The sequence below is a fragment of the Niveispirillum lacus genome, assembly GCF_002251795.1.
Classification (GTDB): domain Bacteria; phylum Pseudomonadota; class Alphaproteobacteria; order Azospirillales; family Azospirillaceae; genus Niveispirillum; species Niveispirillum lacus.
The window spans coordinates 519,043-681,753 of the sequence record NZ_NOXU01000032.1; the positions used below are offsets into that span (position 1 = coordinate 519,043).

117 protein-coding genes (1 of these 117 only partly in view) are annotated in these 162,711 nt (G+C 62.9%); 63 read left to right on the plus strand and 54 right to left on the minus strand.

What is annotated here, in order from left to right:
* A protein-coding gene (locus CHU95_RS21310) for an NAD(P)/FAD-dependent oxidoreductase (protein WP_165772299.1) crosses the window boundary here: on the plus strand, window positions 1-83 show its final stretch. 943 nt of this gene lie to the left of the window's left edge; only the last 83 of its 1,026 coding nucleotides appear in the window; the start codon falls outside the window, past its left edge; it ends in the stop codon at window positions 81-83.
* Here CHU95_RS21310 and virB11 read toward each other — a convergent pair.
* The 7 genes from virB11 to CHU95_RS21345 are packed head-to-tail and all read right to left on the minus strand — an operon-like array spanning window position 80 to window position 7,093.
* Window positions 80-1,039, minus strand: a complete 960-nt coding sequence (virB11, locus tag CHU95_RS21315) for a P-type DNA transfer ATPase VirB11 (RefSeq protein WP_094458359.1) — start codon at window positions 1,037-1,039, stop codon at window positions 80-82. The two genes, CHU95_RS21310 and virB11, sit on opposite strands and share 4 nt — an antisense overlap.
* A complete protein-coding gene (locus CHU95_RS21320; RefSeq protein WP_094458360.1) occupies window positions 1,036-2,124 on the minus strand; it encodes a TrbI/VirB10 family protein in 1,089 nt (362 codons plus the stop codon). The genes virB11 and CHU95_RS21320 overlap by 4 nt, the downstream gene beginning before the upstream one ends.
* Window positions 2,124-2,873 carry a TrbG/VirB9 family P-type conjugative transfer protein gene (locus tag CHU95_RS21325; RefSeq protein WP_094458361.1) on the minus strand — a complete coding sequence of 250 codons (750 nt, stop codon included), beginning with the start codon at window positions 2,871-2,873 and terminating at the stop codon, window positions 2,124-2,126. Before CHU95_RS21325 ends, CHU95_RS21320 begins: the two co-directional genes overlap by 1 nt.
* A gap of 2 nt (window positions 2,874-2,875) precedes the next feature.
* The gene (locus CHU95_RS21330) at window positions 2,876-4,066 is read right to left on the minus strand and encodes a TrbL/VirB6 family protein (RefSeq protein WP_094458362.1); all 1,191 of its coding nucleotides are present in this window, start codon (window positions 4,064-4,066) and stop codon (window positions 2,876-2,878) included.
* A complete protein-coding gene (locus tag CHU95_RS21335) occupies window positions 4,063-6,459 on the minus strand; it encodes a VirB4 family type IV secretion/conjugal transfer ATPase (RefSeq protein ID WP_094458363.1) in 2,397 nt (798 codons plus the stop codon). The genes CHU95_RS21330 and CHU95_RS21335 overlap by 4 nt, the downstream gene beginning before the upstream one ends.
* A gap of 26 nt (window positions 6,460-6,485) precedes the next feature.
* Window positions 6,486-6,764 carry a VirB3 family type IV secretion system protein gene (locus CHU95_RS21340; protein ID WP_094458364.1) on the minus strand — a complete coding sequence of 93 codons (279 nt, stop codon included), beginning with the start codon at window positions 6,762-6,764 and terminating at the stop codon, window positions 6,486-6,488.
* 11 nt (window positions 6,765-6,775) lie between these two features.
* Window positions 6,776-7,093 (minus strand): TrbC/VirB2 family protein, encoded by a 318-nt coding sequence (locus CHU95_RS21345; RefSeq protein ID WP_094458365.1) that lies wholly within the window; start codon window positions 7,091-7,093, stop codon window positions 6,776-6,778.
* Window positions 7,094-7,318: 225 nt separating this feature from the next.
* Between CHU95_RS21345 and CHU95_RS21350 the strand changes: the two genes are divergently transcribed.
* From CHU95_RS21350 to CHU95_RS21385, 7 genes are all read left to right on the plus strand, one after another.
* Window positions 7,319-8,050, plus strand: a complete 732-nt coding sequence (locus CHU95_RS21350) for a response regulator (protein ID WP_342744760.1) — start codon at window positions 7,319-7,321, stop codon at window positions 8,048-8,050.
* 187 nt (window positions 8,051-8,237) lie between these two features.
* A complete protein-coding gene (locus tag CHU95_RS21355) occupies window positions 8,238-9,128 on the plus strand; it encodes a dioxygenase family protein (protein WP_094458367.1) in 891 nt (296 codons plus the stop codon).
* 125 nt (window positions 9,129-9,253) lie between these two features.
* The gene (locus tag CHU95_RS21360) at window positions 9,254-10,666 is read left to right on the plus strand and encodes an ATP-binding protein (protein ID WP_245838445.1); all 1,413 of its coding nucleotides are present in this window, start codon (window positions 9,254-9,256) and stop codon (window positions 10,664-10,666) included.
* A gap of 863 nt (window positions 10,667-11,529) precedes the next feature.
* Complete coding sequence (locus CHU95_RS21370) at window positions 11,530-13,164, plus strand: family 43 glycosylhydrolase (RefSeq protein WP_094458370.1); 1,635 nt, start codon at window positions 11,530-11,532, stop codon at window positions 13,162-13,164.
* A gap of 2 nt (window positions 13,165-13,166) precedes the next feature.
* Window positions 13,167-14,477, plus strand: a complete 1,311-nt coding sequence (locus tag CHU95_RS21375; RefSeq protein ID WP_207762579.1) for a pectate lyase family protein — start codon at window positions 13,167-13,169, stop codon at window positions 14,475-14,477.
* A gap of 380 nt (window positions 14,478-14,857) precedes the next feature.
* Window positions 14,858-15,952 carry a pectinesterase family protein gene (locus tag CHU95_RS21380; RefSeq protein WP_094458372.1) on the plus strand — a complete coding sequence of 365 codons (1,095 nt, stop codon included), beginning with the start codon at window positions 14,858-14,860 and terminating at the stop codon, window positions 15,950-15,952.
* 43 nt (window positions 15,953-15,995) lie between these two features.
* Window positions 15,996-19,403, plus strand: a complete 3,408-nt coding sequence (locus tag CHU95_RS21385) for a TonB-dependent receptor domain-containing protein (protein WP_094458373.1) — start codon at window positions 15,996-15,998, stop codon at window positions 19,401-19,403.
* Between the two features lie 343 nt (window positions 19,404-19,746).
* On the opposite strand, the gene ccoP is transcribed toward CHU95_RS21385, so the two are convergent.
* From ccoP to ccoN, 4 genes are read right to left on the minus strand one after another with little or no spacing between them, the layout of a single operon-like run.
* On the minus strand, window positions 19,747-20,616 hold the full coding sequence (gene ccoP, locus CHU95_RS21390; protein ID WP_094458374.1) for a cytochrome-c oxidase, cbb3-type subunit III: 870 nt from the start codon (window positions 20,614-20,616) through the stop codon (window positions 19,747-19,749).
* Window positions 20,617-20,620: 4 nt separating this feature from the next.
* Complete coding sequence (locus tag CHU95_RS21395) at window positions 20,621-20,788, minus strand: cbb3-type cytochrome oxidase subunit 3 (protein WP_094458375.1); 168 nt, start codon at window positions 20,786-20,788, stop codon at window positions 20,621-20,623.
* Window positions 20,789-20,798: 10 nt separating this feature from the next.
* Complete coding sequence (gene ccoO / locus CHU95_RS21400) at window positions 20,799-21,527, minus strand: cytochrome-c oxidase, cbb3-type subunit II (protein WP_094458377.1); 729 nt, start codon at window positions 21,525-21,527, stop codon at window positions 20,799-20,801.
* Between the two features lie 13 nt (window positions 21,528-21,540).
* Window positions 21,541-23,022, minus strand: coding sequence for a cytochrome-c oxidase, cbb3-type subunit I (gene ccoN, locus CHU95_RS21405; RefSeq protein WP_094458615.1), 1,482 nt, complete (start codon window positions 23,020-23,022; stop codon window positions 21,541-21,543).
* 356 nt (window positions 23,023-23,378) lie between these two features.
* On the opposite strand from ccoN, the gene CHU95_RS21410 reads away from it, so the two are divergent.
* Window positions 23,379-24,179 (plus strand): DUF2189 domain-containing protein, encoded by an 801-nt coding sequence (locus CHU95_RS21410; protein ID WP_094458379.1) that lies wholly within the window; start codon window positions 23,379-23,381, stop codon window positions 24,177-24,179.
* A 51-nt stretch (window positions 24,180-24,230) separates the two neighbouring features.
* On the opposite strand, the gene CHU95_RS21415 is transcribed toward CHU95_RS21410, so the two are convergent.
* The 3 genes from CHU95_RS21415 to CHU95_RS21425 all read right to left on the minus strand — a co-directional run bounded on the left by CHU95_RS21415 (window position 24,231) and on the right by CHU95_RS21425 (window position 27,988).
* Window positions 24,231-24,980 (minus strand): polysaccharide deacetylase family protein, encoded by a 750-nt coding sequence (locus CHU95_RS21415; RefSeq protein WP_094458381.1) that lies wholly within the window; start codon window positions 24,978-24,980, stop codon window positions 24,231-24,233.
* Window positions 24,981-25,064: 84 nt separating this feature from the next.
* A complete protein-coding gene (locus CHU95_RS21420; RefSeq protein WP_094458383.1) occupies window positions 25,065-25,592 on the minus strand; it encodes a DUF6702 family protein in 528 nt (175 codons plus the stop codon).
* Complete coding sequence (locus CHU95_RS21425) at window positions 25,589-27,988, minus strand: M1 family metallopeptidase (RefSeq protein ID WP_094458616.1); 2,400 nt, start codon at window positions 27,986-27,988, stop codon at window positions 25,589-25,591. Before CHU95_RS21425 ends, CHU95_RS21420 begins: the two co-directional genes overlap by 4 nt.
* 345 nt (window positions 27,989-28,333) lie before the next feature.
* Here CHU95_RS21425 and CHU95_RS21430 point away from each other — a divergent pair, with 345 nt between their 5' ends.
* Window positions 28,334-29,101, plus strand: coding sequence for a 4'-phosphopantetheinyl transferase family protein (locus CHU95_RS21430; protein WP_094458385.1), 768 nt, complete (start codon window positions 28,334-28,336; stop codon window positions 29,099-29,101).
* Between the two features lie 34 nt (window positions 29,102-29,135).
* On the opposite strand, the gene CHU95_RS21435 is transcribed toward CHU95_RS21430, so the two are convergent.
* Window positions 29,136-30,167, minus strand: coding sequence for a LacI family DNA-binding transcriptional regulator (locus CHU95_RS21435; protein ID WP_094458387.1), 1,032 nt, complete (start codon window positions 30,165-30,167; stop codon window positions 29,136-29,138).
* 172 nt (window positions 30,168-30,339) lie between these two features.
* Between CHU95_RS21435 and CHU95_RS21440 the strand changes: the two genes are divergently transcribed.
* Window positions 30,340-31,212: an alpha/beta hydrolase family protein gene (locus tag CHU95_RS21440; RefSeq protein ID WP_094458388.1), complete on the plus strand. Its 873-nt coding sequence runs from the start codon at window positions 30,340-30,342 to the stop codon at window positions 31,210-31,212.
* On the opposite strand, the gene CHU95_RS21445 is transcribed toward CHU95_RS21440, so the two are convergent.
* The 7 genes from CHU95_RS21445 to CHU95_RS21475 all read right to left on the minus strand — a co-directional run bounded on the left by CHU95_RS21445 (window position 31,213) and on the right by CHU95_RS21475 (window position 49,687).
* Window positions 31,213-31,668, minus strand: a complete 456-nt coding sequence (locus tag CHU95_RS21445) for a Crp/Fnr family transcriptional regulator (protein ID WP_094458390.1) — start codon at window positions 31,666-31,668, stop codon at window positions 31,213-31,215.
* A gap of 70 nt (window positions 31,669-31,738) precedes the next feature.
* On the minus strand, window positions 31,739-33,682 hold the full coding sequence (locus CHU95_RS21450; RefSeq protein ID WP_094458391.1) for an adenylate/guanylate cyclase domain-containing protein: 1,944 nt from the start codon (window positions 33,680-33,682) through the stop codon (window positions 31,739-31,741).
* 6 nt (window positions 33,683-33,688) lie between these two features.
* A complete protein-coding gene (locus CHU95_RS21455) occupies window positions 33,689-34,369 on the minus strand; it encodes a hypothetical protein (protein WP_094458393.1) in 681 nt (226 codons plus the stop codon).
* 3 nt (window positions 34,370-34,372) lie between these two features.
* On the minus strand, window positions 34,373-37,342 hold the full coding sequence (locus tag CHU95_RS21460) for a CHAT domain-containing tetratricopeptide repeat protein (protein ID WP_094458395.1): 2,970 nt from the start codon (window positions 37,340-37,342) through the stop codon (window positions 34,373-34,375).
* Window positions 37,342-46,839 carry an MBG domain-containing protein gene (locus tag CHU95_RS21465; protein ID WP_094458396.1) on the minus strand — a complete coding sequence of 3,166 codons (9,498 nt, stop codon included), beginning with the start codon at window positions 46,837-46,839 and terminating at the stop codon, window positions 37,342-37,344. The genes CHU95_RS21460 and CHU95_RS21465 overlap by 1 nt, the downstream gene beginning before the upstream one ends.
* Window positions 46,840-46,848: 9 nt before the next feature.
* A complete protein-coding gene (locus tag CHU95_RS21470) occupies window positions 46,849-48,507 on the minus strand; it encodes a ShlB/FhaC/HecB family hemolysin secretion/activation protein (RefSeq protein ID WP_165772300.1) in 1,659 nt (552 codons plus the stop codon).
* A gap of 223 nt (window positions 48,508-48,730) precedes the next feature.
* Window positions 48,731-49,687 carry an MBL fold metallo-hydrolase gene (locus CHU95_RS21475; RefSeq protein WP_342744761.1) on the minus strand — a complete coding sequence of 319 codons (957 nt, stop codon included), beginning with the start codon at window positions 49,685-49,687 and terminating at the stop codon, window positions 48,731-48,733.
* Window positions 49,688-49,798: 111 nt separating this feature from the next.
* Between CHU95_RS21475 and CHU95_RS21480 the strand changes: the two genes are divergently transcribed.
* The 3 genes from CHU95_RS21480 (at window position 49,799) to CHU95_RS21490 (ending at window position 53,094) form a co-directional block, all read left to right on the plus strand.
* Window positions 49,799-50,530, plus strand: coding sequence for a cyclic nucleotide-binding domain-containing protein (locus CHU95_RS21480; RefSeq protein ID WP_165772301.1), 732 nt, complete (start codon window positions 49,799-49,801; stop codon window positions 50,528-50,530).
* 108 nt (window positions 50,531-50,638) lie between these two features.
* On the plus strand, window positions 50,639-51,844 hold the full coding sequence (locus CHU95_RS21485; RefSeq protein ID WP_094458403.1) for a GGDEF domain-containing protein: 1,206 nt from the start codon (window positions 50,639-50,641) through the stop codon (window positions 51,842-51,844).
* Window positions 51,845-51,939: 95 nt separating this feature from the next.
* Entirely contained in the window at window positions 51,940-53,094 is a 1,155-nt protein-coding gene (locus tag CHU95_RS21490) for a GGDEF domain-containing protein (protein ID WP_094458405.1), read from the plus strand.
* A 16-nt stretch (window positions 53,095-53,110) separates the two neighbouring features.
* Here the strand turns inward: CHU95_RS21490 and CHU95_RS23110 are convergent, their stop codons facing one another.
* From CHU95_RS23110 to CHU95_RS21515, 6 genes are all read right to left on the minus strand, one after another.
* A complete protein-coding gene (locus CHU95_RS23110; protein ID WP_094458407.1) occupies window positions 53,111-55,768 on the minus strand; it encodes a beta strand repeat-containing protein in 2,658 nt (885 codons plus the stop codon).
* Between the two features lie 85 nt (window positions 55,769-55,853).
* Window positions 55,854-56,885, minus strand: coding sequence for a substrate-binding domain-containing protein (locus CHU95_RS21500; protein ID WP_207762580.1), 1,032 nt, complete (start codon window positions 56,883-56,885; stop codon window positions 55,854-55,856).
* A gap of 343 nt (window positions 56,886-57,228) precedes the next feature.
* Window positions 57,229-57,444, minus strand: a complete 216-nt coding sequence (locus CHU95_RS22240; protein ID WP_133065616.1) for a hypothetical protein — start codon at window positions 57,442-57,444, stop codon at window positions 57,229-57,231.
* Between the two features lie 78 nt (window positions 57,445-57,522).
* Window positions 57,523-58,059 (minus strand): HutD/Ves family protein, encoded by a 537-nt coding sequence (locus tag CHU95_RS21505; RefSeq protein WP_094458409.1) that lies wholly within the window; start codon window positions 58,057-58,059, stop codon window positions 57,523-57,525.
* Window positions 58,056-58,787, minus strand: coding sequence for a histidine utilization transcriptional repressor HutC (gene hutC, locus CHU95_RS21510; RefSeq protein WP_094458411.1), 732 nt, complete (start codon window positions 58,785-58,787; stop codon window positions 58,056-58,058). The genes CHU95_RS21505 and hutC overlap by 4 nt, the downstream gene beginning before the upstream one ends.
* Window positions 58,784-60,139: a formimidoylglutamate deiminase gene (locus tag CHU95_RS21515; RefSeq protein WP_094458413.1), complete on the minus strand. Its 1,356-nt coding sequence runs from the start codon at window positions 60,137-60,139 to the stop codon at window positions 58,784-58,786. The genes hutC and CHU95_RS21515 overlap by 4 nt, the downstream gene beginning before the upstream one ends.
* Before the next feature lie 319 nt (window positions 60,140-60,458).
* Here CHU95_RS21515 and hutI point away from each other — a divergent pair, with 319 nt between their 5' ends.
* From hutI to CHU95_RS21550, 6 genes are all read left to right on the plus strand, one after another.
* Window positions 60,459-61,664, plus strand: coding sequence for an imidazolonepropionase (hutI, locus tag CHU95_RS21525; protein WP_094458417.1), 1,206 nt, complete (start codon window positions 60,459-60,461; stop codon window positions 61,662-61,664).
* Entirely contained in the window at window positions 61,664-63,208 is a 1,545-nt protein-coding gene (gene hutH, locus CHU95_RS21530) for a histidine ammonia-lyase (RefSeq protein WP_094458419.1), read from the plus strand. Before hutI ends, hutH begins: the two co-directional genes overlap by 1 nt.
* 192 nt (window positions 63,209-63,400) lie before the next feature.
* A complete protein-coding gene (gene hutG, locus CHU95_RS21535; RefSeq protein WP_094458421.1) occupies window positions 63,401-64,231 on the plus strand; it encodes an N-formylglutamate deformylase in 831 nt (276 codons plus the stop codon).
* 12 nt (window positions 64,232-64,243) lie between these two features.
* A complete protein-coding gene (gene hutU / locus CHU95_RS21540; protein WP_094458423.1) occupies window positions 64,244-65,911 on the plus strand; it encodes a urocanate hydratase in 1,668 nt (555 codons plus the stop codon).
* Window positions 65,912-66,029: 118 nt separating this feature from the next.
* Window positions 66,030-66,749, plus strand: coding sequence for a hypothetical protein (locus tag CHU95_RS21545; protein ID WP_094458425.1), 720 nt, complete (start codon window positions 66,030-66,032; stop codon window positions 66,747-66,749).
* A gap of 296 nt (window positions 66,750-67,045) precedes the next feature.
* Window positions 67,046-69,262: a S9 family peptidase gene (locus CHU95_RS21550; RefSeq protein ID WP_094458427.1), complete on the plus strand. Its 2,217-nt coding sequence runs from the start codon at window positions 67,046-67,048 to the stop codon at window positions 69,260-69,262.
* 26 nt (window positions 69,263-69,288) lie between these two features.
* Here CHU95_RS21550 and CHU95_RS21555 read toward each other — a convergent pair whose 3' ends face one another.
* Entirely contained in the window at window positions 69,289-70,629 is a 1,341-nt protein-coding gene (locus CHU95_RS21555; RefSeq protein ID WP_165772302.1) for a replication initiation protein, read from the minus strand.
* 1,121 nt (window positions 70,630-71,750) lie between these two features.
* Entirely contained in the window at window positions 71,751-73,358 is a 1,608-nt protein-coding gene (locus CHU95_RS21560; RefSeq protein ID WP_094458619.1) for a carboxylesterase/lipase family protein, read from the minus strand.
* Between the two features lie 245 nt (window positions 73,359-73,603).
* Here CHU95_RS21560 and CHU95_RS21565 point away from each other — a divergent pair, with 245 nt between their 5' ends.
* Together CHU95_RS21565 and CHU95_RS21570 are read left to right on the plus strand one after the other, a co-directional pair.
* Window positions 73,604-74,656 carry a LacI family DNA-binding transcriptional regulator gene (locus tag CHU95_RS21565; protein WP_245838439.1) on the plus strand — a complete coding sequence of 351 codons (1,053 nt, stop codon included), beginning with the start codon at window positions 73,604-73,606 and terminating at the stop codon, window positions 74,654-74,656.
* Between the two features lie 64 nt (window positions 74,657-74,720).
* Window positions 74,721-75,344: a hypothetical protein gene (locus tag CHU95_RS21570; RefSeq protein WP_094458431.1), complete on the plus strand. Its 624-nt coding sequence runs from the start codon at window positions 74,721-74,723 to the stop codon at window positions 75,342-75,344.
* Between the two features lie 179 nt (window positions 75,345-75,523).
* Here the strand turns inward: CHU95_RS21570 and CHU95_RS21575 are convergent, their stop codons facing one another.
* Window positions 75,524-77,746, minus strand: coding sequence for a TonB-dependent receptor (locus CHU95_RS21575; protein WP_094458433.1), 2,223 nt, complete (start codon window positions 77,744-77,746; stop codon window positions 75,524-75,526).
* Between the two features lie 500 nt (window positions 77,747-78,246).
* Between CHU95_RS21575 and CHU95_RS21580 the strand changes: the two genes are divergently transcribed.
* Window positions 78,247-79,545, plus strand: a complete 1,299-nt coding sequence (locus CHU95_RS21580; RefSeq protein WP_207762582.1) for a cation:proton antiporter — start codon at window positions 78,247-78,249, stop codon at window positions 79,543-79,545.
* 117 nt (window positions 79,546-79,662) lie between these two features.
* Here CHU95_RS21580 and puuE read toward each other — a convergent pair whose 3' ends face one another.
* Window positions 79,663-80,589 carry an allantoinase PuuE gene (gene puuE, locus CHU95_RS21585; protein ID WP_094458435.1) on the minus strand — a complete coding sequence of 309 codons (927 nt, stop codon included), beginning with the start codon at window positions 80,587-80,589 and terminating at the stop codon, window positions 79,663-79,665.
* A 96-nt stretch (window positions 80,590-80,685) separates the two neighbouring features.
* Here puuE and uraD point away from each other — a divergent pair, with 96 nt between their 5' ends.
* The 4 genes from uraD (at window position 80,686) to CHU95_RS21605 (ending at window position 83,603) form a co-directional block, all read left to right on the plus strand.
* Window positions 80,686-81,225 (plus strand): 2-oxo-4-hydroxy-4-carboxy-5-ureidoimidazoline decarboxylase, encoded by a 540-nt coding sequence (gene uraD / locus CHU95_RS21590; RefSeq protein ID WP_094458625.1) that lies wholly within the window; start codon window positions 80,686-80,688, stop codon window positions 81,223-81,225.
* On the plus strand, window positions 81,222-82,646 hold the full coding sequence (locus CHU95_RS21595) for an NAD(P)-binding domain-containing protein (protein WP_094458437.1): 1,425 nt from the start codon (window positions 81,222-81,224) through the stop codon (window positions 82,644-82,646). Before uraD ends, CHU95_RS21595 begins: the two co-directional genes overlap by 4 nt.
* Window positions 82,634-82,987: a hydroxyisourate hydrolase gene (uraH, locus tag CHU95_RS21600; protein ID WP_094458439.1), complete on the plus strand. Its 354-nt coding sequence runs from the start codon at window positions 82,634-82,636 to the stop codon at window positions 82,985-82,987. The genes CHU95_RS21595 and uraH overlap by 13 nt, the downstream gene beginning before the upstream one ends.
* A 184-nt stretch (window positions 82,988-83,171) precedes the next feature.
* Window positions 83,172-83,603, plus strand: coding sequence for a type II toxin-antitoxin system VapC family toxin (locus CHU95_RS21605; RefSeq protein WP_094458441.1), 432 nt, complete (start codon window positions 83,172-83,174; stop codon window positions 83,601-83,603).
* Window positions 83,604-83,606: 3 nt separating this feature from the next.
* On the opposite strand, the gene CHU95_RS21610 is transcribed toward CHU95_RS21605, so the two are convergent.
* Window positions 83,607-85,625, minus strand: coding sequence for a methyl-accepting chemotaxis protein (locus tag CHU95_RS21610; protein ID WP_094458443.1), 2,019 nt, complete (start codon window positions 85,623-85,625; stop codon window positions 83,607-83,609).
* A gap of 212 nt (window positions 85,626-85,837) precedes the next feature.
* On the opposite strand from CHU95_RS21610, the gene CHU95_RS21615 reads away from it, so the two are divergent.
* Entirely contained in the window at window positions 85,838-87,205 is a 1,368-nt protein-coding gene (locus tag CHU95_RS21615; RefSeq protein ID WP_207762583.1) for an MFS transporter, read from the plus strand.
* Between the two features lie 70 nt (window positions 87,206-87,275).
* Here the strand turns inward: CHU95_RS21615 and CHU95_RS21620 are convergent, their stop codons facing one another.
* Both CHU95_RS21620 and CHU95_RS21625 read right to left on the minus strand, forming a co-directional pair.
* A complete protein-coding gene (locus tag CHU95_RS21620; RefSeq protein ID WP_094458446.1) occupies window positions 87,276-88,226 on the minus strand; it encodes a ParB/RepB/Spo0J family partition protein in 951 nt (316 codons plus the stop codon).
* Window positions 88,219-89,169 carry an AAA family ATPase gene (locus tag CHU95_RS21625; RefSeq protein ID WP_094458448.1) on the minus strand — a complete coding sequence of 317 codons (951 nt, stop codon included), beginning with the start codon at window positions 89,167-89,169 and terminating at the stop codon, window positions 88,219-88,221. Before CHU95_RS21625 ends, CHU95_RS21620 begins: the two co-directional genes overlap by 8 nt.
* Before the next feature lie 328 nt (window positions 89,170-89,497).
* On the opposite strand from CHU95_RS21625, the gene rocD reads away from it, so the two are divergent.
* The 7 genes from rocD (at window position 89,498) to CHU95_RS21660 (ending at window position 96,954) form a co-directional block, all read left to right on the plus strand.
* Entirely contained in the window at window positions 89,498-90,724 is a 1,227-nt protein-coding gene (rocD, locus tag CHU95_RS21630; RefSeq protein ID WP_094458450.1) for an ornithine--oxo-acid transaminase, read from the plus strand.
* 26 nt (window positions 90,725-90,750) lie between these two features.
* The gene (locus CHU95_RS21635) at window positions 90,751-91,665 is read left to right on the plus strand and encodes an arginase (RefSeq protein WP_094458452.1); all 915 of its coding nucleotides are present in this window, start codon (window positions 90,751-90,753) and stop codon (window positions 91,663-91,665) included.
* A 110-nt stretch (window positions 91,666-91,775) separates the two neighbouring features.
* Window positions 91,776-92,264: an Lrp/AsnC family transcriptional regulator gene (locus CHU95_RS21640; RefSeq protein ID WP_094458454.1), complete on the plus strand. Its 489-nt coding sequence runs from the start codon at window positions 91,776-91,778 to the stop codon at window positions 92,262-92,264.
* Window positions 92,265-92,440: 176 nt separating this feature from the next.
* Window positions 92,441-92,653: a TorF family putative porin gene (locus CHU95_RS21645; protein ID WP_094458456.1), complete on the plus strand. Its 213-nt coding sequence runs from the start codon at window positions 92,441-92,443 to the stop codon at window positions 92,651-92,653.
* Window positions 92,628-93,125: a hypothetical protein gene (locus CHU95_RS21650; protein ID WP_165772304.1), complete on the plus strand. Its 498-nt coding sequence runs from the start codon at window positions 92,628-92,630 to the stop codon at window positions 93,123-93,125. The genes CHU95_RS21645 and CHU95_RS21650 overlap by 26 nt, the downstream gene beginning before the upstream one ends.
* Before the next feature lie 346 nt (window positions 93,126-93,471).
* The gene (locus CHU95_RS21655; protein ID WP_094458460.1) at window positions 93,472-95,127 is read left to right on the plus strand and encodes a hypothetical protein; all 1,656 of its coding nucleotides are present in this window, start codon (window positions 93,472-93,474) and stop codon (window positions 95,125-95,127) included.
* Between the two features lie 186 nt (window positions 95,128-95,313).
* Entirely contained in the window at window positions 95,314-96,954 is a 1,641-nt protein-coding gene (locus CHU95_RS21660) for a hypothetical protein (RefSeq protein ID WP_094458462.1), read from the plus strand.
* A 4-nt stretch (window positions 96,955-96,958) separates the two neighbouring features.
* On the opposite strand, the gene CHU95_RS21665 is transcribed toward CHU95_RS21660, so the two are convergent.
* Complete coding sequence (locus tag CHU95_RS21665; protein ID WP_165772305.1) at window positions 96,959-98,374, minus strand: META domain-containing protein; 1,416 nt, start codon at window positions 98,372-98,374, stop codon at window positions 96,959-96,961.
* 613 nt (window positions 98,375-98,987) lie between these two features.
* On the opposite strand from CHU95_RS21665, the gene CHU95_RS21670 reads away from it, so the two are divergent.
* The 3 genes from CHU95_RS21670 to CHU95_RS21680 all read left to right on the plus strand — a co-directional run bounded on the left by CHU95_RS21670 (window position 98,988) and on the right by CHU95_RS21680 (window position 105,592).
* On the plus strand, window positions 98,988-101,807 hold the full coding sequence (locus CHU95_RS21670) for a TonB-dependent receptor (RefSeq protein WP_165772306.1): 2,820 nt from the start codon (window positions 98,988-98,990) through the stop codon (window positions 101,805-101,807).
* Window positions 101,808-101,938: 131 nt separating this feature from the next.
* Window positions 101,939-103,444, plus strand: a complete 1,506-nt coding sequence (locus CHU95_RS21675; protein WP_094458468.1) for a tryptophan halogenase family protein — start codon at window positions 101,939-101,941, stop codon at window positions 103,442-103,444.
* A gap of 336 nt (window positions 103,445-103,780) precedes the next feature.
* Window positions 103,781-105,592: an alpha-amylase family glycosyl hydrolase gene (locus CHU95_RS21680; protein WP_207762584.1), complete on the plus strand. Its 1,812-nt coding sequence runs from the start codon at window positions 103,781-103,783 to the stop codon at window positions 105,590-105,592.
* Between the two features lie 187 nt (window positions 105,593-105,779).
* On the opposite strand, the gene CHU95_RS21685 is transcribed toward CHU95_RS21680, so the two are convergent.
* The 3 genes from CHU95_RS21685 to CHU95_RS21695 form a co-directional block, all read right to left on the minus strand.
* Window positions 105,780-106,070, minus strand: coding sequence for a GIY-YIG nuclease family protein (locus CHU95_RS21685; protein WP_094458470.1), 291 nt, complete (start codon window positions 106,068-106,070; stop codon window positions 105,780-105,782).
* 238 nt (window positions 106,071-106,308) lie between these two features.
* Window positions 106,309-107,688, minus strand: coding sequence for an aminotransferase-like domain-containing protein (locus tag CHU95_RS21690; RefSeq protein ID WP_094458472.1), 1,380 nt, complete (start codon window positions 107,686-107,688; stop codon window positions 106,309-106,311).
* A gap of 6 nt (window positions 107,689-107,694) precedes the next feature.
* Window positions 107,695-108,099, minus strand: coding sequence for a DUF983 domain-containing protein (locus CHU95_RS21695; RefSeq protein WP_094458628.1), 405 nt, complete (start codon window positions 108,097-108,099; stop codon window positions 107,695-107,697).
* Between the two features lie 162 nt (window positions 108,100-108,261).
* Between CHU95_RS21695 and CHU95_RS21700 the strand changes: the two genes are divergently transcribed.
* Window positions 108,262-109,857, plus strand: coding sequence for an ABC transporter substrate-binding protein (locus tag CHU95_RS21700; RefSeq protein WP_165772307.1), 1,596 nt, complete (start codon window positions 108,262-108,264; stop codon window positions 109,855-109,857).
* Here the strand turns inward: CHU95_RS21700 and CHU95_RS21705 are convergent.
* Complete coding sequence (locus CHU95_RS21705) at window positions 109,836-110,897, minus strand: adenylate/guanylate cyclase domain-containing protein (protein WP_165772308.1); 1,062 nt, start codon at window positions 110,895-110,897, stop codon at window positions 109,836-109,838. The genes CHU95_RS21700 and CHU95_RS21705 overlap by 22 nt on opposite strands.
* 173 nt (window positions 110,898-111,070) lie before the next feature.
* Between CHU95_RS21705 and CHU95_RS21710 the strand changes: the two genes are divergently transcribed.
* The 5 genes from CHU95_RS21710 to CHU95_RS21730 all read left to right on the plus strand — a co-directional run bounded on the left by CHU95_RS21710 (window position 111,071) and on the right by CHU95_RS21730 (window position 118,176).
* Complete coding sequence (locus tag CHU95_RS21710) at window positions 111,071-113,326, plus strand: helicase-related protein (protein ID WP_094458478.1); 2,256 nt, start codon at window positions 111,071-111,073, stop codon at window positions 113,324-113,326.
* Between the two features lie 117 nt (window positions 113,327-113,443).
* Entirely contained in the window at window positions 113,444-113,941 is a 498-nt protein-coding gene (locus tag CHU95_RS21715) for an arsenate reductase ArsC (RefSeq protein WP_094458480.1), read from the plus strand.
* A gap of 71 nt (window positions 113,942-114,012) precedes the next feature.
* Window positions 114,013-114,603 (plus strand): transcription elongation factor GreB, encoded by a 591-nt coding sequence (greB, locus tag CHU95_RS21720; protein ID WP_094458482.1) that lies wholly within the window; start codon window positions 114,013-114,015, stop codon window positions 114,601-114,603.
* Between the two features lie 108 nt (window positions 114,604-114,711).
* Window positions 114,712-117,642, plus strand: coding sequence for an ATP-binding protein (locus tag CHU95_RS21725; RefSeq protein ID WP_165772309.1), 2,931 nt, complete (start codon window positions 114,712-114,714; stop codon window positions 117,640-117,642).
* 72 nt (window positions 117,643-117,714) lie between these two features.
* Window positions 117,715-118,176, plus strand: a complete 462-nt coding sequence (locus CHU95_RS21730; RefSeq protein WP_342744762.1) for an RrF2 family transcriptional regulator — start codon at window positions 117,715-117,717, stop codon at window positions 118,174-118,176.
* 80 nt (window positions 118,177-118,256) lie between these two features.
* On the opposite strand, the gene CHU95_RS21735 is transcribed toward CHU95_RS21730, so the two are convergent.
* The 4 genes from CHU95_RS21735 to CHU95_RS21750 form a co-directional block, all read right to left on the minus strand.
* Window positions 118,257-118,649, minus strand: a complete 393-nt coding sequence (locus CHU95_RS21735) for a response regulator (protein ID WP_094458488.1) — start codon at window positions 118,647-118,649, stop codon at window positions 118,257-118,259.
* Window positions 118,646-122,200, minus strand: coding sequence for a response regulator (locus CHU95_RS21740; protein WP_094458490.1), 3,555 nt, complete (start codon window positions 122,198-122,200; stop codon window positions 118,646-118,648). Before CHU95_RS21740 ends, CHU95_RS21735 begins: the two co-directional genes overlap by 4 nt.
* A gap of 142 nt (window positions 122,201-122,342) precedes the next feature.
* Window positions 122,343-122,534, minus strand: coding sequence for a hypothetical protein (locus tag CHU95_RS21745; protein ID WP_094458492.1), 192 nt, complete (start codon window positions 122,532-122,534; stop codon window positions 122,343-122,345).
* Between the two features lie 87 nt (window positions 122,535-122,621).
* A complete protein-coding gene (locus CHU95_RS21750; protein ID WP_094458494.1) occupies window positions 122,622-123,119 on the minus strand; it encodes a hypothetical protein in 498 nt (165 codons plus the stop codon).
* Between the two features lie 434 nt (window positions 123,120-123,553).
* On the opposite strand from CHU95_RS21750, the gene CHU95_RS21755 reads away from it, so the two are divergent.
* Window positions 123,554-123,874, plus strand: a complete 321-nt coding sequence (locus CHU95_RS21755; protein WP_207762585.1) for a hypothetical protein — start codon at window positions 123,554-123,556, stop codon at window positions 123,872-123,874.
* A gap of 138 nt (window positions 123,875-124,012) precedes the next feature.
* Here CHU95_RS21755 and CHU95_RS21760 read toward each other — a convergent pair whose 3' ends face one another.
* On the minus strand, window positions 124,013-124,714 hold the full coding sequence (locus CHU95_RS21760; RefSeq protein WP_165772310.1) for a YjbF family lipoprotein: 702 nt from the start codon (window positions 124,712-124,714) through the stop codon (window positions 124,013-124,015).
* Window positions 124,715-124,724: 10 nt separating this feature from the next.
* On the opposite strand from CHU95_RS21760, the gene CHU95_RS21765 reads away from it, so the two are divergent.
* The 14 genes from CHU95_RS21765 (at window position 124,725) to CHU95_RS21830 (ending at window position 150,303) form a co-directional block, all read left to right on the plus strand.
* Complete coding sequence (locus tag CHU95_RS21765) at window positions 124,725-127,664, plus strand: polysaccharide biosynthesis/export family protein (protein ID WP_165772311.1); 2,940 nt, start codon at window positions 124,725-124,727, stop codon at window positions 127,662-127,664.
* Between the two features lie 14 nt (window positions 127,665-127,678).
* Window positions 127,679-130,183 (plus strand): YjbH domain-containing protein, encoded by a 2,505-nt coding sequence (locus CHU95_RS21770; RefSeq protein WP_165772312.1) that lies wholly within the window; start codon window positions 127,679-127,681, stop codon window positions 130,181-130,183.
* Window positions 130,184-130,226: 43 nt separating this feature from the next.
* Window positions 130,227-131,294 (plus strand): class I SAM-dependent methyltransferase, encoded by a 1,068-nt coding sequence (locus CHU95_RS21775; RefSeq protein WP_165772313.1) that lies wholly within the window; start codon window positions 130,227-130,229, stop codon window positions 131,292-131,294.
* A gap of 37 nt (window positions 131,295-131,331) precedes the next feature.
* Entirely contained in the window at window positions 131,332-132,795 is a 1,464-nt protein-coding gene (locus tag CHU95_RS21780) for a flippase (RefSeq protein WP_094458502.1), read from the plus strand.
* Complete coding sequence (locus tag CHU95_RS21785; protein WP_094458504.1) at window positions 132,792-133,760, plus strand: glycosyltransferase family 2 protein; 969 nt, start codon at window positions 132,792-132,794, stop codon at window positions 133,758-133,760. Before CHU95_RS21780 ends, CHU95_RS21785 begins: the two co-directional genes overlap by 4 nt.
* Window positions 133,761-134,348: 588 nt before the next feature.
* The gene (locus CHU95_RS21790) at window positions 134,349-140,225 is read left to right on the plus strand and encodes a beta strand repeat-containing protein (protein WP_094458505.1); all 5,877 of its coding nucleotides are present in this window, start codon (window positions 134,349-134,351) and stop codon (window positions 140,223-140,225) included.
* A gap of 112 nt (window positions 140,226-140,337) precedes the next feature.
* Window positions 140,338-142,467, plus strand: a complete 2,130-nt coding sequence (locus tag CHU95_RS21795; protein WP_094458507.1) for a glycosyltransferase family 9 protein — start codon at window positions 140,338-140,340, stop codon at window positions 142,465-142,467.
* Window positions 142,468-142,593: 126 nt separating this feature from the next.
* Entirely contained in the window at window positions 142,594-142,998 is a 405-nt protein-coding gene (locus CHU95_RS21800) for a hypothetical protein (protein WP_094458509.1), read from the plus strand.
* Window positions 142,998-144,707 (plus strand): glycosyltransferase family 4 protein, encoded by a 1,710-nt coding sequence (locus CHU95_RS21805; RefSeq protein ID WP_094458510.1) that lies wholly within the window; start codon window positions 142,998-143,000, stop codon window positions 144,705-144,707. Before CHU95_RS21800 ends, CHU95_RS21805 begins: the two co-directional genes overlap by 1 nt.
* A gap of 24 nt (window positions 144,708-144,731) precedes the next feature.
* Entirely contained in the window at window positions 144,732-145,958 is a 1,227-nt protein-coding gene (locus tag CHU95_RS21810) for a glycosyltransferase family 4 protein (protein ID WP_094458512.1), read from the plus strand.
* A 9-nt stretch (window positions 145,959-145,967) separates the two neighbouring features.
* Window positions 145,968-146,534 (plus strand): hypothetical protein, encoded by a 567-nt coding sequence (locus CHU95_RS21815; protein WP_094458514.1) that lies wholly within the window; start codon window positions 145,968-145,970, stop codon window positions 146,532-146,534.
* Between the two features lie 163 nt (window positions 146,535-146,697).
* Window positions 146,698-148,464, plus strand: a complete 1,767-nt coding sequence (locus tag CHU95_RS21820) for a type I secretion system permease/ATPase (protein WP_094458515.1) — start codon at window positions 146,698-146,700, stop codon at window positions 148,462-148,464.
* Between the two features lie 38 nt (window positions 148,465-148,502).
* Window positions 148,503-149,852, plus strand: coding sequence for an HlyD family type I secretion periplasmic adaptor subunit (locus tag CHU95_RS21825; protein WP_094458517.1), 1,350 nt, complete (start codon window positions 148,503-148,505; stop codon window positions 149,850-149,852).
* Between the two features lie 16 nt (window positions 149,853-149,868).
* The gene (locus tag CHU95_RS21830; protein WP_094458519.1) at window positions 149,869-150,303 is read left to right on the plus strand and encodes a hypothetical protein; all 435 of its coding nucleotides are present in this window, start codon (window positions 149,869-149,871) and stop codon (window positions 150,301-150,303) included.
* Window positions 150,304-150,336: 33 nt separating this feature from the next.
* Here CHU95_RS21830 and CHU95_RS21835 read toward each other — a convergent pair whose 3' ends face one another.
* The 3 genes from CHU95_RS21835 to CHU95_RS21845 form a co-directional block, all read right to left on the minus strand.
* Complete coding sequence (locus CHU95_RS21835) at window positions 150,337-151,281, minus strand: 3-keto-disaccharide hydrolase (protein ID WP_207762586.1); 945 nt, start codon at window positions 151,279-151,281, stop codon at window positions 150,337-150,339.
* An 82-nt stretch (window positions 151,282-151,363) separates the two neighbouring features.
* Window positions 151,364-151,825, minus strand: coding sequence for a GNAT family N-acetyltransferase (locus CHU95_RS21840; protein ID WP_094458521.1), 462 nt, complete (start codon window positions 151,823-151,825; stop codon window positions 151,364-151,366).
* Window positions 151,822-152,568 carry an NAD-dependent deacylase gene (locus CHU95_RS21845; RefSeq protein ID WP_094458523.1) on the minus strand — a complete coding sequence of 249 codons (747 nt, stop codon included), beginning with the start codon at window positions 152,566-152,568 and terminating at the stop codon, window positions 151,822-151,824. The genes CHU95_RS21840 and CHU95_RS21845 overlap by 4 nt, the downstream gene beginning before the upstream one ends.
* Window positions 152,569-152,652: 84 nt before the next feature.
* Between CHU95_RS21845 and CHU95_RS21850 the strand changes: the two genes are divergently transcribed.
* The gene (locus CHU95_RS21850; RefSeq protein ID WP_342744763.1) at window positions 152,653-153,159 is read left to right on the plus strand and encodes a low molecular weight protein-tyrosine-phosphatase; all 507 of its coding nucleotides are present in this window, start codon (window positions 152,653-152,655) and stop codon (window positions 153,157-153,159) included.
* On the opposite strand, the gene CHU95_RS21855 is transcribed toward CHU95_RS21850, so the two are convergent.
* Window positions 153,146-154,009 carry a LytTR family DNA-binding domain-containing protein gene (locus CHU95_RS21855; protein WP_094458525.1) on the minus strand — a complete coding sequence of 288 codons (864 nt, stop codon included), beginning with the start codon at window positions 154,007-154,009 and terminating at the stop codon, window positions 153,146-153,148. The two genes, CHU95_RS21850 and CHU95_RS21855, sit on opposite strands and share 14 nt — an antisense overlap.
* Before the next feature lie 98 nt (window positions 154,010-154,107).
* Between CHU95_RS21855 and CHU95_RS21860 the strand changes: the two genes are divergently transcribed.
* From CHU95_RS21860 to mutS, 3 genes are all read left to right on the plus strand, one after another.
* Window positions 154,108-155,292: an acyltransferase family protein gene (locus CHU95_RS21860; RefSeq protein WP_165772314.1), complete on the plus strand. Its 1,185-nt coding sequence runs from the start codon at window positions 154,108-154,110 to the stop codon at window positions 155,290-155,292.
* A gap of 29 nt (window positions 155,293-155,321) precedes the next feature.
* Window positions 155,322-155,924 carry a PAS domain-containing protein gene (locus CHU95_RS21865; RefSeq protein WP_094458529.1) on the plus strand — a complete coding sequence of 201 codons (603 nt, stop codon included), beginning with the start codon at window positions 155,322-155,324 and terminating at the stop codon, window positions 155,922-155,924.
* A 105-nt stretch (window positions 155,925-156,029) separates the two neighbouring features.
* Complete coding sequence (gene mutS, locus CHU95_RS21870; protein WP_094458531.1) at window positions 156,030-158,687, plus strand: DNA mismatch repair protein MutS; 2,658 nt, start codon at window positions 156,030-156,032, stop codon at window positions 158,685-158,687.
* A 4-nt stretch (window positions 158,688-158,691) separates the two neighbouring features.
* On the opposite strand, the gene CHU95_RS21875 is transcribed toward mutS, so the two are convergent.
* From CHU95_RS21875 to CHU95_RS21895, 5 genes are all read right to left on the minus strand, one after another.
* Window positions 158,692-159,126, minus strand: coding sequence for a flagellar basal body-associated FliL family protein (locus CHU95_RS21875; protein ID WP_133065618.1), 435 nt, complete (start codon window positions 159,124-159,126; stop codon window positions 158,692-158,694).
* A 106-nt stretch (window positions 159,127-159,232) separates the two neighbouring features.
* The gene (locus tag CHU95_RS21880) at window positions 159,233-159,625 is read right to left on the minus strand and encodes a MarR family winged helix-turn-helix transcriptional regulator (protein ID WP_245838441.1); all 393 of its coding nucleotides are present in this window, start codon (window positions 159,623-159,625) and stop codon (window positions 159,233-159,235) included.
* Window positions 159,626-159,786: 161 nt separating this feature from the next.
* On the minus strand, window positions 159,787-159,960 hold the full coding sequence (locus CHU95_RS22610; protein WP_165772315.1) for a hypothetical protein: 174 nt from the start codon (window positions 159,958-159,960) through the stop codon (window positions 159,787-159,789).
* Between the two features lie 39 nt (window positions 159,961-159,999).
* Window positions 160,000-160,233 (minus strand): hypothetical protein, encoded by a 234-nt coding sequence (locus tag CHU95_RS21890; protein WP_094458539.1) that lies wholly within the window; start codon window positions 160,231-160,233, stop codon window positions 160,000-160,002.
* Between the two features lie 305 nt (window positions 160,234-160,538).
* Complete coding sequence (locus tag CHU95_RS21895) at window positions 160,539-162,521, minus strand: calcium-binding protein (protein WP_094458541.1); 1,983 nt, start codon at window positions 162,519-162,521, stop codon at window positions 160,539-160,541.
* Window positions 162,522-162,711 lie beyond the last annotated feature (190 nt).

Sequence of the window (162,711 nt, forward strand, 5' to 3'; positions counted from 1 at the left end):
GTCAGGGCCGGGTGGAGGCCGCCTTCCTGTCCGGCGCACAGATCGCTGACACCATCATCGCCGCCATGGTCACCAAAGGTTAGACGGTCGACCAGATCGCACTGATCCCGCGCTGGCCGTCGCGCCGGTCCAGTTGCACGATCACATCCACGACTGACCGGGCATAGGCGATCGTATCCTGTACCGACAGGTTGAAGCCTGTCTGCATCACCATCAGGGCCAACTGCTGCAGGGCACCTTGCGGGCTGTTGGCATGGATGGTGCTGACAGAGCCAGGATGGCCGGTATTGACGGCGCGCAGGAAACTGACCGCCTCTCCCCCGCGTAACTCGCCCAGAACAATGCGGTCCGGTCGCAGGCGCAACGACGCCTGCAACAGGTCGTTGGTGGTCACCCGTGCCTCCCCCATTTCCCCCTTCACCGCCACAAGGCCCAGGGCGTTGGGGGCGGACAGGGTGATCTCCGGCGTATCCTCCACCACGACCAGCCGGTCCTGTTCCGGCATCTGCCGCAGCAGGGCGTTCAGAAAGGTGGTCTTGCCGGTGGAGGTGCCGCCGCTGACCAGAATGGTGCGCCGGGCCTTGATGGCGGCCGTCAGATAGGCGGCGGGGTCTCGCATCGGATCAAGCCCCCGCCACCCCTCATCAGCGGCCGGCGCCAGGGCGGCATAGGCTGACAGCGGCACATCGACCAGACGGTGGCGGCGGATGGCCATGGCCCAATGGCCGCGTGTCGCGGACGGCGCCACAAACTGCACCCGCGCCCCATCGGGCAGTCGACCGGACAGCAGCGGTTGGTTGCGATTGATCCCCTGATTGGACAGGCGCGCCACCTGCTCGGCCAGGCGGCGCAGCAATCGCTCGTCGATACGCGGGTCTGTCAGGCGAACCATGCCGCTGCCCGCCCGCTCCGCCCAGATCTCACCGGGCCGGTTCACCATGATTTCCGTGACCAAAGTGTCGTTCAGCAAGGGCTGGAACGGGGCCAGATACTCGGCCAGATAGACGGCTTCGTTCAGGATGGCGACACTGGCATTCATGACCGGCCTCCGTTGGCAACAAGGGAGAAGTCAAGGTCGCGCGCCACGAAGACGCGAATGGGCTGTCCCTGGTCAATGCGAATAGTGGGCGGGATCTGGCTGTCGCGTTGTGCGGCGACACTGGCCGCCGACTGAGAACCCGACAGGATCAGGGCCGCATTGCCGATGGCCGACAGGGCACCAACCACCGACAGCATGGTTGCCGACCCGAACCGTTCCACAAAATGCGTATCGACATCTCCGGACAGGCCGGACTTGCCGTCCTGGCTGATGGCCGGCGATGCCAGCGCCACCGAGACGCCATCAGGCCGGATCAGCCGGGTCCACAGCACATAAACCCGCTTCTGTCCTGCTTGCAGGCCGGACTTGTACTGTCCGATCAGGCGGGAGGTGCGGGGGACCAGGACCCGGCTGCCATCGAACGACCGCACATCCTGGCTGACCACGGCACGGACATGGCCGGGAAGGTCACTGTCGATGGCGGTTTCAAGCACAGCCGAAATGAATGCCCCCTGCGCCACCGTCGTGGATGGCGCGATGGCATGGACAGCGCTGGCCGTATCCACCCCGCCATTGCCGACGCGCAGGGCAAAGGCCTCATTGTCTGACAGGGCGCCGGGGGCCGCCGGCACCGCTGCGACCGGCCCTGGGGGGGCGGATGCGGTGGTCGGGGCCGCCATGGGGGACGTGGCGGGTGCCGGGACTGACATGTCAAAGACCATGACGGGGGCGGCCAGCCGCTGTGGGTCTGGAACGCGCGCCGGCTGCGGCAGGGGCGTCACCGCCACCGGCGCCAGGGCCGGGGGTGGGACCGGCAAGGCGGCCAATGGCGCCGGTGGCGGGACGGGCGGGGCCGGCAGCGGGGCGGGTTCCGCCACCGGTTGCCGCGCCTGGTTCAAGCCCCAGAAGGTGAGACCACCCAGGGCCAGGACACAGGCCAGGCCGGCGGCCAGCCCCAGAGTGCCCGCGCCGCGCCTGTCGGCCACGGTCGGGTAATGGGTACGGCCCGCCAGGACCAGGGCCCCGGCCGACATGGACAGGCGGGGATCGTCACTGACGCGGACGGGGTCGGCGCTGAAGCTCATCACGGGGTCCTTTCCGCGGTCTGGGTGACGGGGGCCAGGCTGGCCGTGCGCTTGCCATTGCGCAGGGTGATACGGCGCGGCACCCCATCCAGGACGATCAGATCATTGCGCAGGGCGTAATTGGCGGGACCATCGACACCGTCGGGACCGGCCACCAGAATGGCCGGCACCTCGGCCCCGGCCTCCCAGCGCAGATATGTCGAATGACCATCGTCAAACACCTGCGCCGGCAGCATCTTTTCCGGGCCCTCCTTCTCCCACGCAAAGTTCAGATCGCTGGGCAGCGGGGGCTGGGCCTGCGTGGTCTCCGCCGGGACCGGGTTGGTGGTGATCTCGGGCGGTGGTGCCTCTGCCACTACGGGGGCCGGTGGGGCAAAGGGCTTGGGATAGCTGAAGCGCATGACATACAGCGGGCCGCCCTTGCCCCCCGTTGTCAGGTCGAACAGATAGGTGCGGCGGTCGGTAACGACCGTCATGTTGGTGCGGCTGTCGGGCAGGATCGGCTTCAAGAACAGAAGGTCGGCGCGGCGGTTGGGCGTGACCTGCCAGCCCGCACTGTCGCCGATGGCTACATTTTCGATCCGTTCCCCCGCCTCGAACTGGATCGTCGTCTGGATGCCGGCACGGCCCGGCACGGTGACGACGGCGGCCTCGTCATAGTCCTTCCACAGGATGCGATGGTCGGCAAAGCAGGGCGTGGTGGTCAGCAGGGCCGCCAGCAGCGGCAGGGTCAACAGGCGCTTGGTCATGATCAGGCTCCTTTCACGGATGGGCGGCGGAAACGCTGGCCCAGACCCGTGGCGTGGCGGTTACGCGGGGCAGCGGTCGGGTTCTGGCGGGCGGCATCGCCCGGCTGGGTCAGCCCACCGGGCAGCGCCATGGCGGCGGCGCGCGGCGCGGTCTGAAAGGAATTCTGGGTCAGCAGCGCCGCGCCCGACAGGGCGGCGGCGGCGTTACTGTGGGCGCTGGCACTGGCGCGGGCAGCAGTGGCAGCGGGAGCCTGGACAGTGACCAGGGGGGCACCGGTGCGGGCGGGCCCGGCCTGACGGCGGACTGTATCAGGCTGTCCATGCAGGTTCAGGCGCCAGCCCGCCGTCAGTGTTGCCGCCACCCGCAGGACCAGCAGCATCAGCAGGCTGAACACGCCTGCCCCCAGCAGGACCGACACGGCCAGTTCCGGCGTCGGGGTCCCGCCTGCCAGGGCCAGGTCCGACAGCATCGGCGCAATCAGGGCCAAGGCACCGGTACCCACCAGCACAGTCAGCAACGGCACGATGGCAAACAGGATGGCGGCACGCAGCCACCCTTCGAACAGGCCACTGGTTGCCCTGAACAGGGCGAGAATGATGAAGACCGGGCCCAGCGCCAGCAATGCCGCCAGCGCGATCTTGGCAGCAACCAGCACGCCCACGGTCCCAAACAGCAACAGCAGCGAGGCGATCCACAGCAAGTCCGCCGGGCGCATGCCGGCCAACATCGTCGGTTTCTCAGCCCCCGCAACCGCCGACTGTCGCGCTGCGTCCAGTACCAGTTGAAAGAGCTGATCCAGACGGTCAGCGAACAATGACGGGGCCGACCCGCGTGTCCCGGCCAGCAGCGAGGCCAGATGGTCGGGCGCTCCCACCAGCAGGTTCCAGACCACCTGATGATAGGCGGCCCAGGAGGTGGCAAAGCACAGGACCAGGCCCAGCCCCATCATGCGCGGGGTCAGGCTGGACAGGCCCACCCCGGTGCGGCCTGTCAACATCCGCACCGCCATCAACGCGACATAGAGCGTCAGCAGCAGGGTCAACGCCTGACCCAGCGCACCATCAGGGCCCAGCAGGGTCGAAAAGGCCTTTTCCGTGGTCTGGGCGGCCAGACAGTCTACGGCGCGCAGCGCAGCGGCCACACCGCCTTGTCCATCCAGACTGGAAAATCCGGGGCAGGTCGCGTTGCTCATTCCGCTGCCATCCTTTCCACATTGGGCCGATCCGTCGCGCCGGGCCAGGGCGTGCCCGTCAGGCGGGGATACCAGCGGTCGGGATCATCGCCGGTGCTGGCGCGGATCATGTCCAGACGGCGGACAGTGGCCTCCCGCCCCGACAGCACCATCAGCATGTCATTCATGCCGCCCAGATCCAGGCGCGGCACAATGGAATGGTTGGCGTGGCGAACCAGGAAGCAGCGGCCATGCGCCGGCAACCCACGGATCAGGTCCAACTCATGCGCCGACAGGCCGAACCCGGCGCAATAATCATCCTCCCGCGCCTTGGGATTGGGCATGAAGATCATGGTGGAGGTCTGTTCGACAATGGCGCTGGCGATGCGGCTGTCCAGCGCGTCGCGGGCCGATTGCGTGGCGAAGCCGACAATGGCGTTGCGCTTGCGCAGTGTCTTCAGCCAGTCGCGGATACGCGCTGCAAAAACCGGATCGTCCAGTGCCTTCCAGCCCTCATCAATCAGGATCATGGACGGGTCCCCGTCCAGCCGCTCGTCAACCCGGTGGAACAGATACATCATGGCCGGCGTGCGCAAGGCCGGCACGTCCAGCAGCGCCGTCATGTCAAAGCCCAGGACGCGCGCATCCAGATCCAGCCGGTCCTCACCATTGTCGAACAGCCATGCATGTTCACCCGCCCCGATCCAGGGCGACAGACGGCTGGCCAGATCGCCCGGCATGGGCCGGCTGGCGCCCGACAGCAGTTCGCGGAAGTGACGCAGGCGGCGCAGATGCGGGGCATGGTCGAAACAGGCATCAACAGCATCGGCAATCGCCGCCTCTTCCTCCGGCCCCTCTGCCTTCAGCAGGCACGCCAGCCACAGGCGCAGAAAGGCGCGGTTGACGGGGCTGTCGGGCAATTGCAGCGGGTTCATGCCCGACGGCTCGCCGGGCAGCAGGCGGCTGTAATGGCCGCCGATCCCGCGCAGGAAAATCTCCGCCCCCCGGTCCTTGTCAAAGAAGATGGTGCGCGGCTTGAATTTCTGCGCCTGGGCCGCCAGGAAGTTCAGCACCACCGTCTTACCCGACCCGGAGGGGCCGATGATGGTGAAATTGCCCAGATCGCCTTCGTGGAAATTGAAGAAATAGGGCGTGGCGCTCGTCGTCTCGAACATCGTGACGGCGTCACCCCAATGGTTACCGCCGGCGCTGCCCAGGGGGAAACCATGCAGCGACAAGAAGCCGGCGGCATTGGCCGTAGAAATCAGGGCGCGGCGGACCAGGAAACGCTCATTGCCGGGGAACTGGCCCCAGAACAGCGGTTCCAGGTTCACATCTTCGCGCACGGCAATGGCACCCAAATCCGACAGGGCGGCACCGGCCAGGGCCACGGCATCATCCAATGACGTCAGGTTATCGGCTCGCACCACCAGCCCCAGATGGTGATCCCCGAACCCAACCTGCCCCGCCGACACCGCGTCGCGTGCGGCCAGCATCTCCGCCCGTTCGGTCACCGTGTCCTCATCCGTGGCACGATGACGGCGCAGTGCCAGATCCATCCGTTCGCGCGCCGTCTGCCGGTCCACCGGGGCAAAGCTCTCCGTCAGGGTCAATTCGATGGGCAGGCGCAGGATATTGTCCAGAAGGCCGGCGCGGGTGGCGTCGGGATATTCCTTCACCGACAGGCCGGCGGCCACCTGACGGCCCTGCGGACCTGCCAGTTCCAGCGCCTCGACACCGAAGCTGACACGGGCATAGGGGATATGGCGGCCGATATCGGTGCCCTTGGGCGGCAGCAGGACGGGCCGCATCTCCCCGTTATACAGCGCCGACAGCAGCTCCAGCACTTCCGAGCAGGGCCCATGTGCCGTGTCATAGGTGCCGAGGGCCCGCGCGCTATAGGGCTCCAGACCGGCAAGCAGGGCGCCCACTGCGGCGTCCAGGGCACGACGTTCGCTGTCCAGCCGTTGGGCCGACCGGCCCCGCGACAGGATACGATCCACCAGCCCAGCCTTGCCCCGCGCGGGGCGACGCAGAATGGTCAGGAACTGTTCATTGATGAACAGCCGACGGTCAGACAGCCGTTCTTGCCAGCGGCGGTCGATAAGGCCCGCCAGCGGGCTGTCGAATGTCGCGGTCAATTCCGGCTGGATACGGCGGCGGATGACATGGTGATAGATGACATGACGGGCATCCAGCGCGGACCGCAGCATCACCTCCCGGACCGCCAGCCGGTGGTTCAGCGCCTCTGAATCCTCTGTTTCAAAGGCCAGACCCGCGACATGGAGGGTGCGCAGCAGCGACCCGTCGCGCAGCAGCAGGCTGCCATCCTCCAGCAGCGCCTTATAGGGCAGCCGGTCGCCAGCGCAGGCTTCTCCACCGGCCCAGGATGCGGGGCCTTTCCATGTCGGCATAGGATCTCTCCACCGGAAGGGGGCGGTCACGCCCCGTAGGAATTGCAGCGCCAGCGCTTCCAGTTGCGGATACGCGGACAGGTGGTGACCTTGGTCAGCCACAGATCAAAAATCCGGGGCTCACGCAGGCAGGCCAGGTAGCCGGCGCCATGCACCAGCAACGCGACGGGCAGGGCCAGAAAGGACCGCGTGACCAGAAAGGCTTCCGTCGTCACCAGCAGGTTGATGACAAAGAAGTTGTAGGTCACGCCCGCAAACATCTGCGGCCGGGTCAGGGCGCGGAACACGGGAGCACGGGTCAGCATGGACAGCCCCCTCAGCGCGCGACGGATGTCGTTGCCTGGATGCCCGACACGATGGCCCCGGCCCCGAACAGGATAAAACAGCCCATCACCACCGTGGCGCCAAAGCGCCAGTTGAGGCGGCCCGTCAGCATCAGGAACCCGACCGCCGCCACAGCCATCACGGCCACCGTCGTAGCGACATTGCCCATCAGCGTTCCCTGCATCCAGGACAGGGCGGCCACGATGGGACCGGCCCCTTTGGGATCGCCGCCGATAGTCTGTGCCAGGGCCGCAGGGGCCGACAGCAACAGCGGCGCCAACACCGCCAGAGTTCGTTTCAGGCTACGCATGCTTTTCTCCCTTGGGAATGATCAGAACCGGGACCAAGGGATAGGGGACGCGCTTTGCCTGCATATGTCGGAACGATGGAGCCCCACGCCATGTTGTGTCAGCCGCATTGCTGACGGGGGCATCACGGCCCACGGACTGCAACATGCTGAAACAATCCGACATGGGGCAGAGATTTTCAGCTCGTACAGAGAGGGGCACGACGCCATAATCGGGATATGGATCTGATGACCCGCATATTGATTGTAGATGATGATCCGGGCCTGCGTGGCCTGATCTCCACCTTTCTGGACCGGCACGGTTACCGTACGGATACGGCCGGCAACCCGCATGAAATGCGGACCAAACTGGCTTCCGGCAGTTACGATCTGATCGTCCTGGATGTGATGATGCCGCAGGAAGATGGCCTGACGGCGCTGAAGGGGCTGGTCGCTGGCGGCGGTCCCCCCGTGATCATGCTGTCGGCGGTCGGCGGCGATGTCGACCGTATTGTGGGCCTGGAAATGGGGGCCGAGGATTACATGGAAAAACCATGCAATCCGCGTGAATTGCTGGCCCGCATCCGCACCGTCCTGCGCCGCAGCCGGGGGAGCGCCATTGCCGCAGAGCCAGCGCCAACCATGGCCCCGCCGCCGGTGGCGGAGAACTGGATCGGCTTTGCCGGCTGGCGCATGCAGCCGGACAGCCGGATGGTCTCTGCCCCGTCCGGACAGGATGTCACCCTGTCGGATGCAGAGTTCCGGCTGCTGCGCGCGCTGGTCGATCATCCGCGCCGGGTGCTGACCCGCGATCAATTGTTGGATTACGCCCATGGCGAAAGTGCCGATCACTTTGACCGCGCCATTGACGTGCAGATCAGCCGCTTACGCCGCAAACTGGCCGCCGCCGATGACAGTGCCGAACTGATCCGCACGGTGCGGAACGAAGGGTACATGTTCGTCCCTGCCGTCACCCGCTAAGGATTGCAGCATTCTTGCCACACCCCCTTTCGATCGTGATGGCGGAGCGCTGACATCATTTTTCAGGCGACATAATTTATCGCACCCCATGACACATGCCTGACATTTCCAGGCAACATCCAGCCGCCATCCCTTGAACCGCGAACGGCGGTGCTCCCGTCGGACACCCCCAAAATGGAGACAAGAGATGAGCGAACATCACATCGACGATCATGACCGTGGCCTGCTCTTCGATCTGGAAACCCTGAACACCAAGATCCTGGAACGCCGTCGCGCCCTGTCGCTGTTGGGTGGCGCAGGTCTGGCGGCCCTGCTGGCGGGCTGCGGCGGTGGCGGCGGCTCGGACAGCACGACCAGCAGCAGCACGACCACCACCGGCAGCACAACGGGCACCACCACAGGCGGGACGACCACAACAACAGGCGGTTCCTGTGTTGACTATCCTACCGAAACAAACGGTCCCTACCCCGCCGATGGCACCAATAGCTCCAGCGGTGCGACGTCAAACGTCCTGACCTCGTCAGGTGTGATCCGTTCCGACATTCGGTCCAGTTTCATCAGCTCCACGACCCAGGCGACGGGCGTGCCGATGACGCTGACCATCAATTTGCAAAATTCCACGGGCTGCACGCCGCTGTCGGGTTATGCCATTTACATCTGGCACTGCGATGCAGCGGGCAGATACTCACTTTATGATCTTCCGACCGAGAGTTATCTGCGCGGGGTGCAGATTTCCGACAGCAATGGACAAGTGACCTTCACCACCATCGTGCCCGGTTGTTATTCGGGCCGGTACCCGCATATCCATTTTGAAGTGTTCACCAGCCAGGCGGCCGCGACCAGCGGCACGGGCCGCACCGCCGCCCTGATTTCACAGTTCGCGGTGCCGGGCAGCGTCTGTGCCACGGTCTATGCCGCCGGCGGCTATGGCAACAGCACGGCAGCCTTAAACGCCATCACCCTGTCCAGCGACAATGTGTTCGGTGACAATACCGCCGCCCAGGTCGCCGCCCAGACCCTGACCATGTCGGGCAGCGTGTCGGCAGGTTACACTGCAACGGTGACAGTTGGCGTCTGACGCTGGTATCGGTGGCTTGCCCCTTCGCAAGGGCGAGCCTCCCGCCTATCCTGTTGCTGAGATCATGGCATAAGGTGGCTGCGCTGTTCAGATTTCCAAACCTCCTCGCCGGCTGGCCCTTGTTCGTGCGCATCTTTGTGCTGATGCTGGCCGGCGTTGTCCTGGCCCAGGCACTGAATTTTGTGCTGCTAGTGACCGCGCCGACACCACCGCCCAGCCAGCATATGCTGGCCGGCGTGGTGGCAACGCTGCGGACGGGTCTGCCCGCGCCAGGGTTTGACGTCGCGGTGACAACGAAGCCGCCACCCAACAACGGCCCTCAGGAGCGGCTGCGCGTCAACCGTCAATGGCTGGTCGACGCCCTTGGCGTCGATGAAAGTCTGGTCCGACTGGATCTGCGCGGGCCGCGGCAGCAAGCAGGCGCCGACCTGATGGCACCGCCATCGGCGGGACAAAGGCCCCCACCCCCCGGCGGCGACCGCCCGCCGGCCGATGGGTATCGGCCACCGCCCCCCGATGGCGGTTTCGGTGGCGCACATCCGGTTCCCCCGATGCCGCTTCCCGCCGGCATGATGCACCGTGACGACGCCATTATCGGCGATTTCTCTGCCGCCCTGAAACTGCCCAGCGGGGAATGGCGCGTTGTGCAGCCCGCCGGTGGCGGGCTGCGGGGCTGGTATCTGCGCATGTTTTATTGGCTGATCGCCGGCCTGGGGGTGGTGGTGCCGCTGGCCTGGTGGCTGGCCCGCTGGCTGGCCGGTCCCATTGCCATGTTCGCCCAAGCGGCCGAACAATTGGGACGCGATCCTGGCGCCCCGGCACTGCCCACCCATGGCGGGCCGCCGGAGGTCCGCGCTGCCGCCACCGCTTTTAACCAGATGCAGGAAAGGCTGCGCCGTTACGTGGAAGACCGAACCATGATGGTGGCCGCGATTGCCCATGATCTGCGCACACCGCTGGCCCGGCTGGCCTTCCGATTGGAAGAAGCACCCGACGCCGTGCGCGAGGCAGCGGCCGGAGACATTGCCGAAATGCGGGAAATGATTGCCGCCACCCTGTCCCTGGTCAAGGACATGTCACAGCCGGTGACGCGGACCCGGATCGACCTGCTGGCGCTGCTGCAACGCCAGACAAAGGCCAGCCGCCAGATGGGGGAACCCGTCACGGATGGGCCCATGGAACCTGCCTGGGTTGAGGGTGATGCGTCGGGCATTGCCCGCATGGTGGATAATCTGATCGGCAATGCCGTCACTTATGGCCAGTCGGTCACTGTTTGCCTGACGGTCGAACGCGATAGTGCGATTATCCAGGTCCTGGATGATGGGCCGGGTATTCCCGACGCCCTGCTGGAACGGGTCTTCGAGCCGTTTTTTCGCCTGGAACCGTCACGGAACCGGCATACGGGGGGCGCCGGGCTGGGCCTGGCCAGTGCGCGGGCTGTGGCCCGTGCCCATGGCGGCGACCTGACCCTGTACAACAGGCCAGAAGGGGGACTGCGGGCGCAGGCGACCCTGCCGCTGCACCGCACCGTCCGGTGACCCAGGCGATGGGTGGCCCGTGCCGGCATAATTGGCAGAAACTTCGCCGGTGCCGGGTGCAGTGGGTTGACGGACGCTCAGACGGGCCATATGGTAGCGCTATCAAACAAAAATAACATGAATGTAGCAGGGAGATGAAGCAGCGGACGCAGGTACCGACCCTTCCGTAAAGTGCAGGATTGCTGAACCGATCAGCAAGGCTATACGGTTATGTTGACACCCTGTGGCGGCCCAAAACGGGCCGCCGAAAAACCATTGGCATGACACCGGTATCAATTGCAGAATCTGCAATCGGGACGGATCGGCAGTGCCAGTGTCTACCCTGCTTCAGTCTCCCACCCGGCTGTTGGACCCGCAAACCATGAACGAGAGCAGGAATGACCGTTTGGACCCGAAAACAGGCCCGCAAGGGCCGTGGTGCCAGTACCCTGACCGCCCCCGATCTGGCGCACCACCATACCAGCACGGCGGCCAGCATGGGGGCCGCACCCACCGCCGCCCACAGATGGCGGCCGCTGCAAGATCCTATGCGACAGGACGGTCTTAGCCCTTGGGCAGCGGTAAACCGCCCGATGACGACCGGCCTGCACCTATCGCTGATCGACCGGCACAGCCGTTCCTGCCAGGCAGCGCAGCGGATAAGATGGCCAAAGGCGAGGCACCTGACCCAGGTGGCACCGACACCAGTCCGGGCCAATGCGGCTGTGGCGCCGAGGGGTCCGGCAACATTGCCCGTCGACAAGACCCATCCGGGGCCCGGCAGGCCGATGATCCTGCCACCATGGTGACCAGGAAAATGGCCGATAGCGTGCCACCACTGTGCCGTCTCCAGATCCCCTGACCAAACCGACGTGAGAAAAGACATGACCGATATCTCCCGCCGCAACGCGCTGAGCCTGGCCCTGATGGGTGGTGCGGGCCTTGCCGCCGGTCCCGTACTGACCTCCGCTGATGCTGCTGTGCCGTCAACCCCGGTTGCCTGCATCCCGCCCGGCAAGCCCGGTGGCCTGCAATGGGCGCGTGGCCTGGACAATCAGCGCAAGCCCGACCTGGGTGATGGTCGTTTCCTGAACCCGCTGTTTTCCGGCGACCATCCCGATCCCACGATCCTGAAGGATGGCAAGGATTATTACATCACCTTCTCCACCTTCGACAGCTATCCGGGTCTGGTCATCTGGCATTCCCAGGACATGCTGAACTGGACCCCCGTGACGGCGGCACTGACCAAGAATCTGGGCTCTGTCTGGGCGCCGGAACTGATCAAGCATAACGGCCGGTACTTCATCTATCTGCCGGTCAAAGGCACGCCGACCGGAACCTATGTTATCTGGGCTGACAAGATCGAAGGGCCGTGGAGCGAGCCGAAATATCTGGGCCTGCCCAACTATATCGACCCCGGCCATGCCGTCGGTGAGGATGGGTCACGCTGGCTGTTCCTGTCGGGTGGCAGCCGCATCCGGTTGACAGATGACGGCTTGTCGACCGTTGGGGAGCCGGAAAAGGTCTATAATCCCTGGCGTTACCCGTCCGACTGGATTGTGGAAAGTTTCTCCCCCGAAGGGCCCACGATCACACGCCATGGCGACTATTACTACATGATCACCGCCGTGGGTGGGACGGCCGGCCCGCCGACCGGCCACATGGTGATCGCCGCCCGTTCAAAATCCATCCATGGCCCCTGGGAGGACTGCCCCCATAATCCCATCGTCCGCACCCTTAGCAATGATGAATATTGGTGGTCACGGGGCCACGCGTCGCTGGTGGAAGGGCCTGCGGGGGATTGGTGGTCCGTCTATCACGGGTATGAGAATGGCTTCTGGACCTTGGGCCGGCAGACCCTTCTGGACCCGATCGAATGGACGGCGGATGGCTGGTTCCGCATGACAGGTGGGGATCTTTCCCAACCGCTGCCGTCGCCCAAGGGGGGCAAGAAAGGGCCGCATGGCATGGCGCTGTCGGACGATTTCAAGACCTTGCAGATCGGCACCAAGTGGAATTTCTTCAAACCCAGCCCGACCGAAGGCAGCCGTGCCAGCGTTGCCAACGGCACACTGTCCTTGGTAGCCAGTGGCACCGCCCCCAAGGACAGCTCACCCCTGCTGCTGGTGGCCGGCGACACCGCCTATCAGTTTGAATGCGATATCGAGATCGACGCCGGCGGCGTTGCCGGCATGGTGCTGTTCTATGATGAAAGGCTCTATTGCGGTGTCGGTTTCGATGAGAAGCGCTTTGTGACACATCAATACGGTATTGAACGCGGCCGCCCTGCCAACCCACACGGGCGCAAGATGCGGATGCGTACCACGAACGACCGCCACATCGTCTATTACGATTTCAGCGGCGATGGCGGCAAAACCTGGACCCGGTTTGACCGGGGCATGGAAGTGTCGGGGTACCATCATAATGTGCGCGGCGGCTTTCTGATGCTGCGACCGGGGCTCTATTCTGCCGGGGCCGGCACCGCTAAATTCTCCAACTTCACGTTCAAGGCGCTGTGACCGTGCCGGCTCTGCTGCTTGCCGCCGCCCTGGCCACCACCATACCCGCCTTTCCCGGTGCCGAGGGCGCGGGTGCCGCCGCCCTGGGCGGGCGGGGTGGCGTGGTCCTACGGGTCACGAACCTGGACGATAGCGGTCCGGGGTCGCTACGGGCAGCGGTGGAGACGGCGGGGCCGCGCACCATCATCTTTGATATCGGTGGCACCATCACCCTGAAAAGCCCGCTGACAGTTCGGCAAGGGCGCCTCACCCTTGCCGGGCAAACGGCGCCCGGCGGTGGCATTACGCTGCGCGGGCAGCCGTTCCGCATCCATGCCGATGATGTGGTTGTCCGCTATCTGCGGGTACGGTTGGGGGATGAACAGGGCATTGAAAGCGATGCGTTTGAAATCACGGGCGGACGGCGGATCATGGTCGACCATGTCTCCGCCAGTTGGTCCGTGGATGAAAGCCTGTCGATCGGGTCCACCTACAAACAGGTGGCGGATGGGCCCTATGACATCACCGTGCAATGGTCGATCATCGCCCAGTCGCTGAACAGATCACTGCACGGCAAGGGGCAGCATGGCTATGGCACGCTGCTGCGCTGTTCCCACGGGGCGAAGATCAGCTTTCACCATAATCTCTGGGCCCACCACATGGCCCGCATGCCCCGGCCGGGCAATACCCAGATGCCACCGGTAGACAGCATCGGCCCCTTCTACCAGTTCCAGTCCAATGTCTTTTACAATTGGGGCGGTACGGCATCAGGATATAATGCGGACCAAGGCCGCAAGGCCTCCATGGTCAGTTATGATTTCATTGATAACAGCTACATCCCTGGTCCGAACTCCCAGGGAAAACTGGCCTTTGAGGAGGCCAACCCCAATGCAAGCCTGTATTTTGCCGGCAACAGCATGGAAGGAACCGTTCCCGTCGACCCCTGGTCGCTGGTCCAGGCCCCGGTTGGTACGCGCCGTGACGCCCCCCTGCCGGACCTGCCATTGCTGACACAAGACCCGGCGGCGACGGCGCTGCCACGGGTACTGGCCAGTGCCGGCGCCTCCCTTGTGCGCGACCGGATCGACGAGCAGGTGGTCACCAGTGTGACGCAAGGCACCGGCACCCTGATTGACAGCCAGACCCAAGCGGGCGGCTGGCCCGATCTGGCCCGCGGCCAACCCTGGACGGACAGTGATGGTGACGGGATGCCGGATGCCTGGGAAACCGCCAGACGGCTCAACCCGCAGGATCATCGTGACGGCCCCCTGATCGGTGCCGACGGATACAGCAACCTGGAACAATGGCTGAACGGTCTTGTCCCGCCCCTGTGATAGGGCCGCAGCATAGCCAGGGTATCATCACAAAAATCGCCGGCGGCAAGGGACAACCAACAGGGACCCGCGCCCGACGATCGTTCTCCCCCTGCCAATCGCTTGCGGCCGCACCGCAAATTCCGTTATCGCTAACATTTTCACGTTGACACCGGTGACAGCGATACTTAACCTTTTATTCATAAGGTCAATCCGATGGACCTATCTGGGACCGGATTGGTATGCGGCGATAACGCCCGGAACGCCGGCTACGGCGTCGACCACGTAAGGGGAGGCACATGAAAACCCGGACAAACCGCCATCCAGTGTAACGGTCTTCTGCGTTCGGGGCCGCCGCGCCGCACAACCAAGACCGCCCATATGTTTTTCAGGAAATCGTCATGTCCACGCCCCGCCTTTCGGTGGACGGCGCACGCGATTGTTTTGCCATGAACCGTCGGCTGTTCCTGGCAGGCGTTGCCGTGGCCGGTATTCTGCCACCCCCCGCAATTGCCGCTGCCCAGCCGGATGTCCGGGTGGAAAAGGCTGGCCGGGCCGGCACTTTCCGCAGCGTGGCGGATGCGCTGGCGGCTGCCCCTTCGGACCCCGCAAAGCCATGGCATATCGCGATTGGCCCGGGGATTTGGGAAGAGAAGCTGCGCATCACACGGCCGCATGTCACCCTGTCGGGCGCGGGTCGGGATCGGACCATCCTGACCTACTCTATCGCCGCTGGCATGAAGCGACCTGACAAGGGCAATTGGGGCACCTATGGGTCGTCGGCGGTCACGGTGGAGGCACCGGATTTCACGGCCACCCGCCTCTCCATCCGGAATGACTTCGATTATGTCGCCAACACGCTGCGGCCCGACGGTATCAACGGGGCGCAGGCCGTGGCTCTGGCGCTGGGACCGGGAGCCGACCGGTCGGTGCTGCGGGATGTGGCCATCATCGGACACCAGGATAGTTTGTACCTGCGCGCGGGCCGCACATTGGTGGCAGACAGCCTGATCGCCGGCAGCGTGGATTTCATCTTTGGCGGGGCTGCCGCGCTCATCCGCCATTGTGAGATCCGGTCCCGCCGGCGACCCGGTGATGGGGTTCAGGGTTTTGTGTCCGCTCCCAGCACACACCAGGCGCAGTCGGTTGGTTTTGTGTTCCGCAATTGCCGTCTGACACGGGAACAGGGTCTGCCGGATGGCTCTGTCTATCTGGGTCGGCCCTGGCGGGCGGGGGGCAATATGGACCTGCTGGGCGCCAGCGCCTTCATTGATTGCTGGATGGATGCGCATATCCATCCCGATGGCTGGACATCCATGGGCTATGCCCGCAATGGCGCGCGCGCCCAACTGACACCGGAAGAAGCACGGCTTTTTGAATTTGGCAGCCAGGGACCGGGGAGCGGCAGTGCCAGCCGCAGCCGGCGCCTGCTGTCAACGGCTGATCTGGCGACATTCGACACATCAAACATCTGGGGCGACTGGCAACCGGCATGACAGACCGGGAACACCAGCGCCTGACAAGGGGAGGTAGAGGAAGATGAGTGTAAAGCAGACCCTGACACGCGGCCGCGGTGGTTGTTCCATCCTGGCTCTGGCCATTGCCGGCTTGGTCATTCCTGGCACCGCATCGGCACAGTCGGCGCCGGCCAGTTCGGGCACCACCGGCACCGCCCTGGAAGAGATCATCGTCACCGGCTTTCGTGCCTCGCTGCGCTCCGCCCTGACCGAGAAACGCAACACCACCGAGCAGGTGGATGCCATCAATGCCGAGGATATTGCCGACTTCCCCGACAATAATCTGGCAGAAAGCCTGCAACGCCTGCCTGGTGTGTCGATCGACCGTGATAATGGCGAAGGCCGTTCAATCACGGTGCGCGGTCTGGGCGGCGATTTCAACCGCACCCGCCTGAACGGTCTGGAAGCGTTGTCCACCGCTGGGTCCAATGATGCCGGCACCTCGCCCAACCGGTCACGGTCCTTTGACTATTCTACCTTTGCCTCAGAACTGTTCTCATCACTGAAGGTGCAGAAATCCGCGTCCGCAGAGACCGACGAGGGCTCTCTTGGCGCGACCATCGACCTGCAGACCGGGCGGCCCTTTGACTACCGGAAAGACACCTACGCCCTGTCGACCGAGGGCAGCTACAATGTGAATTCCGGCAAGATCAACCCCCGGACAGCCGGCCTGATCTCCCACCTGTTCAATGACAAGACGATGGGCATCCTGATTTCCGGGGCCTATTCAAAATCAGTGAACGAGATTGACCAGTTCCGCCGCAGTCCGGGTCAGTCGGATTATCTTTACCGCGGTTCGCAATGGGCGGGGGAAGAGAACCCGCAGCGCGCCGGCTTCTCCGCGCCGGTCGGTACAACATTCGGCAATGTCATCACCAACCCAGACGCCATTGCCTTCCAGACCGGGTCCGACCCGGCAGCCTATGCCAAGCTGTATCCAGGCGCGCCATTCAACACGCCCGGTCGCTTCAATGACAGTCGGGTGCGTATCCCCGCGCTCGCGTCGATCGAGCAGCAGGATGTCAAGCAGGAACGGCTGGGCCTGACCGCGGCGTATCAATGGCAGGTCAATGACCGCACCAAATTGTCGATCGACGGCGCCTATTCCCGACTGGAGAATCTGTCGACCTTCAATCAGGTGTCCAGCGTCGGCCTGAACCGCAACAACACCAATGCCGCCTACAACACGGCCAGCAACTCGATCACGCCCGTGGCGGCACGCGCGCTCTACCCCGGCCTTTGCGTGCCCAACGCCGGCAGCGATCTGGTGCCCGCACAGGATTGCGGACAGCAGCTCTACGGCACAACACCGGCCTTCTCTACCGCTTTCAACGCCGCGGGCCAGCGGGTCGCCTCAGTCCTGGGTTCGGCCGCGATTGTACCGGGGGCCACCACACCCGGCACCGCCAACATCTTTTCGACGAACCCTTTCAATCTTGATCCCTACGATTACTACAACAACCCCAGTTCCGTGGGGTATATCCCGTCCAGCAACCGTCTGGCCTTCCGTGGCAACCTGATCGGCCGCCCCAGCGTCGATGTGCTGGATGCCAATGTCACCAATGGTCTGGCCGATTACCTGGTTCTGCGGAATGTCGATTTCCGCTCGGCCGCCGATCAGAGCCAGTATGTGACGAAGTTCCAGCAGGGCTCGTTGCAGCTTGATCATGATTTCAGTGAAGATTTCACCATGCGGATCATCACCGGCATGTCGAAATCGACCAATAACAGCCAGGGGTTGCTGGTTGAATTCAACCGTATGGATAGCCAGGGTCTGTTCGTTTATGACGAGCGGGGCGGCGGTTCCATGCCGGTGATCGATTTTGGCTTTGATGCCGCCAACCCTGCCAACTGGGAAACCGTCAAGGGCTTCTCCGGCATCCGCCACTTCCGGCGGTCGGTGGAGAACACCTACAAGCAGGGTAAGATCGATTTCGACTGGCAGATCATGGATGAGTTCAGCCTGGGTTTCGGGGCGAACTACAAGGAGTTCGCGTTTAAAACGGACCAGTTTGAACGCAACAATGATCTGTTGAACCCGACCCTGAAGGAAGCGGGCGTCACGACGGCCAGCGTCAGCCGCGTGGTGGAATTTGGCCAGGGGCTGAAGGTGCCGGATGGCACCATGACCAGCTTTGTCGTCCCCTCCATCCAGGCTTTCGACGAGCTGTTTGACTTCACCTGTAACTGTGTCAACAAGTGGGGTGATTGGCGGATCACCAACAAACGGAATGGCGGGCGCGAGCGCTACAGCGTGACCGAGCGGGATACCGGCTATTACGTCCAGGGTGACTGGGACCTGGAACTGTTCGGCAATCCATTCCGCGGCAATATCGGCACCCGCATCGCGGTGACGGAAGTCGACAGCCTGGGCAACAGCAATGCCGGCCGGCCGCTGAAGGGCTCCAACAAATACACCGACATCCTGCCCTCGCTGAACATGGTGTATGAACCCATCGATGATGTGCTGCTGCGGTTTGGCGCATCCAAGGTGATGGCCCGCCCGCTGCTGGGCAATCTGTCACCGACCATCACGGCCCTGTCGATCCCCAACACAGGGGCGACCACGGGGGCGACACTGACCATCGGCAATCCGAAGCTGAAGCCCTTCCGCTCGGACAATTTTGATGCCAGCGTCGAGTGGTATTTCCAGCCGGGCGGCCTGATCTCCATTGCTGGTTTCAGCAAGGATATCGGTAGCTTCCCGCAAACGGTGCTCTATTCGGCCAATCTGTCCGACTTCCTGGATGAAGAAGGCATCCAGGCCATCCGCGCCGGCTTCACCAATGCCCAGCAATTGGCCTATCTGGATGGTGGCTACGAATTCACGGCGCGACAGTTCCGGGACGCGCCTGGTGGTTGGCTGCGTGGTTTTGAAGCCAGCTTCCAGATGGACTTTACCTTCCTGCCGGAATTCTGGTCGGATTTCGGAACCCAGCTCAACTATACCCACATCAAGAGCAAGCTGAACTACATCCTTGACCCCGGCACGGCCACGGTTGCCCCGACCATTGCCACCGGCCCGTTCCTGAATGTATCGCCGGATGCCTTCAACGCCACCCTCTATTATGAAACGGATCGCTTCCGCGCCCGTGTCTCGGTGGCGCAGCGTAAGGGCTACAGCACGGCCTACCCCATCGCCGCCGGCGCCTGCGCCCCCGGCCTGCAAAGCCCGGTGCCGACCAGTCCGGCCACACAGGGCACGGCCTGCGACAGCCCGCTGATCAACGATTTCGTTTTCAGCCGGTCGACCGCCAACATTGATGCCTCGATCAGCTACAAGCTGACCGATCTGATTACGGTGACGGCGGAAGGCCTCAACCTGACGAACCAGACCAGCGACCGCTACGCCTATGAAGGTCAGGAGGCGGTCACGCAATATGCCAGTTCCGGTCGTATCTTCCGTGTCGGCACCCGCGTCCGGTTCTGATCTGACCATGTCAGATCGGTCATCTGACATGTGAACCCGTTCGGCGGGCTGACTTCCTTCCCCGCACGATCACTGGCCCCGCCCCTGGCAACAGGAGCGGGGCCTTTTTTTTTTAAGAAGGATCAGCCCTGCTCATCTCTTTAAAACAATGGGTTATAGCCAAACCTGTGGATGGCGATCCATCGGATGGGATCTGCCCGCGACAGCGTTGGCGGCGCCGCGACTGCGGGCGATCACGGGCAGAGGGTATGGGCCCGACACGCTATCTGGCGGGCAAAGAAAACACCCCGCCGGTCTTTCTCCGGCGGGGTGCAAGTGCGGTGGGGGCAAAGGGGTTGGGGGGTTACTGCCCGCCACCAAGGGCGTGAACATAAGTGGCCAGCACCTTGACCGTGGCCGGGTCGAGACGTTCGATCCAGGCCGGCATATTGCCACGGCGGGCATTGGTGATGGTGTCGACCACAGACTTGCGGTCCCCGCCATAGAGCCAGATGCCGTCCGAGAGACGGGGGCCGCCCATATCCTGGACGCCTTCGCCCTTTTCGCCATGACAGGCGGCACAGTTTTCGGCAAAGACCACGGCACCGCGTTCCAGCACTGCCACGTCACCAGCCGTTCCCGACAGCGACAGGACATAATCGGTGACGTCACTGATCTGTTCCTTGGTCAGCAACTGATCGGCGCCGAAACGCGGCATGTCGGAGATACGGCTGTTTTCATTGGCGTTGCGGATGCCATAGGTGATGGTTTGCAGGATCTGGTCCGGCTTGCCGCCCCAGATCCAGTCATCATCGGCCAGCACCGGGAAGCCCACGGCACCGGCACCGCCCGCCCCGTGACAGCCCGCGCAATTATCCGCAAAGGCAACACGGCCCGCCGCCTGGACATAGCCCATCAGGGCCGGATCCTTGCGGATGCTGTCAATATCCATGGCCACGATCTTTTCACGCAGATCGGCCTGTCCGGCCTTCTGTGCGGCCAGATCCGCCGCCACGTCGGCCCGCTGCGAATAGCCGGACGTGCCGCCGAAATGGCTGGACAGGGTGGGCCAGGACGGGAACAGGACCGTATAGATCACGCCCCAGACGATGCAGGCATAGAAGGTATAGAGCCACCATTTCGGCAGCGGCGTGTTTAATTCCTTGATGCCGTCCCACTCATGGCCCGTCGTGTCCGTGCCCGTGGCGGCGTCCTTTTCGATCTTCGTCGGCATGGGATCACCTGTTGTTTCGGGCGGGGCTGGGATCGTCGTTCAGGGGGATCATGGCGTCGGCCTCAAACCGGCGCTTGGCACCGGGCCGAAGGGCCCAGAACACGATGCCCAGGAACAGAACCAGGAACCAGACCAGCCAGAGCTGTTTCAGAAGGGGGAGAAGTTCATGCATGACATCCCCCTCACTGCTTCAGATCGTCGGGATTGATCTTGGTGAAATCGACCAGCGTGCCCAGCATCTGGAGATAGGCGACCAGGGCGTCCATCTCCGTCACCTGTTCCGGCTTGCCGTCGAAATCACCCAGGTTCGCCTTGGGATAGCGGGCCAGGAGGTCGGCACTGTCCGCATCCGGAAGGGCACCCGCCTGGAGCTTCAGATCGCTCGCGGCATTGGCGATGTCATCTTCGGAGTAGGGCACGCCAACGGCGCGCAGTGTCTTCAGATGATCCGCCGCATCCGCGAATGTCAGCGGCCGGTTCAGGAAGGCATAGGACGGCATGATCGATTCCGGCACCAGAGCGCGCGGATTGTTCAGATGCGCCACATGCCAGTCGTTGGAATATTTGCCGCCGACACGGGCCAGGTCTGGCCCCGTCCGCTTCGACCCCCACTGGAACGGGTGGTCGAACATGCTTTCTGCCGCCAGGCTGTAATGGCCGTACCGTTCGACCTCGTCCTTGAAGGTACGGATCTGCTGGCTATGGCAGACATAGCAGCCTTCGCGGATATAGATGTTGCGACCGGCCAGTTCCAGCGGGCTGTAGGGGCGCATGCCCTCGACCCGCTCGATGGTGGTTTCCACCGTGAACAGCGGCACAATCTGTACCAGACCACCGATCGACACCGTGATCAGGGTCAGGACGGCCATCAGGATAACGTTCTTTTCGATGATCGCGTGGGAGAACTTCATGGTTCCGTCCCCCTTATTCGGCAGCCACAGCGGCGCCCTGCGGCACCGGCTCCAGGGCCGGGCTGCGGGTAACCGTGCGGATCAGGTTGATGACCATCAGGATGGCGCCGGTCAGGAACAGAAGACCGCCAATGCCACGGATGATGTAATAGGGGTGCATGGCGGCGACCGTCTCCACGAACGAATACTGAAGGAACCCGTATTCGTCATAGGCGCGCCACATCAGGCCCTGCATGATGCCGCTGACCCACATGGCGGTGATGTAGAAGACAATGCCGACAGTTGCGGTCCAGAAGTGCCATTCGACCAGGCGGGCGGAATAGAGCCGCTGCTTCTTCCACAGGACCGGCACCAGATAATAGATCATGCCGAAGCAGATGAAGGCGACCCAGCCGAGCGCACCGGAATGCACATGGCCGATGGTCCAGTCGGTATAGTGCGACAGGCCGTTGACCGCCTTCACCGACATGACCGGGCCTTCAAACGTGCTCATGCCATAGAAGCCGACGGCGGTGACCGAGAAGCGCAAGGACGGATCGGTGCGCAGCTTGTCCCAGGCGCCTGACAGGGTCATGATCCCGTTGATCATGCCACCCCAGCTTGGCATCCACAGCACGACCGAGAACACCATGCCCAGCGTCTGCGTCCAGTCGGGCAGCGCGGTATAGTGCAGATGGTGCGGACCCGCCCAGATATAGAGGAAGATCAGCGCCCAGAAATGGATGATCGACAGGCGGTAGCTATAGATGGGCCGCTGTGCTGCCTTGGGGATGAAGTAATACATCATGCCCAGGAAGCCGGCGGTCAGGAAGAAGCCCACTGCATTATGCCCATACCACCACTGGATCATGGCATCCTGCACCCCGGCCCAGGCCACATAGGACTTGGTGCCCGTCAGGCTGACCGGCAGCGAGGCATTATTGACAATATGCAGCATCGCAATGGTCAGGATGAAGGCCAGATAGAACCAGTTGGCCACATAGATATGCGGCTCGCGCCGCTTCATGATCGTGCCGACAAACACGACCAGATAGACGACCCAGACCAGGGTCAGCCACAGATCGACATACCATTCCGGCTCGGCATATTCTTTACCTTGGGTGATGCCCAGCAGATAGCCGGTGGCTGCCATCACAATGAAAAGCTGGTAGCCGAAGAAGATGAACCAGCCCCATTCCCGTCCACCAAACAAGGGTGCGCGACAGGTACGCTGCACCACATAAAGCGACGAGCCGATCAGGGCGGACCCGCCAAAGGCGAAAATCGCGGCGGATGTGTGCAGCGGGCGCAGCCGCCCGAATGTGGTCCATTCCAGGCCCAAATTCAGGTCGGGAAAGGCCAGTTGGAATGCGATATAGACACCGACGGCAAACGCCGCGATGCCCCAGAACATGGCGGCGATCACGAAAGCACGGACAACGTCCTCGTGATACGCCTCGACGGGTACGGCTTGGCCGTTGCCCCCATACGCCCCGTCGGCGATTGCTACACCCATGACAAACCCCCGGTGTCGGCGGAAACTTTTTGAACGGGACCAGACCCCTGCCCGGTCCCCGACCCTGCCTTCATGGGCCATGCCGGGGGGATGTGCATTGACATGCATCAAGGCGGCGATGGTTCGGGCGGGAAACATCCGGTGACTGGAAGATCAAGGGGGTGGGTGCATGGAAAGCCCGGCAGGCGGCCGCTGGACCGGCCTTGCCCGCGAAGACCAGGAAGACCTTTCAGGCAAGACCTTCTCACAGCCCTAATATTCACCTGAAGCATAGCCCCCCTTCCCATGTCCGGAAAACCTGCCATACTCAAGAAAAGCCGTAAAAAGCGATGCTTGCCGAACTATTGGGGTAGGAAATGACAATCGACCAACAAGATGATGTCGGCCCCGTCCCTGTATTCAGTGGACCGGTGCCCCATATCCGTCACGTCGCCGTGGATCGGCCGTGGCATTGGCTGCAACTGGGCATGGCGGATCTGGGGGCTGCCTGGCGGGTCAGCCTGACCTACGGCGCCCTGATCGCCGCGTTCAGCCTGGCACTGACCCTGCTGGTGGCAGGGTCGGGCCATGTGATGTTGATGCTGCCTTTGACCGCCGGCTTTACACTGGTGGCACCGCTGATTGCGGTGGGGCTTTACGCCACATCCCGCGATATCGCCGCCGGTCGGGCGCCCGATCTGGGCCGCGCACTGAGAGCCTGGCAAGTCAATCCGCTGCAGGTCGGGTTCCTGGGCGTGCTTTTGCTGCTGCTGCACCTGTTCTGGGTGCGGGTGGCGACCTTGATGTATGCGCTGTTCTTCTCTGAACTGTCGCCCACCCTGGACACCCTGGTCACCACGCTGTTCCAGAGCGGGGCAAGCCTGCCCTTCCTGATCGTCGGCACGGCAGTGGGGGCGGGTTTCGCTGCCGTCGCCTTTGCCGTCTCGGTCGTCTCCATCCCCATGCTGCTGGACCGGCGCACCAACGCCTTTACTGCCATGGCGACCAGCATCATGGCGGTGCGGGTCAACCTGCCAGCCATGGCCCTCTGGGCCTTCATCATCGTCTTTCTGACGATGGTTGGCATTGCGACCCTGTTTGTCGGCCTGGTCTTCACCCTGCCATTGATCGGGCATGCAAGCTGGCATGCCTATAAGGATTTGGTGACAGAGCAATAAGGATGGCCCCCCGCCTGCGCCCCGCCGGGTGCAGGCGGGGGAAGGACAGCGTCACCCCTCCCATGCCACATGCACCAGCCTGTAGCCTTTCTGTTTGATCACCCGCAGCAATGTCGGTATCGCCGCCGCAGTGGGGGGATTGGCATCATGCATCAGGATGATGCCGCCCCCCTTCTCATCCAGGGCCTTGGACAAGCGGTCAGCCAGGATGGCGGTTGTATCGGCGGGCTGCCAATCGGTGATCCCCAGGTCAATGGAAAAGACCGTGACGCCATCCTTAGCCAGGGCCGCCATCAACACCGGAGTTTCCCCTAGGAACGGAAAGCGGTAGGATGGGGCTGGCACGCCAAACACTCGCTGATAGGCCGCCTGTGTGTGTGACAGATCGTCCAACTGCGCCGCCGCGCTCAAAGTGCCGAGCTGCGGGTGACTATAGCTATGGATACCCGCCGAATGGCCCTCTTCGGTGACCCGCTTGGCAATCTCGCCATGGGTATCCAGATTGCTGCCCGTCATAAAGAAGGTGGCCTTGGCGCATTCCGCTTTCAGTGCGTCCAGGACCTGCGGTGTCAATGCCGGCACCGGCCCGTCATCAAAAGTCAGCACCACCTCTCCGGGCGCCAGACCCGGCAGAGCTGCATGCTGCAAACTTCCAAAGGCACCACCCGTGCCACGTTTCAACAGCAAGGTACGGCTCGTGCCCAGCGCGTCCGGCCCACAATCGGCCGCCAGGACCGGCATTGAAAGCAGCACCGCAGACATGATCAGGGCGCACTTTGCCCCATAGTGCAGCAAACCCATCTCCTCCCCCCGCACCGGCTTTCCGGCACTGTTAGCGTTAACAATTTCGCTCAATATACGGGAGGAAGGAGGGAATTGCCACTGTTACAAGGCCACGTCCTTTTCCCCGTCGTTCCCCAGGAAAGTCAGGGTACGAATCCGGTCGGGGCCGCGCCCGGTATCAACATTCACTTGGTTGATCTGTGTCGGGAAGATATCGCGCAGGATCATGTTGCGTACCAGGAGACGGGCTGGCAGTGCGGTCAGGGGGACTTCCTGATAGACATGGATGTTATCGCCCAGCAACTCCGCTCCCAGTATTTTTAAGGGCAGGGTCAGACCATCAGGCAGGGTCAGGGCGAAACGCGCCTCGACATAAAGCGCCAGCCGCGCCTGATCCTCCAGCCGTGACAGATCGGGGGCACCGACCCCACCGGTCCGGGACAGGGCGACTTCCGCGTCATGGGCATGCAACGCATGGTCGATTTCCAGCAGTCCAGCCGCCTTGTTCCAGGTGACCAGGGTCAAAGCCGCCTTGGCCCGGTGCGCGTTGGCCGTCCGGGCGAAGCCCATCAGCAGCCCGGCCCCTGCCAGCGCCAGAAACTGACGCCGGCCGTTAAGGTCATGGGTCACTGCTGCCCTCCGGGCGTCAATGGCACGTCCTTGGCCCCTTCCTTGCCCTCCCCTTCCTTCTTGGCCTTCAGTTCAACCAGCATGTCGGCCATCAGGTCCTTCTGCTCGTCCTTCATCTTGTAGAGTTCAAGGCGCGAAGCGGCGATTTTGCGCGGGTAGGCATTATTGGAAACATCGGCGTCGGCAATCTCCTGACGCGGGTCGAGCTCAATCGCCACCACCTGCTTGCGCAAGATCAGCATCTTGGTCACAGCCTTGGCATTGTAACGCCAGATCTCCGCCGGGATCATCATGAACTCCTCGGTCCCGTCGGCATATTTCAGTTGCAGCGGCAGCGGCATGACCAGCCCGCCCTTGTTGGCGAAGTCCAGGAAATACACCCAGTCGCCATCCTTCTCTGCCCGCGCCAGCGCCTCACGTTCCCAGGGTTCCAGCCCCTCGATCAAATCGGCAAACTTGTTGCGGTCCTTGTTGGTGGGCGTGAACTGGTCATTCTCATTATAGAAATCCTTCAGGCCGGGTTCCTGCTCCAGCAGGGTCTTTATCCCCTGTTCGCGGTTGCGGATCTGGGCCAGCGGTTCTGCATTGTCACGACGGTATTCAGCGCGTTCCAGCGGCTTTTCAATATCCGGATTACCTGTGGAGATGCGGTATTCACGCACGCTGGCAAGGTCAATATCGACATGGTCGGTCGTATAGAACCAACCGCGCCAGAACCAGTCCAGATCCACACCCGACGCATCCTCCATGCTGCGGAAGAAATCCGATGGGGTGGGGCGCTTGAACTTCCAGCGCTGTGAATATTCACGGAAAGCGTGGTCGAACAATTCCCGACCCATCACCGTCTCGCGCAGGATGGTTAATGCCGTGGCCGGCTTGGTATAGGAATTGGGCCCGAATTGTAAGACCGAGTCCGACTGGGTCATGATCGGCACCTGACCCTGACTGGTCATGTAACTGGTGATTGCGGCGGGCAGGTTCGGGTTACGACGGTGTTCGCCGAAATACTCCTCCCATTCCAGATGGGCGACGTTCTGGACAAAGGTGTTCAGGCCTTCATCCATCCAGGTCCATTGCCGCTCGTCGGAATTCACGATCATCGGGTAATAGAAGTGCCCGACCTCATGGATCACCACCCCGATCAGACCATATTTCGCATTGGCGGAGTAGGTGCGCTTGCCGGTTTTTTTGTCCGTGGTAGGACGAAAACCGTTGAAGGAAATCATGGGATATTCCATGCCGCCCCCGTCCCAGGTATTCACCGACTGTGCTGTCGGGTACGGATAGGCAAAGGAATATTTGCTGTAGGTCTTGATCGTGTGCGCCACAGCCCAGGTCGAATATTTCGACCAGAGCGGTTCGGCCTCGTTCGGGTAAAAGGACATGGCCAGGACGGGATTGCCCACAGGATTATCCTGCTTCACCCCCATCGCATCCCAGATGAACTTGTTGGAACTGGCAAAGGCAAAGTCGCGGACATTCTTTGCCGTAAAGCGCCAGGTCTTGGAGCCGTTATCCGTCTCCTTCTCATTGGCCAGGGCTTCGTCAGGGGTCACAATGAACAGGGGCTGATCGGCCTTGGCGGCCTTGGCCAGGCGATCACGCTGTGTTGGCGTCAACACCTCATTGGGATTCTGCAATTCGCCCGACGCCGATACGATATGATCGGCCGGCACCGTGATGGCGACATCGTAATCGCCGAATTCCAGCGTGAATTCGCCACGCCCCAGAAAGGCCTTGTGCTGCCAGCCGGCATAGTCGGTATAGGCGGCCATGCGCGGGAAAAATTGCGCCAGGAAGAACAGATCGGTGTTGTTGTCGCGGAAATGCTCATACCCGCTGCGGCCGCCGACAATATCCTGATTGATGATATTGTGCGCCCATTCCACCTTGAAGGTGAAGCTAGCGCCGGGGGCCAGCGACCGGGGCAGGTCGATGCGCATCATCGTGTCGACGATTGTGTAGGGCAGCTTGCGCCCGCCTTCATCCGTGACGGACCCCACCTCGACACCATATTGGGTGTCTTTCAGCGCCTGCGCGCGGGCCAAGGTGCCATAGCTGATCTGATCACCACCATCCTTGGCCGGGCTGGCCGTGCGGGTCAGTTCGGCGATGGATGTTTCCTTGAAGATATTCTGATCCAGCTGCAGCCACAGATAGCGCAGCGTGTCGGGGGAGTTGTTGTGGTAGCGCACGGTCTGGCGCCCGGTCAGACGCTTGCCTTCCGCGTCCAGCTTCAGGTCCATGCTGTAATCGGCGCGCTGTTGCCAATATTGGTGGCCGGGTGCGCCCGATGCGGTGCGATAGGTATTGGGGGTGGGCAGGTCCACGTCCAACTGGCGGAACTTGTCCTGCCAACTGCCTTTGGTCTGTTCGATTGCGTCAGCCAAGGCCATGGGAACCAGTCCCAAACCGGCCGAAAACACAAAAGAAACGGCTGCCACCAGGCGCGCCGTGCGTCCCTGCCAATACCCCATCCCAACCCCCAGCCATACGACCGGGCCCATGTCCGGATGGGCCCGCTGCCGACAAGACACTGATAATGCTTAGAACTGATATCGACGCAAAATGATTTCGCGGCATTGGGGTCGGGAATATTGTAACGGGTCGGTAACAGACATGAAATCGCCCGCCCTTCGGGAATCGCGGGGCCGCCTTCACCCTGCGTCGGGGCTTCTGTTCTTACCAAACCAAGTCGAAACGCCTATGATCCGCGCTTTCTGGGGAATAGGGGGCATCGGATGCGGGACGGTTTTTCCGTGCGTGGCGATTGGCGACATGACGTGATCGTGCTGACCTTAGCCGTGGATGGCCTGGGCACGCGGGATCTGGCGCCCCTCTCCCACACGCTCGACCGGACGGAGCGGGAACGCGCCGCCCGTTTCCAGTTCGACGCAGACAGAAACGCCTATATCGCCGCCCACGGCCTGACCCGCCTGTTCCTGGGCGCCTGGACCGGCCGGTCGCCGGGATCGCTGGCCTTCAATGCCGGGCCGTATGGGAAACCGGTCTTGGTGCGTGGCGGCGCGTCTTTCAACCTGTCGCATACACGGTCCATGGTGGCCGTTGCCGTCTCTGCGCAGGGGGAGGTCGGGGTCGATATTGAACCCCTGGTGCCCAACCGGACTGTCGAACTGGACATCGCCGACCGCTGGTTCTCCCCGCAGGAAGTCGCACAGATCGGCACGGAACTGGATGAAGATGCCAAGCGTACCCGGTTCATGCGCATCTGGAACCTGAAGGAAGCGGTAATCAAGGCGACGGGCCGTGGCCTGTCACAGGAATTGACGGGTTTCACCGTCACCCCGCCGACGGCGGAGACGGGCCCCAGCATGACCACGCAAGAGGACTGGCTGCGCGCCGGCGACTGGCGCCTGTCGCAATGGGACGTCGATGGTCATGTACTGGCGGCGGCCAGCCTGGACGGCCCGCCGGGCACCCTGCGTCACCTGCGTGTGACGGCCGACGGTCTGGCGGCCCTGGCCGACGGCGCGCCGATATTGGTTTAAAGCCAAGGCCCTGCAGGCAGAACGCTGGGTAAACCTATTCCCGCCGTCGGGTCGACCCGCGCAGCACCAAGCGGGCGGGGATGATGGTCTGCTCCAACGACCGGCCATTCATCAGCCGCAACAGGTTCTCCACCAGCAACTCACCGGCCGCCACCGTATCCTGGCGGACGGTGGTCAGCGGTGGATTGGTGTAGCTGGCGGCCTGGATATCGTCGAACCCGACCACCGACACGTCGCCCGGCACCGAGACACCCCGGTCGCGCAGCGCGTGCAGCGCCCCGATGGCCACCAGATCACAGGCCGCCACCACGGCATCGAACCGGTGCCCACTGTCCAGCAGACGGATGGCCGCAGCATATCCCGCCTCCTCAGAGGTCTGGCTGTCGATGCGCAGGACCGGGTCGGCCGACAGGCCACAGGCGGCCAGGGCCTTCAGATAACCCTGGTGCCGGTCACGATATTCGGGACAATTCTCCGATATATCGCCGAGAAAGGCGATATCGCGGTGGCCGGTGGCAATCAAATGTGACACGGCCTCTGCCGTGCCCTGCACATTGTCCGAACCGATGAAGTGACCTGGTTGGCCGGGGATCACCGGGCCCCAGGTGATGTATTCGATTCCCGCTTCATCCAGGGACGATATCTTGTCCAGATAAGCTGTGTAATCACCATAGCCCAGGAAGATGATGCCGTCGGCCCGTTTGGAGGCCGCATAGTCGGCGTTCCAGTCCGCGCTGGACTGCTGAAACGAAATCAACAGATCATAACCACGTTTGGCACTGGCCCGCGTGACGCTGCCCAGGATGGACAGGAAAAACGGATTGATCAGCGACTCCGATGTCCCTGGATCTTCATACAACAGCAAGGCCAAGGTATTGGTGCGCTGCGAGCGTAGGTTGCGGGCGTTGACATCCACCTTATAATTCAACTGTCGCGCCGCCTGTTCCACCTTCAGACGCGTATCTTCGCTGACCATGCTGTCATGGCGCAGGGCGCGCGACACGGTGGATTGCGACACACCCGCCAGTTCCGCAATGTCAAAGGACGTCGGCCTTTTCGCCCGCATTGTTGTCCTGGCTTCTGCCTGTTATCTCCCAACTACACCATATAGAGCGTCGTGGGCATCTGGCAATCAGCGCGAAAGGGCAGGAGAGGGGCCACACCCACAATCACCCGCTTGTATTTAGCACGATCGTTCGTTATCTTTTGCCCGGTACCCTTGTTGAAGGACAAATCCCATGCAACAGGCCGACGGCGCACAATCGGAAGAAACAGTCAACATTCCCTGTGCCGACGGGCCGGTTCTGGCGGGGCGGCTGTTCCTGCCGCTCGCGGGGGGTACACCGGCCCTGGCGATGGTCATGCACGGAGCCACCGGTGTGCCGCGGGATTATTATGCGCGCTTTGCCGCCTGGTTCGCCCAGTACCGGCAGGCAGCGGTGCTGATCTATGATTACCGCGATTGCGGCCATTCAGCCCGCGGGCCGGTACGCCGGGCCCGGTCGGATATGGGGGACTGGGCCGTTCGGGACCAGGGCGCAGCACTGGACTGGCTGGCGGCCCGTTTTTCGGGGGTGCCGCTGGAGGTGATGGGCCATTCGCTGGGGGGCATGGGCCTGCCCTTTCATGAAAAGGCGGGCATGGTGCGTCGCCTGACCACAGTCGCCACCGGCCCGGCGCACTGGACCCGCCACCCGCGCCACTTCATCGGCAAGGCCATGGCCTTTTGGTTTCTGCTGGGCCCGGTCGCCACCCTGACCCTGGGCTATCTGCCGGGGCGCATCCTGGGCCAGGGGGCTGACCTGCCTGCCCGCGCTTTCTGGCAATGGCGCCGCTGGTGTATCCGGCGTGGCTTTTACCGGCATGACTGGGGGCGGGCTCTGCCGCAGCCCGACCTCTCACGCATGACGGGAGAGGTGCGGCTGATCGCGATCGAGGATGATGAGATGATCCCGCCTGATGTGGTGCGCGACCATGCCGCCTTTTTCCCCGCAGCCCGTGTCAGCCACCACACGATCCCGGTGGCCGCCGCCGGCGTACGCGCCATCGGCCACCTGCGCATCTTTTCCGAACGCTGCAAGGACGCCTGGCCGCTTCTGGCAGAGGCGTGATTATTCCTCGGCCGCACCACTGCTGAGGGTCTTCACATCTTCGTTCGGGGCAATCTCGCGGGCCTTGATGGCGCTGACCGCAAGTACCTGGCCCATCAAACCTTCCAGATGGTCATTGGCGGCGCGCAGATTACGGGCCAGAATGCGGACGATGCTGGCCACAAACGGGTCGGCATCGGCCAGACGCTGGCGCACCTTTTCCCCGGAAATGACGATCAGCGTCGTATCCTCCACCGCGTGGGCGCAGGCCGACCGGGTCCCTTCATCGATCAGGGCCATTTCACCGAACAGACAGTTCGGCCCCACCTCGGCCAGCACGACCGGATGCTCCGGTTCGCCCCGCCAGATGCGGATGCGGCCCGATTGCACCAAATACATATGCTCGCCCCGGTCTCCGGTCAGGAACAGTTGCTTGCCAGCGGGAACAAATTTACGGTTGAGGATACCTTCGGCCATTGCCCGATCCCTGAATTAGCATACGGTGGTTATCGTTCCCTGCACCCGCGCTGGCAAGGTAATGTTGGGACTACTTGTCACTCATGATGACAAGGTCGCTGTCCCCGCCCTTGGCCAGCCGTTCACGATGCAGCGCGACCGGCCCATCATCAGGCTGCTGCATCGCCAGGGCCTCAAACAGTGCTGCTGCCCCCGTCTGTCCCGACGCCAAGGCGGCATAGGCCCGCTGATAGCCCTGCATGAAGACACTTGCCGCCTCTTCATCCGTCAGGGGCTGGAACACCGCGATGGGTTCGGTCTTGCCCTTGAGGACGATCCGGCCGATGGGCCGGCGCGGGAGGTCAGGACAGCGCTCCGCCGTCGCCCCGCTCATCGCCACCCGGGTACCGAAATACTTGTTCAGGCCTTCCAGCCGGGCGGCCGTATTCACGGCATCGCCCAGGGCAGTATATTCAAACCGCGCCTCGGACCCGAAATTGCCCACGCTGGCCGGGCCGGAATGAACCCCGATACGGGTCATGCCAAAGGGACGCCCCGCCGCGGTTTCCGCCGCCAGGAAGGATTGCGCGAACCGATCTAGCTCCAGGGCGCAAGCGGCTGCACGGGCGGCATGGTCCGGCATATCGCGCGGGGCCCCAAACAGGGCAAAGACGGCGTCACCGATGAACTTGTCCACCGTACCGCCATGGGCGAACACAACCTTCACCATTCCGTCCAGATACCGGTTCATGACATCCGCCAGGGTTGTGGCGTCCATGCCCTCCGATATGGTGGTGAAACCGGCAACGTCGGTGAAGACATAAGACATGTCACGACGCTTCGGATCGATAGACAATTTTGACGGGTCCTTCAGGATATCATCCAGCAGGACCGGCGACAGATATTTGGCAAAAGCCGCCTGCACGAACCGTTTCTGGTCCCGCTCCTGCCGTCCGCGCCAGATATCGGTCAGCCACAGGCCCAGCAGCACTGACAAGGAGGGGCCGATCTGCGGCAGCAAGAGATTGCCTTTGGCAAAGGCCGGCCCCGCCAGCAGCCAGAGACCCGCCACCACCCCGAACCCCAGCAGCGCACGCAGCCATAGCGAGATTTCCACCAGACCCAGGATCAAACCCAGGCCTGCCGCGATCAGCCCGGCAGCCACCGCCAGCGCCAACCCCTGGTTCGGGGCCGTCCGCTGCTCCAGCAATTGTGACAGCGCATGGGCATGGATGGTGATACCGGGCAACACCCCGGCATTACCGGCAAAGGCCGTGCGATAGGGCGTCACATGCCGGTCACGGTCCGACAGGTCGGCCCCCACCAGGACAATCTTGTCCTTGAACCAGGCCGGCGGCAGCAGCGAGACAGCATGGGCCGGAAACTGCCGGAAAGGGGCCGTCGCGGCATCGGGCCGTCCGCGCCAGGCGATGGGTATCAGGCTTTTTGGGGGGGACAGGCCCAGATGCGCTGCCAGGGCCGGCACCACGCCGGCCTGCCACTGTCCATCCGCCCCCGGTTTGCCGGGGAAAATCCAACGGACGGTTCCATCCAGATTATCCTTGACCAGGTTGGCCCAGCCGCGCCGGTCGGGCGGCACGAAATCGTTAATATAGGCCACTTGCGCTTCGGTCAGCCCTTCTGCGGCACTGCCGTGACTGACCACCAGCGGGATGGTCAGTTCACGCAGGGCCGCCGCCAGGGCAGCATCCTTTACCGCTTCCGTGGGTTGATCCAGCAGCACGTCCAACAGAACTGCCTTCGCCCCCTTGGCCTGCAAATTGCGCAGCAGATCGGCCAGGAACGCCCGGTCGACGGGGGAACGATAGGGAAACCGCGCCAGCGTATCCTCATTGAGGGCGACAATAACGATGTCAGGCTGCTGCGGTTGCGCCGGTGTCAGGGTCGCCACCCGATAATCCGCCACCCAATTCTCGATCCCCTGCAGAAACGGGGCCGCCCGTACCAGCAGTACCGGGGCCAGACCCGCCAGCAGCAGGATCACAAGCATGGTCGTGAGGCGGCGAACGGGCATGGTTGATCAGTTCGCGGCCAGCAGCGCGCGCGCCTGCCGGTCGCACTGCTTGGCTGCCATCCAGCCGGCCGCCATTTTCGGCGCGGAGATGCTGGTCGGCAACTGGTGGAACGTCACCGCCGACGCTGTCCCGTCCAGCTCAAACAGCAGTGTCCCACCATCAGTGATGGGCAGTTCTGGCAGGGCCAAGCGCCCCTCCCCCGCCGGCCATTCGGCATTGGCGGTCCAGGCCCGGTCGGCGGGCATCAGGGTCAGGCTGGCGGCTTTGGCCGAATCGGCCCGCCATAACACCAGTTCCTGGCCCGGCTTCACGCAGACCGCACCCGATACCGCCGGGTCGATCACCCACGCGTCCGGCAGCGGACCCGGCGTTCCGGCATCCCGCACGGCCCCCAGGCTGGTCGTGTCGTTACCCCGTGCCGACAACAGGCCCGCCAATGGCTGGGTGGCCCCCTGTCCGACACTGACCGGGGTGCCCTTGAACGGTCCGCGCAGCGTCACCTGCGACCCGTCCTCACCGATCAGGACCAACCGCGCCCCATCAGCCAGGGTCAGCGGGACCTTGTCATCAATGGTGGCACCGGGGGTCAGGTCCGTACCCTTGGCCTCCACCACCACCAGCGGGGCCGCATGGGCCGGAAGGGCCAGGAACAGGGCCAGCGCCAGGATCGTGACGGGGCGGAACATGGATCAAACTCCCTTGTCGGATTGCGGGGCGGCACCCACCAGGGTAAAGGCCGCCCAATTGAAAGGATGCGCCGAGGCGGGATCGGACGCCAGACTCCTTTGCGCCCGTGCCAAGGCAACCGCGATATCGCCCTCACCGGCAAACAGGCCAGTCATCAGGCGGACAGTCGGCACCGACGGCACCTGCCAATGACTGACCAGCAGCGAGCGTGCGCCGGCGAAAAAGAAACTTTCCGCCAGACCGGACAGCGCCTCACCACCCAGCCGCGCATCCCCCCCCGCCGTATTACAGGCCGACAGAACCACCATATCCGCATTCAGGCGCAGAAGGGCGATATCAGAAGCGGTCAGCAGACCATCATCGGCGGGGCTGGAGGGTGGGACAGGGGGCGGGGCCAACGCCAGACCGGGCTGCGACTGGCAACGCAATTCTCCCGGCAACAAGCCATGGGTAGCGAAATAGACAATACGATATTGGTCCAGGCCTGCCCCGCGCACCGCGGCCTTAGTCACCCTTTCCCCGGTGATCAGATCAGCGGGGGCGGCACCCAGCCGCCCACCGATGGACCGGATCTCATCGGCCGTTTCCGGCAGCGGCGCCAGGGCGCGGAGCAGGGCCGGGTCCAGGGCGGCATCGGTTCGGCATTCCTCGCCCAGCGCTTTCAGCCCGCCTGTATCCCGTCCCTGAAACGGGGGGGCGGCAAAACCAATGAAGGGTTTGGGTGCCGATGCGCGGGCCGTCGTCCCCGCCAGCGCCAGGAAGGACGGGACCGACGGCACCACCGACACCGCCATGTCACGGACCAGCCAGGAGGCGCCGGCATAATCGCGCGCTGTCGGCCTGTCGCGGACCAGAAGGGCGGGCGGCAGGCTGGAAAGGGCAGCCGACGGCACCAGTACCAGGTGCTTCACATCGGACAGAAGATCTGTGGCCCCACCGAACAGCCGACCATAGAGATCGTAAGACAGGTCCAGATCGAAGGGCGGCAGCACGCCGGCGCGCGGCGTAATCGAGCGGCGTAACTCCCCCACTTGGTCCTGCAAGGCGGCACGACTGATCGGAACTGGATAGGCGAAGACCCCCTTGTCGGTCAGGATGAACCCGTATGATCCCGCCATGCCGAACGCAAACTGCACCAGGGCCTGACCCGGTCGCAGCCGGGACGATAGATCGGCGGGGCGTACAGGCCCCGGTTTGGTCAGCCTTGCATAATCAGGGAAAGCCGCCTGCAGCTGCCGCTCCAACCCCTGGGCAACATTTGTGGCTTCTTGCAACTGCTTGACCAGGGCTTCCTCGCGTGCCCGGTCCCGTTGTCCGTCCAGCTTTGCGGTTTCGGAGGCCAGTTCGATCCGCAGGCGGTCGCGGCTGCGCACAGCGTCCTGCTGCTGCCGGATCAGGTCGGAAACGGCGGGATCGCTGCTGGCAAAACGGGCGGCGGCACGGGTGATGGTCTGCCCCACCACCCCTTCACGCACAGCCTGCAGGGCCGTGAACATTTCCGCATGAAACTCGGCCCGTCGGTCGGGTTCCGCCTGGGCCATGCGATACAGCGTATCCAGGAACGGGATCAGGCGGTCCAACGGCAATTGTCCGCGCTCCGTATCCAACCCCGCCACCATCGACAGCGCCTCGCGATAGATGGCCAGGGCTTCCGCATCCAGGCCAGCCTGGGCATAGACACGACCCAGTTCCAACATGCTGGATGCGACGGGCCATCCGGCCCCGAATAATTGTTTGTTGGACGCAACAGCCTTTGACATCAGGGCAGCGCCGCCCGCCGCGTCACCCTTGCCGGCCCGCGCCAGCCCCTGCATGCCCAAAATCCGGGCATGCCACCAGGGCGGCAGGCCGCGTGTACGGCTGAACAGGGTCGCGGCCTCCAGGGTCGCCGCTTCGGCCAATCCGAACTGTTCCAGGCGCAGGGAAACCGTTGCCTCCAGCAGCAGTGAATGGATCAGGTCACCTCGGGCTGCGGCCAGACTGCCCAGCACGGCCCGGTTGGCCCCACCGCCGGCCTGTTCCTCCAGATCATCGACCAGGGCCCGGCGGATGGCACTGCTGTCGCGGCCCAATGACAAGGCGCGGCGCGCATCACCGGAATTGGCGGCGTGAAACGCCATGTAACTGCCCAGTCGCGCCCGCGCCGCCTTGTCAAAACTCTTCTGCAACAAGGCATCGGCGCGACGGAACAGGGCATCCGCCTCCGGTCCCCGTCCCTGGTTCGACACTTCCAGGGCCAGCGCCATCAGCGTATCGCCCGCCCCCGGACTATCGGGGCCCAGGGCACGGGCCTGCAGGTCCAGCGCCTTACGATAGGCGGCTTCCGCCCCGGCATAATCCTCCACCGAATTGGACAGGCGCCCTACTTCCGACAAGCGCTCAAAGCTGTTCAGGTCCCCCCGCCCGAACCGCAACGCCTCATCCCCCAGCGCAGCGCGCAAAAGGGCTGATATATCCTGCTGTTGTGTGACCGGTCCGGCCTTCAGAAGGGCGGGGGCTGCCATCATCAGATCCGCCACGGCCGGAATGCCATCAGCCTGCACCAGGCGCCGACCTTCCACCAGGCTGATGCCGATATAGGGCCAACCACCTTCGCGCAGTTGGCATTGGGCCAGCAATCCACCCGGCACGGGCTGTGCTGGTTGACAGATGGCTTTCTGGGCCAGCGATCCGGCCCAGGCCGTGCGATTGGTCTCCAGAACCAGTTGCCGCGCCCGCGCGTCCGGCGCTTCCGGCAACGGGTCGTAAAGCTGGGTCACAGCGATGGTACCGCTGGGCTGTTCCCAAAGCCCGCAATAGAGCGCATAGGCCTCACCGTCCGCACTGTCGGTTGGCAGGGCGCGGCATTCCTCGCCGATCATGTTGCGGCCCATGGCGATGGGCCCGGCGGCCTGTTCCGGCGCTGGCGGACCTTTGCCGGCACAGGCCGTCAGCAACAGCGCCAGGATCAGAAGGGACAGGCTGCGTATCATCACCACACCCGCCCCAGATTGGGAAATTGCTGTTCCAGGCCGGGCGTTCCCTCTGGCGTTTCGCCCGGCAAGCGGCGCTGCTGTGACAATAGACCGGGGATCATCTCCTCCGCGGCGCTGTCATCATCGGCAGCAGACCCACTGGCAGATTGCACATTCTGGTTCACCGCGGCCAGGGCAGCGCTGCCGCCGTCGGTGGTCGGCGTGGACGGAGCAGTCGCCGGGGGCGGGGCGGTGCTGACCGGCGCGGCCGGCGCAGCAACCGGGGCGGCTGCGGTCACGGTCGGCACGCTCGGGGCCCGTACCGGCTGTGTCACCGTGGTCACCGGGACCGTTTCGGCCACCACCGGTGGCAGGACACCGCCACCGGTCACGGTCAGCACACCATCAACATAGGTGATCTGGTAATTGGCATTGGCGATGCCGCCAGCACGGATCGCATAGGTACCGGCTGGCGAAGCGCTATCAGCGCTGGTCAGCAAGGACAGGCCGGTCAGGCTGCTCTCCGTGTCGCCATTGACCAACCCCTGGAACCGTGCGGTAAAGACGGGATTGGCGGCACCGGCCTGACGTGTCGCATTATCGACCAGCACCGACAGGGGCGCGGGGGTGATGACCAGGTCGGCGCCCTGGAAACTGATCCGGTAATTGCCATTGGCGGTCAGGCTGCCCTGGCCGATGGCATAACGCCCGACCGTGGCCCCGGCGGCGCGCGCCAGGGTGCCAGACAGCACGGTTTCCCCTGCATCCCCGCGCTTCAGTCCTGAGAGCGTGTAGGACAGGGTCGGGTCGGCCGCCCCATAGAGCCGGGTGACGGCGTTGGCTGTTACCGACAGCAGGGCCGGGTTGATGGTCAATGTCGCGCCCGTGAACGACAAAGTATAATTGCCATTGGCCAGCCCAAGGCTGCCTTGCCCAATGGCATAAGACCCTACATCCTCCCCGGCCGCCCGTGACAGCGCGCCGGTCAGAACCGTACCGGCACTATCCCCACCTTTCAGGCCCGACACGGCATAGGTCAGCGTTGGGTCGGCATCGCCATAGGTGCGGGTCACCATCAGGGCCGCCACCGACAGGTTGGCTGGGCTGATCGTCAGAGTACCGGGGGTGAAGACCAGGACATAATTGGGGTTACTGACCGCCAGACTGCCCTGGGTGATGGCATAGGTTCCCACCGCCTCACCCGCCTCACGGCTCAGGCTGCCGGACAGCACAGTGCCCACCTTGTCCACACCCTTAAAACCGCTGGCTGTGTAGCCAAAGACCGGATCGGGATCGCCATAGACCTTGGCGGTATTGGCCGCAACAACGGCCAGGGTCAGGTTGGCCGGGGTGATCGTGAAATCGGCGCCGGTGAAGCGCAGCGTGTAATTGCCATTGGCGGTCAGGCTGCCTTGGCCGATCGCATAGGTACCGACATTTTCCCCCGCAGCCCGGACCAGACCACCCGACAGCACGGTGGTGGCCGCATCGCCCCGCTTCAGTCCTGACACACGATAGGTCAGATCCGGGTCGGCATCGCTATAGACGCGGGTTATCGCGCTGGCGGTCACGGACAGGGCGGCAGGGGTGATGACCAACTGCCCCGACTGGAACGCAATGTCATAATTGCGGCCCGCGGTGAGGCTGCCCTGTTCGATCGTGTAGGTGCCAACATTTTCCCCGGCCGCCCGACGCAGATCGCCGGTCAGGCTGTCGCCCGTCACAAGACCGGAAACGCTGTAGGACAGGCCGGGGTCAGCGTCGCCATAGATTTTAGTCGCCGACAGGGCGGTGATGGTCAGGGGGGCCGGATTGATGGTCAGGGTCCCGTTCTGGAAGCTGACGCTGTAATTGGGCCCGGCAGACAGGCTGCCCTGGCTGATCGCATAGGTGCCGACATCCTGTCCAGCGGCGCGGGTAAGGCTGCCGGTGACCGCATCCCCGCTGACCAGTCCCACCACCTTATAGGTGAGGGCGGGGTCAGCGGCGCCATACAGGCGGTGCAGACTGTCCGCCGTCACGGTCAGGGGTGCCGGCGTCACGATCAGGGTGGCCGTGGTCCCCGGCCCGCCGGATAGGGTGTAGTTACTGGCCGAACTGCCGGTCAGGCCCGTCACCCGCTGGGTATAGGTGCCGACCCCCAATTTCGGTCCCAGGGCAACAGTACCGCCGCCGCCTTCCACCACCAGATCAGCCGTGACATCATCGCCCGCCATGACACCGGTGAGAGCGACAGCCCCGACCGAAGCCGCCTGACCATAGATGCTGCTGACGTTGGCGACGCTGACTGTCAGCGCCTTGGGCGTAACGGTCAGGATGCCGTGACGGTTGCCAGCATCGGCAATGACATAATTGGCCGCCGCACTGCCTGTCAGGTCACCAAGCCGCAGCGTGTAGGACCCAACCGGCAGCCGCTCCGACAGGCTGCCGCTTTGCAGGACGGCGGTGGCTCCGATGACATCACCCTCCACCACCCCGGCCAGGACCGGTGTGGGCGCCAACGGTGCCGTGCCGTAAAGGCTGGTCGTGTCGGCAATGCTGTAGGTCAGCGATCTGCGCGCCACGGTCAGGGTGCCGATGGCATTGCCATTGTCCGCGACCCGGTAATTGGACAGATCGCTCCCCCCCAGGGTGATGGTCTGGTCATAGGTGCCGGCTGCCAGTCTCGCCGAAAGCGTGCCGCCGGCCAGGCCCACCGTGGCAGAGACATCATCACCGTCGATCACGCCTGACAGGGTCGCCGTGCCAAGGGTGGCCAGGGTGCCGTAAACGGAATTGACCGCCGCCACAACATAAGTCAGGGCCCTTTGTGCAATGGTCAGGCTGCCATCATTATTGCCAGCGGTGGCAATCTGGTAATTGGCCGCGTCGACACCGGTCAGCGACGTGACCCTCTGTGTCAGGGTGCCCACCGGCGTCCGGCTGGCCAGGGTTTCGACCGTGCCGTTACGATAGGTGGTGACCATACCGCCAACATCATCCCCATTCACCACGCCGGTCAGGGTGACGGCCCCATTGCCCGCCAGCGTGCCATAGGTGACGGTGCCATTAGCGACCGAATAGGTCAGGTCCTTGCGGTTGATGGTGAGGGCGGCAGTGACGGGTCCACCTGTCAATTCATAATTGGCCGCTGAACTGCCTGTCAGACCGGTCACGGTCTGGGTGTAGGAACCGGCATCGAGGGTAGGCGACAGGGTGACCGTTCCCCCAGTGCCCGACACAGCGACGACACCGCCGACGGTATCGCCATCCAGAACACCGGTGAAACTGACCGGACCCGTAGTGGCTGTGGTGCCATAGGTGGCCGTAACCGCGGCGATGCTGGCCGTCAGGCTTTTGCGCGCCACCGTCAGGGTACCGGCGGTGTGCCCGCTGCCGGCCAGCATATAATTGGCGGCAGATGCGCCGGACAGGGCGCCACTGACCAGCGTATAGCTGCCGGCGGCCAGTCGCGATGTCAGGGTGCCGCTTTGCAACTGCGCCGCCGAGGTCACGGTGTCCCCGGACAGAATACCGGTCAGGCTGGGCGTGGGAAGGGTGGCCAGGGTGCCATAGGTGCTGGTCACATCACTGATGACATAGGTCAGGGGTTTGCGCGCAACGGTCAGTTGCCCGATTGTATTGCCTGTGCCGGCCAGGGTGTAATTGCCGGCATCGGCCCCGCCCAGGGTCAGTGTCTGGTCATAGGTGCCGGCGGCCAGGGTCGCCGCAAGGGTAGCCCCCGAAAGGCCAACGTTACTGGTCACGGTGTCGCCATCGACGACACCCGTCAAAGTTCCCGCGCCCAGGGTGGCCAGCGTGCCATAGACGGAACTGGCGGCGCCGATGACGTAGGTCAGCGCCTTTTGCCCGATGGTCAGGGTGCCGTCGCTGTTTCCCGACGCCGCGATCTGGTAATTGCTGGCATCCGTGCCGGTCAGGGCCGTCACCCTCTGGGCCAGCGTACCCACATCGCTGCGGGTGGTCAGGGTTTCGGCCGTACTGCCGCGCCAGGTGGTGACCGTACCCGCCACACTGTCCCCATCGACAATACCAGTCAGGGTGACGGCCCCATTGCCGGCCAGCGTGCCATAGGTGACGGTGCTATTGGCAACGGCGTAGGTCAGGTCCTTTCTGGCCACGGTCAGGGTGCCGGTGCCAAAGTTGAACCCATATCCCAGGTCCGAGGCCAGGGTACCCGCCCCAGCGGTCAAGGTGTAGGTGCCGGCATTGCGGCCGGACCCACTGATGGTTCCTGTACCGCTTACAGCATCCGAAAGACTATCACCCGTGACCAGTCCGGTAATTGTATAGGTTGAGCCGGTGAATGTTGCTCCCGTATAGGTCCGGTTCACCGCATCGGGGGTGACGGTCAGATTGGGGGCGTAAGAATAGACAAACCGGTTGCCGGTATTGGTCAGCGCCGTATAGGTGCGACCCGAGAAGGTGAAGGAGCGGTTATAATAAGGCAGAGCGGTGATCCCGCCGGTGCTGCTGGTCAGAGGCGAGGTGGAGAAGACCAGGAAACGCCCGCCGCCCGATACCGACAGGGCGCTGGCCCCGCCCTGGTTGGTGAAGGTGCCGTTGGCTGCCAGAACCAGGGCATCCCCCGCGCCCGCAGCCGACACGCTGGCACCAGACGCGATGGACAGGTTGCCACCGCTGCTCAGTTTCACCGTCCCGGTGGTTGTAATGCCGGTCACAGACCCGGCGGTGCCGATACTGGCCGTCCCCGATAGACCCAGATCAACCGATCCGGTATTGGCAGCAACGGTGGAAACGGCGTTGGCCGTATGGGCCAGCGTATAGGCGGCGCCCGTGCCGGACAGGGCCAGACCCGCAGCAGATATCGCAGCCGTCTGGGTGACCGCGCTGGTGCTGATCAGGTTCAGGGTGCCGGTCCCCAAACTGATGCCTGCGACCGTGTCCACCGTACCGATGGCAAAACCGCTATCGTCCCGAAAAGCCATATTCTGATTGCTGGCGCTGGCGGCGACGCTGGTCACGGCGTTGTTCACCGCCGCCAGAGCCACAGTCCCTCCCGCCGTCAGGGCGAGATTGCTGACCGTGATGCTGCTGGTTTGGGTAATGCCGGCCCCGCTGCGCAGATGCAGGCTATGGCTGCCGGTTGGTTCAATGGCCTGGGTCACGCTGATGGCGCCGGCATTGCTGGCCCCCACCCGGATCACGCCGGCGGTGACCTGATTCAGCTCAGCCGACGAAATCTCCAGGGCATTGGCCGCGTTGGTGGTCGACCCCAGGTCGATGGCCCGTGATGCGGTGGCGGTGGTCAGCGTGGCCGTGGCGGTCCCGGCATTCACACCGCCGGTCAGGGCCAGCCGGTCTGCCGCCAGGGTGATGGCCCGGTTCTGGGTGGTGATGGCGGCACCCACCGTCAACAGCCCCCGGGTTTCCAGCGACAAGGTCCCCGCATCGCTGCCCGTACCGGTGGACAGGGCGCCGGAGACGGTCACGGCACCGGTCCCGCCTTGAATGGTGGTGTTGCTGGTAAAGGCAGCACCGGAGACGGTGATCGCACCGGTGCCAGTGGTCTGACCCACCACGATGCTGCCGAAGCCCGCGCGCAGCGTGTTCAACTCGGCCTGGCCCAGTTCCAGATCATGGCTGCCGATGGCACCGTCGCCGACGCCGACACTGGCGCCGGTACTGACCGGTTTCAGGACCAGGGTGCCGGAGCCGCCGATGCTGATATCGGCGCTGCCGCTGGCGCTGGTGAGGACCATATTATCGGCGACCAGGCTGACGGTTCCGCCATAGGCATTGGTGCCGTCCCACCCGATATGGGCGCGGCTGCTGTCACCGCTGCCGCCATGGGCCGAAATTTGCCCATCCGTTCCCGTGGCCTTCAACTCTACCCCGCCGCTGGCGGTAGCGTAGATGGCGCTGCGCGTGGTCGGATCATTGCGCAACAGAATACCATAGCGGTTGGTGCCGCTGCTGGCCTGCGCCCCGTTAATGGCCAAAGCGCCGCTCGCGGTGCGGATGATGCTGCCGTCCCCAATGGCAATTCCCGCCGTCAGCGTGTTGCCCGACCCGCCCGTCCCGTTCAACGTGATGGTTCCCGACCCGGCAGCGATCAGGCTGCTGGCCGATATGTTGATACCGATGCCGGTGGCGCTGAACGTGCCACTGGCAGCGCCCTCGCCATTGATCACAATGGCCCCGCCTGTCCCGCTATTCAGCGTGCTCGACAGGATATTGACGCCGATGCCGGTATCCGACTTGCCCATGGCTGCCCGGCTGGCCGGGGTCGCGCCGCTGCCAATGGTGATGTTGCCACCATTGGTGGACAGGGTCGCGTTGCTGATGGCCACTCGGCCCGGTGACCCGGCAGCATTGCCATCAGCAGCCAGCACAATGTTCAGTTTACCGCCATTCGATACGCCGGCATTGGCCGACACTGTCAGATCAACATGGCCGGAGACGGTCAGCGTGCCCGTCCCCGACCCTGCATAGGTGGCGGTCTGGCCCAAGGTGATCAGCGTGTTATGGGCATAAAGGCTGGCGTCACCGGTGAAAGTAATACCTGTTGTCCCCGCCACAGTTCCAACGGCGAAGGACGATCCAGACTGGAAATCGAAACTGCCGGTATTCGCGGCAAGCGTCGTGACGCTATTGCCGCTGCGCGTCAAACTATGGGTGCCACCGGTGCCCAGCAGGGACAGATTGGCAACGTTGATATCAGCGCTCTGTGTCACCGCCCCGCTACTGGCCAGTTCAACCACATCGCTGGCATGGCTCAAGGCGCTGCTGATCACCAGATTGCCACCGTCGAGCGCGCCCAGGCGCACCACACCCGCGCTGATCTGGTTCAATTCAGCCTGAGAGATTTTGGTGACACCGCCAGCGGAGCCGCCAAAACTCATATGCCCGCCCGTCGTGAAGGGGCGCAGGATGACACGGCCCGTGCTGGTGATGGACGTGCCGGACAGGGCGATGTCCCCGCCGGCCAGGGTGATGGTCCCGGCCCCGGCAGTCAGACTGCTGCCCGACAGGGAAAGGCCGGTGCGCCCTGAAAAACCGATGCTGCCGCCATTGCTGGCAAAGCTGCCCGCCCCGCTGGTGGTGACACTGCCGGTCGTGCTGCCGCCGCCGGTAACATCCATGGACAGTCTGTTGCTGCTGGAGGTAACCCCGATGGCGTTGCTGAAAATCAGGTCACCGCCAGCGTGCAGGGTTAAAGTCGCGTCGGCGCCAGCGGTTTTGGCGATGCTGTCGGTGACAGTCATGGTGCCGGCGGTCTGTACCGTGGCATCCTTGCCCGCGTTCAGGAAGGTTTCCAACAGGCCGGTGAGGGCGCTGCCCAGGCTTAAACTGCTGCTGATCAGTTCCAGCCCTTCAATCGCGGTGGTCGACGGGTTGGCCGATACACTCAGCGACCCGGTATGGGTCGAATGCCCGATGGACAGGGTGCCGGCCGTGACAGTGGCCAGTTCCGTGCTGGACAGAGCCAGACCGGCAGTGTCGTCGGTACCCCCGATGATCACGGCGGCACTGTCCGTGCGGGTACGCAGATTGACGGTCCCCGATGACCGCAGGGTGGCACCGGTCAGGGCCATGTCATTGGCAATCAAGGTGACCCGACCAGACTGCGCGACACCGCCCAGCGTGCTGCCGCCGCTGGCGGCGATACCGGTTCCTCCCGATCCACCTGTGCCGGTCAGGGTCAGGATACCGGTGCCCGCACGCAGAAGCGACGAATTCTGTACAAGAATACCATTTGTACCCGTACCGGTCACGGAAACACTGCCAGAGCCGCTGACAAGGCTGGCTGCATTGTCCAGCAGAACCCCGGTGCTGCTACCGGTGCCGGTCAGAGACAGGCTGCCCGCCCCGCTGGTTATGGCGACCCCGGACAGGCTGATGCCGGTGGTGGCTGCGGCCCCGGTGGCCGTAATGCTGATGCTGCCGCCATTGCTGGTGAAGGTGGCGTTGCTGGCCGCAAAGGACCGGCCTGCCGTAAAACCCATGGACAGGCTGCTGCTGTTTGACGTCACCCCCACACCCGACGCAAAGGTCAGGTCACGCCCCGCCGTCAGGGACAAGGTCGCCCCGCTACCCCCCGTCTTGGTGATGCCACTGTTGACCCTGATATCGTTGCTGGCGGCCAACGAAACGCTGGTGCCACTGTTCAGCAGACTGGTGATGGCGGTGGCAGTAATCAGACTGTCAGCGCCACTATAATCGCCGGCCGCGATGCTGCCATCACCTGGCAGGTCATCGCCGGTGGAACTGTCGCCATCCACATCGGCAGTGCCGCCGATCGTGATGTTGGTCGGGTCCAGCAGCAATTCGCCGGCCTTGCCGCCCGGTCCACCGATCAGGTCGGCGGTGCCGTCAAAGCGCAGTGACCCTTTGCCCGACACTTCGGCGAACCCGCCATCCGTGGCGCCACGGGCGCTGATGGCCCCGGCATAATCCGTGCGCCCGTCGGACCAGACAATGACACGTCCGCCGGTGCCGGTGCTGCCATCGGCATTGACCCGGCTGTTGGCGTCGATGCGGGTGGTGCTGGCACGGTGCAGGTCGCCGCCGCCCTGGAAATCCCCCCCGATACGCACCTGGCCACCATCGCCCTGACCGCTGGCATCGACCTGGGCGCCGGTCAGGGCGACATGATCACCCAGAATGTCGATGGACCCGCCCGCCGCATGCGCCGTACCGGTCACGACGGTGTCGGTACCCTCTCCCCCGATGATGATCCGGCCCTGGACGTTCCGGGCGCTGGTGGCCTCCACCAGACCGCCGGCATTGACCACCCCCGCCATACCGTCGCGCGCGGCGCGCGCGGTCATCAGGATGTCCGCCCCGGCGAGCCGACCTTCATTGATCACCCGGCCGGCCAGTTCGGCTGGCACTTCAAAACGCAGCAGCCCGTCCCCCGCCAGATCCAGGCTGAACCGTTCGGCCCCGGCAACCACAACCCGACCCAGGCGTGCCTCCACAACGCCGCTATTGCGGACCTCAGGCGCCGCCAGTACGGCATAGCCACCATCGGCCACCCGGATCGTGCCCTCATTGACGATGGCGGCCCCTGCCTGCCCGGCCTTACCAAAGATCAAACGGCCAGCCGCAAAATCAGCATTGTCAATATCAGCACTGGTCGCCAGAAAGGCGCCGGCATCCACGCGCGCCCGCGCCCCCATCACCACACCGGCCTTGTCGATAACCACCACCTGACCATTGGCAGACAAGGTTCCGTTGATATATGTCCCTGTACCGTCACCGGTCACGCGATTGATTAGGATGGAGCTGGCGCCTGGCTGTGCCACCGCCACTGACCCCTCCGGACCGATGTCAAAGCGCCGCCAGTCAATCAGAGCCCGGTCACTGGTCTGGTTGATCAAGGTATGATTACCCAGACTGCTGATCACCGCGCCACCGACCACCACGGTCCCACCCTGCGGCGTCTGGGCTGCCGCCGGCAATGTAAAGACCGATGCCAGGGTCAGGGCGCGGAACCCCCGCCCCCACCGCCTGTGCGCATTTGCCTGTGGTTGCGATGCTGCCGCCATTGCCCGCCCTCAGATCTGGATCGTCAGGTCGATAAACAGGCGGGTACGCTGCCCCTCTGCGCCTGGCAGCGGCAAGGAACGCAGGGTGCGCGCCAATTCCGCCGACAGGTTGGCTTGGCCAAGCAGGCCCAGGCGCACACCGAAGCCGGCCGACAGCAGATGCGTGCTGGCCGCCACACTGTCCCAAACCCGGCCCGTATCCAGAAAGCTGTAGAAGGTCATGCCATCAACCCGCTCCACACCGGGATTCCAGGCGCGTCGCAGTTCCAGGCCAGCACCAAGGCCACGGGGGCCGGACAGGTCACCCGTATTGTAGCCGCGCCCGAACCGGCTGCCGCCGAGCGCAAATTCCTCCCCCGCGAGAAGCGTGTCGGACGTGTATTGCCCTGCGACCGTGAGTGTGGCGCCAATATCGGCGGGCAGGCGCCGGCCATATGCAATTTCAGCATTGAGCTTGCGGTACCAGGGGGTGGGCCGAAGACGGCTGGCCGCCTTGTCCCCCCGTTCCGTGGCGCCGGCCAGATCCAGACCCTGGGTGATACCGGCCTGGGCAAACAGGTCCCCACCCAGAAACCGCAACTGGCTGTAGCTGACTTTGGCGTCAAGGCTGCGCCACCGGTCACGGCTGAATGGCAGGTTCAAGAGGTTCACTGTCGCCGTCTGCGCATTCCACCCGGCCTCGACGGTCAGATTGCGTGCCCGCGACCGGACCAACGGCAGGGCGAGGCGCTGTCCCCCACCATAAGATTCCGTGGCAACGGCAAAGGGTTTCAGCGCCGCCCCTGGTCGTCCCCGGCTGTAATTGGCATTGCTGGTCAACAACAGACCGCTGCCGGCCAAAGGCTGCACCCAGCGGCCATTGGCTGAGCGCTGTTCACGGATCTGCGGCGTCGCTGACAGGGTCAGACCCAGTTGCTCCCCAAAGCCCAGCGGTGAATTGGCGGCAACATCCACAAAGGCCGACCAGGGACCGGCAAAATCCGACCCGCGATTCCCCAGACCGGCGACCATCGCATAGGGCGCCTCCGTATAGCCCACCAGCAGTTCGGCCGCACCGAAACTGTCGCCAGGCCGGACCAGTCCAGTGACAGTGACCCCCGGCAGGTCATCGACCAGGAGCAGGCCGCGTTCTATGAGATCGACCCGCGCGGGTCGTGCCGCCAGCGCGTCAACCAGCCGTGCTTCCACCCGCGCGCGCTCCCGCAATCCCCCGCCTTCGACTCGCGCGCGTTCCAGATGGCCTTCGATGACACGGATTGTAATGGTCTGGTCGCGCAGTTCCTGCGCCGGCACAAAGACACGGGTCAGGCCGTAACCGCGTTCCAGATATCGGGCCTGGATCTGGTCAGCCAGGGCCGATATCTCGGCAAGCGTGACAGGTCGCGCAATCAGCGCCTTGATGGCGTCGGAAAACTCCGTCTCCGGGTTAAAGACGGTTGCGCCCTCGACCGCGATACGGGCCAGCGGAAAACGCAAGTCACCAGCCCCAGCCGCCGCCGCGCCCTTGCGCTGTGCTGGAATGGAAAACTGCAACTGCGCTTTCGGCGCCCGGCGCATCTCGTCCAGCGGCGCTGGAACGCTCGGACGGCCGGGCTCAACGCTGCCCGGCAGGCGGCCCCCCGGCACCGACTGCGCACCGGCCCCCACCGGCACCAGAACTGCTGCCATGCCCGCAATCACCAACCGCCGTCGCATCCTGTTACGGGCCTTCCCCTGTACGTGGCCGAAGATTTAAGCCAAGTGATCCAGGGTATGCTAGCCGTTTATGCGTTGACACCGCAATGGAAACCCCGGTTGTCCATCAGCGAAGCCAAAGATGAAATACGATCATCATCGGGCGATTACACAGCCCTTGGTCGCAGTTCCTACGCCGCGTGCCGGTAATGCTGCGTCAGTCCGGGCGTTCCCCATCCGGTGTGATCACCTGCCCTTCCCGCGCCACCAGAGCACCTGGATGCATGGCACGGGCGGCTGCCGCAATCTCGTCCAACATTGCATCGGTGCGGTCGGGGCAATGGTGGAAAATCACCGGGTGACGCACCCCGGCATGGTCGGCCAGCCGCAGTGCCTCCTGCCAGGTGGAATGGCCCCAGCCGACATGATCGGCATATTCGGCATCGCTGTAGCTGGCATCATAGATCATGACATCGGCGCCACGCACCAGATCGGCAATGGTCTCGTCCCGGCCATGGACCGGATGCTCGGTATCGGTGATCAAACAGATGGACCGACCCTGGTAATCCACCCGATAACCGGTGGCACCGTTGGGATGGTTCAAGGGGCAGGTCCGCACCACCAGACCGGGCCGTGGTTCCAGAACCGCGCCGGCGGCAAATTTACGATAGTCCAGGCACCGTTCCAGGCCGCGCAGCGGTACAGGAAACAGGGGGGCTGCCATCAGACTGCCCAGCACACTGCCCAATGTCAGATCGGGGCCCAGATGCCCCTCCCACAGGCTGATCCGGCTGCGCTGGTCATGAAAGGGGGAAAAAAACGGAAAACCCACAACATGATCAATGTGGGAATGGGTGAAGAACAGATCAGCCGTGACCGGCTCGCCCGTCATCTCCAGCGCATCCCCCAGCAGACGGATACCCGTGCCGGCGTCAAAGATCAGCAGATGCGGGCCACAGCGCATTTCCAGACACGTGGTATTCCCCCCATAGCGGAGCGTGTCGGGGCCCGTGGTGGCGATACTGCCGCGCACCCCCCAGAATCGCACAAAAAAGCCATTATCGCCCATAGCCCGCCAGTCCACCGCCGCCCATGACGCTGGATCAGTCGCGGACCCAACGCCGGCACTTTCAGCCAAGGATTGGAAAAGGGCAACCACCCACAGCCCCGACACACCAAGATTCCGGGATAGGTTCCTCTTGTGCGGGCCAACCGACCTCCGTAAATGATTGTTAACCCACGACTGGCAGACTGCATTCCGCCGCCACCGAACAGGAAATCGGAATTGGAAGAGATCAATGTCGGACCGGGAAAGTTGCTGATCAAGGAAGGCGACGGGTCGGGCGATGCGTTCTTGATCACCAGCGGCCGCGTGGAGGTATTCCGGGCTGTCAACGGCACCAAACACCGGCTGGCCACGCTGGGACCGGGCGACATCGCGGGGGAGATGGGCCTGATTGACAATGCGCCGCGGTCGGCTTGTATCGCCACGATGGAACCGACACGTCTGGTGGTCATCTCGCGGGAGTTGTTTGTAAAACAGCTCCGGACCAGCCCCCCCCTGGTGCGATACGTGCTGCATTCGCTGGTGCGCATGCTGCGGTCCCTGAACGGTATCCCCGCCGACCATGGCGACCCGCTGTTCGCCGACGAGCCTATCGTGTCGGAGCGCACGCACAAGCTGTTGCGCCGCGATACCTTTGCGCCCGGTCGGGTCATTTTCCGCCGCGGGGATGTCGCGCATGGCGCCTACCTGATTCAGACCGGTCTGGTGGAAATTTGGCGGGAAACAGCCGATGATCAGGTCCAGGTGCTGGGCCGGGCCGGACCCGGTGCGGTGTTTGGGGAAATGGCGCTGCTGCGTGATGCCAACCGGTCTGCCAATGTAACCGCCGTCGAACTGACCGTATGCGAGGTAATTCAGCGACACCGGTTTGAGGAACTGCTGCGCACCGCCCCAACCCTGATCCGTCAGTTGATCGCCGCTTACGTGCAACGGATCGAGCGGTCGGCCTGAAGGACTGACCGGCCCGCCATCCTGTACTGATGGATAGTTTCCGGATCGGGCATTGTTTGTAGCCCGGAGGCGACTAGGATTGGTCCGTCTTCGGCGGATCAACCCATAATGATGCTTTTGGATCTGACATCACTTTGCCTTGCCAACAGCATGTTGACCGGCGTGTCGGCGCTGGTGCTGTTGTGCATGCGCTGGCAACAGGCCCAGATGCAGGGGGTGGGGTGCTGGTCGATGGGTCAGGCCGCCTATTCCGGTGGCTTTCTGCTCCTGCTTCTGGTCGATGCGGACCCGGGGCCGCACGCGGCCTTGCCGGGCTTTTTTGTGATTTTCACCGGTTCTCTGCTGACAAGTTTCGGGTTGCTGCGTTTTTTCCAGGCCGCCGGCACCACCGCACGGCGCTTCCTGGCGGTGGCAGCGTCCATTGTTTGGACGCTGCTGGTGATAGCCATGCTGATCTGGGACACGACCGGCCCGGTGCTAACCCTGATGCCCGCCATCCAGATCCTGGTCTCTGTCACCAACATCCTGGTGCTCTGGCATTTTGGGCGTGGGGCCCTGCGTCCGCCGGCTTTGGCGCTGGCGATTGTTTTCACGCTTTGGGCGCTGTTCTGTGTGGTGCGGCTCGGTTTCATCCTGGTCCACGGCGCGGATACAAGCGTGGCGATGGCGACGCTGCCCAGCGCAGTGCTGGTATCCACCCTGGTACTGACCTGTCACGCATTGGGTCTCGTCTGGCTGGTCGTTGGCCGGATGCAGCAGCATTTGCTGACCCAGGCCCTGACCGACCCCCTGACCCACGCGCTGAACCGGCGTGGTCTGGAGGAGAGGGGCCGCGAACATCAATCGCTGGCGGGACGGGGGGGACCTCCCTTCGCCCTCGTCACGTTTGACCTGGACCATTTCAAGCTGTTGAATGACACGCATGGGCACATGGTGGGTGACACCGTGCTGGTGCGGGTTGTGGAAACGGTGCGACAGCAATTGCGGCCCTCTGACCTTGTCGCCCGGCTGGGTGGGGAGGAATTCTGCCTGCTGTTGCCGGGAAGCGCAGATACGGCCGCCATCGCCGTTGCCGACCGGATCAGACGGGGCATCGCCGATCTGGTGATCCCGTCTGTTACCGGGCCGGTCAGTGTCACGGCCAGTTTTGGGGTGGCCTGGTATGGCCCCCATGGCAAAGACTGGCAAACGCTGCTGGGGGCAGCCGACCAAGCGCTGTATCAGGCCAAACACAACGGACGCAATCGTGTTGAAACAGCGCGGATTGATCTGGTCACACCAGCGGTCACGCTGCGGTTGATCGGGAGTCGCTGATCGCTCCACCCCACACATTGGTATGCTTTATGGAATGGCATTGCCGGGGAAAGAGATTGGTGTAGCATCGCTGCCCACACAATATTGGGTTGCCGATGCTGCCTCCCCTGGACCTTGCCACCATTTTTGCGACCAACAGCGCGATTGCGGCTGTGACGGCCCTGGTGCTGAGCGTGCTGCGGCGCAATCAGCCGGCCATCAATGGTATCGGCTCTTGGGCGACGGGGCAGGCGGCCTATGCGGTCGGCTTCCTGCTGCTTTATCTGTCGATGGCGGATGCGTTTCAGCGCTCAGCCCTACTGGGCTTTTTCTTCAGCTTTGCTGGCGCCTTGTTTACCAGCCTCGGTTTCCACCGATTTCTGGGACTGGCCCCCTGGGCGACGCGGGTGGCGGCGAGTGTATTTTTGGCGGTGCTGGTCCTTCTGCCGCTTCTGTCGCTGACGGAACGGACGGGCCTGATCATTGCAACCACCATCGCGATTCTGGGCAGCACTGCGGCAATGAATGCCTGGCTTCTGTTTCGCAATGGCCGGGGCGCCCTGCGCCCCGCCGCCATGACACTGGCTGCTCTACACGGATTATGGGCCCTCTTCGCCCTGGGCCGGCTGATTTTCATCGCTGCCCATGGGTTTGAACGGCCCGCGGCCATCGCCACGCTGCCACCGGCCATGCTGATGGCCACCGTGATGTTAACCTGCCACGCCCTGGGCCTGATCTGGCTGGTGGTGGGACGATTGCAGGAAGACCTGGTGATACAGGCCGCCACAGATCCCCTGACCGGCGCCTTGAACCGTCGCGCCCTGCTGGCCCGGCTGGATCAGGAACGGGCGCGGGCGGCGCGCGATGGCATCGGTTTTGCGCTGGCCACCTTCGATCTGGATCATTTCAAACAACTGAATGATACGCATGGCCATGTGGTGGGCGACGCCACCCTGGTCGGCGTGGTGGAAACGGTCCGGCGTCTGCTGCGCCCGAACGATGCCGTCGCCCGTTTAGGGGGCGAAGAGTTCTGTGTGCTGCTGCCGGGCGTGGTCGGCGACGATGCGCTGGCGCTGGCCGAACGGCTTCGCGAACAGGTATCGTCTCTTGTCATCAACAGCGCAGCCGGGCCCGTGCAGGTGGCCGCCAGCTTCGGTGTCGCCTGGTACGGAACCCATGGACAGGACTGGTCATCCCTGCTGAAGGCGGCCGATGGCGCGCTTTACTGCGCCAAACGCCTCGGGCGCAATCAGGTGGTGGCAGCGGCCTGACACCGTCGCGACAGCCCTACAGCACAATATCCGTGGCCGCCAGCGTGGTGACTGCCGTCAGGGTGATGGCGAAATCAGCAGTGCCGTCGCCATTGATATCCCCCAGCAATTGCAGATCCGCCCCTGCCGCCGCAATGCGCAACTGTCCCGCAACATTGGTGAAGGCTGCGGCACCGATAAAGGTGAAAGCATTGTCGGCCGGTGTGGAACTGTCGGCATCAATGCCGGAAAGGTCGATCCGGTCGCCGTCGGCCGTGGCAAAATCGGCAATGGTCATGGCGGTGGCAACAGGGCTGTCGCTTGCATTCGACAACACAAAGCTGTCAGCCCCCGTACCACCGGTCAGCGTATCCGCTCCCCCGCCGCCTGTCAGCGTGTCCGCCGCGGCGCCACCGGTTATGGCATTGGCAAGCGCGTTGCCGGTGCCGATAAAGTTGCCGCCGCCAGTGTAGATCAGATTATCGACATCGGCCGTCAGACTATAGGAAGTCAAGCTGGTCCGCACCGTATCGGTGCCCTCGCCGGCCGCTTCGACCACCACATCACCGGCATTGTCGACGATGTAGGTATCATTGCCCAGACCACCGATCAGCCGGTCGGCACCCGCCGCGCCATCCAGTGAATCATCGCCCGCCGCACCCCTCAACGTATCGGCGGCGGCGGCACCGGTCAGGATATTGTTGCTGTCATTGCCCGTGCCGGTGAAAGCGGCAGTGCCGGTATAGATCAGGTTCTCCACCTCGGCCGCCAGGGTGAAGGTTGTAAGGCTGGTGCGGACAATATCCGTCCCCTCCCCCGCCAGCTCGGTGATCGCGGCTGATCCGGCCGTGACGATATAGACGTCATTGCCCGCCCCGCCGATCAGCACATCGGCACCGCCACCCCCCGTCAGCGTGTCGGCACCGGCTGCCCCGTTGAGCGTATCATTGCCCGTGCCGCCGGTGATGGCATTGTCCAGGCCATTGCCCGTGCCGGTAAAGGCGCCAACCCCGACAAAGACCAGCGCCTCCAGCTCTGCGCCAAGACTATAGGTTGCCGAGCGTGACCGGACCGTGTCGGTGCCTTCACCGGCCAGTTCCAGGATCACATCATTGGCATTGTCCACAATGTAGGTATCGTTCCCGGCCCCACCCACCAGGCTGTCTGTGCCGCTGCCGCCGTCCAGCGTATCGTCGCCAGCCAGCCCGGTCAGCGTGTCAGCACCGGTGCCGCCGCTGATGCTGTTATCACTGCCGTTACCGGTGCCCGTCGCATCGGCCGTGCCGGTGAATTGCAGATGTTCCAGATCAGCGGCCAGGGTAAACAGGGTCAGGGCCGTCTGTACGGTGTCGATGCCATCTGTTTCCGCGATCACGTCGCCGGTATCATCAATGACATAGGTATCATTGCCTTCGCCGCCGGTCAGGGTGTCAGCACCGGCACCACCGTCCAGCGTGTCATTGCCATCACCGCCCGTGATGGAGTTGTTCCGATCATTGCCGAAACCGCGGAACGTGCCTGCCCCCAAATACAGGATATTATCCTGGGTCGCCGACAGCGTATAGGACGCCGCCGTTGTGTTGACGGTGACTTTGCCCGCAGCATCGGTCACGCTGAAGGAATAACCGAAATCCGTGACGTCCAACGACCCGGAAAAGGCCTGAAGACGGAAGATGTAGTCATCTGTGCCCAGATTGTTGGTGCGTGTCGGCCCCGAGATCAGCAGATAGACCTCTCCCAGATAGCTGAAAAGGCCGGCCGTGTTGGTCTCGTTGAGCGGGCGGCCCCGTGCGAACAGACCGTTCATCGCCTCATAGAAGGACACGCCCGTGGCACGCACAACACTGCTGCTGACCACACTGTTCACGGCGAAAGGCAATTCGACACTGTCACCCAGCAGGTTGCCACTACCGCCGAAATCGAAATTGACGATCGTATCCATACTGTTGAAGGTCAGGGCGGTTGTGAGGCGGGTATCGCTGCTGCGGGCCATGACAAAGCGATCACGGCCCGATCCGCCGACCAGGCGGTCAATGCCCGCCCCGCCGATCAGCGCGTCATTGCCGGCCGTCGCCACCAGCGTATCATTGCCAAAGCCGCCTTCCAGACTGTCATCGCCATAACCGCCAATCAGGCTGTCATGGCCCGATCCGCCAATCAGCGTGTCATTACCCATCGCCCCATCGATCGTATCGTTGCCGTCGCCACCATCGATGTAATTCTCAAACCGCTCCTTGATGTCGCCACGCAGAGTGTCTGACCGGCTGTTGTTGAAAGTCTGGACCTGTACCGGCCCCTGAATGGTTTCCGGTAACAAGGTAAACAGGCGCGGAGCACCGCCGGTCCCACCAGCATCAAAGGCGGTGATGACCGCGTTCAGCTTGTCCACCGCATAGACGATGACACTATGGGCCTCGATCCTGGTGCCGTTGTTCCAGACAAAATGCAGGATCTCACCGGGCTGAAGGTTGCGGTACATGTAGACGAGATCTTTAACCGCCACCGTGCGATAGTCGGACCAGCTATCCAGCCGGTCATCCACCATGGTGACGCTGTCCGTAGACCCGTTGCTGACCCGCTCCCCACCCCAGATCATGCCCGCCTGGTTCAACAAATCGCGGAACAGGTCGATCTCGTCAGTCGCAGGCACCCCGGCGGTGATGGCGGCATCAAGAACGCTCTTCAAGGTCTGCATGAACGCACTCCGGCGGCAAATATTTCCTGGCGCACCGGAACAAAGCCGGCGGTCTGCTCCATTGATGCAAGGGCCGAGCCAGCCTTCAGGTGCCGCGCACCATCAACTGTGCGGCCAGACTGGCCGATGCCGCCTCTTCTCCGTTGATCAGGGAGAGGATACGGCGCGCCAGCAAGGTGCCACCCGCCTGCCAATCCTGTCGTACCGAGGATAAGGCAGGTGTCAGGCTGGCGCCAAGCGGCGTATCGTCGTAACCGATCACGGATACCATATCCGGAACCGCGATATGACGTTTCCGCAAGGCCTGCAGGGCGCCGATGGCCAGAAGGTCGCTGGCCGCCAATAGACAGTCGAACGCACCGCCGCCGCCATCGACCCACTGGGCAATCGCCGCCGATCCATCTGCAAGGCTGAACGGGCAGGAAATGCCGCCGACCAACTGGCCCCCACCCGCGACCAGGGTATTGCGAAACCCCTCATGGCGCTGGGCGATGTCGGCGTGGCGGGTGTCGCCGATGAACAATCCCCGCCGACGGCCCATGGTCAGAAAATGCTGCGCCGCCAGCGCCCCCCCTTGTCGGTTATCCGGCCCGACCGTCACATAATCATGCCCTGGCACTTCGGTTCCCCAGACCACCAGCGGCACGTTGCTGTCGGCCAACAGCGCTGCCGCCTCATCCTGGCGGCCCTGGCCCAGCAGGATAAGGCCATCCGCTGTCTGCACGGCGGGCGTATGCACCCCGTCGCGGGTGGTCAACAGGACGGCATAGCCGACGCTGGTCAGTTCCTGGCAGATGCCGCCTATCAGGGCCATGGGGAACGGGTCGGACAGGGGCCGGTCGGGGTTGGGCTTCATCTCCACCACCACAGCCACCATGTTCGACCGTTGCAGGCGCAGGCTGCGTGCCGACAGATTCAGCTTATAGCCATGTTCCTTGGCCAGCGCCTGGATCTTGGCCCGTGTGTCGGGTTTCACCGTCGGGCTGTCACGCAGGGCCCGCGACACCGTAATCTTTGATACCTGCGCCAAATCCGCCAGATCGGCCATGGTCAACCGGCCAGCGGGCCCGGCCTTGGCTTCAGTCTCGGGTCCGCGGGTGGCGGCGGGCTTGGGCATCGGGCCTTCGGCAGATGACGGACGGAGATGTCGAGATTGGCACGGGAAGCGATTCTTTCCAAGGGCTTGGCAAAGTCCCATCACCCAGGCCCCGCCACCAGCTTGGAGGTCCGCACCGAAATGATACGGATATCATGAATGATCAGACGAACCACCCTGCCTGACGCTGGTTGGTGTCAGCCAATCCCTGGGTCGGCCAGGATGACGATTTGGGGGTCGATGGCGATAGGGGGCCGCGGCGGGCCATCGGCTTCAACCTGTGGCACAGGGACTTTTATCATTACGGTACCGTAATGATGTCTGGCAACAGGCGGTTCACAGAGCTGGAGGGTTTTTGAAAATCTTAGTTATTACGCAACCGGAATATTCTGCACCACGCTGGTTGATCCGCTGCGCAACACCAAGCCTTGGCCGGGTCGGCACCAATGGCGACTTCGCCGATGGTGACCAGCGACCCATGGTCGGTAGGGTCGCGATGAAAACGCGGCGGGGGATGGCCCCGCACCCAGCGCACCGGGCTGACCGACAGGTTCAGTCCCCTGAGAACCAGCCGCGCCATGCAGGTCCCCCGCCCGAACGGAAAACAAGTTACGGCCTCCGGACGGGGGCACTCTCATCATCCATAGTCCGGGTGAGTTTACCCTGGCAGTTCCGTCATCACCACCAGCAAACCCGTCCCCTCCCCCGTTACCTTTGCCACCTCATGCGGACCGACCAGCAGCGCGTCCCAGCGGCTCAAGCCCCGATAACCGTCCTCCAGCGCCAGCAGCAGCCGCACCGCCGGCACGCCGCCCAGCGCGACCGGCCCGCGCACCCGCGCCACGGAATGGCTGAAACGCCCGCGCCGTGTCATGACGTTCAGATCATGCACCGGCCCACCGGTCACCAAGGCCTGCATCGGCAGGGCCCCATCAAACGCGAACGGCGCGCTGTCGGGCGTCAGCACATGGCCGTTCAGCGCCAGGGACCCGCCCGTCAGGAGGGTCAGGGTTCGGTCAATGCCCGGAAAGGCCGAAAAGGGCCCATCCCCATCCACCCGCGCGATGGAGATGCGCCAGTCGAAATCCGACAGGCCCGCCCCTTCCGGGAAAACGGCCACCGTCGTTGTCTCGCCCCCGCCATTCTTCCAGGGCGTCGATACGCGGGTCGCCGCGCGGAGCAGAAGTCCGCTCATGCCGCAGCCCCCCCGGCACCGGTAAAGCGCGCCACCAGATCAAAGCCCGCCCCCGGAAACACCTGCCGCACATGGGTGATGGGCTGGTCCCCGCGCCAGGTGCGGCGATCCAGGATCAAACAGGCCGTGCTCTCCTCCACGCCCAGGGCACCGGCCAGCCGCGCGGCGGGCGCGGCGGTGATGCGATGCTCGGCCTCTGTCCACGGCACATGCGCCAGCAGCCAGGAGCCCGGCGCCACTTCGGTGAAATCCGCCGTTGCGGCTTCTGGCACAGCTTTCAGGCTGATCAACCGTTCCTCCACGGCAAAGGGCACGCCATCGGCCAGATGCCGGCAGGTCAGCGCCAGCACCTTGGCCCCGCGGGGCGGCCGCATCCGCTCTGGGTCGACTGACGCCGCTGGTAACACGTCGCGCGACAGCAGTTCCAGTCGGTAGATCTGGCCCCGTCCTGTCACCTCCGCCTGGATATCGGGGATGGCCAGTGCCGCCATATGGATCTGCGGACGCGACACAAAGGTGCCTGCCCGCCGGCGCCGCTCCAGCAGCCCCGCCTCCACCAGCCCTGACAGCGCCTTGTTCACCGTCATGCGCGCACAGCCATATTGCGTCATCAGCTCATGTTCGAACGGGATACGGTCACCAGGCTTCAGGGTGCCGGACAGGATGGCCCCCTCGATATCGGCCCGGATACGGGCATGCAGCGACAGGTTTGTATCGTCCAAACTCATGACAGGATGGTTCCCAGCGCCAGACGGTAACGCGCGGCGACGGCGTCGCGCACGATGTGGCGGCCCCCGCTTACCACGCGCCGGCCCCGCCGCCAAACCCCGTCCACCATGCGCTGCCCCGCAAAGATAAACCCGTCCAACAGGGCATCGCCGCGCCGCGCCGTCAGACTGGGCTGTGTGGCGTCCAGGGTCAGAAAATCCGCCGCCGCCCCCACGGACAGGCCGACATCCTTCTGGCCCAGCGCCCGCGCCCCGCCGGTCAGCGCACCGTCGAACAACGCTCGCCCCGTCGAGGGCGTATCTGCCCGACCCAGCACATTGCGCGCCCGATGGGCCAGACGCTGGGCATATTCCAGGCTGCGCAGTTCTTCTGCCGCATCGATCAGGACATTGCTGTCCGATCCGATGCCGAACAGGCCGCCAGCGGCCAGATAATCCCTTCCATTGAAAATCCCGTCGCCCAGATTGGCCTCGGTAATGGGGCACAGGCCCGCCACCGCCCCACTGGCCGCCAGCTTCGCCGTCTCCGCCGCATCCATTTGGGTGGCATGGACCAGACACCATTGGCCATCGACTGCCATATGGTCGAACAGCCACGCCACGGGCCGCTGCCCGCACCAGGCATGGCAGTCGGCCACTTCCTTCACCTGCTCAGCGATATGGATATGGATGGGGCCACCCGCCGCCAGGGCGGGCACATGGGACAGGCTGTCCGGCGTCACGGCGCGCAGACTGTGCGGCGCCACGCCCACCACTCCGTCGGGCAGCGTGGACAGGGCGGCCCGGCTGGCCTCCACCACCCGTGTGAAGCCGTCGATGCTGTTGATGAACCGCTTCTGCCCTGGCCCCGGCGCCTGCCCGCCGAAACCGCCATACTGGTACAAGACCGGCAGCAGGGTCAGCGCAATCCCCGTTTCCGCCGCAGCCTGGGCCAGCCTTGCCCCCATTTCCGCGGGGTCGGCATAGGGCCGGCCATCGACATCCTGGTGGATATAATGGAACTCGCCGACCCGGGTGAACCCGCCCTCCAGCATCTCGACAAAGGCCATGGCGGCGATGGCCTGCATCTCGTCGGGGCCGATCCGGTGGGCGAAGCGATACATCACCTCCCGCCAGGTCCAGAAACTATCCTCCCCCGGCCCCCGCCTCTCGGCCAATCCGGCCATCCCGCGCTGAAAGGCATGGGAATGCAGGTTGGGCAGGCCCGGCAGGGCGATGACGTGACGCTCGTCGGTGGGTTCAGGAGCCGTGCCGATGGTTACAGACGCGATCACGCCGCCCTGCTCCACCACCCGCACCCCCTCCGCCCATCCACCCGGCAGCAGCGCCTGCTGAAACCAGAACCCGGCCATCACCCGCTCCCCGAATTTCGTCTCTGACCTCATATTAATGTATAGACATAAATAATGTATAGACATAAAACAGGGAAAAACCAGCGCGACAGACGCCAGACGGTTCAGTGGGGAAAGGGTTTGGGCATGCGGCATTGGTTCAGTGGTCATCCCGTGATGACATCCTCCACCCGCCTTCCCGGCGAAGGCCGGGACCCAGGGGCCGCTGCTGCCACGCCTTGGCTGGAACCGTTTTATAACAAGCCCGTCCGGTCGGGCGCTTGGCCCCTGGGTCCCGGCCTTCGCCGGGAAGGCGTTGAGTGGACGGAAAGCCCCACCCATGCAGGCTGACCACCTCTGGACAAACGCGCGGCTGGCCACCATGCGCCCCGACCTGCCCGGCCTGGGGATCATTGAGGATGGGCTCATTGCTGCGCAGCATGGCCGCATCATTTTCGCCGGTGCCGCTGCCGATGCCCCCACCTTCACCGCAGCACAGACGACGGACCTTCAGGGCCGCTGGGTCACGCCCGGTCTGATCGATTGCCACACGCATCTGGTCCATGCCGGCGACCGCGCGCATGAATTTGAACGGCGCCTGCAGGGTGCAACATATGAAGAAATCGCGCGGGCGGGCGGCGGTATCCTCTCCACCATGCGGGCCACGCGGGCTGCGACCCTGGAGGCACTGACCTGCCAGACCATGCCGCGTCTGGACGCGCTGCTGGCCGAGGGCGTGACGACGGTGGAAATTAAGTCCGGCTATGGCCTGACCCTGGCGGACGAGGTGAAGATGCTGCGTGCCGCCCGCGCGCTGGCCAACCATCGCCCCGTCAGCATCGCCACCACCTTCCTAGGCGCCCATGCGGTACCGCCGGAATTTGCCGACGATCCCGACGCCTATATTGATCTGGTCTGCCGCACCATGATCCCGCAGGTGGCCCAGCAAGGCTTGGCTGATGCGGTGGACGGGTTCTGTGAAGGCATCGGCTTTTCCCTGGCCCAGGTCCGCCGGGTTTTCCACGCCGCCAAGGCCAATGGGTTGGCCATCAAGCTGCATGCCGAACAGCTTTCCAACCTGCAGGGCGCCGCCCTGGCCGCCCAATGCGGGGCGCTGTCGGCGGACCATCTGGAACATGTCGATGAACCCGCCGTGCGCGCCATGGCGCAGTCGGGCACCGTCGCCGTCATGCTGCCCGGCGCCTATTATTTCACGCGCGATACCAAACTGCCCCCGATCGACCTGTTCCGCACCCATGGCGTGCCTATGGCGGTGGCAACCGACTGTAACCCCGGCACGGCGCCGCTGACCTCTCTGTTGCTGTCCATGAACATGGCGGCGACCCTGTTCCGGATGAGTGTGGAGGAGTGCCTGCTGGGCGCCACCCGCCATGCGGCCAAGGCGCTGGGCCGCCAGCTTTCGGTGGGCACGCTGGAAGCCGGGAAATACTGCGACCTCGCCATCTGGGACATTGAGCGTCCCGCCGAACTTGTCTACCGCATGGGGTTCAATCCCCTGCATGCCCGTATCCACAGGGGGAATTGATGTCGGATTTGTTGACCGTTACGCTGCGCCCCGGCGCTGTCAGCCTGTCCGAATGGCGTCGCATCTATCAGGGTGCCGCCGTCACGCTGGAACCCGCCTGCCGGCCGGCGGTTGAACGTTCTGCCGCCACTATCGCCCGTATCATCGCCAAGGGCGACCCGGTCTATGGCGTGAATACCGGCTTCGGCAAGCTGGCATCGGTGCGGATTGCTGCGGACGATCTCGAATTGCTGCAACGCAACATCGTGCTCTCCCATGCCGCCGGCGTGGGCGATCCGATGCCGCGCAACGTGTTGCGCCTGATGATGGCGCTGAAACTGGCCAGCCTGGGCGTAGGCGCGTCCGGCGTGAAGCCGGCAACCCTCGACCTGCTGGAAGCCCTGCTGCATCACGATATCCTGCCCGTGGTCCCGGCCCAGGGCTCGGTCGGCGCCTCGGGTGACCTCGCGCCCCTGTCGCATATGGCCGCTGCCATGATCGGCCATGGCGAGGTCACCGCCAAGGGCACGCGCATGAACGCCGCCGAGGCGTTGAGCGCCGCCGGCCTGTCGCCCCTGACCCTGGGGCCGAAGGAAGGCCTGGCCCTGCTGAACGGCACCCAATTCTCCACAGCCTATGCCCTGGCCGGGTTGTTTGAGGCCGAACGCCTGCACGGCTCCGCACTGGCCACCGGTGCTTTATCGACGGAGGCCGCCAAAGGCTCCGACACGCCCTTTGACCCGCGCATCCATCTGCTGCGCGGCCATAAGGGCCAGATCGCGGTGGCCGACACGCTGCGCCGCCTGATGGACGGCTCTGCCATCCGCGCGTCGCACCGCGAGGATGATATCCGCGTGCAGGACCCCTATTGCCTGCGCTGCCAGCCGCAGGTGATGGGGGCGGCCCTGGACCTGCTGCGTCAGGCGGGCCAGACGCTGCTGACAGAGGCCAACGCCGTCTCCGACAATCCGCTGGTGTTTACCGAAGATGACAGCGTGCTGTCCGGCGGCAATTTCCACGCCGAACCGGTGGCCTTTGCCGCCGACATGATCGCCATGGCCGTGTGCGAAATCGGGTCCTTGTCCGAACGCCGCATCGCCATGCTGGTCGACCCGGCCTTGTCCGGCCTGCCCGCCTTCCTGACGCCGAAGCCCGGCCTGAATTCCGGCTTCATGATCCCGCAGGTCACCGCCGCCGCCTTGGTGTCGGAGAACAAACAGCGCGCCTACCCGGCCAGCGTCGACAGCATCCCCACCTCGGCCAACCAGGAAGACCATGTCTCCATGGCGGCCCATGGGGCCCGCCGCCTGCTGTCCATGGTGGAAAACGCCGACAGCGTGGTGGCCATCGAATATCTGTCGGCCGCCCAGGGCTGTGACTTTCACGCGCCCCTGACCAGTTCCACGGTGCTGGAGGCTTTGCGCGCCACCCTGCGCGCCGAAGTCCCGACGCTCACTGACGACCGTTATTTCCACGCCGACATCGCCGCCGCCTTGACCCTGGTCCGCACCGGTGCCCTGATCAGGACGGTGACGAAGGGCGGTGTCGAGCTGCCTGGGGTGTGAAACAATCCATTCCCTCGCCCCTTCTCTTCGTCATCCCCGCGGAAGCGGGGACCCAGCGTAAGCGGCGATAGCCGCGATATGACTCATATCGGCGCTAACCGCGCCTCTCGCTGGGTCCCCGCTTTCGCGGGGATGACGAAAAGGAGAGTATGAGGGCGCGCGTTACCCACCCCCACCCCAACGGACATCGCCATGACCGAAACACCCGACTGGCTGATCATCCACCAGGGCACCGCCCCCCTGATCCTCTCCATCCCGCATGCGGGAACGGAGATTGACTGGGCGCTGGAGGATGCGCTGGCCGATCCCTGGCGGGCGCGCAAGGATGCCGACTGGTGGGTGGGGCAACTTTACTTCTTCGCCCGCGACCTGGGCGCCACCATCGTGCAGACGACCCTGTCGCGCACCATGATCGACGTGAACCGCCCACCCGACGGTGCCTCACTCTATCCCGGACAGGCCACGACCGACCTCTGCCCGCTGACCACCTTCGACGGCGAACCCCTCTATCATCCGGGCCAGGAACCCGACGCGATGGAGGTCCTGCGCCGCCGCGAACACTTCCACGCCCCCTATCACGCCGCCTTGATGGCCGAAATCCTGCGCCTGCGCCGCACGCATCCGCGCGTGGTGCTCTATGATTGCCACTCGATCCGGTCCTGGGTGCCGCGCCTGTTCGACGGGCTGCTGCCGCATTTCAACATCGGCACGTTCGAGGGCAAAAGCTGCGATCCCGGCCTGACCCGCGTGATGGAGGCGGCGTGTGACGCCACACAGTTCAGCCGCGTGACCAATGGCCGCTTCAAGGGCGGCTACATCACCCGTCATTACGGACAGCCCGCCAAGGGCGTGCATGCGGTGCAGATGGAGCTGGCGACGCGCGGTTACCTGCTGGAACCCGACGACGACCCGGCGCCTGACAATTGGCCCCCCGCCTATGACGCGGCCTATGCCGCGCCGATGGAAAAGGCCCTGCGCACTATCCTGACCGCCTGCATCGGCTGGGCGACGGACCCCAAGTAACCGAGGGAAAACATGTCTCGCATCGACAATACCCGCGTGATCCGCGCCCCCCACGGCACCGACCGCACCGCCAAAAGCTGGCTGACCGAGGCCGCCTTGCGCATGCTGATGAACAACCTGGACCCCGACGTGGCCGAACGGCCAGAGGAACTGGTGGTCTATGGCGGCATCGGCCGGGCTGCGCGCGATTGGGCCAGTTTCGACCGGATCGTCGCGGCGCTCCGCGATCTGGAGGATGACCAGACCCTGCTGGTGCAATCCGGTAAACCTGTCGGCGTCTTCCGCACCCATGCCGATGCGCCGCGCGTCCTGATCGCCAATTCCAACCTCGTCCCGCACTGGGCCACCTGGGACAAGTTCCACGAGCTGGATGCCAAGGGCCTGATGATGTACGGCCAGATGACGGCGGGAAGCTGGATCTATATCGGCACCCAGGGCATCGTCCAGGGCACCTATGAAACCTTTGTCGAGGTGGGCCGCCGCCATTATGGCGGCAGCCTGGCTGGGCGCTGGATCCTGACCGGCGGCCTGGGCGGCATGGGCGGGGCCCAGCCGCTGGCGGCCGTGATGGCCGGCGCGTCGTGCCTGGCGGTGGAATGTCAGCCCTCGCGCATCGACATGCGCCTGCGCACCGGTTACCTGGACCGCGCCACCGACAGCCTGGACGAGGCGTTATCCATCATCGCTGAAAGCTGCAAGGCGAAAAAACCCGTCTCCGTCGGTCTGCTGGGCAATGCGGCCGATGTCTTCCCCGAACTGGTTCGCCGTGGCGTGCGGCCTGATGCCGTGACCGACCAGACCAGCGCCCATGACCCGATCAACGGCTACCTGCCCGCCGGCTGGACGCTCGATCAATGGGCCAAGGCGCGCGAAGACGACCCGAAATCCGTGGAAAAGGCATCCCGCGCCTCCATGGCGGTACAGGTCCGCGCCATGCTGGATTTCTGGAAGGCCGGTGTGCCCACGCTGGATTATGGCAACAATATCCGGCAGATGGCGCTGGAAGAAGGGGTAGCCGACGCCTTCGCCTTCCCCGGCTTCGTGCCCGCCTATATCCGCCCGCTTTTCTGTCGCGGCATCGGTCCCTTCCGCTGGGCAGCCCTGTCGGGCGATCCGGAAGACATCTATAAGACCGACGCCAAGGTCAAGGAACTGCTGCCCGACAATGGCCATCTGCACAATTGGCTGGACATGGCGCGGGAGAAAATCAAGTTCCAGGGCCTGCCCGCCCGCATCTGCTGGGTCGGCCTCGGCGACCGTCACCGTCTGGCCCTGGCATTCAATCAGATGGTGGCAAACGGCGAGCTGAAGGCCCCCGTGGTCATTGGCCGCGACCATCTCGACAGCGGCTCCGTCGCCTCCCCCAACCGCGAAACAGAGGCCATGCTCGACGGCTCCGACGCCGTCTCCGACTGGCCCTTGCTGAATGCCCTGCTCAACACCGCCTCGGGGGCCACCTGGGTCTCGCTGCACCATGGCGGCGGCGTGGGCATGGGTTTCTCCCAGCATAGCGGCGTGGTCATCGTCGCCGACGGTACGGATGCGGCGGCCCGCCGTCTGGAACGGGTCTTGTGGAACGACCCCGCCACCGGCGTTATGCGCCACGCCGACGCTGGTTACGACATTGCCCGCGACTGCGCACGCGAAAAGGGCCTGAACCTGCCGGGCATCCTGGGGTGAGACTGACCTGTCTTCTGCCGGCCGCCTCCCCTGGGTGAAGGCCGGCAGAAGATTGATTGCGGCAGCCGCATCCATATGCATAATACTCTTATTGGTAGAATTTTATGCTGATAAGAATATGCAAAGCTCTATCCCCGACAATCAGGACCCACCCGACTTCATTGAAAAGATCGCCAATCGTGCCGGCCAAATTCTATTGGGATCGGTTGCCCTGATTATCGCGGTCTGGACGTTCTATTTCAGCGTTTATGGCGAATTGCCAGCCGGAAAACCGGACGTCTGGGGCCAGTTCGGTGATTTCGTCGGTGGCACCCTCAATTCCATTTTTGCCTTTTTCAGCTTTATGATCCTGATTGCCTCTCTGCGGCTGCAGGTGAAGGAATTGCGCCTGACCCGCGAAGAACTGGCTTTGACCAGGAAGGAACTGGCGGCAACCAGTCAATCTCATAATAATCAGGTGCGGCACTTACAGAGAGAAGCTGAAAAGAAAGATCTGATCTATTCAATTGAATTTATCCTCGGTCAGAATATCATTGATAGAATAAATTTTGTCATCGTCATTGGCACCGGTCGTGATGCGACTACCATTCTGAACCTGATGGACATGAACTTTCCAACCAGGGCAGAGGTGGATCAGGCAGCGGTGGGCACCTATGACACGGATTGTTTCTTCAAGGAGCTGCACGCCCTGCACAAGCTGGACAGGGACTGTGCCGCTCTGCAATGCCTGCTGGCGGACGCACCCCTTCTGAAATGCGCCAAGGAACGGTACAGGGAGATTGTCCGCCGGCTGATCGCCAAGGGCTGGACCGACGGCTGGCACTATCTGAACCAGTAGCCCCTGAGCGCGTGCGTTTGTTGACCGGACATGCTCTGTGCGTTCAGGTGCCTTCAGCGCCGGCGCTGTTTCCGGTCTGCCGCAACCAGCGCCAACCCAGCAGTTCGATCAGTTTCGCCGCATTGTCGGCGGGGGCCGTACACCGATGGAGCGGCTGCCCGATTGGGTGGCAACGGTCCGGAACCGATAGCTGACGGCAGGCCGCTCCTCCCGGCTGACACGCGGTTGTGCTGCCCATTGCCTTTCACCGGACTTGGCGCGACAAAGACCTCAATGCCCAAACAAGAAAGCAATCCATGCGCTCCTCCCTTTCGGCCCTTCTGCTGGCCTGCCTGTCCGCCCTGCCCGCCACCGCCGAACAATTGACCATCGACCGTGTGGTGGCCAGTCCCGCCCTGTCGGGTGCGGCCCCGCGCGGGGTGGAATTCTCTCCCGACGGCACCCGCGTCACCTATCTGGAGCGCGCGGCCAGCGATGCCAGCCGCCGCGACCTCTGGGCCTATGACCTGAAACAGGGCAAGCCCGTGCTGCTGCTGGACAGCACCGAATTCGCTGCCGTGCCGGAAAGCGAAGAGGAGCGCGCACGGCGGGAACGGCAGCGCATCCCGGAAACCGGGGTGACCGAATATGTCTGGGACAATCAGGGCCTGGCCATCCTGGTCCCGAAATCGGGTGATATCTGGCTGAAACCACTCACCGGTCCTGTCCGTCGCCTGACCCGTACCGAAGAGGCGGAAACCGACCCGAAATTCAGCCCTGATGGCACCCATATCGCTTATGTGCGGGCCGGCAACCTGTATGTTCAGTCGCTCTCCACGGGCGTGGAACGGGCCATTACGACCGATGGTGGCAAGGACGCCATCTTGAACGGCATGGCCGAGTTTGTGGCGCAGGAGGAGATGGACCGCGACACTGGCTATTGGTGGTCGCCCGACGGCAAATCCATCGCCTATGCCCGTGTGGATGAAAGCAAGGTGCCACTGGTCAACCGATATGATTACGGCGCCGACGGGGTAAAGGTCATTCCACAGCGTTACCCGTTTGCGGGCGGGCCCAATGTCGCCATTCGGCTGTTGGTGGCGCCCATCGACGGCTCCGCCCCACCTGTCGCCATCGATCTCGGCAGTGACCCCGATATCTATCTGGCGCGGGTCAATTGGAAACCGGATGGCGGGTTGGCCGTGCAGCGCATCAGCCGGGACCAGAAACGGCTGGACCTGCTGTTCGCCGATGTAAAGACCGGCCGCACCCGCCTCGCCCTGTCCGACACCCAATCCACCTGGGTTGATCTGCACAAGGATCTGTATTTCCTGGCGGATGGTCGGTTCATCTGGTCATCCGAACAGTCCGGCTGGCGCCATCTCTACCTGCATGACCGCCATGGCAAACGCCTGCACGCCATCACGCGTTGCAAATGGCCGGTCAAATCCCTGGCCGGTGTTGAGACCAAGACCGGTATTGTCATGTTCACAGCCCATCGGGAAGGGCCGCTTGAGACCCATGTTTATACCGCACGGTTGGATGGCCGGGACGCTGGTAGCCCCCGACGGGTCAGCCAGGGCGAAGGCTGGCACGGGGCCGTCCTGGCCGATGCCGGCGGCGTCTGGCTGAACAGTTTTTCCAGCCCGACACAGCCGCCACAGCTCTCCTTGCGTAACCGCGACGGCCAGGTACTGACCTGGCTGCAGGAAAACAAGGTGGAGGGGGCGCACCCCTACGCCCCCTATCGGGCCAACCATATCCTGCCGGTCTATGGCACCCTGAAGGCCCCGGACGGGGCCACCCTGCACTGGTCGATGCTGAAGCCGCCCGGCGTGGATGCCGCTAACCCGGCGCCGGCCATCCTCTATACCTATGGTGGTCCCACTTCCCGCGTCGTCACAAAAGGCTGGGGCGGCCGCACCAGCCTGTTCCTGCAGGCGCTGGCCCAGTCGGGTTACGTCGTCTTTATGCTCGATAATCGTGGCACACCGGGCCAGGGCAAGGCCTTCCTGGACCAGATCTATAACGCCTTCGGCACCATCGAAAGTGATGATCAGGCGCTCGGTGCCCAATATCTGAAGACGCTGCCCTTTGTGAAGGGCGACCGCATCGGCATCTATGGCCATTCCTACGGCGGCTATAACACCTTGATGAGCCTGCTGCGCCATGGCGATCTTTACGCTGCGGGTGTGGCGGCGGCCCCGGTCAGCGACTGGCGGCTCTATGATACATTCTACACCGAACGTTTCATCGGTATGCCCGATGCCAAGGGCGGGGTCTATGACCGGGCCGACGCCACCAAACTGGCTGACAAACTGTCAAAGCCGCTATTGCTGATCCACGGCATGGCCGACGACAATGTCTTCCTCGACAATTCCGTCCGCATGGCCGCCGCCCTGCAACAGGCGCGCAAGCCCTTCGACATGATGTTCTATCCCGGCGAACGCCATGGTTTTTACGACACCAATCTGGCCGCGCATTACTTCTTGTCAACCAAGGCGTTTTTCGACCGGGAACTGATGGGGCGGTAAGGGACGCGCAGCAGGGCCCCTGCGGCTTACACCCGCAGGGCCTTGGTCACATCATCCGCCACGAGGGCAATCCAGCGCACAATGTTCTCCGGCGCGGTGGCGGCGCGCATGTCCGGTGCCCCCAGGCTCTGGGCCTTGCGATACCATTTGGCGCGCACCGCATAGGGTTCACCCGTCAGGAACTGCAGCGCCCGCTGTGCAGTGGCGGACAGGACGGGCGGTTCCGATCCTTCGGGGGTCAACCGTACAGGGGCCGAGGCGGCCGGATGCAGCTTCTCCAACCAGGCACGGAAGGCAGCGGACGGGTTGCGGCAGGGTTCTTTCTGCCGCATGGCCCATTCAGCCCAGCTAAAGATGGCGGCCTGCATGTCCACGTCGGGATATTGGGCCATCAATTCCTCAATCACCCCCAGCGATACACGCTGGATCAGGCCCAGCGTGCCCGCCGGGCCGCGCTCGCGGTCGGTGCGGCCATCTTCCAGATCGGGCGTGTCCTGATCGCGGCCATTGGTTGACGGGGCCGCCCGCCCCACCGGGGCCTTGGCAAATTCGGTGATGCGGGCCGTCGCCACCAACTCGCTGTTCGATTTCTTCTTCACATCGAACAGCAGTTTCTCCACCTTGCGGCCGCGCCCGTTGGAGCGGATTTCCTGATACGCGATCACCAGACCCGAAAGCTCGTTGATCTCTCCCACGGCGGGGTCAAGGACCCGACGCTGGAAATGGGCGTAATTGGGCATCTTGTCGGCACAGCCCAGGCTTTCACGGAGATCGTCCAGGCTCACTTCCCAGCGCGGTTCGCGCAGATTGACCCGCAGGCTGAGCAGTTCATACAGCGCCAGCGAATATTTGGAGGAGAACTGAGCACAGATGGCCAGATGGATGCGGGCCCAGGCGCCGGGCTTGGCCAGAAGCGGTCGCAGCTTGGGCGGAAATTCCCATTCGGCATAACCCGAACCGCGCGGCAGAGCCCGGAAGGAGAGCAGCGGCGATCCCCCCTCTTTCAATTGCTGGTCGGCCTCGCTCCAATAGGGGAAACGCACCAATGTCTGCATCAGCCGGTCGAAGGATTGGCGCAGACGCACATTGTTGCTTTCGGTATCATCACCGATGGCCCGGCGCAGATCGGCGGTGGAGGCCCGGAAGGGCGGCAGCGGCGCTTCCGGATCGGCCAGCTTGTCCCAGCTATAGGCCAGCAACACATTGAAAAGCTTACGATCCGCGAGTGTCAGGCCATTACCCGTCTCCATCACCTCGATCTGGGTGCGCGGTTTGGGCAGGGTTGGGTCGGTGGACAGGTCAAGGACATTGCCTGTAATGCGCGGCCGGACCATGTCCGGTTTGACCGCATTCGCCTGCGCCGCCATTGATCCCCCCACGCGCACTGTCTCAGTGCCAAAGAGCCTGTGAGTCACGTCACTGTGACAGACCATCACCTGCAGGGCACAGGGATCAAGCAGGAATTATCACCCCCGTGCGAGATGGCACAGTGAGGACTGGAAATGCCGATTCTGATCCGTGCAATCCGGCACAGAGAGGACGCCAAACCTGATAATGCCCGTGCAATCCGGCACAAGAACGGCCGAAACCGGAGAATCGGTAGGATCGGGGGGCCGTGAACACTGGCACAGCAAGGGAATCGCCCCCGTGATATCCGGCACAGGAAGCCCGTAGCACGGCGCCAGGGGGCTGGCCGAGGTGCCAACCCCGTGCGATCTGTCACAGAAAAGCCGCGAAAAGCCGCACAAATCCTTGATTCTCAACCTTGCTTGAGGGTGGCCCCGTAAGATATGGCACAGGATTGAGGGTGTGGGCGTGAGATATGGCCCTGGAAGCCGGACAGATTGGCACAACAAGCCGTCAGAACCGGCACAAGGACTCGTAAGCCATGGCACAGGAAGCCGTACCCGATGGCACAGGGTCGGGTAACAACACATTGTTATAAAAGGGATAAACGGGTCATGAACAATGAATCCTGAAAGGATAGAATCTAACGAACAGGGTGGTTGAGGGTAATTTGAGGCAAGGGATAAACAACCAGGCTGGCATCGGTATTCCCCCACACTCCCCACAGGCAAGGCGGTCAGGGAACCAGCCAGATGCACATGGTCACGACCAGCACCTTTGGCAAAGTAAAGCGCAGAACCAGCAGCCGTGGTCAGGGCGGCAACGTGGCCAGTATCCGTCAACCCGACCATGCCGGCACTGCGGAAACCGGCTGTCCGCAAACCGCAGCGCACCCTGTCCAAAAGGGCGACCGCGTCTGCGGGTGAAAACTGGGACAGGATGACGGCAAATTCCTCGTTACCAGATTGCCCGACACAGTCGGTTCATCGCAACCGCTGGCGCCGCTAACGGCCGAGCGCTCGCCGTCAGCGGTCACCGGCCGCGAAGCGCTGACGGGTTTTAGCATTCGATGATCCGTCCGGTGTCGAACATGGGGGATCTGTGGACATTGTGGCCCAGGTCCGCGCGGTTTGGGGCAAGATCATGTTCCGAACTGAATGAAGGGTACTTGCGCGAACAGGCGGCGTTCCGCCCCGCGTGGATCATCCACCATCCGGCACTCGTCGTTCAGTATCAATGTGGGCCGTCGGGCCAGGTCATAGGGCGCCCAATCCGGCAGCCCAGAATGGTTAGGATTGCCTGTCCGGGCCAGGGCAATGAAGGCATCGGCCAGCCTCGCGGCCATTTGCCGGGCTTGGGGGCCGTCACCCGTCTGGCTGCCGGGCTGGTCGGTATTGTCGAAGGCCAGCGGGATGTCCAGCGTGTGATGGGCACCCCATTTGCCGCCATCGCGCGGTGACCGGAAATCCAGTTGATAGGCCCAGGTGGGCGCTGTGCCTGCTGGTTGTTTCGCCCGGGCCTCCAGTTCCTCCACCGCCCCGCGCCAGGATCGGCCGGCGGTGGTCGCGGCAAAAAACACGTCGCTGGCACTGTATTGTGGATAAAGGCGGCGATATTCAGCGATCACCGGTTCCGGGGCGATGTCCACCCGCATGGCGGGGAACAGCTTATCCGGCAGCGCCTCCCAGGTCAGGGAGAAGGCGCCCGGATCGCCGCCACCGATCAGGCTGCGTGTCTCGTCATGGGTATTGCCGATGATCATGGGGATGTCGGCGGACAAGACGGGCGCGTCGGGAAAGAACGGATGGCGGGGCAGGTTGCGCCCGTCCAGAACCGGGCCGGCATAAACACCGCCCGATCCGGCGATGGGATCCACGGCTTTCAACCCGGCCTTCAACCGTTCCACCGGCAGCGACAGCAACGCTTCCGCTCCGGCCCGATCCGCCGAAAGGTCCAATTGTTTCAATACCGAAACGGCGCGGGCCGTGGCGTTGCGCGGGCCGCCGGCGGTCACCTGCTGCCCGCTCATGGTCGCGACCTTGTGGAACAGCCCGCGTGCCGCGGGCATGGCCATCAGTGTGGCAATCTTGGCCCCACCGCCCGATTGACCGAACAGCATGACATTGCCAGGGTCACCGCCGAATGCTGCGATATTATCCCGCACCCATTGCAGGGCCAGGATAAGGTCCAGTTGTCCGGCATTGCCGCTGTCAGCAAACCGTTCATCTTCCATCCCCGCCAGACGCGCCAGATAGAGATACCCGAATAAATTAAGCCGGTGGTTCAGGGTGACCACCACCACATCGCCGCGCAGCGCCAGCCTGGTACCGTCATAAAGCGGGTCGGACCCCGACCCGTTGGCATAGGCGCCGCCATGGATATAGACCATGACAGGTCGTTTGGCCCCATCGCTCAAGCCACGCGTCCAGACATTCAGGAACAGACAATCCTCTGACTGGTTCGCCTCGTTCGAACCCTGGGGGCTGGCATGACCGAAATCGACAGCGTCGACGATCCCCTTCCAGGGGGTGGGTGGCAGGGGGGCTTGAAACCGGCGGGGGCCGGTGTCGGACCCATAGCGGATACCCTTAAAGACATGGACGCCGCTGAGGGTGCGGCCCCGCACCCGGCCGGCGGCCGTCTTCACCACCGGCCCCTTGGCAGGGCTTGCTTGCGCCCCCGATGCCAGAACCAACCCGGACGCCGCCGTCAGCAGCAGCGACCGCCGCGTCACTCCAATCCCCTGCATCGCCATCCCCTTGCCTGATCCTGGCCGGACTAACGTCGGCCCTGGAGGGCGAGGGTAATTGTCACCGGTGTCACTGACAAGATTTCCCCGCGCTGCGACAATCTTCCAGTCAAATTCAGGTCGTCATCGGCCGACAAAACAGGTGTCCCGGCCCTGTCCGGATTGGACAACGTTGTCAGATGCGGCGATCCATGCTAAACCCACAATGTACCGGATGTGAAGGTCCGGGCAGGAGGGGGCGTTCCTTGACCGATTTTCAGCTTTATGCCGCCAATGACCGGGCACCGGTGCCGGCACGGGCCGCCACCATCTTCGATGTGGCGCGGCGGGCGGGCGTGTCGACCAAGACCGTGTCGCGCGTGCTGAACAATGAGGGGCGGGTGGCCGAGGACACGCTGGCACGGGTACGGGCGGCGGTGGCCGATCTGGATTACCGACCCAATCCCAATGCCCGCTCGCTGGCCGGTCGCCGGTCCTATCTGATCGGTTTGTTTTATGACAACCCGTCCAGCAACTATATGGCCGATATCAAGGGCGGGGCCATCCGGCGCTGTCAGGAGAAGGGCTATCACCTGCTCACCGAACCTTGTGAGGCGGATGATCCCAATCTGCCCCGCCTGATGGTGAGCGTGGCCACGCGGTTCCGCCTGGATGGGCTGATCCTGACCCCGCCATTGGTGGACCGACAGGATGTTCTGGATGCCGTTGCCGCCGCCAATGTGCCCCTGGTGCGTATTGCCCCTCGGACTGATCCGGAACGCACGGCCCATGTATGTATGGATGATCAGGCGGCGGCCCGGTTGGCGGCGGAGCATCTGGCTGATCTGGGGCATCATCGGCTGGGCATGATCCTGGGCCATCCCGACCATGGTGCCGCCATGCTGCGCCAGCGGGGTTTTCAGCAGGCGGCGGCGGATCGTGGCCTGACCCTTCTGCCCCATCATATCGTGCCCGGTGATTTCAGTTTCGCCAGCGGCTTTGCGGCGGCCGAACGGCTTTTGTCGCTGCCCGACCGTCCCACCGCCATTTTTGCCGGCAATGATGATATGGCGGCGGCCACGGTGGCGGCCGCCAACAAGCACGGGCTGCAGGTGCCCCGTGACCTGTCGGTGGTGGGCTTCGATGACAGCCCCATCGCGCAGGTCATCTGGCCGCCATTGACCACCATCCGGCAGCCCACCATGGCCATGGCGGCGGCGGCCGTCGACCTGCTGATTGGCGATGGAGAAAGTGAGCCGGTGCGCCAGCTTGATTTTGAACTGATGGTCCGGCAATCGACAGGCCCGCTTCCGGGTTGACGGCGGCGGGATCGGGATGCTGCCATAGGGCCCTTCCTGCCCCGGCATCCTGTTTTGAGCCCCCATGACCAGACCCAACCCCGTTCCCACCCATCTGGATGCGCCGCGCACCAACCTGCTGATGCGGTCGGGCCGTTGGGTGAACCTTTATGACCCCTCCCCCACAGATATCGTGCTGGAGGATTGGGTGACCGGTGCCTCTCGCGTGGCCCGCTGGGGCGGACAGACGCGCGGTGACTGTGCCTACAATGTTCTGCAGCATTCGGTGCTGCTGGAACAGGTGCTGGTCACCCTGCTGGCGCCTGATGCCGGCCCCGCCCTGCGCCGGGCGGCCCTGATGCATGACCTGCATGAAGGCGGGGGGCTGGGTGATGTGGTCACCCCCTATGGCAAGCTGTTCGCCACGGCGGGGTTGAAGGAGGTGAAGGCGCGGCTGGACCGGGCCTTGTTCCTGGCTGCGGGCCTGCCCTGGCCCTTGTCCCCCGCCGATACTGACCTGATCAAGAAGGCCGATCGCATCATCGCGGTGTCAGAGGCCATTCAGTTGATGGGCTGGCCGGAAAGGCTGGCCCGCCGCGATATCGGTGCCGGCTATCGCGGCAAGCTGTGGACCGCCCCGATTGAGGTGGTGGATGAAGCGCAGGCGCGGGCGCTGTGGTGGGAACGCTATCGCAGCCTGACCCCTTGATTGAAAAAGGGCCGCCCCGATCCCCCGGCGCGGCCCTTTCCACACGTATACATCCCCGAAGGCGAGCGGTTTCCCAGATGGGGGAAACCGCTCCGGCGGCGACTGCCGACGCGCGGCACGTGCCGCGTAAGCCAAGGCGGCGGATGCCGCCGCCCGGCGCCTGAGGGAACACAAAAGCTTTAGAACTTCGAGGTCAGCTCCACGCCATAGAACGGGGCCTGGTTGACGATGCCGGTCAGGTTGTTGAAGTCGATGGCGCCTTCCAGCGACTTTTCGTTGGTGATGTTACGACCGAAAATGGCCACGCCCAGCTTTTCATCATCCGACACGTAACCCAGCTTCAGGCCGCCTTCCAGCTTGCTGTCGGAGTAGAATTCCCGCGACGTGTACAAGAAGAAATTGACCTTGGAGCGGTAGTTCCAGTCCGTGAAGGCATAGATCTCGCCCCCTTCCACAGGGATGCCGTAGCGCGCGCTGGCAGAGAAGATCCACTTGGGCGCGTTGGGGAAGGAATTGCCATCCAACTGGGCAAAGCCGTTCACCACCGGGTCGGTGACGGTGCAGCCACCGCCGCAGACGGGAATGCGCAGCGTGCTGTCCTTGATTTCCGTGTGATTGTAGGACAGGCCACCGGTCAGCATCAGGTTTTCAACCGGCAGCAGTTCCAGTTCCGCTTCAAACCCATACCCTTCGCCGCCCTTGGCATTGATCAGGGTGTTGTTGTTCGACGCGCCACCGACGGCGGTGAACTGCTGATCTTCAATGTCGGTATAGAAGGCGGTGACGTTCAGGCGGGCCTTGCGTTCCCACAGGTCCGACTTCACGCCAGCTTCATACGACATCAACGTTTCGGCCTTGGCGATGGACAGGGCGTCGCGGTTGATGTTGTTGCCGAAATAGAAAAGCGGCCGGCTCTGGATCGACGGTGCGCGATAGCCGTTGGCCACGCGGGCGAACAGGTTGACATCATCCGTCGCCTTGTAGGTCAGGCTGAGATCCCAGGTCACCTGCCCGTCCGACAGCTCGGCGCCGCCGGTGGTGGAGCCAGGTACGCCCGGCATGGTGCGGATGACGGCGAAATCCTTTTCTTCGTCATTGTAACGCAGGCCGCCGGTCAGCGTGACCTGTTCGGTCAGATCGTAGCTGGCCTGACCGAACAAGGCCCAGGTCTTGGTTTCCTGCTGGCTGTCGGTGAAGATGGCGATGCCGCGCGGATCGGCAGCATTGCCATAGGCATAACCGTAGGCGGTCACGTCCTCATTGAAATAGAACAGGCCACCCTGCCACCGGAACCGCTCGCCATCGGCATTAGACAGGCGCAGTTCCTGTGTCCATTGCGCATGGTCCGGCACGGCGTCGGCCGTTTCGCTGTCGAACGGCACAAAGCCGGGGCCACGGCCGGCCACGCCGCCATCAATATCGCCGCGCGTGTAGACATCCACCGTCTCGAACCCGGTGATGGAGGTCAGCATCACGCCGTCGAAATCATATTCCAGCTTCAGGCTACCGCCCTGGCTGGACACGGACAGGGCGTTCTGACCGTTCTGGAACACGCTGTTGCGGGAGAAGGTGGAGGACAGGTCGTTGCTGCCCTTCTTGATCGCATTGGCCACAAACACGCGGGCCGTACCGTCCAGGTCACGGGCATGGACATTGAACAGGGCGGACAGGGGGCCCTTCTCATAGGCCAGCTGCAGGCGGGCCGCGACTTCGTTATGGCCGCCCGCGGCGTTCTTTTCACCGGTAAAGGTGTTGTCGATGAAATCGTCCTTGCGGTCGTACTTCATCGACAGGCGGGCCGACAGGATGCCGTCGACCAGGGCGCCACCGATCGCGCCTTCGGCGCCGATCGTGTTCTTGGAGCCATAGCTGGCGGTCAGATACCCTTCAGTTTCCTGTGTCGGCTTCTTGGAGATGAAGCTGACAGTGCCGGCCGGCGTGTTGCGGCCGAACAAAGTGCCCTGCGGCCCGCGCAGCACTTCCACCCGTTCCACGTCGAACAGCGGGAAACCGCGCAGCATCGGGTTTTCCTGTACCACCTCGTCGATCACCAGCCCCACGGGCTGGGTGGAGGTCAGGTCGAAATCGCTGTTGCCCAGGCCGCGGATATAGAAGCGCGGGAAAGTGCGGGAGAAGGTGGACTCCACATACAGGCTGGGCACCTGCGCCGACAAGGCCAACAGGTCAACACCGCCCGACATCACAGCATCCAGCTTTTCCGGGGCCACGGTACCAACGGAGATCGGCACCTGCTGCTGGTTTTCCGCGCGCTTGGTCGCGGTGACGATGATTTCGTCCAGTACGGCCTGGGCCTGCACGGTGGCCGGGGCGGCCACGGACAGGGCCATAAGGCTGGCGGCGCCGGCCAGCAGACGGGTGAATGACGGATTGCCTGTACGCATTATTGAATGCCCCCTTCAGAGCCTTAGATGCGGCGGGTCATGCCGCCTGCGTCGATTCCGTTGCAAAAGCGTCGTCCCTTCCCTGTCTTGGCACGAGAGACGTTCGCCCATCTTCACATAGAAATACCCGTCCGGGTCTGTCCATGTTTGTTGCGACACAGCATGGAGAGGGTTGCCGACGCTTTCAAGATGGCGCGCAGGGGGGTGTGTGACGTTGCTATGACGGTGATGCAGTTTGACCACACAAAGGAAGTAAAGGCTGGAATGTTACAGTAATGTGACATCTGCCCACGCGGGATGTTGCACTGCGCTTGATTGGGCGGATGAGGGCCGCGTTGGCAATGGTATCTACCGCTGCCAGAGCCGCCGTAAATGAACAGCCCAGCGATAAAATTGGCGCTATGCATGGTGTCTCCGGGCCTGATATGGGCTATCCCGTCAATTTCTGAAGACGTGGTAAACACGGCCAGACAACCTTGTCCGAAAGGGAGGACACGCGCGTGACGCCAGCCCAGCTCAGTGTGGTCTTTTTCATTCAGCTTGCGGTGATCATCATGGCCTGCCGTGGCGTCGGCTGGCTGGCCAAACGCTATCTGGGCCAGCCGCAGGTGGTGGGAGAGATGATTGCCGGCGTCATCCTCGGGCCATCCCTGCTGGGGCTGTTTGCGCCTGATATTCAGGGGCTGCTGTTTCCCAAGGAGTCACAGGGCGTGTTGTTTGTCGGGGCGCAGTTCGGCGTCGGACTTTACATGTTCCTGGTCGGCCTGGGTTTCCGGTCCGACCATTTCCGCGCCAATGTCGGCAGCGCTGCGGCCGTCTCCCTGTCGGGCATGGCCGCACCCTTCCTTCTGGCCATTCTGATCACACCCTGGTTGGTCAGCCATGGTCTGTTCAACGAGAGGCTGACGCTGCCCCAGGCCACCTTGTTCATGGGTGCCTGCATCGCCATCACCGCTTTTCCCATGCTGGCCCGGATCATCCATGAACGCGGTCTGTCAGGCACGCCCCTGGGCACCCTGTCATTGTCAGCCGGCGCCATTGACGATGCCGGGGCCTGGGCGGTTCTGGCCATTGTGCTGGCCACCTTTGGCGATGGTCCCATGGTCGCGGTAAAGGCCATTGGCGGCGGTGGCGCCTTCGCCATCTTCATGCTGACCTTGGGGCCGAAGCTGCTGGCTCCGCTGGGTCGTCGGGCGGAACGGATGGGTCGTGTGGATCACACGACGCTGGGCATCGTTCTGATCCTGTTCCTGCTCTGTGCCTGGGCCATGGACGCAGCCGGTATCCATGCGGTGTTCGGTGGTTTTCTGCTGGGCTGTGTCATGCCGCGTGGCGTGTTGAGCACCGAGTTGCGCAAACAGTTGGAACCGTTTGCTGTGGTCGTGCTTCTGCCGATGTTCTTCACCTATTCCGGTCTGCATACCCAGTTGACGCTGGTCGATAACTGGGAGTTGGCGCTGGTGACGGTGGCTATTCTGGGGGCATCCATCCTGGCCAAGGGTGGGGCCTGCTGGGCGGCGGCCCGCCTGACGGGTCAGGACAATGCGACCGCCATGGGTATCGGTGCCTTGATGAATGCGCGGGGCCTGATGGAACTGATCATCATCAATATCGGCCTGCAGAAAGGCATTATCGGCCCGGCCCTGTTCTCCATCATGGTGCTGATGGCCATCATCACCACCCTGATGGCTTCGCCTTTGTTTGAACTGGTCTATGGCCGCAAGGCCAGGGCGCGGGGCGAATTGGGGGAGTTGAAGGATCAGGATAGCGACGTTGCGGAACTGCGCGAGGCGCGGTGAGGGTCTCGACGCAGTGAAAACGAAAGAGCGGCCCGCAACGGCCGCCCTGTTGGTTTCGGTCTGCCTTTTGTACGGAATTTGGGCGGTCGCTTAGCATTTGGTAGCGCAGATCCCTGCTCATCCGGCCCACGGATGCACATCCCGCCAATGCCGCGCGATATCGACACGCCGCGCCACCCAGACGCCCTCATGCGCCATGATATGGTCCAGGAATTTCTCCAGCCCGCGCACCCGCCCCGGCCTGCCGATCAGGCGGGTATGCAGCCCCACCGACATCATCTTGGGCGCCGTCTCCCCCTCCGCATACAGCGCGTCAAAGGCATCGCGGGCATAGGTGAAGAAATCATCCCCCTGGTTGAAGCCCTGGGCCGTGCCGAACTTCATGTCATTGACGTCCAGCGTGTAGGGGATGACCAGATGCGGCTGGCTCTGCCCCTCACAGGTGCCGGGTGGCAGCCAGTAGGGCAGATCGTCATTATAGGCGTCGGCATCATAGAGGAACCCGCCCTCCTCCATCACCAGCCGGCGCGTATTGGGGCCCAGACGCCCCGTGTACCAGCCAAGGGGCCGCTCCCCCGTCAGGTCACGGATGGTATTGATGGCCAGGTGCATATGCTCGCGCTCCACCGCTTCCGGCACATTCTGGTAATCAATCCAGCGCCAGCCGTGCGAGGCAATCTCATGCCCGGCCTCTACCATGGCGCGGCCCGCATCGGGATGCCGGGCCAATGCCATGGCCACGGCATAGCAAGTGATCTTGATGCCATAGCGGTCAAACAACCGCATTAACCGCCAGAACCCGGCCCGGCTGCCATATTCATAGACGGATTCCACCGACAGGTTGCGCTGACCGGCCAGGGGCTGGGTGCCCACCACCTCCTGCAAATAGGCCTCCGACTGCCCATCCCCATGCAGCAGGCAATTCTCCCCGCCCTCCTCATAATTCATCACGATCTGCACCGCGATGCGGGCCCCGCCCGGCCATTGCGGATGCGGCGGCTGGGCGCCATAGCCGATCAGGTCACGGGGATAGGCTTGGGTCATGCGCGAGAACCTCCTCATCCTTGACGGGCTCGATCTTCACAATAATCTCACCTATCGTTTCGCTTGCGCACAAGAAAATCCATGGCACCATGGGTCATGGCTGATGACACCGACCCCGTCCCCGCCCGATCCACGCCTGCCCTGCTGAACAGCTTGGCCCACGCTGATTTTGTGCATCTGTTGGGTGGCATCTGGGAGGACAGCCCCTGGGTGGCGGAAGCGGCGTTTGAGGCCCGGCCCTTCGTTGATATTGTTGCACTGCACCATGCGATGGTGCGGGCCGTCCGGGATGCCGGGCATGAGGCGCAACTGGCCCTGCTGCGTGCCCATCCCGACCTGGCTGGCAAACTGGCGCGTGGCGGCGGCTTGACGGCGCACAGCACCGCCGAACAGGCGGGTTTAGGCTTGGACCGGCTCAGCGACGCAGAATTCGACTGGTTTGATCGGCATAACAGTGCCTATCGCGACCGTTTCGGATTTCCTTTCATCATCGCGGTGAAGGAAAACACCAGGGACAGCATCAAGGCTGCTCTGGCAACCCGGCTGGACAATGATCCCGCCGTGGAAATGAAAACAGCATTGGGAGAAGTCGCCAAAATAGCCAAATTCCGCCTGGAGGGGCTTTTTGGGACATGAGTGATGATGGTTTGGCAGCGCTTGCTGCCCAGGTTGCGCGCGACCTGACCCTGTTGGATTATCCCGCCCGGCCCTGGGTGCCGGCGCGCACCCATGCCGACGGCCATGTGTATGACGTGGTGATTGTTGGCGGCGGACAGGCGGGGCTGGCAACCGCCTTTGGTTTGATGCGGGAAAAGGTCGGCAATATCCTGGTGATCGACCGCAATAAGGCCGGCCAGGAAGGACCCTGGGTCACCTTTGCCCGTATGATCACGCTGCGCACACCCAAACATCTGACCGGTCCCGATCTGGGTGTACCCAGCCTGACGCCGCGCGCCTGGTATGAGGCGCGGTTTGGCAGCGATGCCTGGGCCGGTCTGGGCAAGGTGCCCAAGGAGGTCTGGCAGGACTATCTGAACTGGTATCGCCAGACCCTGAACATCCCCGTGTGCAACGAATATGACCTGGTTCGCATCGACCCGGAGGAGGAGAGCGGCATCCTGCGCTTGGGCGTTGAAACACCGGCGGGGGAAAAACTGCTGCTGGCGCGCAAGCTGGTGCTGGCCACTGGCATTGACGGGGCCGGTCGCTGGCACGTGCCGGATTTTATCCGCGGCGTTGTGCCGGAAAGCCGCTATGCCCACACCTCTGAATTTATCGACTTCACGGAACTGCGGGGTAAACGCATCGGCGTGCTGGGGGCCGGCGCGTCGGCCTTTGACAATGCCGGTACGGCGCTGGAATCGGGCGTGGCATCGGTCGATCTTTGCCTGCGCCGGCCTGACTTGCCGCGCGTAAACCCCTATCGCTGGATGGAATTCTCCGGTTTCCTGGGCCATTTCGCGGCGATGGGCGATCTCCACCGCTGGCGCTATATGCGGCACATCTTTGACCTGAACCAGCCGCCGCCGCAGGACACGTTCCACCGCTGCGCCATGCATCCCAATTTCGCCTTCCACACGGCCTGCCCCTGGGAATGGCTGCGCATGGAGGGCGATGAAATCCATGTCGGCACGCCCAAGGGTGTGATGATCTTCGATTTCCTGGTGGTGGGCACCGGCTTCATCGTCGAAGCCGCCTTCCGGCCGGAAGTGGCGGCTTTCGCCAAGGATATCGCCACCTGGGCCGACCGTTTCACCCCGCCCAAGGGGGAGGGCAACCCGCTGCTGATCCGCTACCCCTATCTGGGGGATGCGTTTCAGTTTACCGAACGCGTCCCCGGCTGTGCCCCGCATCTGGCCAACATCCATAATTTCACCTTTGGCGCCACGCTTTCCATGGGCCTGTCGGGGGCGTCGATCAGCGGCATGAAATATGGGGTGCAGCGGCTGGTGCAGGGCATCATCCGCGACCTGTGGCTGGCCGACCAGGATCATTTCCTGGAAGACCTGAAAGCCTATGACCAACCCGAACTGGTGAGCACGACATGGCCCGCCTGAGCACCCATGTCCTGGACACCGCCACGGGCCGCCCCGCTGCCGGGTTGAAACTGGAGCTGTTCTCTCTGGAAGGCGGGCAACGCGCCCTGATCAAGACCGAATGGACCAACAGCGACGGTCGCACCGACAGCCCCCTGCTGTCGGGCGACACGATCCCGGTTGGCACCTACGAACTGCTGTTCCAGGCCGGCGACTATTTCCGCAGCCTTGGCGTGCCCCTCGCCGACCCGCCCTTCCTGGACGAGATCCCGCTGCGCTTCGCCATTGCAGAGGCCGACGGCCATTACCACGTCCCCCTGCTGCTCAGCCCGTGGAGTTACTCGACCTACCGGGGGAGTTGAGGCGGACCTGGCCAGATCGCTAGGGGATGGCCACGTCTAGGAAGCAACAGAGGTCGGTCTAGAATCGTTCGTCGTGATACGAATACGGGTGATTTATCCCCTGCTGTCATCAATCAGGCTGGCTCTTGCCCGGCTTGGACCTGGATTTCCCGCGTGAACGGGATACCGGCTGCGAGATTGATCTATGAGTGGTTGGCTGCTGGACACCACCGTCATCGCCGCCCTGATCAACCCCAAAGGTGCGCCCAGCGTCAAGCACTGGGCAGCGGCCCAGGACGAGGCGCTGTTCCATGTCAGCGTCCTGACTATCGGCGAGTATGAGAAGGGCATCGCTGCCTTGCCGCCCGACGATCCGCGGCGACTTGCCTATGCCGGTCTGCGCGATGAGTTGCTGGACCGGTTCGCCGGTCGTATCCTATCGGTAACGGATGCGGTGGTGCGCCGTTGGGGAGTGATCATGGGCACCACACGGCGCCTGAAGGGGCACCCGCCGCCAGTCATCGACACCATGCTGGCGGCAACCGCACTGGAGGCCGGCTTGTGCCTCGTCACCCGCAATATCCGCGACGTCGCCGACAGCGGTGCCACCCTGTTCAACCCATGGGATGGGCGGTAACGCTCACGCCGCAAACCGATCCACCAGCCGGCCGCCCAGATGCAGCTTCTGGCCATCATCCAACACAAAAGCGACACCGTTCTGCGCGCCCTCGCGTGTCTTCACCCGGAATGGCAGCGTACCCTCCAGCCCTGGCACCGACAATGAACCCTCTGTCCCCTCGGCCAGCGCCAAACCTTCGATCAGCGCGCCGCCGGCGGAAATGTTCAGCAGTCGGCCCTGTCGGACCTCACCCCCGACCACAACCGAGACGTCCAGTTCCACGATATGGCGGGCGCCATGGCGGCGATCGACATCCACAGTGGCGGTGCGGACCACGCGCACCAGGGTCTGGCGCAGGTCGCTGACCGATCCCACGATGCGCATGGCCACTTCGCGCATGGCTGCGGCCTTATCGCCGGTGCTATCCGCTTCACGTGAAACAGTATCGATGCGGGTCGCCACTTCCTGGGCCGCTTCTGCCGTTTCGGTGACATTGCGGGAGATTTCGCTGGTGGCGGCGGCCTGCTCTTCCATGGCCTCGGCAATCCCGGCCGACACTTCATCCATGGCGCGGATGGCATCGGCAATGCCCTCCACGGCCATCACCGCTTCTGCCGTGACATTCTGGATCAGCATGATCTTGGCGGAAATCTCTTCTGTCGACCGCGTGGTCTGCGTCGCCAGGTTCTTTACCTCCGACGCGACCACGGCAAAGCCCTTGCCGGCATCGCCGGCCCTTGCGGCCTCGATGGTGGCGTTGAGCGCCAGAAGGTTGGTCTGTTCGGCGATATCGCGGATCAGATTGGCCACCCCGCCGATCTGGTCCACCACCTCCGACAGGCTGTCGATGGTGCCGCGCGTGGCCCGGCTGCGCTCCACCGCCTGACCGGACAGGCTGGTAGCATGCGCCACCTGGGCACTGATCTCATTGATCGACGCGGTCAATTGCTCTGTGGCGCCGGCCACGGCCTGGGCGTTGGCCAGGGCATGCATGGCGGCACTGGCCATGTTGGCCGCACTATCGCGTACCTGCAACGCGCTGTCGGCCATGGCGGCGGCGGCCCCGTCCATGTCGCGGGTTTCCAGGGCAATGCCATCCACGCTGGCCCGGCTTTCCGCCTCCACTGTTTCGGCCATATGGCGCAGGGCGTTGCGGCGATGCTGTTCGGCCTCTGCATCCTTGGCGGCCTGTTCCTCGCGCAGTCGCGCGGCTTCGATCGACCGATCGCGCAGCGCCTCGATGGCATGCGCCATGTCGGCCAGCTCGTCATGGCGGTCAGTCATGGCGGGCACTGCGACCTTCAACTCGCCGCGTCCGATCCGGGTCAGCTCACCTGTCAGCCCGATCAGCGGCATGACAACATTGCCGCGCAGCGCCAACAGCACGATGATGGCAATCGCTACGCCGATCCCGGCCAGCGCCAGGACCAGCCAGGTCAGCTTGGCGGCGATGGCGTCGGCGGCGGCCAGTTCGGTCTGCATTTTCTGCTTGGCGGCCTCGGCCACCTTGCGCACATCCTCGGCCACGGCGTCCAGCTCGGCTGACATGCCATCGGTTTCGCCGACAAAGGCCCCCATCAGCATGTTGCCCACTTCCGGCCCGCTATTGACATAGGCGGTCGCCATGGCCGTGCCTTTGGCATAAAAATGGGCGAAGAACCCTTCCACACGGCCCAGGGCGGCCTCCACATCGGACAGACCCATGGATTTGGCATGGGCGCGTGCGGTCTGCATGTTGCGCAGCAGATCGGCCTTGGCCTTCTCTGCCTCCGCAAATCCCGTATCCAGCCCGTCCAGCCCGCGCGTGGCGGCCACATCGGTCAGCCAAAGCTGTACCCGCATGACATCACCGCGGATATCCTTGACCAGGGCCACCAGTGTCAGCGCCTGATCGGCGGCGCGGTCGGCGGCCTGTTTGGCTACGGCAACCTGGGCCCGCTGCTGGCTGGTGCCCACTGCCATGACCAGGGCGGCGATCAGCAGCAGTGCCAGGATGGCCAGGTTCGACAGCAGTATCTTCATCGACAGGTTGAGACGCATGACAGGCCCTGTGATCGCTAACTTTAAGGATTAGGCCGGAAGTAACATAACTGCCTTCTGATTGAAAGAATCGGACTATGTCTGATGGACCTGTCGACCAGGCTCCTGCCCGTCCGTGCCGGTCATCCGTGACGCAACTGGTGAAACCGTATAAGGTCCGCGCCCAAGTCCGGTGGCAATCCGGGCGGGGGAGGCGTCAGTCGATTATGGGAATGGTGGGTCTTCGGGCCAGGGTCGGCTATGCGGTCGGCGATTTCGGCCTCAATCTTTATTGGCAATCGCTGTTGCTGTTCATTCTGTTTTTTCAGATGGATGCGCTCGGCCTTTCGGCGGTGGATGCCGGCATTTCCTATCTGATCGCGTCGATCTGGGATGCCTGCATGGACCCGCTGATGGGCATCCTGTCCGACCGCACCCGGACCCGGATGGGGCGGTACCGTCCCTATATCCTGTTTGGCACGGTGCCGTTGGCCTTGTCCTTCTGGCTGTGTTTTTCCCCGCCGGATTTCCTGGTGGCCGGTTCGCTGGGCATGCTGGTCTTCGCCACGCTGACCCATATGGTGCTGCGCACCTGTTATGCCGTTGTCGCCATTCCTTATTCCTCCCTGACCGCGGCGATCACGCGCGACAGCGATGAACGGGCCAGCCTGACGGGCTGGCGTATGTTGCTGGCTTTTGCCGGATCAACCTCCGTGTCGGCAATGCTGCCATTGCTGGCTGGCTGGTTCGGCAGCTACAGCCCGGCAGCGGCCTGTGTCGGGGTGCTGGCGGTGCTGGCGCATCTGGTTTGTGTGGCTGTCGTGCGTGAATTGCCACCGCCAATGCCAGGGGCTGTGGCGCCACTGCCGGGCCTGCGCGCCGATCTGGGCGGTTTCCTGCGGGCGGTGCTGCGCAACGGACCGTTGCTGCGCCTGCTGGCTGCGACGGTGGCTCTGCACCTGTCGCTGGGCATCTTGATGCGGAATATTCCGTATCTGTTGAAATATGATCTGGGCAGTGATGCCGCCCTGTCCGCGCAGGCCCTGGTCTGGTTTTCGGCGGCCGGGGTGGTGGCCGTGCCCTTATGGGTCTGGGTGGCCCGCCGCTGGTCAAAGGCCATGGCTTGGCAGGCCGGCAGCGCCCTGGTCATGGTTGGCGCTGTCGCCCTGGCTTTCACATCACCCGCCGCTTTCTGGCCAACCCTGTCCTGTCTGGCGTTGATCTCCTTTGGACATGCGGCGCATGCGGTGGCCATGTGGTCCATGCTGCCCGATGCCGTCGATTATGCCCATTGGCGCCACCGCCGCCGGGATGAGGCCAAGGTTTATGGCTTGGCCTCGCTGATCTTCAAGCTGGCGCTGGGCGGGTCTGCCTTTCTGGGCGGTCTGGCCCTGGACGGGGTTGGCTATGTGCCGGGGGCGGCTCAGACAATGGCCAGCCTGACCGGCTTCCGCCTTCTGGCCGGGCTTGTGCCGGTGCTGGGCCTGGGTCTGTCGATGCTGGTGATCGCCGGATATCCACTGACGGCGCAACGCCATGGACGTATCCAGACATTCCTGGGACGGCGCCGGGTGAAACAGGTGGGCGATGGTCGGCGCTGACGGCCGGGCCGGCGTCGGACCTGTGTGCCCACGGCCCAGCCACAGCCGGTTGGCGACATTGTGCCGGATCTCACGGTTCCAACAGACCATCCAGCCGGCTTGCCATACGGGTCAGTGTGGCGCGTAACGCCTCCAGGCGGGCGCGTTCTTCGGGTTTCAGGCGGCCAGGCCCCTTCTCCGCGACAGCCTCAATTCCGGCAGACAGGCTTTCTTCCAGCTTGCCCAGGCCAGCGATGAATTTCTTTGCTGTGACAGGTTTCACGCCCGGCGCACCTTTGCCCCCATCGGGGGGGCGCTGCAGGCGGGCCCGATATTCGCGGGCTTCGCGGGCTGTCAGTTCACCTTTCTTGACCTTGAGCCATAGGCTCAATTGGTCAACCTCCTCCATCCGGGCCAATTCCAGCAGCACAGCCTTCGGCACGTCATTGTGTGACGTCACACAGTCGCTGCGGATTGTTGCATGCAGTTTCAGCAAGGTCAGCGTGGTGTTGACCTCGGTGCGTGACCGGCCCAGCAGATCTCCAACCGCTTCCTGATTATAATCATGGGTCTCGATCAGCCGACGAATACCCTCGGCCTCCTCCACGGGTGACAGATCCACCCGTTGCAAATTCTCAATCAGGGCAATCTGATCGGTATTGGCATCGGTGGGCAGGATATGCGCCATGATTCTGGTCAGGCCGGCCATGCCCGCTGCCCGCCAGCGACGCTCACCAGCCACCAGCATGAAGCGTTTGGGCTGGGTTGGATGCGCCTGTACCAGGATCGGTGATAATTGCCCGACTTCCCGCAGGGAGAAGGACAATGCCTGCAACTCCTCCTCATCGAAATGGCGGCGGGGTTGGTTGGGATTTGGCTCAACATCGGTGAGGCGTAACAACACCGTGTCGCGCAGACCTTCGGCCGTGCCAAATATCAGATCCGCGCCGGGTCGTTCCAGGCTTTCACCAATGGATTTCGCCACCATGGTCGGCTGGGGTGTCGGCTGCGGGCCTGCCGGTTTACGCCAGTTCTTAACCATTGACGATCTCCTGTGCCAGGGTGCGGTACACCCCGATCGGGTGGCTCTTGGGCAGCATTTTCAGCGGCACGGCGCCGGCATAGGTGGCTTGGTCGATCTCCGTGGATCGCGGCACCGGTGCAAAGATGCGCGCCTTGTCGCCCAGGCTTTCCTGCAGGTCCGACAGCACCTGCTGCTCAACGGCGAAGTTGCGGTTGAACATGGTGGGCAGTACACCCAACACCTTCAGGCTGGGATTCTGCCGCCGCTGAATCTTTGACACGGTATCAAAGATCAGCGGGATGCCGCGGACATCATATCGGCTGGCCTTTGTCGGGATCAGCAGGTAATCGGCGGCAATCAGGGCCGTGACAGTAATCAACGCCAGTTCGGGCGGGCAGTCGATAACGATAAAGTCGTAATCGCGCAAAATCTCTGACAGTTTTTCCCGCAGCACATAGCGCCCATCGTCGGGGTCCAGCAGGATTTTGATCTGCGCCTCTGCCAGGGCGATCGTACAGGGCAGCAGATCGTACCCGTCACATTTGACGATGGCGTCATGAATGCCGGTCTGCCCGAACAGCACATCCTCCAGACCGCCCTTTCGATCCTGCACTTCCAGCGGATCAATGCCCGATCCTTCGGTGGCCGTTGCCTGTTGGTCGGCATCGACGATCAACACCTTTTTGCCCAGTTCGCCCAGCGCATAGCCCAGATTCAGGGTCGTGGTGGTCTTGCCGACGCCACCCTTCTGGTTGGCCACTGCGATGATGGTGGCCGTCCGCTGACTGGCGGCGGCCAGAAACTCCGCCACCCGAACCGGCAGGCGTTCGGCACCGGATTCCCAGCGGCTGATGGTGGCATTATCATATTTACGGCCCAGCTTGGCATTCACCCAGGTCGCAAAGGCGGCCTGGCTTTCGCCGCGGCTTTCACGGAAATGGCGCAGTTCATCGGGCGTCATGGCACCGGTCCATGGGTGGGGATTTGAGGCTTTGAGAATTGGCTCAAATCACAGGCGCCGTCAATGGAGAACAGGGGTCTGGTGCGGAGGCCTGTCACTGTGCCGCAATGCACGGGTGCTGTGTGTGACGTCACACAGAAGGGTTTGGTGTCCTTGCTGTGCCAAACCGCACGGGTGGCGTTGGGCCTGTGTGACGTCACACAGGTTCGGCTGCCCCTACCCCTTTGCCCGCCCCATTCCTGTCGTTTGTCGGGTGAAGTTCAACCGTTTCGGCTGTCCCCGACTGCCATCCTGAAGGGAACGAAAAGCACCCGTCGGGGAGACGATCATGGATATGCGGACCAGCATCAATGCCGATGCCATTGCAGTTGAGAAGCGCTGGTGCGCACAGAATTACAAGCCGCTGCCGGTGGTGATCACTCGGGCCGAGGGGGCCTGGATGTGGGACGGCGATGGCAAGCGGTATCTGGATATGATGGCGGCCTACTCCGCCGTCAATACTGGCCATGGGCATCCGCGTATCCTGGCGGCCCTGACGGACCAGGTCTCAAAGGTCGCTGTGATTTCCCGTGCTTTTCACTCGGATAAGCTGGGCCCGTTTCTGGAGCGTCTTTGCCGCCTCACCGGGCTGGATGGCGCCTGCCCGATGAATACGGGCGCCGAAGCGGTGGAAACGGCGATCAAGGCCGCGCGTCGCTGGGCCTACCGGGTCAAGGGTGTCGCCGCCGATCAGGCCGAAATCCTGGTTGCCGACGGTAACTTCCATGGTCGCACCACCACCATTGTCGGCTTCTCGTCCGAACCGGCCTATCGTGACGGTTTTGGGCCCTTTGCAGGCGGTTTCCGCATCGTGCCCTTTGGCGATGCCGCTGCCATGGAGGCAGCAATCACCCCCAACACGGCGGCCATCCTGGTCGAACCGATCCAGGGGGAGGCGGGGATCATCGTGCCGCCGGACGGGTATCTGAGGCGCCTGCGGGACATCTGTGACCGCCACAATGTCCTGTTAATTCTGGATGAAATCCAGTCGGGTCTGGGTCGCACCGGCCATTGGTTTGCCCATCAGCATGACGGCATCCGCCCGGATGGTCTCTGTTTGGGCAAGGCACTGGGCGGCGGTGTCATGCCGGTATCAGCCTTTGTCGCGCGGCGTGACGTGATCGACATGTTCGGCCCTGGCAGCCATGGGTCGACGTTTGGCGGCAGCCCATTGGCAGCGGCCGTTGGTCTTGCGGCGCTGGATACGATTGCCGATGAGGGGTTGGTCGAACGGTCGGCGACGCTGGGCGCGCATATGTTGTCGCGGCTTCGGGCCATCCGCAGCCCGGCCATCACCGCCGTGCGCGGTCGGGGGCTCTGGGTGGGGGTAGAGATTGATCCGTCGATTGCCAGCGCCCGGCATGTCTGCGAGTTGCTGATGCGGCAGGGTGTGTTGTCGAAGGAGACCCACGACACCACCATCCGTTTCGCGCCGCCCCTGGTCATTGACCACGCGGACCTGGATTGGGCGCTGGATCGGTTCGCCGATACCCTCTCCCATCTCACCAACCGTTGATAAGAACAGAAAAACAGGAAACGCAGATGAGCGGCTGGTACGGTTTCATTGGGGTGCCCACGGATGTGGGGAACAAGGCTTGCGGCGCGGCAGAGGGGCCGGCGGCCCTGCGCGCCATCGGTCTGGCGCCACGGATGGGTATGGTGGATCGCGGTGATGTCCGCGGCCCCGCTTATGACGGCACACCCGATGAAACCGGCAGCCGGTCAGTTCGGGAAACCGCCGCCTGGTGTACGGGGGTGCGTAATGCTGTGGCCGGGGTTCTGGCCGATGGCGGGGTGCCGGTGATGGTGGGCGGTGACCATGCGATGGCGCTGGGCTCCGTGGCCGCGGCGGCGGAGCATGCGCGCCGCCAGGGCAGGAATCTTTATGTTCTCTGGTTCGATGCCCATCCGGATTTCAACACGCCGGAAACCTCACCTTCGGGCAATACCCATGGGTATCCGGCCGCCCTGGCCTGCGGCATCGGTCATCCCTGTCTGCTGCGGGTAGGGGCTTTCACGCCGTTGCTGCGCCCCGACCGGTTGGTTCAGTTCGGTATCCGCGACATTGATGCCGGGGAACGGGAGAATCTTCGTCGGTCCGGGATTGAGTTTCATGAGATGCCGGCCGTGCGGGAACGCGGGCTGGCCGCGCTGGTCGCCCATACAATCAGCCGCATCCAGGCCGCCGGCGGTGGCCATGTTCATGTCAGTTTTGATATTGATGCGCTGGACCCTTCGGTGGCGCCAGGGGTTGGTACGCCGGTACCCGGTGGTCTGCTGCTGGACGAATGTGTCGACAGCCTGCGTCTCCTGGGTGCCTCTGGCCTCGTGCAATCGCTTGATATTGTTGAATATGCGGCGACGCAGGACCAGGGTAACCGCACCGCCCATGTGGTTGAACATCTGCTGGCGGGCTTTATGGCTGGGCGGGACGGGCAGACAGCGCTGGTCGCCTGATCTGTCGGACGATGACTGACCTTTGCGTCTTCTAGGCCTTTGTCAAACCCCCTCCACCCTGGCGGGGGTTTCCTGCTACGCTGGTCACCCCGCCACCATCCGGACCCATTATGCGTCGCCGTCTTGATCAGATCGACCTGCGTATCCTGACCGAACTCCAGGCCGATGGCCGCATTACCAACCAGGCCCTGTCTGAACGGGTGGGCCTGTCGGCGCGGCCCTGCCTTGAACGGGTCCGCCGTCTGGAACGGGAAGGCTTGATCACCGGCTACCGTGCGGTGCTCGACATCCGCAAGCTGCAAAGCTGCATCACGGTGCTGACCCAGATTGCCCTGGAACATCAGGGGCGACATGGGCGTCAATTGTTTGAACGCCGTCTGGCCAATACGCCGGAGGTTGTGGAGTGTTTTGAGGTTAGCGGCGAATTCGACTATATCGCCAAACTGATCTGCCCCGATGTCGATGCCTATCAGGAACTGACCCAGGGCTGGATTGACGATACCGAACTGGGGGTGAGCCGTGTCACCTCCAACATCGTGCTGCGGCCGGTTCGTGATCAAATGCCGACACCCCTGTTCGGGTCCGAACAGGAAGGCTGACCCATGGCGCTGGCCGGTGCCTGAATACTATTGAAAGTCAAAATCAATCGCCGACCATCTGCCGATATATCCCGATGCACCGCATGAAAATGCCGGAGCAACCCCTTATTTTGCCGCCGGTTAACCTCTGCCCCTGGGTATCATAAACGCAAAAGGGCACAGAAAAGGCTGGCAGGATGCTTAAACAGTTGGCAGCACTGACGTTGGTAACGGGTGTCTGGGTGGGGCCGGCCCTGGCGGATATCGAAGGCTCAGTGGCGATCACCACCGACTATATCGACAAGGGGGCCTCACAATCCGATGGTCATGCGGCTTTTCAGGCTGGCCTGACCTGGATCGCTGAAGGGGGGGCTGTTCCTGGGGGTGGATGGCTCGACCGTCGACTTTAATGACGGCACCGATGCGGAAGTCAATTTTGTCGGGGGCTATCAATGGGATTGGGACCAAGGCGCCTTGGTGGCCGGCATTGCCCGCACCCATTATGCCGGTGCTCCCAAAGGGGCCGGTGCCGATCTATGGGAATTCGCCCTCGCGGTGGCCCTGGATTTCGACACCCTCCAATGGGAAGCGGAAATGGTCTATAGCCCCGATGATGGCGGGGCCGGCGACGCGCTCTATCATCGTATCGGCGTCACTCTCCCCTTTGCCGAGCGCTTTGCCCTCTCCCCGCATCTCGGCCATCAATGGTATGACCGCAAGGATTTGGGCGGCCCCAACTTCTGGGAATGGGGCGCTGAACTCTCCTACGCCCTGACCCCCGCCACGGTTGGCATCGCCTATACCGATAACAGCCTGAAGAACGTGGATGGTTGCAAATGCGGCGGGCGGGTGGCGGCTTTTGTGGCGGTCAGTTTCCCCTAAACGGAGGGGAGGGGACACACCTGTCACCCCCGTACCCGCCTCCCCGGCGAAGGCCGGGGCCCAGGGGCCAAAGGTAACGCGTTCTCCACCTGCCTCGCTATCCGCAGCACCCACGTTGGGCGTGTGGCCCCTGGACCCCGGCTTCCGCCGGGGAGGCAATTTATGAATTTCAATGGGTTAGTAAAGCTGCACCCGGAATTTCAATAGGCCCTGATCCGCGCTACATAAACGCCGTCACAAGGCGACCGGCATGATCGCGGGCGCTGCATAGCGGTCCGCACCACCCCCATTGCCGCACCCCACCCGGTTGTGAAAAGATAACCATCTTCCACACCGGGACCCGCCCATGCCGAATATGCCCAAGCATCTGCCCGAGAATGACCGCGCCCTGGTTGAGGCGGCGGTGGCGGGGCGTGGCTGGTCGCTTCTGCTGCTGCCTCTGCTGCTGCTGGCGCTGTTTGCAGCACCTGCGGTCCGTGCCTGTTCTACCTATTACGAACCAGGGCAAACGCCGAGGACGCCTTATGCAGAGGTGGCTGCGGCACCTATTGTCGTGGAGGCACGGGTGATCCGGCCATTGGCGGATGACTATGTTGAGTTCGCCGTGAAGCGTGTGCTGCGCGGAACGGCGGAACGACGCATCCGGGTTTCTGGACGCTATTTTTCCGATCTGCGGACCTACGGCGGCTGGTTGGGCGAATGTTTTCACGACGTCTATCAGGCGGGTGCCACCTACCTGCTGCTGCTGTCACCCGATGACAAGGGGGGCTACAGCCCCAATGCCTCGCCTTTGCAGTTTGCACCGGGTCACTCGTCCCTCCGCCGGGCCTGGGTAGAGGTGGCGGCAGAAATTGTGCGGATCGAGGATGACCTGCCGCCGGATCAGCGAATGGCTGCCATCCGTGCCGCTCTGGCACGGGTTCAGCACCCCAAGGCCAGCGAGACGGAGAAGTTCAAGGCAGCACGTCTGTCGGAACAATTGGACACGATACAGGCGACACAGCCGACAAGCCATCTGATCTGGCTACATGGGGAGTTGGAGGCGGGCCGCATCCCCGCCGAGCTGCGTTGGAATCCGTGGGTGGAGGATTGGACAGTCACCAGCAGCGATGGCACGGTGACGGGCCCTCATGTCTATACCGCGTCGGAATTCCGTGTTGCCGTACTTTGGGCGCTGTCGCGGCCTGGGCATCCGGATGCCGCTGAGTTCTTCGCGGGTCTGGCGGCACGAAATGATGATCCCGCTGGCCTATTCTTCGCCATCATCCACATGGCGTGGGATGACCGACGGGCTGACGCTGCGCGGCTTTTGTCCACACGGATCATGACCGTTTCAATCGCAGAGGTGCATAAATACATACGCATGGTTGAAAAATCTATGTCCGGCTACACTGATCGTGATGGGAAGCCAGCGTGGCACCGCGACCCCGATTTGCGTGCCATCTGGCCCGATCTGGCTTGGCGTATCATGGATTATTTGGGACGGGATTCCAGTGGCCGGATTTTCGACGATATCGCTCCCTACCTGATGGTTCCCGATCCGATAGCCGAACCGGATAAAGCCCTTTGGCTGACCTATGTGACCACAGACCATCCGCTGCTTGCGTGGGCCGAGAAACAACTTCGCGACCCTGCTAACCGCGTGGAATGGGATCAGCAATATGAGGGGTGGGAACAGGACGACCCGCAGCTGGCCTTGCAGTTGCTGGTGGGCGAACGCAAGGGCGAAGCTGTGTTGACGGAGCTGTTCTGCCGCGATGGCAAATCCCGTATGGGGGTGATCCAAGCCTTCCGCAAACAATTGACACGTATGGAAGACCGCCTTTTTGCCCGCATGCTGGTCACGCCCGGCCTGTCAGAGGAGCAGCGCGACGGCTTGTTGTTGGCAGCTGCAGCTGCTGCAAGCCGCTTTCCCTACAGCGAGCGTGACTTTCTTCCCATCCTGAAGGGTGGCAAACCAATAGCGGAACCACTTTCCTGTCCGATGCGGAAAGACGACTAAGAAAACAGCTATGGCCATGTTGCTCCACCGAACCTGCCGAGAAGGAACACCGTGTTGATCCGCACTTTGCGAACACGTGCTCTGTGGAGTCTGCTGTTATCAATGCTCCTCCTCCAGGCCGTACCCCCGGCCTGGGCTTTGTCCCTTCCGTCCCCTCCGCCCGGTGGCTGCGGTGGATATGCGGACATGGCGCGTAGTGCGGCATTCGATATGGTGGCCCGAGCCGACGCCATCATTGTGGCGGAGGCGGCGTCTCTGGCCCCACGGCGGGGGCCGGAGCCTTACCAATACCCGCCCTTCGCGACCTTTCGCCGGCTTTCGGCGCTGAAAGGGGTGGGGCCGGAACAGGCCGATCTTGCGCTGGGCTTCTTCAGCGGCGGGCCACTGGGGGCTGATCAGGTCAATCCCTGCCTACTCTTCATGCCCCAGCGGGGGCAGCGCTACGTTTTGTTCCTTGCGCGACAAGCGGACGGTTCCTGGACAATTCTGTCGGCGGCAGGTGGGGACGTGGCAGCCCCTTATGGTGGTGCCAAGTCACGCTGGGTCCACCTGATCCGCGATTATGTGGCGATGCAGAAGGCGGGGCCAGAGACCGCCTTACGCGCGTTGGAAGCCGACTTGCGGTCCCGGCTCCGTCCTGATGCGGACCCGGATGCGCAATGGCGCGCCCGTCATGCGCTGGATTATCTGACGGGTGCCTGGCCTTCCATGCCGACCGCGCATCTTACAGCCATGGTCACACGGTCCGAACGAGGAGAACCGCCGGCCTGGGGCGGTCGTATTGACAATGGGATGGGGCGTTACCTGCCCTGGTCGGGGGCTGACCAACGTCCCTGGCTGGAACTGCTTGCTGGCGTGATCGATGGGGCCGGGCAGTCGCTGGAAGGCAAGGATAGCCGCCGCGCCGACTATGCCCTCTTGGCACTGGTCACTGGGCATCATCCCGATGCTGTACCTTTCTTCCAGGCTCGGCTGAACCATAACCGTGACCTGCGAAGCCTGATCTGGACCATACGCCATCTCGCCTTGCTGGGCCGCCGGGCGGAGGCACTGGACCTGCTGGAGCGGGATTTCGAACTCCTGATCTTCACGGACAATCCATGGCATTATAGTGACGACCTGGAGGGCTTCATTCGGGCCATGCAGGGCCGTGTCGGCCCCGATGAACAGAGTGAGGCCTGGCTACAGGACCCCGCCGTTGCCACCCGCTGGCCGAAAGTGGCCTTGGTCCTGGGAAGGGAGGTCAGAGGTTTCGGTGATCGGCTTTTGGAAGATATATTCGGCCGCCACAGCCAGTATGTCCCCAATGATGAGGAAATGGCAGCCGCCCTGGCGACCACCAGCAACCGGGGTGTGCGTGATTGGGCGCACGCACAGGCCGCTGCCTTGATTCCGCAATTACCGGAACCGATTCCGATGGGCTGGCCACCACCAATGACGGGCGCGCAGCGATTGGCGCCCATCCTGTTGGCGATGAACGAATGGCCCCGCATGCGGCCCCTGATTGAACAGATATGGTGCAGCGATCCAGGTGCGCGGAAGATGTTTATCTTCTATGCTGGCACGGACGCTCGCGACCCATTCATTCTGGCCGACCTGTTGGCAAGCACAGATCCCGCTGACGCTATCCAGCGCGCCCAGATTCAACAGGCTCTGATCCGCTTCTACGCCCGCGAGGATGGCAGCACGCCAATGTCTCCGTTCGGTGCTGTTGATCCCTCTCTACCTGATCTAACCGATGCAAGGCTGATCCGGGATGCCATGGCGGGTGGTCAGGGACCAGGGCGCCCCTTTTTTTGTGCTATACCGAGCGTAGCGAAGCCATAACGTTCTACGGCCCGCCCACCCGCCGTAACCGTATCTCCGTCTCATCCAGGCCGGTCAGGACCAGGGTGCCGTCAGGTTCCACGGTATGAGTCTGCACGCTGCGCAGGGCCGACAGGAAGGCCTGTTCGCGCAGCATCATCTCTCGCGGGCAGGCCATCATGGTGCTGCCGCCGCTGCGGCCGGCGATAGTCAAGCCATTGGCATCAGCGCGGTAGCGGGCCATGAAACGGTTGCAGCCGGCGTTACCGCTGATCTCTCCCTGGCTGGTGAAGCGCAGGGAAAGGCCGGCATCGGTGACCGGCTCGCCATTCAGCAGCGTCACCGACCATTGCTCCGCCTGGGCCAGGAAGGCTGCCGCTGATCCGCCACAGCCGCTCAACACCTGTTCGCCCATCTCGACCGTTACGCGGTCTGGAAATGGCACACTGGTGCGCGGTTCCAGGCACAGGCCGGGATTGATGGTCACCCTCAATTCCCCGGTACTCAGCCGCGCAACATAACGATGGCCATCGGCCAGCAATTGCCGCTCGGGCACGGGGATCTGCACGATCTGGGACGTTCCTGTGACAGATCTCACGAGTTCCAGACGCTCCGGCCCGATACGCAAGGTCCAGTCCGGGCTGCGCCCGCTCGCCTCATACTGGCCGGGTCTGGGGGCCGGGTCGTCAGGGAATTCCGCCTGAGCGCATGACAGCCCGGCCTCGCCGGTGATGGTCAGCCGCGCATTGCGCCCTTTGGTCCAGAAAAGGATCTCCCGCCCGTCCGGCAAGCCGGTGCCATACCGCGCCCCACTGGCCGACAATAGGCGTTCCAGCCGGTGGGTGACCCCGTCAAGGGTCAGGTCCAGGCCGTCATCACGGGCCTGGACCAGCACCTGGCGATCCCCGCATTGGAATGGGATGCCGGGCAGGGTGGGGGCAGGACTGTCCATGGCGGCGGCGGGGGCCGGTGCCGCGGCGCGGGTCAGCCACAGCATGCCCAAATCATGCAGCGGCTGATCCGGATTGATGACATGGGCACTCTGTTTGGACCAGAGCGGCTGGCCCGTCCGGTCCTGGATGATGGCGCGCAGGGCATAACGCTCCCCCGCCTTCAGTTTGGCCTGGGCGGCGGTCAGGCGGAAACTCAACGGCACCTGCTGGCCCGCCAGATCGACGCTCTGTCGCGCCAGCGCAGGGCCTGCCGGATCGCCGCCGCTGGATTGCTCGGCCAGGGTGACCAGCAAGGTGGCGCCCGGCGGCAGGGCGATCCGTTCCCGATAGCTCAATTCACCGATGATGGTGACCAGGGCACGTGCCGTAGAAGGGTTGGCGCCGGCACTGCCGGTCTGCGGCGACGGGTCGGCTGCCAGACCTGGCCCCGCCAGCAGCAGCGCCAGCCCCGCTATCAGCCATGCCCTTCCCCAACCCGTTCTGTGCATCGTGGTCCTTGTTTCACGGCTTCCGGTCCGGGCGCCGATGATGCCGCCGCCGCGGCCCCGGTGCCAGTTTGAAATGTAGGCCGCGCGCATTTTCCGGGCAGGGGCAACCGGGAAGCGGCCGGGCCGACAGTGCGCCGGATCACCCAGTTGTCGCGGATTTGCATCTGAATACGTATGCGTCGCAACGCAGCAATCTTATGCATACGTATTTTCGCGCTCTCCGTTTTCGGGGTTTGTAACTAAATTCGGAATGCAACATGCCGGAACAACAGGCCCTGAAATGGGGTCGGTTGCAAACGCCGCCAGTGGGTAGATTGTTCCTGCACAGGATACATTCATCCATTTATTTGCCGCTCAAATAAACAGGGGCTGCAAAGGCTGGCCAATAAAGATCAGGGCTGTTGCGGGTGAGGGTAGTCGTCGCGTCCGCTTGTTATGGTTGTTGCGCGTTCGGATGAAGCGAAAAGCGGGTTCGGGGCCGAAACTGGCGCCGGGCAATGGGACTGGCTTGGCTGATCCGGGCGGAAGTCGCTCGCGGTTTGGAACTGCGCCCCGAACGGGGTCAACAAAAAACAATGGCGTCGGTGACGCTAGTCGATGGGGAGTGAGAGGAATGTCCAAGGTTCATCCAATGCGTTTTGCGTTGCTGGCGACGGTTGCCGGCACTGCCATGCTGACGGCCGGCGCCGCGATCGCCGCCGATGACAGCATCGTCACCCAGCGGGCAGAGACCCAGGTGGCGCAGGCCGCCCCGGCCGCCGCCGCTCCGGCTGCCGGCGACGGCTTGCTGGAAGAGATCATCGTCTCCGGCTTCCGCCAGTCGCTCCAGGCGTCGATTGAGCAGAAGCGCAACGCCACGCAGATCGTGGAAGTGATCACTGCCGAGGATATCGGCAAGCTGCCCGATAACTCCATTGCGGAATCGATCGCCCGTCTGCCCGGTCTGGCGGCCCAGCGTATCGATGGCCGTGCGCAGTCGATCAGCCTGCGCGGTCTGGGCCCCGACTTCACCACCACGCTGCTGAATGGCCGCGAACAGGTGACGACCGGCAATAACCGCTCGGTGGAATTCGACCAGTACCCGGCGGAAATCTCGTCCGGTGTGGCCGTCTACAAGACCTCGCAGTCCGACGTGATCGGTCAGGGTCTGGCCGGTACGGTCGATCTGAAGACCATCCGTCCGTTGGATTACAAGGAGCGGGTGCTGTCCGTCTCGGCCCGTACCGAGTATGTGACCAATGGCAAGCTGAACAGCGACAGCGATGAATATGGCTATCGCTTCTCCGGCACCTATATCGACCGTTTCGCCAATGACACGATGGGCATCTCGCTCGGCGTCTCGCACCTGATGCAGCCGACGCAGATCAAGTCGGCCCGCTTCTGGGGCGATGGCAATTATCCGGGCGGCGGCACCCAGACTGATCCGTGGATCATCGGCGGTGGCGAATTCCGCGCCAATTCCCAGACGCTGAAGCGTACGGGCGTTGTCGCCACCTGGCAGTGGGAAGCGTCTGACAACTTCACCAGCACGGCCGACTTCTACTATTCGAAGTTCGACGATGTGCAGTATCAGCGCGGTGTGGAACTGCCGCTGTTCTGGTCCGGCGCCACGCTGGCCACCGCTGGCCGCACCCAGGAAGACGGCCTGATCACCGCCGGCTCCTTCTCGGGCGTCAAGGGCGTTGGTCGTTCGGACATCCGCACCACCAAGGCCGACCTGTACTCTGCCGGCTGGAACGGCGTTTATAACAAGGACGCCTGGACCGTCACCGCCGATATCGGCTACAGCTCGGCCGACCGCAAGTCCTCGCGTTTTGAGGCTTATTACGGCACGGGCCGTGCCGGTACCGGTGCGACCGATACGATCGGCTTTACTTCTGCGCCGAATGATTTCGGCTGGCAGTTGACCAAACGTTTGAACTATGCCGATCCCAGCCTGATGCTGCTGACCGATCCGGGTGGGTGGTCCGGCGGTTCCATCGGCACCCTGGATCAGAACGGCTACCTGAACACGCCCACCATTGATGACGAACTCTGGTCGGCCCGCTTCGATGTGAAGCGTGAGATCGAAAGCAACGCATTCAGCGCTATCACGGCCGGCGTCAACTACACCGACCGCCAGAAGAACTATTCTCAGCCGGAATGGTATGTGGTCACCACGGCCAATGTGCAGAACCCGCGCGCCCAGCGTTCGGTGCCGGTCCCAGCCAGCTCCGTTCTGAAGCCGACGGATCTGTCCTGGATCGGTCTGGGCGATACGCTGGCCTTCGACCCGCGTGAGTTGCTGGCCAACGGCACCTACTCTCTGGTCAAGTGCCCGCGTAACAACTGCGTCAACGACCTGGCCTACCAGATCAATGAGAAGGTCTGGACCGGGTTTGCCAAGGTTGATCTGGATGCCATGCTGGGAGAGGTCAAGCTGACCGGTAATGTCGGCGCCCAGTATGTCCATACCGACCAGTCCTCGACCGGCCCGGCCATTGCCAGCAACGGCAGCTTCCGTCTGCGCACCGCCGGTGCCAAGTATTACAACTTCCTGCCCAGCGCCAACCTGATCTTCACGATGCCGAACGAGGATCACAAGATCCGCCTGGCGGCCTCGCGTCAGATGGCCCGGGCCCGCCCCGACCAACTGTCGGCCCTGTCGACCTTCAGCTTCAATCCAGCCTTCGCCAATAACACCTCCATCGACTTCTCGCCGTGGAGTGCAGGTGGTGACGGCAATGGTAACCCCAAGCTGAAGCCCTGGGTGGCGGATGCTGTTGACGCGACGTATGAATTCTACTTCGCCGATGCCGGTTACTTCGCCCTGAACACCTATTACAAGTGGCTGAAGACCTATATCTACAATGAGCGTCAGATCCTGGATTTCACCGGCTTTGACAGTGGTACGGTCACGCCGCGTATCTTCCAGGGCTATTCGAACCTGCCGGCCAATGGTAATGGCGGCGATATCTATGGGTTCGAACTGGCTTTGTCCTTGCCGTTCGACATGATCAGCGAGCGTCTGGATGGGTTTGGTCTGACCAGCAGCTTTGGCTACACCAAGACCTCGATCCAGCCGAATCCGGGCGATCCGGCGCAGCCGATCCCGGGCTTCTCGAAGTACACGTCGCAGGCGACCTTCTACTACGATAAGGACGGTTTCCAGGCCCGTGTCTCGGCCAACTACCGCTCCAAGTTCCTGGCGGAAGTCACCGGCTTCGGTCAGTCCCGTGCCCTGCGTATGGGCAAGGGCGAGACCATTTACGACGCCCAGGTGTCGTATGAGTTCCAGGAAGGGTCGTCGCTTGAGGGCCTGACCCTGATGCTCCAGGGCTATAACCTGTCCAACGAACCCTTCACCGCCTATGGCCGTGGCGACACGCGTCTGGTTGAGCGGTTTGAGGATTATGGCAGCCGCTACCTGTTGGGCGCTTCCTACAAGTTCTGATCCTGTCTCCCTATGCCCCCGCCGACCCTGTGCCGGCGGGGGTTTTTCTTTAGGCATGAACCTTGAGGGAGACCGGGCAGCTTTTCGCCGCCTTTGCGCTATCCTTCTCCCCAAACCAACCGGGGAACACCATGCATAAACCCATTCGCAGCATCGTGATCGTTGGCGGCGGCACTGCCGGCTGGATGTCGGCGGCCGCCCTTGCCCGCGTCGCCGGCAAGACGCACAGGCTGCATCTGGTGGAGTCGGAGGAGATTGGCACCGTAGGTGTGGGAGAGGCGACGATCCCGCCAATTGCCACCTTCAACCGCGTGCTGGGCATCGACGAGGATGAATTCCTGCGCGCCACCAACGGCACCATCAAGCTGGGCATCGAGTTTAAGGATTGGTACCGCCAGGGCCACCGCTACATGCATGCCTTCGGCGCGCTGGGCCGTCCTCTGGGCATGACCCAGTTCCACCATGTCTGGCGCCGGGCCAACGCGCTGGGGCTGGACGGGGACTGGGAACAGTATGTCTATAACACCGTGGCCGCCCGCGCCCTGCGCTATGCCCGTCCGGGGCCGCAGCGCCGGTCGCCTCTCGAGCCGCTGACCCACGCTTTCCATTTCGATGCCGGCCTCTACGCCGCCTTCCTGCGCCGCTTCGCCACCGAACGCGGCGTGGTTCGCCGCGAAGGAAAGATCCGCCGCACCATCCTGAACGCCTTCAATGGCCATGTGGAGGCTGTGGAACTGGAGGATGGCTCAAAGATCGAGGGCGATCTGTTCATTGATTGCTCGGGCTTCCGGGGCCTGTTGATCGAGCAGGCGCTGGGCACCGGGTTTGAGGATTGGTCTCACTGGCTGCCCTGCGACCGCGCCTGGGCTGTCCCCTGCGCCAATGGCGGCGAATTCACCCCCTATACCCGCTCCACGGCCCATCCCGCCGGCTGGCAATGGCGTATCCCGTTGCAGCACCGCATCGGTAACGGCCATGTCTTTGCCAGCCGCTATATGGGCGAGGAACAGGCCCGCGACATCCTGATGGCCAATCTCGACGGCGAACCCCAAGCCGAACCGCGCCTGCTGCGCTTCACGGCGGGTCGACGCAAAAAGATGTGGAATCGTAATGTCGTGGCCGTGGGCCTGTCCAGCGGCTTCCTGGAGCCGCTGGAAAGCACCTCGATCCATCTGGTGCAATCGGCCATCACCCGCATCCTGATGGCCTTGCCCAATGACGGCATTGACGCGGTGGAGGTGGATGATTTCAACGCCAAGGCCCAGGCAGAGTATGAGCGCATCCGCGACTTCATCATCCTGCATTACAAGGCCACCGAACGCGACGACAGTCCCTTCTGGCGCGATTGCCGCGCCATGGACATCCCGGAGGAGCTGGAGCGCCGCATGCGCGTCTTCGCCTCCCATGGGCGTGTATCCCGCGTTTTTGACGAGCTGTTCTTGGATGTGAGCTGGATTCAGGTCTTCCTGGGCCAGGGCATTATCCCGCGGTCCTGGCATCCGCTGGCCGATCAGTTGAGCGAGGCGGAACTGAAAGAGTTTCTGGCGGAGATCAAGGCGATGATCGCGCATGAAATGGCGGTCCTGCCGACCCATGCCGACTTCATCGCCCGTCATGCCGCCGCCCGGTTGTCCTGAGCCTGCCTGCACCCCCAAACCCGGCGGTTCCCATCCGCCGGGCCGTCCCGGTCGCGTTGACCGGGTTCTTGCTCCCTCAAGGGAAACTGCGGCCGGCGGGGCGCCCCGCCGGCCGGACTTTTCGCGGGGGGGAGAGTGAGTAACTGCCGTTTCGTCATTCACCCACGCATGCCCCAAGATTGCCTCCCCGGCGAAGGCCGGGGTCCAGGGGCCAAACGCCCGACCTCGCAGCCGCGTTGAACAAACCCGCTTAGAGGTTGAGCCTGCGGCCTCTGGACCCCGGCCTTCGCCGGGGAGGCGGCAGATACCCCGCCACCCCACAGAGAAGGACCCGCCATGCCCCGCCTGCTGACGACCGCCGCCACCCTGCTGGCCCTGGCCGCCCCTGCGCTGGCTGAAAGCCCGGCCCCCTACCGGGATCGGCCCTTTGCCGATGACGTGGTCTATTTTGTGGTCACCGACCGCATGGCCAATGGCGATACCGCCAATGACAAGGGCGGGCTGACGGGTGGGCCGGAACAGACAGGTTATGATCCCACCGATATCGGCATGTTCCATGGCGGGGATTTCCAGGGCCTGACACAGAAGCTGGATTATATCCAGGGTCTGGGCGTCACCGCCATCTGGGTCACTCCGCCCGTCGTGAACAAGGTGGTGCACAAATATGATGGCGGCCTGTCGGCGGGCTATCACGGCTATTGGGGTCTGGATTTCCTGAATGTCGACCCGCATTTGGGCGGCAATGCGGCCTTCAAGGCCTTTGTCGACGCGGCGCATGCCCGCAATATCAAGGTCATCATGGATATTGTGGTGAACCATACGGGCGACGTGATCCAGTACCGGGAATGCGACGGCAGCAGCATGTCCAAACCCTGCCCCTACCGGTCCAAGGGCGACTTTCCCACCACGCGCCGCGCATCGGACGGTGCGGCCATCAATCCGGGTTTCAAGGGCGATGGTGCGGCCCATCAGACGGTGCCCAACTACGCCACGCTGACCGACATCACTTACGCCTACACACCTTATGTCCCGGCGGCGGAAGCCAGTGTGAAAAATCCCGCCTGGATGAATGATCCGCGCCATTACCATAATCGTGGCGACAGTCACTTCAGCGGGGAGGACAGTCTTTTTGGCGATTTCTCCCGCCTGGACGATCTTTACACCGAACAGCCCGCCGTGGTGGACGGGATGATTGAGATCTACAAGCATTGGATCCGGGAATATGGCATCGACGGCTATCGCCTCGACACCGCCAAACATGTGAACCCGGAATTCTGGCACCGCTTCGTGCCCGAGATTACGGCCTTCGCCAAGGCGCAGGGCATTCCCAACTTCATCATTTTCGGTGAAGTGGCGAATGAGAAGCCGGCGGACCTCGCCGCCTATACCGGCATTCTGGGCCTGCCCTCAGTGCTGGATTTCGGTGTGGCCGTGGCCGCGCGCGACACGCTGGGCCTGGGCGCCGACCTCGACCTGTGGGATGGCCTGTTCCGCGCCGATCGGTTGTATCCCGGTGGTGACGCCACGGCCCTGCAACTGGCCACCTTCATTTCCAACCATGATCAGGGGCGTCTGGCGTTCAAGATCCGCAAGGCCAATCCCAAGATGAAGGCGGAAGAGCTGCAGGCCCGCGTCGCGCTCGGCCACGCTATCATGTTCTTCTCGCGTGGCGTGCCGACCCTCTATTACGGTGATGAACAGGGCTTCGTGGGCCTGGGCGATGACAAGGCCTCACGCCAGCCCATGTTCGCCAACGCGTCGAAGCAGTTCAATACCGAAGAACGGCTGGGCACCATCGGCCCCCGCACGGGCGACGCCTTCCAGCCCAGCCACAGCCTCTATCGCGCGTTTGCCAGCATGGCCGCCATCCGTCAGGCCCATCCCGGCCTGCGCCAGGGCCGCACGGTCATGCGCTATTTCGAACGCAAGGGTCCGGGCCTGCTGGCCTTCTCCCGCATCGACGACGCGCGCGGCGAACAATTCCTTATCGTCGCCAACACCGACACCAAACCCCGCTCCGTCAACCTCGACACCGAAGGGCCGGGCACCACCTGGACCGCCCTGCACGGCGCTTGCGCGACAGGGCAGGGGACGGCCTACAGCGTCACCGTGCCGGCGCTGGATTACATCGTGTGCCGGAAGGGGTGAGGCCACCCGTTCACTACCGCCCCCACCCCAAAGGAAATCCGCCTCCCCGGCGAAGGCCGGGGCCCAGGGGCCAAAGGCACACCCCTGTCCACCTGCCCCGCTCTCCGCCGTACAGCCGTCGGGCACGCGCTCCCTGGGCCCCGGCCTTCGCCGGGGAGGCAAAAATGATGGAGACCGAAGAACGTCCTCACGCCAAGGTCGGGTAAAGATCAACCCAAAGCGGATTATCCTGCTCGATTAACCTGATCTTCCACGCCCTCTGCCATTCCTTCAGCTGTTTCTCCCGCCGGACCGCTCCGCCCGGATCGCCAAACAGCTCATAATAAACCAGAAACTTGCACCCATACTTCCGGGTAAAGCCGGGCAGCAAGCCATTGCGATGTTCATAAACCCGCCGGGTCAGATCGCCCGTCCAGCCGATATAAAGGGTGCCATTCCGCCGGTTGGCCATGATGTATACATAGCCCACCCGTTCCATCCGCTGGCATTCCACCTCAATAAAGTTGAAGATTAGAATACATCATCCCTCCGCCAGTCCAAATGCCTATCCGCTTCCACTCGCCCCAACAATAAGAAACGCCTCCCCGGCGAAGGCCGGGGCCCAGGGGCCAAAGGCACACCCTGCCCCGCTCAACACCGCCGAAAAGTCGGGCATGCACCCCCTGGACCCCGGCCTTCGCCGGGGAGGCGGCAGAGCGTCAGGGGAGCCGCCCCCCTCAAACCACCTCTTCCTCCGCCACCGGCCCGTTGCGCATCAGGGCCGCCAGCCGCCGCAGCGCTACCGTCAGCGCCTGTTGATCGGGGGCCGCCCCAAGACCCACCCGCACAAACCGGGCCGGCGGTTCCGGGGCCATGGCAAAGGCCGCACCGGGAATGACCGCCGCTCCCATCTTGCGTGCGGCCTCAGCAAAGGCCCGGTCGGTCCAGAACGGCGGCAGGGTGATCCAGCCATGGTGCCCTTGGGGGTGCGCCGAGAGGGAGCCTAAGGGCAGCTCGCGCCGCGCGATGGCCTGGCGCTCCTCTGCCTCCTGCCGGATGGCGGCCAGGATCTCCTGCGCCGTGCCATCCTCAATCCACCCGGTTGCTACGGCCACCGACAGTGGCGGGGCCATCTGGGCTGTGCCGCGCAGATGCAGGCGTACCGCCGGCACATCGGCGCCGGGCGGCATCACCAGATAGGCCACGCGCAGCCCCGGCGTCAGGCATTTGGACAGGCTGGCAATATGCCAGACCCGTTCCGGTGCCAGGGCGGCCAGCGGCGGCAATGCCGGATCGGCCAGCATGCCATAGGCATCATCCTCGATCAGGATCAGGTTATGTTCGCGCGCCACCTTCACCAGGGCGTGCCGCCGCTCCAGCGGCATGGTGGTGCCCGTCGGGTTCTGGGCTGTAGGGATCAGGTAAACGGCCACCGGCCCACCGGCATCGCGCACCACGCTGGCCAGCGCCTCGGGTACCATGCCCATGGCATCATTCTGGACCGGCGTCACATACAGGCCGCGCAACTGCGCCGCCATGCGGAAACCCGGATAGGAGAACGGGTCCGATAGAATATGCCCGCCCCAGTCGCACAACACGGCCAGCAGCGCCGTCAGACAGGCCTGCGCCCCCCCCGTGACCAGCACCCGGCCGGCATCCAGATCGGGAATGCGCGGTGACAGCCATGTGGCGCCCGCCCGCCGGTCGCCGTCGCCGCCGCCGCTGGGCTGGTAATTCAGCAGGCTGGACAGGTCCGACCGCCGCGTCAGCCCCGCCATGGCCCGGCCCAACCGCAGGGCCAGATTGGCGCTGGCGGGCTGTGGTGGCAGGTTCATGGACAAGTCCAGCTCTACCTTGGTGCGCTGCGGGCTGGCGGCACCGGCAACATAGGTCCCGCGCCCCGTCGCCGCTTCCACCAGCCCGCGTATCCTGGCCTCGGTATAGGCGCGGGTGACGGTCGTCAGATCAATGCCCATCGCTTCCGCCAGGGCCCGGTGCGTGGGCAGGCGGGTGCCCGGCGGCAGGGCGCCCGAGGTGATATCGGCCGCGATGGCATCGGCGATGGCCTTGTACAGGGGCACGCCAGACGGCAGGGCAGGGGGCATCCAGTCGCTCATACGCCGTTACCCTTGACCTGTTTCGTCCCCGCCATCATCCAGCCGACCCTGTTCCGCCTTGTTCATATACTGGGCACAGACCAGCCAGCCCTTCAACGGTCGCAACAGGGCCAGGACCGACAGGATGGTGACGGGCAGGGTGGTCAACAGATGCACCCAATAGGGTGCCTGGAACACCAACTCCTGCCAGACCGCAAAACCGGTCAAGGGAAAGCTGACGATCGACATGGTGAAGAAGGCCGGCCCGTCGGCCGGATCGGCAAAAGACAGGTCCAGCCCGCAGGTCGGGCAGCGCGCAGCCAGCGCCAGATAGCCCGAAAAGATCGACCCCTCGCGACAATGGGGGCAGCGGCCTTTAATGCCGATCCCAAACGATGTCGTCGAAAAATCAACCTTCTGTTTGCTGGCCATGGGACTCTCCATTGTATGGACCATACACGAAAATTGCATGGAAATTGTATGGACCATACACTTGCGGCTTTTCCCTGTCTCGATCCAGCTTGTCGCAGGCCCCGCTTGCACACCCACCCTGCCCATGGTGATCTGTCATGGGTTCAGCCTGGCGGGGGAAAAATGCAGGTCCGGTCACGGGTTTTGCTGCTGATGTTGGCGTTGGCGCTGGTAGCGGGGGTTGGGCCAACCGCCGCCAAGACCCTGGTCCATTGCGCGGAAGCCGCTCCGGACAGTTTGAACCCACAATACTCTACCTCTGGCAATTCTTATGATGTGGCTCAGCAGATCTATGAAAAGCTGGTGAATATAAAGCGCGGTACGCTGGAACTGGAGCCGCAGTTGGCGACCAGTTGGGAACTGTCTGATGCAGGAAGGACTATTATTTTCAACCTGCGCCAGGGTGTAAAGTGGCACCGATCCAAATTGTTTACCCCGACTCGTGACTTTAATGCTGATGATGTTGTCTTTTCTTTTGCGCGACAGATGGATAAATCCCACCCCTATCACGCGGTTGCCGGCGGCCGGATCTACCCGGCCTTCCATAATCTGGGCTTATCCACCAACCTGATCGCCGTTGAAAAGCTGGAGCCTTACAAGGTGCGCTTCCGCTTGAAGGAGCCGGATGCCGGTATTTTCTATGCTCTGGCCAGTCATGCCATGTCCATACAGTCGGCTGAATATGGCGCTTCCATGCTGAAGGCAGGAACACCAGAAAAGGTGGACCTGGAGCCGATAGGCACTGGCCCATTTCAACTGTTACGGCATTTGCTGGATACTGAAGTACGTATGCGCGCCAATAGGGAATATTGGCGTGGCGTCCCACCACTGAACCAATTGGTCTTTATCATCGCACCGGATGCGACGGTACGGTATGCCAAGCTGAAAGCCGGTGAATGCCATACCATGACCTACCCCAACCCGGCTGACCTGGACCGTATGCGTCAGGACAAGGATGTCCGGTTAGTGGCCGTGGATGCCATGTCGGTCGGCTATGTCGCCATGAACATGCAGAAAAAGCCGTTCGACGATGCCCGCGTTCGGTTGGCCATCAACTTGGCGGTCGATAAAAAATCCATTCTGGATCAAGCCTATATGGGGACCGGTCGGGCGGCGGTGACCCCGATTCCGCCGGGCCATTGGGCCTTTGACGCGCGCATTGGCGATCTGCCCCATGATCCCGCCCGGGCCAAGGCCCTCCTGGCCGAGGCCGGCCTAAAGGATGGGTTTGAGACCGAACTGTGGACCATGCCTGTGGTCCGTCCCTATAATCCGGCCCCCCGCCGCATCGCGGAAATGATTCAGGGCGACCTCGCCAAGGTGGGCATCAAGGCCAGGATTGTCACCTATGAATGGGGGGAATATGTGCGCCGGGTGCGTTTCGGAGAGGCGCCAATGGCCCAATATGGCTGGTCGAGTGACGAAGTGGACCGTTTCTGGTCCGACCTTCTGTCCTGCGAAGCGGCCAAACCGGGCAATGGCAATCTGGCCCGCTGGTGCGATCCGGAACTGGACCGCCTGATCATTGCCGCCCGGCGCACATCGGATCAGGAGGCCAGGAAAGCCTATTATTTCCAGGCCCAGGCCCTCTTCCGCCAGGGAATGCCCTGGATTCCGGTTGCTCACCCGCAGGTCTTCACAGCCATCCGTCCGGAGGTGATGGATTTCCGTGTATCGCCCTCCACCCGCCTGGATTTCTATGGGGTTGATGTACAGTAGGGCGGTAATCCCAGCACCCAAATGGGGGCGTCACGGCCGCGCAGTGTGACCGGGCCCAGCGGGGTTGGCTGCATCCCCGGCAGTGCCAGGCAAGCGGCCAGCGCCGCATCGGTCAGGATGATGTCGCGGCCCAGATCCTTAGCAACCCCGTCCAGGCGGGCCAGCGAATTGATCGTGTCGCCGAAATAGGTGATCTCCTTCCGTTCGTCCCCCACCTGGGCCACGATGACCGGGCCGGCATGCAGGGCGATGCGGAAGCCCAACCCTACGCCCATTTCCCGGTCCAAGCCGGTCAGTGCCCGACGGATGGAAAGCGCACAGGAAAGGGCGGGCACCTGGGGACGTCTGGCCGAAAGGCGCCAACTGATGATCGCCTGGTCGCCGACATATTTGTCAATCACCCCGCCATGGCGGCGCACCGGTTCGCCCAGGGCATAAAGAAAGCGGCCGACCACCCGCATCGCCTCCCGGTCCCCCAGGCGGGCGGCCAGGGCGGTGGAATTGGCCATATCGACCTGCAGGAACAGGCGCTGCTCCTCCACGGGCCGGGAATAGCGGCCGGTGATCAGGGCGAAGAACACGGGATTACCGATCAGGCTCCGGCTCTGATCAAGCAGCAGCAACAGCACCACTGACGCTGCGGAGTAGGAGAAGATCTGGAAGAAATCGATGTTGGGCGAACCGTCATCCACGTCCAGCCCGGTGGTGGCATTGATGATATGGGCCAGCGCGATGCCCATGATGATCAGCCCGCCATGGGTCAGATAAAGGGCTGGCAGCCCGAAGCCGCGTGGCAGATCGCCGATGCGGGTGCGCAGGCCCGGTAGTAGCAACCGATGCTTGAAAGCCAGGCACAGGCCGCCGATGCAAGCGCCAAAAACCATAGAGATGGGAAGCGACACCCCGGCCCAATGAGCGATCGGAAAGCCCAGCGTCGCGCCGATCAGCAGCACGATCATCCAGCGGTGCGGGGTTCGCGTACGCTCCCGCCATGGGGCGGAACCCCGATCCAGGGCGGCTTCGTCGCTGAAGGGGACCATGGCGGACGGCCTTCTCATGCGGGCAATAAGCAGGTTACGCTATCACGCGCCGGCGGGCATGCAATGATGATGCGCACAGCCCCATTCTTGTTGCCCCCTGGGCAAAATCCAGTTTCAGGCGCATATTGTGCACCTGCAACATTGCTTTCTTCCTGTCTGGTGCCTGAATTCCCATGGATACCCTGCCCCCGGAACCGTCCGCCCCGATGGAACCGGACCTCGTCTTCGCCGTCGCCCGGCATCATCCGGAAATCACCACCATCGGACGCCTGGGTCTGGACCGGGTGGAGCAGGCGGCCGCCTATGGTATGGTGCCGCTGGGCCTGCCGTTGCCGCAGGGCCGACGCGATCTGGTGGTGATGGCGGAGCGACGGGACGCCGTTGCGCTGGAAATCGAAGGGCTGGTGGCGCGTCTGGTGCGCCGGGCGGAGCTTCTGGAACAGGGGCGCCGGGCGTTGGAGGGCACGCCTGTGGCCCTGCTGGCGGCAGAGGCGAAAAGCCGGGTGCGCGCCCGAACACACGACGAATTGTCCTTTCCCGAGATGCCGGGCCCGATCCGTCTGGAAGTGTCGCGCAGCTTCGATATTGATGAACTGACGGGCCTGGATGACGCCACTCTGCGCCAATATCTGGTGGAAGATCCGTCACTGCGTCAGATGCTGGAAACGGCGCTGGCGGATGTGGCGGCCCGCCTGTGGCACCTGCACGGGCTGATTGGCGAGGCAGATGACAGTTGGACGTTCGAGAATCTCGCCCAGCGCCTGTATCGTGTCGCCCGCACCAACCATCAGCCCAACGACATTCTGCGCCGCTGGGAAGAGGTGGCGGATACCTGGCTGCGGGAACGCGCCGTGGCGCGTGGCCGGACCTTCGTCAATACTGAGTTTGACTTCGCCAAGTTCGAGCGGCTGTTCCCCACCGCACGGTCGATGGGCCGCAAACTGGTGGCCGTGGTTGGCCCCACCAATTCCGGCAAGACCCACCGCGCCATGGCAGCGCTGCATGAGGCCGAACAGGGTGTGTATCTTGCCCCCCTGCGGTTGTTGGCCCTGGAAGTCATGGACCGGCTCAACCGGGAGGGTACACCCACCACCCTGCTGACGGGGGAAGAGGAAATCCGCGTGCCGGGCGCGCGGCACCTGGCTTCCACCATCGAAATGCTGGACCCCGAACAGGTGGTGGATGTCGCCGTCATCGACGAGATCCAGATGCTGGCCGATAAGGATCGCGGCTGGGCCTGGACAGCGGCACTGATGGGCGTTGCGGCCCGTACCGTCTATCTGCTCGGCGCACCGGAAGCGCTGCCGCTGATCGAGCGGGTGGCCTTGTATCTGAACGAGCCGCTGGAGATTGTGCGGCTGGAACGCAAGCAGCCGCTGCATATGATCGAGCAGCGGCTGGAATATGAGGATGTGCGCAAGGGCGATGCGCTGATCGCTTTTTCCCGGCGTAATGTGCATCTGGTCCGCGACATCGTGCAGGCCAAGGGCCTGACAGCGGCCGTGATCTATGGCGCCCTGGCGCCCGAAGTGCGCCGCCGGGAGGCCGAGCGTTTCACCAATGGCGAGGCGGATGTGGTGGTCGCTACCGACGCCATCGGCATGGGACTGAACCTGCCCATTCGCCGCGTGCTGTTCACCACCTTGGAAAAGTTCGACGGGGTGGAGCAGCGGGAACTGTCGCCCGCCGAATTGAAGCAGATCGCGGGCCGCGCCGGCCGTTATGGCCATCACGAGGAGGGTGCGTTCGGCGTGGTCGCCAAAGGGACAGTGCAGCAACTGCGCACCATCTGGACGCGGCCCGACCCTTCCTTTGGCCCGCGCCGTGCGCTCACCGTGCGGCCGACCCGTGCCATGGTGGACCGCCTGGCCGGTCGGATCGGGCGGGACAGCATGATGTTGCTGGTTGATTGTTTTGCCGCGGCCCGCACCACAGGCAGCCCCTACCGGGTGGCTGACCTGTCAGCGCTGCGCCGACTGGCCCAATCCCTGGACGAGCGCGATATCGGGTTTGAACAAAAACTGTCGTTGTTGTTCATGCCTTGTGATCCCGAGAAAGAGGTGGACGCCCGGTTCTTCAACCAGATCCTGCGCGCGGTGGAAAAAGACGAACCGGTGCCACTGGGTCTGGTGGTGCCTGCGCGCATGGAACGGCTGGATGATTATGGCCTGGAGGAACTGTCCCGATCCTGTGATCTCTATTACTGGGCCGCTCGTAAATTTCCCCGCCTGTTCCCCGACCGCAAGGCAGTGGAGGAACGGCGGGCCGAAGTGGCGGGCCGGCTGTCGGAATTGCTGGCCAGCACGGCCCGGCGTCAGCGCATGGGTAAATCTGGTGGTGGCGCGCGTCCTGGCGGTGGCGGGCCGGCGAAGCCGCCGCAGGGTTTCCGCGGGGCACCCAAAAAGCGATACGGCCCGCGCAAGGGGTAGGGTGCAGCGGATCATTGCATCCGCCCTTCACGCAAACGACATCAAACCGCGACAATCCTGTCGCCGATCATGCGGATAGTCCGGCCTCGGTTTCCATACCGCAACGGGGCCGATCCCATGTCGCCAGACCGTCCGTTCAACGTCCTGTTTGTCTGCCGCCGCAACGCCTCGCGCAGCCTGATGGCTGAAGGTCTTCTGCGCAAATGGGGGGCAGGGCGTTTTGATACGTTCTCCGCTGGACCCGAGCCCCGCGAAGTGGCCGACCCCATTACGCTGGAGTTGCTGGGCCGGGTGGGGATTGAGACAGAAACCCTGCGGCCCAAACAATGGGGCCTGTTTACCGGCCCCGATGCGCCTGACCTGGATTTTGTCTTCCATGTCTGCGAACAGTCGGCAGCCTTGAAGCAGCCGGCCTGGACCGGCAACCCGATGATCGTCACCTGGCGTTTCCCCGATCCTTTGGCCTTGGAAGGTTCGGAGACGGAACGTCGTGCGCTGTTGAACCTGGTGTTCGGCATGGTGGAGCGGCGGGTGAAACTGCTCTGCGCCCTTCCGGACCATCGCTTGGCCCGTCTGACGGCGTCGGACGTGTCCGATATTGCCCTGGCCGGCTAGGGCGACGGGCCTTTCCCTTTGGTTGCCAACCGCGCTAAACCTTGCCGGGTTCCAGCGGTTGGTGATGTGGGATGAGCAAGGCCTGGGTAAATGAAAATGCGCGCGACACGGCGGCCGATGCGGATGACGGCCCCGATGATCCAAGCCCGCTGCCGGTTGGGCAGAAGAACCATATCACGCCCCAGGGTTTTGAGCGCATGCGGGCGGAACTGAATCAATTGCTGCGGGTCGAACGCCCAAAAGTGGTGGAGATTGTCCATTGGGCGGCTGGCAATGGCGACCGGTCGGAAAATGGTGACTATATCTACGGCAAAAAGCGGCTGCGCGAGATCGACCGGCGGATGCGGTTCCTGTCGAAACGGCTGGAAATTGCCAATGTCGTCGACCCGACGCAGCAGAAGCACCGCGAACAGGTCTTTTTTGGCGCCACCGTCACCTATGCCCGCGAGGATGGGACGGAAAATACTGTCACCATTGTCGGTGTGGACGAGACAGACATGGGACCGGGGCGCATCAGTTGGGTTTCCCCCGTTGCCCGCGCCTTGCTGAAGGCCCGTAAAGGCGACCTTGTCAGCCTGCGGACCCCGGCAGGCGTGGAGGAACTGGAGGTTATATCGATCACCTACCCTCGGCCGGAGGGAACGGTATCCGACGTCGGATGATCGGATCATCCAACCTTCTGCATCGGTTGGTGAAACTGTTGTTTTGATACTTAACGCCGTCACCGTATGATCGTTCGGCGGGTAATCATGCCTGCCGCCGGAGGGGCGATGGTTCTCGCGTCCAAAAAGCTGGCCCTGGTTTTGGTATCGACTCTGGTTTTGATCTGGAGTGGCACGGGCAGCCTGCTGTGGCTGGAACGGGAACGCGCCCTGCAACAGGCGCAGCGCGATCTGGCCAATTTGGCTTTGGCGTTTGAAGAACAGTCTTTTTGGATTTTGTCATCGGTTGAACAGACGCTGCGCACAGCCAAGGCCGAATACGAGTCGGACCCTCTCGTGTTCAGTTTACGTGAATTCCTAGGGCAGCACGCCATGCCCCAGGGTTTCACTGTCCAGATTTCGTTGATCGGCCCAGACGGTTATCTGCTGGACAGCACGCTGCCGCTAGGGCCGGAAGCGCGGATCACCAACTATTTGGACCGCGTCCACATCTCTACGCACCTGCGCCAGGATACTGGTTCCATTTTCATCGGCCCCCCCATTGTGGGGCGCCTGTCGGGGAAATGGTCAATTCCCATCAGTCTCCGGCTGAACAAACCGGATGGCAGCCTCGCCGGTGTTATGGTTCTGGCGGTAGATCCCTTTTACCTTTCTTCTTACTATCACAAACTGGATCTTGGCAGTGACGGGGTGGTCAACATCCTGGGCATGGACGGCATTGTCCGGGCCCGGTCCGGCCGGAGCGGTGATCCAAGCAGCGCGGTCGGTCTGGGGCAATCCATGGCTGAGAGTGCGGTCATGAAAATGGCCCGGCAATCCCCCTATGGGGTGCTGGATGATATCAGCGCCATCGATAATGTCCGCCGACTGATGGCCTATCGCCAGATGCGCGCCTATCCCCTGGTGGCCATTGTGGGACGGGGGGTGGAGGAAATATTGACGCCGTGGTGGTCGCTGGCATGGCGTGCCTTGATCGCCGCGATGGTGGCCAGCCTGGGCCTGGGGTTGATGATCCGCGCCTTGGAGATGGAATCCCGCCGCCGCCGGGCCCACGCCCGCGACCTGGCTGAGGCCAACCGGCTTCTGCGTTTGGGAGAGCAATTGGCGATGGTCGGCCATTGGCGGTTTGAGCTGGGTACACGCCGCCTGACCTGGTCGGACGAAGTATACCGGATCTTTGGCCTGCGCAAGGACAGGTACCAGCCCAGTATGGAGGCCACCCTCGCCGCACACCATCCGGAGGATCGTGCGCGTCTGCGTGAACTGGTGGAGGCCGCAATGCAGACCGGCACCTCCTATGAGATGGGGCTGCGGATCATCCGGCCTTCCGGGGAGGTCCGGCATGTCCTGACACGCGGCGTGGTGGAATTTGACAGTGCTGGAAAGCCGTTCGCCATTTTCGGTGCAATCAGCGATGTCAGTGACCGTACAGCGCAGGAAGAGGCGTTGATGGCCGCCCGGCGGGAGACGGAAGCGGCAGCACGGGCCAAGACGGAGTTTCTTGCTACGGTCAGCCATGAGTTGCGCACACCGTTGAACGCCGTGATCGGATTTGCCGACCTGCTTCTGACGGCGGATTTGCCGGAGAGTGAACGTCGTCGCTACATCCGTCTCCAGGCCGAGGCTGGTCGGACGCTTCTGGCCGTCATCAATGATGTTCTGGACTTCGCCAAGGTGGATGCGGGCCATCTGCAATTGGAAGAGATCCCGACCGATACGGTGGGCATGTTGCAGACCTGCGCCGAACTGGTACGCCCGATGGCCCAGGAAAAGGGACTGACCCTGCGTATCAACCTGTCACCGGCGCTGCCGCCCTGGTTGATGCTGGACCCAACACGTGTTCGGCAGGTGGTTCTAAACCTGCTCAACAATGCGGTGAAATTCACCCAGGCGGGCAGCGTCTCGCTAACCGCGGATACCGTCGGCGACGATACGGGTCGGTGGCTGCGCATCCTTGTGGAGGATACGGGCATCGGCATCGCCCCGGAGCGGCAAACACAGCTTTTTGAACCATTTCATCAGGCCGACGCCTCCACGGCCCGCCGATATGGTGGGACGGGGCTTGGATTGGCCATCTGCAAGCGGCTTGTAGGGCTGATGGGGGGACGGCTTGGTCTGTTCAGTGATGCCGGCCGCGGCAGCCAGTTTTGGATTGAAATCCCCCTTTGCCCGGCGGACCCGCCGGCACACGCGCCCGCCCTGCCCACCGCTGCCGCCGGTGAGGGGGGGCCGCCTACCCGTTCCCTGCATGTTTTGGTAGCAGAGGATCTACCAGTCAACCAGTTGCTGGTCCGCGCCATACTGGAACGGGCCGGCCACCGGGTCGATATCGCCATCGATGGTGGCGCCGCGGTGGAGGCAGTGCAGCGGCAGATCTATGATCTGGTCCTGATGGATGTGCAGATGCCAGGCATGGACGGGCTGGAAGCAACAAAGGTGATCCGGGCCTTGCCATCGGCAGCGGGCCGTATTCCGATCGTCGCGCTGACAGCCAATGCCCTGCCGTCAGAGGTCGAGCGTTGCCGCAAGGCCGGCATGGATGATCATATCGCCAAACCAATCGAGGCCAGCCATCTGGTGGCGACCCTTGCCCGCTGGTCGCAGCGGATCGGCCCGGCCCCCGCGCCTGTTCAGGCCAAGGGTCAGCCAGAAGCGGAGGTAATGTCTGCCGCCATGCAGTCGCAGCTTGAATTGCTCATGGGTGCCGGCGCGCTGTTAACGATGATGCAGGAGGTGGCCAGCTCACTGCGACAAAGGCTGGCCATCATCACCGATCCGGCCACGCCGTTGGATGCGCTGCGTGGCCATGCCCATTCCATGGTGTCGCTGGCGGGTAATTTCGGCCTGATGGAACTGTCGCAGGCCGCACGGAAAGTGGAACAGGCCATTGATAATGGCGCCGACCGGGACCTTGTTGCGGGGTTGCTGGCACAAGTGCAAGCGGCGGCCGGTCGGGCGCAGAGCGCCCTTGCCGACCGCTTGCCGGAACTGACCCGCGCAGCCGCGACAGAAGGGGCCGAAACACAGCCTGCTGGCTGACCGGTGCAATCGCCCTCTTGCCATCGCCGCCGGGACAGGCCATGAAGTATCCATCGTTCCGTGCTGGAAAGTATGAACCCGATGCTGACCCAGCGGGCAAAATATGCCCTTCGTGCCTGTATTCATCTGGCTGATCATTACGAAGATGCAACGACAGTCCAGATTGGAGAGATTGCCGCCGCCGAGAATATTCCGGCCAAGTTTTTGGAAGCCATTCTTCTGGATATGCGCAAGGCCGGGTTGTTGCAAAGCCAACGTGGTCGGCATGGTGGATATCGGCTGGCCCGGCCACCCGACGCGCTGTCGGTTGGCGATATCATCCGTGTCATCGACGGCACACTGGCACCCATCCGCTGTGCCAGTCGGTTAAAATTTGAGCCGTGTGACGATTGCGAGGACGCAGCGACCTGCGTTATCCGATGGGCAATGTTAAAAGCCCGGGATGCAATGGCCACGGTTCTCGACCGCTGTACCTTGGCCGACGCGTCGCGGCGCCGCCGCTCTTTGTCACATCCGCTGGACTTTGTCATCTGACCCGCAGGCGGCAGCCTGCGGGGGCATTTCTGGATTATTCCGCCTTCGTATTGACTGGCGTATGACCGAGATGCGCCGGGTTATCCACCGTGGAAACGGTCCCAGATGGCGCGAACCTGCCCAGCCAGTCCCAGTGGTTCGAACGGCTTGGCGATGACATCCACCACCCCCATGGTGCGGAACGCCTCCACCTCTCGTGGCTGCACCTTGGCGGTGATAAAGACCACGGGAATATGGGCCGTTTCCGGGTCATCCTGCAAAGCCCGAAGGGTGGCGGGCCCATCCATCACCGGCATCATCACGTCCAGCATGACAAGGTCAGGCTTGAACTGTTTCGCCATCTCCACGGCTTTGGTGCCACTGTCGCAGAGTTCGACTTTGAATTTTCCGATGCGGGTCAGTGCCAGATTGGTCACCGTGCGCAGCATCTCTTCGTCCTCGACATAGAGGATGCGCTCCAGCACAGGGGTCATGACGCGGACTCCACAGGGGGGGACGGGACTTTCGTTTCCAGATCGGGCGCCAACCTATGGATCAGCCGGCGGATTGTGTCCACCAGTTCCTCGTTCCGGACCTGGGCCTTGACCAATGTTGCCCTGACTTGCTGTAGGGCAACCGGCCCGGCATCGGCGCCGGTGAACACGACGACTGGTACCGGACCACCCTGCGGGTCGCGCAGATCCGGGATAATGTCCAGACCGCAGCCATCCGGCATGTCGATATCGATCAGGCCAACATCGAAGGTCAGTGACCGTGCCAGTTTCTGGGCATCCGCCAGTGTTTCGGCGGCATGGATATCGGCATGGCCCGACAGCAGGCGGCGGACCAGAGCCCGGATGTCGGCGTCATCCTCAACATGCAGCAGTCGCGGCCGATTGCCGGTGCCGGCATTGGCGGCCCGATGCAGGGCGGCCAGCAGTCGGTCCTGGTCAATCGGCTTGGTCAACCAGTCGATGATACCCACGGCCTCTCCCGCCAGGGCCTCTCGTTCAGCATCGCCGGTGGCTGTCACCACGATTACCGGCAGGTCGCGTGTTTCCGGCTGTGCCCGGATGGCCCGGAACAGACTGATGCCGGGCAGGTCGGGCAGCATCAGGTCCAAGGTCATAGCGTTGAAACGATGATGCGCCAGCAACGTCAAGGCTTCTGCCGCTGTGCCGGCAACCACTGGCGTAAAACCGGCCCTTCCCAGCAGTAATGACAAAAGCCGGGCAATCTGCGGATCATCCTCGCAGATCAAGATATCCTGACGTCCGGGTGCCAGCGTCGGCGATGTCAGCGGTGCCGGCTTCGGCGGTGCCGGTGCATCTGGCGCCGCATTTTCGTGCGGCGGCAGGTCGATATGAAACCGGGTACCGGTGCCGGGCACGCTGTTGAAGCCGATGCGGCCGCCCTGGCGCTCAATGATTTCTCGTGTGATGGCCAGGCCCAGGCCTGTCCCCCCCTTGGCCCGGCTATCCGAACCATCAGCCTGGGCGAACCGTTGGAAGACACGGGGACCGAAGGCTTCGTCGATACCGATGCCCTGGTCTGTCACCGATGCCTGTACCCACCCGTCGGGCAATCGGGTCGCGGAGACGGTGACTGTGCTGCCGGATGGGGAGAATTTGACGGCGTTGCTGATCAGATTGGCAAAAGCCTGGGCCAAGCGGTCGGGGTCGACCAGCACCGTCGCCTCGATCCGGTCCGGCGCACGCAGTCCAGGGCCTGCGACCAGAGAGAGGCCGGCTTTTTCCGCCAGCGCCATATTGTTACGAATCGCGTCCTCTAACAGAGCCGGCAGCGAGCAGGGCACCAGATCAAAGCGCATCTTGCCCGACGCAATTTTTTCGATATCCAACAGATCATTGATCAGACGGATCAGGCGCTCGGTGCTTTCCTGCGCAATATTGGTCAATTGCCGTGCTTCCGGCGGCAATGTGCCAAACAGGTCAGAATTCACCATCCCCAGCGAGGCGCGAATGGCGGTCAGCGGCGTGCGCAACTCATGGCTGACAGTGGAGATGAATTCCGACTTCAACCGGTCCATCTGTTTCAGGTGCGAAATGTCGTTCGCAACCCCTAGGAATCCCTGGATCTTATCGGATGCATCCCGGATGGCCGTGACCGACAGCAGGACCGGAACGCGCCTTCCATCCCGGGCAATATAGGTCCATTCCCGCTGGTCGGGCTTACCCAGACGTGCGCGATGCACAAACACCTCTAAAGGGTTCGCTGGCGCCTGGCCCAGGCTGTTGGTCAGCTTGGTCACGGCCCGCGCGATTTCGGCTGCGTCATGAAACAGTCTTGGCGTCTGTTTGCCGATCACATCGACCGCGCGATAGCCAAGCATTCGTTCCGCCCCACGGTTGAAGGCACGGATCAAACCGGAAGGTTCGGTCATGATGATTGCATTGTCGGCACTGTCGACGATGGCTTGCAACTCCGTGGTCAGGCGGCGCATGTCATCCTCCGCCTGTTTACGGGCGGTGATCACCTCTGTGAACATGATGATGCCGCCGATCTGGCCGTCGCTATCGTGCCAGGGGTGGATTTCCCAGCGCACCCAACTGATGCTGCCATCGGCCCGGATAAAGCGATCTTCGTCGGAACTGGCATGTTCGCCACGCAAACAGGATGCATGGATGTTCCGCCACCGTTCGCCGATTTCCGGGAACAGGTCGTAATGGCTGCGACCGATCAGTTCGCTTTCACCCAGGTCATAATCCGATAACCAGCGCCGGCTGACCGCGACATAGCGCATCTGGGTGTCCAGCATGGCGATAGCAGCGGGCGCGTGGCGAATGAACAGATCCAGCAGATGTTCGCGGCGGCGCAAGGCCGCGGCTAGATTCTGGCCAGCCAGATGGACGGTACGGAAGGCCGCGGCGGCCCGTGCCAGATCCCCGACCTCATCCGGACGCGAAACATCAGGCATGGTGACATCCGTCTGCCCGCGCGCAATCTGCTCAAAGACGGCAGTTAACTGTGCCAGTGGGCGCAGCACACGCCAATGCACCAGGGCAAGAGCCATCCCACCAATGATCAAGGTCCCCAGACACAAAAGGGCACCACGGACAAGCCGGATCAACGCGTCCTGCGACAGTTGCCGAACCCGCGTTTCTGTCACCACCCGCGATGCCGACTGAACGGCCTGCACAGCCTCGATGCCGGTGGTGGCCATCGAAAACCAGTCATCCGCCATCACCCGATCGACGGTGCCGGCCCTGGCGGCAGTCAGGACAGCGCGGCGGAACGGTTCCACCCGATTGGCCAGCAGGCCATCCGCTGCGCTGGTCGCCACACGGACCCGGTCCATTCCGGCATCGCCCTGTGCAGCCAATTGGCGTACATTTTCCCAGGCCAGAGCGAAGCGCGTTTCGGTCTCCGCCAGCGTTTCCGCCAGAGCAGGGCCGTTGCCATGCAGCAGGGCGGCAGCAAGAAGAGCCCGCATCTGGCCAGCCTGTTCTGCCGCAACCCAGGCGGATTGCCGTAGGGCTGCGTGGGCGGCGATCAACGGATCAATGACGGGTGACCGGTCGGCCAGTGTCTGATGGGCAATACGGGATTGATCAATAAGAGCAGTCAGTGTGCCGAACCAGCGGTCAGCCAGCGCGGGCGGCCGGGTGGCCGCCGGCAGCGTCAGGGCCTGATCCAGTTCCTCCCGCAAGTCGGTCAGGACACGGCGGGCCTTTGTCAGGCTGGCGGCCAGTTCAGCCCCCCCACGGGGCGCCCGCTCCGACGCACTCAACAGGGACAAAAGCGTATTCAGCCGGGCGTCAGTCTGTCGCCGCAACGTTTGCAGTTGCGATATCCGCGCCTCGGTCACCGGGTCAAAACGGGCCAGCAGTACATAAGCACTGCTGCGCTCCAGGGCTAACGCCCCTGCCAGTTCAACCAGCCCGCCCCGACCCTGTTCCGCCGCCAGGAAACGGTCGGCGGCGCTTTTTCCTTCCCAGTCACGAACCAGTCCCATAATGGCAAGGGCCACCAGGGAAGCCGTCATGGCCAGAATCAGCAGCGGAATAAGCAGGCGCAAACGCATGGGGTGCCGGTCCGGTCGGCTGTTCTTGTCCAGGGGCAGTGTAAATCCCTGTTTTGCAACTGACCGACGATGCCGCAAGCAGACGGTGCAAACCCGTCTGTCGGCGCGACCCTATCCCGAAGCATAGAGCCCGGAGCAAGGGCTATTCCAGATAGCCGTCAACTTCGGCAGCGGCCCGTTCCAACGGCCAATTCAAGCGCTCAATGATCTCATCAATGGCATCTTCGGGTGAAAGACCACCGCGGCCCAGACGTTCCAGGATGGCGTCCAGAATAGATTCCTCCTTGGGGCTTGGGCGACCGTAAGGCTTCAGGATGTCAAGAATGCTGCTCATGATGCGCGTATGATTCCTCTTATGCCGACAGTCCGAATCGCCGGCTGATGAAATAGTTTAGCACAAGAGAGGCGAGGGGTGGAGAGATCAGCCACGCCCGAAATCCGTCAGATCGGGCGCGTCACTGGCAAGATAGTTGGCCATGGTCTCGACCTTGGCCAGCAATGCCGGGTCCAGACCGGCAATGACATCTTGCTCCTCCCGCAACTCAGTCAATTGTCGTACCCAACGTTCCAGTACAAAACGCGTGCCGATCGGCATATGGCCGATATTGGCGGCCATGCGTTCCAGGCGCGGCGCCACAGCACTGAGGTGCAGTTGCCACAAGGAAACGGTCAGTTGGCGTAATTGCTGCTCCACCTGCCGACGACGTTCCTCGTCCAGGGAGGTGATGTTGGATCGCAGGACGGAGGTGAACGCCGCCACAGCTTCGAAAGCCGGCCCCAGATCCTTAAACTGGCGCAGGGCGATGGTGACATCCGGTGGTGGTGGCAGGCCGGCGCAGCGGGTTTGCAGGCGGATCAAGTCTTCCTGCAGCAGAGCCAGCTGCAACTGAATAGTCCGATCGGCGGTTTTGGTCTGCATTCGGCTACTCCTCTACCAAAAGGTATAAACCGAATCGCTGATCATGCCAGCCGGGAAATGAAAGGCCCTCGTTAGTGGGTTTCTGTTCATCTGCGACTGGCGGCAATCGATCTTTTCATTTTGTCCGTTCGGCGTTGCGGTGTGGCAACGCCACCATTCAGCGGTACGCCGCATGTGATAATTTCGTGTCCGCAATGGTCTGACTGATTTTCGGCCCCCGTCGGGACCAGAACGCTAAGTAATTGATATTAAATTGATATACTGTGCCTGCATCCAGGCCCGTCCTTTCCCAGACCCTGTGCGCCGGTGCCGATGCGCCCTTGCAGCCGTCGGTGATGATGCTATCTTACGCGGGCCTTCACACAAGAACCCTCTCGCAACGCGAAAAAGAAGTGGTATAAGGCTCATCGGTCCAACCTCTGGGGAATTTACCAATGAAAAAGGAAATCCTGGCTCTGACGCTTGCCCTCGGCCTGGGTGCTGCGCCGAGCGTGGCCTATGCGCAGAGCACTTCTGGCACCGCTCCGGCGGCTGCGCCGACCGCGACGGGTTCTGCCGCCGGTGCTGGTGCATCAGGCGTCGCGCTGGGTTCCCTGGGCACTGTTGCCGTTGTTGGCGCCGTTGCCGTTGCCGGCATCGTGGCGGCCGCTTCTGGTGGCGGTGATGAAGAAGCGCCGGGTCCGGGCCCCGGTCCGGGTCCGGGCACCCAGACGACACCCCCGGCCACCAGCACGACGACCGCGTCGGCGCGCTGACCCTGACAGGGTTCGCACCAGCAGGCTGTGGACTTGGATGATGAACTGGACCTTCGGGGTGTCTCCCGAAGGTCCTTTTCGTGTTTCTGCGGCATTTCTGCCGGCGGCCAGTGATGTGTCGCCAGCGGTCAACTGGCTTTACCCGGCCGGTTTCACGATCTCGATATTCACCGCTGCCGTGCGGTCGTGGAGATGCTGGCGCGATTTCCAGCAGAAGCCGGATGTGTCGATCCAGTAATCGTTGCTGAACGGTTTCATGCCACGCATCACCACCGCCTCGCGCAGGCGGGTCAATGTGTAGCGGCGGTCCAGGATGGTTACATCTTCCAGGCCCACCAGGCTGACTTGACCCCGCACTTCCAGATCGTACAGGCCGGCCGCCTGGATATCGACATGGCGGACCCATTCAGTGCCGACCAGTTGGCGCAGATCGGGCACCTGATCACCGGGCAGTCGTGTCCGTGACAGGTCGCCAGGCAGGCCCACCGTCTGGATCAGGAATGGCCCCCGCGTCACCAGAACCTGGCGGGTCTGGCTGTAGTAATACAGCGCCCCATTTCCGCCGATTTCGCCAAGCACCATAAAGGCCTGACTGCTGTCATCCAGCCAGGCCAGGATTGAGGCGTATGGAAGCGCGTCGGCCTGCGCGCGGGTCACGGGTGCCTTGCCCCCGATCCCACCGACCGCCGCCACAGTTGCCCAGTACGGAGATTCAGTGTTACCCAAGTCTCCACACCCGGTCAGGGCGCCTGCTGGCAGTATCGTGGCGGCGACCAGACCCAGGCAGTGTCGGCGGCTGATGGCCGTCTGGATGCCGGGATCGCTTTTGGGAAGAGTCATGGAGAACTCGATGCGTCGTGTGTTCAGGGGCGCCGTCGCCGGACGGCACTTGCGGTCCGGTCTAGCATGTGCCGCCCTGCTTGTCAGTGCCGTGATGCCCGGCATGGCCCAGACCATTGAGTTGTCGGAAGGTTCACTTGACCTTCAGCGGTTGCAGGCACAGCGGGGACAATGGGCGGATGGACAGCAGACGTCGCCCAGCATGTTGGACCGGTCCCGTAGCACAAGTGCCGGTGACCCTTGGCAGAACATGCCATCCAACCCGAGCCAGTATGACACCCGTGACCCGCGCGATCCTGCCTTTGCGGATGGGAATTTGTCACAGCGCCGGCTATCCTCGCTTGAACAGCAATATCGTCAGCGCGGCGGCCAACCGCTGGAACAGTTCGGCTATGATCTGCGGTCTGACCGCCGCTTGGCGGCCACGTCCCTGCTGAACGGTGCGGTGCCGGATGATTATGTGCTGGGGATCGGTGATGAACTTGTCGTAACCCTGCGCGGACAGGTCAACAGCACCACATCGGTCCGGGTCGATCGCGAGGGCCGGGTGGTGTTGCCCAACATGGCCCCCGTAACGGCAGCCGGCCGCCCCTTTGGCGAGTTCCGTGACGATCTGACAGCCCAGGCCCAGGCGGCGTTCCTCCAGACCAGTGTCTTTGTCTCTGTTGGGTCCGTGCGATCCATCGGCGTGCTGGTCACGGGGGAAGTCAGGGCACCGGGTCGCTATACATTGACCAGCTTTTCCAGCCTGATTGATGCCCTCTCGCAGGCTGATGGTATCCAGAAGACCGGTTCCTTGCGGTCGGTACGTATCTTGCGCGGCAATACAGAGATCCCTGTCGATCTGTATGAGGTGCTGCTGGGCAGCCGGACCGTCAATGATCTGCGCCTGCAGGATGGTGACCAGATCATCGTTCCGGCCATCGGAGACACCGTGGCGGTCCAGGGCGATGTGGTCCGACCCGGTATCTATGAATTGAAGTCGCGCGAGGCCGGCCTGTCCACCGTTCTGGACCTGGCCGGCGGGGCGCAGCGAGCGGTTGGCAACCGTCTGGACATCCTGCGTCTGGACAAATCCGGCCGCAATCAAACCATCCGTGATGCTGCCAGCACAGCCAAGATCCTGGCGGGTGACATCCTGTCGGTGGAACTGCCCCGTGATGCCATCGCCTTGGAAGGTGCTGCGGAACGGCCGGGTGGTCGTGGTCTGGCACAGGGCAAGACCCTGCGCGACGTGTTGAATGAGCCCTATATCCTGTCATCCAATCCGTATCTGCCCTTAGCGGTTATTGATACGGAAGACCCGGTCACCCGGCAGCGCCGGTATATCCCGGTTGATCTGCAGCGGGTGATGGACGGGGCCATGAATGTGACCCTGCGGGAACGCGATCGGGTCATTGTGCTCTCCCAGGCCGATATCCGCTATCTGGGCTCTGCCGACGTGCAGGCGGTACTGCGCGGTGAACAGCCCCCCAGCGTTAAACTGGCGGTTGATCGCACTGTGACATCCGAGAAACTGGCCATGGCCGGGGCTGCTGTCAGTCTGGGCGGCGAGGATACCGGGGCGCAGAGCCAGCAAACCATGGCTCGGCGTGACCAGACCATGTCGGGGAGCGTCGGCGCCTTGGATGGGCACGGTGACCGCGACCGCTACAGCCCGAAACCGAACTGGGATGAGACGCCAGAAGGACGGGAGGGCAACGGGACCAGCCGTCAGCGTCGTCTGATCGGCACCTATCCCGATCCGCAAAGCCCGACAGGGGTGCGGCTGGTGGAATCGGATGTCGAATGTGGCGGCCTGCAGACATTGGCTGCGCTCGCCTCTGAAGGGTTGCAGCAGCGTTATGCAGTTGCCCTGCGCACCGGTTCGCGCCGATCCGCCGACACGCCGGTGATTGATATCCGGTCCTGCCCGAAGGTCTTCCACCGTCATCCGGATCTGCTGCCTTTCCTGCTCGAATACGCGATCTCCATCGAGGGTGAGGTTCGGTTTCCCGGCGTTTATCCAGTGGTGCCGGGGGCCAAGGCTGAAAGCGTAATGCGGGCGGTGGGCGGTGTCACACTTGACGCCGACAGCAACGCCGTGGAGATGACCAATGTCGCCGGAGAGCGCGCCAGCGGCCTCTCCCTGGGCCAGTTGAACCAATCGACCCTTAATCCCGGCGACGTGGTGCGTGTCAGCGCGCGTGTCGCCAAACGTGAGGTCGGTGTTGTCAAGGTCGCGGGCGAAGTTGTTCGACCCGGTCGTTATGATATTAAACGCGGGGAACGTCTGTCGGAACTGTTGCGCCGGGTCGATGGTCTCACCCCGGAAGCCTACCCCTATGGTGCCGTGTTCACCCGTGTACGCGTCCGGGAGGCGGAGGAAGCGGGGTATCGCCGTGCGGCACTGGAGCTTGAGCAGTCGATCCCCAGTGTTCTGGCCGCTGCTTCCGGTCAGGAAGCTGAGCAGGCCCGCCAGGCTCTGCCGTTTTTACAGGGTCTGATTGCAAGCCTGAAAAGCACGCGCGCCGTCGGCCGTGTTGTGGTGGAGGTTGACCCTACGATCCTGGCGGCCCGTCCGGAACTGGATTTTGTGCTGGAGCCAGGCGACGAGTTGGTCATCCCCAAGCGCCCCTCGCATGTCACTGTGTCGGGTGAGGTGTTGAACCCCAGCTCCGTCATGTTCAAGAGCGGTATGGTTGCCCGTGATTACATCAAGCTGGCCGGCGGTGAGACAGGAGCGGCTGAACTGTCGGACGCTTTTGTCATTTATCCGAACGGCGAGTCTGAGCCGTTGGACATGGGGCGCTTTAGCGATGGCAGCGTGCCAATCCCGCCGGGTTCCACCATCGTTGTGCCCCGTGATCCACAGCCGTTCAACTTCCTTAGCCTGACCCGTACCGTTGTGGGATTGGTCAGTGATCTGGCCCTTGCTGCCGCATCCTTGGCTGTGATTTCCCGGAATTGAGGCGGATTGAGATCGTGACAAAACGCCGCTTCGTCCGACCGGCCTGTGCCGTCGTCGCCCTGCTGGCGGCGGCCCAGGCCGAGGCACAGGACAGCAACAATCCGTTTCTGTCCTGGCGGCCGCCGGAATCCGTCAATGATTTCGGAGGGACGGGCCTGATCCAGACGCCGGTGGCCCGTGCGGCAGAAGACGGACAGGCCTATGCCGGGTTCAGCTATGTCTGGCCCTATTCGCGCTATTTCATCACCGTCCAGGGGCTTCCCTGGCTGGAAGCCACGCTGCGCTATACCAGCGTCGCCAACCGCTTCTATGGTCCACAGGATTTTTCCGGGAACCAGTCTTATAAGGATCGCGGCATCGACGTGAAGCTGCGCTTGGTGAAGGGGGATGGGGCCTGGCCGAACATTGCGGTCGGGCTGCGCGATATCGCCGGCACCGGCCTGTTTGGGTCTGAATATCTGGTTGCTGACCAGAGTTTCGGTGATTTTGACGTGTCGTTGGGCATGGGCTGGGGCAACATGGGCACCCAGAACCATTTCGGTAATCCACTGGGCCTGTTGTCCAACAAGTTCAAGGTGCGGCCTGATGGGTTCACCAGTGGTGGCGGTGCCTTGTCTACGGATTTTTTCCGGGGACCAGTGGCATTGTTCGGTGGGGTTTCATGGCAGACACCATTGGATGGCCTGCGACTGAAACTGGAGTATGATCCCAACGATTACCAGAATGAACCCCTGGACAATGACCTGAAACAGTCTGTGCCGGTCAATGTCGGGTTCGATTACAAGCCGTGGGATTGGTTGCAGGTGGGGGCCGCGCTGGAACGGGGCGAGCGCCTGATGCTGCGTTTTGCCACCACGACCAATTTTCATAAGGCCAAGGGGCCGGGTAAGATCGACGCGCCGCCGCCGCCGCTGATGCCGTCTGCACCGGTGGCCGCCGCGTTGGTGACACCCTCTCCCGTTTCCATGCCGCCGGAAAGTGATGTGCGGACCGGTTTGGGCCGGCAGGCTGCGTTGGATGGGATCGCGCTTCAGCATTTCACCCGTATGGCCGGTGAGATTCAGATTACCGTGTCGGGCACCCCGCTGCGTGATGGAACCACTGTCGCTTATGATCTGGCCCGCCGTGCGGCTGAACTGGCCCCCGACTTCACTGGACGAATCCAGGTGACCCGGGTGGAGTACAACCTGCCCTGGATGGTCACCAGCTTTGATGCGGCCGCCTTGCGGACGCCTCCGGGTCTGCGGTCAACCACATCCCCGGTGACCGACACAACAGCGACGCCCAGTGTCACCGGGCACCCGCCACCGGAAGAGGTTCGCAAGGAACTGACCAGTCAGCTGCAGAAGCAGGGCTTTTTCCTGACGGCGGTTGATTACCGGTCACCGCGGGTCACGTTGTTCCTGACCAATGGCCGCTACCGTCAGGTGCCCAAGGCCATCGGCCGGGCTGCAAGGACGGCGGCCGCCGTCCTGCCGCCGGAGTATCAGGAGATGCAGATCATCTTCCTGGACAATGGCATGGAAATGCTGTCGGCCACCCTGTATCGCACGGATCTGGAACGGGCCCTGTCGCCATTTGGTGGATCGATTGAAGAGGCGTGGCTTCGCACCCGGATCGACCGCCCCGATGTGAGTGCGGCGGCGGCAAGCCATCCGGAAGATGTCGATTATCCGGGCTTCGGCTGGAACATCCGTCCGGCCCTTCGCCAGACGCTCGGACGGCCGGAGCAGTTCATCCTCTACCAGGCCTGGGTCCGGCTGAACGGGACCATGGTCATCACACCGGGTCTCAATCTCGCCGGCGGTGTGGGCATCAATGTCTCGAATAATTTCGACAAGATGCGTATCCCGTCTGACAGTCTGCTGCCGCGTGTCCGGTCGGACATCAAGAACTACCTGCAACAGGGCACGACAGCGATGACCTATTTGCAGGCCGATTATACCAAGCGTATCGCTACTGACACCTATGCCCGGCTTTACGGCGGGTATCTGGAAGAAATGTTTGGCGGTGTCGGCAGTGAGGTGCTGTACAAGCCGTTCGGCCAGGAATGGGCCATCGGTCTTGATGTCGCCTGGGCTAAACAGCGTGACTACGACCAATGGTTCAAGTTCCGCCCCTATGATGTCGTGACTGGCCATCTGACCGGCTATTATCATTATGAGCCGATGGGCGTGGATGCACGGGTGAAGGTTGGTCGCTATCTGGCCGGTGATGAAGGCGCAACCTTTGAGCTGTCGCGTACTTTCGACAGCGGCATCACGGTTGGTGCCTTTGCCACCTTTACCAACGTCTCTGCCAAACAGTTTGGTGAGGGGCGTTTTGACAAGGGTATTTATTTCATCTTCCCGTTGGACAATCTGTATGTGAAATCCACGCGTGGCAGCCTGGGGTGGCTCTGGCGGCCCCTGACCCGCGACGGCGGCCAGACGCTGAACAATCGACGGCCGTTGATCGGTCAGGTTGGGACGGCTGATGGCGCTGCGCTGCGGCGCGACTGGAACCTGTTGATGGATTGACGGGTTAGACCTGACCCGCCAATTGATGCTGAAAGCTTTCTTGATGATTTTTGATGACCCCTGGCCGGAGAATGAACTGGAGACGCTGGGCGCCTGCCCGGTCTGTCAGTCATCGGATCGCACTGTGCTGCTGGACGGGCTGCACGACATGGCCTTTCGTGTGGCGCCCGGACGCTGGACAATGTGGCGTTGCGGGGGCTGCAAGGCCGCCTATCTCGATCCGCGCCCGGCGGCGGCCTTCATCGTCAAAGCCTATGAGCGCTATTACACCCATGGCGAAAGTGAGGCCTTCAGGCTTGATCCACCGGGTCGGCTCGATACCCGTACCCGGATCATCACGGGTATCCGCAATTCCTGGCTGAACCGGCGTTATGGGGCGAAACTACCCTGGGCCCTGCCGTTCGGCTGGCTGCTGGCCGGACTTTTCGCCGGCCGGCAGCGGCGGGTGGAGCAAGTGATCCGCCACCTGCCTCCCACAAAGGGGCAGAAACGCATCCTGTTGGATGCCGGCTGCGGAAGCGGGGATTTCCTGCGTATGGCTGGGCAATTGGGATATCAGGCCATGGGTCTGGATTTCGATGCGGAAGCCGTCGCCCGTGGCAAGGCCGCCGGTCTTGACATCCGTCAGGGGTCATTGCCGGGCACAGGGCTGGCCCCTGGTAGTGTGGACTATATTACCGTCAGCCATGTGCTGGAGCACCTCCATGACCCTGTCGGCACGCTGAAGGAGCTTTACGGTCTTCTGAAACCGGGGGGCTGTCTCTGGATCACCCAACCCAACCTGTCGGCCCTGGGCCTTCGGGAATTTGGTGTTGCCTGGCGCGGTCTGGAGCCGCCCCGCCACCTCACCCTGTTCGAGCCGGCCGGATTGATCACCCTGCTGACTGGATTGGGGTTTGAACGGGTGTCCCTGTATGATGCGGTTCCGCAGGCCGAGTTTTACTACCGGCAAAGCCGGGCCCAGCAGCTTGGCCAAGACCCCTATCAGCCCGGTCCGACGCCGGGTTGGTCGCCGGAGTGGGATGCCAAGGTGGCAGCAGCCGACGCTGCAGCTGCCCAGGATTCCCGCCTGTCGGAGGCACTGACCATCAGCGCCTGGAAGCCGGCCTGATCATGATCCGCACCCGTAGCACCCGCGGGAGTGCGCCATGGTGACCGATGCCGGTCTGAAAAAGAACTTTGTCTATACCGTGATCGGCATGGCCACACCTGTTATCGTGGCCCTGGCGACCATCCCGATTTATATCCACCATATCGGCGAAGAGCGGTACGGCATTCTGTCCATTGTCTGGCTGTTGCTGGGCTATTTCGGCTTTCTGGATATGGGACTGTCACGCGCGTCGGCCAATGCCCTGGCGCGGCTGCGTGATGCCCCGGACGAGGAACGCTCGCGGGTGTTTTCTTCGTCGCTTTACCTCAATCTCGGGCTGGGTGTCCTGGGCGGGGCGTTGATCTATTTCGTCGGGGGCTATCTGTTCCGGACACAGTTCAACCTGACAGACGCGCTTTGGACAGAATTGGCGCAGGGCATGCCCTGGGTGGCTGCCATGTTGCCGCTGGCCCTGGCATCGGGTGTTGGTTTTGGCGCGCTGGAGTCGCGGGAACGTTTCCTTGCTGTCAACCTTTTGCAGATGACCGGTTCGGCGGCGGGACAGGTGGTGCCGGCCTTATGCGCCGTTTTTATCTCGCCCTCTCTGGAATGGGTGATCCCGGCGGCCTTCCTGATCCGGTTGCTGACAACAGTGCAGGTTTTCTGGCACCTGTCGCGGGTTGATCGGCTCCGTCTGACCCGGTATGACCGGGGGCAGGGCCGGTCGCTTTTCAAATATGGCGCGTGGGTTTCCGTCACCAATATTGTTGGTCCCATTTTGACCTCGCTGGACCAGTTCGTGATCGGGTCAAAGCTGGGCCCGGCGGCCGTGTCGCACTATTCGGTACCGATGAACTTGACGACGCGGGTGCAAATCATCGCTGCGGCCTTGTCCCGAGCGGCCTTTCCACGGCTTTCCCGCTACGGGAAAGAGGATGCCGTGGATCTGGCGGAGCGGTCGATCCGGGCGTTGGCCTATCTGTTCGGTGCTGCCTGTATCGGCGCCCTTTTCCTTGTGGAACCGTTCCTGGCGCTGTGGATATCGCCCTCCTTCGGACAGGTGGCGACCCCGGTCGCCCATATCCTGCTGCTGGGTGCCTGGATCAACGGTCTTGCCTTTGTGGCCCTGTCGTTGCTGCAGGGGCAGGGGCGCCCCGATCTGGCAGCGAAGATTCATCTGATGGAGCTGCTCCCGTTCATCGGCATTCTGTGGCTGCTGATCGATCAGTTCGGTCTGCCAGGGGCGGCGGCAGCGTGGACAGCGCGGGTGGCGGTGGATGCTTTGCTGATGTTTCATCTGTCCGGTCTGCGCTGGCGCCGGCTATGGACACTGCTGCCGGCTGGATTGCTGCTGATCCTGGCGCATCTGGCGGTGGGGCGCTGGTCACCAGACCTGTTGTCCGGTCTGGCGGCGGGCACGGCCGCCGGGATGACCGTGATCATCATCGGCCTGGCGGTTGATCGCCCTTTGCGAACGGTCCTGTTCGACCTGATTCAACGCCGACGTGGGCGGGGAGAATGATGGCGGCCGCACCCAGCATCGACATTCTGTTGGCGACCTACAATGGCGCCCGTTATCTGCCGGCGCTCCTGGCCTCTCTGGCGGCGCAGGAGGGGCCGGCGTTTCGTGTTCTTGTGCGTGACGATGGGTCTGGTGACGCCACACCCGACATTCTGGCGGCCTGGGCAGCGCGCCACCCCGGCCGGGTGAGCCTGATCCCCACCGATGCTCCCACGGGCAGCGCTGCCGGCAATTTCGCACGGCTGATGCAGGCATCAGATGCAGATTATGTGCTGTTCGCCGATCAGGACGATATCTGGCGGCCGTCCAAGGTTGCCGCTACCTTGGACGCTCTGCAGGCCGCCGAAGCCCGCAGTGGGGGGCCGTCCCGCCCGGCCCTGGCTTTCTGCGACCTGGCCCTGGTGGACGGGGACGGCCGGCCGCTGCATGCCAGTTTCCGGGCGTTCCAGGGCCTAGATGTTGTCGCCGGATGTCGGCTGGAACGGTTGCTGCTTAACAATGTTGTGACGGGTTGCGCCATGGGCGTGAACCGTGCGGCCCTGACGACCTGCGGCACCTTGCCCGACGGTGTGATCATGCATGATTGGTGGCTGGCGCTGATCTGTGCTGGGCTGGGGACGATCCAGGTCATGCCCGACTGCCTGATTGAGTACCGTCAGCATGGTGGCAACGTTGTCGGCGCAAAGCGCAGCGATCCGCTGAATACCCTTTCCCGGCTTGGTCGGCTGTCGGCGTTACAGGATAATATCACGGCCTATCGACACTGGCTGACCACCCTTTGCCATCAGGCGGAACAGTTCGGGAATCGCTATGGGGCACACCTGTCGGCCGATCATCGTGCCCTGGTGCAGGCCTTTGCCGGACTGCGGCGGCAGGGGCCATTGCACCGCCGCCTGACCGCGCTGCGATACGGATTTCGATTAGAAACCCCGGCACAGACGCTTGCCTTCCTGGCCCGCATGTGAGGTTCTGGGCCATGGGATTCGGTGTCCCGCCATGGGGACAGGGAATCATCGGCGGATTTTTCCGCGTCGCGGTGTATTTTTTAACATGGGGGCCGGTTCAGCCATCCGAAGCTGCCATAAATCCGACGTCGGAGATGTTCATCAACACTTCTACCCCTGGTGTTGCATAAACGCATCAGTTTAAGTATCTAACAATTTTAATAGTGATTTCATATGGTTACGCGAATTTCTTCAAGCGTGGCGGCCTATCAGCGACCTCATGTTAAAGAGTTGCTATACAAAACCTCATTCCTGGCGGTTTCGCAGTGCATTTGCCGCTTGCATCAAGAATGTACCTCGCATAAAGAACCTAACGACGCATAACGTATGGGGAGCGTTTTTGGGGTATGGTGTGGCCGAGCAAAATGTCTTCAGTCAGCTTTTTGCCAACGTGTGCCGCCAAGTTCTCGGCGGATGCCAACGTTTCATCCTATCCTTTGCGGGCGGGATTCCGTCTGCAAATAGGCTCTTTGGCTCGCCGCATGCCATTTTCCAATAACGGTCCCAGCAACGGTTAAGCGCGACCAAGCCTTTCCACGGAGATCTTAGATGGCTAGTCCCTCCATTTTCGTGTTCAACGAAGCCTACTATCTGGCTCAGAACCCGGATGTCGCCGCCGCCGTCAAGGCTGGCGCCCTGAAGTCCGGTCTTGAGCACTGGCAGGCCTACGGCGCTGCTGAGGGCCGTAATGCTTCGGCTTTCTTCGACTGGGAAGTCTATCGTGACAATAATCCCGACCTGGTTGATGCCGGTCTGGTCACGAGGCAGGACTTCACCCGTCACTTCAACACCTATGGCGTGAACGAGCAGCGCGTGTTCCTGAGCGCCAACGTGTTCAACGCGGACATCTATGCCGCGCAGAACCCGGATCTGGCCACCGCTGGGATCACCGATCGTCTGGCTCTGGAACAGCACTTCAAGGCCAACGGCATTTACGAAGGCCGCGTCACGAAGGCTGGTTTCGACCCGGTCGCCTACATCAATGCCAACACCGACCTGAAGGCGCTGCTGGATGCCGGTGGCAACATCAACGGCTACCGGCTGGCTGACATCGCCAAGGCCGGTTGGTTCCATTACCTGAACTGGGGCATTGGCGAAGGCCGCACCGTTCCGGCCCCGAATCCGACCGTGACGATCGCCGCCGGCGGTTCGACCGTGACCGAAGGCGTCGCCGCGACCTTCACTGTCAGCCTGTCGATCCCGCTGACGACCGACACGACCTACACGTTCAACGTGACGGGCGACACCAAGAATGGCGCCCTGAACGCCGCGTCGGCCACCGACTTCGGTTCCGTCACCGGCACCGTGACGATCCCGGCCGGCTCCACCTCGGCGACCTTCACCGTCACCCCGACGGCTGATGGCGTTTCCGAAGGTCTGGAAGGCTTCAAGGTCACCCTGTTCGATTCGCGTCTGAACGTCATCAAGACCTCCGACGTCATCGGTATCATCGACGCTGCCGCGCCGGTGACCCCGAAGACCATCACCCTGAGCACGGGTGCGGATGCCGGCACGGGCTTCTCTGGTGATACGGCCAACGACACCTTCATCGGTGCGTTCAACCTGACCACCGGCAGCGTTGATGCCACCACCACCACCCTGACCGCTGGCGACAGCCTGGTTGGCGGCGCTGGTGTGGATACGCTGTCCATCTCCGTCGCCGGCAGCGGCACGGGCGTGGGCACCGTAACCCCGACCCTGATCGGCATCGAGCAGATCTCTGTTGCTAGCTCGCTGAACGGCGTTGGCACGGCCTCGTTCGACCTGTCCCTGGCCGACAGCGCCCTGACCACCCTGAGCGTGACCTCCTCGGTTAACTCCGGTTCGAATGTTGCCTTCACCGGTGTGAACAAAATCGTCGCTGTTGACGCCAAGGGCGTTGGCAACCTGTCGGTTGGTTTTGCTTCGGGTGTGGTTTCCGGTACCGGTCACAGCCTGTCGCTGACCCTGGGCGGCTTCGGTTCCGGCACCGGCACGGGTGCGACCACCTTCGATGTCAACGGCATCGAAACGTTGAACATCGCCTCGAACGGTGCGGCCAATACTGTCCGTCTTGGCGCCAGCGGCACGACTGGCACGAACACCGTCAATGCCTCCGGCTCCACGGCGCTGAGCCTGGATCTGGGCACGGGTCACGCTGTCACTACGGTGAATGGGTCTGGCCTGACCGCCGCCCTGACCGTGACCAGCATTGGTACCGGCAACGTTAGCGTGACCGGTGGTGCTGGCAACGACTCGTTCGACTTCGGTTCCAACTTTGACGCCACGGTCCAGACCGGCAGCGGTGCGACGCAGTTGGACGTCATCGCCGGCGGTTCGGGCACCGACACGCTGCGTATTCAGGCCGGTTCTGCCGTTGCTGACGCCGCCTTCGGCAACGTCTCTTCGGTTGAAGTGCTGAACCTGGGTGGTACCAACACCGTGACGCTGGGTGCGACGGCCATGGCCGCCGGCATCACCAGCGTCGTTGACAGCGGCTCGAACATCAGCCTGTCGGTCGCCACGGGTTACACCGGCACCCTGTCGGTTGCTCTCGGTGCCGTTGGTACTGGCACGGACAGCGTGACCGTTGTCGCCAGCGGTTCGGCCACCCTGAATGTGTCGGCCACGGTTGCTGGTTCCGATAACCTGACCGGTGTGACGATCTCGGCCGGTACCGGTACGGGCCAGGTGAGCGATACGCTGGCTTTGACGGCTTCGGGTGCCACCGCTGTGGCGAGCTTGGCCGCCACCATTACCGGTATCGACCGTATCACGGTCGCGGCCACGGGCAGCGGTGCGACCGGCCTGACCCTGACCACGAATAACGCCAACATTGCTTCTGGCGGCACGCTGACGATCGATGCTTCGGCATTGACGACCGGTCAGGCGCTGACCCTGAGCGGTGGTGCGGAGCTCGATGGTCGGTTCAACGTCACGGGCGGTTCCGGTAACGACAACATCATCCTCGGGTCTGGCAACGATACCGTCTTCGGTGGCGCTGGTAACGACTCGATTGACGCGTCGGCCGGTGGCAACGACGTCCTGTCGGGCGGCGCTGGCAATGATACCTTTACTCTGTCCGGCGCCCTGACTTCGGGTGACGTGATCGACGGCGGTGAAGGCACCGATACGCTGGTTCTGGCCAGCGGCACTGTGACCTCCGCCATGCTGACCGGCGTGACGAACGTGGAGAACCTGGTGTTCTCCGGCGACGCCACCCTGAATGCCCCGATCCAGTTCACCAGCTTTGATCTGAGCTTGGCTTCGACGGCTGGTACGCTGACCCTGGCTTCCGGCTACACCGGCGCCACCACCGTGACCCTGGGTTCTGGCGACAGCGTCGTCAACACCGGTGCCAATGTCGCCCTGACGGTCAATGTGACCGACGTGGCCTATGGGACCGGTACCGGCCAGGTCATCTTCGGCGGCACCGGCACCGATACGCTGAACCTGACGGGTGCGTCCACCGGCATCAGCGGCTCTCTGTCCGCCGTGACGCTGCACTCCGGCAGCCATGTCGAAGTGATCAACGTCATTGACGCTGGTGACGCCACGGGTACCGGTGCGACCGGTGCTGGTAAGGATGTGTCGCTGACGCTGGCCAGCGGCTACGCCCGGTCTGTGACGGTCGACGCTTCCTCGCTGGACGCCGGCACCTCGGGCCTGGACGAGACCCTGACCTTCAACGCTTCGCAGTCTTCGGGCACCGTGACGGTGACCGGTGGTGCGGCCGCTGACACCATCACCGGCAGCGCCGGTAATGACGTGCTGAACGGCAATGGCGGTAACGACGTTCTGGTCGCCGGTGCAGGCTTCGATGTCCTGAACGGTGGTGACGGCAACGACACCCTGACCTTCTCGACCAACTTTGACGGTAACGACACCGTTAATGGTGGTTCGGGCACCGACACCCTGTCGATCGACCAGGGCACCGGCGGTATTGGTGATCTGGCGTTCCTGAACGTGACCAATGTTGAGCGTCTGCAGGTGGCCGATGCCACCGGCACCGTGACGCTGGACACCCGCGCGCAGGCGGCTGGCATCAACACGCTCGTCCTCAGCGCTGGCAGCGCTGCGGTGGTGGTGAATGCGGCCGGCTACAGCAGTGGTCTGAACTTCCTCGCCACGTCGAACACGGGCAATGTTCAGCTGTCGGGTGGTGCGGGCAACGACACCTTCACCTTCACCGGTTCTGGCACGCTCCTGACCGCTGATGACTCTCTGATCGGTGGCTCCGGCACCGATACGGTGAGCGTTGGCAATGGCGCTGGTACCAGCGGTTCCGGCGATGCCTTTGCCGGCACCCTGGGTGCTGGTGTGGTTGGCATTGAGCAGATCACGGTTACCGATGCCGCGACCGGCACGGGTTCGACCGGCGCTGTGACGCTGACCCTGAACAGCGGCTTCAACAGCGGTGTTGCCGTCTCCGTTGATGCTTCGGCCCTGAATGGTACGGGTGAAGTCTTCACCTTCACCAACAATGGTACCGGCGCTGTGACGGTTCTGGGTGGTGCGGCTGCTGACGTGATCGTCGGTGGTTCGGGTGCTGACAGCATCGTGGGTAATGCCGGTAACGACAGCATCAACGCTGCCGCCGGTAATGACGTCATCAACGGTGGTGACGGCAACGACACGATCACGGGTGGCGCTGGCGCCGATACGCTGACGGGTGGTTCGGGCAATGACGTGTTCGTCATCGCTTCCGGCTCCTCCACCAGCACGGGCGTTGATGTCATCACCGATTACTCCTCGGGCGATGTCATCCGTCTGGACCTGACCTTGACCGGTGGCGCCACGATCGACGCGACCTACAAGGGTGCGGCGTCTTCCTACTCGGAATCGCTGTCGCTTCTGACCGGTACGTCGGGCACCAACGCTGGCCAGTATGTGTTCGTAACCGGTTCTCAGCAGCTGGTTGTCGACATCGACGGTAACGGCCTGATCCAGGGTAACGACCTCTACATCAACCTGTCAGGTACCACTGGCATCACGGCTTCGGCGATCGCCCTGGCTGTGACGGCGACGGGCAACAACAACTCGGTGACCGGTGGCGCTGGCGATGACAGCCTGACGTTCAATGGCACCGGTACCGGCTTGCTGTTCGTCGGTGGTTCGGGTTCCGATACGTTGACCGTCTCCTCGACCGGTGTGACGGGTACGTTCTCCGGTGGGGCGGGCACGGGTGACGTGCTGGTCTTCGCCTCCGGTTCGAACTCCGGTTCGGTGATCACGCTCAACGCGGTTGAGACCGTGCAGGTTGCTTCGGGCGGTACTGGTACGGCGGTGATCGCTTCGGGCGTTACCGTCACCGGCTCGGTTGCTTCGGGTGGTCAACTGTATGTGTCCGGTGCAGCCGGTGCTGAAACCCTGGTCCTGTCCGGTGTCGGTACGGTGTTTGTGACCGATACGGCCGGTGGCTTCACGGTCTCCGGTACCACGGGTGCTGACGCTGTCGGTGTGTTGGGCTCGGGTGCTCTGACGATTTCGGATACTGGCGGCGCGTTGTCCCTCAGCGGCACGACCGGTACGGAAAGCGTGACGGTCACTGGTACCTCGACCAGCATCAGTGTTCAGGACGGCAGCGGTCTGTTTACGCTGACGACCACCACGGGTGCTGATGCGGTGTCCTATACCGGTCTCAGCACCAGCGGTACCTACAACTTCACCCTGGGTAGCGGCGACGACACCCTGAGCCTGACGGGCAGCGGTGGTACGGGTACGGTTGACGGTGGCGCGGGTAACGATACCCTGACCTTCGCTTCGTCCGGTGGTCATGTCGTGGCTGTCTCCAACGTTGAGACGGTGAGCGGCGGCTCTGGCGTGGATACGCTGACTCTGTCCAACACGGGCAGCGACATCGTTCTGCTGGGTGGTGGCACCACCGGTTCCGCGACCGGTACGGCGATCACCATCTCCAACTGGGGCACCGGCGCTGACGTGATCGATCTGGTGGCCACGGGCGGTGCGGACACGGTTGTGTTCGGCACCGGCTTCAACGGCACCGGTGGCATTACTGGTCTGGTGTTCAATGGCTTCGATGCCGGTGCGTCCAGCGATGTGCTGAACTTTGCCGATATCGTCACCGGTACGGGTGTCAACACGACCATCGGTACGCTGGGTGGTTCTGTTGCCGATACGTCGGTTGGTACCAGCGGCATCATCATGATGACCGGGGCAGCCACCATCACGAACGCTAACTTCGTGGTCGGCGCGACGGCTGGTAATAATGGTCAGATCCATCTGACTTCTACCCAGACCGATCCGTTTATCGTGTTGGTCGCTAATACAAACACCTCCACGGCGTTCAATGTTTACCTAGTTGACTCGGATCTGCTTGGTGACGCTTCGGCCATCGCGGCCGGCGAAGTGCGCCTGATCGGTACGGTTAACTTGGCTGGTACCGACACATTCTCTACGCTCGTTGCCGGTAACTTTGTCCTCTAAGGTTTGTTCGCAAGAACGACATAAGAGGAAGTGAGTACCTCCGCCGCCCCCTCACCGGGGCGGCGGATTTTTTTTGAGAGATGGTTTCCGGCGTCCTTGTCAGTAGGTTGCGATGCACGCGTTTCTGGTTGCGGAAGATTTCACCCTCCACACCACCCGTTTCACCCGCCGGTATCTGGGCGGCACGCTGCAGGGCGAGGTGCCGATCGATCGGCTGGTGATTGATATCGGCGCCGAAGGCGACATGGTGCGCAAAGCCATGGAGGCGGATTACAAGGCCCGCCACGCCAAGGATGAGGTGATCGACGTTCCCAAAAGCGGCGAAACCGACAGCGCGGCCACGACGACGGGTGAGACCACCGGCACCAGCGATGGCGACGCATCCGCCGCCACGATGCCGCAATTCATGAGCAATGTTCAGGAAAGCCAGTTGCTTTCTTGGGCGAACTTGCCCCCGCGCCTGGGGCGGGTGTCATCCCGGATGGTGCAGCCCAGCAGCCTGTTCCGGCATCCCGACGAAGGCGATGTTCTGGCCATGCAGCTGCAGGCGTTGAAGGCGCGGCATCCAGAGAAGAAACATTTCCATCTGGCGGTGGTGAACGCCTTTGGCACCAATCTGGGCGACACCATTCTGGGGATGACGGCGCTTCGTCATATTGCTGGCTACCTGAAACAACATCTCGACAGTTTTGTCATTGATCTGCTGCTGGGCGCCAATGCTGGTGTGGCCAATTTTGACATTGCCGGCCACGATGATTGGCTGGGTGAGCAATATCTGCTGGGCCCCACCCTGACTGAATTCGCCCGCTACGATGCCTATTTCGACTTTACCGGCCTGATCGCGCTGCCGCGTATCACCGAAATGGCCATTTCCGACTGGTATCTGTGGTGGAGCGGGCTGGACCCGGCCACGGTCCCGGCTGTGTCCAAGCGCAACATCCTCTATCACCAGTGGCCCGTCTGGCAGGAAGTGTCACGGGCGCTGCAGGGCATCAAGGGGCGAAAGATTTTCTTCAACCCCAAGGCCAGCGTGCCTTTGCGGACCTTCGCCGACGAGCATGTGGCCAAGTTTCTAAAGCGGCTGCTGAAACTGGCGCCCGATACCACCATCATTGTCGATCGTGAGATCAAACTTGATCATCCACGCCTGATCAATCTCTCAAAGGAAATCAATTCTGCGGCCAAATTTGGCGCGTTGGTTGCCCATATGGACGGTATGATCAGTGTCGACAGTTTTGCACTGCATGCTGCGGATTGCGCCAGTGTGCCCAGTGTCGGACTGTTCGCATCCATCGACCCCTATGCCTATCCTTATTATCCCCATCATCAGGGGGTGTTGATCCCCGATGGCGAAACCCTGCCCGCCTATAAGAAATTCAAGACCAATTCGGACGAGGAATGGGCAGAAATCAAGGATGTCTACGCAGACGCCTGGGGCCGGCTGGACCCGCAGGTAGTGTGGAACATTCTGCAGGAAAAGATGAACGCCCGCAACAACGTGCCGCCGCATAATGGCACACGTATGGTGTATGGCCCGCACCAGCGCCCCCGCTACAAACAGACGGGCCAAGGTCGGCTCTTGCCGCATGAGAATAGCCCGCCGCTGTGGTTGCAGGCGCAACGACGGATGCTGGAGATCGGCAAGTTGCTGCTGCGTCCCCGCAGCCAGGCCATCATGGTCACGCCCGGGCAAAGCATGCTGCCGGTTGCCGTCGCCCAGCATATGGAGCGGGAAGGGCGCCTGCATGTGTTTGAACCACGTGACGCGCGCCGGCAACTGATCGCCATGGACATTCTGGACCGCGCGGCGACCGGTATCCAGGTGCAATATTATGATGCGTTTCCAGGCAAGATCGAGCAGGCCTCCTTCCCGTTGGAGGATGTGCTGTCGGAAACCAACCCGACAGTTTGGGGTAACCTTTACAAGAAGAAGTCGGTCAAACCCCTCAGCATCGATGCGATGGATCTTGATGTGCTGAGCTGCATCGTGATGAGCATGCCGGCGCCCTGGAAACTGGTGCTGGAGTCTGCGTTGGAGACGATTGAACGGCTCAAGCCCGCCATCCTGATCGGCCCGGTTGCCAGTTTCCAAGATATTCGTGACATTGCCACGATGCTGCAGGCCGTGAAATATCAGTGCTGGATCGAGCAGTTGGAACCCGGTAAATCCGAAACCAGCATCTTGCTTGCCGTGAATGATCAGATGAAGGTGCAGGGGCTGAAGCGCGTCCAGTTCACTTGACCGCGGTCCCCGCAACCGAACCAGATCAGTCGTGTCGCCCACGCCCCTCTTGGTCGGGGCTGACCCATTTTCCCGTCGGCCGCCCCTGCTGAAGGTGCGGCCGCGCTGGCCCAACGGAGCAAATCCATGTCCAAAAGCTGGACCGATATCCCCCTGTTGCCCGTCGCCTGGGGCGAAGTGTTCGATAAATGGACGATCCTGGTGATCAAGGAAGCCCGGATCGGTGACCCGGAAAAGGTTCGCAACGTCAACCGCGAACGGGTCGAGATCGAAAAAGTGGTCGGCGATCGCAGCCGTTTTCCCGCCGGTCTCGACGGGCTGGTCGCCGCGCTGCACGATATCAATGCCCAGCTTTGGGATATTGAGGATGGCAAGCGCCGCTGTGAGCGGGAAAAAACCTTTGATGATGGGTTCATCCATCTGGCCCGGCAGGTCTATATGAAGAATGACGAGCGCGCCCGCATCAAAAAGGACATCAACCTGTTGCTGGGCAGCGCGATCATTGAGGAAAAATCCTACAAGCCCTATTGATGTCCACCCCTGATCCCCGCGTGGAGGTGGACTTGCCTGGTAATGCCGCCATCTTCTTCCATCCGGAAGGGTTTGATACAACCAGCCCCAAGTTGATGGGCCGTCATGCCGCCGGGGAGGGGTTCCTGCGCGGCTGGTTCCGCCATGGCGGGTTTGAGGACCTGCATTGCCAGGTTGGCGATTTGCGCCATGCCCAGGCTTTTGGCGAGGCAGCGCAGGCGCAATCCTGGCGCGGCAAGATCCATGTCCATCAGACCGACCGACCGGAAACGCTGGCCGGGGTTGGTGCCGTTCTGATGCCTGGCCCCAATCTTGGCCAGCAGACTTGGCATCGGCGGTGCCGTGTTCGGCCCAACGCCTATTCGGTTGTCGGCCTGACGCACACGACCGCGTCCGCCAACGCCTTGGATAATATCGGGGATCTACTGATTTCTCCGTTGGAAAGCTGGGATGCGCTGATCTGCACCACCGAAGCGGTCAAGACCATGGTGGTCCGAACCCTGACGGACCAGGCAGCCTATCTGGCGCAGCGTTTTTCACTGCCGCCATCCGCCACGGTGACCCTGCCGCAATTGCCCGTCATTCCGCTGGGGGTGGATTGTGAACGGTTCGCGCCACGCCCCGACCTTCGGCAAAGCTGGCGGGAGAGGTTGTCGATTGGCGAGTCGGATGTCGTTGTCCTGTTCATGGGGCGCCTCAGCTTTCATGCCAAGGCGCACCCCATGGCCATGTACCAGGCGCTTCAGGACGCCGTCCCATCGTTGCCGGCAGGGGCCCGGCTGCATCTGATTGAGGCGGGATGGTTCGGTGGCCCGCATATTCAAGAAGCGTTCGCCCGTACGGTGCCCCAGATCTGCCCCGATGTGGTTCACCACCTGTTGGACGGACGGGAACCCGCGGTTCGCACCGGCATCTGGCACGCCGCCGATATTTTCTGTTCCCTGTCCGACAATATTCAGGAGACGTTCGGCCTGACGCCGGTGGAGGCGATGGCGACAGGATTGCCCTGCGTGGTTTCCGACTGGAACGGCTATAAAGAGACCGTGCGCGATGGGGTTGACGGTTTTCGTGTGCCCACCTGGATGCTGCCACCGCCCTTCGGAGCGGATATCGCCGTCCGCCACGCCTTCGGGACGGACAGTTACGACCTTTACTGTGGTAAAAGCTGTCAGTTTGTCAGCGTTGATGTGGCGGCGACCACCCAGGCCTTCCGCTCTCTGATTGCCGACCCGGACCTGCGGCGGCGCATGGGCGCGGCCGGCCGGCAGCGCAGCCAGCAAGTGTTTGATTGGAAGGTTGTCATTGCGTCCTACAAGGAGTTGATGACCGATCTGTCGGCACGCCGCGCAGCGGCAGGGATGGCGGGCTGGACCCCGCCGCCAGCCGGCCGGCAATGGCCCTTACGACCTGATCCGTTCTGGAGCTTCGCCCATTATCCCACCCATCTCCTGGGGGGGGCAACACGCGTTACGGCGACGGGCTTGTCGCCGGAACGGCTGGAGTTGATCTACACCAATGGTATGGTCACCTACGCCCATGCCGCCCTGCCTACCTTGCCGGCCTTGAAACAGGTTCTGGCGCTGGTGTCTGAGCAGCCAGGGGCGGATGTTACCACCCTGGCGGCGACCGCCGATTTGGCGACAGGACCGATCCTGCCGCAGGCACTGCTGTTCCTTGCGAAATATGATTTTGTTCGCCTGTCGCCATAAGGCACAGGCAAGTGGGGTTGTGGGATGAAAATACTGTTCGTCCATCAGAATTTTCCCGGGCAGTTCCGGCATCTGGCATCAAGCCTGGGCACCGGCGGGCACAATGTCCGTGCGATGGCGATCCACGGGCAAGCCCTGAAAGGCGTTGAGGTCTGCAATTACCCCGTCTCCCGTGGATCAACCCAGAATATCCACCCGCTGGCCGGGGATTATGAGACAAAACTGATCAGGGCGGATTCCTGCGCCTCGGCCGCTGCGCGCATGAGGGCAGAAGACTATACACCGGACCTGATCGTCGGGCATCCCGGATGGGGTGAGATGCTGTTTCTGAAGGACATATGGCCCCAGGTACCGCACCTGCATTTCCTGGAATTCTATTACAGCCCGACCGGCGGTGATGTTGGGTTCGATCCGGAGTTCCGGCGCAGCGAATGGCAGAACTTGGCGCGCGTCCGGGCCAAGAACGCCAATGGTCTGTTGAATCTGGAACTGATGGATGCTGCCTACAGCCCCACATATTGGCAGCGTTCTTCCTACCCGGCGCTGTACCAGCCCCAGATCGAGGTGATCCATGACGGCATTGATACCGATCTGCTGGCACCCGGATCGGCGCAGGTGGCCAATGTCGGGCCGAACAAGCTGACCTTGAAGACCGGGATGGAGATCGTCACCTTCGTCAACCGTAATCTGGAGCCCTATCGCGGTTACCATATTTTCATGCGGGCTTTGCCGCGGCTGCAGGCGCTACGCCCCAATGCGCTGTTCCTGCTGGTCGGCGGCGATGGCGTTTCTTATGGCGCGGCGGCCCCCAAGGGTACCAGTTGGAAAGACATCTTCCTGGAGGAGGTCAAGGACAAGGTCGATATGTCCCGGGTGATCTTCCTGGGCAATCTGCCGTACAACAGCTTCATCGGTATTCTCCGGCTCAGCGCTGCGCATGTGTATCTCAGCTATCCGTTCGTCTTAAGTTGGTCGATGCTGGAGGCAATGAGTTTGGGCGCCCTGATCGTGGGCAGTCGGACCCCGCCTGTCGAAGAGGTGATCGAGCATGAGCGCAATGGCGTTCTGGTCGATTTCTTCGATGTTGACGGGCTGGCCGATCGCGTTGCCCATGTCCTGGCCAACCCCCAGCATTATCAGGGCATGCGTGAAGCCGCCCGCCAGACTGTGATCGACCGCTACGACCTTCGCCGTCACTGCTTGCCGCAGCAATTGGCCCTGGTTGAGCGTGTGGCCGCGATGAAGGTTTGAGGAGCCGGTATGACCCTGAAAGCGACAGCCATCGATGTGCGCTTCGTCTCGGAGGAGGATCGCCTTGCCCTGACGCTGCGGTCCGACGATGACAGCCTTGAGATGCATGTGACGCGCCGGATGACGCGCGCAGTAATGCTGGCCATGGTGGAACTGCTGATGCGGTCCAGCCGCGAGATTGGGGCGGCACCGGCGGGCAACCGCACCGATGTTCTGCTGTTTGAACATATGGAAGCGGCAGCAGGCTGGCAGCGCGTTGAAGGATCGGCACAACCGGGTGGCCTTTCCGATGCATCACAGACGGCGACTGTCGACATAGGTGGGGTGCGGCAAACTGCTGCTGGCGCCGCATTGTTAACAAAAACAGACGTTACGGTTCGCGATGGAAACATGCAGTTGCATTTCCACGACCGTGAGGGCGCGCGGGCCGAAATCGAACTTCCCCGAGACAAGGCACACCAGTTTCTGTCGATTCTGCGTGAAAAATCCGTTCAGGCGCAATGGGATATCCAAGAGTTGTCCTGGATGGACCGGCGGTCGCAGGTTGTTATTCCCGAAGGTGTGCGGCTCAGTTGACCGCCGCAGGCCGGATGTGCCGGTGGAATGCCGACAGCGCGGGGCGTGGTTGTGACAACAGTAACTTACTGATATTGCCCTGCAGTACATGCCCGGATACAATGCCGGCGCGATTGAGCGGGTGGCCTCGTGCAGGCACCCCTTATATAAGGCAGCCAGTGCTATGAAGATTATCGGTTCCAACCGCCCCGCAGGCGCTCCCTCTCCGCTGCGGCAGGCGCTCCAGAAGTCCGCCAGGGCTTTTGGCTATGTCGGGGTTTTCAGCTTCTTCGTCAATCTGTTGATGCTGGCTTCGCCCATCTACATGCTTCAGGTTTATGATCGCGTGCTGACGGCGCGCAGCGAAGCCACGCTGCTCTATCTCAGCATCATCATTGCAGCCATGATGATGGTCATGGCCATGCTGGAAGTGATCCGATCGCGCGTGCTGGTCCGGGTCAGCGGCAAGATGGAGCAAGAGCTGGGCTCGCGCGTGTTTGACGCGATCTTTGCCCTGAACCTGCGCATGCCGGCCGCGAACCGCAGCCAGTCCCTGCGCGATCTGGATAATGTGCGCCAGTTCATTACCTCGCAGGGGCCATTCGCTTTTTTTGATGCGCCGTGGGCGCCGATCTTTATCGGCATCGTCTGTCTTATGCACCCGTTGCTGGGTGTTGTTGCCTTGGGCGGCGCCATCATCCTGTTTGCGCTGGCTTATGCGACGGAAGTGGTAACAAAGAAGCCGCTGTCGGAGGCCAATGGTCATGCCCTTCGGGCAACGGCGTTTGCCGAGGCCAGCTTGAAGAACAGCGAAGTGCTGGCGGCCATGGGCATGTTGTCGGGCATTCGTCGGCGCTGGCGATCCAGCCAGGATCGCGCCATGCTGCTGCAGGCCATCGCCAGCGACAATGCCGGCTTTATCGGTGCGCTGACCAAATTCACCCGTTTGGCGGTGCAGTCGGCCATCTTGGGCGTTGGCGCCTATCTGGCGCTGGAGAATGAGATTACGCCGGGTGTGATGATCGCCTCGTCCATCATCATGGGGCGCGGCCTGGCGCCGGTGGAACAGGCCATCGGGTCCTGGAAGATGTTTGTCAGCGCGCGGGGGGCCTATACACGCCTCAACGAATTGCTGCGGACCTTCGACACAGACAAGGAAACGATGGAACTGCCGCCGCCGCAGGGCAACCTGGCGGTGGAGCGCGTGGTTGCGGTGCCGCCCGGTGGCAATACCCCCACCATCAAGGGTGTCAGCTTCAGCCTGGTGGCTGGCGAGTCTCTGGCCCTGGTTGGTCCCAGTGCTGCGGGTAAGTCCACCTTGGCCCGGCTCTTGGTCGGTGTCTGGTCGGCGCATAGCGGGTCGGTTCGTCTGGACGGTGCCGATGTCTTTGCCTGGAACCATGAACAACTGGGCCCCCATATCGGGTACTTGCCGCAGGACGTTGAAATTTTCGATGGCACCATCAAGGAAAATATCGCCCGGTTTGGCGAGGTTGATCCGGTCAAGGTGGTGGAAGCGGCCCAGTTGGCCGGTGTGCATGAGATGATCCTGCGCCTGCCCAACGGGTATGACACGTTGATCGGTCCGGGCGGCATTGCCCTGTCCGGTGGCCAGCGTCAGCGCCTGGGTCTGGCGCGGGCCGTCTATGGCGATCCGCGTTTCCTGGTTCTGGACGAACCAAATTCCAACCTGGACAGCGAGGGTGAAGCTGCCCTTGTCCAGGGTCTGGCCAAGTTGCGGGAGCGCAAGGTCACCGTGGTCCTCATCTCTCACCGCCCCAGCATCATGAACCATGTCGACAAGATCCTGGTTCTGCGCGATGGGCTGGTGGAAATGTTCGGGCCCAAGCAGGAGGTGCTGGCGCGTCTGACGCGTCCTGTGGCGCAGCCGCAGGTACAGCAGCAGCAGCCCCCAGGCCAGATCGCCTCTCCCGCCGGTGCGGGCGCCTAACGGCACCGCTGGTCGACCATCGTTGAAAGTTTACGAAAATGATGAAGTTTCTGACCACCCAGAAGGCACTCCCGGCCATGCCGGCCGGTTCGGAAGTGCCGGCGGTTCCCACCGATGAGATGCCGGTTGTCCGTTCGGGCATGATCCTGATCGGCGTCTCTTTCGGCGCCCTATTCCTCTGGTCCGTGTTTGCCCCTATCGCCAAGGGGGTTGTGGCACCAGGCTTGGTTGCAGCCGACAGCAATCGTAAGACCATCCAGCATTTGGAAGGCGGCATCGTCTCCGAAATCCTGGTGCGCGACGGCGATACCGTGAAGGCTGGTGACACGCTGATCCGTTTGGACGGCGTGACCCCGCAGGCACAGCGCGATGTGCTCTTTGGTCAGTTTCTGACCGCCAAGGCCCAGGAAGCGCGATTCATCGCCGAGCGCGACAATAAGAAGGCCATCGCCTTTCCAGCAGAATTGCAGGGAGACGGCGACAATGGCCGTAACTCCTTTATTCGCGCCACGGAAGAGGAAGTGTTCAAGTCCCGGCGTGAAGCCCTGACCGGCCAACTCTCCATCTATGAGCAGCGCATCAAACAGTTGGAAGAGCAGAGCAAGGGGCTTGCTGCCCAGGTTGCCGCCAACACCCAGCAGATCACCCTGATCGACGGTGAGTTGGAAGGTCTGCAGCAATTGTTTGAAAAGGGCTATGCCTCCAAGACCCGGTTGTTGGAACTGCAACGCCGCCGTGCGGAATTGGAAGGGGATCGCGGTAATTACGAAGCGGAAATCGCCCGCAGCAAGGTTGCCGTGGGTGAGGCACGCTTGCAGATCCTCCAGGTGCGTAAGACGTTTGAGGAGGATGTCGCCAAGGGTCTGTCAGAGGCACAAGCCCGTGTCTTCGACCTGCAGGACCGGTTGACCAGCGCGACCGACGTCTTGCAGCGGCGGGATGTCAAGGCGCCGACTGACGGCATTATCGTTAACTCCCGTGTTCATACGGTTGGTGGTGTTGTCCGCGCCGGTGACCCGTTGATGGAACTGGTTCCCAGCAATGACGACCTGCTGATCGAGGCCATGGTATCGCCAATGGATATCGATGTGGCCCAGGTCGGCATGGAAACAGAAGTCCGTTTCTCTGCTCTGTCCACCCGCAACATCACCATTCTCACCGGGACGGTGGAAACGGTGGCGGCGGATGCCACGACCAACCAGCAGGGCGGCCGTTATTATATTGCCCGAGTCAGGGTGCCCAAAGATCAGTTGGCCCAGTTGGGCGACCAGAAGCTCGTTTCCGGCATGCCGGCGGAAGTGTTGATCAAAGCGGGTGAGCGCAGCGTTGTGGAATATCTGTTGCGCCCGTTGACCGACAGCTTCTTCAAGGCTTTCAAGGAAACCTGATGGTGGGGAGCGGAGCATGATCCCGGCCCTGGGTGGCTCCGGCCTTATTTGGCGTATCCAGGCAGCCCCGCGCGATCTGGCGCGCGGGGTTTCTGCGTGTGAGCTATCGGCAAATTGCCTGGTGGTACCGGATGCGACCTGGACCGGATTGGTGCCCGATGCGGCCTATGTCGAATGCCCGACATTCTTTCTGGAGGACAAAGCCGGCTTTGTTGCGCTGCTGGCCTTCTTTGTCATCAACTCCCTGCGTTTCCGTCTTTATGCCCGTGCCCCGGCGGGAGAGGCGGACGGGCTGCTGATGGCCTATCCACGGCTGGATGATGCCACAATGCAGATGCTGCGGCATTTCGATCCCCGGTCTGCCCAGCAGATCAATCAACTTTGGCAGCGACTGGAGGCCTTTCTGGGGCGCATTGCTCTGCCCGGGGCAGAACCGCAGGATCTGCTCTGATGTCTGGCAGTACAAACGGCCAGACATGTCCCGCTACTGAACCCGGACCCGCGGAAGCCGGTTGATGGGCGTCAGAATGATGCGGCGGAAAAAGGTCTCAGCCCCTTCCGATTGAAACTGGATGCGGCCGTGCGTCAGCGGTTGAAGCGATCCGTCAGGTTGTTGAACCGACAGATTGCGCAGTTCCATGACCGGAACCCCGTTGACCACATGGATCGACCGGTTTCCCAGGACATAGAGGTCAAGGATATTCCATTCGCCGACCGGCCGTTCGGCATCGGATGCGGCTTCGACATTCCAGGCCGGGGCCTCCACCGTGACGGCGCGCCCCCCCACCATGAAACGACGCTGCGGATCAATCAGCGTGCGGTCACGGCCGACGTTGGTCATCGGTTTCACCATGGTGCCGACAGGGACAACCATTCCGGTCGACCCCCGCATAATTTCAAACTCCACTGACGGCATCCAGGTGCCGTAAACACTGCCCGGCTGTCCGAAGGAATGGTAGAGCAGGCCGTTATTCTCCGGCAGATCCAGGCGTGGCGCATGGCGCTTCCCGCTCCAGCGGAATTCCAGCCGCAGATGGTAGTCGCCGAAATGGCCCCGATGCACGATTGACCCCCAGGTGGTCCCATCCACCCGCAAGGTCGGTTCGCCGTCCAGCGTTACCAGGGTGAACATCGGGTCCCCATTGGGCCGGGCCCCGATGGGTTGGGCGGTCCTGTTCACATAGGTGACGGAGGGGTCCGGATAGCCAAGCCAGATATCCCAGTCCGACAAATCACGCCCATTGAGTAGGTTGACCGGCGGTCCGACCGGGCTGGGGATGTCGGTAAGGATCAGGCGCTGGGGCTGATAAATCGGATCATCGGCCAGGATCCGGGTCAAGACCGGGTCCGCTTCCTTTGCGCCGACCGACAGAAAGGTGCTCGCGATCAGCACCGCTGTTGCCAGCCCAACACCCCCCAACCGCATCATCTTTCGCCCTTTGTTGATAGCGCTGTCAATTTTTGGCCCCACTATGGACCAATCAGCGGCGTGGGGGAAGGGGGGGATGCCATCACAGGGTTTTTTCCATAAAAATGCTGGCCCCGCCGCCACAGGAATAGTTACCAAAAGCGGCACAGCGCGTAAAACCCAGCCTTTGATAAAGCCTGACAGCTTCGCGCTGCGGTTCCCCCGTCTCCAGCTTCAACAGGCCAATACCCTCTGCCCGCGCCAGTTGCTCCAGCGCTGACATGATGGAACCGGCAATGCCCAAGCCGCGATGCACGGGATCGACATACATGCGCTTGATCTCCCCATACCCTGATGGATCGATGCGCAGGGCGCCGCAACCGACGGCCCGTCCATCCCGGCGTGCCAAGAGGAAACGCATATCGGGAGCTGTCAGTTGTTCAGGGTCCAGAAGATGGTTGTCCTCCGGCTGGTATAAGTGCCCCAGATACGCATCCAGGGCGGCGATCAGGGCACGTGCATCGGGTGCCGTAGGGTCTGACCGCGCGACGCTAATGGTGGTCATTGAACCTCCTTGCATAAGAAATCGACCAACGCCGGGACTGTCTGCGTGGCGGGCCCATAAAGGCCGCCATCAAACCGCCCCCCTGTTTCCGCCATATTGATTTCCAAGGTGGTGGCCCCGTTCGCCTTTGCTTCGGCCGCAAAGCCAGCGGCCGGATAGACAGTGCCGGAGGTGCCAATGGCGATGAACAGGCCTGCATCACTCAAGGCGTCACCAATCTCCGCCATGAAGAGCGGCATTTCGCCAAACCAGACGATATGGGGACGCAAGCTGCCGATGGCACCGCAGCCGGGGCAGATTGCCGACACTGCCAGATCACCCTCGAACCGGTCGACCCGGCCACAGGCGGCACAGCGTATTTTCAGTAACTCACCATGCATAGGCAGAAGTCGGGATGATCCGGCCCGAGCATGCAGATCATCGACATTCTGGGTGACCAGCAGAAAAGGCCCACGCCATTGCCGCTCCAGTTGGACGAGCGCGTGATGCGCGGCATTCGGTTGGACGGCCGGGTCCAGAACCGCGCGGCGCCGGGCATTGTAGAAACCCTGTACCTGTGCTGGGTTGCGGGCAAAGGCCTCTGGCGTGGCGACATCTTCCAAACGGACCTGCGCCCAGATGCCATCCGTATCCCGGAACGTGTGCAGACCCGATTCCCGGCTGATGCCCGCTCCTGTTAAAATGACCAGCCCTGCATCGGCCCGCAGGCCCTGTAAGAGGCGTTTTAGAGGGGCATTGATCATGCGGGAACCGGAAGTCGGTAAAAGAAGATACGGCCGCAGGGTGGCATGATGCCGGGGTCGCGGACAAGAGGGGGCGGGCCTGCTATGAACGCCGGATCGATGCAACTGACCGTCGTCGGGCTTCCCATGCGATCCATCCTGTTTGTCTGCACCGGCAATATCTGTCGTTCCCCAACGGCCGATGGGGTCTTGCGCAAAATGGCCGCCAATGCCGGTCTGGACCTGCGGGTCGACAGTGCTGGCACCCACGGTTACCATGTTGGGGATGCGCCTGACCCGCGAACCATCCGCACGGCCCGTAGCCGGGGATATGACCTGTCACACCTGCGGGCCCGCAAATTGATCATCGCCGATTTTGATCGCTTCGACCTGATCCTGGCTATGGATCGCGGACATCTGGAAATCATGCGCCGGTTGGCGCCCACCGGATCAGCGGCGCAACTGTCCCTGTTCAGCGATGGTGCCCCCCCGCCTTGGCGCGGGCGGGATGTGCCGGACCCCTATTATGGTGGCGCCGATGGGTTTGTTGAGGTGCTGGATATGGTCGAGGCCGGTGTACGCGCTTTGCTGATGCGGTTCACGAAGCCCTGAGCGCGTCCAGCGCATCCGCAAAGCGCCGGGACAGCGGGACGATCGTGCCATCCGAAAGCGACAGAGCGTAATCGCCCGACCCCTCCGGCATCATACCCCTGACATGCGCCCGGTTGATCAACCAGGAACGGTGGGTGCGCAACAGGCCCTGCGCCGACAATTCCTCCGCCACCTGGGTCAATGTGGCACGCATCAGGGGGCGTTTGCCATCCGCCAACAGGAATTCCACATAATTGCCGGCTGATCGGGCAGCCATGATGTCGGCCACGGGAACCCGCCAGAGCCGCGCGCCATCGCGAATGTCAAACAGGGCAGGGTGCTGGCCGGGTGCTGGCGTAAGCGGGACGGGGCTTGGCGGCGGCAGCGGAGCTGCCGTGCCTGCGGCGACTGTGCCTGCACGGCCATGACCGAACAGCAAAAAAACGCCGCAGATCACCAAATAGGTCACCAGGTCTTTCCGCCCCTCGTAAATCAGCACTGGGACAGACAGGTTGAACCGGTAATCAAGATCCAACACGGCTGTGACGGTGTTGCGGACCAGGGCCATACCAACCGTGTGGAGAATGCTGAACAACAGAACCGTTGGCACATGCACCAGCGCCACACGGGCCCAAGGGCGGCCCAGGGGAGCGTATGCCAAGGCCATGGCCGGCAGCCAGCACAGGCAAAGCAGTGTTGCAGCGCTGCTGAATTCCGTCAGGACAGGAAGCCACCGTGGCCAGTTGCGATCTTCCCAGGCCGACAGGATGTTGACGATATTTGACACCAGCAGCAGCGGCACCAGCCCCAGATAGGGCCGCCAGCCGCCGATGCCGCCCGTCACAGGATGCGTGCCGTTCGTCCCTGGCATGGCAGGGACGGTGCCATTTGTCCCCGTGTCCTTGGCACTATGCAGGCGCCAGGGCCAGAAGCGGTGGCCAGCACCCCCTCCTTGATCCTGAGATGACGATGACGACGACAAACCCCGTTCCATCCACTCTGTCCGCCAGCAGCCAGCGTCTCCCTTTCCTGGACTGGGTCCGGGTGGGCGCTTTCGGCCTATTGATCCTTTACCATGTCGGCATGTTCTATGTGACCTGGGATTGGCATGTGAAGAGCCAGCATGTGGGGCCGGCGCTGGAGCCGCTGATGCTGCTGTCCAATCCCTGGCGATTGTCGCTGCTGTTCTTAATCTCTGGTGTCGCCACCCGCTATATGGCCGACCGGATGGGGCCGGGCGAACTGGCCCGTTCCCGCCTGCCGCGTCTGGGCATTCCGCTACTGTTTGTCATGGCAGTACTGGTGGTGCCGCAGCCCTATTACGAGGTTGTGGAGAAAATCCAGTATGCTGAGGGGTTCCTGGCCTTCTATGGCCAATACCTGTCCTTCCATCAGGGTTTCTGCCGGGGGGATGATTGCCTGATCCTGCCCACCTGGAACCATATGTGGTTTGTGGCCTATCTGCTGCTTTACACGGTTATACTGTCGCTGATCCTGGTGGCAGGTGGTGGCCGGGCCATGATCCGGCTGGGGCAGGGGGCCTGGACGCGGCGGCCCTGGATGGTGCTGCTGGGGCCAATGCTGATCCTGGTGGGGCTGCGTCTGGCCCTGTATGACCGGTTTCCCGTCACGCACAACCTGGTTTGGGACTGGTACAACCATGCTGTCAGCTTTGGCATGTTCCTGCTGGGCTATGCGATTGCCCGCAATGCTGACCTGTTCGACCGGGTGGCGGCGATGCGTTGGTCTACCCTGGTGTGGGCGCTGCTGGCCTGGGGCGCTTATGTCTATTGCTGGTCACTCTGGACTTTTCATGATCATGACTTGCCTGTCGACGGCGATATACTGCGCCTGATCGCCCGAACCGCCTATGGCGTGCAACAATGGACCATGATCCTGGTGGTTCTGGGCTTTGCCCGCCGACATTGCAACCGGTCAACGCCGCTGCTGCGTTATCTGTCGGTCGGTGTCTTTCCCTTCTACATCATTCATCAGACCCTGATCGTGGTTGCCGGCCATAATCTCAGCCCCCTCGCCCTGCCGGTTGCAGTCGAGTCGCTGTTGATCATCATCCTGACCGTCGCAGGCTGTTTTGCCACTTATGAACTGGCGCGGCGGAGCCGGCTGTTGGGGCCCTTGCTCGGGGTGAGATAAGGCTTTCTTTACGCCTGCGGGCGTAGGGTATGCCCAGCCGGCACCCCGCCGGCGCCTGTTCGGGGTCGGATGTGACTGGTGTTGCCTGTGTGCCTGACATGGCCATAACAGGGATCGACGCGGTTGGTGACCCGCGCCTGCGAGGGCTGGTCGCCTATTGGGCGCACTGCCGCACGGCGGGTTCCCCCGCCCCGGCCCGCCATCATCTGAACCCCGCCGATATTCAGCCCCTTCTGCCCTGGATCATGTTGCTTGATGTCATGGAGGATGATTATCGCTATCGGCTGGTCGGGACGGCACTGGATGGCTTATTCGGACGGGCCTTGACAGGCACCACCCTGCGGCGGGCTTGGCCTGCCCATTTGGGGGACCATTGGCGGCACTGGATGGACCGGGCCCGCCGGGATGCCTGTCCCGCCACGACCAGGTCTGTTGTCAATACGCGTCGAGGCCGGATGCGCCTGGAGGCGGTGATCCTGCCCTTGTCCAATCAACCTGGATGCATCGACATGCTGCTCTGCGGGCTCTCCGGTTCGTCTGCTCGCCATCGGTACTCACCGCTGCTAAGACCGACCGATGAGGTTCTGGAAGATGAACTGATCAGTTTCGAGGCGTCGGCACTGACGCTTTGAGGCGCGGCATCGCCGGTGCTAGGGTGCCGCGATCCTTCAGTCAGCCCTGTGACCGATCCCGTGACCGACAGCAGCAGTAACCGTCCCGACGGCCCCGTCTCTCCCATGATGGCGCAGTATCTGGAGATCAAGCGCCAGCATCCTGGTTCCTTACTGTTCTACCGGATGGGGGACTTCTATGAGCTGTTTTTCGATGACGCGGTCCAGGCGGCGGGGGCGTTGGATATCACCCTAACCCGGCGTGGCCAGCATCAGGGGGAGGATATCCCCATGTGCGGTGTTCCGGTCCATTCCCATGAACAGTATCTCTCCCGCCTGATCCGCGCTGGATTTCGTGTGGCCATCTGTGAGCAAACAGAGGACCCGGCGGAGGCCAAAAAACGCGGCAGTAAATCAGTGGTCCGGCGTGATGTAGTGCGGGTGGTCACGCCCGGCACCATCACCGAAGATGGACTTCTGGACGCCAAGTCCAACAACTATCTGGCGGCGCTGGCCGAGGCGGGGGGCGAAGGGGGGCTGGCCTGGCTGGACCTATCCACGGGGGAACTGACCCTCTCGCCCGTGGATCGGTCCAGCCTGTCGTCCGCGCTGGCGCGCCTGTCGCCGGGGGAGTTGCTGCTACCGGAGCGGTTGAGCCAGGTGGAGGAACTGTCTGCGCTATGGGATGAGTGGCGGTCACGTCTGACCATCCAGCCCAACGCCCGGTTTGACAGCGAGAATGGCCGCAAGCGCTTGCTGGCGCTTTATCATGTTGGCACGTTGGACGCCTTCGGCAGCTTCACTCGGGCGGAAGTGGCCGCAGCGGGTGCCCTGGTCGATTATGTGGAACTGACGCAGAAGGGCCGTCTGCCCCGGTTCGATGTTCCCCGCCGCCTGGCTGCCGGGCAGGTGATGGAGATCGATCCGGCAACGCGCCGCAATCTGGAATTGACCCGTACCCTGACCGGCGAACGGCGCGGCAGCCTGTTGGCCGCCATCGATCGGACGGTGACCGGGGCGGGAGCGCGGTTGCTGGCTGGCCGGCTGTCGGCGCCGTTGACTGATCCCATGCGCATCGATCGACGGTTGGACATGGTGGCCTATTTGGCCGGTGAAAGCGCCCTGCGCCTTGATATCCGCGAGGAGTTGCGCCGGACGCCCGATGTCGAACGCGCCTTGTCCCGCCTGACGCTGGACCGGGGCAGCCCGCGCGATCTGGCCGCTGTGCGCGATGCCCTGGACCGCGCCATATCGCTGCGGGGGCGCCTTGCCTATGGCACAGGCGGTATCAGCCCGCCGCTGCCGGTTGGGCTGATGCGGGTGGTTGACGGGCTGGCCGGCGGCGACGGCGCGGACCATGAACCGTTGATCGCCCTGTTGTCGCGGGCGCTGGGCGGAGACTTGCCTTTGCTGGCACGCGATGGCGGGTTTGTCGCCGCCGGCTATTCGCCGCCGCTGGACGAATTGCGGGCGCTGCGTGATGACAGCCGACGCCATATCGCCAATTTGCAGGCACATTATGTGGAGACCACCGGCATCCCGTCGCTGAAGATCCGCCACAATAATGTCTTGGGCTATTACATCGAGGTGACCGCCATCCATGCCGACAAGCTGCTGTCGGAGAAGCATCGGGCCGATTTCATTCACCGCCAGACCATGGCCGGTGCCGTCCGCTTCACCACTGTTGCCCTGTCGGAGTTGGAGCGTAAAGTAGCCGAAGCCGGTGACCGGTCGCTGGCACTGGAGCAAGAGATTTTTGGGCAGTTGGTCAAGGCCGTCATCGGTCTGGCCGACCCCATAGCCATCACCGCCCGGGCGCTTGCGACCCTCGATGTTACCGCCGCGCTGGCCGATCTGGCGGTTGATGCTGGTTGGTGCCGGCCGGAAATGGCCGATGACCTGTCCTTTGATGTGCGCGGTGGGCGCCACCCGGTTGTTGAACAGGCGCTGGCTGAACAAGGTGGCGGGCCGTTCGTAGCGAACGACTGCGACCTGTCGCCGGGACAGCGCCTGTGGCTGCTGACCGGTCCCAACATGGCCGGTAAGTCAACCTTCCTGCGCCAGAACGCCCTGATCGCTGTGTTGGCGCAGATGGGCAGCTATGTTCCCGCCCGTGCCGCGCGCATCGGCACTGTCGACAAGCTGTTCAGCCGCGTCGGGGCGGCGGATGACCTGGCCCGCGGCCGGTCCACCTTCATGGTGGAGATGGTGGAAACCGCCACCATCCTCAACCAGGCCACCCGCCAATCCCTGGTCATCCTGGATGAGATCGGGCGCGGCACGGCCACCTTCGACGGCCTGTCTATTGCCTGGGCCTGTGTGGAACATCTGCATGAGCTGGCAAGATGCCGGGGATTGTTCGCCACACATTACCATGAACTGACGGCCCTGTCGGCCAAGCTGCCCGACCTGTCCTGTCACACGATGCGTATCAAGGAATGGAAAGGCGACGTCATCTTCCTGCACGAAGTGGCGGCGGGGGCGGCCGACCGGTCCTATGGCATCCATGTCGCGCGCTTGGCCGGCCTGCCGCATACTGTCATTTCGAGAGCGGAACAGGTTCTACAAATACTGGAGAAGGGCGACCAGGCCAGTGCCGCGAGCCGGCTTGCCGATGACTTGCCCTTGTTTGCCGCCCTGGCCCAGAAGCCCCAGAAGCGCGAGGTCATTGCGGAACCGGAACCGTCCCTGATCGAAAAGGAGTTGCGCAGCATCAATCCCGATGAACTGACACCCAGGGCAGCCCTGGACGCCTTGTATCGGCTGCGCGGTATGCTGGGTTGACCGGTCAGCCGGTCAGGAAACTAACAATCAACACATCCTCGATCACCGGTTGACCGATGATATTGTTGGCCAGGTCGCGGACATAGCGTTTCACGGCCTTCAGGTCATCCGGCCCGGCAGTCCGGGTGAGATGTTCATCCTCCGGTAACTGCTCGGTCAGCAGCCCGACAATGCGCGGCATGTAATCTCTGACCAAGGCCGACTCAATCGGCAGTTTTTCTGTCCGGCGGACAACCAGTTGCAAGACAATACGGGTAAAGGCGAAACGTTCCCGCCCCGGCAGAAGCAAGGGCGGTACATTGATAAATCGCAGTTTCGGATCGTCTAGGACGGGGTCGGCCCCACCCTCCGCCCGGGCGGACAGGGGCAGCAGCACCCCGGCTATCCCCCCGATGCCTAACCGTAGCAATGCCCGGCGGTCATATGCCACGTCTGTCATATCCATACCCTTAAGCCCTACCGCGCGACGCAGTAAAACCCAAACTGTCGGACGCAGGCAAGGTCATGCATGTGACCATGCGGTCAGGTTACCGGCGCGTTGGCCATCATGCCGTGCGGCGAAGGGTTGGACGGTTATGGGGCTGGATCAGGTCGGAGAGTTGAGCCGCCAGTTCACGGCCCTTGTCGGTCAGCGTGATGATCTTGCGCCGGCGTTCGCGCGGGTCTTCCTCCGCCTGAACCAGATCATGACCAGCCTTGCCGAAGCTGTGCCACTTCGACAAGGCGGCCACGTTGCGGGACGCGGACGATTGAGCAATGCCCAGACGCTCCGACAGGTCGCGGATCGACAACCCCTCATTCTGCGCAATGGTCAAGAATGACAGCGCATATTGAATGGGCAGGTCAGGGTCCAACGTTCGGAGCGCTTCCAGCACGCGGACCAGAGGGTCCAGCGTTTCAGGATGCCATGCGGCGGTCCCGGGATTGGTAGGCATCATGGTGACAGCCATCGTTTGTGGGTCCCCTGGCCACCGGGCGCCAACGGCCCGGCGTATAAATCACATGGAGGCGGCCAAGCCAGATCAGGGTTTCGCCATTTTCGCGCCGGACTTCGCAGCCGCGCGTATGTGGGGCGTCCCGATGGGGCCGCGCGGTCAGTTCAAAGAAGAATTTCGGGCCGCTGCCCAACGACATGAAGAAGCTCATCTCTGCCCTCAATTGTTCGGAAGATCGTTTGTTGGTTGAGAGGGATTTGTCGTGCGGTGATCACATAGCCGGACCGGCGCAGGCCATGCCCACGCTTGGTACCGGTGACGTTAAACAGATTATCCATTGAGAATTCTCCTCTTGGTTGGGGGGTGGCGGGATGGGCTCAAACCGATTTATCGCCGAAGGATGGGAAGGTTGCAAGGAACAATCTGTCCCTGTATTCAGTCAGTTCCGATATCGGATGTATTCGGAACGAAAAAGGCCGGCGATGACGCCGTGCCGTAGCCTCCAGCGCAGCCCGCAGATCGGCATCCATGTCCCGGAGGATGACATCCGGCAGGTCGGGGTAGGGAACGGTCGGGCGGACCAGACGGCCCAGAAAGTGCAGAATACGCATGTTCACGATCCTCAATGTGGATGCCCAAAAGCATCCGATATCGGATATGATCCGTCAACATGCATCAATGGCCGGGCAGGCCGCACAGATGATCATGAGCCTTCGCAGGAGCGGACCCGGAAACAACGGCCCCATGTAACAGTCAGCACCCGAAGAACAGCACATGTTTCACGGGGGGGGCTGCCCCCCTGCGGATGGTTTGTTCCGGCAGAGAATGGCGTTTGCCGTGGCGCGGTATGCAGAACCGGTTAGAGGGTTTCAGTGACCGTTGCCGCCGCATCCTCTCAGCCAATACCCTGCTCCGGTCAGATCAGGTCACCAATATCCAGCGTGCCGGTATAGCCGGTGATATCGAGGATCAGGTCGTCAACCCCCAGCGAAGCACCGGGGGTCAGGCCGCTGACGATCAGATATCGCGCCTCTCCAAAGCTGAAGATACCGGCGGTGGCGGTCTTTGACAGTGGACCGTTGGCCGCGAAAGCCAGGTTCACGGCGGCCGACAGACTGGTCCCGGTCAGTGCGGTTACCCCCTCCACCACCGCACGCAATGTGACAGGCAGGTCGATTCGGTCCACAAAGTCACCCCCCGCCCCGCCCAGGTCCAGATCCCGAATGCGGTCGATGCCAGCAGCGGTGAGGGTCCCGGCCGCCCGCGCTTCGATCGTCGTGACGAACTGGAACAGGTCGAGCCCGCTCCCCCCCGTCAGGTCATCGACACCGACACTGCCGACAATTGTGTCATTCCCGGCCCCGGCGATCAGCGTGTCATTACCATTGCCGCCATTCAAACGGTCATCACCCTCGCCGCCGATGATGCTGTTGGCCTTGGCATTGCCCGTGGCGGTGAAATGACCGGTGCCGGTGAAAACCAGATGTTCCACTTCCTGGCTCATCGCGTAGCGAGCCAGACCGGTCCGCACGGTATCGATGCCGCCATTGGCGTTTTCGGTGATCAGGTCGGTGGTGGAGTCGATGATATAGGTGTCGTCGCCCGCCCCACCGATCAGGGTGTCATTGCCGGCGCCGCCATCCAAAGTGTCGGCACCGGCCCCACCGGTCAGCCTGTTGCCGAGCGCATTACCAGAACCGCTGAAATTGCCGCTACCGGTAAATGTCAGGGCTTCCAGATTGGCCCCCAGCCTGTAGGTGGCAAGTGTGGTCCGCACCTCATCTGTGCCGGCGGCCAATCCTTCCACCACGCTGTCGCCGACATCATCGACGACATAGATATCATTGCCCATACCGCCGATCATCTGATCAACACCTGCGCCGCCATTCAGCAGGTCATTGCCCAGACCACCGTCCAGCGTGTCATTGCCAGCGGCACCATTCAGGCTGTCATTGCCATTATGGCCCATCAGGATGTTGTTGAGTGCGTTGCCGGTGCCAGTCAGGCTCGCTACGGAGACGATCACCAGATTCTCGACATGGGCGGGCAGGGTGTAGTTGACCATGGTGAAGATGCTGTCGGTGCCTGCGTCAGCCTCTTCGACCACCCGGTCATTGATCGAATCAATCTCGTAATTGTCAGACCCGGCACCACCGATCAGCACATCATTGCCGATGCCGCCGCGCAGCATGTCGGACCCCGCCCCGCCCTGCAACGTGTCATTGCCCAGGCCGCCGATCAGCAGATCGGCATGGTCGCCACCCGTCAGATTGTCATTGCCCGAACCGCCATCCAGCAACGCCCCATTGCTGCCGGCGGTGGCGGCCAGTGTGTCGTTGGCGATTGTACCGCTGCGCGTATCGAATTCGGTGCGCAGCCGGTAGACAATCAGTTCGGTCGGGGATGTTGCCAGGAAGCCTGTGGGCGTCAGGATGGTTTCGGCCACCGCGCCATTGCGCCCGGTTGTATCGATCCGGGTTACGCTCTCCCCGGTCCGGTCCCCCGCTGACACGATAAATGTAAGGGTCCGCGGGGCGGTATCGGTCGCCGGGGTCCAGTTCAGTCGCACCTGATCCCCGGCGCGGACACTGCCCATCCAGTCCGTCCCAACTGACCCGGCATAGGCCCCGGCAATCAGCCAATTGTCGCCGACGGCCCGCGGCGCTAACAGTTCATGGCGGATGGCAGACAGGACATGGCTGGCGGTCCCCGATTCGGGGATATGGAAAGACGCGTTGACGCCTTCGGCGATGTTATTCACCTCGCGCACGAAGTCGAGCGAGGCGGTTTCCCCCACGACGAGGCCCAGATTGGCCCGGGCAATGCTGACAATTTCCGTGGCGTTTAGCCGGCCCGCCTGCGCGCCCGTCCGCACCATGCTGTCCTGCCACGCTGCCATTTTACGCCTCCGTGCCGGGTGCGCTGGACCCGGCAATTTCAGGGGAGGAAACTTAACAGGAAATTACCTAAAATGCGAGAGAGTGAGCTGGTGCCCGGCTTGATGGCCCCGCCCCATAAAAAGCCCCCGCCCGGTTTCCCGGACGGGGGAGCAGGCTGTACTGCCCGACGGAACTGTGAACCCCGCTATC

What these genes read in the sequence shown, in the direction of transcription:
- CHU95_RS21895 (WP_094458541.1), bottom strand. Translation starts at nt 162,521, where the DNA reads ATGGCAGCGTGGCAGGACAGCATGGTGCGGACGGGCGCGCAGGCGGGC.
- CHU95_RS21635 (WP_094458452.1), top strand. Translation starts at nt 90,751, where the DNA reads ATGAGCGGCTGGTACGGTTTCATTGGGGTGCCCACGGATGTGGGGAAC.
- CHU95_RS21465 (WP_094458396.1), bottom strand. Translation starts at nt 46,839, where the DNA reads ATGGCGGCAGCATCGCAACCACAGGCAAATGCGCACAGGCGGTGGGGG.
- CHU95_RS21810 (WP_094458512.1), top strand. Translation starts at nt 144,732, where the DNA reads ATGAAAATACTGTTCGTCCATCAGAATTTTCCCGGGCAGTTCCGGCAT.
- CHU95_RS21445 (WP_094458390.1), bottom strand. Translation starts at nt 31,668, where the DNA reads ATGGCCGAAGGTATCCTCAACCGTAAATTTGTTCCCGCTGGCAAGCAA.
- CHU95_RS21755 (WP_207762585.1), top strand. Translation starts at nt 123,554, where the DNA reads ATGAAAAAGGAAATCCTGGCTCTGACGCTTGCCCTCGGCCTGGGTGCT.
- CHU95_RS21695 (WP_094458628.1), bottom strand. Translation starts at nt 108,099, where the DNA reads ATGGCCAGCAAACAGAAGGTTGATTTTTCGACGACATCGTTTGGGATC.
- CHU95_RS21410 (WP_094458379.1), top strand. Translation starts at nt 23,379, where the DNA reads ATGACAATCGACCAACAAGATGATGTCGGCCCCGTCCCTGTATTCAGT.
- CHU95_RS21335 (WP_094458363.1), bottom strand. Translation starts at nt 6,459, where the DNA reads ATGCCGACATGGAAAGGCCCCGCATCCTGGGCCGGTGGAGAAGCCTGC.
- CHU95_RS21775 (WP_165772313.1), top strand. Translation starts at nt 130,227, where the DNA reads ATGATTTTTGATGACCCCTGGCCGGAGAATGAACTGGAGACGCTGGGC.
- CHU95_RS21850 (WP_342744763.1), top strand. Translation starts at nt 152,653, where the DNA reads ATGAACGCCGGATCGATGCAACTGACCGTCGTCGGGCTTCCCATGCGA.
- hutI (WP_094458417.1), top strand. Translation starts at nt 60,459, where the DNA reads ATGCAGGCTGACCACCTCTGGACAAACGCGCGGCTGGCCACCATGCGC.
- CHU95_RS21430 (WP_094458385.1), top strand. Translation starts at nt 28,334, where the DNA reads ATGCGGGACGGTTTTTCCGTGCGTGGCGATTGGCGACATGACGTGATC.
- CHU95_RS21845 (WP_094458523.1), bottom strand. Translation starts at nt 152,568, where the DNA reads ATGATCAATGCCCCTCTAAAACGCCTCTTACAGGGCCTGCGGGCCGAT.
- CHU95_RS21320 (WP_094458360.1), bottom strand. Translation starts at nt 2,124, where the DNA reads ATGAGCTTCAGCGCCGACCCCGTCCGCGTCAGTGACGATCCCCGCCTG.
- CHU95_RS21485 (WP_094458403.1), top strand. Translation starts at nt 50,639, where the DNA reads ATGATGCTTTTGGATCTGACATCACTTTGCCTTGCCAACAGCATGTTG.
- CHU95_RS21450 (WP_094458391.1), bottom strand. Translation starts at nt 33,682, where the DNA reads ATGCCCGTTCGCCGCCTCACGACCATGCTTGTGATCCTGCTGCTGGCG.
- CHU95_RS21440 (WP_094458388.1), top strand. Translation starts at nt 30,340, where the DNA reads ATGCAACAGGCCGACGGCGCACAATCGGAAGAAACAGTCAACATTCCC.
- CHU95_RS21860 (WP_165772314.1), top strand. Translation starts at nt 154,108, where the DNA reads ATGACGACGACAAACCCCGTTCCATCCACTCTGTCCGCCAGCAGCCAG.
- CHU95_RS21345 (WP_094458365.1), bottom strand. Translation starts at nt 7,093, where the DNA reads ATGCGTAGCCTGAAACGAACTCTGGCGGTGTTGGCGCCGCTGTTGCTG.
- CHU95_RS21665 (WP_165772305.1), bottom strand. Translation starts at nt 98,374, where the DNA reads ATGCACAGAACGGGTTGGGGAAGGGCATGGCTGATAGCGGGGCTGGCG.
- hutH (WP_094458419.1), top strand. Translation starts at nt 61,664, where the DNA reads ATGTCGGATTTGTTGACCGTTACGCTGCGCCCCGGCGCTGTCAGCCTG.
- CHU95_RS21865 (WP_094458529.1), top strand. Translation starts at nt 155,322, where the DNA reads ATGCCCAGCCGGCACCCCGCCGGCGCCTGTTCGGGGTCGGATGTGACT.
- CHU95_RS21800 (WP_094458509.1), top strand. Translation starts at nt 142,594, where the DNA reads ATGTCCAAAAGCTGGACCGATATCCCCCTGTTGCCCGTCGCCTGGGGC.
- CHU95_RS21785 (WP_094458504.1), top strand. Translation starts at nt 132,792, where the DNA reads ATGATGGCGGCCGCACCCAGCATCGACATTCTGTTGGCGACCTACAAT.
- CHU95_RS21875 (WP_133065618.1), bottom strand. Translation starts at nt 159,126, where the DNA reads ATGACAGACGTGGCATATGACCGCCGGGCATTGCTACGGTTAGGCATC.
- CHU95_RS21660 (WP_094458462.1), top strand. Translation starts at nt 95,314, where the DNA reads ATGGCGCGTAGTGCGGCATTCGATATGGTGGCCCGAGCCGACGCCATC.
- CHU95_RS21725 (WP_165772309.1), top strand. Translation starts at nt 114,712, where the DNA reads ATGGTTCTCGCGTCCAAAAAGCTGGCCCTGGTTTTGGTATCGACTCTG.
- CHU95_RS21840 (WP_094458521.1), bottom strand. Translation starts at nt 151,825, where the DNA reads ATGACCACCATTAGCGTCGCGCGGTCAGACCCTACGGCACCCGATGCA.
- puuE (WP_094458435.1), bottom strand. Translation starts at nt 80,589, where the DNA reads ATGACCCAAGCCTATCCCCGTGACCTGATCGGCTATGGCGCCCAGCCG.
- CHU95_RS21500 (WP_207762580.1), bottom strand. Translation starts at nt 56,885, where the DNA reads ATGCCCAAGCCCGCCGCCACCCGCGGACCCGAGACTGAAGCCAAGGCC.
- CHU95_RS21455 (WP_094458393.1), bottom strand. Translation starts at nt 34,369, where the DNA reads ATGTTCCGCCCCGTCACGATCCTGGCGCTGGCCCTGTTCCTGGCCCTT.
- CHU95_RS21555 (WP_165772302.1), bottom strand. Translation starts at nt 70,629, where the DNA reads ATGGCGGCGCAGGCGAATGCGGTCAAACCGGACATGGTCCGGCCGCGC.
- CHU95_RS21880 (WP_245838441.1), bottom strand. Translation starts at nt 159,625, where the DNA reads ATGATGCCTACCAATCCCGGGACCGCCGCATGGCATCCTGAAACGCTG.
- CHU95_RS21745 (WP_094458492.1), bottom strand. Translation starts at nt 122,534, where the DNA reads ATGAGCAGCATTCTTGACATCCTGAAGCCTTACGGTCGCCCAAGCCCC.
- CHU95_RS21570 (WP_094458431.1), top strand. Translation starts at nt 74,721, where the DNA reads ATGACCAGACCCAACCCCGTTCCCACCCATCTGGATGCGCCGCGCACC.
- CHU95_RS21325 (WP_094458361.1), bottom strand. Translation starts at nt 2,873, where the DNA reads ATGACCAAGCGCCTGTTGACCCTGCCGCTGCTGGCGGCCCTGCTGACC.
- CHU95_RS21545 (WP_094458425.1), top strand. Translation starts at nt 66,030, where the DNA reads ATGCAAAGCTCTATCCCCGACAATCAGGACCCACCCGACTTCATTGAA.
- CHU95_RS21330 (WP_094458362.1), bottom strand. Translation starts at nt 4,066, where the DNA reads ATGAGCAACGCGACCTGCCCCGGATTTTCCAGTCTGGATGGACAAGGC.
- CHU95_RS21550 (WP_094458427.1), top strand. Translation starts at nt 67,046, where the DNA reads ATGCGCTCCTCCCTTTCGGCCCTTCTGCTGGCCTGCCTGTCCGCCCTG.
- CHU95_RS21890 (WP_094458539.1), bottom strand. Translation starts at nt 160,233, where the DNA reads ATGCGTATTCTGCACTTTCTGGGCCGTCTGGTCCGCCCGACCGTTCCC.
- CHU95_RS21560 (WP_094458619.1), bottom strand. Translation starts at nt 73,358, where the DNA reads ATGCAGGGGATTGGAGTGACGCGGCGGTCGCTGCTGCTGACGGCGGCG.
- CHU95_RS21595 (WP_094458437.1), top strand. Translation starts at nt 81,222, where the DNA reads ATGAGTGATGATGGTTTGGCAGCGCTTGCTGCCCAGGTTGCGCGCGAC.
- CHU95_RS21645 (WP_094458456.1), top strand. Translation starts at nt 92,441, where the DNA reads ATGCTTAAACAGTTGGCAGCACTGACGTTGGTAACGGGTGTCTGGGTG.
- CHU95_RS23110 (WP_094458407.1), bottom strand. Translation starts at nt 55,768, where the DNA reads ATGCAGACCTTGAAGAGCGTTCTTGATGCCGCCATCACCGCCGGGGTG.
- hutG (WP_094458421.1), top strand. Translation starts at nt 63,401, where the DNA reads ATGACCGAAACACCCGACTGGCTGATCATCCACCAGGGCACCGCCCCC.
- CHU95_RS21830 (WP_094458519.1), top strand. Translation starts at nt 149,869, where the DNA reads ATGATCCCGGCCCTGGGTGGCTCCGGCCTTATTTGGCGTATCCAGGCA.
- CHU95_RS21380 (WP_094458372.1), top strand. Translation starts at nt 14,858, where the DNA reads ATGTCCACGCCCCGCCTTTCGGTGGACGGCGCACGCGATTGTTTTGCC.
- CHU95_RS21730 (WP_342744762.1), top strand. Translation starts at nt 117,715, where the DNA reads ATGAACCCGATGCTGACCCAGCGGGCAAAATATGCCCTTCGTGCCTGT.
- CHU95_RS21640 (WP_094458454.1), top strand. Translation starts at nt 91,776, where the DNA reads ATGCGTCGCCGTCTTGATCAGATCGACCTGCGTATCCTGACCGAACTC.
- CHU95_RS21395 (WP_094458375.1), bottom strand. Translation starts at nt 20,788, where the DNA reads ATGCATGAACTTCTCCCCCTTCTGAAACAGCTCTGGCTGGTCTGGTTC.
- CHU95_RS21490 (WP_094458405.1), top strand. Translation starts at nt 51,940, where the DNA reads ATGCTGCCTCCCCTGGACCTTGCCACCATTTTTGCGACCAACAGCGCG.
- ccoP (WP_094458374.1), bottom strand. Translation starts at nt 20,616, where the DNA reads ATGCCGACGAAGATCGAAAAGGACGCCGCCACGGGCACGGACACGACG.
- ccoO (WP_094458377.1), bottom strand. Translation starts at nt 21,527, where the DNA reads ATGAAGTTCTCCCACGCGATCATCGAAAAGAACGTTATCCTGATGGCC.
- CHU95_RS21655 (WP_094458460.1), top strand. Translation starts at nt 93,472, where the DNA reads ATGCCGAATATGCCCAAGCATCTGCCCGAGAATGACCGCGCCCTGGTT.
- CHU95_RS21855 (WP_094458525.1), bottom strand. Translation starts at nt 154,009, where the DNA reads ATGCCAGGGACGAACGGCACGCATCCTGTGACGGGCGGCATCGGCGGC.
- CHU95_RS21815 (WP_094458514.1), top strand. Translation starts at nt 145,968, where the DNA reads ATGACCCTGAAAGCGACAGCCATCGATGTGCGCTTCGTCTCGGAGGAG.
- CHU95_RS21740 (WP_094458490.1), bottom strand. Translation starts at nt 122,200, where the DNA reads ATGCGTTTGCGCCTGCTTATTCCGCTGCTGATTCTGGCCATGACGGCT.
- CHU95_RS21705 (WP_165772308.1), bottom strand. Translation starts at nt 110,897, where the DNA reads ATGGTCCCCTTCAGCGACGAAGCCGCCCTGGATCGGGGTTCCGCCCCA.
- hutU (WP_094458423.1), top strand. Translation starts at nt 64,244, where the DNA reads ATGTCTCGCATCGACAATACCCGCGTGATCCGCGCCCCCCACGGCACC.
- CHU95_RS21685 (WP_094458470.1), bottom strand. Translation starts at nt 106,070, where the DNA reads ATGGAACGGGTGGGCTATGTATACATCATGGCCAACCGGCGGAATGGC.
- CHU95_RS21340 (WP_094458364.1), bottom strand. Translation starts at nt 6,764, where the DNA reads ATGCTGACCCGTGCTCCCGTGTTCCGCGCCCTGACCCGGCCGCAGATG.
- CHU95_RS21700 (WP_165772307.1), top strand. Translation starts at nt 108,262, where the DNA reads ATGCAGGTCCGGTCACGGGTTTTGCTGCTGATGTTGGCGTTGGCGCTG.
- CHU95_RS21355 (WP_094458367.1), top strand. Translation starts at nt 8,238, where the DNA reads ATGAGCGAACATCACATCGACGATCATGACCGTGGCCTGCTCTTCGAT.
- CHU95_RS21605 (WP_094458441.1), top strand. Translation starts at nt 83,172, where the DNA reads ATGAGTGGTTGGCTGCTGGACACCACCGTCATCGCCGCCCTGATCAAC.
- CHU95_RS21415 (WP_094458381.1), bottom strand. Translation starts at nt 24,980, where the DNA reads ATGGGTTTGCTGCACTATGGGGCAAAGTGCGCCCTGATCATGTCTGCG.
- CHU95_RS21690 (WP_094458472.1), bottom strand. Translation starts at nt 107,688, where the DNA reads ATGAGCGACTGGATGCCCCCTGCCCTGCCGTCTGGCGTGCCCCTGTAC.
- CHU95_RS21795 (WP_094458507.1), top strand. Translation starts at nt 140,338, where the DNA reads ATGCACGCGTTTCTGGTTGCGGAAGATTTCACCCTCCACACCACCCGT.
- CHU95_RS21625 (WP_094458448.1), bottom strand. Translation starts at nt 89,169, where the DNA reads ATGACGCCCGATGAACTGCGCCATTTCCGTGAAAGCCGCGGCGAAAGC.
- CHU95_RS21620 (WP_094458446.1), bottom strand. Translation starts at nt 88,226, where the DNA reads ATGGTTAAGAACTGGCGTAAACCGGCAGGCCCGCAGCCGACACCCCAG.
- CHU95_RS21425 (WP_094458616.1), bottom strand. Translation starts at nt 27,988, where the DNA reads ATGGCCTTGGCTGACGCAATCGAACAGACCAAAGGCAGTTGGCAGGAC.
- virB11 (WP_094458359.1), bottom strand. Translation starts at nt 1,039, where the DNA reads ATGAATGCCAGTGTCGCCATCCTGAACGAAGCCGTCTATCTGGCCGAG.
- CHU95_RS21350 (WP_342744760.1), top strand. Translation starts at nt 7,319, where the DNA reads ATGACCCGCATATTGATTGTAGATGATGATCCGGGCCTGCGTGGCCTG.
- hutC (WP_094458411.1), bottom strand. Translation starts at nt 58,787, where the DNA reads ATGAGTTTGGACGATACAAACCTGTCGCTGCATGCCCGTATCCGGGCC.
- CHU95_RS21735 (WP_094458488.1), bottom strand. Translation starts at nt 118,649, where the DNA reads ATGACCCCTGTGCTGGAGCGCATCCTCTATGTCGAGGACGAAGAGATG.
- CHU95_RS21370 (WP_094458370.1), top strand. Translation starts at nt 11,530, where the DNA reads ATGACCGATATCTCCCGCCGCAACGCGCTGAGCCTGGCCCTGATGGGT.
- uraH (WP_094458439.1), top strand. Translation starts at nt 82,634, where the DNA reads ATGGCCCGCCTGAGCACCCATGTCCTGGACACCGCCACGGGCCGCCCC.
- uraD (WP_094458625.1), top strand. Translation starts at nt 80,686, where the DNA reads ATGGCTGATGACACCGACCCCGTCCCCGCCCGATCCACGCCTGCCCTG.
- CHU95_RS21835 (WP_207762586.1), bottom strand. Translation starts at nt 151,281, where the DNA reads ATGATGCGGTTGGGGGGTGTTGGGCTGGCAACAGCGGTGCTGATCGCG.
- ccoN (WP_094458615.1), bottom strand. Translation starts at nt 23,022, where the DNA reads ATGGGTGTAGCAATCGCCGACGGGGCGTATGGGGGCAACGGCCAAGCC.
- CHU95_RS21765 (WP_165772311.1), top strand. Translation starts at nt 124,725, where the DNA reads ATGCGTCGTGTGTTCAGGGGCGCCGTCGCCGGACGGCACTTGCGGTCC.
- CHU95_RS22610 (WP_165772315.1), bottom strand. Translation starts at nt 159,960, where the DNA reads ATGGATAATCTGTTTAACGTCACCGGTACCAAGCGTGGGCATGGCCTG.
- CHU95_RS21435 (WP_094458387.1), bottom strand. Translation starts at nt 30,167, where the DNA reads ATGCGGGCGAAAAGGCCGACGTCCTTTGACATTGCGGAACTGGCGGGT.
- CHU95_RS21715 (WP_094458480.1), top strand. Translation starts at nt 113,444, where the DNA reads ATGTCGCCAGACCGTCCGTTCAACGTCCTGTTTGTCTGCCGCCGCAAC.
- CHU95_RS21750 (WP_094458494.1), bottom strand. Translation starts at nt 123,119, where the DNA reads ATGCAGACCAAAACCGCCGATCGGACTATTCAGTTGCAGCTGGCTCTG.
- CHU95_RS21505 (WP_094458409.1), bottom strand. Translation starts at nt 58,059, where the DNA reads ATGAGCGGACTTCTGCTCCGCGCGGCGACCCGCGTATCGACGCCCTGG.
- CHU95_RS21675 (WP_094458468.1), top strand. Translation starts at nt 101,939, where the DNA reads ATGCATAAACCCATTCGCAGCATCGTGATCGTTGGCGGCGGCACTGCC.
- CHU95_RS21670 (WP_165772306.1), top strand. Translation starts at nt 98,988, where the DNA reads ATGTCCAAGGTTCATCCAATGCGTTTTGCGTTGCTGGCGACGGTTGCC.
- CHU95_RS21680 (WP_207762584.1), top strand. Translation starts at nt 103,781, where the DNA reads ATGCCCCGCCTGCTGACGACCGCCGCCACCCTGCTGGCCCTGGCCGCC.
- rocD (WP_094458450.1), top strand. Translation starts at nt 89,498, where the DNA reads ATGGATATGCGGACCAGCATCAATGCCGATGCCATTGCAGTTGAGAAG.
- CHU95_RS21760 (WP_165772310.1), bottom strand. Translation starts at nt 124,714, where the DNA reads ATGACTCTTCCCAAAAGCGATCCCGGCATCCAGACGGCCATCAGCCGC.
- CHU95_RS21460 (WP_094458395.1), bottom strand. Translation starts at nt 37,342, where the DNA reads ATGATACGCAGCCTGTCCCTTCTGATCCTGGCGCTGTTGCTGACGGCC.
- CHU95_RS21575 (WP_094458433.1), bottom strand. Translation starts at nt 77,746, where the DNA reads ATGCGTACAGGCAATCCGTCATTCACCCGTCTGCTGGCCGGCGCCGCC.
- CHU95_RS21615 (WP_207762583.1), top strand. Translation starts at nt 85,838, where the DNA reads ATGGTGGGTCTTCGGGCCAGGGTCGGCTATGCGGTCGGCGATTTCGGC.
- CHU95_RS21805 (WP_094458510.1), top strand. Translation starts at nt 142,998, where the DNA reads ATGTCCACCCCTGATCCCCGCGTGGAGGTGGACTTGCCTGGTAATGCC.
- greB (WP_094458482.1), top strand. Translation starts at nt 114,013, where the DNA reads ATGAGCAAGGCCTGGGTAAATGAAAATGCGCGCGACACGGCGGCCGAT.
- CHU95_RS22240 (WP_133065616.1), bottom strand. Translation starts at nt 57,444, where the DNA reads ATGGCGCGGCTGGTTCTCAGGGGACTGAACCTGTCGGTCAGCCCGGTG.
- mutS (WP_094458531.1), top strand. Translation starts at nt 156,030, where the DNA reads ATGATGGCGCAGTATCTGGAGATCAAGCGCCAGCATCCTGGTTCCTTA.
- CHU95_RS21820 (WP_094458515.1), top strand. Translation starts at nt 146,698, where the DNA reads ATGAAGATTATCGGTTCCAACCGCCCCGCAGGCGCTCCCTCTCCGCTG.
- CHU95_RS21385 (WP_094458373.1), top strand. Translation starts at nt 15,996, where the DNA reads ATGAGTGTAAAGCAGACCCTGACACGCGGCCGCGGTGGTTGTTCCATC.
- CHU95_RS21825 (WP_094458517.1), top strand. Translation starts at nt 148,503, where the DNA reads ATGATGAAGTTTCTGACCACCCAGAAGGCACTCCCGGCCATGCCGGCC.
- CHU95_RS21515 (WP_094458413.1), bottom strand. Translation starts at nt 60,139, where the DNA reads ATGGCCGGGTTCTGGTTTCAGCAGGCGCTGCTGCCGGGTGGATGGGCG.
- CHU95_RS21610 (WP_094458443.1), bottom strand. Translation starts at nt 85,625, where the DNA reads ATGCGTCTCAACCTGTCGATGAAGATACTGCTGTCGAACCTGGCCATC.
- CHU95_RS21470 (WP_165772300.1), bottom strand. Translation starts at nt 48,507, where the DNA reads ATGGCAGCAGTTCTGGTGCCGGTGGGGGCCGGTGCGCAGTCGGTGCCG.
- CHU95_RS21710 (WP_094458478.1), top strand. Translation starts at nt 111,071, where the DNA reads ATGGATACCCTGCCCCCGGAACCGTCCGCCCCGATGGAACCGGACCTC.
- CHU95_RS21790 (WP_094458505.1), top strand. Translation starts at nt 134,349, where the DNA reads ATGGCTAGTCCCTCCATTTTCGTGTTCAACGAAGCCTACTATCTGGCT.
- CHU95_RS21780 (WP_094458502.1), top strand. Translation starts at nt 131,332, where the DNA reads ATGGTGACCGATGCCGGTCTGAAAAAGAACTTTGTCTATACCGTGATC.